General features: G+C 39.4%; 151 protein-coding genes, 4 pseudogenes and 7 riboswitches. Of the genes and pseudogenes, 46 read left to right on the plus strand and 109 right to left on the minus strand.

From position 1 onward, the window contains the following. The 12 genes from CZ487_RS26995 to CZ487_RS26235 all read right to left on the minus strand — a co-directional run. Positions 1 to 2662 (minus strand): S-layer homology domain-containing protein (locus CZ487_RS26995; protein WP_077214855.1); only part of this gene is annotated, 2662 nt, incomplete at its 3' end. A gap of 865 nt (positions 2663 to 3527) precedes the next feature. Then, positions 3528 to 6335, minus strand: a complete 2808-nt coding sequence (locus tag CZ487_RS23825) for an S-layer homology domain-containing protein (RefSeq protein WP_077214856.1) — start codon at positions 6333 to 6335, stop codon at positions 3528 to 3530. 865 nt (positions 6336 to 7200) lie between these two features. Continuing rightward, the gene (locus CZ487_RS23830; protein WP_077214857.1) at positions 7201 to 10008 is read right to left on the minus strand and encodes an S-layer homology domain-containing protein; all 2808 of its coding nucleotides are present in this window, start codon (positions 10006 to 10008) and stop codon (positions 7201 to 7203) included. 388 nt (positions 10009 to 10396) lie between these two features. Beyond that, positions 10397 to 11119 carry an EAL domain-containing protein gene (locus CZ487_RS23835; protein WP_077214858.1) on the minus strand — a complete coding sequence of 241 codons (723 nt, stop codon included), beginning with the start codon at positions 11117 to 11119 and terminating at the stop codon, positions 10397 to 10399. Positions 11120 to 11288: 169 nt separating this feature from the next. After that, a complete protein-coding gene (locus tag CZ487_RS23840; RefSeq protein ID WP_077214859.1) occupies positions 11289 to 12152 on the minus strand; it encodes a LysM peptidoglycan-binding domain-containing protein in 864 nt (287 codons plus the stop codon). A gap of 130 nt (positions 12153 to 12282) precedes the next feature. Next, positions 12283 to 12420, minus strand: coding sequence for a YwzD family small protein (locus CZ487_RS26815; protein WP_154676060.1), 138 nt, complete (start codon positions 12418 to 12420; stop codon positions 12283 to 12285). 67 nt (positions 12421 to 12487) lie between these two features. Beyond that, complete coding sequence (locus CZ487_RS23845; RefSeq protein WP_237562936.1) at positions 12488 to 12979, minus strand: VanZ family protein; 492 nt, start codon at positions 12977 to 12979, stop codon at positions 12488 to 12490. A 369-nt stretch (positions 12980 to 13348) separates the two neighbouring features. Further along, the gene (locus CZ487_RS23850) at positions 13349 to 13792 is read right to left on the minus strand and encodes a PaaI family thioesterase (RefSeq protein ID WP_077214861.1); all 444 of its coding nucleotides are present in this window, start codon (positions 13790 to 13792) and stop codon (positions 13349 to 13351) included. Positions 13793 to 13907: 115 nt separating this feature from the next. Then, on the minus strand, positions 13908 to 14465 hold the full coding sequence (locus tag CZ487_RS23855) for a YdcF family protein (protein ID WP_077214862.1): 558 nt from the start codon (positions 14463 to 14465) through the stop codon (positions 13908 to 13910). 147 nt (positions 14466 to 14612) lie between these two features. Further along, positions 14613 to 15485 (minus strand): ADP-ribosylglycohydrolase family protein, encoded by an 873-nt coding sequence (locus CZ487_RS23860; protein ID WP_084783364.1) that lies wholly within the window; start codon positions 15483 to 15485, stop codon positions 14613 to 14615. Positions 15486 to 15660: 175 nt separating this feature from the next. After that, positions 15661 to 20709, minus strand: coding sequence for a choice-of-anchor I family protein (locus CZ487_RS23865; RefSeq protein WP_077214864.1), 5049 nt, complete (start codon positions 20707 to 20709; stop codon positions 15661 to 15663). Between the two features lie 36 nt (positions 20710 to 20745). Next, positions 20746 to 24981 (minus strand): bifunctional metallophosphatase/5'-nucleotidase, encoded by a 4236-nt coding sequence (locus CZ487_RS26235; RefSeq protein WP_084783365.1) that lies wholly within the window; start codon positions 24979 to 24981, stop codon positions 20746 to 20748. 323 nt (positions 24982 to 25304) lie between these two features. On the opposite strand from CZ487_RS26235, the gene CZ487_RS23880 reads away from it, so the two are divergent. Then, positions 25305 to 26042: a metallophosphoesterase family protein gene (locus CZ487_RS23880; protein ID WP_077214865.1), complete on the plus strand. Its 738-nt coding sequence runs from the start codon at positions 25305 to 25307 to the stop codon at positions 26040 to 26042. Between the two features lie 34 nt (positions 26043 to 26076). On the opposite strand, the gene CZ487_RS23885 is transcribed toward CZ487_RS23880, so the two are convergent. From CZ487_RS23885 to CZ487_RS23915, 7 genes are all read right to left on the minus strand, one after another. After that, complete coding sequence (locus CZ487_RS23885) at positions 26077 to 26688, minus strand: transposase (RefSeq protein WP_077214866.1); 612 nt, start codon at positions 26686 to 26688, stop codon at positions 26077 to 26079. A 357-nt stretch (positions 26689 to 27045) separates the two neighbouring features. Next, positions 27046 to 27888 carry a DUF368 domain-containing protein gene (locus CZ487_RS23890; RefSeq protein ID WP_077214867.1) on the minus strand — a complete coding sequence of 281 codons (843 nt, stop codon included), beginning with the start codon at positions 27886 to 27888 and terminating at the stop codon, positions 27046 to 27048. 337 nt (positions 27889 to 28225) lie between these two features. Further along, positions 28226 to 28582: a response regulator gene (locus CZ487_RS23895; protein ID WP_077214868.1), complete on the minus strand. Its 357-nt coding sequence runs from the start codon at positions 28580 to 28582 to the stop codon at positions 28226 to 28228. A gap of 15 nt (positions 28583 to 28597) precedes the next feature. Further along, complete coding sequence (locus CZ487_RS23900; RefSeq protein ID WP_237562937.1) at positions 28598 to 29077, minus strand: chemotaxis protein CheX; 480 nt, start codon at positions 29075 to 29077, stop codon at positions 28598 to 28600. Continuing rightward, on the minus strand, positions 29074 to 30042 hold the full coding sequence (locus CZ487_RS27805) for a methyl-accepting chemotaxis protein (protein ID WP_077214869.1): 969 nt from the start codon (positions 30040 to 30042) through the stop codon (positions 29074 to 29076). The genes CZ487_RS23900 and CZ487_RS27805 overlap by 4 nt, the downstream gene beginning before the upstream one ends. A gap of 36 nt (positions 30043 to 30078) precedes the next feature. After that, entirely contained in the window at positions 30079 to 32049 is a 1971-nt protein-coding gene (locus CZ487_RS28220) for a methyl-accepting chemotaxis protein (protein ID WP_077214870.1), read from the minus strand. Between the two features lie 15 nt (positions 32050 to 32064). After that, positions 32065 to 32805, minus strand: coding sequence for an EAL domain-containing protein (locus tag CZ487_RS23915; protein WP_139339609.1), 741 nt, complete (start codon positions 32803 to 32805; stop codon positions 32065 to 32067). A 232-nt stretch (positions 32806 to 33037) separates the two neighbouring features. Beyond that, positions 33038 to 33143: riboswitch (cyclic di-GMP riboswitch) on the minus strand. Positions 33144 to 33548: 405 nt separating this feature from the next. Here CZ487_RS23915 and CZ487_RS23920 point away from each other — a divergent pair. Further along, positions 33549 to 35372 carry a CocE/NonD family hydrolase gene (locus tag CZ487_RS23920; protein WP_077214872.1) on the plus strand — a complete coding sequence of 608 codons (1824 nt, stop codon included), beginning with the start codon at positions 33549 to 33551 and terminating at the stop codon, positions 35370 to 35372. Positions 35373 to 35539: 167 nt separating this feature from the next. Beyond that, positions 35540 to 35926, plus strand: coding sequence for a DoxX family membrane protein (locus tag CZ487_RS23925; protein ID WP_077214873.1), 387 nt, complete (start codon positions 35540 to 35542; stop codon positions 35924 to 35926). A 119-nt stretch (positions 35927 to 36045) separates the two neighbouring features. Here CZ487_RS23925 and CZ487_RS23930 read toward each other — a convergent pair whose 3' ends face one another. The 3 genes from CZ487_RS23930 to CZ487_RS23940 form a co-directional block, all read right to left on the minus strand. Further along, positions 36046 to 37959 carry an S-layer homology domain-containing protein gene (locus CZ487_RS23930; protein ID WP_077214874.1) on the minus strand — a complete coding sequence of 638 codons (1914 nt, stop codon included), beginning with the start codon at positions 37957 to 37959 and terminating at the stop codon, positions 36046 to 36048. Positions 37960 to 38116: 157 nt separating this feature from the next. Beyond that, a complete protein-coding gene (locus CZ487_RS23935) occupies positions 38117 to 38224 on the minus strand; it encodes a methionine/alanine import family NSS transporter small subunit (RefSeq protein WP_077214875.1) in 108 nt (35 codons plus the stop codon). Then, positions 38224 to 39738, minus strand: a complete 1515-nt coding sequence (locus CZ487_RS23940; protein WP_077214876.1) for a sodium-dependent transporter — start codon at positions 39736 to 39738, stop codon at positions 38224 to 38226. The genes CZ487_RS23935 and CZ487_RS23940 overlap by 1 nt, the downstream gene beginning before the upstream one ends. 379 nt (positions 39739 to 40117) lie before the next feature. On the opposite strand from CZ487_RS23940, the gene CZ487_RS28225 reads away from it, so the two are divergent. The 3 genes from CZ487_RS28225 to CZ487_RS23960 all read left to right on the plus strand — a co-directional run bounded on the left by CZ487_RS28225 (position 40118) and on the right by CZ487_RS23960 (position 42444). Next, complete coding sequence (locus tag CZ487_RS28225) at positions 40118 to 40939, plus strand: methyl-accepting chemotaxis protein (RefSeq protein ID WP_077214877.1); 822 nt, start codon at positions 40118 to 40120, stop codon at positions 40937 to 40939. A 269-nt stretch (positions 40940 to 41208) separates the two neighbouring features. Beyond that, positions 41209 to 41703 (plus strand): sigma-70 family RNA polymerase sigma factor, encoded by a 495-nt coding sequence (locus CZ487_RS23955; RefSeq protein WP_077214879.1) that lies wholly within the window; start codon positions 41209 to 41211, stop codon positions 41701 to 41703. A gap of 426 nt (positions 41704 to 42129) precedes the next feature. Next, a complete protein-coding gene (locus tag CZ487_RS23960; protein WP_077214880.1) occupies positions 42130 to 42444 on the plus strand; it encodes a hypothetical protein in 315 nt (104 codons plus the stop codon). A 173-nt stretch (positions 42445 to 42617) separates the two neighbouring features. Here CZ487_RS23960 and ahpF read toward each other — a convergent pair whose 3' ends face one another. The 5 genes from ahpF to CZ487_RS23985 form a co-directional block, all read right to left on the minus strand. Continuing rightward, complete coding sequence (gene ahpF, locus CZ487_RS23965) at positions 42618 to 44147, minus strand: alkyl hydroperoxide reductase subunit F (protein ID WP_077214881.1); 1530 nt, start codon at positions 44145 to 44147, stop codon at positions 42618 to 42620. Between the two features lie 14 nt (positions 44148 to 44161). Further along, entirely contained in the window at positions 44162 to 44725 is a 564-nt protein-coding gene (gene ahpC / locus CZ487_RS23970) for an alkyl hydroperoxide reductase subunit C (protein ID WP_077214882.1), read from the minus strand. 463 nt (positions 44726 to 45188) lie between these two features. After that, entirely contained in the window at positions 45189 to 46325 is a 1137-nt protein-coding gene (locus CZ487_RS23975) for an alpha-hydroxy-acid oxidizing protein (protein ID WP_077214883.1), read from the minus strand. 181 nt (positions 46326 to 46506) lie between these two features. Next, on the minus strand, positions 46507 to 47886 hold the full coding sequence (locus CZ487_RS23980) for a YjiH family protein (protein ID WP_077214884.1): 1380 nt from the start codon (positions 47884 to 47886) through the stop codon (positions 46507 to 46509). A gap of 28 nt (positions 47887 to 47914) precedes the next feature. Then, positions 47915 to 49228 (minus strand): aspartate aminotransferase family protein, encoded by a 1314-nt coding sequence (locus CZ487_RS23985; RefSeq protein ID WP_077214885.1) that lies wholly within the window; start codon positions 49226 to 49228, stop codon positions 47915 to 47917. 370 nt (positions 49229 to 49598) lie between these two features. Between CZ487_RS23985 and CZ487_RS23990 the strand changes: the two genes are divergently transcribed. After that, positions 49599 to 50498 (plus strand): LysR family transcriptional regulator, encoded by a 900-nt coding sequence (locus CZ487_RS23990; protein ID WP_077214886.1) that lies wholly within the window; start codon positions 49599 to 49601, stop codon positions 50496 to 50498. Between the two features lie 219 nt (positions 50499 to 50717). Here the strand turns inward: CZ487_RS23990 and CZ487_RS23995 are convergent, their stop codons facing one another. Continuing rightward, positions 50718 to 51122 (minus strand): hypothetical protein, encoded by a 405-nt coding sequence (locus CZ487_RS23995; protein WP_077214887.1) that lies wholly within the window; start codon positions 51120 to 51122, stop codon positions 50718 to 50720. A 193-nt stretch (positions 51123 to 51315) separates the two neighbouring features. After that, positions 51316 to 52071 (minus strand): EAL domain-containing protein, encoded by a 756-nt coding sequence (locus CZ487_RS24000; RefSeq protein ID WP_077214888.1) that lies wholly within the window; start codon positions 52069 to 52071, stop codon positions 51316 to 51318. 661 nt (positions 52072 to 52732) lie between these two features. Here CZ487_RS24000 and CZ487_RS24010 point away from each other — a divergent pair. The 3 genes from CZ487_RS24010 to CZ487_RS24020 all read left to right on the plus strand — a co-directional run bounded on the left by CZ487_RS24010 (position 52733) and on the right by CZ487_RS24020 (position 55979). After that, complete coding sequence (locus tag CZ487_RS24010) at positions 52733 to 54079, plus strand: MFS transporter (protein ID WP_077214890.1); 1347 nt, start codon at positions 52733 to 52735, stop codon at positions 54077 to 54079. Between the two features lie 211 nt (positions 54080 to 54290). Next, positions 54291 to 54884, plus strand: coding sequence for a copper resistance CopC family protein (locus tag CZ487_RS24015; protein ID WP_084783367.1), 594 nt, complete (start codon positions 54291 to 54293; stop codon positions 54882 to 54884). Between the two features lie 3 nt (positions 54885 to 54887). Then, positions 54888 to 55979, plus strand: a complete 1092-nt coding sequence (locus CZ487_RS24020; RefSeq protein WP_077214892.1) for a copper resistance D family protein — start codon at positions 54888 to 54890, stop codon at positions 55977 to 55979. 248 nt (positions 55980 to 56227) lie between these two features. Here CZ487_RS24020 and CZ487_RS24025 read toward each other — a convergent pair whose 3' ends face one another. Together CZ487_RS24025 and CZ487_RS24030 are read right to left on the minus strand one after the other, a co-directional pair. Then, a complete protein-coding gene (locus CZ487_RS24025; RefSeq protein WP_237562938.1) occupies positions 56228 to 56971 on the minus strand; it encodes an SGNH/GDSL hydrolase family protein in 744 nt (247 codons plus the stop codon). Positions 56972 to 57251: 280 nt separating this feature from the next. After that, positions 57252 to 58706, minus strand: a complete 1455-nt coding sequence (locus CZ487_RS24030; protein ID WP_077214894.1) for an N-acetylmuramoyl-L-alanine amidase — start codon at positions 58704 to 58706, stop codon at positions 57252 to 57254. Between the two features lie 293 nt (positions 58707 to 58999). On the opposite strand from CZ487_RS24030, the gene CZ487_RS24035 reads away from it, so the two are divergent. Together CZ487_RS24035 and CZ487_RS24040 are read left to right on the plus strand one after the other, a co-directional pair. Beyond that, positions 59000 to 60148, plus strand: coding sequence for a DUF5667 domain-containing protein (locus tag CZ487_RS24035; protein WP_077214895.1), 1149 nt, complete (start codon positions 59000 to 59002; stop codon positions 60146 to 60148). 425 nt (positions 60149 to 60573) lie between these two features. Beyond that, positions 60574 to 62067 (plus strand): annotated as a pseudogene (locus CZ487_RS24040) (IS1182 family transposase). A gap of 124 nt (positions 62068 to 62191) precedes the next feature. On the opposite strand, the gene CZ487_RS24045 reads toward CZ487_RS24040, so the two are convergent. The 4 genes from CZ487_RS24045 to CZ487_RS24060 form a co-directional block, all read right to left on the minus strand. After that, positions 62192 to 62872: an RraA family protein gene (locus tag CZ487_RS24045; RefSeq protein WP_077214896.1), complete on the minus strand. Its 681-nt coding sequence runs from the start codon at positions 62870 to 62872 to the stop codon at positions 62192 to 62194. A 23-nt stretch (positions 62873 to 62895) separates the two neighbouring features. Beyond that, positions 62896 to 64404 carry a tripartite tricarboxylate transporter permease gene (locus CZ487_RS24050; RefSeq protein WP_077214897.1) on the minus strand — a complete coding sequence of 503 codons (1509 nt, stop codon included), beginning with the start codon at positions 64402 to 64404 and terminating at the stop codon, positions 62896 to 62898. A 41-nt stretch (positions 64405 to 64445) separates the two neighbouring features. Further along, the gene (locus CZ487_RS24055) at positions 64446 to 64868 is read right to left on the minus strand and encodes a tripartite tricarboxylate transporter TctB family protein (protein WP_077214898.1); all 423 of its coding nucleotides are present in this window, start codon (positions 64866 to 64868) and stop codon (positions 64446 to 64448) included. A 72-nt stretch (positions 64869 to 64940) separates the two neighbouring features. Then, positions 64941 to 65945 carry a tripartite tricarboxylate transporter substrate binding protein gene (locus CZ487_RS24060; RefSeq protein WP_077214899.1) on the minus strand — a complete coding sequence of 335 codons (1005 nt, stop codon included), beginning with the start codon at positions 65943 to 65945 and terminating at the stop codon, positions 64941 to 64943. Positions 65946 to 66178: 233 nt separating this feature from the next. Here CZ487_RS24060 and CZ487_RS24065 point away from each other — a divergent pair, with 233 nt between their 5' ends. From CZ487_RS24065 to CZ487_RS24080, 4 genes are all read left to right on the plus strand, one after another. Continuing rightward, complete coding sequence (locus tag CZ487_RS24065) at positions 66179 to 67855, plus strand: LytS/YhcK type 5TM receptor domain-containing protein (RefSeq protein WP_077214900.1); 1677 nt, start codon at positions 66179 to 66181, stop codon at positions 67853 to 67855. After that, entirely contained in the window at positions 67830 to 68570 is a 741-nt protein-coding gene (locus CZ487_RS24070; RefSeq protein WP_077214901.1) for a LytR/AlgR family response regulator transcription factor, read from the plus strand. The genes CZ487_RS24065 and CZ487_RS24070 overlap by 26 nt, the downstream gene beginning before the upstream one ends. Before the next feature lie 286 nt (positions 68571 to 68856). Continuing rightward, a complete protein-coding gene (locus CZ487_RS24075) occupies positions 68857 to 69321 on the plus strand; it encodes a hypothetical protein (RefSeq protein WP_077214902.1) in 465 nt (154 codons plus the stop codon). Positions 69322 to 69524: 203 nt separating this feature from the next. Then, positions 69525 to 70262, plus strand: a complete 738-nt coding sequence (locus CZ487_RS24080; protein ID WP_077214903.1) for a LysM peptidoglycan-binding and 3D domain-containing protein — start codon at positions 69525 to 69527, stop codon at positions 70260 to 70262. Between the two features lie 254 nt (positions 70263 to 70516). On the opposite strand, the gene CZ487_RS24085 is transcribed toward CZ487_RS24080, so the two are convergent. The 3 genes from CZ487_RS24085 to CZ487_RS24095 all read right to left on the minus strand — a co-directional run bounded on the left by CZ487_RS24085 (position 70517) and on the right by CZ487_RS24095 (position 72431). Next, positions 70517 to 70927: a PIN domain-containing protein gene (locus tag CZ487_RS24085; protein ID WP_077214904.1), complete on the minus strand. Its 411-nt coding sequence runs from the start codon at positions 70925 to 70927 to the stop codon at positions 70517 to 70519. Then, a complete protein-coding gene (locus CZ487_RS24090; RefSeq protein ID WP_084783371.1) occupies positions 70924 to 71190 on the minus strand; it encodes an AbrB/MazE/SpoVT family DNA-binding domain-containing protein in 267 nt (88 codons plus the stop codon). Before CZ487_RS24090 ends, CZ487_RS24085 begins: the two co-directional genes overlap by 4 nt. A 350-nt stretch (positions 71191 to 71540) precedes the next feature. Beyond that, complete coding sequence (locus CZ487_RS24095) at positions 71541 to 72431, minus strand: SMP-30/gluconolactonase/LRE family protein (RefSeq protein ID WP_077214905.1); 891 nt, start codon at positions 72429 to 72431, stop codon at positions 71541 to 71543. 940 nt (positions 72432 to 73371) lie between these two features. On the opposite strand from CZ487_RS24095, the gene CZ487_RS24100 reads away from it, so the two are divergent. Then, on the plus strand, positions 73372 to 74943 hold the full coding sequence (locus CZ487_RS24100; RefSeq protein WP_139339610.1) for an ATP-binding protein: 1572 nt from the start codon (positions 73372 to 73374) through the stop codon (positions 74941 to 74943). A gap of 206 nt (positions 74944 to 75149) precedes the next feature. Here the strand turns inward: CZ487_RS24100 and CZ487_RS24105 are convergent, their stop codons facing one another. The 5 genes from CZ487_RS24105 to CZ487_RS24120 all read right to left on the minus strand — a co-directional run bounded on the left by CZ487_RS24105 (position 75150) and on the right by CZ487_RS24120 (position 79409). Next, positions 75150 to 76268: an NAD(P)-dependent alcohol dehydrogenase gene (locus tag CZ487_RS24105; protein ID WP_077214907.1), complete on the minus strand. Its 1119-nt coding sequence runs from the start codon at positions 76266 to 76268 to the stop codon at positions 75150 to 75152. A gap of 216 nt (positions 76269 to 76484) precedes the next feature. Beyond that, positions 76485 to 77261: an enoyl-CoA hydratase-related protein gene (locus CZ487_RS26240; protein WP_084783372.1), complete on the minus strand. Its 777-nt coding sequence runs from the start codon at positions 77259 to 77261 to the stop codon at positions 76485 to 76487. A 24-nt stretch (positions 77262 to 77285) separates the two neighbouring features. Further along, complete coding sequence (locus CZ487_RS26245) at positions 77286 to 78443, minus strand: 3-hydroxyacyl-CoA dehydrogenase (RefSeq protein WP_084783373.1); 1158 nt, start codon at positions 78441 to 78443, stop codon at positions 77286 to 77288. 426 nt (positions 78444 to 78869) lie between these two features. After that, the gene (locus tag CZ487_RS24115) at positions 78870 to 79055 is read right to left on the minus strand and encodes a DUF2187 family protein (protein WP_077214908.1); all 186 of its coding nucleotides are present in this window, start codon (positions 79053 to 79055) and stop codon (positions 78870 to 78872) included. Positions 79056 to 79103: 48 nt separating this feature from the next. Further along, positions 79104 to 79409, minus strand: coding sequence for a hypothetical protein (locus tag CZ487_RS24120; protein ID WP_077214909.1), 306 nt, complete (start codon positions 79407 to 79409; stop codon positions 79104 to 79106). A gap of 344 nt (positions 79410 to 79753) precedes the next feature. Between CZ487_RS24120 and CZ487_RS24125 the strand changes: the two genes are divergently transcribed. Beyond that, positions 79754 to 80179, plus strand: a complete 426-nt coding sequence (locus tag CZ487_RS24125; protein WP_077214910.1) for a hypothetical protein — start codon at positions 79754 to 79756, stop codon at positions 80177 to 80179. A 122-nt stretch (positions 80180 to 80301) separates the two neighbouring features. After that, positions 80302 to 81009, plus strand: a complete 708-nt coding sequence (locus CZ487_RS24130) for a hypothetical protein (protein WP_077214911.1) — start codon at positions 80302 to 80304, stop codon at positions 81007 to 81009. Positions 81010 to 81809: 800 nt separating this feature from the next. Here CZ487_RS24130 and CZ487_RS24135 read toward each other — a convergent pair. Continuing rightward, positions 81810 to 82646 carry a class II fructose-bisphosphate aldolase gene (locus CZ487_RS24135; protein WP_077214912.1) on the minus strand — a complete coding sequence of 279 codons (837 nt, stop codon included), beginning with the start codon at positions 82644 to 82646 and terminating at the stop codon, positions 81810 to 81812. Positions 82647 to 82830: 184 nt separating this feature from the next. Here CZ487_RS24135 and CZ487_RS24140 point away from each other — a divergent pair, with 184 nt between their 5' ends. The 9 genes from CZ487_RS24140 to CZ487_RS24180 all read left to right on the plus strand — a co-directional run bounded on the left by CZ487_RS24140 (position 82831) and on the right by CZ487_RS24180 (position 90845). After that, on the plus strand, positions 82831 to 83679 hold the full coding sequence (locus tag CZ487_RS24140; RefSeq protein ID WP_077214913.1) for a MurR/RpiR family transcriptional regulator: 849 nt from the start codon (positions 82831 to 82833) through the stop codon (positions 83677 to 83679). Between the two features lie 40 nt (positions 83680 to 83719). Next, positions 83720 to 85084, plus strand: a complete 1365-nt coding sequence (locus tag CZ487_RS24145; RefSeq protein WP_077214914.1) for a GntP family permease — start codon at positions 83720 to 83722, stop codon at positions 85082 to 85084. A 45-nt stretch (positions 85085 to 85129) separates the two neighbouring features. After that, the gene (garR, locus tag CZ487_RS24150; RefSeq protein WP_077214915.1) at positions 85130 to 86029 is read left to right on the plus strand and encodes a 2-hydroxy-3-oxopropionate reductase; all 900 of its coding nucleotides are present in this window, start codon (positions 85130 to 85132) and stop codon (positions 86027 to 86029) included. Beyond that, entirely contained in the window at positions 86029 to 87453 is a 1425-nt protein-coding gene (locus CZ487_RS24155) for a four-carbon acid sugar kinase family protein (RefSeq protein ID WP_139339611.1), read from the plus strand. Before garR ends, CZ487_RS24155 begins: the two co-directional genes overlap by 1 nt. A gap of 428 nt (positions 87454 to 87881) precedes the next feature. Continuing rightward, the gene (locus CZ487_RS24160; protein WP_237562939.1) at positions 87882 to 88652 is read left to right on the plus strand and encodes a hypothetical protein; all 771 of its coding nucleotides are present in this window, start codon (positions 87882 to 87884) and stop codon (positions 88650 to 88652) included. A gap of 68 nt (positions 88653 to 88720) precedes the next feature. After that, complete coding sequence (locus CZ487_RS24165) at positions 88721 to 88939, plus strand: DUF1659 domain-containing protein (protein WP_077214918.1); 219 nt, start codon at positions 88721 to 88723, stop codon at positions 88937 to 88939. 25 nt (positions 88940 to 88964) lie between these two features. Beyond that, positions 88965 to 89183, plus strand: coding sequence for a DUF2922 domain-containing protein (locus tag CZ487_RS24170; protein WP_077214919.1), 219 nt, complete (start codon positions 88965 to 88967; stop codon positions 89181 to 89183). 322 nt (positions 89184 to 89505) lie between these two features. Next, entirely contained in the window at positions 89506 to 90189 is a 684-nt protein-coding gene (locus CZ487_RS24175) for a DUF421 domain-containing protein (RefSeq protein WP_077214920.1), read from the plus strand. A gap of 278 nt (positions 90190 to 90467) precedes the next feature. Next, positions 90468 to 90845: a YmaF family protein gene (locus tag CZ487_RS24180; RefSeq protein WP_077214921.1), complete on the plus strand. Its 378-nt coding sequence runs from the start codon at positions 90468 to 90470 to the stop codon at positions 90843 to 90845. A gap of 103 nt (positions 90846 to 90948) precedes the next feature. Here CZ487_RS24180 and CZ487_RS24185 read toward each other — a convergent pair whose 3' ends face one another. After that, positions 90949 to 92097 (minus strand): ArgE/DapE family deacylase, encoded by a 1149-nt coding sequence (locus tag CZ487_RS24185; protein ID WP_077214922.1) that lies wholly within the window; start codon positions 92095 to 92097, stop codon positions 90949 to 90951. A gap of 376 nt (positions 92098 to 92473) precedes the next feature. Between CZ487_RS24185 and CZ487_RS24190 the strand changes: the two genes are divergently transcribed. Then, positions 92474 to 93640 carry an IS256 family transposase gene (locus CZ487_RS24190; RefSeq protein WP_077214923.1) on the plus strand — a complete coding sequence of 389 codons (1167 nt, stop codon included), beginning with the start codon at positions 92474 to 92476 and terminating at the stop codon, positions 93638 to 93640. 372 nt (positions 93641 to 94012) lie between these two features. On the opposite strand, the gene CZ487_RS24195 is transcribed toward CZ487_RS24190, so the two are convergent. After that, a complete protein-coding gene (locus tag CZ487_RS24195) occupies positions 94013 to 94972 on the minus strand; it encodes a TIGR00366 family protein (RefSeq protein ID WP_084783375.1) in 960 nt (319 codons plus the stop codon). Between the two features lie 494 nt (positions 94973 to 95466). On the opposite strand from CZ487_RS24195, the gene CZ487_RS28110 reads away from it, so the two are divergent. Next, positions 95467 to 95688 (plus strand): competence protein ComK, encoded by a 222-nt coding sequence (locus CZ487_RS28110; protein ID WP_077214925.1) that lies wholly within the window; start codon positions 95467 to 95469, stop codon positions 95686 to 95688. A gap of 307 nt (positions 95689 to 95995) precedes the next feature. Here the strand turns inward: CZ487_RS28110 and CZ487_RS28115 are convergent. From CZ487_RS28115 to CZ487_RS24220, 6 genes and pseudogenes are all read right to left on the minus strand, one after another. Further along, positions 95996 to 96235, minus strand: a pseudogene (locus CZ487_RS28115) (type II toxin-antitoxin system RelE family toxin); the annotation flags it as partial. Between the two features lie 23 nt (positions 96236 to 96258). Further along, on the minus strand, positions 96259 to 96480 hold the full coding sequence (locus CZ487_RS24210; RefSeq protein ID WP_077214926.1) for a hypothetical protein: 222 nt from the start codon (positions 96478 to 96480) through the stop codon (positions 96259 to 96261). Positions 96481 to 96597: 117 nt separating this feature from the next. After that, positions 96598 to 96801 (minus strand): magnesium chelatase subunit ChlI family protein, encoded by a 204-nt coding sequence (locus tag CZ487_RS28230; protein WP_474091374.1) that lies wholly within the window; start codon positions 96799 to 96801, stop codon positions 96598 to 96600. Between the two features lie 141 nt (positions 96802 to 96942). After that, a pseudogene (locus CZ487_RS24215) lies at positions 96943 to 98013 on the minus strand (YifB family Mg chelatase-like AAA ATPase). Beyond that, positions 98010 to 98132 (minus strand): hypothetical protein, encoded by a 123-nt coding sequence (locus CZ487_RS28235; protein ID WP_474091368.1) that lies wholly within the window; start codon positions 98130 to 98132, stop codon positions 98010 to 98012. Before CZ487_RS28235 ends, CZ487_RS24215 begins: the two are co-directional and overlap by 4 nt. Before the next feature lie 45 nt (positions 98133 to 98177). Then, the gene (locus CZ487_RS24220) at positions 98178 to 98960 is read right to left on the minus strand and encodes a transposase (protein ID WP_237562941.1); all 783 of its coding nucleotides are present in this window, start codon (positions 98958 to 98960) and stop codon (positions 98178 to 98180) included. Positions 98961 to 99346: 386 nt separating this feature from the next. Here CZ487_RS24220 and CZ487_RS26820 point away from each other — a divergent pair, with 386 nt between their 5' ends. Next, positions 99347 to 99499, plus strand: coding sequence for a hypothetical protein (locus tag CZ487_RS26820; protein ID WP_154676061.1), 153 nt, complete (start codon positions 99347 to 99349; stop codon positions 99497 to 99499). A gap of 54 nt (positions 99500 to 99553) precedes the next feature. On the opposite strand, the gene CZ487_RS26825 is transcribed toward CZ487_RS26820, so the two are convergent. Next, positions 99554 to 99709 (minus strand): DUF7686 domain-containing protein, encoded by a 156-nt coding sequence (locus tag CZ487_RS26825; protein ID WP_419865740.1) that lies wholly within the window; start codon positions 99707 to 99709, stop codon positions 99554 to 99556. Further along, positions 99706 to 99858 (minus strand): DUF7685 domain-containing protein, encoded by a 153-nt coding sequence (locus tag CZ487_RS28120; RefSeq protein WP_419865741.1) that lies wholly within the window; start codon positions 99856 to 99858, stop codon positions 99706 to 99708. The genes CZ487_RS26825 and CZ487_RS28120 overlap by 4 nt, the downstream gene beginning before the upstream one ends. Positions 99859 to 100424: 566 nt before the next feature. Between CZ487_RS28120 and CZ487_RS24225 the strand changes: the two genes are divergently transcribed. The 3 genes from CZ487_RS24225 to CZ487_RS24235 are packed head-to-tail and all read left to right on the plus strand — an operon-like array spanning position 100425 to position 105839. Next, complete coding sequence (locus tag CZ487_RS24225; protein WP_077214928.1) at positions 100425 to 101294, plus strand: TetR/AcrR family transcriptional regulator; 870 nt, start codon at positions 100425 to 100427, stop codon at positions 101292 to 101294. A gap of 33 nt (positions 101295 to 101327) precedes the next feature. Beyond that, positions 101328 to 102731, plus strand: a complete 1404-nt coding sequence (locus tag CZ487_RS24230) for an efflux RND transporter periplasmic adaptor subunit (protein WP_077214929.1) — start codon at positions 101328 to 101330, stop codon at positions 102729 to 102731. Then, positions 102732 to 105839 (plus strand): efflux RND transporter permease subunit, encoded by a 3108-nt coding sequence (locus CZ487_RS24235; RefSeq protein ID WP_077214930.1) that lies wholly within the window; start codon positions 102732 to 102734, stop codon positions 105837 to 105839. Between the two features lie 337 nt (positions 105840 to 106176). Here the strand turns inward: CZ487_RS24235 and CZ487_RS24240 are convergent, their stop codons facing one another. The 6 genes from CZ487_RS24240 to CZ487_RS24270 all read right to left on the minus strand — a co-directional run bounded on the left by CZ487_RS24240 (position 106177) and on the right by CZ487_RS24270 (position 113354). After that, a complete protein-coding gene (locus CZ487_RS24240; protein ID WP_077214931.1) occupies positions 106177 to 107778 on the minus strand; it encodes an S-layer homology domain-containing protein in 1602 nt (533 codons plus the stop codon). Positions 107779 to 108063: 285 nt separating this feature from the next. Then, positions 108064 to 109398 (minus strand): TolC family protein, encoded by a 1335-nt coding sequence (locus CZ487_RS24245; RefSeq protein ID WP_077214932.1) that lies wholly within the window; start codon positions 109396 to 109398, stop codon positions 108064 to 108066. 285 nt (positions 109399 to 109683) lie between these two features. After that, positions 109684 to 110109, minus strand: a complete 426-nt coding sequence (locus CZ487_RS24255) for a hypothetical protein (protein ID WP_077214934.1) — start codon at positions 110107 to 110109, stop codon at positions 109684 to 109686. Between the two features lie 290 nt (positions 110110 to 110399). Then, a complete protein-coding gene (locus CZ487_RS24260; protein ID WP_077214935.1) occupies positions 110400 to 110624 on the minus strand; it encodes a hypothetical protein in 225 nt (74 codons plus the stop codon). A gap of 485 nt (positions 110625 to 111109) precedes the next feature. After that, the gene (locus tag CZ487_RS24265; protein ID WP_077214936.1) at positions 111110 to 112069 is read right to left on the minus strand and encodes a nuclease-related domain-containing protein; all 960 of its coding nucleotides are present in this window, start codon (positions 112067 to 112069) and stop codon (positions 111110 to 111112) included. Between the two features lie 217 nt (positions 112070 to 112286). Continuing rightward, the gene (locus CZ487_RS24270; protein ID WP_077214937.1) at positions 112287 to 113354 is read right to left on the minus strand and encodes a plasmid pRiA4b ORF-3 family protein; all 1068 of its coding nucleotides are present in this window, start codon (positions 113352 to 113354) and stop codon (positions 112287 to 112289) included. A gap of 170 nt (positions 113355 to 113524) precedes the next feature. Here CZ487_RS24270 and CZ487_RS24275 point away from each other — a divergent pair, with 170 nt between their 5' ends. Then, positions 113525 to 114088, plus strand: coding sequence for a DUF7010 family protein (locus tag CZ487_RS24275; RefSeq protein WP_077214938.1), 564 nt, complete (start codon positions 113525 to 113527; stop codon positions 114086 to 114088). Between the two features lie 117 nt (positions 114089 to 114205). Here CZ487_RS24275 and CZ487_RS24280 read toward each other — a convergent pair whose 3' ends face one another. The 4 genes from CZ487_RS24280 to CZ487_RS24295 all read right to left on the minus strand — a co-directional run bounded on the left by CZ487_RS24280 (position 114206) and on the right by CZ487_RS24295 (position 118851). After that, the gene (locus CZ487_RS24280) at positions 114206 to 114589 is read right to left on the minus strand and encodes a VOC family protein (protein ID WP_077214939.1); all 384 of its coding nucleotides are present in this window, start codon (positions 114587 to 114589) and stop codon (positions 114206 to 114208) included. After that, a complete protein-coding gene (locus CZ487_RS24285) occupies positions 114590 to 115126 on the minus strand; it encodes a 1,2-dihydroxy-3-keto-5-methylthiopentene dioxygenase (RefSeq protein ID WP_077214940.1) in 537 nt (178 codons plus the stop codon). A gap of 305 nt (positions 115127 to 115431) precedes the next feature. After that, positions 115432 to 115534, minus strand: a riboswitch (SAM riboswitch). A gap of 762 nt (positions 115535 to 116296) precedes the next feature. Continuing rightward, a complete protein-coding gene (locus tag CZ487_RS24290; protein ID WP_077214941.1) occupies positions 116297 to 117580 on the minus strand; it encodes a Zn-dependent hydrolase in 1284 nt (427 codons plus the stop codon). 89 nt (positions 117581 to 117669) lie between these two features. After that, positions 117670 to 118851 (minus strand): YeeE/YedE family protein, encoded by a 1182-nt coding sequence (locus CZ487_RS24295; protein WP_084783459.1) that lies wholly within the window; start codon positions 118849 to 118851, stop codon positions 117670 to 117672. 340 nt (positions 118852 to 119191) lie between these two features. Here CZ487_RS24295 and CZ487_RS27350 point away from each other — a divergent pair, with 340 nt between their 5' ends. Beyond that, positions 119192 to 119935, plus strand: a complete 744-nt coding sequence (locus CZ487_RS27350; RefSeq protein WP_202617871.1) for a hypothetical protein — start codon at positions 119192 to 119194, stop codon at positions 119933 to 119935. Between the two features lie 68 nt (positions 119936 to 120003). Here the strand turns inward: CZ487_RS27350 and CZ487_RS24305 are convergent, their stop codons facing one another. Further along, on the minus strand, positions 120004 to 120903 hold the full coding sequence (locus CZ487_RS24305; RefSeq protein ID WP_077214943.1) for an AEC family transporter: 900 nt from the start codon (positions 120901 to 120903) through the stop codon (positions 120004 to 120006). Positions 120904 to 121217: 314 nt separating this feature from the next. Between CZ487_RS24305 and CZ487_RS24315 the strand changes: the two genes are divergently transcribed. Beyond that, on the plus strand, positions 121218 to 121670 hold the full coding sequence (locus tag CZ487_RS24315; protein WP_077214945.1) for a DUF1664 domain-containing protein: 453 nt from the start codon (positions 121218 to 121220) through the stop codon (positions 121668 to 121670). A gap of 341 nt (positions 121671 to 122011) precedes the next feature. Here CZ487_RS24315 and CZ487_RS24320 read toward each other — a convergent pair whose 3' ends face one another. The 7 genes from CZ487_RS24320 to CZ487_RS24350 all read right to left on the minus strand — a co-directional run bounded on the left by CZ487_RS24320 (position 122012) and on the right by CZ487_RS24350 (position 132272). Beyond that, positions 122012 to 122974 (minus strand): M20/M25/M40 family metallo-hydrolase, encoded by a 963-nt coding sequence (locus tag CZ487_RS24320; protein WP_077214946.1) that lies wholly within the window; start codon positions 122972 to 122974, stop codon positions 122012 to 122014. A gap of 177 nt (positions 122975 to 123151) precedes the next feature. After that, entirely contained in the window at positions 123152 to 123688 is a 537-nt protein-coding gene (locus CZ487_RS24325) for a glutathione peroxidase (protein ID WP_077214947.1), read from the minus strand. A gap of 188 nt (positions 123689 to 123876) precedes the next feature. Then, positions 123877 to 125634: an allophanate hydrolase gene (gene atzF, locus CZ487_RS24330; RefSeq protein WP_077215453.1), complete on the minus strand. Its 1758-nt coding sequence runs from the start codon at positions 125632 to 125634 to the stop codon at positions 123877 to 123879. Then, positions 125594 to 129250: an urea carboxylase gene (uca, locus tag CZ487_RS24335; RefSeq protein WP_077214948.1), complete on the minus strand. Its 3657-nt coding sequence runs from the start codon at positions 129248 to 129250 to the stop codon at positions 125594 to 125596. The genes atzF and uca overlap by 41 nt, the downstream gene beginning before the upstream one ends. Before the next feature lie 11 nt (positions 129251 to 129261). After that, complete coding sequence (locus tag CZ487_RS24340) at positions 129262 to 129912, minus strand: urea amidolyase associated protein UAAP2 (protein WP_077214949.1); 651 nt, start codon at positions 129910 to 129912, stop codon at positions 129262 to 129264. Further along, on the minus strand, positions 129912 to 130649 hold the full coding sequence (locus tag CZ487_RS24345) for an urea amidolyase associated protein UAAP1 (protein WP_077214950.1): 738 nt from the start codon (positions 130647 to 130649) through the stop codon (positions 129912 to 129914). Before CZ487_RS24345 ends, CZ487_RS24340 begins: the two co-directional genes overlap by 1 nt. 54 nt (positions 130650 to 130703) lie before the next feature. Next, positions 130704 to 130815, minus strand: a riboswitch (guanidine-I (ykkC/yxkD leader). Between the two features lie 98 nt (positions 130816 to 130913). After that, entirely contained in the window at positions 130914 to 132272 is a 1359-nt protein-coding gene (locus tag CZ487_RS24350) for an APC family permease (protein ID WP_077214951.1), read from the minus strand. A gap of 66 nt (positions 132273 to 132338) precedes the next feature. Further along, a riboswitch (guanidine-I (ykkC/yxkD leader) is annotated at positions 132339 to 132449 on the minus strand. 308 nt (positions 132450 to 132757) lie between these two features. Between CZ487_RS24350 and CZ487_RS24355 the strand changes: the two genes are divergently transcribed. Then, entirely contained in the window at positions 132758 to 133528 is a 771-nt protein-coding gene (locus CZ487_RS24355; RefSeq protein ID WP_077214952.1) for an alpha/beta fold hydrolase, read from the plus strand. Between the two features lie 96 nt (positions 133529 to 133624). Here the strand turns inward: CZ487_RS24355 and CZ487_RS24360 are convergent, their stop codons facing one another. Then, positions 133625 to 134260: an S-layer homology domain-containing protein gene (locus CZ487_RS24360; protein ID WP_077214953.1), complete on the minus strand. Its 636-nt coding sequence runs from the start codon at positions 134258 to 134260 to the stop codon at positions 133625 to 133627. Between the two features lie 305 nt (positions 134261 to 134565). Here CZ487_RS24360 and CZ487_RS24365 point away from each other — a divergent pair, with 305 nt between their 5' ends. After that, entirely contained in the window at positions 134566 to 135603 is a 1038-nt protein-coding gene (locus CZ487_RS24365; RefSeq protein ID WP_077214954.1) for an acyltransferase family protein, read from the plus strand. A 105-nt stretch (positions 135604 to 135708) separates the two neighbouring features. Here CZ487_RS24365 and CZ487_RS24370 read toward each other — a convergent pair whose 3' ends face one another. The 15 genes and pseudogenes from CZ487_RS24370 to CZ487_RS24440 all read right to left on the minus strand — a co-directional run bounded on the left by CZ487_RS24370 (position 135709) and on the right by CZ487_RS24440 (position 154458). Then, the gene (locus CZ487_RS24370; RefSeq protein ID WP_077214955.1) at positions 135709 to 136350 is read right to left on the minus strand and encodes a bifunctional 4-hydroxy-2-oxoglutarate aldolase/2-dehydro-3-deoxy-phosphogluconate aldolase; all 642 of its coding nucleotides are present in this window, start codon (positions 136348 to 136350) and stop codon (positions 135709 to 135711) included. Between the two features lie 55 nt (positions 136351 to 136405). Beyond that, positions 136406 to 137416 carry a zinc-binding alcohol dehydrogenase family protein gene (locus tag CZ487_RS24375; RefSeq protein WP_077214956.1) on the minus strand — a complete coding sequence of 337 codons (1011 nt, stop codon included), beginning with the start codon at positions 137414 to 137416 and terminating at the stop codon, positions 136406 to 136408. A gap of 25 nt (positions 137417 to 137441) precedes the next feature. Then, complete coding sequence (locus tag CZ487_RS24380) at positions 137442 to 138941, minus strand: tagaturonate reductase (RefSeq protein WP_077214957.1); 1500 nt, start codon at positions 138939 to 138941, stop codon at positions 137442 to 137444. Between the two features lie 10 nt (positions 138942 to 138951). Then, positions 138952 to 140457 (minus strand): UxaA family hydrolase, encoded by a 1506-nt coding sequence (locus CZ487_RS24385; RefSeq protein WP_077214958.1) that lies wholly within the window; start codon positions 140455 to 140457, stop codon positions 138952 to 138954. A gap of 143 nt (positions 140458 to 140600) precedes the next feature. Beyond that, complete coding sequence (locus tag CZ487_RS24390; protein ID WP_077214959.1) at positions 140601 to 141884, minus strand: TRAP transporter large permease; 1284 nt, start codon at positions 141882 to 141884, stop codon at positions 140601 to 140603. 1 nt (position 141885) lies between these two features. Continuing rightward, positions 141886 to 142368, minus strand: coding sequence for a TRAP transporter small permease (locus CZ487_RS24395; RefSeq protein ID WP_077214960.1), 483 nt, complete (start codon positions 142366 to 142368; stop codon positions 141886 to 141888). A 44-nt stretch (positions 142369 to 142412) separates the two neighbouring features. After that, positions 142413 to 143447 carry a C4-dicarboxylate TRAP transporter substrate-binding protein gene (locus tag CZ487_RS24400; RefSeq protein ID WP_077214961.1) on the minus strand — a complete coding sequence of 345 codons (1035 nt, stop codon included), beginning with the start codon at positions 143445 to 143447 and terminating at the stop codon, positions 142413 to 142415. A 59-nt stretch (positions 143448 to 143506) separates the two neighbouring features. Continuing rightward, positions 143507 to 144454: a sugar kinase gene (locus CZ487_RS24405; protein ID WP_077214962.1), complete on the minus strand. Its 948-nt coding sequence runs from the start codon at positions 144452 to 144454 to the stop codon at positions 143507 to 143509. A 27-nt stretch (positions 144455 to 144481) separates the two neighbouring features. Further along, complete coding sequence (locus CZ487_RS24410; RefSeq protein WP_077214963.1) at positions 144482 to 145483, minus strand: LacI family DNA-binding transcriptional regulator; 1002 nt, start codon at positions 145481 to 145483, stop codon at positions 144482 to 144484. Positions 145484 to 145817: 334 nt separating this feature from the next. Next, the gene (locus CZ487_RS24415) at positions 145818 to 147443 is read right to left on the minus strand and encodes an alkaline phosphatase D family protein (protein ID WP_077214964.1); all 1626 of its coding nucleotides are present in this window, start codon (positions 147441 to 147443) and stop codon (positions 145818 to 145820) included. A 523-nt stretch (positions 147444 to 147966) separates the two neighbouring features. After that, positions 147967 to 148053, minus strand: a riboswitch (cyclic di-GMP riboswitch). Positions 148054 to 148299: 246 nt separating this feature from the next. Beyond that, positions 148300 to 148434 (minus strand): sporulation histidine kinase inhibitor Sda, encoded by a 135-nt coding sequence (locus CZ487_RS24420; RefSeq protein WP_084783380.1) that lies wholly within the window; start codon positions 148432 to 148434, stop codon positions 148300 to 148302. A 247-nt stretch (positions 148435 to 148681) separates the two neighbouring features. Then, a complete protein-coding gene (locus CZ487_RS24425; RefSeq protein ID WP_077214965.1) occupies positions 148682 to 149989 on the minus strand; it encodes an LLM class flavin-dependent oxidoreductase in 1308 nt (435 codons plus the stop codon). Between the two features lie 139 nt (positions 149990 to 150128). After that, positions 150129 to 150243: riboswitch (TPP riboswitch) on the minus strand. A 185-nt stretch (positions 150244 to 150428) separates the two neighbouring features. Continuing rightward, a complete protein-coding gene (locus CZ487_RS24430) occupies positions 150429 to 150608 on the minus strand; it encodes a small acid-soluble spore protein H (RefSeq protein ID WP_077214966.1) in 180 nt (59 codons plus the stop codon). A 235-nt stretch (positions 150609 to 150843) separates the two neighbouring features. Then, positions 150844 to 151346: pseudogene (locus CZ487_RS24435) on the minus strand (DoxX family protein). 250 nt (positions 151347 to 151596) lie between these two features. Next, a complete protein-coding gene (locus CZ487_RS24440) occupies positions 151597 to 154458 on the minus strand; it encodes a VWA domain-containing protein (RefSeq protein WP_077214967.1) in 2862 nt (953 codons plus the stop codon). Positions 154459 to 154610: 152 nt separating this feature from the next. Here CZ487_RS24440 and CZ487_RS24445 point away from each other — a divergent pair, with 152 nt between their 5' ends. Together CZ487_RS24445 and CZ487_RS24450 are read left to right on the plus strand one after the other, a co-directional pair. Further along, positions 154611 to 155213 (plus strand): Ig-like domain-containing protein, encoded by a 603-nt coding sequence (locus CZ487_RS24445; RefSeq protein ID WP_077214968.1) that lies wholly within the window; start codon positions 154611 to 154613, stop codon positions 155211 to 155213. Positions 155214 to 155229: 16 nt separating this feature from the next. Beyond that, a complete protein-coding gene (locus tag CZ487_RS24450) occupies positions 155230 to 159048 on the plus strand; it encodes an immunoglobulin-like domain-containing protein (protein ID WP_077214969.1) in 3819 nt (1272 codons plus the stop codon). 163 nt (positions 159049 to 159211) lie between these two features. On the opposite strand, the gene CZ487_RS24455 is transcribed toward CZ487_RS24450, so the two are convergent. The 5 genes from CZ487_RS24455 to CZ487_RS24475 all read right to left on the minus strand — a co-directional run bounded on the left by CZ487_RS24455 (position 159212) and on the right by CZ487_RS24475 (position 167450). Then, entirely contained in the window at positions 159212 to 161593 is a 2382-nt protein-coding gene (locus CZ487_RS24455) for an RCC1 domain-containing protein (protein WP_077214970.1), read from the minus strand. Between the two features lie 43 nt (positions 161594 to 161636). After that, a complete protein-coding gene (locus CZ487_RS24460; protein ID WP_077214971.1) occupies positions 161637 to 163721 on the minus strand; it encodes a hypothetical protein in 2085 nt (694 codons plus the stop codon). A gap of 17 nt (positions 163722 to 163738) precedes the next feature. Continuing rightward, positions 163739 to 165178, minus strand: a complete 1440-nt coding sequence (locus CZ487_RS24465; protein WP_077214972.1) for a putative Ig domain-containing protein — start codon at positions 165176 to 165178, stop codon at positions 163739 to 163741. Between the two features lie 13 nt (positions 165179 to 165191). After that, the gene (locus CZ487_RS24470) at positions 165192 to 165959 is read right to left on the minus strand and encodes an Ig-like domain-containing protein (protein WP_077214973.1); all 768 of its coding nucleotides are present in this window, start codon (positions 165957 to 165959) and stop codon (positions 165192 to 165194) included. 249 nt (positions 165960 to 166208) lie between these two features. Beyond that, complete coding sequence (locus tag CZ487_RS24475; RefSeq protein WP_077214974.1) at positions 166209 to 167450, minus strand: transglycosylase SLT domain-containing protein; 1242 nt, start codon at positions 167448 to 167450, stop codon at positions 166209 to 166211. Between the two features lie 169 nt (positions 167451 to 167619). Here CZ487_RS24475 and CZ487_RS24480 point away from each other — a divergent pair, with 169 nt between their 5' ends. Continuing rightward, on the plus strand, positions 167620 to 168912 hold the full coding sequence (locus CZ487_RS24480) for an Ig-like domain-containing protein (RefSeq protein WP_077214975.1): 1293 nt from the start codon (positions 167620 to 167622) through the stop codon (positions 168910 to 168912). A 144-nt stretch (positions 168913 to 169056) separates the two neighbouring features. On the opposite strand, the gene CZ487_RS24485 is transcribed toward CZ487_RS24480, so the two are convergent. Further along, complete coding sequence (locus CZ487_RS24485) at positions 169057 to 170952, minus strand: O-antigen ligase family protein (protein WP_077214976.1); 1896 nt, start codon at positions 170950 to 170952, stop codon at positions 169057 to 169059. A 221-nt stretch (positions 170953 to 171173) separates the two neighbouring features. Here CZ487_RS24485 and CZ487_RS24490 point away from each other — a divergent pair, with 221 nt between their 5' ends. Further along, entirely contained in the window at positions 171174 to 172757 is a 1584-nt protein-coding gene (locus CZ487_RS24490) for an Ig-like domain-containing domain (RefSeq protein WP_077214977.1), read from the plus strand. Between the two features lie 62 nt (positions 172758 to 172819). On the opposite strand, the gene CZ487_RS24495 is transcribed toward CZ487_RS24490, so the two are convergent. From CZ487_RS24495 to CZ487_RS24520, 6 genes are all read right to left on the minus strand, one after another. After that, entirely contained in the window at positions 172820 to 173875 is a 1056-nt protein-coding gene (locus CZ487_RS24495) for a GDSL-type esterase/lipase family protein (protein WP_077214978.1), read from the minus strand. 128 nt (positions 173876 to 174003) lie between these two features. Next, positions 174004 to 175836 (minus strand): hypothetical protein, encoded by a 1833-nt coding sequence (locus CZ487_RS24500; protein ID WP_077214979.1) that lies wholly within the window; start codon positions 175834 to 175836, stop codon positions 174004 to 174006. A 109-nt stretch (positions 175837 to 175945) separates the two neighbouring features. After that, on the minus strand, positions 175946 to 177367 hold the full coding sequence (locus tag CZ487_RS24505) for a S8 family peptidase (RefSeq protein ID WP_077214980.1): 1422 nt from the start codon (positions 177365 to 177367) through the stop codon (positions 175946 to 175948). 51 nt (positions 177368 to 177418) lie between these two features. Further along, entirely contained in the window at positions 177419 to 178288 is an 870-nt protein-coding gene (locus CZ487_RS24510) for an Ig-like domain-containing protein (RefSeq protein WP_077214981.1), read from the minus strand. Between the two features lie 105 nt (positions 178289 to 178393). After that, positions 178394 to 179731 carry an Ig-like domain-containing domain gene (locus tag CZ487_RS24515; RefSeq protein WP_077214982.1) on the minus strand — a complete coding sequence of 446 codons (1338 nt, stop codon included), beginning with the start codon at positions 179729 to 179731 and terminating at the stop codon, positions 178394 to 178396. 18 nt (positions 179732 to 179749) lie between these two features. After that, a riboswitch (cyclic di-GMP riboswitch) is annotated at positions 179750 to 179832 on the minus strand. A 128-nt stretch (positions 179833 to 179960) separates the two neighbouring features. Next, on the minus strand, positions 179961 to 181748 hold the full coding sequence (locus CZ487_RS24520; protein WP_084783384.1) for a transglutaminase domain-containing protein: 1788 nt from the start codon (positions 181746 to 181748) through the stop codon (positions 179961 to 179963). Between the two features lie 217 nt (positions 181749 to 181965). Here CZ487_RS24520 and CZ487_RS24525 point away from each other — a divergent pair, with 217 nt between their 5' ends. Further along, positions 181966 to 184956, plus strand: coding sequence for a thermonuclease family protein (locus CZ487_RS24525; protein ID WP_077214984.1), 2991 nt, complete (start codon positions 181966 to 181968; stop codon positions 184954 to 184956). Positions 184957 to 185548: 592 nt separating this feature from the next. On the opposite strand, the gene CZ487_RS24530 is transcribed toward CZ487_RS24525, so the two are convergent. After that, a complete protein-coding gene (locus tag CZ487_RS24530; RefSeq protein WP_077214985.1) occupies positions 185549 to 186856 on the minus strand; it encodes a S8 family serine peptidase in 1308 nt (435 codons plus the stop codon). Positions 186857 to 186972: 116 nt separating this feature from the next. Here CZ487_RS24530 and CZ487_RS24535 point away from each other — a divergent pair, with 116 nt between their 5' ends. Beyond that, the gene (locus CZ487_RS24535; RefSeq protein WP_077214986.1) at positions 186973 to 190506 is read left to right on the plus strand and encodes an Ig-like domain-containing domain; all 3534 of its coding nucleotides are present in this window, start codon (positions 186973 to 186975) and stop codon (positions 190504 to 190506) included. Positions 190507 to 190677: 171 nt separating this feature from the next. On the opposite strand, the gene CZ487_RS24540 is transcribed toward CZ487_RS24535, so the two are convergent. From CZ487_RS24540 to CZ487_RS24570, 7 genes are all read right to left on the minus strand, one after another. Next, positions 190678 to 192243, minus strand: a complete 1566-nt coding sequence (locus CZ487_RS24540; RefSeq protein WP_077214987.1) for a WG repeat-containing protein — start codon at positions 192241 to 192243, stop codon at positions 190678 to 190680. Between the two features lie 691 nt (positions 192244 to 192934). Continuing rightward, positions 192935 to 193600, minus strand: coding sequence for a hypothetical protein (locus CZ487_RS27355; protein WP_077214988.1), 666 nt, complete (start codon positions 193598 to 193600; stop codon positions 192935 to 192937). Between the two features lie 671 nt (positions 193601 to 194271). Next, positions 194272 to 194832, minus strand: coding sequence for an Ig-like domain-containing domain (locus CZ487_RS24550; protein WP_077214989.1), 561 nt, complete (start codon positions 194830 to 194832; stop codon positions 194272 to 194274). Positions 194833 to 195238: 406 nt separating this feature from the next. Then, on the minus strand, positions 195239 to 195544 hold the full coding sequence (locus CZ487_RS24555) for a hypothetical protein (RefSeq protein ID WP_077214990.1): 306 nt from the start codon (positions 195542 to 195544) through the stop codon (positions 195239 to 195241). A 16-nt stretch (positions 195545 to 195560) separates the two neighbouring features. Continuing rightward, positions 195561 to 195779 carry a hypothetical protein gene (locus CZ487_RS24560; RefSeq protein WP_077214991.1) on the minus strand — a complete coding sequence of 73 codons (219 nt, stop codon included), beginning with the start codon at positions 195777 to 195779 and terminating at the stop codon, positions 195561 to 195563. Positions 195780 to 195830: 51 nt separating this feature from the next. Further along, a complete protein-coding gene (locus CZ487_RS24565; protein WP_077214992.1) occupies positions 195831 to 197855 on the minus strand; it encodes an outer membrane protein assembly factor BamB family protein in 2025 nt (674 codons plus the stop codon). Between the two features lie 462 nt (positions 197856 to 198317). Continuing rightward, on the minus strand, positions 198318 to 198839 hold the full coding sequence (locus tag CZ487_RS24570; protein WP_077214993.1) for an Ig-like domain-containing domain: 522 nt from the start codon (positions 198837 to 198839) through the stop codon (positions 198318 to 198320). A 650-nt stretch (positions 198840 to 199489) separates the two neighbouring features. Between CZ487_RS24570 and CZ487_RS24575 the strand changes: the two genes are divergently transcribed. Then, entirely contained in the window at positions 199490 to 202450 is a 2961-nt protein-coding gene (locus CZ487_RS24575) for an L-type lectin-domain containing protein (protein WP_077214994.1), read from the plus strand. 142 nt (positions 202451 to 202592) lie between these two features. Here CZ487_RS24575 and CZ487_RS24580 read toward each other — a convergent pair. Next, the coding region (locus CZ487_RS24580; RefSeq protein ID WP_139339666.1) for a transposase at positions 202593 to 203342 on the minus strand (750 nt) is incomplete at its 5' end.

Raw genomic sequence — 203342 nt, forward strand, 5'->3', positions numbered from 1 at the left:
AAGTCTTGTTATCTTCAGTTACTGCAATAGCACCTTCACCGAATTTCTCCATTCCTTCTAGTGCTGCTTTAACAGCTGCCACTGATTCACCTGACAATGCTTCAGTAAATGTGATAGTTACAGTCTCTCCAGCATCTAAAGTAGAATTACTGTTTTGGTCAGCGATAACCATAGATTGAGCTGCAGGAGCAAATACATCTTCAACAGTTACATCAAATTGATAGTCAACCTCAACAGTTTTTCCATTGATCACAACTTCTTCAACATATAAAGTTGCGTTACCTTCAGAAAGAACGACTTCATCAGCGTTATCAGCATTTAAAGTAAATGATGCATCAACGCTGTCTGCGATAACAGCCTTCTTATCAGATACAACTGAGAAAGAAGTAATGTTTGAAGAATCTACAGTATCCCCATCTTGAGTAATTTCTAGAGCAGCTTGGATTTCTGCAAATAAGTTAGTTGTGTTGTCTACAACAATTTCATCTTCAGTTTGAGTTAATTCGTAAGCAGGCGTTGAGTCAACAACTTCGAATTCAGTGTTGATTACCTCTAACTCACCTACAGTTACTTTTAATGTGTAAGTCCCAGCTTCTGTTACCTCTAAGTCACTTTCATAACCAAGAGTAACAGTACGTCCATTAGCCGTATCAACTACTTCTCCATCTTCATCTTCAACGACATATTCTGCATTAACTGCATCAGATACTTTTACACCATCTTCATCAACAGGGAAAACTTGAAGTGTAGTAGAACCGTCAGTTTCGTCGTCTCCATCATTAGCATGATATAAATCAATATCTTCTAAACCTTCTAATTTGTAGTCTGCAATCTCTCCAGCTTCTACAATAGATACTTCTAGAGTTTCAACAATTTTACCATCTTCATTTTTCACAGTAATTGTAGTCTTGCCAGTTTCACCATCTACTGCAGTTAAGTTTAATACAAGTGCACCAGATGTAGTTGTAAGGCCTTCACCCTCTTGATCCACCTCTACTGAATCACCTTTAACTTCAACAGTTAAGTCTTCTTCAGATGCTGTGAAATCTTCACCATATTGGTCTAATAGTTGAACTGTTACTGTTTCATTATTAATAACACTTGGATTAATTGCTAATTCAGAAATAGCGTCGCCTTCATCGTTACGGATTTCAATTTCATCAAATTCTGCTTCAGCAACAACTTGAATTGTTATTACCTTAGTAATGTCTCCTAAAGTTACCTTAACATCTGCAGTACCAACTTTACGTGCTGTTAATGCACCAGTTTCTTCGTCAATAACAAGGATGCTTGGAGAAAGTGATTCAAATTTAACTGCATCGTCGTTAGCTTCTTCACCATATTGATCTAAAAATCTAACATCCAAGTTCATATCTTCTTGACCTATTGCGATATCATGGTCTGCTTCAAAATCCTCAGCTTCCCAATCATTTACAGCATTTGCTTCTACTGAATACGCATCAAATTCTACTGCTTCGCTAGCATTTGCAGAAATTTTAATTCTTTCACTCTTAACATCATCAGCTTTAATTTCAATAAATACTGAGTTCCCGTCTGCTAAATCACCAGATGCAATAACACCTTCTGCACTTACGATACCTGTTTTATCGGCATTAAAAATCACTTCAGTTTCTTCCGTTACATCTACACCAGTATCTGTTAAAACTGTGTATTCAATTTCATAGTCTTTTGAAGGGTCAATTGTCTTGCTTGAAGCTAGGATTTCAGAAACTTCACCTAGTACAAAGTCAAGAGTGTAAGATAATTCTTCTTCACCAGCATTGATTGTGAAATCGTATGAAGTTTCATCTTTAAGTGCATCATATAACTCAAGTGAAGCAGATTTTCCATCTTCAGCTAGTTCTACTGATTTAACGAAAATACGATCTTCATCTTCATCCTCAATCACAACATCATTACGGTCAAATGCTTCTACAGCTTGGTTAAACTGAACTTCAACTGTTGTTGTTGTATCAACATCAATGTTTGTAATTTCTGATTCAACAATTTCAGGAACTTCCGGTGTATTAACAGCCTCCATTGCACGAGTCATGAATAATGTGAATGCATAGCGGCTAACTGGAGCTTGTGGGTTGAACTCAGTTTGAGTTGTAATACCGTGTGAAGCTAAAATCTTAATGTACTCAGCCATTTCAGTTGTTGCTTCATCAAGGTCAGTTATGTTTACTTCAACATCTTCGTTTAATTTCAAATCAAAAGCTTTAACGATAAGCTTTGCCATATGTTGACGTGAAATTTGTGCGTAAGGCTTGAACGTTCCATCTGTGTAACCAGAAGCAATTTCTTCATTTACTAGAGCTTCAACTGCACCGATCAATTCGATATCACCAGTTACGTCAGTGAAGTTAGTATCTGTATCTGCTTTAGAATCTAAACCAAGTTCTGCTACACGTGAAAGCATTAGGGCTACTTGACCACGTTTCACATTTTGCCAAGGATCAAATTTAGTTCCGTTATCGTAACCTTTAACAACACCCGCATCAGCTAAAGCATTGATCGCCGCTTGTGCTTCAGCGTCAAGTGCTACGATATCTTGGAAGTTATTTTCAGCTGCGCTTACTGCTGGTGCTACCGCAGATGCTACTAATGCTGCTGTTACTGATCCGGCCATGAACTTGTTTAGTTTCGTATTTTTTTTCATATTTTAAATTGCCCCCTGTAATGTATGTTTTAGTATTTTAAAATCTAGTAAAATCGACTTATATAATTTCAAGTAAATGTAAGCTCTCTCGCTCACAAATAGAATAGTAACATACAAATCTCATACATTTATAGAGGTGAAACATGGAAGAACTGAGAAGATTCTCTTGTAAACGCTCACTTTGAATGTTTTTTACCTATATTGTTCATCTCATTCCAAAAGTTTACATTATAAACACAATGAAAATCAAAAAAATAAAAACCACCCATTAAAAAGGTAGCATAGTAAGCTATCGCACAACTGTCCACCAACGGTGCCTAGTACCGAACTTTCAAAAATGGAAGCACTTCGACGTAAGAAAGATCAGAATTGTGCTCTTTCTAGTGAACACTATTGTCCTTGGACTAAGGTTTCGATATAAGCTTCAAACCACCCGCCTTTACCACATCACTGAATTTATGACTCCACTTAGTTAATAGCATTAACGAAAATTTTAGATATTTGCTAGCATTTATGCGGAGTATTCGGATAAACTCTCTATTTGCCCTTTAGAATTTTGTCTTGCACAACTTCGGCAATGATCTCTTTTAATAATTCCTTTTCGGGTAAGTTCCGACCCGCACGAAAGGCGTAGGTTTACATCTACCATCTAATTTGGACAGTTTTTGCACATAAAGGACAGCCTATTAACTATTGCTGTATTTAAACGTTGGTGCATTCAGCATAAAGTTTCTTCTAATTTCCATAAAAAAGAGAGCCCCCAATACCCTCCAACGGATATTGAATGACTCTCTGACTGGTTATAATATATAGGCTGTCTGTCTTACGTGGACAGTGTCCACGGGTAGTACCTGGTACCTTTTTATTACTTCGCTACAGTGAAGAAAACTTCTTCTTTTGCAGCATTTCCATTTCCATCTTTAATAATATTAACGATGTCAGTAGTAAATCTAACTCCGCCTTCTGTAGTGCTGATAGAAGCACTTTCACCAGCAGTTATTACGAAAGTCTTGTTATCTTCAGTTACTGCAATAGCACCTTCACCGAATTTCTCCATTCCTTCTAGTGCTGCTTTAACAGCTGCCACTGATTCACCTGACAATGCTTCAGTAAATGTGATAGTTACAGTCTCTCCAGCATCTAAAGTAGAATTACTGTTTTGGTCAGCGATAACCATAGATTGAGCTGCAGGAGCAAATACATCTTCAACAGTTACATCAAATTGGTAATCTACTTCAACAGTTTTTCCATTGATTACAACTTCATCAACAAATAATGTTGCAGTTCCTTCAGAAAGAACAACTTCAGCAGCATTTTCATCATCTAGAGTAAATGATGCATCAGCGCTATCTGCGATAACAGCCTTCTTATCAGATACAACTGAGAAAGAAGTAATGTTTGAAGAATCTACAGTATCTCCATCTTGAGTAATTTCTAGAGCAGCTTGGATTTCTGCAAATAAGTTAGTTGTGTTATCAACTACAATTTCATCTTCAGTTTGAGTTAATTCATAAGCGGCTTCAGTATCAACTACCTCAAATTCAGTGTTGATGACTTCAAGGGCACCTACAGTTACTTTTAATGTGTACGTTCCAGTTTCTGTTACAGCAAGTTCGCTTCCAAAACCAAGTGAAACTGAAGTTCCAGTTGCACTATCGATCTCAGTACCATCTTCATCAACAACTACGTACTCAGCCTCAACAGCACCCGCAGTTTTCACATCATCTTCATCAACTGGGAATACTTGAAGTGTAGTTTCGCTTACAGTATCTTCGTCATCATCAGAAGAACCATAAAGATCAATTTCCTTTAAGCCTTCTAATTTATAGTCAGCAATCTCTCCAGCTTCTTCAATAGAAACTTCTAGAGTTTCAACAATTTTACCATCTTCATTTTTCACAGTGATAGTAGTCTTGCCAGTTTCACCATCTACTGCAGTTAAGTTTAATACAAGTGCACCAGATGTAGTTGTACGGCCTTCACCCTCTTGGTCCACCTCTACTGAATCACCTTTAACTTCAACAGTTAAGTCTTCTTCAGATGCCGAGAAATCCTCACCATATTGGTCTACTAGTTGAACTGTTACAGTTTCATTTTCATCAACATCAGGGTTAATTGCTAGGTTAGTAATAGCATCTCCCTCATCGTTTCGAATTTCTAAAGCATCAAACTTCGCTTCAGCCACAACATCAATTTTAACTACTTTTGTAACATCTCCCATAGTTACTTTAACATCTGCAGTACCGACTTTACGTGCTGTTAATTCACCAGTCGCTTCATCAACTACAAGGATGCTTGGAGAAAGTGATTCAAATTTAATTGTTTCGGCTGCTTCTTCACCATATTGGTCTAAGAATAATACATCTAGAGATAATCCGTTTTGGCCGATTGCGATATCATGGTCAGCTTCAAAATCATCAGCATTCCAAGCATCTAAGTCGCCAACAGGTTCAGACACTACTGAATAAGCTGAGAATTCTGTTGCTTCTCCATCATTAGCAGTAATTTTAATTCTTTTGCTCTTAACGTCACCAGCAACGATTTCGACAAAAACAGATTGTCCATCTTCTAAATCATTAGCAACAATTACACCAGTTGAAGTATCAACATCAGATCTGTCATCATTGAAAGTTACGTCAGTTTCTTCAGTAACATCTACTCCAGTATCTGTTAATACAGTGTATTCAATTTCGTAGTCTTTTGAAGGGTCAATTGTCTTGCTTGAAGCTAGGATTTCAGAAACTTCACCTAGTACAAAGTCAAGAGTGTAAGATAATTCTTCTTCACCAGCATTGATTGTGAAATCGTATGAAGTTTCATCTTTAAGTGCATCATATAACTCAAGTGAAGCAGATTTTCCATCTTCAGCTAGTTCTACTGATTTAACGAAAATACGATCTTCATCTTCATCCTCAATCACAACATCATTACGGTCAAATGCTTCTACAGCTTGGTTAAACTGAACTTCAACTGTTGTTGTTGTATCAACATCAATGTTTGTAATTTCTGATTCAACAATTTCAGGAACTTCCGGTGTATTAACAGCCTCCATTGCACGAGTCATGAATAATGTGAATGCATAGCGGCTAACTGGAGCTTGTGGGTTGAACTCAGTTTGAGTTGTAATACCGTGTGAAGCTAAAATCTTAATGTACTCAGCCATTTCAGTTGTTGCTTCATCAAGGTCAGTTATGTTTACTTCAACATCTTCGTTTAATTTCAAATCAAAAGCTTTAACGATAAGCTTTGCCATATGTTGACGTGAAATTTGTGCGTAAGGCTTGAACGTTCCATCTGTGTAACCAGAAGCAATTTCTTCATTTACTAGAGCTTCAACTGCACCGATCAATTCGATATCACCAGTTACGTCAGTGAAGTTAGTATCTGTATCTGCTTTAGAATCTAAACCAAGTTCTGCTACACGTGAAAGCATTAGGGCTACTTGACCACGTTTCACATTTTGCCAAGGATCAAATTTAGTTCCGTTATCGTAACCTTTAACAACACCCGCATCAGCTAAAGCATTGATCGCCGCTTGTGCTTCAGCGTCAAGTGCTACGATATCTTGGAAGTTATTTTCAGCTGCGCTTACTGCTGGTGCTACCGCAGATGCTACTAATGCTGCTGTTACTGATCCGGCCATGAACTTGTTTAGTTTCGTATTTTTTTTCATATTTTAAATTGCCCCCTGTAATGTATGTTTTAGTATTTTAAAATCTAGTAAAATCGACTTATATAATTTCAAGTAAATGTAAGCTCTCTCGCTCACAAATAGAATAGTAACATACAAATCTCATACATTTATAGAGGTGAAACATGGAAGAACTGAGAAGATTCTCTTGTAAACGCTCACTTTGAATGTTTTTTACCTATATTGTTCATCTCATTCCAAAAGTTTACATTATAAACACAATGAAAATCAAAAAAATAAAAACCACCCATTAAAAAGGTAGCATAGTAAGCTATCGCACAACTGTCCACCAACGGTGCCTAGTACCGAACTTTCAAAAATGGAAGCACTTCGACGTAAGAAAGATCAGAATTGTGCTCTTTCTAGTGAACACTATTGTCCTTGGACTAAGGTTTCGATATAAGCTTCAAACCACCCGCCTTTACCACATCACTGAATTTATGACTCCACTTAGTTAATAGCATTAACGAAAATTTTAGATATTTGCTAGCATTTATGCGGAGTATTCGGATAAACTCTCTATTTGCCCTTTAGAATTTTGTCTTGCACAACTTCGGCAATGATCTCTTTTAATAATTCCTTTTCGGGTAAGTTCCGACCCGCACGAAAGGCGTAGGTTTACATCTACCATCTAATTTGGACAGTTTTTGCACATAAAGGACAGCCTATTAACTATTGCTGTATTTAAACGTTGGTGCATTCAGCATAAAGTTTCTTCTAATTTCCATAAAAAAGAGAGCCCCCAATACCCTCCAACGGATATTGAATGACTCTCTGACTGGTTATAATATATAGGCTGTCTGTCTTACGTGGACAGTGTCCACGGGTAGTACCTGGTACCTTTTTATTACTTCGCTACAGTGAAGAAAACTTCTTCTTTTGCAGCATTTCCATTTCCATCTTTAATAATATTAACGATGTCAGTAGTAAATCTAACTCCGCCTTCTGTAGTGCTGATAGAAGCACTTTCACCAGCAGTTATTACGAAAGTCTTGTTATCTTCAGTTACTGCAATAGCACCTTCACCGAATTTCTCCATTCCTTCTAGTGCTGCTTTAACAGCTGCCACTGATTCACCTGACAATGCTTCAGTAAATGTGATAGTTACAGTCTCTCCAGCATCTAAAGTAGAATTACTGTTTTGGTCAGCGATAACCATAGATTGAGCTGCAGGAGCAAATACATCTTCAACAGTTACATCAAATTGATAGTCAACCTCAACAGTTTTTCCATTGATCACAACTTCTTCAACATATAAAGTTGCGTTACCTTCAGAAAGAACGACTTCATCAGCGTTATCAGCATTTAAAGTAAATGATGCATCAACGCTGTCTGCGATAACAGCCTTCTTATCAGATACAACTGAGAAAGAAGTAATGTTTGAAGAATCTACAGTATCCCCATCTTGAGTAATTTCTAGAGCAGCTTGGATTTCTGCAAATAAGTTAGTTGTGTTGTCTACAACAATTTCATCTTCAGTTTGAGTTAATTCGTAAGCAGGCGTTGAGTCAACAACTTCGAATTCAGTGTTGATTACCTCTAACTCACCTACAGTTACTTTTAATGTGTAAGTCCCAGCTTCTGTTACCTCTAAGTCACTTTCATAACCAAGAGTAACAGTACGTCCATTAGCCGTATCAACTACTTCTCCATCTTCATCTTCAACGACATATTCTGCATTAACTGCATCAGATACTTTTACACCATCTTCATCAACAGGGAAAACTTGAAGTGTAGTAGAACCGTCAGTTTCGTCGTCTCCATCATTAGCATGATATAAATCAATATCTTCTAAACCTTCTAATTTGTAGTCTGCAATCTCTCCAGCTTCTACAATAGATACTTCTAGAGTTTCAACAATTTTACCATCTTCATTTTTCACAGTAATTGTAGTCTTGCCAGTTTCACCATCTACTGCAGTTAAGTTTAATACAAGTGCACCAGATGTAGTTGTACGGCCTTCACCCTCTTGGTCCACCTCTACTGAATCACCTTTAACTTCAACAGTTAAGTCTTCTTCAGATGCCGAGAAATCCTCACCATATTGGTCTACTAGTTGAACTGTTACAGTTTCATTTTCATCAACATCAGGGTTAATTGCTAGGTTAGTAATAGCATCTCCCTCATCGTTTCGAATTTCTAAAGCATCAAACTTCGCTTCAGCCACAACATCAATTTTAACTACTTTTGTAACATCTCCCATAGTTACTTTAACATCTGCAGTACCGACTTTACGTGCTGTTAATTCACCAGTCGCTTCATCAACTACAAGGATGCTTGGAGAAAGTGATTCAAATTTAATTGTTTCGGCTGCTTCTTCACCATATTGGTCTAAGAATAATACATCTAGAGATAATCCGTTTTGGCCGATTGCGATATCATGGTCAGCTTCAAAATCATCAGCATTCCAAGCATCTAAGTCGCCAACAGGTTCAGACACTACTGAATAAGCTGAGAATTCTGTTGCTTCTCCATCATTAGCAGTAATTTTAATTCTTTTGCTCTTAACGTCACCAGCAACGATTTCGACAAAAACAGATTGTCCATCTTCTAAATCATTAGCAACAATTACACCAGTTGAAGTATCAACATCAGATCTGTCATCATTGAAAGTTACGTCAGTTTCTTCAGTAACATCTACTCCAGTATCTGTTAATACAGTGTATTCAATTTCGTAGTCTTCTGAAGGATCAATTGTCTTGCTTGAAGCTAGGATTTCAGAAACTTCACCTAGTACAAAGTCAAGAGTGTAAGATAATTCTTCTTCACCAGCATTGATTGTGAAATCGTATGAAGTTTCATCTTTAAGTGCATCATATAACTCAAGTGAAGCAGATTTTCCATCTTCAGCTAGTTCTACTGATTTAACGAAAATACGATCTTCATCTTCATCCTCAATCACAACATCATTACGGTCAAATGCTTCTACAGCTTGGTTAAACTGAACTTCAACTGTTGTTGTTGTATCAACATCAATGTTTATAATTTCTGATTCAACAATTTCAGGAACTTCCGGTGTATTAACAGCATCCATTGCACGAGTCATGAACAATGTGAATGCATAACGGCTAACTGGAGCTTGTGGATTGAACTCAGTTTGAGTTGTAATGCCGTGTGAAGCTAAAATCTTAATGTATTCTGCCATTTCAGTTGTTGCTTCGTTAAGATCAGTGATGTTAACTTCTACGCCTTCTTTTAATTCTAAGTCAAAAGCTTTAACGATAAGCTTTGCCATATGTTGACGAGAAATTTGAGCGTAAGGCTTGAAAGTTCCATCTGTGTAACCAGATGCGATTTCTTCATTTACTAGAGCTTCAACTGCACCGATCAATTCGATATCACCAGTTACATCAGTGAAGTTAGTATCTGTATCTGCTTTAGAATCTAAACCAAGTTCTGCTACACGTGAAAGCATTAGAGCTACTTGACCACGTTTCACATTTTGCCAAGGATCAAATTTAGTTCCATTATCGTAACCTTTAACAACACCTGCATCAGCTAAAGCGTTAATTGCTGCTTGTGCTTCAGCATCAAGAGCTACGATATCTTGGAAGTTATTTTCAGCTGCACTAATTGCTGGTGCTACTGCAGATGCTACTAATGCTGCTGTTACTGATCCTGCCATGAACTTGTTTAGTTTCGTATTTTTTTTCATATTTTAAATTGCCCCCTGTAATGTATGTTTTAGTTATCTAAATGAGTTATTTTAATCTAGTAAAATCGACTTATATAATTTCAAGTAAATGTAAGCTCTCTCGCTCACAAATAGAATAGTAACATATAAATCTCATACATTTATAGAGGTGAAACATGGAAGAACTGAGAAGATTCTCTTATAAGTACTCATTTTAAGTGCTTTTTACCTATATTGTTCATCTCATTCCAAAAGTTTACATCATGAACACCATGAAAAACCGCAAAATATAAAAAATCTACCTCATAAAAGAGGCAGATTAGCTATTTTCACTATAAGTGTCCACGTAGAAAACACAAAACTAACAAAACTGTCCACGAGCGGTACCAGGTACCATTAGATTGTACCATTAGATTAGTCGTTTTGGTTTGGAGATGTGGTAGCCCTGCAGGAGGGGCACCCCTATGTTTTTGGCTGTGTGTAGGTCATCTTCTGTTTCGATGCCTTCTAGGACCAACTTCATGTCGTTGTTGGTGTATTGCAATAAATATGAGACTAGTTGTTGTTTTTCTTGTGACTGGGATAAGCCTTTTGATCTTGTATGATCGAGTTTGACGAAATCAGGTGATATAGTGTCCATCTTTTTTATGGAAGCACGGGTGATCGATAAATCGTCGAAAGCAATGCGCAATCCAAGAGATCGCAAAAACTCGATACGCCGGAGAAAAATTTCCTGGCTCCAAATGAATTCCTCATTCCAATCTTCATTCAACTCAAAAACAATGCGATTTTTCACATGAGGATAACATTCAAATAAGCGATTTATAAATTTCTCAAAATCAGCATGAACTAAAGTAGACGGCAGCACATTAATGAATAAGTAGTGTTGCCTAAGATAGGAATTGGGATATTCTCGAATCGCATTCTTCATAGAGGCTGTATCTAATTCATACAGTACCCCGCTTTTACGAGCATGCCGAAGGATAGTAAGAGGACTTATTCTAGGCGTGGACCGCATCAAAGCTTCATAACCATAAATACAATCATTGCTTGAGTTTAGGAGAGGCTGATATTCACTGTACAATTTATTTTCTCTAATGAGTTCTGTCACATGATAGGAGTTTATCTTCATCACATCCCTTCTCAAGGAGCTAACTACATTCTTTAGAGTACGAAATTCTTTTCATAAAATAAATGAGAAAGATCACTGAAATGTTCATATTTACGAAATTTCCATGAACTTTCCCGTGATCTATTTAATTAATGGTCACATTAATATCCCCAGCACTCTTTTTATTATGCTAAAGCTTTCTTAATTCCAAAAACTGAACCGTTTTCCCATCACGGTCCACCCGCACTGTAAGCTCCTGGCCGTTCAGGGAATACTTAAGCTCTTCACATTTGGCCGACTCATAGCAAGAAACTTCCTTTTCCACAGTTGGATCCCCAAAAACCTTTAACACACTTTTCTTTGTAAAAGGAATCCCTGGATAATGACTTTTATTGAGAAAATCCGGGTAAATCGTGAAAATCTCAATCTTTCCATCATCACGATTAAAGGTTGCTGTTATACCTGCACCATCACCTTTATAATAGAGAGAGTTTGTAAGGTCCTGATTCGTGACCTTTTTCGCCACACCAAAATGCGCTTCAATATCATTAAAAGTATCACCAGTCTTAACTCCCAGGATATTCAACGGGATAACCTTAAGAATATATGCGTCACCAAACCCCAGCTTTTTCACCGCTTTTAACTGTTGCTCTGCATTTTTTCGATCCTTAAAGGCACCTGCTTGAACACGATAATGAACGCTGCCATTAATAACTGCCTCACTCACAGCTGCGGACAGGCCAGCTTCCTTAAGAAGATCAACTTGATTTAACGCATGTTTCTTAACCGTAAACGATCCGGTCATCACCTTAAACAATTCCCCCTGCTCTAAAAGCAAGCGCTGCCCCGGATAAATCGTCAAATTCTCCAGCAGATTCAGCCTCTTGATCTCCTTGACACTGACATGATGTTTTTTCGAAAGCCCGTAAAGCGTATCCCCCTTTTTCACCGTAATCACTTCATCAGACGGGACATGGTTTGCTTGAACTCCACTCCCAAAAACGAACACGACCATCAAAATCATGATGGAGAAAAAATATTTAATCCTTTTCATTGTTGTCACCTCAACCATTTAGACGAAGAGGTAGCAGTGAAGTTGCAGAAGTCTAAGCCCATTTTTCGATGAGGGAGTCCAAATTTTTTTTATAAAAAAATAGCAAAGGGGTGATCTCCCCTCTGCAAATTTATTTATATTCAGGAATGCAAATCCTTAGCCTTTCTGTCATATCCTCTATTATTTCTTTGACCGTTAGATCGTCCTGTTGTTCACCTTTTTCATAGGACTCTTTTAAAATATCAATAAAAATTGTTGTTTTGTCCAATCCACACACCTCAAACTATAAATTATTATTGATAACACATACATCATGCACCTACTAATAATTCAAGTTACTCTCTCTTCCTCCAAATAAACAAAGGAACATAGATCATCAATGCCATAACTGCCCCAGTTAAATCCAGCATAACATCATTTAAGAGCGGAGTCCTTCCACCTGTTAAATATTGGTGATACTCATCTATTGCAGCATAAACACCTGTAAAGATAAGAACCCAAGTGACTACCGGCCATATTCTTTTCGGACGAAAAAACATAAACACCCTAAAAGTAGCCACAGCAAGACAACCAAATAAGAACAAATGAGCAAACTTACGGATCAAAAACTCTATAAAATGATAATATCCCCTCGTCTCAATTGATATGACTGTATCCCAATATGATATCTGTAAATTAGAAAGCATTTCCTCGCCAGGTTTGCCTGGCAATAATTCTCTCAGAAGTGGGACGACAGACTGTTCCTGGTACGTTTGTGAAGAAAAATAGAAAATGAGTGCTGCTACAAATATTAAAAATCCTAAGACAAAGCCTCTCGACCTCACCACATCACCTCAACAAAACGAATATCCTCTCAATATGAACGATTGTATAATTTTATCATATCACGTTCATATTGCTATGATAGAAATGTAGCATCTTAGCTAGAAGCTTATCCGTCTGTCGCAGGCATACTATGGGCATAGGTCATTTACACTTATGTTATGGTAAAATTTTTCAAATGATACAAATGAACGGGGGCTATTTTTTGTTTTATCTTTTTTCTCAGTTATCACAGGTTTAGAGTTGTTTCACATAAAGATAAAAAAAACGACTGAAATGGAGGCTTACAACATTCTTCCTCCCTTTCAGTCAATTTTTATAATCCGAGAATATGCTTTTTTACTACTTATAAGTAAAAATCCCTATACCCTTGGTTAACTCTTTTTATTCTTCTCGTATCGATAGAATGTGCCTGATGTTCTGCAGAGCAATTCACCATTTTCATTCTTCACTTCCGCTTCCATAAAGGAAACTTTGTAGCCCTCTTTTACATAACGAGAGGTCGCAATCAATTTCCCTGTTGCTGCCGCTTTATAAAAAGATGTTTTTAATTCCAGGGATACATACGGTGCATCCTTGTGGCGAAAATTCAAATGCCCCATGGCCGTGTCCGTAATGAAGGTGAAAATCCCGCCATGCACAATGCCGCTTGGGTTATGCATAATATCCGTAACCGGGCATGTGATTGTACATGTTTTCGCTTCATCATCATAATCAAACTGAAATTGCAGCAGCTTAAACATAAAGATCTGTTCCGGTTTCTGCTGGTATGTATCGTATACATTTTCCACATGAGCCATAAATTCTTGCTTGTCCACTTCTCATCACCCTTTTATTAAAAAATAGATTCTCCTCTATCATAACACAATAGTTAGAATTTTAAGATAAGTGTTAATACAGAAAAACTCACTACAAAGGCAGTGAGTCTCGAGTCTACTCTAAATCAATATATTCATACAATTCTAGTTTGTACGCTGCGAGTTTAATACATTCAGAGATCGTGCTAAAAAACGGACCCTTTGTACTATACCAAGGACTCTGATTCTCAGCCGCTACGTAAATCAAGTCAAAATCACTATCTTTAAAAACCTTATCAAACGTAAATTTTGTTCGTCTCATATGATAATCAGAGGAAATCACAATAGCAGATGTTAACTGGTGCTGTTCCATTTCGGACTTTGCAAATGCAGCATTTGTGTATGTGCTAGTGGCATTCTCCTCAAGAATCAGTGCATCTTCTGGAATCCCAATTTCAACCGCATCCTTCACGGTTAAATGAGGATCGTGCGCTCTCGTCAGCATGACATAGTCTGCATAATCTTCTTTATAAAGCTGCGCCGCTTTTTCTAAACGACCTATATTGCCACTAAGCACAATAATAACATCGGATTTCTCCGGCTTTTCATTGACCACTAGAAAATCCTTTCCCACGATCATAACTAAGGTGGACAATATAACCAATATTACCAGGCTAAATATAACCGCTTTCATCTTCCTCATGCAATTCAATACCGTTCCTTTATAATCTAGAAAACCACACACTACCATGAGACAGAATTAATACTATTAAACCTATTTAAATATACCATAAATTCCATCCACTTGGCAGAACCACAACATTCGACAAATTCCGGGTCGTCACAGGGACGCAAATTGCAACTGATTCGAGATCTCCACCAAAGTGTCCTTTTCTAGTAAAGCTTCACGGTATTCTTTTGGGATTCCTTCATATCCAAAGGCTAATCCCGCTAACCCTCCTGCAATCGCTCCTACGGTATCGCTGTCTTCTCCTTCATTTGCTGCCCCAACGACTACATCTAAGAAGGTTTCACTGCTCATCAGCCAATACAGCACCCATTGCATCGTATGAACGACGTAACCATCAGGGAGGCAGGTTGGTTTCTTCCCCTCAAGAACCGTTTCATAAATGGTCCCTTTCACTTCTTGAGCAATCGCTTCACTTAAATCTCCGCCATTTAAGACTTTATAAGCAATTCGGTTATAAATTAGACAGGCTTCAGCTGCTTTGTTATCATAATGAGTCATTTCGGATTGCCGTTCTGTGATTTCTTCAACTTTTGTGAGACTTTTGTACGAAAGTGCCACCGGCAAACACCTCATCAAAGTCCCATTTCCAGCAGAAAGACCGCCTAAATACTTCTCATGCGCCAGCTTAGCCGCCGCAAACCAGTCACCATCATACAGTTCAAAAACGGTTCTAATAATATTTCCAATATCCTTAGGATTTGATTGATACCACTCCAGAAAATACTCGCCAATCGCAGAAATCGGGTCATCGGGATTCTTTATAATCCCCTTCGCAACAGCCAACGTCATTGCAGTATCATCCGTTGTCTCCCCTTTTTCCAGCTTCCACACCCCGCCGCCAACGATCTCAGTCAGCCTGCCATACTTCTCCTTAACTTCTTCCTTCGACAAAAATTCAGTCGTCCCACCCAACGCATCACCAATCGCCAAACCAAACAACGCACCTTTTATCCGATCCAACATCAAAACACTCCCTTCCTCACTAATATCCCCAACACAAAACATAATTTTCATTCGACATAATTCGAGCTATCTCGGGTCGTCACAGTGACAAATAATAAAACAACCACTTGCAGCATTGGGCAAGCGGTTGTTTTTGTGATAGTTCAGGTCAGGTATCATTCTATTGATTAGTTTATCATTGGTTGTTCATTTTTTGCAGATCTTGAATATTCTCTGCGCCTCTAATTTCTGCGACATTTTCCATATCAATGATAACCTCTTTTATGTTCGTCCCTTTAAAGTCAATAATCGCACCAGTTTTCTCTGGTTTGATCGTAACCGTTAGGTCTGCGAAGCCTTCTCCGCTAAGTTCCACATATTCTCTGCTCGTAATCGTAACACCTTCTGTAATCTCAACGGTATCGTCAAGATGAACAGAAATGCTTGGCGAAGAAAGGGTTAATTGTTTCGTTTTAAAATCCTTAAGAGTATACGACTTTTCCGCAACCTCATCCTCTTCCTCTACGTCATCAGCAACTGAACTAAACTCATACACGGCAACTGTCCCTGAAACTTCATGTGTAGCGGCAAGCAGACTTTTGCCTGTTGGGCTCACAGCAGCCGGAATGAATTGCAAGCCTTCAGGAGACACATCCCCTTTGACATCAGCCGAGAAATCGCGGCTTGAAAGCAGCGTGACAAATTCAGGTTTTGCCGGATTTGTCAGGTCATAGACCATAATCGCACTCGTCCGTTCTAATGCGATAAACGCATAAGTTTTTCCATCAATCATACCTGTTACAACTGTTTCCGGTTCGGGTCCTTTTGAAGAACTTCGTTTGTCATATGCTAATTCATCATTATTTGTATTAAAATGTTCTGGCAAAGCCTCCGCAACAACTCTCTCAAACTCACTGCCGCTGTCATAGACAAGTTCCATCGTCTCAGCATCAAAAATGGAGAAACTGCGTCCGCCGTATGAGTAAAGAGCCTCGTATTTTCCTGTAGCTTCGTTAAATCCATTTTCCTTCGTGATGTTTGTCTTTGCCATCTCCTCCAAAAGACCATCTGCCACAAGCTGATCTAGCTCTTCCTGTGTATAGCCTTCATAAAAATCAGCATTTAACTGGATTTGATCCGCAATGTCCCCTATGCTAGCTTCTTCGGAGTAAGCGTCATAATCACGGGCGTCCCCTTCATTCGGTGTGACAATATAAGTTTTTCCGCCAACGGTAAAAGTATCAATCGCATCAGGCATATAAAAACCAAGAAGCGGAAGCTTTTCAATTTTCGTCTGACCATCTCTCTTACCATCCAATTCATTTCCGGCAGCAGAATGATCCTTCACGCCAAGGCCTTTCACATCAACAATAGAGTCATTTTCAAGATTGATCGTCGCGATTGCATTGTTCTCTTGCATAGACACATAAGCACGTTTACTATCTTCGGAAACTGTGATAAATTCCGGCTCTAGCTGTGCCAGGGTATCACCTTTTGAGCTGACTCTCACTTTTTCATCAAGAGAAACCCCTTCAAACGATAAAGTTTTAACAGCCTTCGTTTCGACATCAATAATGGAAACCGACCCACTCGGATCAACACTATAATCATCACTTGGTTCGCCTTCATTCGCCACAAGTATTTTCTTTCCATCATGGGTGAAGGTTACCATATCGGGCAGAGAGCCAACCTGAATACTATCCACCAACTCTCCCTCTTTTGTTAAAAGAACAATATAGCCCGGGTCCGTTTTTGGATTGCTGACAACCGAGAGTGCTACGAGATCTTTCGTTGGGCTTACTGCAACACTAGTAATATCATCCACATTCTCAATCTCTAAATCTTGTAACGATACATGTTTCTTCGATTTAATAGCTTTAAATTCTCCCGATTTCAGCGCATCAAACGAAAGAATATCCATCCCTGATTTCGCACCATTTGTAACAAAAGCTAAATTAGAGTCTGCATCATAAGCTAGAATTTCCGTTCCGCCTTCTCCTGCACCACTATCATATTGGGCAATTTGCGTAACTTTTAGCTTATCCTCTTTATATTGAAAAAATGGCGGCTGCTGAGCTGCTGCATTGGCTAGGTCCACTTGGACTAAAACCGGATCATGATCACTCGCACGACCGGCCATATCGGTAAAATCTGCATTAATATGAAGAATATCCACTTCAGTCGACTGTGCTAGATTATTAGATATCAAAATATGATCCAATACTTGCGAGTTTCCTTGATATAAATACGTATAACGATCAGACTTCTCAACCTCGTTAATCATGTTGGTCATATGCTCCCCTTCATGAATTTTTAATGACTCGGAGAATTGGAAATCATTAAAATCACCAAGAGAAACGATGTTAGCATCCGGATCTTTTGTTTTAATATCATCGATAAAACCAGCAACAATTTCAGCTATCTTATGACGCTGTTCTTCACTACCATAAACAGGAGGCTGCGTGGATCCAAACAATGGCGTGTCACCTGACTTCGAATTCCAATGATTCGCAATCACGACAACACTTTCACCTTGGAAATCAAACTGTGCAGCTAACGGCTTCCGGCTGTTATCAAACGCTTCATTCGTTGGATCGATTCGGCCAGGATTCAATGTTAATTTTCCATCTTCATAACCAACAGCTGTCGTTGCGTCACCAGCCGGGATATCCTCTGTTAAAGAAACCCGCTCAGGATTATATAAAAATCCAACGCGAATATTGGCATTTGGCGCACCGCCATCCTCGTTATTGACAGGGTCGATATTCACGTATTCATATTTCACACCGCCAGCCTTTTCAATTTCAGATATTAACCTTTCGTAACTTTCATTCGCTGCCGAATCGCCTTGATCTTGCCCATTATTATCCTGAACCTCGGTCACCCCGATAATATCTGGACTCTGCATATCTTTAACGAAGGCTCTTGCTAACTTTTGCGCTTTATCATCTGAAGTTTCTGATGTATTATTTGAAAAATTCTCCAGGTTATATGAAGCGATCGTTAATTTCCCATCCTCTTTTACAATCGTGGTCGTCTCAGGTACTGCTTCACCAACGGTATGAGCCTTCTCCATCGTCTCTAATGGAACGTTGATTTTATAATTCTGGAAAGAGTAGCCGACAACCCCTGTGATTGGACCAGAAAAAGAATCACCCGTCGCCACTTCGAAGTCACGCGCAGGTCCATTCGGTTCCATGCGGAATTGAATGCGGTCTGGGTTCGCATTATCCTCTTCTAGTAAAACTCCGCCATTCACCGTATCCGTTTCTCTATTTTCCAGCACGGTAATCAAATCCCCATGCTCCTGAGGCGCAACAGCCTTCACATTGCCAACTTCAACACGCATGCCCTCTAAGCTTTCCCAAAAATCAACCGCATCTTCTTCTGGATCAAACTCAGTCAAGGCATCATTATCAATCACACTTGCTGTTAGACTGTTCTCGTCAATTAAAATTGGCTTAGGCAGTTCAACATCTTCTTCAACTACCTCTACCTTTCCACCTTGATCATCTCGCACATTAATTTGCGTAAGCTTTAGATCTGTTTGCTGACGATCACTAAATCCATCGATCGCGTATTCGTCCACTTCACCCGTAACAGCCACTAAATCACCTACATTAACCGGCCAAGCATTTCTCCCGCTGTACAAAATGATCCCTTCCGATGTATTCGGGTTATCATCCGCCCACTCGTCAGGTGTCTGAATATGATAATAAGTGGAGCCGTTTAGCTCAAAGGTATAAGTCACAACTCCTTGCAGGTCCTCGACAAATTGACCATCAAATGGAGAATGATGCCCGTCTCCTTGAATATCGTGGATATGCAGTTCATCAATAATCTCATATTGGAAGGTTTCTACCTCACCTTCACGACCATCATCTGTGATCACCTTGGCTTTTACCGTTGTGTCTTCTGTAATCGTAAACGGTTCATTATAAATCAAACTTGAATCACTAGTAGGCTCACTTCCATCAAGTGTATAATAAATGACCGCGTTCGCAGTACTAGTGCTCAGCTTAACGGTTGTACTTCCAACAAACGTGCCGCTTCCTGGGCTGGCCAGAACAGGCTGAATAACTGAGCTGTCGACCACAATGTCTTCTCGAGAACGAGGAATGATTTGATAATCATCATCGAACTGCTGCACAATTCCAGTAATAGATTCATAGCTATTGCCAACACTTAAGCCCAAATCATTATTTTCATCACGAACGATAAACTCATTCTCACCATCACTTGCGGTAAAATTGGCCCAAGAACCGCCGTCCTGCACATCGATCAATTCAATATTTTTTACAGTAACCAGCTTTGACTCATTATCCTCGGCAACTTCTGCACCTGTTACATCCAATGGACTTGGTGCGCCAACATTCTCCGTTTTTTCCACCACTGTGGCACCATCTAACTGCAGCAACCCACGGTAGTCCGCCAGCGTACCTGTTAGGACGACTTCATCTCCAACAGAGATATTCAAACTAGTTGGACGAACGGCAATTCCACCAGTCTCATCCTGAACGGAAAACGTGTTTTTCAGATCAGCCGCGACAACACCTTTAATGGTGACGGTTTCTCCTGGTGCTTTCGTTCGTGCATCAGCGATAGTAATGACTTCGGCTGGTGCTTCCTCTTCATCCGGCGGAGATACCGGACCTGCCTCACCAAGAGAATGAGTTCCTAAATTGGAAGAGTCATCCTTAGGGAGTGCCGTCCATCCCACAGCAGGATCAAATTGATCATCAATAACGGTATCACCGGTGAGAACATCACTGTTTCGAACGTATGTAACATCCTTTAAATTTTCAACTCTTGATCCCACTTGCCCAATTGAATCAATGACTTCACCTGACTTTTTTAAAACAATCGGGTCATCCCCGTTAAAATTAATAACAGATGAGTTCTCTAGGTCTCCTTTGCTTTTAATATCATCATTGGCATCACTATGATACAATACATACGTCTCGCCATTTTTCAAAGTTCCTGTTAACTCAACGGTTTGAGAAGCTGTTGAAGCCCCGTTGGAATAAAGTTCAAGTGTGTACACACTTAAATCAATATCAGAACCTGTCCCATTATAAAGCTCAATTGCTTTGTTAAAGCTTGAACCTTCAATATACTCAGAAATAATTAAGTCCGTCGCAGTACCTGCTGCCGCTGCCGGCGATGCTGCTGGCACAACAATGCTTGACACTAAACTAGCCGCAAGAAATGCATTTAGTGGTTTATTTAACTTCCCTTTGCTCATATCGTTAAAGTCTCCTTTTTTTATAGGATTGGTTACTTAAAGAATCGTTTCCCCGTCCACTTCAATTCCTTCAAAGTTAATGGTGCTTCCTTCAAGCTCGGAAACATTTAAACTGCCTTCTACTTTAATATTGGTAAAAGTAAAGCTTTCAGATGGCGTCCCTTTCAGAATTAAGTTCCCTTTAATAACGGCATGACTCAGTTGTGTTACTCCGGTGATATCTACCACAGCGTTTCCTTCTATCGTTTTCGGTTCTTCAGCAGTGCCCCCGAAATCATCTGGATTTACTGCAATATCAACAATACGCCCCTCAACTACTGGATTAACAGTCTTTAAGTTTTTAAGATGCTCCGCAAAGTTGCCCCAATCAGAAAGACCCAAATCTGTTACACGGCCTTCTTCATATGCTTTTTTAAAAACGGTATAACCATCTCCACCTTTTGCGGTAAAAGCATTTGTGGCAATCGTGTAGACTACATCCTCTTGGATTGGAGAGTAGCTGCCATCTTCATTTTTATAAGAAATAGATAGTACTCGATCACCGGCAGCATTCGAAGAATTGTATTCTACTTTTGCACCTGAGACATGTAAAAAGCCGCCGTTTTCAGCCGGATATTTACTTAAGCTAATTTCAAATGCTTCTTTGATTTCTGCTCCTGTCAATTCCATGGTGGCCAGCGTATTTCCGAACGGCAGGACTGTAATGACTTCCCCTGTCGTAATTTCTCCTTGGTCTATCGCTGCACGAATACCGCCGCCATTTTGAAGGGCCATGATGACATCAGCGTTGTACTCCTTCGCCTTTGCGAGCATTCCATCTGTAATCACGTTCCCTAATGGTGTTTCATTTTTCCGAACGCTAGGCTTTGAATTATCGCCACCTGTGCGGGGATTTTCTAACGCTTGTAAAGCTGTTGCACCAATAGGTTGACTCTTCAATTCTTCTATTTTTGAAGAATACTTTTCTAGTACTTTTGCCGCTTTGCGATCATCTGCTTGCTCCCCAATAGAAATCAGTTGACCAGCTTGTCCAATCACCTTTCCGTTCTTGTCGAACTGTACATCAATCGTCCCTAGATACTCATGGTATTGGTAAGCTTGCACGATCACAGTTGGGTCCTTCGCCACACCGGTTTCATCTTCTTTTATCACGACTGGTTCTTCCAATTTTGTATGACTGTGCCCGCCAACAATCACATCAATTCCGTCAACATGCTTAGCAAGCTCCTGATCATTGTCGATGACAGGATTGTCGTCATAGCCAATATGGGTAACAGCCACAATTTTATTAACACCCATGCCTTCAAATGCTTGAACAGCTTTTTCCGCTTCCGCAAGATAATCTTCGAAAGTTACTTCCCCAGGACTTGAAATAGCTTGAGTTTCAGCCGTCGTTAATCCGAAGAATCCTACCTTTTCACCGTCAATTTCTTTCACCATTCCACTGTAAATCTTGCCTTTTTTCGGTTTGCTTGATATGAGGTCATTAAATAATCCTTTTAGGTTCTCATCTTTTGAAAAATCAACATTTGCGCTGACAAATGGGAATTTTGCACCTCTTATAAAATCCGCTAATGCTTTATGGCCTTCCACACTCGAACCTAAATCAAATTCATGATTTCCAAAAGTCATCACGTCATAACCCATCAGGTTCATAAACTCAAGATCTGCCTGTCCTTGAAATTCATTAAAATAGAGAGTTCCAGAAAACACATCCCCCGCACTGATAAGCTGTGCATTTGGTCTCTCTGCACGAACCTCTTTCACAGCAGTCACCACTTTTGCGATGTTATCTAAATTGGCATGCGTGTCGTTCGTGTGCATTAATGACAAAGTATATTGCGTATCATCACCAGGGTCCTGCCCGCAGCTGTTGCCGTTATTTCCGTTGTTGCCATTGTTCCCGTTGTTCCCGTTGTTGCCATTGTTGCCATTGTTACCGTTGTTGCCATTGTTGCCATTGTTGCCGTTGTTGCCATTGTTGCCGTTGTTGCCGTTGTTGCCGTTGTTGCCGTTGTTGCCGTTGTTGCCGTTGTTGCCGTTGTTGCCGTTGTTGCCGTTGTTGCCGTTGTTGCCGTTGTTGCCGTTGTTGCCGTTGTTGCCGTTGTTGCCGTTGTTGCCGTTGTTGCCGTTGTTGCCGTTGTTGCCGTTGTTGCCGTTGTTGCCGTTGTTGCCGTTGTTGCCGTTGTTGCCGTTGTTGCCGTTGTTGCCGTTGTTGCCGTTGTTGCCGTTGTTGCCGTTGTTGCCGTTGTTGCCGTTGTTGCCGTTGTTGCCGTTGTTGCCGTTGTTGCCGTTGTTGCCGTTGTTGCCGTTGTTGCCGTTGTTGCCGTTGTTGCCGTTGTTGCCGTTGTTGCCGTTGTTGCCGTTGTTGCCGTTGTTGCCGTTGTTGCCGTTGTTGCCGTTGTTGCCGTTGTTGCCGTTGTTGCCGTTGTTGCCGTTGTTGCCGTTGTTGCCGTTGTTGCCGTTGTTGCCGTTGTTGCCGTTGTTGCCGTTGTTGCCGTTGTTGCCGTTGTTGCCGTTGTTGCCGTTGTTGCCGTTGTTGCCGTTGTTGCCGTTGTTGCCGTTGTTGCCGTTGTTGCCGTTGTTGCCGTTGTTGCCGTTGTTGCCGTTGTTGCCGTTGTTGCCGTTGTTGCCGTTGTTGCCGTTGTTGCCGTTGTTGCCGTTGTTGCCGTTGTTGCCGTTGTTGCCGTTGTTGCCGTTGTTGCCGTTGTTGCCGTTGTTGCCGTTGTTGCCGTTGTTGCCGTTGTTGCCGTTGTTGCCGTTGTTGCCGTTGTTGCCGTTGTTGCCGTTGTTGCCGTTGTTGCCGTTGTTGCCGTTGTTGCCGTTGTTGCCGTTGTTGCCGTTGTTGCCGTTGTTGCCGTTGTTGCCGTTGTTGCCGTTGTTGCCGTTGTTGCCGTTGTTGCCGTTGTTGCCGTTGTTGCCGTTGTTGCCGTTGTTGCCGTTGTTGCCGTTGTTGCCGTTGTTGCCGTTGTTGCCGTTGTTGCCGTTGTTGCCGTTGTTGCCGTTGTTGCCGTTGTTGCCGTTGTTGCCGTTGTTGCCGTTGTTGCCGTTGTTGCCGTTGTTGCCGTTGTTGCCGTTGTTGCCGTTGTTGCCGTTGTTGCCGTTGTTGCCGTTGTTGCCGTTGTTGCCGTTGTTGCCGTTGTTGCCGTTGTTGCCGTTGTTGCCGTTGTTGCCGTTGTTGCCGTTGTTGCCGTTGTTGCCGTTGTTGCCGTTGTTGCCGTTGTTGCCGTTGTTGCCGTTGTTGCCGTTGTTGCCGTTGTTGCCGTTGTTGCCGTTGTTGCCGTTGTTGCCGTTGTTGCCGTTGTTGCCGTTGTTGCCGTTGTTGCCGTTGTTGCCGTTGTTGCCGTTGTTGCCGTTGTTGCCGTTGTTGCCGTTGTTGCCGTTGTTGCCGTTGTTGCCGTTGTTGCCGTTGTTGCCGTTGTTGCCGTTGTTGCCGTTGTTGCCGTTGTTGCCGTTGTTGCCGTTGTTGCCGTTGTTGCCGTTGTTGCCGTTGTTGCCGTTGTTGCCGTTGTTGCCGTTGTTGCCGTTGTTGCCGTTGTTGCCGTTGTTGCCGTTGTTGCCGTTGTTGCCGTTGTTGCCGTTGTTGCCGTTGTTGCCGTTGTTGCCGTTGTTGCCGTTGTTGCCGTTGTTGCCGTTGTTGCCGTTGTTGCCGTTGTTGCCGTTGTTGCCGTTGTTGCCGTTGTTGCCGTTGTTGCCGTTGTTGCCGTTGTTGCCGTTGTTGCCGTTGTTGCCGTTGTTGCCGTTGTTGCCGTTGTTGCCGTTGTTGCCGTTGTTGCCGTTGTTGCCGTTGTTGCCGTTGTTGCCGTTGTTGCCGTTGTTGCCGTTGTTGCCGTTGTTGCCGTTGTTGCCGTTGTTGCCGTTGTTGCCGTTGTTGCCGTTGTTGCCGTTGTTGCCGTTGTTGCCGTTGTTGCCGTTGTTGCCGTTGTTGCCGTTGTTGCCGTTGTTGCCGTTGTTGCCGTTGTTGCCGTTGTTGCCGTTGTTGCCGTTGTTGCCGTTGTTGCCGTTGTTGCCGTTGTTGCCGTTGTTGCCGTTGTTGCCGTTGTTGCCATTATTCCCATTGTTGCCGTTGTTGCCGTTGTTGTTCCCGTTATTTCCGTTTTTCCCGTTGTCACAATTGCTTCCATTATTTCCATTGTCACCGTTGTTGGCATTGGATGAAATTTTCTCAGCATCTATAGAAGCTGGAGTTACCCCAGCTACTGCCCCTGCTGCAATGCTTGCAGATAGAACAGTACGAAATAGCTTTTGATTAGATTTATGATAGAGTCCCACGTTAATTCCTCCTCATCTTTCTTCATATAAAATTCAACATGTCGAATCATCTCACCCTAACAATTTATCACCGTTTTTTGAATTTTTTGGTTGTTTAATAAACTCTTAACAAAAGCTTTACGATCACTTTTCAATTAAAAAAGACCCACCACCAAATAGTGATGAGCCAAGAATTCCAACAAAAACCTTGAGTTTCGACAAAATCGGTCAAAACCCAACAAAACCCGGGGCGTCCCTGTGACTACATTAAAGAGGAAATTCTCAATAAACTATTGAATACCCTATAGTAAGGATTTTTTTATATAAAGAAAGGAGTGAAGTTTGTGAGATTTGCAGTGATTACAGATGTGCATGGAAATGCGGCCGCTTTAAAGGCGGTACTTGCTGAGATTGATAGAAGGAAAGATGTTGATCATATTTTTTCACTAGGAGATATGGTTGGGATAGGGCCGGATACGAATGAGGTATTAGAAACTTTGTTTTCGAAGGATAATCTCTCGATGATCACGGGTAACCATGATGAAGCGGTCCTTGCTTTGCATCAGGGACAGGAATACCCTCAACGATATAAATTTATACGTGAGCATCATAGCTGGATTGCTGATCGTATTGATCCTGCATTTGTTTCGCATATCGAAAAAATGCCGCGTACCATCCAAAAGAAAATAAATGGCCATTCTTTGTTTTTTATACATTATCATATTGATCCCCACAAACTAAACAAGCACATCAGCAATGATCCATTCAGCGATATCGTTGATCCTAGTCTTGAGAACATGCAGCAAATTTTTAAGGATCATCAAGATGATCTCATCTGCTTCGGCCATCATCACCCGATCCATTTCTTTCAAGACAGCCGCTCCATTTATTTAAATGCCGGCGCATTAGGCTGCAGCCATGACCCCATTGCAACATACGCCATCGTAACAGTTCACGATAACAAAATTGAGGTTAGCCTTGAAAAAACAACCTATGACAAAGCCGCCTTCCTAGAATCTTTTCACAAATTAAAAGTCCCGGGCAGAGAATTTCTACTAAAAGCCTTTCATGGACATTCCTAACTCAATTAAGCCAACAATATGCTGTTGGCTTAATTCATGAACTCCCATCGTGGAACAATCCTGTGGAACAAGGTTTTCCGACATATTTCGGGTCGTCCCTGCGTCTATCAAGTTCAGCACAATACTCCCCCCTCTTCTCTTCTGCTGTTCCTTGATAAAAGTCGAGAATATAATCAGTATTCATAAAGTCAGGCTGTTCAAAACCGCTGTCTTTAAACAAATAATAGCTGCTCCATGAATACCCAGATGGATGGTTAACCATTCTAGCTTCAACCGGATTTAAGTGGATATACCAGCTAACCGCAAGGATTCCCCTTCTATCATCAACCCGATCACCACGGAAACGTTTCTCAAACACATGACCGGTTAATCCATACCGATTATTATAATAATTCGCATATCGCTTGTTTATCAGGGACATTACTTTTGAAAGAGGAACTTCGGGAGAACGCATGAGTAGATGGAAGTGATTGGTCATCAGACAATACGCGGCAATTTCAAATGGATATTTCTCATAAACTTGCTTAAGGATATGAAAAAATGCTAGAAAATCAGCATCCTCCCAAAAAAGCGGATCACGCCGATTCCCCCGGCTAACAACATGATAAAACCGGTCCGGAATCCATAGTCTTCTCTTATACGGCATAAATTTCCCTACCTTTATATGAATATATTTTCATAACAACATTTCAACATTTCTTGCATATATACTACAGGGAATCACCTCCTTAATAAGGCAGATGGGTACGGAAGAAAGGAAAGGTTAGCAGGCGGCAAAACGAATAGGAAATAAAGTGGCGTGGCAAGATGGAAAGTGAGAGATTGAAGCCATATCACACATTGAAAATTCGACAAATTCTTCATAAATCCTTCTAAATCCACACAAAAAAAAAGAGTCAGTGAATACACACTGAACTCCTCTATCCTTAACTTCCCTTAAACCCCAAATCCCGCACGCACCCACTCCGTGAAACATCCTTGTGAAACAAGATTTTTCGGGTCGTCACAGTGACGTTTGCGGTTCGAGTTTTTTATTTTCGATTATGCTGAGCAGGTAGGAAGCTAGCAGACCGAATAAGAAGGCTATGATGCTTGCGATTGTAATTGCCAGGTTCGAGCTGAATCCTGGATAGATGACGACAATGGACCCCGCTACGAAACCAATCATGACTGCATAGGTAGCAATGCGGTATTTTACAAACAGGAAAGCAATGAGTTTACTCGTTAATAACAGGCCAATCACAACTCCGAAACCAACTGTCATAATCACAGAAATATTCAAAGTAGAAACAGCGTTGATCACGGTAGGATATAGCCCTAATAGTAAAAGAACAAAAGACCCGCTGATCCCCGGCAAAATCATGGCAGAGCTAGCTAACCAGCCGCCAATAAACAAAAATAAATAATCGCTCCAAACAAGTTCACTCATGACGGCAGCCATTTCATTCTCCTTAATCAAAACGGTTATCGCCACTAATACCGCAGCGATTGCAAAAAGGATATAATGATTCGTTTTAAACGTTTTTTTATAATTAACCTCTTTTAAAAGCATAGGGATAATACCAATGATCAACCCAAGGAAAAAGAAAAAAGTTGGTTCCGGATACTCAGCTAGCAGCCATTCCATGATATGACTAAAAGTAAGTACAGCTATGCCAATCCCAATTCCAATAGGAATAAGAAAAGCGATGTGCTTTTTCCAATCCTTGCTTAAGATACCATTTATCGCAGCAACTAATCTTTGATAGATTCCCAATACAAGAGCAATCGTCCCGCCACTCACACCTGGAATGACATCACTAATGCCCATCAACATTCCTTTAAAAACATTTTGCCATTGAAACAATGTATTTGTCTCCTTTACATTCGATTATCAAAAAAATCAACACACAACACGTAACAATACATTAGTATAACATTCTTTCCACTTGCCAAATATAACTTACCATAAATTTTTTACATCTTATAAATAGAAGGTATTATTAGTAGGAAATATTTTAGAGACCGTTCTAGTTCACCGCATGTCCAATAATAAATGAATAAAAACCCCTACTACATAAAAAGGCTCTACAGAGAAACCCCTGCAGAACCTTATTCCAAAGCCTATCTAAAACACATCTATTGAACCCTCGTGAAACATTCCCCGTGAAACAAGATTTTTCGAGTCGTCACAGTGACGGCTTTTAAAGCACCTTTTCGATGGATTCCTGAATTCTTTCTGGTGAGAATGGCTTCACAACGAAGTCTTTGGCTCCTTCTTTGATGGCTTCGAGGACGAGTGCTTGTTGTCCCATGGCGGAGCACATGATGACTTTGGCACTGCTGTTGATTTTTTTGATTTCTTTTAGTGCTTCAATGCCGTTCATTTCTGGCATGGTGATATCCATGGTGACGAGGTCCGGGCGCAATTCCTGGTACTTGCTTACGGAAACATGCCCGTTCTCCGCTTCCCCCACCACTTCATGTCCTAACTTAGTCAAAATATCTTTCAATTGCATCCTCATAAATGCCGCATCATCTGTTATTAAAATTCTTGCCATACATCAGACCTCCATTTACCTCATTCCTTTAAAAGCATCCAACAATAAGTAAATCCCCATTTCTCCAGCTCTTTCGAAGGTAGCTGGAATATGTAATGCCCGCTGAAATCCGGATAACGTGGTATTCCCGCTTAACACCGTGGGTGAAGTAATATCCGTTTTTAATCCATTTTCATAGATTTGCGAAGATAGTCCTCCCGCAATCATATTTCCCAGCTCCCCGCTAAAAGAGGACAGCATCTCATCACCAATTTTCATACCAAACATCACTTCGCCAATGTTCCCAAACACATCCGAATCCCCAGACAGGACAAGCTTCCCTTTCATATCACCCGTCATCCCAATCAGCACGCCATATTGAATATCCAGCGATTGCCCCAAAATGCGGGGGTTATCAATCGCCAGATTCAATGGAACAACATTCTGAATGGCATTCTTTGTTGCAGATACAAGAAGCATTTGCGCACTTTTTTCCATATTAATAGCCAGTTTCACTCACCCCTTTGATCATCTAACGCAGCCACCTGCTTGCTCGTTTCCTCCAGCTTCTCATCCACCTTGCTCGCTTCTTCAATATGCTCAAGGATTAACTCCTTCACTTCCTCAAATAATGTACTCGTATTGCTGATTTCCCTCATAACTTCTTTCGAATAACCTGTTTGCTCCTCAATACTATTAATTACGCCCTTTACCTCAGCTTCAACCTGCCCAATCACCGAAGAAATAAAATCAATTTTACTGGAAGTATTTTTACTTAAATCAATTCCTTCCCGGATTATACTTGTACTAGCCGTCGTTGATTGCATCGTATCTTTAATATCATTTTGGATATTTTGCGTGAGAGTGCTAATCGAGTTCGTGCTGTCGGAAGTGCTTTCCGCGAGCTTGCGGACTTCTTCTGCTACAACCGCAAAGCCCTTGCCGTGCTCCCCGGCCCGCGCCGCTTCAATCGAAGCATTCAGCGCAAGAAGATTCGTCTGATCCGCAATATCCTTAATTACTTTTACAATCATTTCGATTTCCTTCGAACGTTCATTCAAGTTGTTCATCTTATGATAGGTTTCCTCAAGCTTTTTACCAAGACCGGAGATCAGCCCCTCCACTTGATTAACTAAGCTCTTCCCTTCTTCAGATCGGACGACCATATCCTGAGAAGACTGAATTAATGCTTCGCCTTTTTGTAAAAGATCAACAGAATTATCAAACGATTTTTGGCTGATGGTATTCACCTGATCAAAATGATTTTTAATCTGCGCGACCATATCTGCCATCACATGGTGCTGACCATTCACGATTTCATGCTGTTCAATCGTTTTAGCCAAATCTTCACTGAACTTTTCCATAAAAATTTCAAAAAAGGCTTCCTTTTCTTTGCACTCGGAGTAGATTTCATCAAACTTGGCTTGCAAAGCCATTTTTTCCTCTTGTATGGCTGTTAGGCGTTTTTTCGTAGTAAACATCGTTTACCTCCATCTACTTTCTTTATAGAAAGCAGCTTAATATTTAAACTTCGCAATTAAATCTTTCAACTCTTCCGCCATCTTCGACAAGGAGCTGGCTGATGCTGAAATTTCCTCCATTGACGCAAGCTGTTCTTGTGTTGATGCCGCTACTTCCTCCGACGTCGCTGCGTTCCCTCTAGCAATGTCCGCTAATTCATTGGCTGTCGCTGTCACCTCTTGAACAGCCGAAGCAATCTGCTGCGCAGTTGAAGAGACATCCTCCATCTGCGGAGTTATTTCCTTCGTACTTTGTAAAATTTGATCAAACTTCTCTATCGCTTCATTCGAAACTTGAACTCCAACCTGTACATCATCTGCCACGCGCGCCATAATCTGAACGGAGCTCTCTGTATCTTTTTGAATCCGCTTAATGATCTCGTCAATTTCCTTGGCAGACTGCTGAGATTGTTCCGCCAGCTTTCTTACCTCATCTGCTACGACAGCAAAGCCTTTCCCGTGCTCACCAGCTCTTGCCGCTTCAATCGCTGCGTTCAATGAAAGCAGATTCGTTTGATCAGCAATTCCTGTAATCACATCTAAAATCGAACTTACTTCCTTAGAACGGTCATATAACGATTTAATCATCGAATTTGACTCTGACACCGATTCATGAATAGAGTTCATTTGGTTGACCGTTTTTGTAACAGCCTCTCCCCCAACTTCTGCTTGAGCAGTCGTGTGCTGTGAAAGCTCCGCCACTCTCATCGAATTCTCAGCAATCAGCCCGATCCCCTTCGAAATTTCATCTAGTGACTGCGCATTATGGTCAACTCCAGCAGTTTGTTTTTCTGCACTGCCTGCAACTTCTTGAATGGAAACGGATACCTGTTCCGTAGCACTTGCCGTCATTTCTGCACTTGCTGTAAGTTCCTCCGCAGATGCTGCCACTTGATCCGCATTGAAATCCACTTGTTTTACGACTGCCTTCAGACTTTCCTGCATTTCATTAAAAGCGGCCCCAAGCTGTCCAATCACGTCATTAGATTTAACGATAACTCCCTCAGTCAAATTCCCCTGACTGATCGTCAACGCCTTTTCTCGTAGTTCTCGCATTGGCTTGAAGACCGAAATCATAATGATCGTAACAATTCCAGAACCCGCCACTAAAGAAATGATAATAACAAGCAATGTGTTGTTAAAAATAGGCGAAGCCGATTGGTCAATTTCAGAAGTATACATATTTCCGGCTATTTTCCATCCTGTTAATTCATTGGTCACAAAGCTCATCACTTTTTCTTCGCCTTCAAATAGATAATCAAATTCCCCTTTTTCTTGCTGGTACATTTGATCGTAAAACTCTTCAGCAGCTTCACTGCCAGGTTCTTGTGTAGGATGGGCGATGTAATTTTTATTTTTATCTAAAAGAAGGGCGTAACCATTCTCGCCAACTTTCACTTCACTTGTTAGCTCTTGAATATGACTTAAGTAGATATCAACCGCAATAACCCCAGAACCGTCACTGGTTGTTTTAGAAACCGTCACAACCATCCCAGTGGTTCCTGCCGAGGAGTAAGGGTTTGAAATAACCGCTTCACCCTTTTGTTCCATTGCATCTAGATACCAATCTCTCTTTCTAGGATCATAGTTCTCTGGCATTTCAATGTCCGAGGGCTCTTGAATAAACTGCCCTGTTTCTGTACCCACATAGATAGCGTCAACTTCCGGATGCAATTGGATATACTGATCTAACTGACTTTTTAACTCTTGGCTGCCCTCTCCTTGATAAGCTTCCGAGGTCACAGACTCAGCAAGATAGTCAATATCATGGATCTTCGGTTGAATTGTACTATCGATCGTCGAATTTAATAGATTTATATTTTCCCCAATACCCGCGAGTATCTCTTTTTCAACCGCACTTTTTGCCGTTATGTATGCGCCCGTTCCAATCGTAATGGATGGGATAAAAAGGATAATAGCAAACGCTAAGATTAATTTTGTTTTGATGCTTCTAAAGAAGTATTTCATGTTGTCAGTCCCCTTTTAAATAATTTCTGCTTTTCTTAACATCTCCAACGGCATGGGCTTTGAAATATAGTAACCTTGCAGCAAAGGCACCCCCAATTCCTTAGCGGTTATTAAATCTTTTTCTGTTTCGATGCCCTCAAGCACTAGTTGCATTTTTTCATTCGTATACTCTAGAAAAAGAGAAACCAATTGCTGCTTATCCTTCGAATGCGAAAGTCCATTTGATTTTGTATGATCCAGCTTCACAAAGTCTGGGGAGATGGATTCCATTTTTTCAAAAGAAGCCCTTGCCACAGGCAAGTCATCAAATGCAATGTGAAACCCCTGTGACTTTAAAAAGTTGAGCCTTTCATAGAAAAGGATGCTAGACCAAATCTCTTCTTCCGCCACATCCTCGTTTATCTCGAAAACAACACGTCCTCTAATATGTGGAAAGCAGGTCATTAAATTATTGATAAAGTTTTCAAAATGATGATGAACGAGAGTTGACGGCAATAAGTTGATGAAAAGGAAATGATGTCGATAAAGGGTGAAGGGAAATTCCTTTACTGCATTCTTGATACAATTTGTATCCAAGTCATATAAAACCCCATGGCTTCGAGCAAATCGAATTAACGTTAAGGGATTAATTCTCGGTGTCGTACGCATCAAGGCTTCATAAGCAAAGATTTGATCATTGCTAGAATTCATGAGAGGTTGAAATTCACTGTACAGCACTTCCTCTTTCATTAAGTTCAGTAAATCGATTGTAACCACCTAACTTTCCAGTACCTTCCTTTTGGGATAAATATAAGTACTCTTACCTAATTACACCATATAGAATGTACTATAACGAAATAAGCAAAGCCTAAATATGACTTTTATCACACTTTCAAACTTGAAACATGTTTGTCTTAAAAAGCCCAGCACGCACAGCTAAATCTATGGACAAAAAAAGACCATTCTAAAAAACAAGAATAGCCAGATTTTAATAAACATAAATTTAAAATTTGGTAACCAGGCGATCATAGCAATAAGGAAGGCATATAACCCCCTATAACCTTAGACCCTAAGCTTTGCGTCCTGCCCTTTCAGACAGTTTGCCTTTTCGTTTAAAATATAGTCCTAAAGATTCATATGTCATACAGCTATCATAAGGGAAAATATGACCGAATTCAACAAAATTCTACAAAAAATTTCCTATTCTTAATATAAAAATGTTGTTTTCTAGTAATTAATGACTACCCCCTGCAATGATCAATCATTCCCCTCAAAAAATTCCTTCCCGTGGAACATTCCAACCTGTGAAACAAGATTTTCCGGGTCGTCACAGGGACGACGGTATAAAAGGTCTATTGGTAAAAATAGTAAGAAAGGGATTAGTGATGATGGTGTTTGAGTTGTATAATTGGAAATTATATATCTGAATATTCAGTATATGTAATTTTTACATACTTGATTTCAGTTACTCCGCAGGTTGCTGCGTGGTAGTATATTAAAAATTTTTAGGGGGCTGATGTATGGTTTTAAACAAGAAGAAATTAGGTGTACTAATTCTAGCGCTCATCATGATGTTGTCATTGATTCCAAATTTATCTTTTGCTTCAAATCCTGATACAAAAGACATCATTATTGAAGATGTTATGGTGACCATGAGGGATGGTAAACAGCTGGCAACAAAAGTTTATCGTCCGAAGAAAGATGGAAAGTATCCCGTTTTATTAACAAGAACACCCTACAATAGCGGTGCTTTTCAAGAAAACGAAGACGGCAGTCAGAAACTAGGAGACTACTCAGATGTTGGAAAAAAGTTCGCCAAAGATGGTTACGTCGTGGCAGTCCAAGACCTGCGTGGAGTCTTTAAATCAGAAGGCCGATATACGCTCAGTCTCGATGATGCCAAGGATGGCCATGACACAGTTGAATGGTTAGCAGAGCAGCCTTGGAGTAATGGAAAAGTTGGCACATTTGGTTCTTCTGCTAGAGGAATCACCCAGACGTTACTAGCTCCTGAACAACCTGAAGGCTTAGAAGCGATGTTTATCATTGTCGCGCCTTCACAAATATTTGAGGGATCCCTTTTCCAAGGCGGAGCCTATCGACTTGAATTTATTCAGAACTGGCTTGCAGGTATGAATGTTACCAATGCTCAAAAGTTACTAGAAGAGGAGGAAATTACCCAAGAGAACTTTGAAGATGTAGTGAAATATGCAGGAGAATTCCCCGAAAATTATTGGAAGATGCCATTAAAGGATCTTTACCCTATGAATCTATTAGGGGCATATAATGATTTATTTGAGCATTATGTGAAAGATGGTTATTACGATTATCGGGACGTTCAATTAAACTATTCAAACATTAATGTTCCAGCTTATCATGTCGGCGGATGGTATGATGTGTTTGCTGAAGGTCCAATAAATAACTTTGTTGGTCTGCAAACGAAAGGTGGTAAAGGCGCGAGAGGAAATCAAAAGCTTCTGATGGGACCTTGGAGTCACCGTGATGTTGGAGATAGTAAGAACTTTACAGGCGATGAAGTTGATATCAATGCTGAAATGAAAAAATGGTTCGATTATTGGCTGAAGGGCATCGATAACGGAATCATGAAGGAGGCTCCAATCCGCTATTATACAATGGGGGATAACGAATGGAAAACAGCAAATAAGTGGCCTGTTCAAACTTCCAAAAGTGAAAAGTGGTATTTGAATGACGGGGAAAGCGGAAGTGCAGATTCGCTAAATGATGCTGTTTTATCCAAAAAGGTTCCACGCGCTAAGACTGCACATACATTTGAATATGACCCTGCTGATCCAAACATCACCATCGGCGGTCCGAATTTATATGGATTCTACGGCGTTGGCCCAATGGATCAGAGAACTAGTGAGAAAAACTCTTTAACATACACTTCTGAAGTTTTAAAAGAGGATGTTGAGATTACAGGAAACATCACCGCCACCCTCTATGTGTCTTCTGATGCAAAAGACACTGACTTTACTGTGAAATTAACAGATGTCTCACCAGACGGAACCTCTACCTTATTAAATGATGGAATCCAAAGAATGCGATTCCGTGAAGGGTTAGACAAAGAAGTCTTCATGGAAGATGGGGAGGTCTATAAAATTGAGGTTATTCTAAATGATACAAGTCACGTATTCAAGGAAGGTCATAGAATAAGAGTTGCAATTTCAAGCAGCAACTTCCCAAGATTCGATCGAAACCCTAACACCGGAAACCCATTTGGTGTAGACACCGAGAAAGATTTCATCATCGCCAACAACACCGTGCACCTAAGTTCGAAATACTCTTCACATATAAGCTTGCCAGTAGTGAAAAACAGAAAATAAGAAGCACCCCCATTAGAATAGGTATTATACCTATTTCAATGGGGGTTTCCTATTTAAGCACGTGAAACAAACTCACCCTGTGAAACAAGATTTTTCGGGTCGTCACAGTGACGGTTGGAAACCGGCCACTTCATTCTGAATACACTATAAGAGGAGGTGAAAGTTAAATGAACATCATCGTCCCTATTACCCGAGTGTTTTTAGGGCTCATCTTCCTATTCGGAGGGGTAAATGGATTTTTTGTTTGGTTTTCTGGTCTAGAGCCCTTTATTTTCGTTAGCCGGGAAGCCATGGCCATCCTGCAATACGATTATTTATTAGTAGTGGAAAAGTCATTGGAAGTCATATGCGGCCTACTCCTTTTACTGGATCGCTACGTCCCACTCGCGCTTGCGATATTAACCCCCATCATCGCAAACATCTTATTACTGCACTTATTCATAGATCCTTCGTTCCTAGCTTTGGCCATCTTGCTTTCCACCGCTCAAACCACTCTCTTAATTCATTACCGCAGCAATTTCAAAGGCTTATTCGAAAAATCCCCTTCCCACTAACACCACCAACAGGACCAAACAAGCAAAGGCCGGTTTCCACAAAAAGTGGACCGGCCTTTCCCTAGAATTCCAAATAGTTAAGCTTCATACCGCTCGTGAAACACACCCGTGAAACAAGATTATTCGGGGCGTCCCTGTGACCTAAGATCCGCAACAACTACTAGTTTCACTGCTTCACTGTCATTATTGGATGGCCATACACTGTATGACATTCCTCCTGATTGAAAGTAAACTGTCTCTGTCGCGTTCAGTGAATCTTTCAGCGAGTTAGTGACCTCCTCATCACCAATGCTTGTTTCATAGCTTTTCATAATGTCAGTAACCACTTCCAGCGTTTCATTAGAAGTATCATAGATATTAATCCAAAGCTCCTGCTCAAAGACCGAAACGTTCATAAGTGGCTGATCCTCTTTCACTACCTTTGCATCCCGATCAGGGTGATCACTTCCAAGAATCACTTCATACGGCTCGCCAACAACCTGTCTCAGCCTTTCAACAAGCGAGTTGGTTGTAATTTCCGGTTCTATATATTGATGCAAGGAAATCGGTGTACTTTCTAATGTTGCTAAGTTCAGCATGAACGTATCATTACTTCTAAAATTATAGAATACATGATTATTGAAAACCGCTTCTATATTTAGGTCGCCAGATAACGGAATAACACCTTGCTCATTTTTTCCGTTCAGGCTATTTTTATAAAGAAAATAACCGCTGGATGAATTTTTCACATAATAAATCCCTTTGTTATATATAGCAAAATCTGAGTTTGGACTCACATTAGCAGCTAGCAGCTCCTTTTGTGAACCGTCCAGTTTCATTCGATAAAGTGAAAAATCGCCATTTTTCTCTTCTAAATAATAAATCCAGTCCTCTTCAATTTTAAAATCCACACCATGGATATCATAAGATGTTTTCTTCCCGTTAAAATCGATATGTGTGAGCCAAGCATTGTAATATTCCTCTAAAAACCAAAGTCCATTTGAAGAAACCGATAAAGACATCGTTGGTTTATTATGTACTTGTGTCAACGAGCTTCCATCATGTTTGACTTTAAAAATATACCCCTCGTATTGCTTGTTGGAACTAACAGAAAAGTAGATCCACTCATCTGTAATATTCATATCGCCAAGCCAAACTTTTTCCATGTTGACTGGGATATCAGCAGCCGTAACAATCGTTTTCTCATCTGTTTCATCTGGTTTAATCGAAACAATTTTCTGATCATCCGTAAAAGAATTCACGTAAAACCTATCGCCCCATACTGCCAGCTCCCCTTCAGGAAGGTTAGCAATCTCAGGACTATTCCCATCTAAATCCATGGAGCACATCGCTCCAACCTCATTTTCATCGAAACACCATGTAAAGATACGATTCTTATATTCAATGGTTGAAGCAGCTTTCACACTATTTCCAAAGAATGCCGCTTTTTCTTCCCTAAACTCCGGATTTAACGCGCGGCTGATAAACAAGGAGAATTGCATACGTGTTGTCTCATTTTCCGGTTTAAACGTTCCATTAGGGTAACCGGTTGTGATGTTCGAAAATCCCAGCCTAGCAATATATTCATTTGCCCAATGATCTTCCTTTACATCTGAAAAGCTCTTAGCCGGACCTGTAGGAAGGTTAAAAGCATTTGCTAGGATTTTTGCCATTTGCGCACGAGTTAATGTACCATAAGGATTAAAAGTGGAACCCTTTTGAATAATCTCTTTTTCAACCGCAACCGCTAGATAACGATAACCCTCAGTTCCTTTCTCCACATCAGAAAAACCAGGATCCGCTAGATTAGTTGTTTCCCAATTCAAAGCACGCCCCAGCATGGTAATAGCTTGAATCCGTTTCACCGTTGTATTCGGTCTAAATGTTCCATCCTGATAGCCAGTAATGACACCTCGTTCAATCAAGTACTCAATCTCTTCCCATGAAGCATGATTGGAGTCGATATCTTTAAATGACTCCGCTGCAGACACTGTATGATTCAATCCCAAAAGGAAAAGAACAGTACTCATCAAACTTATAATCGCTTTTTTCATACCCATCCTCCTAAAAATTAGTTCAATAGGTATTATAACCCAACTACTATTATAGGAAAATAGTAGTCAGTATTTCAGACCAGTAGGAGACATATTGGTAAGATACTGTTCTCCACAAAAAAAACCGCCAGGACCCGAAATCCTGACGATTTTTTCTTTAATTATTCTGTTTCGCTTTCCTTACCGCATGCCCGATACTCGCTGCAAGGCCGCCCCAAATAATTACCATTCCAATGATCATCATTGTAATTGCGCTTCCGTCCATTATTTAGAATCCCCCTTGCTATCTTTTACTTCAAAATCGGTTGATTTGCCCCATTTTACTTTCGAGAAAAGAACTCCCAGGATAATTACTAAGGCTGCGATGACCCAGCCGTAAGCCGACACAAACCATGTTTCGTAACCGCCATAGTTCTCAGCGATGTTCGTTCTAATATTATCGAACATCATGTAGCCAAGAACGATCGGGGTAATAAAGCTTAAACAAATTCTCCACCAAACGCCTAGCTTGATATCAGAAACTGAGTCTGCATGATTCTGAAGGTTTCTAAGCTCCTTCGCAAACCAAGCGATCGCTACAACTTCTACTAATCCTGCTAACGCGACTCCAAAGTTATTAATGAAATAATCGACAACATCCAGGAAGTATAGTCCGCCTTGTGTAGCAAACGCAATCGAAATGATGGCTGCAAGTCCGCCTCCGTACATAACCGATTTCGTACGTGACACATTGAATTTATCCTGAACCCCTGCAACGAACGTTTCCACAATGGAAATAAGCGATGATAACCCAGCTAACACTAACGATGCGAAGAACAGGAATCCGAAGAATCCATTGAAGGCAGGAAGTTCATTGATAATCGCAGGAAATACTACGAAAGCTAATCCCACACCGCCTTTAACAACCTCATCTACTCCAACACCTTGCTGCATAGCCATAAATCCTAAAATACTGAATACCCCAATACCCGCTAATAATTCAAATCCAGAGTTTGCAAATCCGGTGATAAACGCATTGTTGGTGATATCAGACTTCTTTGGCAGATAACTAGAGTACGTGACCATAATCGCAAAAGCGATGGATAAACTAAAGAAGATTTGTCCGTAGGCTGCTACCCAAACCTTCCCGTCCATAATGACTTCCCAATTTGGCTTGAAAAAGGCATTTAGACCATCTACTGCTCCATCTAATGTTACGGCGCGAATAACGATAATTAAAAATAATACGAAAAGTGCTGGTAAAAAGATTTTATTCGCTACCTCAATTCCTTTTTTAATTCCTTTAAATAAAATCCCTAATGTAACCACCCAAACAATAACAAGCGGAATGAAAACTCCTGGTACTAAACTTCCGAATTGTCCCGGTGTTTCTGCTAGATGCAAGTAGCTTCCATACAAGAATCCCTCGGTGTCACTTCCCCAGCTTTGGTTGAATGCAAAAATGGAATAGGACATGGCCCATGCTATGATCGCTGCATAATATACCGAGATGAAGAACGAAATTCCTACTTGCCACCATCCGATCCATTCCATTTTTCTGTTTATTCTGGAAAATGATAACGGAGAAGATCCTCTATACTTGTGACCAATCGTAAATTCCATGATTAAAAGCGGAATCCCTGCGGTCAAAAGAGCGAATAAATAAGGTAAGAAGAACGCCCCGCCTCCATTTTCATAAGCGGTTGCCGGGAATCGCCAGATGTTCCCTAATCCAATTGCTGACCCGGCTGCTGCTAAAATAAAACCAGCGCGCGTTCCCCATTGTGGACGATTATCCATAGTGTATAATACCCCCTGCTTTAGTTCCTTACAGAGTTAAAAGAAGAATAGGAACTTTTTTTATTTTCAGATTATTTAATAACTTAAGGATAGTATAGCTAGTTTTCATTCATCTGTCAAAACATTATTTTAGAAAAATGACACTTTTTTTTCAGCCCATAATACCAACGAATGTAAACGCTAACAAAACAATATAATCCTTATTACAATATAATCTGACTGTGTTTTCACCTCCTTTTTTTGAATATATTCCTAGATTCCTAAAACTTTACTCTTTTTACAAAGTCAAAAGAACTAGGACAACCAAATTTTTGAAGTAAGCACTATAAATAGTGTGTTAAAATTTAATACATAATGTAGAAATGGAGAGCTATCAACCATGATAAACAAAATTCAATCTTTAGATTACATCGTTACGATGATCCCACTTATAAAAGCAGCGATTCCTGCGGATCTTTCTATTGCTGTATGCGATTTAGAAAAATTTATTGCTTATTCTCCCGGCAAGAACATAAATCTAGGCATTAAAGTAGGACAGCCCTTGAACCCTGAAGAGCCTCTCTCTATTGCATTGACTCAAAATAAACGACTGCAGGCAAATGTTCCGGCAGAATTCTATGGCTTTGAATTTACCGGAACAGCCCTGCCGCTGCATGATGAACATAACAGAGTCATAGGTGGAATGGCGGTTCAAATCCGGAGGCAAAGTGAACTGCGCGCAATTGCTCAACAAATTTCGGAATCATTATCATTGGCAAACGAACAAATCAGCCAGGTGGCCAACGGGTCTAGTTCTTTAGCTGATTTTTCTAAAAACCTGCTGCAACAATCGCAGCAAGCGGGAGAAGATGTCAAAAATACAGATGAAGTACTCACGATGATCAAGAGGGTCTCCGACCAAACAAACTTACTGGGATTAAATGCAGCGATAGAAGCGGCTCGTGCTGGGGAAAAAGGCAGAGGATTTGAAGTGGTCGCAAACGAAATCAGAAGGTTTTCAAAAGAAACCGCGACATCCACTCAAAAAATCCGTGAAACGATGTCGCAAATCCAATCCATTACAAAAGAAATGGGAGCATCCATTGAGCAAATCGCCACCGTCGGCCAAGCACAGGCCGAATCCATACAGAAAACATTAACATTCATCACAGAAATCGAAGAATTCTCAAAAAAACTCAACGAATTCGCCCATAAACTATAACCAAAGGAGAGTCCCCGCCGGACTCTCCTTTCCTCGTGAAACAATCCAATCCTGTGAAACAAGATTTTCCGGGCCGTCACTGTGACCAAATTTATTCGAAAACGCCAAAAACGCCTTCATTTTTCAATTTTAAGGGCGTTTTTGGCGTTTTCGTTCTGTTTTTGCCTTCAAAAGTGATTTTTGCTCGTTCGATTAAAACTGCACATCCCGCTATTGTAAAGGTACCCGGGAATACAAGAACAAAGCGCGCTTTCTAAGGGGAAACACTAATGGAAAGCTTTGAACAGATTGCCGAACAATATACGCCGATGATTTACAGCATTATGCGCAGGTTGACAATTTATAAAAACAAAGAGGAGTTCTTTCAGATGGGGCTGATTGCCCTTTGGGAAGCGCAGCAGCAATTCAATCCTAGAAAAGGAAGTTTTACAAACTATGCCTATAACCATATTCTCGGAAGGTACCTGGACGAATTTCGCAGGTTAAATAAGGAGGCGGAACACACCACCATCCCGACTGAGGAATTTTGGCAATACCTTATTGATGAATCAGTCTCTTCCCTTCTAGATGAAGAGACTCTCCTTGCCTATTGTCAAAACGGCCAGCTCTCTGAGAACCAGACCAAATGGGTATTGTACACCTTTTTAAAAGGATTCGATACCAATCAAATCGCGGAAATCGAATGTGTCAGCCCGTCAGCAGTAAAACATTGGAAAACCAAGGCCACAGAGAGATTACGTAAAACGGCTAGTTTATTTAGCTAAACAAGAGATCTTGTTGCTACCAAAATGGCTATGAATTAGTTATCACCTCTAGGAGCCAGCGTTAGTCGGCATAGCAATCGTGAGAACAAATAGACGTAGCATTAACTGTAAGGAAATTATTTAGATAGGACGGTTTCCCATTGAGACCGTCTTTATATTAGAAAGTATTAGAAATTATAATATTTAATAATCTTTTCTCTTTTATTAATTCTTCTCCCTAATTTCCTGCATATTTTCACAGCAATCCTGTTCATTTGATAATGTAATTTCTCAGTTTTTCTCAAGATTCCTAGAGATTAAGAGGTTTAGATAGGAATTTGACGATGGAAAGTGGGTATAAATGAAGAGGAAATTGGGGGTTTTTTCTGGAATTATTGAGGCATAGGGAAAAAACCCCTGAGATCATTTCGGAAAGGTAGTGATACTATGATGCTAGTTTTACGTCGAGTTCCAGCACAATCCCACACTTCCAAAGGAAATGAAATTCTAGAGCCTATCCAGCAGGTTCGCCGTCAGAAAGTGATGACGATGTTCAAAACACTTGAAAAAGTGCAGCGCGTTTCCCGACAGCTGGCACAAACAGGTGAGGTCCATTCCAAGCATGGAAGCAGAGTTTCCAGCTTGATCCGAATACAAATTGAGGACGCGAAAGCGAAAGTAAGAGCCCTTTCTCCTTCGGCATTACAATTTATCGGTCCAGGTGATAGATTCGAAAATCCAACCACGAAAGGAGGGCAATGACAAACGTTTTCTTTTAAAAAACTAAATACCCTCAATACAGGCCGGCCGCCTAAAAAAATAGCGTTCCTTAGTTGGGGATACGCTATTTTTTTGTTTTCATAGATTCTATTTTTTTGCACAAAAAATCACTATTCCATCAAGTAGAATAGTGATTTTCTATGAAAGTCTTAAATTTAATTTCGAATCAAGTAATCAAATGCACCTAATGCTGCTGTTGCACCTGATCCCATTGAAATGATGATTTGGTTATAGGCGCTGTCAGTACAATCCCCAGCAGCAAATACGCCAGGAATGGTTGTTGCACCGTTCTTTTCGACGATGATTTCACCGATACGGTTGCGCTCAAGCTGGCCTTCTAACCAATCTGTATTTGGTACAAGACCGATTTGGACGAACACACCTGCTAATTCCACATGTGTTTCTTCGCCTGTGTCGCGATCAACATACGTAATTCCGTCTACTTTGTCAGTACCGGTAATTTCTTTTGTTGCTGCATTTTTCACGACTGTTACGTTTGGAAGGCTGTAAAGACGCTTTTGCAGTACTTCGTCTGCTTTTAATTCTGGCATGAATTCAATAACTGTTACATGCTTCACAATACCAGCAAGGTCAATCGCTGCTTCAATACCAGAGTTACCTCCGCCGATTACCGCTACATCTTTACCTTCAAATAATGGACCATCACAGTGAGGGCAATAAGCTACCCCTTTGTTTTTGAACTCTTGCTCACCAGGAACGTTCACATTACGCCAACGAGCACCTGTTGAAATGATTACTGTCTTACTCTTAAGAACAGCGCCATTTTCAAGTTCAATTTCAATTAGGTCTTTCTTTTCTAGGCCTTTTGCACGCTGAAGATTCATGACATCGATGTCATACTCTTTCACATGCTCTTCAAGAGCCGCAGCAAGCTTAGGACCTTCTGTATTTTTCACAGAAATGAAGTTCTCAATGCTTAGTGTATCAAGGATTTGACCGCCGAAACGTTCTGCGACAATTCCTGTGCGGATTCCTTTACGCGCTGCATAGATCGCCGCACTCGCACCAGCAGGACCTCCGCCGACAACAAGAACATCATATGGATCTTTTTCAGAAAGGGTATCTGCACTTGGGCCTTCCCCTAACTTCGCAAGAATTTCTTCAATCGACATACGTCCATTTCCGAATGGCTCTGCATTTAAGTATATAGCCGGAACAGCTAATACATCTTTACGTTCTACTTCTTCTTTAAAAGCTGCACCATCGATCATCGTATGCGTAACATTAGGGTTCAACACACTCATAATATTTAAGGCTTGTACCACATCTGGGCAATTATGACAGCTTAAGCTGACATATGTTTCAAAGTGGTGTTCACCTTTAATATTTTTAATCTGATCGATCACGCTTTGGTCTACCTTTGGAGCTCTTCCGCTCACTTGTAAAAGAGCTAGAACCAATGAAGTGAACTCATGCCCTAGCGGTACACCTGCAAAAGTAACGCCCGTCTCTTCACCGACACGGTTGACACTAAAGCTTGGGGTTCTTGCTAGTTCTACTTTTTCCACTGAAATTCGAGGAGACATGGAGGCCAGCTCTTCAACTAGAGCCAGCATCTCCTCTGAAACTTTGTCAGAACCTGCACTAACTTTAAGGACAAGATCGCCTTCAAGCATTTGCAAGTACTGACTTAATTGAGCTTTAATATCTGCATCAAGTGCCATTTTTATCGCTCTCCTTAGATTTTACCTACAAGATCAAGGCTTGGCTTAAGAGTTTCTCCGCCTTCTTGCCATTTAGCTGGGCAAACTTCACCTGGATTGTTGCGTACGTATTGAGCTGCTTTGATTTTGTTTACAAGAATGCTTGCGTCACGGCCGATTCCGCCAGCGTTGATTTCAAGAGCTTGTACAACTCCGTCTGGATCGATGATGAAAGTTCCACGGTCAGCAACACCATCTTCTTCGATTAGAACGTCGAAGTTACGAGAAATCACGTGAGAAGGATCCCCGATCATTGTATAAGTGATTTTGCCGATTGCTTCTGAAGAATCATGCCATGCTTTATGAACGAAATGAGTATCAGTTGAAACTGAGTATACTTCACAGCCAAGGCTCTTTAATTCTTCATATTGGTTTTGAAGATCTTCAAGTTCAGTTGGGCAAACGAAAGTAAAGTCTGCAGGGTAGAAACAAACAACACTCCATTGACCTTTAAAATTTTGTTCTGAAACTTCTACAAATTCACCGTTTTTGTAAGCTTGTGCTTTAAATGGTTGTACTTCTTTACCGATTAATGACATAATAAAATTCCTCCAATATGTAATATTTAAATATTATAGAAAGTGAAACATTTGGTCGGTTCTTTTGTTTCTTTTAAGGAAAACAATTATAGGCAGCCGGCCATATAACCCGCTCACTTAACTATAATAATTATTAATTTATAATTATTATCATATAACCTAAACTATTTGTCAACTAATTATACAATTATCACTTTCGTAAAAAATTATCAAATAGTTTGACCTATTGTAACAAAATATACTTATTTAAGTGTAGAATGCGTTTCAAGAAGTTCAGTTCAGCAGGCAGACATCATTCTCAATACCCTTCCCTCCTTCTCAAAAAAACTTCCTATTATCACCCTCTATCAGTATTGCGCACGGTCATGAATTTAATACCAATCCCAAAAAAAGAAAGCACGGTATCCCCCATGCCTTCCTACTATCATACCTCCGTGAAACAATTTCCATTGTGAAACAAGATTTATCGGGTCGTCACAGTGACCCTCTGCGATAAGTCCGCTATACCCGATAGAGCAAGTGATACTTCGGTTTCCTGCACAAATCGTTCGAGCACTTTCTCTACGCCTTGTTGTCCGTGGACTGCTAATCCATACAGAAATGGGCGGCCAATTAGCACAGCATCTGCGCCCAATGCCAAGGCTTTAACTGCATCAATCCCACGGCGTACTCCACTATCTAATAGAACAGGAATTTTCCCATCGACCGCCTCCACAATCCCTGGCAGCGCATCAATCGAAGCAATCACCCCATCAAGCTGCCGGCCGCCATGATTGGAGACAATAATCCCATCCACTCCATAAGATAAAGCCGTTTTTGCATCATCCTGATGTAATATCCCTTTAATCAACACAGGCAGTTTTGTCCGTTTCTTCACCTCAGCGACATCCTTCCATGTTAAAGAAGGGTGCTGAATATTTTCCAGGATCCCCGCAACAATACTTTCCAGATCATGATTCTCCAACGACTTCATGAATACTGGATCGCTCACATAGTTCCCTTTTCCATACCCCAATGACAACGGCGAAAACTGATTACGCATATCCGTCTCTCTCCACCCTGCCATCGTCGTATCAACCGTAATCACAATCGCTTCATAGCCCGCTTTTTCTGCTCGTTCTACCATGCTGTAAGAAAGCTCAGGATTCACAGTGGAAAAATAAAGCTGAAACCAATTACAGCCATTTGGCGCGGCTTCCGCAATTTCTTCTAATGAATACGCAGATACCGTACTAACAATAAACGGAACGCCCATAGCCTCTGCCGCTTTAGCCGTGGCCAGTTCCCCTTCCTCATGGGCAAGAGTCTGCATGCCGATCGGCGATAAAAGAAATGGCGTTTTGTATCGGCGACCAAAAAGATTAACACTCATATCTACATTAGATACATCATTAAGCATTCTCGGAACAATCGCCCATTTCGAAAAAGCCTCTTCGTTTCTTTTCGCCGTTTCATTTCTCCCCGCTCCCGTACTTGCATATCCATAACCGCCCGCATGCATTACCTCGGAAGCCTTTTGTTCCCATTCTTCAAATGAAAGTGGAAAATCCGTTTCCTTACTTATGTCCTTCATTAGTATATCTCGATTCGCAACAGTCATCTCAAATGCCTTCTTTCCTTTAAAATAGTGGGAGGACCTATATATGGAAAAAAGAGCACCTCAAAAGGGCACTCTCTTCCAATTAAAAAAAGAAACACGAGAACCGCCCCCACGTTTCTTCCGTGAAACAATTCTCATCGTGAAACAAGATTATTCGGGTCGTCACAGTGACAAGAAAACTTTAAAAAACAAACAAATGTGCAATCAATACAATGATTGGCAATGTAATAATTGTTCTTTCGATAAATATAATGAATAGCTCACCGAAGCTTAACGGAATGTTTGAACGCAGAATCAAGATCCCGATTTCTGACATGTAGATTAATTGTGTTAAAGAAAGTCCTGCGACAATGAAACGTGTTAATTCACTTTCAATCCCGCTCCCGATCACTGGCGGCAAGAACATGTCCGCAAATCCAACCAGCATCGTCTTCGCAGCCGCACCCGCTTCAGGCACCTGCATCCATTCTAAAATCGGAACAAATGGATAAGAAATGATATCAAAAACAGGTGTATATTCAGCAACAATTAACGCAAGGGCTCCCAAACTCATAACAAGCGGGATCAACCCTAACCAAATATCTAAAATCGTCTCAACCCCATCTGAGAGCAGCTTCTTCGCACTTGGCGCAGTTCTCGCCTTGTTCAGTGCTTGCTCCCAACCCCACTTCACTTTCGATACGCCTTCTGGAATCGTTTCATCAATTTTCTGACCAACAGGTTCATAATAAGTATCCGGTTTTCTTGATAGCGGCGGAATTCTCGGCATAATAACCGCTGCCACCACACACGCTACGGAAACGGTTAAGTAAAATGGAATGAACATATGTCCCAGTCCAACGACATTCGCCACAATTAAACTAAAGGCAATCGAGGCGATTGAAAAAGTGGTCGCAATAACCGCAGCTTCCCTTTTTGTATAATAACCTTCATCGTATTGTTTCGTTGTCACCAACACCCCAACAGTTCCTGCCCCCATCCAGGAAGCCAGTGTGTCAATGGAAGAACGCCCTGGCAGCGTAAATAACGGCCGCATGATCTTCTGGAAAAGGGCTCCAATAAATTCCATCAATCCAAACTCTACTAATAAAGGCAGTAGAATTCCCGCAAATAAGAACCATGTCATTAACACTGGAGCCAAATCATAAAGCACGACTCCGCCTGTATTACGGCTCCAAATAAACTCTGGTCCCACTTCAAAAATCGTCAGGATCCCCACCAAGAACCCGAATAATCTGGCTGCTAAACCGAACATCCCAATATCAAATAACCCTTTAAAAAACTTACTCTCCATAATAAAGCTCGGCTTAAAAATCTTTGTCACGATTGTTCCAGCGGTTGATAAACCCAAAATAAAGATAATAAATGCCGGAATATAAGCACTAAAATAACCGTTCAAAAGTGATGCCAAAATGCCGACACCAATAGTAATTTCCCCGTTGAATTTGATTGGAACGAGAAATAACAATACCCCAATCAACGAAGGAATCAAAAACTTTAACTGGCCGCCACTCGACGCGGCCGTTTCACTCTCCTGTTTGACCCTTGCTTGTGCCTCCACACCATTTCCCCCTTTTTAAAAAACCCCTCTATCCTCTAATCCCCAATTCTGCTTCATACTCAGTTAGCGCCTCATCCAGCAATGCAATTCCTCTATCTAAGTTCTCTTTGTCAACATTTAACGGCGGCATCATCCGGATAACCTCGCCTTTATTTCCACTTAGGTAAAAAATCACGCCTTTATGCAGGCATTTTTCAAGAATATTCATAAGTCCTTCGCCATTTGGTGCACCAGTTACAGGTTGAACAATCTCAATCCCCAGCATCATGCCAATGCCTCGCACCGTCCCCATCACGGGGTGCTTTTCTTTTAGGTCAATAAGCTTTCTAAGCGCGTATTCACCTAGATTTCTAGCATTTTCAACCATGCCCTCTTCTTTTAGAACATCAATCGTTGCACAAGCTGCTGCACAGGCAATTGGATTTCCTCCAAAAGTGGTACTATGACTGCCAATCGACCATTGCTCCATCAGTTCTTTAGAAGCAACCGTTGCACTTAACGGCAAGCCGCTTGCAATTCCCTTCGCAATCGCCATGATATCTGGCGTCACTCCAAAGCGACTCGCTGCAAACCAATCACCCGTACGTCCAAACCCCGTTTGCACTTCATCAAAAATTAATAGAATGCCGTGCATATCGCAGATTTCACGTATTTTTTGCAGCCAAGCTCTCGGCGGGATGACATAGCCGCCTTCCCCAAGCACTGGTTCTAAAATAACCGCTGCCACTTCGTCCGGAGCCACTTGATGATTAAATAGTTTTTCAAAGTCTTTTTCTACGTGCTCTGACCAATACACATCATGGTCTAATCCGTCGGGGGTTTCCGTAATTTGTGCGTATGGCAGCTGGTACGTCATCCCCGCTCCGACAGGCAAGCTTCTTCTGTACTTGCTTTTCGAAGTTGTCAGGCTGAGCGCTCCCATTGTTCTTCCATGAAATCCGCCAAGGAAAGATACAACATAAGGTCTTCCTGTCACATGTCTAGCGAGCTTCACTGCCCCTTCAATCGCCTCAGCGCCGCTATTTCCAAAGAAAAAGCAGTCTAAGGATTCTGGTAAAATTGTCTGCAGTTTCTTTGCTAAATTAATAATAGATTCATAGTTGATAATCCCGATCGGTCCATGAACCAAAGAATCCACTTGATCCTTGATCGCAGCAACTACCTTCGGATGGCGATGCCCAGTATTTTCAGTCGCAATCCCTGAAGTAAAATCCAAGTACTTCTTCCCATCAACCCCGATGTAAAATAACCCTTCTGCTTTAGCTACTGGCAGGTTCGGAAAATCCTTCGCCATTGTGGGTGCCAATAAGCCTTCTTCATTAATGGTGTTCCAATCTATCATAATGCCATCTCCTAATATCCAATGAATGTTTAATGAATTTTCTCTCAATATGCATGATTAGTCAATTTCAATCCATAAGAAATATTAATAGTAAATATCGGTAATTAGGGAGGTGATCCGTTGTGATGACTGCTTTTTTTTAAAAAAACAGGCTAAACACATGCTCGATACTAGAAAAGTCAGGCAAAAACCATTAAGAAAAATTATGAATCATTATGGATAAAGTTGTATATTTATGAATCTCATGCAGTCACTCTTCCAAATCCTTCTATATGAAAAGGCCCGCCAATTGCTATGCTATAATATTAAGAGATTATCTAATTTGTACGTATTTTAAATTCAGAATTGTTTTTCAAAAAGAGGTGATGACATGGAATTACGTAATTTAAAAACCTTTCAAGTCGTGGCAGAGGAATTGAATCTCACGAAGGCGGCAAAAAGATTAGGCTATACTCAGCCTACTCTCACATTACAACTACAAGCACTTGAAAAAGAGCTTAATCACACCCTGCTCACTAGAATTGGAAAGAAGACGCTGCTAACCGCTGCCGGGCAAAAACTGAAAGGGCATGTCGACCAATTATTTGACCTCATCGATGAGATGGAAAAAGATATGGAAGAATTGCATGGACCTGCCGGGGTGCTGAACGTGGCGGCATCTGAGTATTACTGCAGGCATCATCTATCACCGATAATTAGCAAATATATGGAAATGTACAGTAACGTGCGGGTCAACCTTTTGCCACTTAATAGCGTTCACGGCATCCAAAGCGTGAAGGACCGTGTCGCCGACATTGCGATTATTGCCAGCGATTGCAATGAAATGGATATTAAACAAACCTTTTTAGAAGAAGAAAAGACGTTTTTAGTTGTGTCATCAGGGATAAGCAAGATCAAAAGCCTGGAAGAGATTTATAGTCAGTATCCCTTTATCTCCTACGATAAAGATTGCAGTTTCAGCAGTATCATTGACCGCTATTTTAAGAGCAATGAACTTCAGCCACAGTCCATGATTGTAGTGGGCGGCAGCGACGAGACGATCAAAAGAGCGGTCTTAAACGGTACCGGCTATGCTATTTTAGGGGAAAATATCATGAAGAATGAATTGGAAGATGGATCGATCACCATCCTGCAACAGGTGGATGAACCGATTATTACTTCTATGATCAATCTAAAGGTGCGTGCGGAAGAACCTAATATACAGACTTTTAATGAGTTTATTCGCGGGGCTTGGAAACATGGAGAAAGTTCCCTTGTTTCCTTGCTTTAACCTTAGTATTAAAAAGTTACCTAGGAACTACCAGTCATGAGATGGGCAGGTAGTTCCTATTTTATTAAAATCTTATCTATTAAATGGGTTGTAATTTACAGATACCGGAGCGAGAGGCAGCCCCTGAAATATTGATTGGTAGAAGAATATATAAATAGAAGGGGTTACGAAGTACAGGAGATGAATTTTTCACAATTAATGGCGTACGTTAAACTGCGCTTAGCTTAATTGTCTTTTGATATTGCCAATCTCCCTTTCATTTCTTGCTGTTTTCTCCCAAATAAAATCCTGGTCATTTTCAATAGCCTTAAAGCGATCTACTATTTCTTTATGGCGTTCCTCCCCTTTGGTTTCTATCTCTGGGAGTTTTATTTGCATCTCTTGTTGGATTTGCTTCATTTCTTGCTGGTCTCGTTTCATTTCTTGTAGATCCTGCTTCATTTCTTGTTGGTCTCGTTTCATTTCTTGTAGATCCTGCTTCATTTCTTGTTGGTCTCGCTTCATTTCTCGTAGACTTGTCCTCAGATCTTGTTGATCTTTCTTCATGCTATGCTGCTCAGCTTGAATTCCCCCTACCATCCCTATTAATTGTGCCAGCATATCCTCAATTTTTTCACCATTCATTTTCCCTCACCTCCTTTTCACATATTATATATCGAATAACTCATTTTGGATATCTAGTTTTTTCTCAGCGAAAGGCAGGGACAGTTCCATTACCAACCCCGTAATCTCACTTCCCTCCCCTCGTCAGAAAGCATGGTTCCCACCCAAACTTCCTTCTGTGGAACATTCTTGTGAAACAAGATTATTCGGGTCGTCACAGTGACCGAAGTTCGCTAAATAGGTTTCCGTCTTTGATTTTCTCTGGTTTTCCTAATAGATACCCCTGTGCAACAGGAACTTGTAAAGTCTTAGCGATTGCTAAATCCATCTCTTGTTCTAAGCCTTCTAAAATCAAGATCATCCGTTGCTTGGAATATTGCACTAAAAGCGAAAGCAATTGTTGTTTATCTTTTGACGTAAATAATTCTCTAGAAAAATACTGATCTACTTTAATAATATCCGGGGAAAACTCAACGATTTTCTGTAGTCCAGCAGCTCCCTTACCAATATCATCTAATGCAATGATGAAATTTTTTTCTTTTAAAAACTTGATCTTCTCTTTTAATTCTTGAATTCTCCAAATATGTTCCTCATTTTTAGTCTCGTTTAATTCAAATACGATTCTTCCTATTGCTTGTGGATATTGAATAAGCAGCTGTTCAATAAACGATTCGAACTGATCATTCAACAACGTAGATGGGAATATATTGATAAACAATAATTCTGAAAGCGATTGTTCAAAAGGAAAACTGCTTATTGCCTTTGAAATAGACAATGTATCTAGTTCATATAAACTTCCTTCTCGCCTAGCTTCATCAAATATGGCTTCAATATTTTGATTCTGAGCCCCCTCAGTAAATCTTAATAGAGCTTCATACCCGTATACTTTCCAGTTATGCAACTGCCATAATGGTTGATAAGCATGCTCTACTCGTTCATAACGTACTTGATTTATGAAATTGATATTCATGTGCCCGCCACTCCCTTCCTTATTTACGAAAACTTTTTAATACCCAATGCTTTACATCTAGGACAAGTAATTGTATTTGCAGGTTTAAATTTAATCTTCTTAAAATCACTCCGCACAAAAGTAGGAAAAACATTATATTTGAAACCACAATTACAAGTGTTACGGTCTTTTACAACATGTGTTAAATTGTCTCCTTTATCAAATACTGTTGGATAAAACATACCTTTCCCCTTCTTTCATATTTGGATAATTTACTAGTTTCTCTGAGCTGTTCTAAATCTTCTAAATTTATACTATTATTATGTTGGAAACCAGATGGAAAAGAAATCAGCTAGTACTCTTATTCTCACCATTTAAGAGGATTAGGAACCTGTTCCTATTTCATTCTGAGCTAATTTATTTTTGGCTCTTTAGCTCCCCATACATCCGCATTCTAAATTTGTAAGGTATACATATATTTTGATAAGGGTTGTTTCAAAAGGATTCTCTTTATTAAACAGGAGAATCCTTTCTTTAACTTTATTGTTTTCTGAATATTCAAATAACTATAGAAAGGATGTGTTACCGACATTTCCTAACTAGTCAGCCGCTAACAAAGTCACTTAAGCAACAAGAGCAATCCGCGTGAACTATTTTTCAAAAAATAAAGGAGTGATGACGTTTGACTGTTAAAAATGAATCCCCGCCAAGAAAAGGATTTTGGACTTATCTTTCCTATAAGGAATTAGATCAGTATCCTACGCCAGGCTTGCGTTTGTGGCTGATGTTGATCCTTGTTTTTGCATGGACGGTGGAGCAGTTTGAAAAAGCAAAGATGGCTCCCGTGTTGTCGTATATCATGGAGGATTTTGATGTTAGTCTGACCACATGGGGAGTTGTTGCCACCATTGCGACCATTCTTTCTGCCCTTTCTGTCTATATCTTTGGGTATTTTTCAGATCTTTATGGTAGAAAAAAGTTAATGATCTGGCCCATGTTTATCTATGTGTTCCTGGCAATTTTGACCGTGATGGCACAAAACTTTATGACGGTTGCGGTATTTTATGTCCTGGGACTTGTCATCATATCAGGACTCTACCCCGTTGTCGCAGCCGCTTTCCGGGATGTGTCTCCTAGGAGCGGAAGAGCCATTTCCTACTCTTGGCTATCATTAGCATTTGTGCTTGGTTCTCTGACATCCAACGGTGCCGCGTCCATGACAATCCCCATCTGGCCGGGATGGAGGCCGCAATACTGGATCGCTGCTGGAGTAGCATTAATTATGGTTATCATCGTTGGGTTCTTGTATAAAGACTTATCAGAAAAAGTACGCGGTAAGGTCTACAAGGATCAAACAGAAGGCTTAAAAAGCGAAACAGTCAAACAAGAAGTTAGTGTCGAGGAAGCGAAGAAAAGCGGGAATTTGATTTACAAGGATTGGAGAATTTGGTTCCTCAACATGGCGCTATTATTCTGGGGATGCGTCTATGCGTCCATTATGGCCTACGTTCCACTCTACTTCACACAATTTTTTGGAATTGAACCTGCAAGAGCCGCCTCTTTAACAAACGTATTTTGGTTTGTCGCTATTTTCTCTATCTTTTTCGGTGGTTGGCTTTCAGATAAACTGCAATTGAGAAAAATCGTTTCCGCCTTAGGAGCAATCGGGACAGGGGCCATGCTCATTATTTTGTCAGTATTGCCAGCAAATACTTCGGAAACCATCCTTATTCTGATCTGGGGATTGTCTGGTATTACGATGGGCTTCATCTACCCCGCATGGTGTGCCTTGCTTTCAGAAAACGCCGAATCAATCAGTTCATTTGGAGTAGGAAGAGCCTTTGCCATTTCTGGAATATTCAGCGCCGTTGGGGGCGTATTCCTAAACCTGGGACTTCCAGTAATCGTAGAAAACTGGGGCTGGTCCGCATGGATGTTAACATCCGGTTTCTGCTGTTTCGCCGTTGCTTTATTTGTTTCGTTTGGGAGAGGACCTTGGTTCATCCCAAAGCAAAATAAATCGAGTTGAGTGCAGATACTTAGGCCTGGTGTCCTTGAAAAAGGTCATCAGGCTTCATTTTTGCTGCATTAAAAAGCAAAAACATCCCCCTGTGAAACATTACTATTCATGAAACAAGATTATTCGGGTCGTCCCTGTGACATTTCATACATATTTCACATCTATTTTATAAGATAACCAATATGTTAATACTAACTTAAGCAATGTTTAGGAGGAATACATGATGAAACGTATATTTACCGCCACTGCAGCAGCTTTATTGGCCATGTCGATTTCGAACAGCGCATTTGCTCATTCGCATGTTACAGGAACCATTCCAGCAGATGGTGAGGTTGTAACAGAAGAAGTAAATGAGATTGTTCTGAATTTTGACGGTCAAATTGAACAAGGCAGCTTTATCGATGTTACGACGTCAGAAGGACAAGAAGTTGAAATACAAGAAATAATCATTGGTGAGGGCACTTTAACAGGCACAGTAGCTGAGCCCCTGCCAAACGATGAATATGAAGTTAACTGGAATATTATTAGTGCGGATGGCCACCCATTAGAAGGAGGATTCTCCTTTACAGTCAACGCGCCAGTACCTGAAAATGTTGAAGAGGAAACCGTGGAGCCTACAGAAGCAGCCGAGCCAGCGACAGAAGATCAAGAAGAAGCTCCAACCGAAAAGGCGAATGAAGTTGAAGAATCGAATGAAGTCGAAGAAGCAAATAATGCTGAAGAAGCTTCCTCTTCGACGACAGTCTTACTCATCGTTGTTTTAGTTGTCATTGCAGCCGGCAGTTTCTTCTTCGTTCGTAAAAGAAAGAAGTAATCTATGGAAGCAATCGTTATGATAAGTCAGGCACTTTTGTATGTATGCTTTTCGGTCTTAGCAGGAAGTTTTATACTCATGCTGGTCCCGAACAACGTTCGTCCTGAGGTCAAGATTCCAAAGCGCTTATTGTTAATTAGCGCTGGTACCCTGCCCATCTTCGCATTTTTTCCAGTGCTTGATATTACCCTATTTATCGCTCCACGGTTAGGACTTGTGGAATCATTTAAACTTGTGTTGACCACCTATACCGTTGGAACGGCTTGGAACTTTACACTCCTTGGTTCGGTTGTGTTGATACTATTAATCTCCATAGTGAAAGAAACGGAAAAAAGCCGTTTCGCCTATCTAGGGACATTGCTGACACTGGGGTTAATGTTGACCGTTGCTTGGTCGAGCCATGCCGGCAGCATCGATCCAACCATGGGCTTAATCAGCCACTTTCTTCATTTAACAGCGGTAAGTGTTTGGGTGGGAATTTTATTGATGATTGGTTGGTGTGCTGTTAATCATCAACATTGGCTTACATTCTTAAGCTGGTTCTCAGCCGTTGCCATTGGCTGTCTAGCTGCCGCTGTTCTTAGCGGTGTGCTGCTGATGGATGTAATGGTGGATGGGTATATTAGTTCTTGGGTGGGATCATATGGTCAAGGCTTATTAATCAAACATTTATTCCTGGTGCCGCTTCTTTTCTATGCATTAGTGAATGGCGTGATTGTTAAATATAAACTTTCAAAAGATGCGGCATTCAATCCGATCCCTTGGATTCGTGTAGAAGGTTTTATCTTGCTGACTATCTTTATGATTACCGCTGCATTCACGCAACAATCACCACCACATGGAAATAATTTAACGACTGAAGCCATCTCACCTTTGTTCAATCTATTTCACGGCAGCACGATTGAACCCGGCCAATCCATTGGCTTTGTTGTGAACATGTACACCGTAGGATTCTTTTTCCTTTCCATCTTACTGTTTGGCGTACTAATACTATCGTTTTTAAAAAAAGCATCGATACTTCTATCTTTTCTAATAAGCTGCTTCCTAGTATCGAGTATCTACATCATGTTAATGGTCACCATGGTGATTCGCTAACCCAGAATCCATATCCCAATTCGACATTATTCGGGTCGTCCCTGTGACCATTTCACTCATACAGGGAGACGATGTTGAGAAAATTTCACGCTGAACTTCATGGCTTATCTACAGGAGATAACTATAATGCATTATACTTGGTTTGGAGATTTTGAGAGTTGAAGCCACGTTCAAAAATAAAAAGACAACAGCTGTACCATGCGAGCTGTTGTCTATTATTACTCCTGTTGCGAGGAGTAACTTATAAATTAATTCGATTTGCTTTTATCAATCTTTTTCCAAAACTCTTTGGCTATTTGTTGGTATCCTTCTTCGCTTAGATGGATGTCTTCAGGATTTGGCAGATAGGTGTCAGGATCTTTTGCAATAACTTTAGCCGTTGGGACGAAAGTATCTCCATTAATGTCCGTGACTTGTTCAATTGCACCATTCAACGTTTCTAACAGTTGTTCTATCAACGGCTGGTGTCCTGGAAGGATATGAGGCATCGGATTGTAATAACCCATGACATAAACCTTTGCATTTGGATTGATACCCTCGATTTCATTCAAAATTTCTCCTATATTGGCGGTTGTGTTCTCAATAGCTCTATCAATATCTTCAGGAGTTGCTCTTTGAACAAGAAATGCATTAAGGACTGGCAGCACATCGTTTGCACCAATATCGATCGTAATCAACTCAGCTTCCTTTATAGCATCCCTTAAACTCTCATTTTCCATATCTTTCATTAAATCGATTGTTGTGTACCCACCTTTTGCAGAGTCATTATTAAAGTTAATAGTATATTGAGATTGCTCAAAGCGTTGTTTTATATAGTCAGGATAACCCAACCCATCATCTCCATCAGGCGTGATTCCCGCTGCCAATGAATCCCCCATGGCCACATAGTCAATTACCTTTTTTTCCGGCACGTTGGCCAAAGCGGAAAGTGGCAATGTTAATAAAGCCCCCACCATTATTAAACTCTTAAACTGTTTACCTATTTTCATCATATCCCCTCCATAACTAATCATTCCAATTTAATAATAACATTTTTTTCAAAAAGCGTTCTTAATAATGAACAAATTTTAAAAATTAATTTTCCTATTAAATATCGGGACGGTTCTTCTATTTCTATAGTCTCTATTAATAACGGTTATTACTGATAACCATATCAAATTAATGTTTCTAGAGTTCAGAAAAAAGCCCTGCAAAGATTTCTCTCCGCAAGGCTACTAATACTTTATTTGTAAGGAATTAGGAAAACGAAAGAACCGTCCCCTAGTATCCCCATCACCGCTTTTCATAATAAGCAAGTATTCCATTATAAATGGCGTCTGCAAATAAACTGCGTTGTTCTGCGAGCTTTTTGGCATCATCAGAATTACTAATGAACCCTAATTCAACGAGTACGCTTGGCATTTTCGTTTGAGTTATCACTAGAAATTCTGCATCTTTCACTCCACGATCCCTTGTTCCTAAAAGAGAGACAATTTGCTGTTGGATTTCAGCTGCTAACTTTTTACCTTCTGCACTTTGTGGGTTCTTGGAGGAATCGTAATAGGTTTCGGTTCCATGTGCGGTTGATGGGCCGGCATTAGCATGAACACTTACAAAAATATCTGCACCATTTTGGTTTGCAATTTTTACCCGATCATTAAGAGATGGATAGACATCAGAACTTCGAGTCAAAATTACCTTAGCGCCTGTGTCCTTCATTTTTTGCTCAAGCAGATTGACAACTTCAAACACAATGTCCTTCTCGTACATACCATGTCCAATTGCCCCTGGATCTTTCCCTCCATGTCCTGCATCAAGAACAATAACCTGGTTCTCAAGATTAATAGCTTCAGATGTAGTACTGCCGATATTAAGATAACTAGCACTTACATACCCTACTTGATCGTTATATAGAATTCTTGCCCAGCCCCCATCGACAAAGGTTATATTTACGATATTTCCAAAAGATAATTGGCCAATTACACGGGAATTGGTTGAAGATCCTGAACGAACATTTAAGATATCTGCCGTTACGGTCGCTGTTTTAGCTGATTGAGTGGGCTTTGTTTCTAGATTTGGCTGTTTATCCGTTGAAGGAATTTTACGGTAACTCGTATTTAGTGTTCGAGTTAGAAATGTTGCAAATTCTGAACGTTTAATATGCTTTCCGGGGTTAAATTGGTTACCCGATCCTGTGGTGATGCCAAGTTGATACAGAGTGCTGACATATGGTCTAAATTCATGATTAATATAAACATCTGTAAAAGGTTCTACTTCATTGTTTTCAACGGTCAATCCAAATGCTTTTACAATAATTTTCGCCATTTGACTGCGTTTTAATGGTTCATCCGGCGCAAAGGTACCATCTTTTTTTCCATCAAAAATGTTTAATTGAACAGCCTTTTGAATCCAGCCCGCTGCCCAATGTCCTTTTGATACATCTGAAAATACCCTTTCAGAAACACGTGCTTCGTTTGCACCTTTGGCCAATACAATCATTTTCGCTGCCTGCGCTCTCGTTACCGTCCGTTCTGGAGCAAAATAAGAGCCTTTTGAATTTTGATATCCGTTTATGATTGAACGGCTGCTTAAATAACGAATTTCCTGGCTTGCCCAATAAGAAGAAGGGATATCATAAAAATTTGCAGATGCAGCATTTACCTTTGATTCTTTATAAGGTACAGCAATAATTAATGTACATAGTATAAAAAACAATCCGACTTTATAAAATTTAGATCTATTTTTCATATTCCCCCATACTTCCTTCTAGGTATTTTTTCATTACTAGACTATCAAAATTATATCATTATAACTAGTTTCTTTTAGAAAAATAAACTAGGTATAATTGACTGTTTATCTAGTTTTAACAGTATTAACTACTGTCAGTCCTAAAAAACCCCTAATTAACTTCCTACTAACGCATTTTCTATGTAAATTATCTTACTCTAAGAACAATTAACCATTTTCCAGATTCACAGACATATAGTGATCGTTATTGTCGAATGCTCTACTGAAAATAAATTTCAGGAGGAATACAACGAATGAAGAACGGAAAACTCAAGAAGTCTATTATTAGCGGCACAGTAGCGACATCACTTATTTTATCTTTAGCAGTACCAGGCGCATTTGCAGATGAGGTGCCAACAGAACAACCTGCTACAGAAGAGACAGCAGCCGAAGCAGCTGTTAAAAATGATAATAATCTTGAAGATGTATCTAAAAATGATACTACGACCGAAGAAGAATCTAACGAAGATACGCAAGAAGATGAGCCATCTTTAGTACCTGGAGATTTCTTCTATTTTGTAAAAATTATGATGGAAAAAATAAGACTTGCTGTCACAATGGATGATTATAAAGAAGCTCGTCTTTTAGCAGATTTTGCAGAACAACGTATAGCTGAAGCAAATGCTTTATTTGCTGAAGGTAAATCTGAGGAAGCAGAAGAGCTGCTTAAGGAAGCCATTGATACTCAGGTAGAAGCTGCTGAAAATCTAGCTCAATCACTAGAGACATCTGAGGAGAAAGAAGCTGCCGATGCGGAAGCAGATGAAGGAACAGAACAAACAGAGGAAAAATCTGATGAATTAGCTTCAGAAGATGATGCTGCAGCGGAAGATACTGATGAATTAGCTTCAAAAGAAGAGGCGGCAACAGAAGATACTGAAGCAGATGTTGTAGAAGTTAAGCTTGCGAATAACATCGACGCATTAACGGCTGCATTATCGCATGTGAAAAATCCTACAGCACAAAAAGCATTAATGAAGAATATTCAAAAGTCTTTTGCTAAATTAGATAAAAAACTTGCAAAGTTGGAGAGAAAAGCTGAGAAATTTGCTGCCGAAGAGAATGAAGATGCTGAGGAAATTGGATTAGAACCAATTAATGAAACAGCAGTAGATCAAGAGACTGAAGAAACAACTGTATCTGATTCTATTGAAGATGAATCTACTGAAGACGTTCAAAAAGCAGCTGTAGCTCCGATTGTTGTTGAAAAGAAACAAAATGCTGCAGAAAATAAGCTAGCAGCTCAAGTGAAAAAAGAAGAAAAGCAGCAAAAAGCTAAAGAAAACAAGCAAAACGCACAAAACAAGAACAATGAAAAGAAGAATAATAATGCAAACAAAGGCAACGGACAAAAGAATAGTAATGAAAATAAAGGAAACGGCAACGGAAACGGTAAAAACTAAGTAAATACTGTGACAGACTATAGTAAGGGTGAAGCCATGAGGAAACATGGGGACGGTTCGAGGCTACTGAAAATGTCTATCTATTTCCACCATGGCACTTGATTTTTTCCCAGTTTTAACCACAATAGCCTAAGAATTGTTATTTCCGTTTAATTTATCGGGCGATTTATGCGGAGCGAGGGTCACAGACACTCTTTTTTGACTGGGCACTTTTATTTGAAGGAGCTATTTGTTCCAAGGAGAACCGAGGACACAGTATAAAAAAAAATGAGGCTGGGACAAAACCCTCCTCTGAGATGAAAAAGCCGGTGAAATTTTACGACGCGTAAAATTTCACCGGCTTTAATTATTTTTTAAATAAAAATAAGGACCACTTCTGATAAAATAAAGTTACCACACAAAATCTTACCGAAAGAAGGGTCCTTCTGTTTAAGAATTATATCATGAATCAATTATTTTGCCTTTAGATTTAAAAGTGAAATTACAAAAAAATGAATTGCCTTCCATGTCCATCATTTAGTTGGAGTATTCCTCAAGAAGCATTTGAACCATTTCTGCGAAATGAGGGCTGTCCTGCCTATCATCCACGCATGATGCTTAAAATTATCTTATGTGACTACTCGCAATCTATTTTCTCAGGACGCAAAATTGAAGCACTATTAAAAGACAGTATCCGTATGATGTGGCTCGCTCAAGGGTATGAACCCAACTACCGCACAATTAACCGATTTCGTGTTCAACCAGAAGTGAAAGATTTAATTCGCCAATGTTTCGTCCAATTCCGTTGCCAGTTGATCGAAGAAAAACTTATCGATTAAGAAGCGATTTTTATCGATGGTACTAAGATTGATGCGAATGCGAATAAATTTACGTTCGTATGAAAGAAATCGATTGAGAAATATCATCAAAGTTTAATTGAAAAGTCGAACCAGCTATACAACGAGCTGCTTGAGAATCAAATCATACCTGAAATGGAACGAGAATGCGATGAACAGTTATCATTGGAAGAGCTGACTCAATTAGTTCAAAAAGTGGACGATGTCGTAACCAACTATGATAAACAAATTGAAGCATCATTAGATGTTCTAGAACGAAAAGCATTAAGAAGTGAACGCAAATACCCGAAACAAGTGCGGAAGCAGTTGTTGGATTTTGTCGGGATGCGACATTTATGCGAATGAAAGATGATTATATGAAAAATGGGCAATTGAAAGCGGGTTACAATGTGCAAATCGCAACGGAAGGTCAATATGCCCTTGCCTATAGCTTATTCTCAAACCCAACAGATACAAAAACGTTAATTCCATTTCTAGATGAAATCGAACAGCATTATTTTGAGATATCGAAACATATTGTCGCAGATGCAGGTTATGGTAGTGAACAAAACTATAATGATGTCCTTTCGAACAGAAAACGAGAAGCACTTATACGTATAACATGTATTTCAAGGAACAGAAAAAAAAGTACAAACAAAATACCTTCAATCCCGACAACTGGCAGTATGATGAAGCAAACGATACATATATATGCCCTAATCAGAAACTTCTTAAATTTCAATACCGTTCTGTACGCACTGATCGTACAGGATTCCATCGGGAGTTCAAAATTTATGAGTGTGAAGACTGTTCGGGATGCCCATTCCGTTCATCATGTACAAAAGCAAAAGAAGGCAACAATCGAAAATTAATGGTGAATGAAAACTGGGAAAGCAAAAAGAATATGTAAGAGCGAAGCTTTCAGAAGAGAAAACAAGTGCCATTTATCGAAAACGTAAAATCGGTGTGGAACCAGTTTTTGGATTCTTGAAGGCTAATTTGCGTTTCACTCGATTTTCAATACGAGGAAAATCGAAGGTAGAAAACGAAATGGGCCTAGCGTTAATGGCAGTGAATTTAAGAAAATTAACTGCCATTAACTAAAGTAATAGAAGAATTTACACGTAAAAATAGAAAAAGGTGAATTTGAGTGTGCTCAAATTCACCTTTTTTACTATTTGAAGCTAGTTATGTCCCAGCCTCGTTTTAATACCTTTCACCTAAAATCCTATTTGGATGGCACCTGACATCCTATGCTTCGAAGCGTTTCATCGATCCAGGATCGATCTAGGCATTCCTTTTCGATGTCTTCGAAGATTTTCACTTCCTTATTGACGGTTTCAATGGACTTTTGGAACAGTTCCTCTGCCAGCTCTTTTGGGACCACCGCAATCCCGTCCTGATCACCGACAATAATATCGCCAGGATTCACAATCACACCCCCGCACGATATTGGAACATTAATCTCTCCTGGTCCAGTTTTATGAGGTCCCCTCGGACTAACCCCCTTTGCAAAAACACTAAAGTCTAACTCGCGAATGCTATCAACATCTCGAATCGCCCCATCCACAACGAACCCAGCAATTTTCTTTTTCATCGCATACCTAACCATAACTTCCCCACAAACCGCATTCGTACAATCTCCCTGTACATCAACCACAATCACATCTCCCGGTTTTGCCAAATCCAACGCCTTATGAAAAAATAAATTATCGGCTGTATTCGACTTCACTGTTACAGCTGTTCCTACTAAATTAAATTGATTATAGGGGGTCAATTCACTATCCATTGCATAAAATCTTCCCATATTATCAGCAATAATTGATGTTGGCATACCTCTAAACTTGTTTACAAGTTCCAGATCGGCTCGCTCTATCTCTTCAATGATTCGATATCCTACCTTTGGCATCTCCTTACCTCCTGCTTCAGTTATTATAGTGCCACTTCTTCCTCTTTTTTCTTCTTTCTATAATTTAAGATAATCGGTGATAAGATAGATAATAAAATCATGATGATCAACACAACACTTATTGGTCTTTGAAATAAATATAATAGAAAATCACCCTTTGCCATGACCATCGCTCTTCTCAATCCACCCTCAGCAAGCGGTCCAAGTATAATGGCAAGGACAACTGGAGCAGGATGAAACCCTGTTTTCTTCATTAAATAACCCACAACCCCAAAGAACACCATGACATAAACGTCAAACATACTATTATTAATCGCATACGATCCTACTAATGAAAAAACAATAATCACAGGAATTAATATCGAAAATGATATATTTGTTACTTTTACAATATGCTTCGCTGCCAGCAATCCAATAATCCCCATAAGCAGATTTGCAAAAATAAGCCCTACAATAACGGAATATGTAGTTGTCGCATGTACGGTAAAAAGGTCACGCCCTGGAACCAATCCCTGAATCATAAGTCCCCCTAATAAGACCGCTGTCACCGCACTACCAGGAATACCCAAAACCAACAACGGAATTAGAGCTCCACCCGTTACCGCATTATTAGCCGCTTCCGGTGCTGCGACCCCTTCGATGCATCCCTTTCCAAACTTTTCTGGATTTTTAGATAGTTTTTTTGCTTCATTATATCCTACCCACGAACCGATATCTCCGCCGGCTCCCGGTAGCATTCCCACGAATAGCCCAATCACAGATGACAATGTGATAGTGGGACCAATTTTCTTTAGGCTTGTCCAAGACGGCAACACTTTTCCATCTACTTTATTAATCTGGTTCCGCTTAGCGTCCCTTATTGCTTCCATTTGCGAAAGCACTTGAGAAATGGAGAATAATCCTATCATGGCAGGTACGAGAGAGATACCCGATTCAAGCTCTGATATACCAAAGGTGAACCTTGGAAATCCTGTTAAAATATCCGTACCAATTAAACCAATTAATAATCCAAACACACCTGATAGTAGTCCTTTTACCACTGAATCAGACGCTAAGCTTGAAATAATCGTCAATCCAAAAATAGCAATTAAAAAATATTCCGGTTCACTAAACTTCAAAGACACTAATGATAGTGGAGGTGCTAAAAATAATAATACAAGGGCACTGAATACTCCACCAATCATCGATGAAATCGTTGAAATTCCAATGGCTTCAAGGCCCCGTCCCTGCTTTGTCATTTCATACCCATCCAAAGCAGTTGCTGCGGATGATGGTGTTCCGGGCGTATGTAGCAAAATAGCAGAAATCGACCCCCCGTACATCGCAGAAGTATAGAGTCCAGTTAGCATCACAAGCCCTGCAATCGTTCCCATACTAAAAGTTAACGGGAGCAATAAGGCAACAGCCATCGTAGCACTTAACCCAGGCAAAGCTCCTACAACCATTCCGCCCACCACCCCTATCAATAAGGCGACAATGACCTCTAGAGTGAACAACTGTGCAAAAACACTTGAGAGAATCTCTATGTTCATGAAATAACCTCCAATCCTAAAAAACTATAAATCTAAAAAAATTAAGGTAATGGGACATTCAACTGATAAACAAACAAGACATATAAAAAGGCATCCAATAAAACTGCAGTTAAGACTACTTTCTTGAATGATTTTTCTTTAAACACCACCATGAAAACAACGACAAACATAGTAGTGGCGATAAAGAATCCAATCAAATTGATGAGTATGACGTAAACAATTAGTAATCCCAATGCCTTTGATGGGTCTTTTAAGTTTTTCATACTAAAGCTAGATTCTTTAGATTGTTCCCTTTTATTCTTAAAACTTTGGAAAAACAAGATGACTCCTAACACTCCAAACAAAATAATCAAATATTTTGGAAAGAACGCACTCTGTTCCGGCAGATCATTCGTTAAGAAATACAGGAATGCAGACAATATAATTACGATAATGCCTATAAAATCATCCAATTTCAAACTCATGTCATCCCTCCTTTAAAAAGAAGGTGAAATAACAACTTACGTCCTATTCCACCCATGATTACAAAGCTATCATTACCAGCCTAGAACATCTTTAATTCCAATAATGGATGCTTCATCTTCTTCTAAGAAGGTTCTATATTCTTCTCCATTGACTGGATACACCTTATATCCTAAATCTTCAATCTTCTTCACTTGTTCTTCGTTTTCAAGTGCTTTGACAAACGCTTCTTTAACAATCGAAACTTTCTCGGCATCTACACCCGCAGGGAAGGCAATCCCTCTCGCGGAGAATGAATAAATATCTGGATATCCGCTTTCTTCTAATGTCGGAACATCTGGGATGAACTCACTTCTTTCAGGTGCCAATACAGCAAGAATTTTGATTTCACCATTCTCATAAGCTGTTTTCGCCCCACCTACATTATCAAACAATACATCAACATGACCACCTAATACCGATGCTAACATTTCATTACTTCCAGCCTGGTGGACAGCAACGAAATTCGTTCCAGCAGTTTGATTAATGCGAAGTTGAGAAATATGGTCATCCCCAGCGTATCCTGTTGTTGTTGCCGTCACTTCATTTTCTTTCGCATACTCAATTAATTCATCAATATTATTAAACCTTTCGTCATCCGCTTTCACAGCGATAATGCCATAGTCCATAACATGGTTTGCGATAGGCTCAAAGTCATTTAAGCTGTTATCTCTATTAAACTCTGGATTCAAATACCCAGTCATCAAGTTAGGTGTATTTATGTAACCGATGGTATACCCGTCCTTTTCTGCATTTAACAATTCAGTCCAGCCAGTCCAGCCGCCACCGCCTGGTTTGTTAATGACGTTAATTGGAACACCTAATTCCTCCTCCACATAAGGGACAAGGATCCTTGCAGCAATATCTGTATTTCCACCTGCAGAATATGCTATTATTAAATTAATGGGTTTATTGGGATAGGTCTCTGATTTAGCTGCACTATCTGTGCTCTCATTACTTGTTTCCTCTGAACCACATCCAACTGCAAGAACAAGTATAAGCGCTAACATGATAAATCCCGAAAGCATTTTCTTAAACATATTCACCACTCCTATTATCGTAATATTCTTTCTAGTTATCATTATAAGTATAACTATTTTCACAGGACATATTTACTTTACCAATAGCATTATTTACGCACCAATAACCTTATAGCCTGACGAGTCGCACTATTTGCAAACGCATTCAATATTTTTAAAATTTGACATATTCATTATATCCGGTAGTTTTTACTCAAGTTGTCAAAATACAACTTAAGAAAGGGATGGGCATTTTGAATGGATTAATTGAAAACTCAAAAATTGTTGCCTTAATTATCTTAATGACCTATCCATTAATAAAGCACCCCAGCCTACAGAGGGCTATTCTAAGAGTAGCCTCAACAGAAGAAAAAATATTTCTTGGTATATATTTTGGTGCACTATCGATCATTGGTGCTTTAACCGGTGTTACGGTCTTTAATGGAATCGGTATTCAAAGTCACTTAATCGGACCGATTGTGGGTGGCATGATTGGTGGACCGGTTGTTGGAATGGTTGCTGGGGCGATTGGTGGTCTTTATAGGCTGTGGATGAATAATCCAACGAGCCTGGCAGACTTCATATCATTGATTGCTACTGGTCTTGCAGGTTCACTCTTTTATCTGACTAATCGTCGAAAAGGTTTTAATTTACTTAAAATCTATTTATATACTCTTGCGTGTGAAGCCTTCTCTATTTTAATGATCTACATATTAATCGAGCCACATATTATTGCAGAGGTCTATTATTCTATGATTGGGATAAATATGTTAATCATTAACCCAGTTGGTGTGATGCTTCTAGTGTCACTGATTAAGGATATTCAATATAATCAAAACCTTGTTGGGGCGAATTATGCGGAGAAATCATTAGAAATTGCCAAGCACACACTAGACATTTTGAAGGACGGCTTCCATGAAGACTCTGCTACCAAGGTAGCAAAATTTATTAATCACTATATTGATGGAGTAATAGGTGTAGAAATAGAAAACAAATACACCTTCCATGTTTTTGAAGGTGACGTAAGCTGCAGCAATCTCTTTGATCAACCTTTTTCCTATAAAAGCTTGAATCGCCAAACATATGAGATGATAAGCGAAAATGATCTTTCTGTCATTCGTTCACCATTGATAATTAATAAGACTTTTATCGGGTATATCGGATTTTACAAATGGACAAGCCATATTGTTCCAACCGATATTAAGATGATAGAAGGGATTACGGGACTCTTAAGCTTGCAAATCCAAAATACATACTTGGTTGAACAAGAAAAACTATTAATTGAGACTGAATATAAAGCGCTCAAAGCACAAGTTAATCCACATTTTCTATATAACACGCTAAACGCTATCAAAACAATGATTCGAATTGATACCACGAAAGCTCAAGGTTTGATTATTAAACTCGGAGATTTTTATCGAAGAAGTTTAAGTGAACATGGAGATATTATTCCATTCATTGAGGAATTGAAGGCGATCAAAGTCTATTGGGACATTCAGCAAGCACGGTTTGGCAATCGAATCGAACTTGACATTCATATTGATGAAGAATTATATAATCTTCCTATTCCAACGTTTATCGTTCAACCATTAGTAGAAAATGCTATCATTCATGGCTTCACGAATACAGATGAATATCATCATTTAAGGATTAAGATTTATGGAAAAGTAATTGATGAACAGATCCATATTGATGTAATGGATAATGGAAAAGGCTTTCATGAGGAGATTATTGATTGCACGAACAATCTAAAGAAGGCAAAAAATGTCGGTATCGGTCTAAACAATATCAATCGCCGATTAAAAAGCATTTATAAAAATCAACACACCTTTAGGATCTCAAATACAAAGGATGGAGCAAAAGTTTCCATTGTCATTCCAGTAGCTAAAGGAGGATTAGAGGAAAATGAGCATCAAAGTATTGCTCGCTGACGATGAAGAACATGTTAGACAAGAACTTGAGCATATCATTAATCAAAATGAACATTTTCAAATAGAAGGATTAGCTGCTACAGGAACAGAGGCTTTACAATTGTTAACCACGTTAAAACCAGATGCCGTGTTCCTGGATATTGAAATGCCTGGGTTAACTGGCATTGAAATTGGAAACATTATTAACCAAATGAAGGAACCGCCCATTATTGTGTATGTGACAGCCTATGAAAATTATGCCTTAGAGGCTTTTAAAGTCAATGCACTAGGCTATATTTTGAAACCCATTTCTTCAGAGGATGTCTTATCTAAAATCGGTCTTATTCAACAATTATTAATTAAATCACCTCCTGAAAATCAAATACACGAGCAGAAATCCCAAAGCGAGATTATCACATACAAGGATCAAAACAAGTTTCATATATTTGAACAAAGGGATATTATTCTTGCTTATGCCAAAGACCGTTCTGTCTATCTGAGAGTAAAGGGGAAGGATTATCTTTACAATCAGACCTTAACAACACTGGAGAGCAAATTAAATGCAGCTGATTTTTTCCGATGTCATCGAAACTATCTCATTAACATTCGTGAAATTAATGAAATCACCTCCTGGTTCAACGGAACCTACCTGGTGACCATGAAAAACGCAGAAGACCTAAATATTATTGTTAGTCGAACCCGAATGAAGGAATTCAAGCAAAAGATTAACTTGTGAACATGGGCGATTCCTTGATTCTGTTTTTTTTACTGGCTTATAAACATCGGGACGGTTCTCCTGTTTCTATACTTTTCAAACCTCGGGTAAACATCTGTTTCTATAACCTTTTCTAATAATGGGGAATACTTGAAATTAAGTTTATCAGATTGATGTTTCCATGGTTCATAAAAAAGCCTTGCAAAGATTTCTCTCTGGCTACTAAATCCTATTTAATTAATCGGTCGGACTTTAGGCCGCAAGAACCGACATATTTCGGGTCGTCACAGTGACTGCGGTTTAGCATGTGAAAAATCCTACAGCTCAAAAAGCATTAATGAAGAACATTCAAAAGTCTTTTGCTAAATTAGATAAAAAACTTGCAAAGTTGGAGAGAAAAGCTGAGAAATTTGCTGCTAAAGAAAACGAAGAAACTGAGGAAATTGGATTAGAACCAATTAAAGAAACAACAGTAGAGCAAGAGACTGAAGAAACAACTGTATATGATTCTATTGAAGATGAATCTACTGAAGACGTTCAACAAGAAGCTGTAGCTCCAATTTTTGTTGAAAAGAAACAAAATGCTGCAGAAAATAAGCTAGCAGCTCAAGTGAAAAAAGAAGAAAAGCAGCAAAAAGCTAAAGAAAACAAGCAAAACGCACAAAACAAGAACAATGAAAAGAAGAATCATAATGAAAACAAAGGCAACGGACAAAAGAATAATAATGAAAATAAAGGCAATGGAAACGGTAACGGAAACGGTAAAAACTAAGTAAATAGTTTAACAGACATAGTAAGGGTGAAGCCATAATGGTTTCATCCTTTTTCTATTTGGTTTTCCCTAGCTTAGAAATATTATTGCAATATAAATGCCATGAATGTAACCCATTTAATACCTCCCTGTTCTTTTTCTCAGAAAAATCTATGATACGATTTATTTAATATTATCGGACAAAGAACATGGAGGATTTAAGAATGATTAAAAAAATGATATCGATTATAGCAGTTGGTTTACTCTCAGTCTCAGTTAGTGCTAATGTACAAGCTGCAACCATTACCGTACAAAAAGGAGATACCCTTTGGGGGCTGGCACAAGCAAATAATACATCTGTAGGGAATATCCAAAAGTTGAATAAACTTACTACAGACCTCATTCACCCCGGTGATGAGCTGGCACTTGCACCGAAAAAGCAATATACCGTTAAGCAAGGTGACACATTATGGGGCGTAGCTAGGGATTATCAGGTAACCGTCTCACAAATTAAAAGTTGGAACGGACTAGAAACTGATATCATCCACCCAGGAACAACTCTAGTAATCTTTGAAGGTACAAAAACTACTGTAACCGTAAATTCAAAGCAGTCAGCAGCACCGGCTCCAAAGGAAAGTGCACCAACTGCCCCAACAACAAGTAATGCAACTGCAAAGGAAATTACAGTAGAAGCGACAGCCTATACGGCTACTTGTGAAGGATGTTCTGGTATCACTTCTACCGGAATTAACCTAAAAGAAAATCCGGATCAAAAGGTCATCTCAGTTGACCCGTCCGTTATACCGCTAGGCAGTAAAGTTTATGTAGAAGGCTATGGCGAAGCAATCGCCGGAGATACTGGTGGAGCCATTAAAGGGAATAAAATTGATGTGTTTATCCCATCTAAGCAAGAAGCTATTAATTTTGGTGTAAAAAAGTTAAAAGTAACGATATTAGACTAAGATGTAAGATAACCTATTTGGGCTTTCTAAGGCATGATTCAATCGAATTTTGAATCATGCCTTTTCTCATATCCTTATACAGATATACAACCTGGTATGAAAAATTAGGAAGGTTTTTTATTTTAAATTTGGAAGGAATCAGGTAACGCGAGTACCGCCCCTCTGTCCCTCATGCTTTCTGGTACTTTTGGAAGTAATCAGGGGAACCTGCGAACCGTCACTATGTTTCAATTTCCTTTCCCGTTGGTTGTTTATTACCTTAGATCATCGGGACTATAAAACTCGCAATTAAGCTTTTTAAAATCCTTTTTGTCCCAGGTCAATACAGGGATCCGATTACTGGACTTAACACTTAGCAAAGAATCAGCAAAATCTACATTCTTTTCTCCATAAATCTTTAATATTTCGACCGAATCTTTATCCTCCGCTTCCACATTTTCAGATTCAAGAATATCAATTAAATATTTAGCGATAATAGACTTGTCCAATTTGTAAAATGATTCAAACAACCAGCAGCATTCAGCAATGGTAATCGTCGGAATTATTAGGGTCATCTCACCCTTATCAACCCTTTCAACAAGCTGCAGCACCGATTGAAATTTCTTTTTATCATCTTTAGCTATCAATCGCACAAGGACATTGGTATCTACTAAAAACTTGTTCATTGTTCACTTATTTCCTTGTTGTATTTTTTGGCCATTTCTTCTTTTGCGACTTGTCTCATTTTCGTAATATTAATCGGTTCATCCACCTGAAATCTTCCAACCACATCACTCAATTTCTTCTTCTTTACAGGTTCTACTTTTATCAGGTTATCTTCAATAAAAAATCTAAGTTGGTCCCCTTCTCCAACTTCAAGTTTTTCTCTAAGCTCTTTAGGAATGGTAATTTGCCCTTTGCTTGTCATTTTGCCGCTTAATAATTCCACCACATTCACCTCTTACCTTTTCCTTAGTATTACCTTTATTTTAAGTAATACACTTTATATAGTCAACTTGCAATCACTAAGCAAACATCGAGCAATCCTCGGGACGGTTCTCTTATTTTATAATTTCTTTTGATATGGGAGAATATTTGAAATTAGATTTATCAAATTAATGTTTTCGTGGATCAAAAAAGCCCTGCAAAGGTTTCTCTTTACAAGGCTACAAGAAGTCTGCTAATCATTGAGTTTTGAGGTAATTAGGGAAACGAGCAAACCGTCACCATGTTTTTTATCATTGGATTAGTATGAATCAGGGAAACACGAGACTCCCCAGCGTTCCCCAAGCCCTTGAATCAACTCCTTACCGCCGGCCTTACAAAGCCAGGCACCGACACCCGGACCGTTTCAATTCTTGCTGACGAATCCCAATTATTTCCCAACCGTTCGACATTTGTGTCTGCGATCAGCATGAAAAGAGTTTGCATATCTTCCCCCCCTAGAGCACAGTCAACACAATAGTTTCCTCCTTCTGGCGGTATTGAAATGACGTCCGTCACCTCTCCTCCTTCTAGTACCCGCCAGAATTCCCCACGACGGCAGATACCTACCCAAACCGCTCCCTCAGAATCAATACAAATCCCATCAGGAACAACTTTTTCAGCTGTATCAAATTCAGCGAAAACCCGCTGGTTACATAGAGAACCATCTGTTCGGATATCGAATGCGGTTAATTTCGTACACGGTACCCCGAAAGATTCAGCCACGATGAGTGTACGGCCGTCCGGAGTAATTCCAATTCCATTCGGAAATGTAAGTCCTTCTCCGCTTTGTTCCACTCTACCATCAGGGTGTCTAATAAGCAGCCGGGTTTGTTTCGGAGACTCGCCTCCGAATAAATCATAGCCAAATTGACTAATATACGCTCTCCCACTTGAATCTACCACCATATCATTGATGAACAGAGAATCGCCGCCGAAATCTACAAGCATCTCCTGCCTTCCGTCTTTCAAACGCAGCAGTCTTGAATCTTCCATAGAGACAATCTGAGGCGTTCCATCTTGTTCAAAGCCTAGGCCGGATGGCCGTGCCTCAACTGTTGTCACGATGGTATGTTCTCCAGTAGGAGATACACGATTTACCGTTTTATTTTTGATGTCAGAAAACCACAGGGCACCGTCATACCAGCGGGCTGCTTCTAGATAACCCAATCCAGTCAAAAGTATATTTCGTTTAGATGATTCCATGTTACCTCTCTCCTTTTCTACTAAACTTAATGGTAAGGCCGAATATTTTATGCAGAACTATTGTTGTTTTTGATCTATATATAGAAAAAACAGAAGATGGTCAGTTTATGAATGCTTATTGTAGAAAACATGTTGATATATACTTATCTATACTTTGATAGGAGAATTAATATTACCAAAATCATGAAAATATTAGGGCAGTTCTCCTACTTCTATAGTTTCAAAAACAAAGTGACAGTTCCACTGTCTTCAATATTGGATGTCATTCTAGCCTAACGGAAAAATTTGGGCACGGTACTCAACTACTTCGTATCGCCTTACCCGAGTTATTCCACCCGCTTTCGTATAGGTCTCTAAGAGAAATTTCTCATGGTTTTGGTTGAAGTTCCGCCTTTAATAATGGAAATGGATGATGAGGCATGCTGAGGGTTTCGATAAGGTGCTATTTGAGGGAAACTTGTTTTTCTTTTGCTAGATGCTACATACTCATTAAGACATTATGTTCGGCCGCATCGGCAATTTCAACGCTAGCTCGGCATGTTTATGCCAAATTATGTCACAGAAATCCATAGAGTTCATATGTACTAGTAGGAATTACGATAGAACCCGTGAACCTTCAAGTGAGAAAAATCTTTGTTATTGTAGGAAAAAGGAGAAACAGCGAGAGAAATAATAATTGATGAGGGATTAAGTAGTTTTTGTGAGTCTATATTTATATATTCCATGCTTAGGTCTAAAATCCTGTAAGCATCCGTGGCAAAAATAAAAATAATTCCCCAGTAATTATTGGGTTTGGAAGGAATTAGGGAAACATGAGAAACGTCCCCATGTTATATTAGTATGGTACCCTTTTAAGAGAAGAAGTCAAAAAAAGGGAAAATTGTTGCAGAGATAATATGATTTTATAGAACAGCTTCTGCATTTCTAGAGGTGAAATCAAGTGAATATCCAAAAAATACATAGTAAGAATATTTTGTTAATCCGTATTTTATGGGGATGTTTTATCCTATGTATGGTAGTCCAAATATTAAAACATAAAGACCCTGTTTTTATCAGCATCCTCTTTGGCAGTGGAATTTTAGTATGTGGAACTATAACCATTTTCGTTTATAGGAAACTGTTTATTAAGCAAACTATGTATTTATGTGTTCTGGGGATGTCATTTGTAACTTTTGTACTTATTGACAACGAACCTGTAATATCTAATTTCTACCTCATTTTTTTAGTCATTTTTATTTTATCTTTATATCATGATTACCGTCCCATAATTTTAATGGGCATAATTAGTATTTTTATAGGCGCCCATTTTTATAAATACGGAGAACGTCTTAATTATTTCTATCAAAAAGGTGACTTTTTCTACTTTTTATTTACTCTATCTGTCACCTTTATAGTAGCCTTCCTGCAAATTCGTTATAGCAGAGCAGTACAAAGATATGATGATGCTAAAAAAGAGGAAGTAAAAAAGGACAATGAACAACAAATTTTAGCCCTTATAAATTCAATGCCCGATTTAATTTATATTCAGGATGGAGCAGGAAGATTTATTGAAATGAATCAGTATGCTAAATCTTTATTTAAATTGGAAGATATTGATTATAGGAATAAACATCTTGATGACCTTTTTTCTCAAAATGAATGGTTTAGAAACTTTCAAGATTGTTTTTCTAATGATGAAATTTCATGGGAGAAGGGCATACCTTATAGATTTGAATTAGATATTTCTATAGAAGATCAATACTCTGCTACCTTTGATATGATGAAGGTTCCAACTTTTTTTGCAGACGGCCGCAAAAAAAATTTATTGGTTATCGGACGTGATATTACAGAACAAAAGAAGGCGTTTGACCTATTTTTAAAATCAGAAAAACTTTCTGTCGTTAGTGAGCTGGCTGCTGGGGTTGCACATGAAATCCGAAACCCTCTAACTTCCATAAAAGGATTTATGCAGCTAGCTAAACAAAATGGAGATTTTAATAGTCAGCACGTAGAAATAATGCTAAGTGAAATTGTGAGAATGGAGTCTATTGTTTCCGAATATTTAACTTTAGCAAAACCACATCATAACACACCAAAGTCACGGCAAAATATTGATACTCTTGTTAGAAATGTCATTACTCTTTTTGAGAGTCAAGCAAACCTGAAGAATATTACTATTCGTTCGGAATTAAATCGTACTAACCAAATAATGTGTAATCCGGGTGAAATTAAACAAGTATTTATCAATATATTTCAAAATGCAATTGAGGCAATTGAAAGTAATGGGGAAATTTTTATAAATTTGAAGAATTCTAAAGACGGGGTAGAAATTATCTTTATTGACAATGGATGTGGTATTGAAAAAGATCGATTAATGAAGATAGGCGAGCCATTTTTTTCAACAAAGGAAAAGGGAACTGGACTGGGATTACTAACGTCCAACCGGATCATCGAAAATCATAATGGAACCATAAAAATTGAAAGTGTAGTAAATAAAGGGACCAAAGTGACAGTATTTATACCCACTAGCTAACCACTGAGCCGGCAGCTGCCACATAAGTTATGAGGTCTGTCCCCCCACACAATTGCAAATTCTTTAGAGAACCACCCTTTTGCACGCGACGGCGTAGGGTGGTTTTCTTGTTATCTTATACGTTTTTTCGAAAGACATGTACAACAGAAACGAAAGAACCGTCCCCATGTTTTAGGAGCCCGCAAGAATCGACATATTCCGGGTCGTCACAGTGACTGCGGTTTATAATCCTTATCCATGATAACGACCGGTTTGACTACATTTCCTGAAATGGAGGCTTTTTCGGCTTCATTGATATCTTCAAAATCAAAGAACTTTATTAATTTATCAAAAGGGAATTGTCCATTTTTATAGAATTGGATTAATTTTGGAATATAGTACTGAGGGATATCGTCTCCCATAATAGAACCATAGATTCTTTTATTTTTTGCATTTAGATCAGAGGGGTTAAATTCTATATTATTATTTGTAACTGCTAATGCAGCTAATCCACCATATGCACTTAAAGAATCTAACGCATCTTTCATAACCTTAGTAATCCCAGTTGTATCTACTACATTATCTATCCCATCGCCATCTGTTAATTGTAATAAAAATTCTTTTGGATCACCTTCGGAATTATTAAATGTGTGTGTCGCGCCTAGTTCTCTCGCTTGTTCTAATCTTTTATCATTAATGTCAATCGCCACAATTGGATAACATCCAGCTATTTTTGCAGCCATAATAGCCGCAAAACCTACAGCCCCTGTACCATATACTGCAAAACTTTCTCCTACTTTTGCTTTTAATGAACTTAAGACAGCTCCTGAACCTGTTGTGAAACCACAACTTAACGGCCCAAGCAAGCGTAAATCGAGATCTTTATCAACTTTAATAATGTTTGTTTTATCAGTCAAACTATAAGTAGCAAAGGAAGATTGATTATAAAAGCCACTTATACCTTCGTTATTTTCATCTTTAAATATATACTCTCCCTCTTTATTTCTACCGCCAAAATTATATGGTCCCCAGTGTTTACAAGCAGAAGGATGTCCATGATTACATTGTTTACATTCATCACAATATGCGTAGGATAATAGAACATGATCTCCCGGCTGAACTTCATTTACATTTTCTCCAACTTTCACTACGATTCCAGAACCTTCATGTCCAAGAATAACCGGATAGCTTGGCAAACCACTATGTCTAAGCGAATAATCAGAACGGCATAAACCTGAAGCTACTAATTTAACCAAGACATCATTGGGCTTAACTTCGTCAACTAATTCAACATCTCGAACGACATATTCTGTTCCTTGCTCAGCTACTGCTGCTTTAATTCTCATTTAAGACACCCCTTTAATTATTAAAATTTTCACAATTATACAAATATTATTTTACGAGGTTATGAAAGCGTTGTCAAAGAAAACATCGGGACGGTTCTTCTATTTCTATGTTTTTTGTTGATAATGGATAGCACTTAAAACAAGCCCTGCAAAGATTTCTCTCCACAAGGCTGCTATCATTCTCCTACTCACTTCTCAGAAACCATCCCCGCGTAATCACTTCCCTTTAAAATTCGCAGACCGTTTTTCTAAAAACGCAGATGTTCCTTCTATCTTGTCTTCTGTTGTATACAGAATACTCTGAGCCAGCTTTTCGATTAGAAGACCGGTGTTAATATCTGTTTCAGATGAAGCGTTGATGGCGATTTTCGAAAGTTTTAAAGCCAATGGCCCTTTTTTAATCATTTTACTCGCCATAAACACCGCTTCCTCTATTAATCTATCAGCGGCAACCACTTTATTAGCCAATCCAATCTTTTCAGCTTCTTCCGCATCAATAATATCTCCAGTAAAAACGAGCTCCTTTGTTTTCCCTTTCCCAATTAACCGCGTCATTCTTTGAGTTCCACCCGCCCCTGGGAGGACGCCTAAATTGAGCTCAGGCAAACCAAATTTAGCTTTTTCAGAGGCAATGCGGATATCACAAGCCATCGCGAGCTCGCAGCCGCCACCTAAAGCATACCCATTCACCGCTGCGATCGTTGGCTTATCATAGTTTTCCACTTCCGTATAAAGGACTTGCATTTCTGCAGCCAGTCCATCCAGAAATGTTTTTTGCCTCACTCCGTTAATATCAGCTCCTGCCGCAAAGGCTTTTTCCCCTGCCCCTGTAAAAATAACGGCCAAGACATCCTCGTTTGTTCGAAGGCTGGTAAGACATTCTCTTATCTCTTTCACCGTTTCGGCATTCAGGGCATTTCTAAGTTCAGGCCTATTAATGGTAATGATTGCGATTTTATCTTCTAGTGACAATTTAAGATTTTGATATTCCACGTTTCTCTCTCCTTCATTGAAAAATTAATAAAATATTGATTCAGGCTTTTCTTTTAGCAGTGCTGTCGGTTTCAATACGGCTTTGTTTAGCTGTTCTGCGATTGACTCCAACCGCGCAATGGCATTATTGATATTTATTCCCTTGCTGCCCTCAATCGGACCAATCTTATCGCCCGTCCCGAGTACCATGGCGAGATCAATGTCCTTAGGGGATGCAACTCCCTCTTCTATCAGCTTAGCTGCTTCATTTAATTTGATTAGCTCTAAATCACTTATGTTGATTTTATCTGTTCTTCTATCAAGATCGATCGCCGGCCGCCCGTTAGACCAATCATAAAAGCCTTTCCCTGTTTTCTTTCCTAATTCCCCTGCTTTCACCTTTTGCGTTAGCAATTGAAAAGAAGCATAATCAGGGTGCAGCACCCTCTCGCGATACTGACAAGAATCATAAAGCACATCTAGTCCTACATAATCTGATAGTTCAAAATGCCCCATTGGATGGCCATGGAACCTCATCAAAGCGTCAATCTCTTCTGGTTCGGCGATTTTTTGATCAACAACCCCACCCAAAAAGACCCGGATTGGTGCATTTACGCGGTTAACGATAAAGCAAGGGCTGTCCTTTTCAACCCGAACCGGGACCTTATTCATTTTCAAACATAAGTCATAAGCGATCCTCATTGTTTCCTCACTGGTGTCTTGACTTCTTATTACCTCAGCCAGCTTCATCATGACAACAGGATTAAAGAAGTGTACACCGACCACTCTTTCCTTATGTTGTACGTGTTCAGCTATCTCTGAAATACTCATATTTGATGTGTTTGAGGCTAAAATGGTGTCGCTGGAGGTCAGTGCTTCCATATCTTTAAATAAGGTTTGCTTGATCTCTAAAATCTCTGGCGCAGCTTCAAATACAAACTGTGAATTTGAAACAGCATCTGAAAAATTCAAGGTTGGATGGAGATTGCTCCTGTATTCGTTCCATTCTTCTAAACTAATTTTGTTCTTTGAATAGAGCTTTTCAAAACTTTCATTCATCTTTTTGACTCCGCGCTGCAGCGATTCCTCGTTCACATCGTACAAATAAACGATCAGTCCGCCTAAAAGAGCAGCCTGCGCAATACCATGTCCCATATCACCCGCGCCAATCACCGAAACAACTGAAATCTCTTCTTTTCTCATAAAATAACCCTCTTTATTAGTTTATTAATCTATTATTATTTATTATTTCTAATAATTAATAATATTCTAAATATTTTTGTTAACTATGTCAAAGGATGGTAAGGAAAACATTAAAACATCGGGAAGGTTGAAGGTCACTGGAAACGCAAGAATCTTTTCCGTATCCCCATATGAGTAAAGCCCTGCAAAGATTTCTCTCCGCAAGGCTGCTATAATTCTCCTAATCATTGTATTTGGAAGTAATTAGGACGACACGGGAACCGTACCTAGTTTTCTTTTACCTACCATCTATTATAGTACCCGCGTTCCTACACGCGCCTTGACCATCAATGTACAAAACAACTGCAATTGCACATTGTCTTTGTACCCAACTCCATTATTACCGTAAGAAAATAGATTTAGCTTTTACTCCTCCCACCTATTTCCCTATCTCACAATACTATAATTCCCGTGCCTAACAACTGTATTTGGTTGTTCGTAACCTAAATTTTTAGCATCTGTATTCGAAATCTCAACCAATACACTACTAGTTCGCACATGGTATACTTTTCCTTCATATAGGTTGTTATTTCTCTCAAAAAGAATACGACCCCCTGTATTTGCTTTTTGCATTTCTGTTAACCATCCTATCTTTTTTATCAATCTCAAGTACTGATTATTTCATTCAAAGACAAAATCGTATGATTTAATTCTTGGTCTGCATTTAAAAAACCCTATAACAATCTGATTATCTTCAGTTAAAGTGATGTATCTAAAACAGATACTGTTTAATATTAACCAATTCGTTTCTGTTGAAATTTCCATTTTCGCAAAAACTTCTTCTGTGTATTCCAGTAAATGGGGATCATATTCATTCATAGGTTTGCTGGGTATGATCCATTTAAAAAGTAAATTTTTTAGGGTAACCTGTTCAATAATTGATAAACTTCTTCTAAACTTTAACTTATCTACTGTTACAGTTTTCAACGAAATCACTCCTTGATATTACGTAAGTTTATCTATTGAACCTGCCAACATCAAGGACAGAAAGATAACATAGTGTTACATTTTTATTACTTACTGTGTAATAGATACGCGTCCATGATAAATGACTCTTGTCACGTTATGCAGCATATAATAAGGTTAAAATGACTTCATTCGACAATTTTATATTTGCATTGGAAAAGTGCAGCGGCTTACGAAAAGATTAGTTTAAGAGATTATTAAAAAGACAATATGCTTCAATTTGAATAAAACAACTTTTTGGTAGAAGCAAGATAAGGTTTTCTTGCAATGCTTGAAAATGTTTTTTAAGGAATGGGGAAGGAAGAATGCTATATATTTGGCATATCGAGAAGATAATTAAAGATACGTTAGAAGAACTCAAACTAAATATAAATGTAGAATCCAGCGATAAACTCACAGCACCGATGAGTTATAACGTATCTACAAATACGATAAAGTTTAACTACTTACAAATTAACGGATATAGCGCTAAAATTAATTTGAAAATTAAAGAAACAGAAAATAACTTTGTGAAGCTTATTCTTTATCGTGAGCTTGGTTATTATTTAGAATTCAGGAAAAATTCACGAGTTTTAAAGACTCTTATTTATGGTGAAGAACAGGAAAAGGAACAGCTCTTAGCAGAAATCGAAGAGAATGCTTGGGAATATGGAAGAACATTGGTACCTGAAAATCTATTAACAGCATATGATCAAGTACGTGAATTGGATAAGTTTCTGTTAAAAGACTGAAAGAATCAAAAGGACCGGTATTAACGCTCCTATTCCAATATTTTATATCGTATCGTCGGGCGATATAACACTTGCAAATAACTCTAAAAGCCTTCATATTAAATAGAAAAAGGAGAAACGATATGCGACGTGATATACAACCTAATGAACGAGCTTTCTCTTCTAAGGAAGTGGCAGAAGAAGTGGGGATAGCAACACCCACTGTCCGAAAATATGGCCAAATCTTAGAGCGGAACGGATATGAGTTTTTAAAAGATGGCGATCGGCGTATTTTTGTTCAATCTGACATCGAAGTGCTTATAGCGTTACGCGATACGGACAAGCCTCTAGACGATACAGCTAAAGACCTTGTGAATCAACAAAAAGAAAGATTAGAAGAGTCCAACGAAATAGAGATTGCGCTAACCAATACATATGAAAACTTACCTAATGACCCTAATCAATTAAAAGAGGTCTTAATGTTTTTAGTCAAGGAACTCGCAGCCACACGTGAAATGAATGTCCAACTGACAAACGATATGTTAGAGCTTAAAACAAAGGTTTCTCGACTTCAGCAAGATCATCATATTATAAGTTCTACGATTGGAAATTCAGCGCAAAAAACGAATGCTAAAATTGAAAAATTAACTGAACAGCAAAAGAACCATTACGAAACATTGCTACAACAAGAAAAACATAAGAGTGAACTCTTACAAAAAGAAATACAGAGTATGCGGGAAGAACAGAAAAAAGAGTGGAATTCACAAAATGAATTCAATAAACGTTTAGAAGAAGCGATACAAAAACCTAAAGAAAAATGGGGAGGGCTCTTCTCTATTTTTCGAAAATAAGGTGCCTGTTTAGTGGATAATTCAAGTGATATATATCTAAACGATATACACAACTTGAAGCAAGTAAAAAAGAATGATTGATATAATGGGAGTTACGGCGACTAAGAATCTTAATAAAAAACATAAATCGGCCTTAATAGAGTTCCCTAGAGAAGGTTGAAGGCCCTTTTTTGTTTTATATCGCCGGGCGATATACCGTGCGCTTAAATCTCCAGAACCTTTATCTTTAAGAAAAGTATGGCTGATATGCGACATGATACACATTCGATATATGACCCATTTTCTTCCAACCAAATAAAAATGCATTCCCCTCCGTTTCAAAAGTATGGCTGCATTTCAAAGTGAAAAGTATGATTTCTTAAAAGAAGCCAATCCACTTTGTTAAATCCGACATCGGAGCCTTATAGCGTTACGCGATACGGTCAAGTCCCTGGATGATACAGCTTAAGACCTTGTTTATCAATAAAAAGAAAGATTAGAAAGAATTGATGACACAGAAATTTCTATAGCTGATACATTTGAAATTCCACCCTGCCCCCCCAATGAATATCACTATTTTTCAAACTCCAACAAATTCCCCGGGAAATTTCTACAAATTATGAGTAGATATTGACAAAAAGTTTAGGACGGTTCTCCTCTTTTGACGGGTTTCACCAATAATTGTTATTACTAAAAATTTTATCTTTTAGAAAAATCCCCTTGATTCTTCAAAAAAAGCCCTGAAAAGATTTCTCTCCCAAGGCAAATTTATTTCTATTATTCACTAATTAGGAAAACACGAGAACGGTCCCCTTTTTTCCTTAATTGTTCTTATACACTTCAATAATCCTAACCATTTGCTCTGTCATGTGGTCTTGTGCTGCTGTCATGAGGTTGCTTAGGTGAATAGTTGGGTTTTCGTTTAGTTGTTCCCTGATTGTTTTGACTGCGGCTAACGAAATTTCGGTGTTGACATTGATTTTGCGAATCCCTCGGTCAATGGCCTTTAGGATTTGGTCTTCGGGCGTGCCGGAACCACCATGAAGGACTAGAGGGATTTCAATGCTGTTTGCAATGTCATGTAAGAGATCGAGTTGTAAATTCGGTTCACCTTTATACATTCCGTGCACAGTTCCAATCGATGCAGCTAGAAAGTCAACGTTTGTTTCTTTCACAAACCAAGCAGCTTCGGCTGGATCCGTAAGTTTCCCGTCCCCCTCTTCTTCGTCAGAGAACTCACCTTTTTGCATCGATCCAATTTCTGCTTCTACAAAAACTCCTTCTGCATGTGCTAGTTCTACTACATGCTTTGTCGTTTTCACATTTTCCTCCATCGGCAGTGCAGAACCATCATACATAACAGAAGAAAACCCGGCAGAAATCGCTTTCTTGATCGTTTCAAGTTGATAACTATGATCAAGGTGAAGGGCAACAGGAATAGAAGCCTGTGCTGCTAGGGCTTTTGTAAAAGCGGCAAACGCTTCGATATTCATATAATCTTGATAGCGTTCACCGTAGGCAATAATCACTCCTTTATTGGCTTTTTCACCTGCAGCAATCGCAGCTTGGATGGTCTCAGCGTTATAACAATTGAAAGCAGCAATGGCGCTGTTAGTCTTTTCAGCTTGGGCAAGCAGTTCTTTTGTTGTAGTAATCATACAATCGTCTCCTCTAGTAATGTAGTATTCTTACATTTTATTCATATATTAAGGGCAAAGATAGAGAATAACAACCACTTTTTGTCGAATTCGTGTCGAAATTATGTAGTTTTTTTGAAAAAATCATTGTGTAAGCGTTATTATTGTAGTAAACTTACTACACAAGCAGGAGGTGGTCACACTTTTGACAAGTTTTCAAGAACGTTTAATTTTAAAAAAGGAAGCACTCACAGCTTCTGAACTAAAAATAGTAGAGCAATTAGAAAAGAATGAAAAGCCTTTTCTATTATCGATGAACGAACTTTCATCATTAAGTAATGTTAGTGAACCAAGTGTTGTTCGTTTGTATAGAAAGCTTGGATATACCAGCTACCAAGAATTAAAAGTTGCGCTTGCTCAAGAGCTTGCGGGCACCAATTCCTCGCAGCCGTCGAATTCGATAGAGATTCATAAAGATGACCTGGCAGATGTTGTATTTGAAAAGATTGCCGATCAGCTCTCGACCGCCATGTCCATGACGAAAGAACAACTCAATGTCGAGCAGATTGAAGAAGCTGTTCATAAAATTTCAAAAGCAGACAGGCTTTTCTTTTTCGGTCAAGGACTTTCAGGGACCATCGCTGAAGACGGGGCTCATAAATTTATGAGGATCGGCGGGACGACGTTAGCGGTTAAAGATCCTCATTATCAAGCAATCTATGCAAATCATATGAACAAAGAGGATGTCGTGATCGCCATCTCGCATTCTGGGGAAACCGTCAATATTATCGAAGTAGTAGACATGTGCCAAAAAAGCGGAGCAACCGTGATCATCATTACTTCTAATCCTAAGTCAACACTGGCGGAGATGGCTGATATCCTGCTGCTCACGCAGGCACAGGAGACGGAAAAGCGTTCAGATGCAATGGTTAGCCGTATCGTTCAACTAGCTCTAATTGACATGTTATATACAAGAGTTTTTTCCGTTGGGGGAAAAGATGTCGAGGAAGCAGTAAATATATCAAGGTTAGCAGTTACAAAAATGAAAAGGTAATAGATTTTTTGAAAACGGATACTTCTAGGGGGAAGAGATTATGTTAACAGGTAATGCACTCATCATTGGATTTGTTGTTGCCTTAATTTTACTGTTTGTATTTATTATCAAATTTAAATGGGATGCTTTTATCTCGCTTTTGGTTGTGGCTCTTGGACTGGGATTAGTTTCAAGTATTCCCGCTAAAGATGTACCCGGCATTATTGCAGGAGGCTTCGGGAGCACATTAACCGGTGTCGGGATTCTAATCGGACTCGGAATTATTTTTGGTCAATTTTTAGCAGAATCAGGTGCGATTAGTAAGATCGCTTCAGGAATGCTTCGCGCTTTCGGTGTAAAAAAATCACCGTATGCAATGGGTGCGACGGCGGTCACAGTTTCGATTCCAGTATTCTTTGACGCCGCTTTTATCATTTTACACAAATTAATTCAAAACTTATCGATTAAAACAAAGATTTCACTTTCAACGTTCGTTGCGATCTTAGCCATCGGGTTAATCACAGCGCATAGCTTAATCATCCCAACTCCAGGACCTCTCGTTGTCGCTGACCAAACAGGTTCAGACCTTGGAATTTTCTTCATCTATGGTTTGCTGGTTGCCATACCGGGTGTACTTGTAGGTGGGATTATTTACGGAAAGTTTATTGGAAAACGTATTACGAATGAAGGACGTCTTGATCCGTCGGAAGTAACGGACTTCGAAAACGATTCAAAAACAGGCGGTAAGGAAATTTCTACAGCCCTTTCTTTCGGGATGCTGATTCTTCCGATTGCCTTAATTTTATCAAACACAGTTGTGAATTTAATTTTCAAAGATAATCCAGAACACTTTATTGCGACTTTCTTCTCAGTCATTGGGGACAAAAACGTCGCGCTTCTAATCAGTGTCATTGTCGCTATGTTTGCGTTGAAGCCTTACATCAAACACGATAGCAGCAAGATCTTTGCAGATGCTTTTGATCAGAGTGGAATGGTAATTTTAATTACTGGTGCAGGTGGAGCATTTGGTAAAGTCGTTCAGGAAACAGGAATTGGTGATTTGATCATTGATTTGATGCAAGGAGTTAGCATGCCTGCTTTACTGCTAGCGTTCTTATTCTCACAAATCTTGCGTGCATCACTTGGTTCAGCAACGGTGGCACTAGTTACCACTTCGGCGATCATGGGGCCAATGGCGATGGAACTTGGCGTATCCCCTGTCCTATTAGGTCTTGCGATTTGTGCCGGTGGTGTTGGTCTATCTTTACCGAACGACTCAGGTTTCTGGGTAGTGAGCAAATTTGGCCGCTTATCGATGACAGAGACATTAAAAGTTTGGTCAATTGGTGGTTTCTTATCAGGAGTAACGGCGTTAGTATTCGTCTACATCCTTAGCATGTTCCAAGGATTTTTACCAGGATTATAATACTTGATTACTAAACATATAGACAGAAATGGAGATGCAGCTAGAATGAAAAAACGTATTGGATTTATTGGACTCGGAATTATGGGAGCACCGATGGTACGCAACCTTTTGAAAAATGGAAAAGAAGTGACTGTTTTTGATCTTAATCAAGCATCCGTGGACGCTTTGGCAAAAGATGGAGCAAACCCTGCAGCATCTGGTAAAGAAGTAGCAGCGGCAAGTGAAGTTGTAATTACAATGCTTCCAAAAGGCGTACATGTTCGCTCAGCGGTTTTTGGAGAAAATGGAATCATGGAGGGAGCTCGTGAAGGATTAGTGATCATCGACATGAGTTCCGTTACTCCTGTTGAGTCAAAGGAATTCGCAGAGCTTGCGGCTAAAAAAGGCGTCTACTTCCTTGATGCACCAGTTAGCGGCGGAGAACCGAAAGCGATTGACGGTACCCTCTCTATCATGGTCGGCGGAAATAAAGATGTCTTTGAAAGTGTGAAAGACGTTCTAAGTGATATGGGACAAGACATTGTTCTTGTTGGGGAGTCTGGCTGCGGAGCAACAGCAAAGCTAGCTAATCAGATTATCGTGAACTTAAATATTGCTGCTGTTTCAGAAGCTCTTGTACTTGCTTCTAAAGCTGGAATCGATGTCGAAAAAATGTACCAGGCCATCCGCGGCGGACTTGCAGGCAGCACGGTAATGGATGCAAAAATCCCGATGATTCTGGACCGTAACTTCAAAGCGGGCGGACGCATCGATATTAACATGAAAGACATTACAAATGTGATGAATACTGCTCATGACCTTGCTGTTCCACTTCCATTATCAGCGCAGCTGCTTGAAATTTTCCATTCATTAAAAGCGGACGGAAAAGAAGCGCTTGATCATGCAAGTATTGTTCAACATTATGAGAAACTAGCAAATGTGGAAGTATCCCGAAAGGAGCAGTAATCATGAATAGTAAAGAATTATTAGCGAATCTGAAAGAGCCTAATACAGCAGGAATTAAGGCAATGCTAAAAGATGAGCTTGCTGATTTTAATCATAAAATTGTTGTTTTAGATGATGACCCAACAGGTGTTCAAACGGTTCATGGCGTGTCTGTTTATACGGATTGGACAAGAGAAAGCATTGAGCAAGGTTTCCGTGAAGATAATCGAATTTTCTTCTTGTTAACCAACTCTCGCAGTTTCACAGCACAGGAAACAGCTGTGGTTCATCAAGATATCGCGAAGCGTGTGCAAGAGGTTTCTGAACAAACGGGAATCCCATACGTATTAATTAGCCGCGGCGATTCTACGTTAAGAGGACACTACCCACTAGAAACAGAAACAATGAAAAATACAATCGAAGAGTTGTCCACTAGCAAGATAGATGGCGAGATCATCATGCCATTTTTTAAAGAAGGCGGCCGTTTAACGATCGATAACATTCATTATGTTCAGTATGGTGAGGAGCTTGTACCTGCTGGCGAGACGGAGTTTGCGAAAGACCGTACCTTTGGCTATGCCTCCTCTCATTTAGGGGAATGGATTCAAGAAAAAACAAATGGTGATTTTACCAAAGAAGAGTCAGTATACATTAGCCTTGAAGATCTGCGTTCTGAAAATATCGCGGGCATTAAGCAGCAATTAATGAACGTTTCTGATTTTAACAAGGTCGTTGTGAACGCTGTAGATTATGTGGATGTAGAAGTGTTTGTCGCAGCATTTCTTCAGGCTTTAAAGGAAGGGAAAACGTTCATCTGCCGCAGTGCAGCAGCTTTAACAAAAGTGATGGGCGGTATTTCGGACAAGCCGCTTTTATCAAGAGAAGAGCTTGTTACCGAAGAGACATCCCACGGCGGAATTGTTGCTGTTGGTTCACATGTACAAAAAACGACAGAGCAGCTTTCTATATTGCTAGAGAGCGGTTTGGTTACAGGCGTTGAGTTTAATGTACATCTTGTGCTTGATGAGGCGAAGTTCCAGCAGGAAATCGACCGTGTCCGCACTACTTGTGAAGAATTAATCAGCGAAGGAAAATCTGTTGTTTACTATACTCGAAGAGAAAGACTTGATCTCGGTGAGAACCGTGCAGAAGAAGAATTAAAGCTTTCTGTCAAAATTTCTGATGCTGTAACAAGCATTGTCAAAGACTTAAAGGTTCGTCCGAAATATATCGTTGCAAAAGGAGGAATTACTTCCTCAAGCATCGGAACAGAAGGATTATCCGTTAAGCGTGCCGACGTAGCCGGTCAGATTAAACCAGGCATACCAGTTTGGAAAACGGGAGAAGAAAGCAAATTCCCAGGTTCCGCCTACGTGATCTTCCCAGGTAATGTAGGAACAAGCACCACTCTTAAAGAAGTTGTTGAAGTATTAGAAGGAAAATAAAGCAAAGCACGGGGACGGTTCTCATGCTTCCTAAATTGAACGAGGAAGCGTAAGAACCGTTTCCGTGTTTTCTTGTTTTAATCACGAAATTGGATAAAAGCGGAAAAAGGGTGTTTATATCTATAAATTTTAATTGCCATTTTTCCATTTTCAGGAACTTAGCGACCCATATTTGGATTTATCCTTAACAAAATTACATTTACCGGTAAATACTGCATCATATCGAGACCGAGAGTTCTTTGAGGTCCCCTCATCAAGATGGTTTATAACATTTTTCAAAAAAAATTTTCCTCCCCCCTATCCTTTCCCGCTCATTCTCCCTATATAGAGAATGAAGGGAGTGCAGAACTATGAATATTAAATCGGGCACTATGGAGCAGTTTCAATCTTTTTCCCAGTTTCATTCTCTAAAGGAGTTCAACACCCATATGGAAATGTGGTTAGCGTTACATAAATTTGAATTTACGAAGGGAGAGCTAGTTGGCTTAAAGCGACTGGTTCGTTTTGCTGCGAAGATTCCTGGGGTTGCGAATGCCAAGATTGGCACTTTCTTAAAAGCCATTCATGAGGAGTATGAGGGCAACGGGATCTCTCGTTCTACTTTTAAAAGAATGGTCCAAAAGGCCATTTCGCTCGGCATCCTGACTGTTTACGAAACAGAAAGAAAAAATGGTTCGCAATCCAGCAATCTTTATGTGTTCAATCGCTTTCCTAAAAATGAACCACCTAACGAGGAAATTTCGAACCACCATAATAAAACTATTAATCTTTCTAAAACTATTAAAGATAATAAAAAACGTACAGAAACGATTCCTGCAGAACAAAAGGATTCTCAATCTTCTGTTCTAGACCATACATTTACAAGCGATCGTGTGCCATCTCCTTTTACCAATCTAGTAAAATGCTTCTTTTCTGATGCGAAAATGATCGAGGATTACTGGAGAATGGCGAGCATTGCTGCGTTCCTTCACAACTGCGAACAGGATGCTGAAAAAGTTCTAGCCATCTCCATTCATGCATTTAAACAATTTGTACGAAAGCTGAAATCAAATGCAATCCATAATCCTATTGCCTATTTCTATGGAATTGTGAACAAGAAGTTTGAAGAGCTCTACTTTGAAGAGTTATTTGACATGGGCTTCTCTGCAGATGAGATGGCCGATCTTCAAGCAAATCCTCTTCAACTCCCATTATTTTAAAAAATTTTCTCTCCCCCCTGTCCATTTCGCCCCTTTTTCCCTATATAGAGAGTGAAGGGGGTGAGGAAATGGCAGAAGCGATCTTAACGAAGTCGAGTCTCGTATTATCGTATGAAACTGGCTTTAATGAAAAAGGTGAACCGATTTATAAAGGAAAATCGTACAGCAACATCAAGCTGGAAGCTACAGCTGACCAGCTATTCCAAGCAGCCAATGCTCTTGGAGGATTGTCTTTGAACACACTTGTCGGCGTGGACCGAAACGACAGCTTTGAAATCATCGCCTAACTAAAATAGAAAGGAGAGAAAACAAATGGCGAAAGTATTAGAACTTAATTTTACAACGGCTCTTGGAAAAACTGCGAAGCTAACCGTCGATCAACCTGTTGAGCCAATTGATCCAGCCGCTATCAAGACAGCGATGGAGGCCATCATTGCATCCAATGCCTTCAATTCAACAAGCGGTGATTTAGTCGCAGTTGAAGGTGCACGTGTCGTCGAACGAAATGTAACAGATTATGAGATTATCTAAGTAGGAAAAGGCCGGTTTCCCGAGGGAACCGGCTTTCTCCATAATAATAGAATAGTAGGAAGTGAGTATGCAGGAGCTCATTCCACTCATCAGTGCATAGGGTATTGCACAAAAGTACCCTTACGTCGAACAAGCACCTTCTCTTCTACGTATATAATCTCCGAACTGTTACAAAACAAAGTGTAATAATAAATATTAGTTCGGTTGGAACAATAATACATACAAAGAACATCATCAACATAAGGGGTTCTATACATGCATTTGCAAAGTTAATGCTTAGGCTTGCTATCGCCTTCATAACATTGGATAGGAGTATTCTATAATGAATATATCGTCTTTAACAATTGAACTCATTACAGGTTTTTTATTCCTGTTTGTCATTATTATGTTTATTGGCAGAAAGGTCATTAATCAAATAACCCCCTTTACATTTATTGGATCCATTGTGTTAAGCGAGTTATTAGGAAATGCCTTATACGATGATAAAGTTGGAACTTTCTACATTATTTACTCTATGAGTTTGTGGGCAATATTACTTTTTACAGTTGAATATCTCGGAAGAAAGTCTTTATTTTTTCGTGGCATTTTTCAGGGGAAACCGTCAGCTCTTATTAAAAACGGATTGGTTGATCGGGAGATATTACTGAAAAATCGAATGAATCTAAATCAATTACAAAGCTTGCTTCGACAAAGCGAAACCTTTTCGATTCGGGAAGTTGCTTTTTGCTATTTAGAGCCAAATGGTTCGATCAGTATTTTAAAGAAGCCACAATACCAAAAAACAACGTTAGAAGATTTTAATATTCAAGGAAAGCATGCCTACGTCCCTGTCACACTCATCAGAGATGGCAAAGTATTAAAGGACGAATTAAAAGATCTAGGGTATGATGAATCTTGGTTAAAAGAGCAGCTATTATCACAGAATGTAACTAATTATAAAGAGGTTTTTTTAGCCGAATGGTTAGAAGGTGACGGTATTTTTGTACAAACCTATTTAAACAAGTAAATAACTTGTATTTAAATAAAGAGTTTATATTAATTTTGCCCTGATTGAAAGCAGAGTGGTAGAAACTACAAATTTGAAAAACTAATTTTCTCAAGACATTCCTGCGAAGTGAGTATACAAGTCATTTTTTTGATTACTCATTTTCTTCCGATATCAACTAATAATACTGCTTTCAGCCATCGATAAATCCCATTCCAACTCCACTCCACCCAAAAATTAAAGAACTATTCATATTTTGATTACATATCCTATAGGAAAATATGGGGAGGAGAAGAGGAATGTTTGTACCTATAAGTGGTTATTTGTATGATTCGGGTGATATAGGGGAATCAGTACATTCTCACAACTTACGTATTACTTCATGGGACGGTAATCCAGTCCATATTCACCAATTCTCTGGGGAAACTTCATATGATATAGGACATAGTCATATGTTTGCTGGGACAACGGAACCTGCCCCTGGAAGAAGACAACACACTCACAGATATTTTGTATATACATCTATTTCAGATGGACACATCCATCAAATCAGAGGTGTTACAGGTCCAGCCATTTATCTTCCAAATGGTAGACATTATCACGAATTTCAAGGTGTTACAACAGTTGATGGATTAACTCAACATTCACATGTATACAGAGGACGGACAAGTGGGTAAATAAACAAAGGCCATCGGGGTACATTCATACATCTTGTAGACTTGTTTAACAATGCTTGTCTACAAGATGAAGAGAATGAACCATCCCCATGCTTCCCGCTCTTTACTTCAATAACCCTAAAATTAACTCTTTATAAATATCGAAGAATGCAAAGTAGTAATCTTTATAGACATATTCATCTGTCTTGTGTGCCATTTTTGTTTCGCCTGGACCAAACATCATGAATGGGAAATGGTCATCCTTACCTCGTAATAAGTTTGATGCATCTGTCACCCCTGGAGAGCCTTTCACGGAAATTTCCAAACCTAAATGTTTTTTACCGAGTTCTTTAGTAAGATCAACCATTTCAGACTGTCCTGAAGTGAAGACACTTGGTAATGACATGGTCACTTCAACATTAATATTAGAGCCTTCTTTATTGTATTGGTTAGCTGTTTTGTTGAATAAGTCAATCACTTCATCGTTATCAAACTCCGGAATCGTACGCACGTTTATTTCAGCTGTTGCTTTTTCTGGAACGGAGTTTACTTGGTTCCCTGCATTAAAAATAGTTGTACTCATAGCCAATTTATCTAGAACCTCATTTTTACGATCATCACCATTCAGTTTTTCGTCTACTTCTAATAGATATTTCATTAATGGATTAATTGCGTTATAACCTTGGTCAGGCATAGAACTGTGTGCTGCTTCACCAACAGACGTAACACGCAAGTTAAGTGATCCTTTGTGAGAGTAAATAATCGTGTCATGAGAAGGTTCAGCTACCCATAGATACTCTACATCATCCATATAGCCTTCTTCGTATAATTTTTTCGAACCTGCGCCGCCGACTTCTTCACCAGTCGTTGCCATAAAACGGACAGTACCATTTTTTAGTTCATTATTTTCTTTGAGTTCAATCATGACTAAAGCAAGGTTTACTAAACCTGCTTTCATGTCATTTGTTCCACGTCCGTATAATTTTCCGTCTCTTTCTGTCAATGTGAACGGATCTGAAGTCCACTCGCTTTCATCACCAGGAGAAACAACATCCATATGACCAGAAACGCCAATGACTGGACTCCCGCTTCCAATTTCAGCCACTAAGTTAACACGAGTGTCTGTAACCGGAACAATTTTAGATTCAATACCGTATTGGGCAAATAAATCTTTTAAGTAGTTGGCCACATCGATTTCGTTATCATTAATGGATTTAATCGCTATAATGTCAGATAAAATCTTTATCTTTTCTTCTTCTGTAAAATGTTTCATACTTAAGTCCTCCAAAAATTTCATCTGTCTATCCTCAATGAATGAGCATACAACTGTATTTTACCCAAAACATCGGGAGTGTTCTCCCAGAAACATCGGGACGGTTCTCCTGTTTCTATACTTTTCCCTACTAATTGGTATTACTTGATATCAGGTTACCCTTGTTTCAGAAAAAAGCCCTGCAAAGATTTCTCTCCGCAAGGCTACATTAATTCTACTAATCATTGGGTTTTGGAAGTATTTAGGGAAACGCAAGTACCGCCCCCATGTTTCACGATTAAGTCCGTATAATTGTGTAAAAAGAAAATGAGTCATTTTATTCCTTCTTGTCTACAATGTTTAACAACCACGAAAAACAAGGAAGAGAGGAATAAAAATGACTCAATTACAGTTTAACCTAGATATGGAAGTTTTAAAAGATTCTGTGATAAATTCAAATATTGATACTGTCATGAAATCCGCGATTATTTTGGTCTTAAATGAATTCATGGAAAAAGAAAGAGATGACTATTTACAAGCTTATCCTTATGAGCGCACTGATGATCGTCGTGATTACCGCAATGGATATTATGAACGTGAATTAACAATGAGTATAGGGAAAATCAAACTCAAGGTGCCTAGAACTCGAAATGGGGAGTTTTCTCCGTCTATTTTTGAAAAATATGCTCGCTGTGATCAAGCTTTAGTTCTATCTATGTTAGAGATGGTAATTAATGGTGTCTCTACAAGAAAAGTAACACATATTGTTGAGCAGCTCTGTGGTGAAAACATATCCAAATCATTCGTATCTTCACTTACACAAAAACTAGACCCAATTGTAAATGATTGGGCAAAACGACCTTTAAATACTATCTATTATCCTTATGTCTTTGTAGACGCCATGTATATAAAAGTACGTGAACATCATCGTGTCGTCTCTAAAGCCGTTTATATTGCCACTGCCCTTACTGAAAAGAACCAACGTGAAATACTGGGATTGAGTGTAGATCATACTGAAAGCTACGAGAGTTGGAGTCAATTTTTAAAGCACCTCAAATCCCGTGGTTTACAATCCCCTAAACTGGTTATTTCTGATGCACATCAAGGTCTACAAAAAGCTATACAACGTGAGTTTATTGGTACTAGCTGGCAGAGATGTAACGTCCATTTTAAGCGTAATATTACTGAGAAATTACCTAAAAAGGATTCTACTGAAATCCGAACGATGATAAAACGTGTGTTTGAAGCCGTTACCATTGAAGATATTAGAACATTTAAAGATGAACTAATGAGTCGATTTGGAGATAACTCTAAATACGAAAAGGCATTAGAAATATTAGATGAAGGTTTCGAAGATACCATCCAATACATGACTCATCCAGAGTCTCTTCGTCCTCATATTCGAAGTACTAACTCACTAGAACGCTTAAACCAAGAAGTAAGGCGAAGAGAAAAAGTGATAAGGATCTTTCCTAATACACAATCTGCTTTCCGCCTGGTAGGAGCTGTCTTAATGCATTATCAAGAGACTGTCTACGCAAAGAAAAAATCTCTAACAAAATAGGCTATTTTTCAAACTTCCATCATGGATTATCCCATAATCAGTAAAGGCTATCAAAGGGAAAAGCGTCTTTGACAGCCTTTACTGATTATGGAGCTGTAGGGCCATGGAAGTTTCGCCAAAAAAAACATAGGGGGCAACACCCCCTTGCCACTTAACGGGTTGGTAAACATTGTATAGGAATTTTACACAATATTATGGACTTGACTCAAATAAGAGGAATTTTTCCCTTTATTTAAGATGATTTCAATGCTACTTTCCAAATAGGGGTAATTTTTCCCGCTATTTATCAACCTGACACTTAAGGATAGGCATTGGTCTAAATCTCATTTTACTTATGGTACGGTTCATCTTGATTAAGATAAACATATCCTCCTATAAATACGCCCAAAGAAGAAACACAGCAATCAGAACTAAGCCTACCCAGAACATCATGATGACAGTATAGCTCATGACATCTTTTAATTTTAACTTTGAGAGAGCTAAGATCGGTAGAATCCAGAATGGCTGCACAAGATTGTTCCACGTATCACCCATCATTACCGACATCGCTGTGATATTAATGGATGTTCCGATTTGATTGGCCGCTTCAATCATGATAGGACCTTGAATCGCCCATTGTCCGCCTGCAGAAGGTGCTAGAATATTAATAAAATAAGCACTGATTAATCCCCACAAAGGGAGTGTTTTGTCTGTTGAAAAATCAACAAATACCTGTGCAAACGATGATGCCAGACCTGTACCAGCTAAAATTCCCATGATCCCTGCATATAAAGGATATTGCAGCACAATGCCAGTAACACTTTTAATCCCCTCACCCAATGTTTCTACATAACGTGAAGGCGAACCCATCAATAATACCCCTAGGAATAAAATGATCGTATTAACGATAAATAAATTGAATGAACCTCCATCCATAAAATAAGCCATGACATAGATTACCCCAATTATCCCTAAGGCCCTGCCAATAAACGAATTATTATTCAACTTTGAAGCAATGTTAGAATCAGTTGCCTCTATTGATGTTGCTATTTCTTCCCTTGCCTCACTTAAGAGGGACGCATCAAATTCAATAATTTCATCTTTTGCCTTTGGATGTAATAGTGAGTTAGTAATTGGCAAAATGATTAATAAAAGTACTGTCGCTAATAACATAGGGAAAGAAAAAATGGTTTCACTTAGTGGGACAATCCCCATCAATTCCTCAAGGAAATGTCCTGGAGTTGCGATAACTAATGGAACACTACTTGATAATCCCAAACCGTATAAAGTGAATCCACTATACGCTGCAGCAATAATTAAAGGATAGTGAAGAAGCGCGGGGACGGTTCTAATGCTTCCTTAAATATAATGGAAGCACAAGAACCGTCCCCATGCTTCCTTGTGTGAGTTTATATTATATAGCTTGCAGCTTGCTCAAAGGTGTCTTTGTACTGGTAAACAGTTCACCCACTTATACAAATTCCTTTGATCAGTTTTTATTAACCCTTTGTAGGGATTCTTCTTTTTCTTAATTTTGTAACTAGAGTGATTGTCTTATATCTGATTGGTAATATCCGACATATATCTTAGAAAGTCATCTAAATTGTTAATAGAGAACAATACAAATAAAGAACAAGGAGTTTGGTATACATGGTACCAGTTAAGAAAAAAATAAATTGGAATACAGAAATAAAAGATTCATTAAAATATTTGGCTATAGTAATAGCCGTAATTGGAAGTTTTGCAATAATAGCAAATATTGCAGCTGAAGGAAATGAGAAAGTTAAAGCAGACGTAAAAGCACAAGAAGAGGTATCAGTAGAAGAAGAAGCGCGGGGACGGTTCCAATGCTTCCGTGTACCCCATTATGGTCAATCCGATCAACCAAGCATGAAGAAAATATTTGGTTTAACCCACAACATATCAAAAGAACCGCCAGCAGTAATCGAAACACAATCATTCAGTTCAGCAACGGCTCCACCCTTTTCATTCCAACAAGATTAACTTCCTTCAACCATAAAACTACAAACAGCAGAGCAGCTAGAAAAAATGACGATCGGAGAGAATGACAAATCTTTAACCTTTATCCTGAATCCTGAAAAGAAAAGAGGGGTATGGGTGAAGGTTGTAAAGAGGAAAATGCATAAAGAGCAAGACAAGTAAAATAGTCAATGCATGTTCGGAAAATCCCCGCAATTAAACCTTGTTGCAGAGGATTTTCTGGATATTTAATTTACTGCACAATAGTATTAGACGATTTTATATTCCTAATTTCATAGAGGATTAAAATAAAGGTTCTATTATAACTGGTTGTGTTTGTTTTGGATCATCGTGAGGAGTAAATTTATTGTATATTATTGTGATTTTAGAGAGGGATTAGAGGTGTTTGTAGACGTCACCACGACTATCAATATCTTGAATGAAGATAATTAATTTTTCATTTAATACTTGATATAATATCCGGTATTTTCCGACTCTTATACGATAGACATCTTCAAATCCAGATAACTTTATACTTCCGTTATACGAGTATGGATTTTCAGTTAATGAATGTATAACATTGATCATACGAGCTTTTGTTACCCTATCACATTTATCAAGAAACTTTTTGGATGATTTGGATAGTTCAAATCTTGTATTTAATCATTTTCCAAAAATTCCTTACGTAATTCATCGATGGTGTACGAGTAGGTTTCTCCATTCTCATACTCCTTACGAGCAGTTTCGATTGCCTTCATTTCATCCTTAGTCGGTTCATCTTCAGGTATTGACAGTATCTCAATTAATTTTATAAGATCAGGCAGTTTTTCATCTGGTATTTTTTCAATTAATTTATGAACATCTTCTCTACTGATTGCCAACTTTATCAACCCCTTTGTTTTTAGTATACCCTATTTCTTATAGGTGCAGAAGGCTGTTACGCTACCGTAAACTCAATTTTACCACTGTTTTTTAACCATCCCTACTACATAAATCTTTTATTCCCTCACTCCCTTCCTCTCCTTTTCCTTTCGATAATTTACATTCGACCTGCACAATGACATCGCTTCCCACACCTCTTCTTCTGTTATTAGTTCTTCACCGCACAGGTCGGAAATCGTTCGTGCAAAGCGGATGATTTTGATTTGGACACGATTGCTCCATTCTCTTTTCATCGCCATCTGCTGCAGCAACTGTCTAATTTTCTCTTGCGGAGGACTCGTCTTTGTTAATAATTCATACGGAACCCGGCCATTGCATACTTCATCCCGTAGCGCTCATATTGGCGATTTCTAGCCTCCATCACACGGTCTCTTATAACATCGAATTTTTCCCGTTTCGTCTCACTTTCCCTTTCCAGATTCACAGATTGCAAGGAAAGCGTGATGTCGAAGATCACGAATTGGTCCTGAGATTCGATTTTGGTAGGACTGAATTTGTTTTGGGGTGCAGGTGCAGTAATAGTTGTTGGATCCCAAATAGCCACATGGACATGGGTTCATCGCACCGATTAACAGGAAGGAAGCTGGATACGTAACAATCGACTGAACACGGCTGATCGTCACTTTCCCTGTCTCAATCGGCCGCCTAAGCATATCCAATGTTTTCTTAGAAAACTTGGCCATTTCGTCTAAAAATAGTACCCCGCGATGAACTAATGAAATTTCACCTGGTTTGGGATTTTGTCCGCCGCCAATAACCGAGACACTTGAGGCTGAATGATGCGGGCTTCTGAATGGAGGGATATTGGTTACGCCCGCTTCACTGCCAGCTAATTGATAAAGGCTTATTTTTTCTAACTGTGCCTCGTTTGATAGTGGCGGTTAAATAGAGGGAAAGGTTTCAGCTAGCAAGCTTTTTCCGCATCCTTCCTGGTGGACCTGTCTAAAAACATGATGCTCACCCGCTGCTGCAATTTCCAAGGCACGCTTAGCCAGATCATGGCCAATAATATCGCTGCAGTCTTTACTGAATTGATAAATGGAGTGATCTGACTCAGGAAGGATATGAAACGGGAGAAGCATTTGTCCTGATAAATGCTGGATGACATCGTGCAAAGAAGAAACATAGACAATCTCTAATCCTTCCATACTGATTTTAGGAAGACTCGCATCAAAGGGCATATATACACGTTTAAATCCAAGCTTGTTGGCTGTCAATACTGCTGCCAGCAAGCCATCAAAGGGAAGAATCGATCCGTCTAATGATAAGGCGCCAATAAAACAAGACGAAGCTGGTATGTTTGAAGTGATCACCCCGATACTCTTCAGGATGCCGATCGCCATGGGCAGGTCAAAAATCGGTCCATTCTTTTTCTGTTCGGACGGTGTAAGATTAACAATCGTTCTTACATCGTTAATTTGGTGACCTAACGAATGCAATGCAACGGTTACGCGCTCCTTCGATTCGTTCACAGACGCATCGGGCAGCCCACAATGAGAAATGCATCAATTCCTTCCACCGTCTGAACTTCTACTTGAACTCGGTAGCCTTCTACCCCCTTTAAACCAATACTCATTATTTTTGAAACCATTTTTTGCTCCTTTCAAAGGAAGTACTAGACAAATGTGCGTGTTTGTTATGCTTTAAAAATGAGATTTGGTGATACACCAAAAATTCTTGCCATTTGGCGTTGAGTGAGCCCATTAACGCCTTTTAATTGTCTAAGGAGTTGGTCTCTCTCAATTTTAGGTAGAGTTTTCACTTGGGGGATTTTGATAGATCCAAGAACTCTTTTTATTTCTTCTCTTGCCTCGTCATCGCTTAATTTTCGACGATTCTCTTCCCATGCTTCAAGACATTGATCATGATTGTTCTTTTCATTAAACTCTCTGAACCTTTCCTTTGCTGACAACATGTCCGAGGCAAACATTCTTAAGATAAACTCCTTATCTAGTAACTGAGGTGGGTACAGAGTCTTGTCATAGTAACCTAAGCAACTGCTCCACTTCCAGTCCTCCATGCAGCTGACCATTCTAGCCTTCAATGGATTTTGATGGATGTATCTGATAACGGTTAATAAGTAGGAAACATCTTCGACATTTTCACTTTTAAACCGGTCTTCATATAGATGGCCTGTTGTTCGGTATTTCCAGTTATAGTAAGATGCATAACTAACAGAGATCCGTTGCATCGTAACGGAAATCGATTCGTCGCCTTCTTTCAATAGGAGATGGACATGATTATTCATCAAACACCAGCCAAAGACTGTTAGTTCTACTTTCCATTTATATTTCCTAAGGGTATTAAGAAAGGTCTGAAAGTCTTCCACATCGTGAAATATTTCTTGTCTGTTTGCTCCTCTATAAATAATATGATAGATTCCCGTGCTGCTTTTCAATCGGGGGCCACGAGGCATCATAATCACCTCTTTTTCTAAAAAGATTTGGAGTGGTTAAGGAAATATGGTTATTCGTATCGATGGAATGAAAAATGAAATGTTAGATAGTAATTGTGAGGATTTTTTTAATATTACAAGAGATTAACAGTAAAAGACAGAAGTTAGCAGATCAATTAAAGATAAGAACGGTAAGAGTACCAAGTGGTTTGTAGGATTGAGAGGTAGTTTGCCATTTGAAGTCATTATTGTGGGTCGAAGGATTGGGATTAAGACCATCATATACCTATCTGCTACATTTTTCACTACTTTTATTTTAAAAATGGTAAGGATGCTTGCTCATCATAACATCAGAAGTGACCTTTATACAGTAACCCTAAACAGGACTGTTTAATTCTGTTGAAGGAAGCATGAGTACCGTCCCCATGCTTCCCATTGTAATCCGCTCCGCTTCCGATGATGCAAGTGAAGGAGCTGTCATGAAATGGGAAGATTTCAAACAACTGGCCGTAACGAACTCTTCTTCCATCATTGAAAATATGCTTGAAAACATGGATAAATAATTTTTGAAGTCGCTCACTTCCTGGGAGCGGCTTCTTTTCATATGCGCTAAATTTTCACCTTTCTGTTCCACGTTGGTTACAATTTAGCTCGCCATGTACAGCAAACTTATAGCCAAACTCAATGTTTTCAGCAGCCTCCAAAAAAATCCCTTCTGTATCCAACGGTCTTTCTACATAAAAGGTACGACTCACTCCTTGAACATCCTTCAATAAAAAGATTCTATGATGGGCTCTAATTCAACCCCGAGCACGCCGGACATGTATTGGTTGTAGCAATCCATACATAAATGCTTGCTCTCCACTTCCCCATTAAAATGAACCTTCACCTCATGACTTCCACAGTGATCACATTTAATCATAACTTCACCTACATTTTTTCTTCTATTTTAACATTCCTGTACCAGTCTCTTTCACAAATTGGCCCCATCGACTTCTTACTACCTTGAATATGTTTCAATATGAGATACGCCATCGTTTTCATCTACTGAGTAAAGATAGGGACGGTACTATGAATATATAATAGAAGAAACACAGTACGAGTACAGCGTCTAACCACGCCGAAAATCTATATCTCTTAACCTAGAAAATTTACATTTTATTTTCAACCTATTTACTTGGCAAATGCCATATATCATAGTATGATTTACATGGTGACCGACTGGTCGTTTTTTTATACTTTAAGAAAGTTTAACTTCTCTAAAGGATTAAAGTATAAGAAAAGACATAGATTTCCACCATTATTGGTGACAAATCGTGTTTTTCTAATGAGAAAAATGAATTGTCAGTTGGTATGCTTGAGCAAGCCTTTATTCCTGTTCTTTGGAATAACAGCGAAGGGAAAGTGTACCAACTGCTATTCTGCATTATTTTAATAGGTTTGACACGCATGATTAGATACAACATTCATCATAAGGAGGGTTGATTCTTGACTGATAAGAGACTCATGATTTTAGAGCAAGCGATGATCCTGTTTGCAACGAAAGGCTATCATTCTACTTCGATGCAGGAAGTGGCTGAGCAGGCTGGTGTCTCGAAAGGCGGTCTTTATTCCTATTTTTCTTCTAAAAATGAATTATTAATTGAAATCTACCGCTATTATTATCAAAGCATCAGAGAGCAAATGAATCATTACGAAAATATGAAACTTTCTGACCCGAGAGAACGTCTGCAATTACAGCTAAAGGTTTATATCGAAGGACTATTGAGCAGGAAAGAGTTCATTCTCATGCATTTGCGTGAAAATGTGAATCATAGTGCCGAATTAGGAGACTTTCTTACTGCAATTTATATCGAGACGTTCGAATGGTATGAGAGAACATTTAAAGATATCTATGGAGAAAGAATTGCTCCATATACGACAAACCTCGTCATCATCTTTAGTGGAATGATCGAATCCTATTTAAAGACATTGTTTGTCAGCACGGCTGATCATGATATCGGTGATCTGACGACATTTCTTATTTCACGATTGGACGACCTTGCAGAAGGGATGATTGCGAAAAAAGAAAGTTTGCCTATTCCCCCTCTTCAGTTCGTAACAGATCCGATGCATTGCAGAGATTCTTCTTTAAAGGACCAGCTTCAAGGTTTATTAGATAAGATTGAAAAGCTCGTCGGACATGCCAAGCTTGATAAAGATACGAAGAAAGACTGCATGGATTCGGTTGAATTTTTAAAAGAAGAAGCGAAGCAAGAACGCCCAAAGAGAGTCGTCTTTCAAGGATTATTGAACTTTCTTGAGGTAATTCCTGAAACAAAGCCTGTTTCAGATAAAATAATGAAACTATTAGACTAAGAAACCATTCCTATAAGGAGGAAAGACATATTAATGAAGAAGCGAAATCGTAATTTGGTGATTACTGCCGCCTTATCATTTGCTATTGCGTTGAGTGGCTGCTCATCCAAGGATGCTGCAGGTGATGCGAAGGTTGAGAAAGAAACCCCTGTGCAGGTGGAGAACATCACCAAAGGAAACTTAACGGTTAAAAATGAAATCATTGCAAAAGCGATGTCTGACTCATCTGTAGATGTGATGCCAAAGATGATCGGCGAGATTACAGAAATCAATGTTAAAAAAGGCGACAAGGTGAAAAAAGGCCAAGTGTTAGCCGTGCTGGACAACACCGACCAACAGCTCGCTGTACAGATGCAGCAAACAGCTGGAAGAAACGCGCAAAGTCAATATGAGCAAGCATTAGTTTCGAAAAAGCAAGCCGAAACAGCGATCAGCAATGCGAAGTTGGCGCTGAAGAACGCTGAATTGAATTTGCAAAAAGCGAAGGATGGCCAGGCAACTGGAATCGATAATTCTGATTTCGGGTTAGAGCAAGCGCAAATCAGCTTACAAGATGCGCAAGTGAACTATGACCGCATGAAAGCCTTGTTTGATTCTGGTGCTGCTTCGAAACAGCAGGTTGAGCAGGCGAAAACAGCTTTAGATCAAGCAAAAATTGGACTTGAGCAAGCGAAATTGCAAAAAAGCAATGCTGAAAAGCAGACAGATATCGAACTTGCCGAGCAAGGTGTCAAGCAAGCAAAAGTGGGCTTAACGAACGCACAGCAGCAATTAGAGCTTGCCAATGTCAGCGTCAAGCAGGCACAAGTTGGTATTGACTCTAACAAATTGCAGGTTCAGCAAGCACAGCTTCAATTAGATGATTCGAAAATTGTCGCCACTGCTGCCGGAGAAATCACTGATATTAATCATGTCGTTGGTGATGTTGTTTCAAACAGCGCACCATTCACAACGATTGTAGACTTAAACAAAATGGTCGTAGAAGCAAAGATCAGTGCAAATCAGCTTCCTGCTTTTAAAAATGGCCAAAAGATTCAAGTGGAAATCCCCTCTTTAAATGAAACGTTAACAGCGACTGTTTCTTATATCTCTAATATGGCAGATGAAGGCGGATTCTATTTAATGGAAGCAACTCTTCCTAACAAGGATGGGAAAATCAAGCACGGGATGATTGCGAAAGTGATTAATGAGTCTACCGTTGTTCAAGATTCATTGATTGTGCCTACGAATGCTGTGATTGAAAAAGGTGATGAAACGTATATTTATGTCGTGAAGGACGGAGTTGCCGTTCAGACAGACGTCACGATTATCCGCGCGCAGACTGATTTTACCGCGATTGAAGGAGAAGGCTTGTCTGAAAGTACGGTAATTGTTTCGAAAGGACAAAATACATTAAGCGATGGCAACAAAGTTAAGATCATTGAGGAGGAAGAATAGGTGAAAATTATTGAAACAGCCGTCAAACGCCCCGTAGGCCTAATCATGATCTTCCTCGGGATCTTGGCGCTAGGCTTTGTTTCACTTCGAAGTCTTGCTATCGACCTTTATCCTGAAATTGATCTTCCGATTGCGGTTGTCGCTACGACCTATCAAGGGGCAGCTCCCGAGGAAGTTGAAAAACTGGTCAATGAACCGTTAGAAGGTGCGTTGTCGTCGATTCAAGGGATTGATAGTATTCAATCACAGGCGATGGCCAACTCTTCTATGGTTATTATGATGTTCCAATCTGGAACCAATTTAGATAACGCGCTTTTAGAGGTACGGGAAAAAGTCGATGGCGTAAAGAGCATGCTGCCTGAGAGCGCCAACGACCCTTCCGTCCTCCGCTTCGATCCACAGCAAATGCCCGTGATGTGGATCAGTTTAACGGGTGATGATCCCGAGCGTTTAATGAATATTGCGGAAGATACAGTTTCCCCTTTGTTTGAACGTTCTGAAGGTGTTGCCTCTGTAACGATTGAAGGCGGAAAAACGCGTGAAATTCAAGTCGAGCTGAACCAAGCGCTCATGGCCCAGTACGGCGTTTCGACTTCACAGGTCATCCAAGCCTTGAATTCAGAAAATAGTTCTGGTTCTGCCGGATCGATTACAAAAGGATCACAGGATTTACAGATCCGTATTGATGGAGAATTTGAATCGGTTGAAGACATTGCCAATATGGCGATCAAATTGCCTTCCGGTTCTGAAATTACACTGAACGACATCGGCGTGATTAACGATACGTTCAAGGATGAAACGACAAATGCTTATGTAAACCAGCAGCAAGCACTTGTGCTTTCGATCATGAAGCAATCTGACAGCAATACGATTGCCGTTGCAGATGGCATGTACAAAGCGATGGAAGATGCGCAAGAAGTTCTTCCTGAAGATGTTCATCTTGAGATGGTTATGGATACGTCCACGTTTATCCGCACATCGATCAGCTCGGTTACACAAAGTATGGTTCTGGCTGCATTGATTTCGATTGTCGTTGTGTTTGTGTTTTTACGAAGCATTCGTTCTTCGATTATTATTGGTGTGGCGATTCCGATTTCACTTATTTCCACGTTTGTGATGATGTATTTCTCAGGACAAACGTTAAACATCCTCTCCATGGGTGGACTTGCACTCGGAGTTGGGATGATGGTGGATAACTCGATCGTTATTTTGGAAAACATCGTAAAGTATCGAAAAGAAGGTCATTCGATCCTCGATTCAGCGATCAAGGGTGCGAAGGAACTGTCAGGAGCGATATTGGCTTCGACGTTAACAACTGTTGTTGTATTTTTACCGATTGTCTTCTTAGAAGGTATGGCGTCGGATTTATTTAGACCGTTGGCATTATCAGTATCGTTCTCGCTGCTTGCTTCCTTAATTGTGGCGATTACCCTCGTACCGATGATGACTTCAAAGCTTTTAAACAAGGAAAAAGAATTCCAAGAGAAAAAGCAGACTGCGTTTGATCGACTATTTGCTGGCTTTGAGAATTTTTATAAAAAGATGTTGAATTTCTCGTTAAAGCATCGTAAGTCTACGGTTGGGATTGTATTTTTATCAATGGTAGCAGCGGTGTTAATGGCAACACAAATTGGGGCAACATTCGTTCCTGATTCAGACCAAGGTCAGTTGAATATCAATGTCGAGACACCAAGTGGTTCATCGATTGAGGAAACGGAAGCAACGGTTGCTGCGATTGAAAAGAAAATGGAACCTTTTAAAGACAGCATTCAGATGAACTTTGTCTCTGTCGGATCAAGCGGCATGGGAATGAGCTCTGGTTCTAATACAGCGAGCTTCATGATTCAGATGGTACCGAAAGCAGAACGTGAAATTACTACAGCTGAATTAGCGAAGGAACTAGCTACAGCTGTTGAGGATATTCCTGGTGCTGAGATTACTGTTTCTGAAGCATCAGCAGGCTTGGGAACAGGTTCCCCTATCCAGGTCAGCATTAATGGACAGGATCAAAAAGTGTTAGAAGAGCTTTCACAGCAAGTCGTTTGGCTGCTTGAAGATGTGGATGGACTGCAAAATATTGAAACAAGTGCATCTGATACACAGCCGGAGATTCATGTCGAGGTCAACCGTCAAGTGGCTTCACAGTACGGCTTAACGTATCAGCAAATCATGTCTGAAGTACAGCTTGCTTTCAATGGACAAACGGCGACACGATTCCGTGAAGCTGGAGATGAAATTGATATTAAGGTAATTTTACCTGAAGAACAGCGTACTTCCATTAGCGACCTTGAAACGATGTTATTGACTACTCCATCTGGAGCTACGGTGCCATTGTCATCAGTGGCCGATCTTGTTCAAGTTCAAGGACCGTCTGTGATTTCACGTGACAATCAGCAGCGTCAAGTGAACGTAACAAGTGATATTGAAGGTTCTGATATTCGCGGTGCAAGTCTCGCTGTATCAGAAGCGTTAAGCACGATGAACTTCCCTGATGGGTATACGTACAGCTTTGGCGGACAATCTGAGGATATGATGGAGGCCTTCGCAGATTTAGCGATCGCGTTAGTCTTCTCGATTTTCTTAGTCTACACGGTCATGGCGGTACAGTTTGAGTCATTCTTGTATCCGTTTGTTATCATGTTCTCGCTGCCAACAGCGATGGTTGGGATTTCGTTTGGATTATTCGTTACGGGAGTTCCATTGAGTGTGCCCGCCTTCATTGGGATTATCATGCTCGCCGGTATTGTTGTAAACAACGCGATTGTGTTAGTTGACTATATCAACATTCTGCGAGCACGCGGTATGGAACGGACTGAAGCAATCTTGAAGGCCGGGCCTTCTCGTTTGCAGCCGATCTTAATGACGACATTAACAACCGTGCTTGGGATGGTTCCGCTGGGCTTAGCGCTTGGTGAAGGTGCCGAGGCACAGCAGCCGCTCGCGGTTGTGATTATCTTTGGTTTATCGATTTCGATGTTCTTTACCCTTCTCTTCGTACCAGTGATGTATACGTATTTGGATGGGCTGTCCAACCGTATGAAGAACTTTAAATGGTTTAAGCGTAAGAAGAAGAAGGTTGACGTGATTGAAGAAGATGTAACGATGTAAGGATTTATGGCTATTACAACCGAGATTAGATAGAGAGAGATTTTTATAGAGAAAAGGAAGATCCTGTGGAGGTTGACTCTGCGGGGTCTTTTTTGTGTTTGGAGAGGGTGAGGACACACTTTAAGCCCACCAAAAGTAGGTTTATAATGTTGTTTTTTCCATAAAATCACATATTAATGTCTAATACTTTCGTTATAGTTATGGTTTTTCCAATTATTATAATAAATTAAACTAAAAGTAGTTTTTTAGAGCTATAATAACCATTTATTGTAACTCCCGCCCTTAAAAACCTGCGATCAATATAAAAAGCCCCGTTCCTCAGAACAGGGCTCCTCTCTTATTGAACTTCAGCCGCTTCGATCTCGGCTTGCATTTCTGCTTCCATTAATTCCATGAATTCTGCATAAGTGATAACATCGGCCTTATTTGGCTCAGACACCTCTACATCTCCGTTGATATTTGATTTTTTCAAATCATATAGTAAAGATAAGCCTAACTTTTCTTCTTCCATTTTAAAATCAACGTTTAAATCCATAACATCATAAACAATGTAATCATCTTCATTGATGAACACATACTCGTCAAATGCGTTAATGCTGAATGTACTGTTAAGTCCTACAAGTACTTCATCGATGTTAATTAAAGCTAGCTGCTCTTTGAATAGCGCAACATCTTCAGCTGTTAAGCCTAATGCTTCAGCGTACTCTGGGTCTTCAAGCAATTCAACCAATTGCGGTAATGTGCTTGCGAAAAGAGTTTTTACAAATGGCTCTAAGCTTTCATTTGTTAATTCGAATTTCACAACTGTTTCTGCATCCACATCAGATGGGACTTCAACTTCACTTGGGTCAACCACTTTATAGTATTGGTTTGCAAAATCATCTAAGAATAGGTTGTTGATTGCTAGACCTAGTTCGTTTTGAAGGTTCATGTTCATGGTTGGAACCACTGGCTGTCCTTCAAGCTCAGCTAACTCTTCAAAATCAAACTCGATGAACTTCCCGTTGATATCTTCTGGTAATGGGAAAAGAGGACTTTGCGGTAGCTTAATCCACATTTTTTCTTCTGTCATTACCATTGGCATGTTGAATGTTGCGCCAACCTCACCTTTTAATGTCAAACCAAGGTCTGCTTCCATCACCATTGGGTCTTTCTGATATGTACCAGAAATATCAATTTGAATGTCTTCTAAAAGTGACACAAGTCCAGTTGCTTCTGGATCATTTTTCAAAGAAGCTGGTAAGTTAATACCTAGGTTCATGTTGCCTTCGTACTCATATGTTTCGATTGCTACTTCGTTCGCATATACTTCTTTTAAGAAGTCAGCCAACGGACCGTCTTCAACATTGTCTAGTGCTCTTGCAAGGAATGTTACAAATTGTGCTCTCGTTGTTGGCTTAAACGGTTGGAACGTATGGTCTTCGTAACCTGTTGTGATTTGATAAGCTAAAATCGCATCAATTTCCTTGTATGCATAGAAGCTCTTTTTTACATCTTTAAATGATGCTGAACCATTTCCTTCAAGTTCAAATGCGTTGGCAATGATGATCGCCATTTGCGCACGAGTTAACGGCTTGTTCGGCTGGAACTTCCCTTTGTTACCTTGCATGATTCCCGCTTCTGTAATCGCGGCAATTTCATTGTAAGCATGGAAGTTCTTATTAATATCTTTGTAGTCTACTGGCTTTGGATTTTCCGTGTCCAGGTCAAGGCCTCTAGCTAAAATAATCGCAGCTTGTGCTCTTGTAACGGGTTTGTTCGGACGGAATGTTCCATCGTCATACCCATTAATGACACCTTCATCGGTAAAACGGTAAATTTCTTCAGCAGCCCAGAAGTCCTTCGACACATCGGTAAATGACTGAGCAGCGCTTGCTGTTGGAATCATTAATGCAAAAATAACTGCAAAAACGATTGCCATCAATCCTGATTTCTTCATGGTTCTCCTCCTCTTTACTAAGTAATCCTCAATAACCCTATTCATTTAATATTAGGAAAATGCTAGAAAAATAGAATTCTAGTTATTATTTTCCATTTATGGGATATTCCATAGAAAATTATAGCATTCTCTAGGCTATTTTGAATGTGAAAAGCAGTCTTTTTTTGGAAAATAGTATTTAACTCCTATATTTTTCCCCTAATATGGCTTTTTAATTACTATTTTTGTAGGGGAAACTGTAAAAGGTGAGCAGGATTTTCATGTACCTGCCCACCTCTCTAGTTATTATGCACCTGTCTGAATGACCCCTGCTTCAAGCATTTCAACTTGCTTTGTTAGCAAGAAGTAAGATTGCTTCGCACCTTCATAAGCGATTCTTGCCTGGTCTACCGATGTTGATGCCAATTCGTAATTAATACGTGAAATCAGCCCTAGTTCATACTGCTTTCGTAAAATCTCGTAATCTTCTTTTGCATATTGATAATCAAGCTCAGCATCTTCTAAAGCCTGGTACCCGACTGCTACGTCATGGTATAGGGTGCGGATGGCTTCTTCGAGATCAAGTTTGAGTTGTACTAATTTTTCCTTTTCTAGTTCAACATTAAGGTCTTGCTCTGTTTTTTGAAATGAAGTAGAATCGTCATCCTCGTATACTTGGTCGCGCGTATACTCAGCCAGTGAGATCGTTTCTAATTGCTTTTTGTAGACAAATGAATTTTCTACAAGTTCACTAGTTTCTGTTTCTTGTTCTAGTAATTCAAGGTTATCTAGTTCCATGGGTTCAAGCTCGAAGGCAGCATGGTAGCCAATTCCAAGGTCTAATGTGTACTCCACCATATCCTTTGTATATTGCTCTTCGGCTTTTTTAAGATCTGTTTTCTGTCTTAATAGATCGCGTCTATTCTTATTGTAATCGTCAAGAGAGACCATCCCTAAGTCATATTGCAGCTTCAGTACAGCCATTTCTTTTTCTTTAGACTGATATGCTTGTCTTTGCAGGCCAAGCTGGTCTTTCGTCATGAGTAATTGACTGAAGTTGGCTGTTGCAGTCATTTTTACGGATTCTTCAAATTCAGCTTCGTTATAAGCGAGTGTTGCTTTACCGGATTTTAAGTTTTCAAGAGCGTCTTCTAACCCTTTGATTTTATCATCAATTAGTTCCAGCTGATTTTGAATGGCTAAACGTTCTTGAAACGTTCTGCCTCCTCCACTACTTTGCATATCCCTAAGATCTTCTCTAGTATCCTCTAAATCTTTAATATCTCTTTCCAGGTCACGGAAGTTATGATTAGCGTCCCCATACTGACTTTCTAATATCTCAGTTTGATATTTCATTTCGATCAACATTGGACTATTGTTTAATGCACGTTCAACCGCTTCTTCCAGTGAAAGACTGTCGAGTTCCTCTAATTCCAAACCTGTGCCTTCTTCAGTGGTTTCCTCTGTAGTATCTTCTGTGGTCTCCTCATTCTCAACGTTCTCATTTTCGTTCTCGTTTTCGTTCTCAACCACTTCTTCGATTTCAGTTTCTTCCGGTTCCGTCCCATCTGCCAAAGCAGCAGTAGACATAGCCGGCATCGCTAACATAAATGCTAGCCCTAACGCAGTATATTTTTTCATATTATCTTCTCCTATGTAACTACCAATTGGAAAACAATATCTATCTCCAAAGGTAAATATTAGATTCATAGCATTATTTTATCATATTTACCTATCCAATAAGAAGCAATAAGGATGACCAGTCAGTCATTTTTTTGTGGTAAATTAAACCAAAAGGTACCAGGTACCGCAAAAGCGGTACCTGGTACCATCCGTGGACAGTGTCCTTTTGGAACGGACAAATGCCCCGCTTTCAGCGGGGCATTTGTTCGTAAGTATGTGTGGAGAATTTATATAATTTATAATTTAATCTAATGTTGCTTGCTGTTGGATTTTTCCGTCTTTGACGACGATGATGTCGATGGTGTGGTCTGTGTATTCTTCTTTAATCACTGCACCGTACTTTTCGATGACTTCTTTAGCAGATAATTCCTGTTCTTCGTTTATTTCGATGTCGACGTTAACTGCTTGCTGATCTCCTCCTACAACTTGAACCATCACGCTCTCAATCCCTTTTTCTGCTTCAAGTTTCTGAGTTAAATCTTGGTCGCTTTCTAAAGTTGTATCAGACTTTTGATCATTTTCCTCTTGTTCTTTACCTTCCTCTGCCGGCGTTTCTTGTGCTGGATCTTCTTCCGCAGCGTCCTCGGCGCCGTCGTTCCCACAGCCTGAAATCATAATTAATGCCAGCAAAGCCACCAACATCATCATCCATTTATTCTTATGTAACATCTCATATCCTCTTTTCTTCCAATTTTTGTGCAACTCTAGATTGGATTTTAGCAAAGGAGCTGGTTGAAGTAAAGAGACTACTTGCCTCTTAAAGAGGACCTATGAAGAAGGTTGGGGGGCTTTTGGCCAGCCTAAAATACGAACATAGCCCTTGATCAAACGATTGATCAAACTAAAAATACTTCGGAATATACCCTTTTCTTTACCCAATGGTCATACCATTCAAACCTCGATCTAACAATAAAAAAGAGCTATCCACGTTTTATGGTCAGCCCTCTTTTGCATGTTATTTAGTTTTGCGCCGATTCTTGCTCTGGTACGTAATTGTCTTGGATCAGAATCATTTTTTCATCGATGTACTCTTTGACAAGTAAATCTAACTTAATGGAAAGTGATATATAGTCTGAGCTGTTAGGCCCATGTTCTTGATAGAGTTTTTTCAAATTTTCTTTGAGATTAAAGATCTCGACTAAGAGCTTCATGTTCTCCCTTTGAATCTGTTCGTACTCTTCCATTCCTTCTTACACCTCGTATAATGAATTTTTTGCCGATCATTTTGGAACGTATGATCACTGAACCTTTTATCATTGGTGTAAATATTAATTACTTCCAAAACCATTACGATATTATCACAACCATACGGGCAAAGAAACTATAAAGGAATAAATAGAAAGATTCTAAAAAGTCACGCAAACTACTGGTATAATAGTTTTCTTAGTGCATACCTATTTGCACAAGAGGTCGAACGTCTGATAACTAGGCAGAATGCGTAGTTTAACCGATTTTAGTTTTGCTGTGAATACTTTTTTATCATAATAGTGAGGGAAGAAGAAGTAATTTTCAGAAAAGTACCTGTGATTAGCTGTTTCGCGAATAAATGGTGTTGAACGAGAATATATCCGTGGTTTTCGCGAATAAAACTCATTTATCGCGATTATCTTTTGCGGAACGAGAATATCCATCGCCTAAAGAGATTAACCCCGTTTCCACTACTTTCATTCTACTTCTGAAAGTAGATTCTTCCCTTTTTTGTACCAGAGTAGGAGAGATTCATAGAGTTTAGTATCCGAGTCGCGGTATGTATAGAGGATAATTGAAGAAATTCTCGGCATTGCTGGTTGGTCATCGTGGGACCTAGCAGGGAAAAGTAATCTTCAAGTGCTTCTTGATGTGCATTCTTATCAAAGCAGCCGCAAGTGGGGCAAAACCATTTCCTTTTTTCACGAACCATCTTGAAGCTTTTGCATTCCGGACAGCGCACTCCTGTTATAAGATCAGATTTTGATATTCCATACTTTTTTAATACATCCCTATCTTCCGGAACATGACTCTTCATTAAAGTCTTCGAGAGCCTCCGCAGCATCTTATCATCAAGATGATATTGTTGATACCTTTCGGCTAGATGTGTATACCTTTCTATAAAAATTTGACTATGAATAATATGTTCTCGAGCTTCTTTATTATTTGCGTCCGTTCTTAAGATGGTAGAGGGGTTGCTAAAAACAACTAAATAGTCTATTGGATGGGAAGGAAAGTGGTGTTTTTTTAACCAGGCCGTCAATTGAATACGATGCCATTTAGCTTGAGAGATTGGATCCGGGAAGCATTCTTCAAGATTGTTAGCATTTCGGATTAATTGTTTGAAGGCGTCGTCAAAAAACAGAGTTCCATAGAAATTTTTACATTCAATGATTAGTGTAAATGTAGTGGTTAGAATTAAAAAATCAATTTGAAAATGGTAATTTCCATTAGGAAGGCGGAGATTATGGAAGATGAGGCAATTCTTTTGCGGGAGAAAGTTTAAATAATAGGCAAGGGCTCGTTCCCCTTTATAGCCGGCAAGACCTTTAACTAATTCTTGTTCAATTTCTGGTCTAGCAGGATCTCTAATTGGCAAACGCCGCAGCAGAGCTTCTGTTTTCAGTAAGGTTACTGGCTTTTCAATCTGTTTTACTATCAAGTTTGATCACTCCTTTTGCTTATTTAGTTCTGTATATATAGGGAAAGTCCTGCCTAATTTGTTAATAAAAATTTTGGTGGCAGGACACTGAATTGGGTCGTTTCGCGAATATATTTGTTCGAACGAGAATAAACCTGTAGTTTTCGCGAATATAAACAATTTATCGCGAATATCTCGGTAATGAACGAGAATATCTACCTCATAAACGCGAATAATTCTATAAACTAAGTCTTCTATTCACCCAATCTACATTAAACTCTGCATACCCATTAGACTTACCCCAGTTTTTCACCTCTTTGTGATCCGGATGGAGCTCATCCGCTAGAATACGGAGGAATTCTTCGTACCCCGCAGTGCCGCCGACATCTTCAGGAGGAGTATTTCCTTCCCCATCCAAGCAAACAGGGTGATTTTTATCAAAATCGTCGATTATTCTTTCCACTTCGATGTCATGTTCCCAGCTATCCCCGAAATCGTAGATGTATTTGATTTTTGCAGGAAGGATTTCGCTTATTTTAAAATCATTCTCATGCATCCTCGGTACTTTTTGCGGGAATTGAAATATAGTCGGGTCCTCCACTAAGGAAAGTTTATGGCCCGTTTCGTCATAGATATAGAACTCATGGAGATGACTATCACTCCAGCCGAAAACTACTTGTAATGCTTCATGGAGATCAGAAAAATTCATATTCAATGGAACAATCAGTTTCCGCCAACTTTGAGTTTCCCCGAGGAGGAGATTTACCTTGAGCACGGCCGCTTGACTTTCAAAAATAGCCCCGCCATAAAAAGTCTCTAAATTTTTATACAGTTCTTCGTTCGGTGTTATGTAGTTATTCTTTCCTTGACCGGCCAGCATCTTGCTAATCTTAAGGCTCATTCCACTATTAATAAGAGAATCTGCAGACAGATATTCCTCAAAGTACTCCACATTTTCACATTGTTTATTCATCCTAGCCACAGTGGTCCGGTCCTTTGTTTTTGTATAAGTGATGCTCTCTGCATGTGCAATATACTGCTGAATGACCTCATCCTTAATGCCCTCACGCTGAAAGGTTTCGCGGATGGCTTCGATAATCAATTCATCCAGCTTTTTAAAATCCTTGGCTTTCAAGCCATGAAGTACGATTGGGTAGAGGCTTTGATCATTCACAATCACGACCGTCTTTTTCCGGTTTACCGTAATCAAATTCGCATGCCAGGAAAATAGCGGATCCTCGCTTGGCTCGGTTTCCGGTTTGATTTTCAATTCATCTAGTAATTTCTTTGTACATTGCAGCAGCATCGTTAACACCTCTTTTTCTTTTATTTTACTAAAAAAGAGTGCGGGATGATATTCATATCGACTAATGTTTAAAGTCAGTTCAATAATACTTGTTAAATGGAAAATGTTGTATAATTAGAGCTAAGATACTTAATTAGCGTAGTTGTTGAAATAGAAAAGGGGGTAATTTATTGGAATTAAATGAGGTTAGAAATGAACTGTCAGTTAGAGGGAAAAACGGGATCGGATTTTTATTATCAGCTGTTGTCATTTGGTCAATCATTACATTCATATTTTTACAGTCATTTGACGTTTATCAGAAAAACATCTATATGTTGTTTTCAACAGGTTTAATGTTCCCATTATCCGTCGGAATTTCTACTTTAATAAGAGCTGATTGGAAACTTAAAAACAATCCATTAGGTAATCTAGGTTTATATTTAAATCTCGCTCAGCTTATCTATTTCCCTATCCTTTTTTGGGGAATTATAAAAAGTCCGAATGATGCTATCGTATTTTTTGCCATTATAACAGGAGCTCACTTTTTTCCTTATGGCTGGTTTTATAATGCTGCAGCATTTTATGTAATGGCACCCGTGATTTCGGTCTCCATTATGTTTTTGGGCTTGCATCTCAAAGGAAATCATCTATGGTTGATACCCATTTCTATTATCATTGGTTTGTTCGTTTTAATTTTTTGGCTTTACTTAGACTATAAGAAGAAAAGTAAAGTAAACGTCGAGGAAGACCATTGAAATGATGGTCTGTTTTTAAGCAAAAGAGCAGGAATTCCTGCCCTTTTACTTAAGTATTATTTTGCAAGTCTTAAAAGTTATGAAGGCTCCCTCTAAAAAGAGCACCCCTTCTCCCTACTAAGATTGAAAAAGCTCGATCCACTCGCCGTCCGGGCCGTTAAAGAAAATGTACTTCGCACCGCTTGGCAGTGTCGTTACGGCTTCGTCGATGAATGTTACATTGAGTTCTTTCAGTCTAGCGATCTCTTCATCAATGTTATCAACGGTGAAGGCGATGTGGTGTACCTTCCCTTCCGTTGGCAAATTGGGATTGTACCCTGAGATTAACTCAATGATCGGTTCCTTCGTGTCCTTTAACCCTAGGAATGCTAGTTTTAGGCTTGGATCGACATGGTCTTGCTTTTCGATAAACTCTAAGCCTAGCACCTCTGTATAAAATTGAATTGATGCTTCTAAATCCTTTACCTGCAGGCCGACATGTTCGAATTTTTTAAGAGCCATTTACTTCGCTGCCGCTTGTTCGTCAGAGTAGATTGGCACCCAGCCTTCAGTTGTAATGAAGATACGAACTGCAACTGTTTTGCGGTCTTCAGCAAGTGTGAAGTAGTGCTCGATATTTTCAGGAACAGAGATAAGGTCACCTGGGTTTAGATGCACTTCAAAGAAGTTGCCGTCCTTGCCTTTGATGATGAAAACACCATGGCCGCTAACGATAAAGCGAACTTCATCATCTGTATGGATATGCTTTCTTTCGAAGTTCTTTAATAGTTCGTCCAAGTTTGGAGTAGCATCTGACAACGAGATAACATCATAAGCCTTGTAGCCGCGGCGTGCAGAGATATCTTCAATTTCAGCCTTGAATGTATCTAAGATTTCAGCTTTTTCGTCTTCGTCTAGTAAGTATTTCTCTTGAAGATGTTCTGGAAGCTTCGCAATATCCCACTGTTCGTAAATAACGCCTTGCTCTTCTAAGAAAGAAATCACTTTCTCTTGGTTATCGATGATTTCGTTTGTTCCTTGAATTTTAATAGTAGTCATGGTAATTCCTCCTTGAGTTGAATAAATAGCGTGTCTGTATCAGCCCTTACCTTTGCACGTAAAAATTGAAATCACCACAATGCAGCAGATTTATTCCCGTATAGTGAAACTTCCATCAGTGGGGGTTTCCCTTCACCCCCCACTGATGGTTAGTTGAACCAATCGGATCTTTACAGACAGTTGATCTCCCACTTATCCATCCTGGATTCTCCCAAGTCTTGAAGTGGGAGTCTTACTGTCTGTTAAGATGGGAAAAATAAATAAAACCTCTTCAAGTAAGAAGAGGTTAATAGATTACTAACAACTTCTTATCTCTCAGCTCACGCGCTGTAAGAATTAGCACCGTACCCACTTGGGCCGGTTGCCGGGTATCATAGGGCTAGTCCCTCCACCTGCTCTTGATAAGAAAAATTTCAAATTTTTAAAATGCAATAAACGGTTGACCTAATCATATCGCACTCATTTTTACTATGTCAATAGTATTTTTACTGTCCACGAGCGGTACCAGGTACCACTCGTGGACAGTGTCTTTCTGAGACGTACATTTTTTTCTGCTTACCCTTAAAATCAGATAGGTTTTTTGTAAGATAAGAAAGCCCTCTACGCTTTTACTACACAAAAATGCCACATACCAATCATAGAGACAAAAGCAAAGGCTGATGATCAAGTTGATCATCCGCCTTTGCCCATAGTGAAATATATTAGGGCGAAAAAAATATTGTGGTATTTGAGTTGTCTTGGTGGGGAATTCTTTCTGCGGGTAGTATGATAGACTTTTTTATCGGAAGCTTTTATTTCATAAAAGTTGGATCCCAGTACTCTTCAATTCCTGTAAACGATTCCGCAATGTTACATGCAAACTCTGCACCATTATGTGTGAATAGTTCTTTTAAATATGTAAAAAGGTTCATGGTCAACTCTCCTTATTTGATGTTAGCTTAGTTAACATGATAATGGGTATTTTTTAGAATGTCAATAATTTTCTGTCAATTATTCATTTCAATGTTATATAAAGTAACACAGATAAACGAAACATAAGCTGTTGAAAAATTTTTTCATGATCGTTACAAACAGAAATCTCACTCGTTTTTATCATCGGAAAACATTTCAACAACATTGACTCCATGATAAAAAAAGCTCGGGACATGTGCACCCCATGTCCCGAGCTCATTAACCTGCAACCAGCTGCTTTAAAGTTTCACTAAGCACCTTGCATCCAGCCATAATATCATCCAATGTTGTCCACTCTTTTGGGTTATGACTGATGCCGTCTTGGCTTCTGACAAAGATCATGGCCGTTGGGACATGTCTTCCCATGATCATCGCGTCATGCGCTGCCCCGCTTGGTAGCAACACCGGCTGAAATCCGGAGCTTTCAACCGCATCCTTAACAATCTCTTTCATCCCATCCTGGATTAACACCGGATCGACCCTTAATTTTCTATCCAACACTACTTGCAGACCGCGGCGTTCAGCAATTTTCAACGCAAGCTCCTCAATCGTCGCTAGCAAGCTATCTCTGCTTTCTAAGTAAATATCGCGAACATCCACAATTAACTCTACACGCCCTGGAATAACGTTGCTCCCGCCAGGATAGACATCTATTTTACCGACTGTAGCTACCGCTGTTTCACTGAACCTGCCCGGCATTTTTTCTAGCTCCGTCATGAACTCACTAGATGCAGCCAAAGCGTCTAATCTTTGCCCCATCGGCGTGTTCCCGGCATGCCCCGCTTCGCCGTTGAACTGAACCCACAAGTTAACAGGACCTGCAATTCCAGTGACAATTCCAACCGGACAATCTTGCCTTTCCAGCACTTTTCCTTGTTCAATATGCAGCTCCACAAAGGCATGAATTTCTTTTGGGTTTCGAACAGCCTTGTCAAGGAGATCAATATCCAATCCGTCGGCTCTTAAGGCCTCAGCAAAGGTCACCCCATCTTCATCTTTATCCTCACGCAGTGACCCAGCATCGGCCTCCCCCATCATCACCCGGCTGCCCGTTAAACCACCGTCAAAACGAACCCCTTCTTCATCTGAAAAAATAACAATTTCCAAATTTCTATCAGGGATAAAGGCTTCTTCGGTCCAAGTCTGCACAACCTCGAGGGCAGTTAAAACGCCTAAAGTCCCATCAAAATGTCCGCCATTCGGGACTGTATCGACATGCGATCCAACTAAAACAGCCGGTAGTGTTGTGTCCTTACCATTTAATCGTCCGAACACATTTCCAGCTTCGTCTTCATAGACCTCTAACAGAATTTCCTTTATCCATTTTTTAACCATTTCTTTTGCTGCTCGTTCTTCTTTTGTATAGGCGATACGGTTTGAACCGCCCTCTTCGGTCAGTCCAATACTAGCTAATTGCGAAAGCCGTTCCGCAATCCTTTCTTCATTAAAACCAACCTCATACTTATTTTGAAACCCATTCAATAATTTTGCTTTAAGATTCATGGTGTCCCCCTCTGTTTTTACCTCTTATTATACCTCCAACCATACTAAAAAGAGCCAGCCACTTAACTGGCTGACTTCCATTTCTTTTTTTAACAGAACGAATCCTTCGATTTAGGATTACTCAATCCAAACAGCGGGCGAATAAGCAAGGCCGCACCTGTTCCGATCATTGCCATCAACATCCATACCCAACCGTGCAGGCTGAATGATGAAATCCCACCGAAGTATGCGCCAATGTTACAGCCGAATGCAAGGCGTGCGCCGTAACCCATTAAAAGTCCGCCAAGAATGGATGCCCACGCAACTCCTGGCTTAATTTTCTTAGGCTTAAACGTACCTTGGAAAGCAGCTGCCGTAAAGGCACCGATTAAAATCCCAAAGTTCATGACACTCGTAGAATCAGCAAGAACCGTAGTGGTTAAAGCCTCTCCCTTTGATCCTGCAAAATATCCCCAAGATGCAACATCAACACCGAAGAACTGAATGACTTTCGCTCCCCAAAGTGCGAAAGCAGAGGTGATTCCCCAAGGTGATCCTTTAACCGTTAACGTTATTGCATTTAGGACAGCCAAAATTACTGCCGCTGCAAACAATGGCCAAGAACCGCGGATTACCTTTTTCCAACCAGTCGTTGTTGGAAGTGGCTTCATCATTGGCGGACGTTTCTTTTTCGCAATCATAATCGTAATTCCGTAAATCGCTGCAAAAATTAATAATTGAACAACCCATGCCCCAAAGTAGCCAAGGCCCGTTGATTCAGCCAATGAAAATGATCCAAAGCTAGGCATGTCTTCCATCCAGAACGGCGCATGATAAGCACCAAGTACTGAACCGACAATGAAGAACGTCAGCGTCAACACCATCGATGAAGAACCGCCGCCTAAATTATAAAGTGTTCCAGATGCACATCCGTTTCCGAGCTGCATCCCGATCCCGAATAGAAAAGCACCGACGATGATACTAACGCCAACAGGATTAACAGAAGCTGATGGTGCTCCCCCGGTAAAAGTGAACCCAGTACCAAGGATAAGTGCGAATAAAGTCGTGGAGACGACAAACATCAGCAGATGCGCTTGAATTCCCTGAACATTTCCGACAGAAACAAAACGGCGGAATGCAGAGGTAAAACCAAAACGCGCATAAAGCAAAGTAGCGCCAAGCAGCAGACCTAAAATAAATAGAGTCCCTTGTTTCCAGCTGGCTACATTCACAATGGCAATTAAAAGAATAATCGCAGCAATAATACCAGCCCCAACAAAGTTCTTTTGCATTGGGCTTAAATTTGTAATAAAAGTAGTTGATTTATTGTTCCACTGTGGTGTGGTAGTTTCTAAAACTGGTTGTGGTTTTGCCAAATTTTTTCACCTCAAAACAGATAGTTTTAGTCTGATTTACAACTTGTATTATGATATTACAAGAATGCTAGAAAGTAAAGAGTCCATCTATTTCCATAGTGTAAAAGGAAGTAATCTTGATTAATTAATTCTTTTAAAATACCATATCTCTTTGGTCGTAGTTCTAAGCGCACATTATGACAAATTTGGGCTATTGTACAGTGAGTACAGCGGTTGTATAATTAGTTTGAATTTTCAGATAAAAGGAGTTGGGATAATGAAAGTTTTTAAGAAAAAGCTGTACACCGTACTAACCATTCTGTTAGCCTTCTGCTTCATCGTACCAGCGTTTGGGGCGGCCGAAACGGTCAGCAAGGAGGTAACGGTGCAAATTAATGGAGTGGACATTAAAGGAAGCGCTACTCACTGGACCCCAGGGAAGGTTTGGGTTGATGCAGTTGCTTATGCTGAGACTTTAGGGGTAGAGTACGAAGTGGTTGATCAAACTTTTGTTATTAACGGACAGCAATTAGAAATGAAAATGTACGATGGGAAGCCTGCGGTACATATTCGTGCAATTGCTGATGCTACTGGTGCCGAAAATGTGGATTGGAACTTCCAGGCAGGTCTAGCTTATGTACTGGACCTTCCAGATGGATCGATTTCTCTTGAAGGAACTACAGACGTATATGCACCAGGTGTGCCGGGCATGGGTCAGCATTGGGGACTTCCAGATGAACTTCCATTGGGGCCAATTTATGGGGTTGAGCAAGGTAAGCTTGTCTTTATCGAGCAAATGGTATCACAGGAAGATTTTATCAATGGGGTAAATCATGTTGACATTCCGGGCATGAAAGGACTTCCTTCTCCGCCAATCGTGCACACTGACATCGAATATTTGGACGCCGGACACCCTGGATTTGAAGTAGCTCATTTTGATATCCATCATTATTTTGTCACACACGAGGAACACTTGACATTCAGCCCTGTTGAAAGCGGAGAAGTTGGCCACGGCCACTAATAAAATAAAATGAACGCGGAGGCATTTTTTTGTGACCTCCTCGTTCTTTATTAGAAACATATTTTATTTTATAAAAGAAACAATGTAAATGGTATCGTCCCCAAACTAAGCAGTGTCGTCACCAATGTTGTAAACGAAATTAAATCCGGCTCGACATCGAATTGCACCGCAAGCATCGTCGTGTTCGCTGCCACTGGCATTGCTGCTAGTAAAATGAATACCGCTTTTATTAAATCATCGACTGGCATAAAACTGACCAGCCCCGCGGCAATTAACGGCGACACCGCCATCCTCACTAAAATCACCGTGTTCACATATCTCCATTGAAATTTTTGCGCCTTGATTTCAGCCAGCTGCATCCCAAGAATCAACATTACCGTTGGAATCGATGCCGATCCAACTAAATGGATGCCATCAATGATCGTCGATGGCAATTCTATCCTCATTAGCTGCAGCGCCACCCCAAGGATAACTCCATAAAGGACTGGAACTTTTAAAACACTTATCAGTGCATCTTTTGCGGTTGAAGACTTTGCACTGCCCTTTGAAGCAATAAAGATACCGATGGAGTTGATCAGGAAAGCGTGGATGACCATAATGATGACTGCATAATTAAAGGCCACCTCGCCAAAGGCAAACAGTACGACGGGTGCTCCGTAATTTCCGCTGTTTGGAAAAATTGTCCCTAATAACATGGCGGACGTATGGGTTCGGTCAGACTTGATGATTTTTCCGATGATAAGTGTTGTTCCGATTAGAATCACAACAAGTAAAGCTGAAAAGATAAACATGTAAAAATAATTCATGTCCAGTCTATTATTGTAGAAAGTATCAAATGTTAAAAATGGCATCATCAAATAAAGTGCCATCGTCGAAATCGATTTGATCTGGAATTTAAAAACCTTTTGTCCAATAAACCCAGTAGCGAAAATAAGAAATGCAGGCAGAACAATTAAAAATAAGTCCAATTTCAAGGCATCCCTTCAAAACAGAATATGATAGTTTAATATTCTGAAAAAATAACTCTATGGAAAAAGGATACAATAGTTGGAAAGAAAAAGGAATTGATATTTTTTAAAATATTAAGATTACTTTTTGTGATTTTGGGTATATATACTGGTAAAAGTCCGCTTCCTTCACTAGTAAATCCCCTTTGATCAAACGATTGATCAAATTTTTTCATCAAATCTCCTCTATTATGTCTCTACTTCATCGTGATTTTTCAGTTGAATTAAAGTATAATTTCTATGTAAGAATAAGCATATTAGGAGGTGAACGAAAAATGGAAGAAATTACATTAAAAACCATTTTGCAAGCTTTGAATGAACACTCCGAGCGTATTGAAAGTAGAATCGATAAGCTAGACGGTAGAATGGATAACATTGAATCCAGGATGGACAACCTTGAATCTAGAATGGGTAATATCGAATCTAGGATGGACAACCTTGAATCCAAAGTGAGTAATATCGAATCTAAGATGGACAACCTTGAATCTAAAGTGGGTAATATCGAATCTAAGATGGACAACCTTGAATCTAAAGTAGGTACCATTGAATCCAGAATGGACCGCATGGATAACAAAATAGAAACACTTGAACACAATATGAATTACCGCTTTGACCGTATTGAAACTAAATTGGATGGGCTGCGTCAAGAGTTGTCAGATACTCAGGAAACCCTTGATTTTGTATCGAGCAAGACCTTAAAACACGAGAAAAAACTTCGACAGCTCTAAAGAGCTTTTCCTTCATTTTTATATCATCAAAATTTTTTCCCACATATTAAGAATATACAGACATAAAAACTAATCATCCGCCGTATAGTATGAGCATAAGACTTTGGTTGACAAGTCATGATATGGGCTACCTTCCGTTTCCATAAGACTTGTACAATAGATTTACCAGCATGACATCCTTATTCTTTCTTACCCCCTATCTATTTGAGGTAGGGTCTTTTTTTGCTTTTCTTTCTTTTCTTTTTTGGCCCTTTTTTTGCCTGACAATCAAATTAGCTCTGTGGAAATCACCACAGAGCATCATCATTTCCCTTCGACAAAATCCGAGCAAATACGGGTCGTCACAGTGACCGCGATTTTAGTAGGTCGGTGAGCAATGTACTAAAAGTAGATAGATGTTCTTCTATTCTACCTGGGTACTCCTCTTCAATAAACTCGATGGTGTCATTTTCTGTATGCCATACTCCCCCGTGCTTTTCTGTTTGGGTATATCCATCTTGATCACCGATTTCCCAGTTTGTTGCTTCAAGGTATCCGTATGGAATCCCTATCCCCTTAAACGGTGCATGGTCACTCCATTCTCCTGTTGTCCCTTCTGGGTATTCAGGGTTGAGACCTGGGTTCGTTCCGACATCAAGTTTCTTCTTCTCAGCGATTTCCAGTGCTTGGTCACGAATAAATCCATCTTCACCTTCGCCACCATAAACATACATCTTGTCTCCAACTGCTAAACTGTCTAAATTGATCATGCCAACTGTGCTTTCAATATCCTCTTCAGACATATTTTCCGCATAATACTCCGACCCTGTTAACCCAACCTCTTCCGCCCCAAAGGCGATATAGACAATAGAGTATGGTGTTTTAATTTTCTTCAAGACTTCTGCTACCTCAAGCATTACACCGACCCCTGATGCATTATCATCAATGCCCTTGCCGACAGATACGGAGTCATAATGTGCCCCAACAATAATCTGTTTACTTGATTTTCCCGGCTTGTATGCAATGATGTTAGAAGAATCATAGGTTGAACCTCTTCTCGTATAAGAAAACTCTTGTACCTCCGTTTCCAAGCCCATTTGTTCAAATTGATCTTTAATATATTGAGCTGCCTTTTCCTCATTCTCGGAACCCGCTACTCTCGATCCAATTTCATTAGCAAGATATTTCATATGCTCATACGCCAAAGCACCATTTTTATGCGCCAGAGAAGGATGGTATGTAACGGTTTGAGCTAAAGCACCCCCTACTAGTGAAAGAAAACCAAAAACCACTGCGACAATAAGCAAAGAGAATTTCTTTTTCATTGTATTGCCCCTTCCAATTTTGATTATTAGCCACGAATACTTTATTCAAAGCAAATTCAAAATAGAATACTCTAAATTGGAAGATTTTGTGGGGGTTCTAACAGCTAACTTTAAAATAAAACAGAAAATTAAAAAGCCTCACAGAACACATTCTGTAAGGCTTGTTTTAACTTTTCCTTATATTAGTTTTTCAATATCCGCAGAAATTTCCTCTGGTGCAGTGCTAGGTGGATATCGCTTAACAATGTTCCCATCTTGGTCGATTAAAAACTTCGTAAAGTTCCATTTAATATTCGATCCTTCAAGATTTTCCGGGAAGTTCTTTTGTAGAATTTGATATAGTCTTCCGTTTGGATCCATTGCTTCTTCTTCCGGTCCTTGCTCCTTTAAATATTGGTATAGAGGATGGGTATTTTCTCCGTTCACCTCAATCTTTTGAAAAAGCGGAAATGTTACATTGTAATTTAATGAACAGAATTCGCTGATTTCCTCATCTGTTCCAGGCTCTTGACCTGCAAATTGATTACAAGGAAAGGCCAATACGGTGAAGCCCTTATCCTTGTAACTTTCATATAGCTTTTCCAATCCTTCGTATTGTGGAGTCAACCCGCATTTACTGGCAGTGTTCACAACCAATGCTACTTTACCTTTGTAATCTTCTAAACTAATCTCATTTCCATTTGATAGATTTGCTGAGAATGTATGTACAGACATAGCGCAACTCCCTCTTCATTGAATTTTAAGAATATTATAACATCTTGTTTCAATATTCAAAACAAAAGCGACTCCGCTTTCCCTATTCAAAGAGAAAAAGTAACACCAAAACAGAAAGGAAAAGCCCCATAGAGACCACACTCTCCATAGGGCTTTACATTCGACAAATTCCGAGCTTTTCCGGGTCGTCACAGTGACGACCCGACGTTTGAAGCACCAACGTGACGCCAGCTACCAATGTGCGAAATATCTTCTCCTTCTGCATTTCCTTCACAAATGAACCCCGAAACTTCAGAACCATCCTCCAGCAATACTTTTCCGATTCCCAACGGAGATGGAATCAGCGTCGCAAAGGATCCTAACTTAGCTAACGGCATTTCCCAGATTTCCAGTTGAATAGAAGCACCGCGCTCCTGCCGGATTAACCCTGGCTTAGGCGGGTCGGATGGCAGTTTAATCATTTTATACACAGGAGCTGTTTTTGCTTCCCGGACAAACACCGCTCCGTGTTCAAGCATCTGCTTTTCTAATGGAAACCCGCGCATATGAAGCCCGCATACCGCTATCAAGGTCGTTTCCGCTTCCCCCTTCGGACGGCGTCCATTCAAAAACAAATCAGCCAAGCCGGTAATATAATGCTCATTATCACTGCTTGAGAACAGCGTTATCCCAAATGGCAAGTCCTCACCAGCATCCTCTCCCGGCACCGCTAAAGCACAAAGATCAAGCAAATTACAGTGATTCGTATAAAGCCCCATATCACTATTGGTTTTTATCGGATTCTCCCTTACTTCATCGCGCGTCCATGTCCCGCCGGAAGTCGGCATAATCAGTACGGCATTTTTCAACTGCCCATGAGCTTTTTGCTTAAAAGCCTGCAGCTGATGCATCGCTTTAAAAACAGATGCAGCATCATATTCCGAATTAGCACCAGAACGCAGCACCTTTTCGGTTACAGGAAATGCCACGTTTTCATTCGCTGTAATAAACTCTCCCAAACTAGCCCATCGTTCAGCAACCCATGGTCCATCATAAAGAGTAGCTGCCGCCTCAGATAAATAGCTTCCCTTTATATACTCAATCGGAATTCCGAGTTTTTCCACGCGTTCAACAGCCGCTTCCCATGCCCTCTTATACTGTTCAGCAAAGGGACCAAAGAAAGTAAGAGGTTCTTTTACTAAAAGAATCTTCTCCGGCAATGCATCGCCCCTACGCTTCACTTTTTTCGACCAAGGATCTTTAGCATCAAATCCCCGTACCACTTCATCAACCAGCATGGCATCACCCAAACCATTAACGAAAACCGTCACACAGTCCAAGCTCGCACATGCCGGCACAACCCCTTTCACCGGCCATGCTCCTAAACTTGGTTTGTAACCAACAAGGCGATTTAGTGCAGCAGGCACACGTCCGGACCCGGCGGTATCTGTACCAAGCGCAAAAGCCACTAATCCGCGGGCGACGGAGACCGCTGAGCCGGAGCTCGACCCGCCGCTTATTAATTCAGGATTCAAAGCATTTCTCGCCTCACCATAAGGACTACGCGTTCCAACCAAGCCTGTAGCAAATTGATCTAAATTTGCTTTGCCTACCGGAATCGCTCCAGCATCGATCAAACGCTTAACGACCGTCGCATGTTCATCCGGAGTATAAGCGTATTCAGCACAGCCTGCCGTTGTCGGGACTCCTGCAAGATCAATATTGTCTTTAATCGCGAACGGAATGCCCCATAGCGGCTTCTGCCCTGGATCCATCTCCCGCAAATCCTCTAAATAAGGCTGAATCAACTCCATCGTCGGCGGCGTAATCCATATATTGAAATCCTTATCCTCTTCAGCACGCTTCACAATCTCCTCAACCACATCTACCGGGGTCCATTCACCAGATTCATATTTTTCCTTCAGCTCAGCTATGGACAACGTTTGTGGCAGATTCAACACCTTCATCATAAACACCTCTCTTTTCCTTCGTCATCGAAACAATCAATTGCCCTGCATGCACTTCCTCCCCTGGTGCTACATGAACGGAGTGAACATATCCATCGAACGGCGCAACCTGCGGGAATTCCATCTTCATACTTTCTTCTATTATAAGTGTATCGCCTTTCTTCACTTCATCACCCTGTGCCACCAGGACCTTCCAGACACTTCCAGGCAGTGTACAGCGGACCGCTTCAGCACCTTCTGAAAGTTCTTCCTCCACCGGTTCTGCCGCTTCATGCTCAGAAATATATTCATCAAGCCCCAACTCACGCCATCTTTCCCTCTCAGCATCAAAGGCTGTTTGCTGTGTCTTTTTAAAAGCATCCGCACTATCTTTAATAGAATCTAAGAAAGCAAGATAGTTTTTCAGTTTAAACGTTGTTTCCTCAATCTCAATGTCAAATTCTCCTCGTAAAAATTGCTCACGCATCTCAAGAAGTTCATCTGCTTCTACCGGATAAAATTGAATTTGGTCAAAGAAACGAAGGAGCCATGGTTTACCATCTTTAAAACTCCTTGTTTCACGCAGTTTGTTCCACATTTGCACCGTCCGGCCGACAAATTGGTACCCTCCAGGTCCTTCCATCCCATACACACACATATAAGCTCCGCCAATCCCAACGGCATTTTCAGGGGTCCATGTTCGAGCCGGATTGTATTTCGTCGTGACGAGGCGGTGGCGCGGATCAACCGGCGTTGCGACTGGTGCACCAAGATAGACATCTCCGAGACCAAGAACCAAGTAATTCGCATCAAAAACGACCTTTTTTACCTCTTCAATTTCCTTCAACCCATTCACACGGCGAATAAATTCTAAATTACTCGGGCACCATGGCGCATCCGGGCGGACATTTTTTTGATAGCGATCAATCGCCAGCTGTGTTGCCGGGTCATCCCAGGAAAGCGGCAGACGCACAATCCTCGAAGCTACTTCCATTTCTTCAAGCGGCGGCAAGCTCCGATCAAGCTCCTCAATAATTTCACAAAGCGTCACCACCGACATTTTTCCAGCATCAATATGAACCTGCAAGGAACGAATTCCTGGCGTCATATCGATGACCGGAATTCCTCCATGCGCTTCGATCGCTTCCATCAGCGCATGCACTTGGAAACGAAGCAATAAGTTCAGCTCCATTTCACCGTATTCGATCAAAATATTCTCATCCCCATCCGCCCGAATCGTCATTGGGAAACGGCTGTCCGTACGCTGAACGAGGATCGGATAATCAGGCGAGAACGGTTTTGTTTCTGCCGGTAAACTAGGTAGTTCTTTTTCAAAATACCCCTCACCAATTCCCTCTAAAAATTCTTCCTGTGCTTGACGCAGCTCATTCGCCTCTTCCAGCGTTAACAGCTGAAAACGAATTTTATCTCCAGCATGAAGCTGGCCTATTTTCCAAAATTCCGCTGAAGCCGTCGTGACTGGGCAGACAAAGCCGCCAAGACTTGGACCATCCGGGCCGAGCAAAATGGGCATATCTCCCGTTAAATCCAGCGTTCCAACCGCATAAGCATTATCATGAATATTAGAAGGATGCAGACCAGCTTCTCCTCCATCTTCACGCGCCCAATGAGGGGCCGGACCAATCAAGCGGACCCCCGTTCTCGAGGAGTTAAAATGAACTTCCCAACTATTCTCTGTTAGACTATCAAGATAATCGGGCAGTAAATACTCCTCTGTGCAGTGCGGACCAGGAATCACTCCTATCGTCCATTCTCTCGCGTGTTTAGGTTGCTGGATCTCCGGAAGCTCTACTTCAACAGCCTCACTTCCCTTGTTAACTCGGAGTACATCTCCCGTCCGAAGCGCACGGCCGCCATGTCCGCCAAAGCCGCCAAGCGTAAAGGTCGACGCACTTCCTAGATATTGCGGCATATCCAGTCCGCCAGCCACCAGTAAATAAGTGCGCATTCCCTTCGCAGCTTCGCCAAAGGATAAAACTTGCCCAGTTTTCACACGGACCACTTTATACATCGGTACTTCGATATCATCCAATTTCGCTTCCATGTCAGCGCCGGTTAAACAAATGGACATCTCCCCACGGAATTTATAAGATCCGCCGCGAAGTGTTAATTCCAGACCTGCAGCGCTGTTCTCATTTCCTAACAACTTGTTTCCAATGCGGAACGCGAACGGATCCATCGGCCCACAAGGCGGCACCCCAACATCCCAATGACCAACACGGCCCGGATAATCCTGAACAGTCGTTTGTATACCGCCATCAAGCACTTCAATCGCATTTTCAGCTGGCGCGAAGTCCTTCAGCATTTGCGTATGCACATGGCCTGACTGGAAACTTTCTTCTTTTAAAAGAGATTCCAAATATTGCAGATTGGTCGTTACGCCATAAACCCTAGTCTCTTCAAGCGCCTCACGTAATTTCGCGATCGCCTCTTCCCTTGTCTCAGCGTGAACAATGATTTTTGCCAGCATCGGATCATAGAAAGATGTCACATTGATTTTATCTCGCACCCATGTTTCCACCCGTGCTTTTTTCGAAAAATGAACTTGGTCAAGCTGCCCGCCGCTTGGCTGAAAGTTGTTTAAGCAGTCCTCCGCATAAATTCGCGTTTGGATGCTATGGCCTTTCGGAGCAGAATACAAGGAATCAAGCCCACGCAATTCTCCCGCCGCTTCCTTTACCATCCATTCCACTAAATCGATGCCAAGCACTTCCTCCGTCACCCCATGCTCTACCTGCAGGCGCGTGTTCACTTCAAGGAAATAAAATTTTTCAGCTTCAGGATCATATAAATACTCAACGGTCCCCGCGCTTCGATAACCGACTTCCTGCGCTAAACGTTTTGCCGCATTGAGCATATCCTCTCTAACAGAAGCCGAAAGGAGCGGAGCCGGACTTTCTTCGACTACTTTCTGATTACGGCGCTGTGCCGAACAGTCGCGTTCTCCAAGGGCAGCAACTTCACCAAATTCATTCCCAAAGATTTGAACCTCTACATGGCGTGCTTTTTCGATGTATTTTTCTAAAAAAACACCGCCATTGTTAAAATTCGTCGCAGCCAGTCGGCAAACCGAATCATAGGCTTCACGTAATGCCTCTTCATCTTGACAAATCCGCATTCCGATTCCGCCGCCTCCAGCTGTACTTTTTAACATAATCGGATAACCAATGTTATCTGCTTCTTTTACAGCCTTTTCCAAATCATGAATAAGCGGAGTCCCCGGCAAAAGCGGCACATTCGCTTTGACCGCCATTTCACGCGCTGAATGCTTTAACCCAAATAATTCAATTTGCTCCGGAGCCGGACCGATAAACGCGATGCCGTTTTCCCGGCAGGCACGGGCAAAGCCCGCATTTTCACTTAGAAACCCATAACCAGGATGAATCGCTTCCGCCCCTGTTTCCAAGGCCGTTTTTAAAATAAGCTCAGCATTTAAATAACTATCCTTCGCTGCCCCTTCACCAATCAGGATTGCTTCATCCGCTAACTCAACATGAACGCTATCTTGATCAGCTTTCGTATAAACCGCAACAGATTGGATCTCCATTTTTCGCAATGTTCTTATTATTCTACTGGCAATGGCACCGCGATTTGCAATCAGTACTTTTTTAAACATAGTCTCACTCCTTATTTATCCCAGATTAATAGCTGAATCGGTGTTGGATTATAGGCATTGCACGGGTTGTTAAGCTGCGGGCAGTTGCTGATTAATACGGTTGTTCTGCTAATCGCCTGCATTTCTACATATTTTCCTGGCGCAGAAACGCCATCATCAAATTTCAGTCCGCCATCTGGGGTCACAGGGACATTCATGAAAAAGTTCACATTTGGTGCGAGGTCTCTTTTCGTAAAACCTACTCCATGCTTGGCGAGCTGCAGCATATAAGTGTCGCGGCAATTATGCATCGGCAGCGTATCGTGTGAATACCGGACCGTGTTACTTTGTGCAGAGCAGGAACCTCCAATCGTATCATGCCGTCCGCATGTATCAGCAATAATTTTCACTAATTCTTTGCCAGATTCTGAGACAAGGACCGATCCTGTTGATAGATAAATATTTTGCTGGCGGCCGATGGTGTTCACTGCACTGTAGTGGTCAGCTGGATCATCACCGCTGTAAAAGAGTGTGTCTGCCGCTTGATTTCCTGCCAAATCAACGATTCGAAACACTTGGCCCGGTTCCAAAGTATGCAGCCAGCCATCCCCAGCCAGTAAGGTTTTATTATAGATTGCATCTTCTACTGTACGTTCACTTTCAACATAATTTAAAACCGCCATTATTGATTTCCTCCTTTAGTAAGGTTTACGTATTCCCATGTATTTTCAAAAGCACGGCGGTTTTCGCCGCGATGATTCAGGCAAGCGTCATCTTCTTTCACAGGTTCTGCATCTTTTACTTCAATTTCAATGGGTACCGATGAGTAAACTCTGCTTGTGTCAAGCGGGTTGGGTGTGTTGGATACTACGAGGAGAACATCCATTTCTGTTCGGAGTGTGACGGTATCTCCCTTTTTTGAGTGTCCTTGGACAAAATGCATGTTTCCATCTTCATCGCAATACACCTTGGAAAACAAATTGACTACTGGTGACAAGTCACTTGATGTTAAGTTATTTCGAAAAAGCTCAACAAGAAGATTTTCTTCTCCGCTTCGATACCATTCATTTCGCTGTTCTTGGTACGTGGTTTTTCCATATTTCTGATCGATCTGCTTTCGAGTGCTGTAGCCAGTGATCGTATCATGCCAACCAAGCGAGTCCGCTGTGATACTCGCCAGCACACGGCCGTTGTCACTCATCAGCACATTTCCTTTTGTTAAAAATGCTGTATATTGAGCCTTTAATGTATCCGGCATATTATATCGCTCAGCTGTATCATCTGCGTTATAAAGAAGGATCGACACATTCGCACCCTCTTCTAGTGCAGTAAATTTAATTTCCTTCCCTCTGCTAATGCGGGTTGACCATTTGCCGCCTGCCGGAATTGTTTTCTTTACCATTGTAGAAACAGTTTGCATATTGTTTTGCCTCCTTTTTTTGATAAAAAAAGATAAAAGCCCGAGAGATGGTTAGTCTCCCAGGCTTTTATCCTTCCGTGTATACAGCTTTGATGCTGTACGCTCTCTCTCGGACCAGACTTTAAAGGCGGGGGAGCCTTTAAACGGAACCCTAGAGAGCTTTTTTGTTTTCACACTTTGAGAAAACCTTTATTAAATTCTAAATATTAGGTGTATTTTTATTATAATTCACTTATGTTATAAAATCAACCATTAAATGTTACTTTATCTAACATAACTTTTTTCATTCGAATCCGACTGTGCAGCAAACCTCTCTTTCACTTGTTCCCACTTCGTCTTTATAAAAAGATATACAAAGCCTAAGAGAATCCATCCGATGCCCAGTTTGAGTGTAGTTGGATCAAGTAAAGTTAACAACCATCCAATAAAACCGGCTCCAATTAGCGGAAAGATCAGATATAAGAACGTTTCTTTAGGAGACCTCTTTTTCTCCTTGATATAAAAATGCGCGATCACAGACAAGTTAACGAATACAAACGCGGTTAATGCCCCGAAGCTTACGAATAAAACTGCAGTATCGAGATTGATCACAACTGCCGAAAGCGAAATAACAGCAACAAAGATAATATTCGCGGCAGGTGTATTGAATTTTGGATGCAGCGATGTAAATAATTTTTTTGGTAAAATTGACTCACGCCCTAATGCGTAAAGGAATCGGCTCACACTTGTCATCGAGGATAACCCTTGAGTAAAGGTTGCTACTATTAATACCATGATAAACAAGGAACTCAGCAGGTTACCTCCAACAAGCTGCACTAGGCTATACGCGGCATTATCCGAGTTAGCAAAAGTAAAATTAGGATAGGCTATTTGCGTCAAATACGAAATCGAAATATACATCGTTGCCGCAATAAAGATAATATAGAAAATCGCCTTCGGAATGGTTTTTTGAGCATCAACCGTCTCCTCTGCCATGGTTGTCACCGCATCAAACCCAAGGAAGCAAAAGCAAATCAGTGCAGCACCTGAAAAAATAACTCCCATTGATGCATTGTCACCAAAGAATGGAGCTAGCGAAAACATGGAGCTCACCCCGGTATCGCCGGTTATGATATCTTTCGCAACGAGGATACAGAAAAGAATGATAAACCCAATCTGAAAAAGAACCGAAACGCCGCTGATACGAGCAGCTGACTTTATTCCAAGGATGTTAACGACAGCGAGGATGACATTCATGATGATGATCCAAACATAGATCGGAATTGCAGGAAACTCAGTGTGCATGAAAATACCAAAGGTGAGAATCGCGATGATCGGAGAGAAGATATAATCGATCAGAAGTGCCCAACCAACGAGAAATCCCACTTTAGGATTGATGGAATTCTTCGTGTATGTGTATGCAGAACCCGCGATGGGATAAGCTTTTACCATCCGACTGTAACTATAGGCTGTAAAGAAGATAGCTAGAAACGCCGCTATATAGGCGGCTGCCATTTTTCCATTCGCCGCATCAAACGCAACACCGTATACGGTAAAATAAATCATCGGCGTCATCCAGGCGAGTCCCATAAATACAACTTGAGGCGTTTTAAGTGTTTTAACTAGACCTGTTTTTTCTTTCATCTTCATTCATCCTTTTCAAATAAATTCAAAAAGGAAAAAAGCCCGAGAAATTTTTTGTGTAAAAAATTCTCCCGGGCTTTTTTCCCTCCGTGTATACAGCTATCGCTGTACGCTCTCTCTCGGACCAGACCTTAAAGGAGGGGGAAACCTTCAAACGGAACCCTAGAGAGCAATTTTTATTAAACTACCAAAACTATTTATTGAATTGATTACTTGAAGTATAAAACAGGAAAAATAGGGTTTCTAGTTTATTGTTAGATTTTCTTACATAAAAGGTTAATATTAGTAACATATTCCTATAAATGACTTATTTATCAAGAAATGCAAAACAAAATATCTCAAGTAGTAATAACCCGTAAATATAGGAGGGGAATCCTTCAGCCCGTAGACTTGTCCTGAATATTTATAGGTATTTATTTGAACAATAATAAAGTATCAATTTAGCTCCCGCTAAAAATTTCGTTTGGAAATAAGGTGTTTAATAGATGGCAATTCTCAACATCGACGGAATCAGTCTTTATCATAATGTTAAAGGGCAGGGAACTCCTCTTGTTCTAATTCATCCAATCGTACTCACCTCTTTTAATTTCAAATACCAAGTAGAGGAATTATCCTCCTTTTTTCAAGTGATTACGTTTGATATAAGAGGACATGGAAAGAGTTCAGTTTCAAACGAACTGATCACCTTCCCATTGATCGTCGAAGATATCAAAAAGCTATTGAACCATCTTGGACTCGAAAAAGCATTTATAGGCGGCTATTCGACCGGAGGCTCAATTGTACTAGAATTATTGCGAACCTCTCCTGAGAAAGCTTTAGGAGGTATCATCATCGGCGGTTATTCAGAGGTAAACGATCTTTACTTAAAGCAAAAAATTTCCCTCGGGATCAAACTTGCAGGGGTCGGTGCAATTCCGGTACTCGCTTGGTCTATGTCAAAAACCAATTCAGATACGAAAGAGATGTTTAAGGAATCAGTCAAAGAAGCACGTAAAGGCAATGCCAAAAACATCGAACAATACTTCCGTTATAGTCTGAATTATAATTGCACAAATCAATTAAGCCAGGTCCATCATCCGGTCCTGCTAGTCTATGGAGAGAAAGATAAGCCTTTTCATCATTACGCCAAAATGTTAAATGAAAAATTACCGCAAAACGAACTACTATTTATCGAAACCGTAAACCACCGGATTCCTACAAAAGCCGCTGGTAAGCTGAATAGAGTTATTAGAGATTTCATTGAACAACATACATAAGTTTCAGGTTACGAGCTGAAGCCCCCACAAACAGAAAAACCTGCAGAGCCTTAAGCTCTACAGGTCCTTCGACAATTTTCGAGTTTTACCGGGTGGTCACTGTGACAATCGCGAAAGGAACAGCACAAAATGTTCTCGAGTGATTTGGTCTTCAGGCATAAACGTCCCGTCAGCGTAACCTGACGTGATTCCATTGGATGCAAGGATCTTTACGTAATCGTAAGCCCAATGTGTTTTCGGTACGTCAATAAATCGCCTGTCATATCCCTCTTTTAATGTTAAACCATAAGTTTTAACCATGATTTTTGCAAACTGGGCTCTTGTTAGCGTTCCATTTGGATCTACGTATCCTTTATTTCCGCTAATCATTCCCTCATCAAATGCAGTTGCTATTTCTTCGTATCCATACTCGCCAGGGCTGATATCAATAAAAAACGGATCCGGACGGTTGGATGTATCCAGATTCATCTCACGGATCAGAATGGTGATTGCCTGCAGCCTTGTAATGGGTTCTTTCGGTCTGAATGTACCGTCTGGGTATCCATTAATAATCCCCAATTCTACTAACTGATAAATTTCATCCTCATACAGGATAATATCAGTGAATTTTGGGGGATCCTCAATTTCTGTCTCGTTTTCCTTCGCAAATGTTTGTGATGAAAAAGGGACAAGTAATGAAATAGTTAACAGGATCAGAAAGCATTTCATCATTACCTTTCTTTTACAGCACACCTGCATTCCCCCCGAAATACATAATTGGTAATTTGAGCGCCCATACAACTGCCTAGGACTGCCATCTAAACACCCTAATATCCATTTAACAGCTTTCATAAATTCCTTGTCTTAGTGGTTTCTAACCTTCATTCCATATATACTGTATAACTTTTAATATATGTACCTATCCTCACCTATTGAAACTAATGACTCAAAATATACCTAACAACTTTATCCATCGACAAAATCCGACCTCCTTCGGGTGGTCCCTGTGACCAAAATGAGGTAGTATTGAAGATATACTACTCTTTAAGGAGAATATAATGATTAAGGAATGGAACCTTTTACGTGTGGTTGCTTGCTTGAGTATTGTGTTGCTTCATAGTACGACGCAGACAGCCGCTGTTGTAGGACTACCCGAAATTGAAAATTATGATTTATATCGTATTCTATTAGTTTATGCCACTCCTACGTTCATCGTACTGTCGATGGTTATTTTATCTAATCGTTACCCTGATCGATTACCAGATAACTTCTGGATGAGCCGCTTCCAGTTTATCCTTTTCCCTTACCTAGCTTTCGGAATCATCGATGGTTTGGTAGGTAAGTATTTTAATCCTAATTTAAGTCTTTCTCATAGAATTATAGACAATATCTTTACCGGTTCGTTTGTAGGCTGGTTTATAATCGTGATTTTTCAATTTTACGCGCTGCACTATCTGGTCACGCGTTTTAAGCTATCAATGACTTGGATGTTTCCGGTAAGTCTCGCCGTGATGATTTGGTACCTAACCCTAATAAACGGGGAGTATACCCTTCACCCTGATTATGATCATGTGCTTAAATTACCGTTTCTCGCCTGGTTTGGTTACTTTACCGCTGCCTTCATCATTGGGAAACATTATAAAGTGATTGCAGAAAAATTATATAAACATAGGTGGGTAACCCTGCTATATGTGGGACTTTCCGTATATATTCTTTACTTGAGCTATATGCAAGGAAACACAGCGATCCATTCACGGAGAATCGATATTATTCCATTAGTGCTTTCGATTTCCACCGCTGTTCTGGCATGGGGACAAGCGATTCCAAAATTTAAGATTATTACTCTTTTAAACAATTATGCCTTTGGCATATACCTGGTGCACTGGCCCGTTCAGCGATTTCTAGCTCCATATACCGCTGCGTACTTCCAGCAAACCAGCACAAGAGTTCTTGCTCTGTTTTTCGTAACTTTAATCATCACCGTTATGATCATTAAACTCATCTCCATGCTGCCGCTGGGTCAGTTTATTGTAGGGAAAGTTAAGAAAAACAGCGCTGTGGACAGAAGAATGCGCAGCATAGAACAAAGCGCATAGGAAATCAATCCGAAATAAACCCACTCTATTAAAGAGTGGGTTTTCTATTCGACAGATTTCGAGCAGTTTCGAGTGGTCACAGTGACCAATTCAACCGATTCAAGTTCACTTTTCCGCTTTTGCTTGAGCCACCGCTGTTGTGTATTGTTTCGCTAGTTGTGTTAGTTTATCCCATTGCTGGTTTTGGATATAGTCTTTATTGAGCAGTGAGCCGCCTACTCCTACGGCTGCTACGCCGGCTTGGATGAAGTCGCCGATGTTATGGAGATCAATTCCCCCAGTAGTCATCATTTGGATGTGGCCGAGTGGTCCTCTTACATCTTTAATAAATTTTGGGCCTAGAACGGAGGAGGGAAAGACCTTCACGGCATCCGCACCCCATTCATGTGCCTGCAAGATTTCGGTTGGAGTGAACGCACCTGGAATGACAATCTTCCCATGGCGTTTTGCAGCTCTAATCGTTTCTTCCTTTAAGGTAGGAGCTACGATAAATTCTGCTCCGGCACTAATCGCTGCTACAGTAGATTCTGCATCCAGTACAGTCCCTGCGCCAATGATTGCCTCAGAGCCAAACTTCTTTTTCGCTTCAGTTATCGTCTGAAAAGGGTTCGGAGAATCCAATGTTAATTCAATTCCGATGACTCCCCCTTCGATAAGGGCTTCAATGACATTCAGTACCTTGTCCTCATCGACCCGGCGGACAACAGCAACTACTCCTGTATCAAAAAGTCTATTTAATATACTCATAACAATCTCCTTATGAAGGGTCCTTGAACATAAAGGACCCTTTTATCTTTTCAACCTACTCTAGTACAATAATCGCCTTGTTTGTATTGAAATTCTTAGATTCGAAGTATTCTGGCGTCTTGTCAAACTCAATTTCTCGTGTAATATAGGCAGCCGTGTTAACCTGTCCAGCCTTGATAGCCTGAATGACATTCTCAAAATCCTCTAATGTCGCATTTCGGCTTCCCATTAGCGTTAATTCCTTTGAATGGAAATCTGGGTCATTGAACGTGATGGTATCTTTAACAAGGCCAACATAGACAAGCTTCCCGCCATGGCTCACATAATCAAAAGCACTCGTCATGGAAGCCTTATTCCCAGTGGCATCAAGGACAACGGATGGCAGACGGCCATTGTTCAATTTCTTAAGCTCCTCTAATGCTCCTTCGCCAGCTTTCACCGTAGCATCCGCTTCCACCCAATCCTTGCTAAAAGCTAGTCTCTCATCGCTAATATCCATCATAATCGTTTTCGCACCCTGAAGCTTAGCAAAGCGTGCCGCACCAAGACCAATTGGACCTGCCCCAATAACAAGAACAGTCTCGCCTTCTTTTACGTCCGCTCTTCTCACCCCATGGGCTCCGATGCTTAAAGGCTCGATCATCGCTGCATCATTCAGAGATAACTGATTTACCTTTAACACATGGCTTTCCGGCATGATCAAGTACTCTCTCATTCCGCCATCAATATGTACTCCCGTTACCTTCATATTGGTACAGCAATTCGTCTTCCCATTTTCACAAGCAATACACTCACCACAATGCATATAAGGAATCATCGCAACAAGGTCACCTGCTGCTACCTTTTGAACATTCCCGCCAACCTGCTCGACCACGCCGGACAATTCATGCCCAAGTACCCGTGGATATTCGAAAAATGGCTGATTTCCTCCATACGCATGAATATCCGTACCGCAAATCCCAATTCTTTTAATCGCAATCAATACTTCATGGTCCTGTATGGAGGTTGGTTTTTCCTGATCTATGATTTCCATTCTGCCTGGTTCTTGACAAATGATTGTTCGCAATGTCTACATCCCCTTCTTATTTGCCCTAAATTTGTTCTAAAGCTGTTCTCATCCCTTTTTCCCTAATCAACATCACATCATCAGCAATCTCTTCTGCTAAACTAGTAAGATTGTAAAGCTGCTTGTCTTCCACGATATCCTCAAGGATCATTTCGCTTATTAGCTTCACAGTTTGTTCTCTTTGGCCATTGTACTCGCCCCAGAATGCCCTAAACTTTTCAATGACCTCTTTGCCATCACGAATTTCATAACTTCCGCCAAGTCCCTGTCCAAAAGACTTCTCTCCATCTTCTTCTTCCATTCGATAGAAGTTCAACAGAGCAGCAAGGCTGAACACTAGTCTCTTTGGATAAACTCCGTGAGTTTGATAAAACTTGAGCAAACTTGGAAGTACCCTTGTTTGGAACTTCGCATAGCTGTTTAAGCTGATATCCAGCAGCTTGTGATGCAAATAAGGATTGAGGAAGCGATCATAGACATCCTTGATATACTGAGCAGACTTCGCTTTTTCCTTTTCTCCCAGCACTTCAGCGATTTCCACCGTTAATGCCTCATTGATAAAGGAATAGATAAGAGAATCCTCAATTCCTTCCCTTACCGTCTCAATGCCGCTTAATACTCCAACCGCAGCCAGCATCGTATGTGGAGCATTCAGGAACTTCACCTTCAGCTCACGATAAGAATCAATATGGTCAAAATGGACGTTTAATCCTGCCTTTTTAAAAGGAAGCTTTTCCTCAATAAACTCCGGTCCTTCAATGACAAACAAATGATAAGGCTCAGCTACTGTAAGCAGCACATCCTGATAGCCAAGACGTTCCTCAAATTGCGCAGCCTCTTCATGCGGAAAACCTGTTACAATTCGGTCGACGAGAGTGTTGCAGAAAACGCATGACTCTTCCACCCAATTCCAAAAGCTTTCTGGCAGTTCCCAGTACTCTGCTAATCTCTTACAAATCCCTTTTAAGACTTCCCCATTTTTTTCAACAAGTTCGCATGGAAGAATGATCCAACCTTTCGTCACATCGCCCTTATAAAACTCAAAACGATGGTAAAGGAGAGAGACTAATTTACCCGGAAAAGACAATGGAGATGAATCTTCAGCAAAATCCTCCTCCAGATATTGCAGTCCCGCTTCCGTTGTATTGGAAAAGACAAACTCGATTTCGGCCGACTCTGAAACTTTTAATGCGTCAGCCCAGTCTGAATAAGGGTTTATTCCACGACGGATAGAATCAATCACTTCAATCGTTTCAACAGGTTCTCCATTTTCAATGCCTCTTAATACCGTTGTATAGAGACCATCCTGACGATTCAGCTTGGGAACGACCTTCCCTCTAGGGGTAGGCTGGATCGCTACGACACTCCCTTGAAAATGACCAGCTTTATTCATTTCAAAAATCATCCAGTCAATAAAGCCTCTTAGGAAATTCCCTTCCCCAATCTGAAGCACTCGTTCTGGGTATTGTGAGGAAGGAAGTGGTTTTTCTAAACCTTTCAGCACCTCATGATTAAGTGTTAACATAAAGCTCCTCCTACATCGTTACTCCGTCTTTGAATATAGCAATCTCTTTAAATCCGAAAATTTCATTATTCGTTTCCTTATTACCTGAAGCAACATCCACTAAATAAGAGAAAAACTCTTCAACTAATTCGCCCATCGGTACATTTTCCACGAGCTTGCCCGCATTAAAATCAATCCAGTTCTTTTTTCTCTCTGCCAAAGCCGTATTGGTTGAAATCTTCACCGTTGGAGTCGGCCCCCCGAATGGAGTTCCTCTCCCCGTTGTAAAGAGGACGATTTGACAACCTGAAGCTGCTAAAGCCGTTACAGATACAAGATCATTCCCAGGACCCTGCAGCAGACTTAATCCTTTTTTCTCAACCCGTCCTCCGTATGGAAGAATGTCGTTCACTGGAGCAAATCCGCCTTTTTGCACACATCCCAGCGATTTCTCCTCCAAAGTCGTGATACCGCCTTTTTTGTTGCCTGGAGAAGGATTTTCATAAACAGGCTGTTCGTATTTGATAAAATAGTGCTTAAAGTCATTAATTAAATGAACAATCTCGTTAAAAGTCTTTTCATCCTTGGCGCGGTTCATCAAAATCGTTTCAGCACCGAACATCTCAGGAACCTCTGTTAATACGGTCGATCCGCCATAACCAATTAATTTATCGGAAAAAGCCCCAACTAGCGGGTTAGCAGTTATACCAGATAAACCATCTGATCCGCCGCATTTTAACCCAATCTTCAGTTCAGAAACCGGCACATCCTCTCTTGTAAAACCGTTCGCATATTGTACCAGCTCGTCAATCAGTTCAAGGCCCTCTTCCATTTCATCGTCCACCATCTGAACACTCAAAAACTTCACGCGGTCAGGGTTGTAATCTCCAATCGCTTCTTTAAATAAATCAATATAGTTATTTTCACAGCCAAGCCCAAGTACAAGAACTCCACCTGCATTTGGATGATGCACTAAGTTTCCAAGAATTTTTTGCGTGTAAGTTAAATCATCCCCGAGTTGTGAGCAGCCATATGGATGGGCAAAATGCTGAACACCATCAACATTCTCTGCCTGCAGTGTTTTATTTGCCATTTTCACGAGATTCTCTGCTGTTTTATTAATACAGCCAACGGTGTTAATGATCCATATTTCATTGCGGACCCCAACACTGCCATTTTCACGACGGTAACCCTTAAAGGTTGGTAATGAGTCTCCCTCCTGGATAGCAAATTCTGCATCATTTGGAGTGAAGGTATAATCTAATTCCCCTTTTAAATTGGTCTTCACATTATGGCTATGAACAAATGCGCCCACTTCTATATTTTCTGTCGCATGACCGATCGGGAAGCCGTACTTAATAATATCTGTTCCTTCTTTAATTGGCTGGATGGCCACTTTATGTCCGCTTGAAATATCCTCTAGAAGAGTGATACTGTTTCCGTCCACATGAAGTTGATCGCCTTTCTTCATGTCCTGCAGGCAAACCATTACGTTATCCTCAGGATGAATTTTAATTACTTGACTTTGTTCAGTCATTGGAGATGGAACCTCCCTCTATTTATTTTTGCACTGCCTAATCCATATAAAAAGCCTGCAAGGTACTTTCTGCACCCATTAAGGCTGCAGGTCCTGCACCTCACAGGCTGTCAAATCTTAATTCATATTGCACCGGGTTCCTTTTAATAAAGCGACGTTGGCAGCCACATTGAAATTGCAGGGATAAATGCAATTAATAATGCCGCCACAATAAGAAGCAATAGGAATGGCCAGCTTTCCTTGACAAATTCTTCTACCTTTGTGCCTGTAATCGCACAGGTTGTAAACATTAACGTTCCTAAAGGAGGCGTTAATGTACCAATACTTAAGCAGATGATGAAAAAGATACCAAAATGAACAGGATCAATTCCATATGCCCCAAGCATTGGGATGAATAGCGGAGTCAGAATGATAATCAAAACATTTCCTTCCACAAACATACCTGATACTAAAAGGAAGATCATGACAATCAGGAAGAACATGATGCTGGATTCCACATTTCCAACCATAAGCTCTGTCGCCTTTTGCGGAACCTGTTCAAGGGTTAATACCCACCCAAATGCAGATCCTGCTGCAATAATGATGAGAACAGAAGCCGACGTATGAGCCGTTTCTAATAAAGCATTTATTAACTGCTTGAATGTCATCTCTCTGTAAACAACTAAACCTAAAATTAATGCATATAATACGGCAATGGCACCCGCTTCTGTTGCACTAAAGATACCAAAGCGAATTCCTCCGATTATGATAAGCGGCAGGAGAAGTGCTAGTAGAGCATCCTTCAGGCTTGAGAAAAATTCCTTTGCCGTTACCTTCTTTTTCTTTTCCGTTTCCAGATTGTGTTTTTTCGCATAGAAATGCACGTAAATCATAAAAATCACACAGAGGGCAGCCCCCGGTAAAATTCCTGCCATAAACAGCTGACCAATGGAGATATTCCCTACATACCCGTACATAATTAAAGCAATGCCCGGTGGAATAATTGGTGTGATCAAAGCAGTTGCTGCTGTTAATACAGTTGAGAAAGATTTCGTATATCCTGCCTTCACCATTTCTGGAACTAGGATTTTGGATTGCATAGCTGCATCCGCGATATTAGACCCGCTGAGTCCACCCATTAATGTACTAAGAACCACATTGATTTGCGCCAATGCCCCTGGAAGCGGGCGGGTAATTACCTCAGCAAAACGAAGCATTCTTGTGGTAATCCCCGTATAGTTCATTAGAATTCCAGCTGTCATAAAGAATACAATGGCCAGAAGCGGAACCGATTCAACCCCACCAATTAATCTTTGAACGAGAATCTCCATAGAGAAGCTGTCTGTAAAAAAGAAATATACAGCCGTACTGGCGATTAACCCGAAGCCAATCGGAACATTGATTAAAAATAACACTAGAAGGACGATTAACATGAGAGTTAAGGCCATATTATGCTCTCTCCTTTTTATCTGAGTCTTTTTGGAAAGAACGAATCAAATTAATAGTAAAGTGAATGGCTGTTAACAGTCCCCCTAATGGCACAGCGAAATCAATATACTGATAGCTAATTCCTAGTACAGGGGTAATCTTACTTCCAGCCTGTGCAGTAAACTGCCAGCCCAAGTAAATAAATACGTAGATTAGTACAAAATACATGGCTGCCGCACCAATTAGTGTTAGGACCAATTGCAATGGTCTTGGCATCTTTTGGATGAAATAATCGACACCAATGTGACCGCCCCGCTTCATTGCCGAGCTGATCCCGATAAAGACCAGCCAGACAAAAAGCCCAAGTGAAACTTCCTCTGCCCATCCAATTGGGCTGTTTAAAACAAATCGACATATTACATTAACAATCGTTAACCCTGAAATTGCCGCCAGGGCAACAACTGAAAGTGCATCATCTATTGGATCTAGCCATTTTTTTAGCATTATTCGTTCCTCCTGATATAACCAAACTTCGGTCCAGGTCTATATTAGCGGTTTGCTAACAACTCTTGTACAGTTTCATATAAGTTTGGAGACCAGTTAGGGAATCCTGTATACACTTCTTTTGCTGCCTCTTTAAATGGCGCAAGGTCTACTTCGTGAACTTCAATGCCTTCTTCTTTAAATTGTGCTAATACTTCTTCTGCTTCTTTCTCTGTTACTTCGCGTCCGAACTCACCAGCTTCAATTCCTGTTTCTACTAAAATTTCATACAAATCAGCTGGAATGGTTTCTACGAAACTAGTTCCTGCAATCCACGGGCTGATGATTTTTGTATGTTCAGTTAAAGTTAAATGCTTAGCAACTTCCTGTGTCTTTGTACCATTTAATACTGGAAGTGGATTTTCAGCTCCATCCACTAGTCCTTGCTGTAATGAAGTGTATAGATCTGCCAATGGCATTGGAGTTGGTGTTGCACCTAGTGATTCAAACGTTTTAATGTACATTTGGTTATTAGGAACACGAATTTTCATGCCTTTAAGATCATCAATTGAAGTTACTGGTTCAGTCGTCATTAGGTGACGTGCACCATAAACCGTATTTGTGTTAACGATTTCAATTCCTTCAGCCTTTAATTTTTCAACAAGTTCTTTTTGCCAATCCGTTGTTGTTAAGTAAAGTAAGTCATCAAAGCTTTCTGTTAAATAAGGTGCTGTGTAAATTCCTGCATCTGGAACATAATCCATTAAGAAATCATAACCCGTAAAGATAATCACGTTATTACCCATGATCGCTTGTTCTACTACGTCTTTTTCCGATCCAAGCTGTGAACTTGGGTATAGCTTTAATTCTAGCTTTCCACCACTTTTTTCTTCCGCTAGCTCTTTCCATTTTTTCGCTTGCTGGTCAAGTGGTTCTCCCGGCTGATTACCATATGCTACGTTAATTGAAATCTTCTTATCTGAATCTTTGCTCTCCGTTGAATCGCTTGAAGCTTCCTCGCCTGATCCGCATGCTGTTAAAGCAACAAGAAATAGAGCAGCTACAAGAAACATCATTGGTTTTTTGAAAAATTTCTTCATTTCATTTACCCCTTTTCATTTGATAAATTTTTTATTAGGAACCCTTTTAGAAAAACTTTCTATCGCGTAACCGCTTTCTTTTTACCTAAAAAAATGTCCATATCCTCTTTATATGGGAGCCCTTCATTATCGCCTGCAACTCCAATGACATGGGCAGCAACTCCATTCGCAAAACTCAAGGACTCTTCCAGCGGCCAATTTTGTATCAAGCTGTAGAGATAACCTGAAGCAAATGCATCTCCTGCTCCTACAACATCGACTACCTGTATCCCATCCATAACCGGAGCATACACAGATTCTTCCTTTCGAAAGCCCATTGCTCCTCTTTCTCCCTGTTTTAAGACAAAGTGGTCAATCCCTAATTGCTGAAGAGCCAGCTTCACTTCATCAGGGTCAGAGGTACCAAAGAGAATTTCAGCTTCTTCCTCACCTGTGATAAGCACATCTACATAAGGCAGGAAGGAATGTAAAGTTTCCCTTGCCTTTTCGGCACTCCATAACTTTAACCGGATATTCGGATCAAGTGTCACCAGTACCTGATGTTTCTTGGCTAACTTAACCAACTGAAGAATAATAGAAGCATTCGATTCAGCAATAGCAGGAAAAACACCTGTAATATGTAATATTTTTGCCTGCCTTATATACTCTTCGTTCATTTCATCATTCTTGAAGGTAATGGTCGGTGACGAATGACGGTAATAATATGAATTAATAGAATCACCGTTCAGTTTTTCTTTAAAATAGATTGAAGTGGGATGACCCTCGACTAACTGAACCTCACTCACATCAATTCCTTCGCCTCTTGCAAAATTGTAAATATAGCGCCCGAATTCATCTTTTCCTAATCGGCTGATCCACCCGGACTGAAGGCCTAACCGCGAGCATCCAATCGCAACGTTAAGTTCGGCTCCTCCAACCTTTCGATCGAAGCTATTCACAAATCTTAGCGGGCCGTTTTGTGCTGGTTCAAAAGCTACTAATGCATCACCAATCGTAATAATATCCACTTTTACACCTCTATTCGCGCTGAAACGTTATGTTGATTCCCTAATAATTAGACTTGCTGGGTAACGAATTAAGTCAGAGTTGACTTCTTTCCCTGTTTTAATTTGTTTTAAAAGTATCTCTGTGGCGTGCTTACCCATTTGATATGCAGGCTGTGAGATGGTGGTAAGTCTGGGCTGATAGATTTCTGAAAAGGAAACTTCATCCATACTTATAACCGCGAGATCATCTGGAATCTGCATGCCCTTTCTTTTAACAAAATGCAGCACCTCAAGAAAGGCTAAATCACTTCCTGCTAGTAATGCCTGCGGCGGCTCAGGCTGGCTGAACATATTTGTAAGTGCATCTTGCATATCGCTTATATCCACACTTGCAATATAGTCATCCCTTAATGGCAAACCTCTTTTTACTAACGCCTTTTTGTACCCTTCAATTCTCTCCACCCTGGGAGTAATTTTCTCAGCAATGGAAGTAGTCAGTATTCCAATCCTTGTATACCCTCTTTTAAAAAAGTGGTCTACGGCAATCTCTGAAGCGTTTTCATTTTCTAGTAAAATAGAAGCCGTTTCAATTCCTTCTACTCGCCGGTCAACAAATACGAGAGGGACGTTCTCCTCTTTCAATTGTTGATAGAGTTCGAAATTAGAGCCAATCGGAAATAGAATTAACCCATCAACCTGCTTTGCCCGAAGCATTTCAATATACTTCTGTTCCTTTTCTGGGTTATCGTCTGCATTGCAAATGATAACGCTGACATTTGAATCATTACTAACATCCTCTACAGCACGAATCACCTGTGTTGAAAATGCGTGCAAAATATTAGCAACAATGACTCCAATTGTTGAGGTTTTCTTCTGTTTCAGACTTCTTGCAATAACGTTAGGGTGGTAACCAAGCTCCTCAATAGCTTCTTCAATCCGAGTCTTTGTTTCGGCACTCATATATTCATAGCGATTATTGATATACTGAGATACCGTACTCTTCGAAACCTTTGCCTTCTTGGCCACATCAGCCATCGTAACAGTCTTCAATTCCTATTCGCCCCAAACTTTTCCTTCTTCTAAACCGGTTTAGTAAATCGGTTTAGTAAACCGGTTTAGTTAGATTATATTAAATTCGTAAAATTTAGGCAAGCATAATTTTTAAAAATTTAAGAATAATAGAATGTTTTGTTAAACAAAACACAGCTATTCATTTAATAAGACTTGATATCTTTCCATTATTGCGTTCAATTTCAACCGCCCTGATTGCCCGAAGACAAAGCATGCCCTGCAGAGGTTTTATTCTCCGCAGGGCTTATTTTTCTTCATTTAATTTCCGACATATTTCGAGGAACTTCGGGCCGTCACTGTGACTTAACCTTCATTAGCTTAAAACTGCTTGTCCCGCTGTTTGCTGCAAGCTTGAATTTCCATCTTTCACTACGAAAGAAGCACGTGTGCTGATTGGTGCACCCGGTCTTGATACATATAGAACCACTCGATAATCTGTTTGCCATGTTTGTTGTGTCAGTTTACAACGAACGTAGCCTCGGTGGTTATTAAAGAATTTAATATGCGGATTTTCTTTCAAGTATTTCGCTGTGTTGCTATTCACATCAGAACCGTCTCCATTAGAAGTAATCGATGTTCCCACAAACTCTACTGCTACATTTTCAGAGTTAGAGTCATGGAAGTCGACTTTGATTTCATTAGCCCAGTTGGTATGAACATCTCCCGTAAGGACAACGGTATTCTTAATATCCTTTGCAGCTAAAAAGTCCACAATTCGCTGGCGAGCGCCAGGATATCCATCCCAAGCATCCATGCTTACATATTCTTCGTCTGGATCAAAATCACCATCACGGTGAGCAAAAAAGACCTGTTGGGCTAGAACCTTCCATTTTGATTGTGATGCAGCTAGACCGTCTAATAACCAACGTTCCTGTTCTTCCCCTAGCAGTGTACGGCTTGGATCCTCCGACTCTGGAGTTGGGACTTTCCAGCCGTCTCCATTTGCCTGATCGTCTCTATATTGACGTGTGTCCAGCACATTAAAATCTACTAAATTACCAAAAGATAGCCGGCGATAAAGCTGAATATCACTGCCATTTGCAGTAGATGTACGACGAAGAGGCATATGCTCATAATAGGCTTGGTACGCCACAGCTCTTCGTTGTAAGAAATCCTCTTTCGATTGCTTGTGAGGATCCTGAGGGATATCAGCAGCATAGTTATTATCCACTTCATGGTCATCAAATGTCACAATCCATGGAAAATTCGCATGGGCCGCCTGCAAATCACTATCCAATTTATATAAGGCATAGCGATTACGATAGTCCTCTAGTGTATAAATCTCTGGATACACCTGATCCATTGGGCGAATATTGGAGTCATGTTTCCCTTCGTATATGTAATCACCTAAGTGAACGACCAAATCCAGATCCTCCTTGGCCATATGCTGATAGGCTGTGTAAAATCCTACAGGCCAGTTTTGGCAGGAAGCAAATGCAAATTTTAGCTCATCCACATGACTATTATAGGCAGGTGCTGTTTTCGTTCTGCCCACTGGACTGAAATTCGATTGCGACTTAAATCGGTAATAATACCATGTCGCAGGGTCTAAGCCATCTACTTCAACATGGACGGAATGGCCCAGCTGAGGCTTTGATAGTTCCGTTCCTCTTTTCACCACATTGGTAAAAGAGGAATCAAGAGCAACCTCCCATTGTACCGGGAATGGATGATTTGGCATGCCTCCCCCATTTAATGGGTCCGGAGCAAGCCTTGTCCATAAAACAACACCATCCGGCAGTGGGTCACCTGAAGCAATTCCTAATGTAAATGGATAATCAAGATTGCTAGATTGATTGGATGACGACTCGGCAGCTGCCACATTTACTGGAAGTGATTGAATAAGAGCAGCACCAAGTGCAAGCCCTACCCCTTTACCAGTCCTTTTTAAAAATTTTCGACGATCCAGCGATTCTAATTGAAGTTCATCTTTTTTCATACTATTCCCTCCTTCGTTTCGTTTTTAATAGTAGGAAATAGTTATGTTGCACATGTTAGAATGTCGTAAAAAAATGGTAAATCACTTAAAATAGCAAATTATTCCTGTATTTCTCTCGATCCTGGTTCAATAGAACTGACATATTCTGCGATTAACACTCTTAATCTAGTAAAAATGAAAACACCCTTACCCTCTCAAAAGTCCCGGGGTATATGAAGAAAGCCGTTTTAATCACACTTTTTCCTATAGGTGAAAAAACTTAATATTAATGGGGATAATGACTCATCCAATGCCTTTTTTATTTAGTAGATTTTAAAAGTGTTCATTTTTTGTGATGTGACAGTAAATTATTTTACTTTTTTGTAAAATTTAGGTTTCTAAAAGCGACGTGGTTAAATAGAAGTCCTAAGGAAGTACAGGTAGCAATTCGAGGATGTGTGTAAATTTAGCCAATTAGCAGAGATCATTCGAAGGAATATAAGGGTGTAAGAAAGAAGTGAGGAGTATAAGGGACAGACAATAGTCTGGCAACCCGGCTGCCATGGCAAGAATTGCTTTAGGCCCGTGGCTTTGCGTATTTTTACTTTCGTAAAATTTGCCCTTTATTTTTTAAGATGGGGGAAATTTTAAAAAATCATGAATGAATGACTTGACCCAATAATAGTATTTCCTCGTAGATTATTAGTTTTATATCCATATCATTGCACCTAGTATATTGATCGTACAAAAAGTAGAAGTCCCTTATAAATAGAAACATTTCTTCCGCAGAAATATCATTCATCCCTTTCTAGGAAGTGAATTCCCACATTTAGTGCTTGATTTAAATAAATTAGACTACTAGAGGGAAGAAATTTTATTATTCTTCTAGAAAATGTTGAATGTTTCTGGAGTTAATTTCGTTAAATAATAACTCTATAAACGCCTTGTCCAATTTCAACTCCACTGCTTTCAGATAGCAAGCAATCAATATTTCATCAGGTAAATCCTTCATTCTCAATCAATCACCTTATTTTTTAAAAATGATTAAAACACACAAAGAATATTATCTTAAATTCGAAATGAAAATGGAATAGATTCGACAAAAACTTAACAAAAAAGGGTTAAGCCAAAAAACACAAAAAGCCCTGCAAAGATTTCTCTCCACAAGGCTGCATTAATTCTGCTAATCATTTAATTTGGAAGGAATTAGGAAGGCGTGAGAACCGTCCCCTTGTTTCTTTCCCCATGTATCATGTACCTTATGTTAATCCTAAATGTTCACGGAAGGTATGGCCTTCATATTTCTTTCTGAAGATACCTCTTTTTTGCATTTCAGGAACAATTAGTTCAACAAAGTCTTCTAAACTGCCGGGTAATGTAGGAGGCATAAGATTAAATCCGTCAGCTACACCAGCTTCAAACCAGATTTCCATCTGATCCACAATTTCGTCGGGTGTACCTATCAGTGTGTGATGTCCACCGCCTGCACTAAGATATCCTAATAATTCTCTTACTGTCGGTTGTGTATCATTAATAATTTCTAGTATCGTTTCGTAACGTCCAACTGGACCAGTAAATTCTTCTACTGGGGGTAATGGAGGTACTTCTTTATCAATTTCCCAATTAGTACAGTCTTGTTGAATAAAGAAACTCAACTGTTTTAAAGCCGTTTCAATAGGTAATAGCTCATCTAATGCTGCTTTTTTGGCCAAAGCTTCTTCACGAGTATGACCTACATAGGTTACTAAGCCTGGAAATACTTTAATATGTCTATTGCTGTCTTTGCTTTGTTTCACTTGTTCATCTAACTTTTCACGAAATCTTCTTGCTTGCTTTAAGTTCCACGACACCGAATAGACGGCATCGGCATATTTTGCGGCTAATGCAACGCCTTGTTTAGATGCCCCTGCTTGCATTGATACTGGTTTACCTTGCGGACTTTTTGGCGTAGTGGATGGGCCATACACTTTAAAATAGGTGCCAGCGTGATTAAAAGGCTCAATGTTTGAAGGATTTATCAATTTTCTTTCTTCACGGTCATGTAGAAAATCATTACTGTCCCATGAAAGAAATAACTTATTCATTAAAGCAGCGAATTCGTCTGCCTTCTCATAGCGTTTGTCATGAGAAGGCAGTTCTTCCATACCATGATTTAACGCCTCTAAATCAGTCATTGACGTAACGAGATTCCAACCCACACGTCCTTTTGTGATATGGTCTAAACTTAATAGTTGTCGTGAAGCTGTAAAAGGATTAGAAAAAGTACTTGAAATGGTTGAAACTAATCCCACATGATTTGTCACTTGAGAAATAGCAGTTAAATTGACTACCGGATCAAACCAAAATGCAGGCATATCACTAGAATGTTTACCTGGAAATGATTGATTATCAGCAAAGAATACTGCGTCAAAGTAACCTTTTTCCGCTAGCTGCGCTAAGGATTGGTAATAAGTAATATCTCCAATACGTTCAACGCTTGAGTCAGGCATTAACCAAGCAGCTTGATGATGTCCACAACCATAGAGCAAAACACCTAAGTGCAGTTGTTTTTCTTTCGTTTTTGTCATTTGAAATAAATCTCTCCTTTTTTGATATAAGGACAAGATATAGAACACAACAAGCGGAGAGCTTATGAAGTACATAAAAAAGCCGGTGTCCAATAAATGGCTGGACCCGGCTAATATGTATAAAGAAGTAGTATAACTATAATGACGCTTCTAACTTCCCCACGCTGGTATGAACCAGATCAGGTCCCAAGAGTCAAGAAACTTCAACGTGTTTCTTTCTCAGCCCAACTTATTGGACTCCCCTAGTTAATTACTATTCAATTTGATTTTAGTATACAAGAGACTTCATTAAAATAAAAGGAAAATTTGGAAAATGAGGCTAAGGAATGAGGATGGAAGAAGAGAGAATAAATAGTTGAAGGAGAATTCAACTGAATTTAATCAAACGTAAAACCACCACCCGAAAGTGGAGGTCTATTATTAGGAAAGACTTGATAAATTATTGTTCATTTAAGCTTGTTACAGAAACACTTTGTTTATTATTTGGTTCATTAAGGGAATGGATTGTAGCTATTCCATTTGTTTCATCCACGTGCTCAATATAAATGCCTTCTCCATTATAGGTTACATTAGCCATATTTGGCGAAGAAGCAATTTCTTGTGCTCGTTGTGCATTCATTGCAGCCACCTCCTTTTGACTTTAATAGTTATAATATTTGTTTCAAATAACTTAGATATACTAATAGCATACTGAGAGTAGAGAAAGAGGTGCTTTCGGAGCTGAACCATTTTCTTCATCATCATTCTTTGAATAAAGAAAATTGTGATAACCCTGAAACGGCCAATGTTTCTAAATAGAAAAGCTCTACAGAGATCTTTTCTCCATAGAGCTTTCTACAAATAGTCATATACTTTTATACAGTAACTTTATTATCTTCTGCTTTTTTGTTGATTTTTTTATGAATGAAAGGTAAAATATATCGATCTAAACCATATTTACCAGCATTTGCACCAGCTACTATGATGAATACAGTTAATAACACCATTTGTGCGTTTGTGCTTACTGTTCCAGAGAATAAGAATGCAAAGTTCATGGTTGCTCCCATTAAAGCCGCGAATGTTGTAAACGTTCCAAGAATAAGTGCGATTCCTACTAGTAATTCACCCCATGGTACAAGAATATTGAACAACCCTACATTTGGAAGTGCAAATCCTTTTAGGAAACCAGCCCACCATGCTTGAACGGCTGGATGATCGCAAGATGCTTTGCCAATGGCACCTTGCAAGAAACCAGATGCATCAAACCACCTGTTACTTTTCCCCATCCCCCATGAATCCATTGATAACCTAAATATAATCTAAATAATACCAGTATTCCGGCTGCTATATTATTTTCTCTTAACCATTTGACTACCACCACACTCACTCCTCTTAGATTAAGATTTCACTTAGTAGTAGTTTTTTAGAAGCACTTCTTATGCTTTTATTATATATACGATTAGATCTCTTGAAATAGAAATGTTCAATAGTTCACAAACCGGAAAAAATCTCTTTACAAATCAGTGAAAAGTAGAATTGTTACCCTGCGGAGTTCTTCCCGCAGGGTTTCTGCTTTGCTAAGTTTCAAACAACTCAACCGTCCCCGTTTACAATGGTCTCGCTGACTGCTATTTTAAAATAAACCTTAATTCATCAAGCGAATATTGTTCAAGGATTTTTTCGAATAGGATTGGGTTACTAAGTAAATCTTTAATAGAATGAAAACCATAGGGAATGAATGTGTTTTTGCTATAATCAACGGGATATTCAGTCATGATACGTTCTAATTCGTCTCCAGCACTATTAAAAGCAATGACTTCAATCTTATCTCCGTATTGCAAGCCTGCACGATTAAAAAGGAATTCTTTTTCCGTTCCCGTGTCATTCAATTCCTGTGCTGAAAGCGGTAAGTCGTTCACACTTACTTCAATCCTACTGACTGCAGGATTCGTAGTAATCGTTCCATTTACAAGATAACTAAAAGCGATAAACTCTATAGAATCTATATATTCTCCAGGAACAACAATTCCTAATTTACTAGGATCATATAAAGCCATAATGTTATTGTAACGATCCGTGTCTTCCACAAAATCAGCCAAAGTCTTTATTCCTTCTAATAAGTCGAACGGAAGCATTACTTTTACATTGACAGAATCAAAAAAGCTTCCATCCTCTGTTTCGGCCATTATTGTCGTTTCACCGACTCCAACCGGGGTGACTATTCCGTTCGGGCCAACCGTTGCAACTGCGGGATTTGTGCTTGTCCAAATTACTTTTTGATTCTCTGCATTTGTAGGAAACACAGTATAACCAAGTGTGACCCTCTCCGGACTAAACGATGGACCGTTCATAATAAACGTTTGTTCACTACGATCTAGTTCAATTGATGTCACTTTACCAGGAACCTCGTCCCCTTTCATCACGTTGACAGTATATACCTTGTAGCTTTCACCATCCTGTGCAGTTACTAAAATTTTGACCACTGCTTTATCACCTATCATTGTGTTGCCAGTAATCTCAACAGTTGCGTTTCCATGATCTTCTGCACGAGCATCAACTTTTAAGGAAGCAAGTGGTCCCGTTATAGTACTTGCAGGTACCGCGTGGTCATAATTTAAAATTTCCGGATTAAATCCCTTCACAGGGATATCATTAATAGAAAGATAATGTAAATTCGTATTAGCCGATTTACTTGATTCTATAAGTTGGTCCCATCTAACTGGACCAATACGTGGATAATCAACCAAACGTCCCTCTAATTCCAAAATATTAAAATGGAAGCCATAACCTTCTACCTCAATGTTTCCATTGCCGGTTAATAATACTTTATGTCTGCCTGTTGCCACAAAGTTAAATCGACTATAGTCCTTTTCATAGTTTTGAGAACGGTCACTATAGACAGCATGAGCTTGTTTATCTCCTACCTGTTTGAAGTTCCCTTCAATTTGTAAAACACCATCGGTTAAATGAGCTTGGTCATTCATCGGCTTTCCTAAAAAGGGATATAACCTTTCAGCATGATTACGCGAGCTTTCCACTGTAAAATCACCGTGGACATGAACATAATCACCATCTTTCTCCGTATAGAAATCAGAGGTTGTATCCATAGAACCATGAATCATTGTCAACCAGCCATCATGAATCGTATAATTACCAAATATATTGACAGTACCATTATTAACATATAGTTGACCACTATTTTGAATCACATCCCCCTTGGTACTGTCAACATTTCTCGAATCAGCTGTACCTACTTGAATATAGCCACCATTTACATTTAATGACTTATTTTCTTTAAACTGATCATCAATTAAATTACTACCGCTTATATCAAGGTTCCCATCAATCAATAGCTCACCATGATTAAGATCAAACCAGCCCTTTTGTGTCATATTCTTTTTAATATGAACAAATCCGCCACCGGTATTAAAATTTCCCTCTTGAACTAAATCACCTACCACTGTTAGAGCAAAGCCATTAAGATCCAGACCACCTCGCACCAACTGATTATAATTACCTTGAATTAAAACCTCATCATCTTCATTAGTGCCATATTCTCCATTTACCCGCAAAAATCCATCCTGAGTATAACTATTTGCCTCTAATTGGCTATTATTAAGATTAATCGTAGAACCGGCTTCTTGCTCGAGATTCCCCGCCTGTATTGTTCCGCTTACTGCACGCATTTCAGAACACGAAAGAAGCACAAGGTCACCTTCAACTTCCACATCATACCCATTTAAATCCATTTTCATATTTTCATACAGTACTAAATCTCCATCCATATATAAATCATCTGTCAGAGTCCAATCACTATAAACTTTTGGTCCCCGTAGATCTTCAACTGATTCTCTTATGTTATCAAACACGTTAATTAAATTGGCTGAATAGATAGCTTGAAAATACTGACCTCCTGTCTTTTCAGCCACTTCTGTTAGAGTTGAAACATCAATAGCAGATTCATGGCCAAGACCAATTGTGTAGATCGTTATATTCTCTTCATAAGCTTGTTGAGCTAACTCCAATGATTTGGAGTTATTAATTGAATGTCCATCGGTTAACACGATCATAATTTTATGATTATTTCCGCTATTTTTTGAAAACTCTGCTAGAGCCTCGCTAATCCCAGTACTCATATCCGTTCCACCATACGGAATGGGCTTATATAACGCCTCTTGTACGAAATAACGATTGTTTGTTAATGATTGCAGATTAACGGCTTCATCATCAAATTTAATAACCGATGCCCGGTCATACTCATGCAAAGAATTTACTAAGTTCATCGACCCTGTAAATCGAATTTCATCCGGGTCATTAACCAATATTGTTCCTGAATTATCCAAGACAAAGACGATATCAAGCCCTCTATTAGGGTTATTGCAGCCGTTATTGCCCTCTACAGCACCAGCTGAATAGGCTGAAGGAATCAGAATGCCGACAAATAATGACAAAACCACTGCAATCAATAACCACTTTTTGTTCATTACCATGAAAGTTCTCCTTTATTCGTAAAATGTAAAGTAACTAAACTAGTAAAAAGCGACTTTTTTTAGGTTAATTTGTTAAATTTTATGATAATATGTAGAAAAGTATACTACATTTTTCGCACAAAAGTAACAGGAACTTACCGAGGAGGATTTAAGTGAAAAGACCTATATATTTCCCGCTCGTTTTTCTAAGCAGTTTACTAATTTTCATCGCACCTGCTTCAGCAAAAAACTTTGAAAAAGAAGTCACCCATGACCCGCAAAAAGTATGGGAGATAGAATTTAATTCAGTAGTCGAATTCAATGAAGATATAAAAAAATCAATCTATATTGAAACAGAATCTGGCCAGCACCACCCAGTAAATCTACAACTTTCAGCTGATGGAAAGACAATTAAGGTTCATCCGGACAAACCATTTTTCATAGAAGAATCTTATTCTTTAATAATTACGGAAGATGTTTACTCTGTAGCGGGAACTAAACTAAATGAAGAAACAATTATGCCTTTTGAAGTTCAGGGTGAATACATACAATCAGTTCAAGTAACTTTAAATCCTCTAGTGACAAATGTACAGGCAAAGGCTGCAAACGGGGTCGCAAGGATTACAATTTCAATCAACGGAGGCAGTGAAATCGCACTCCATGAAGACCGTACTCGTGGTATACGGGGCTTAATGGCTGGTGATGAAATACAAATATTTGCTTATGATCAACATGAACAATTGCTTGAAAAACAAAGCTATCAAGTTCTGAACTAAGGAGGCCCCCGCTCAAATGAAGAAAACAACGATTATTCTATCTTTTTTTATACTATGTTTATTGACAGCCTTCGAGTTCGCATCGGCCGGATCCTTTCCAGGCAGCGTATCCGGAAGCACAGCGGAGTCTCCTCTTAGCGGGAGCGGAAAAGGTATAGTAACAGTAACAAATGCACCAACTAATGCAGTTCTTAAACTTTATAAAGCAGATAATTTGCAAGCGGTTGTACAAAAAATTGAAGCCGCACAATCTTCAGTTGAATTTACTGAGGTTGACCCCGGAGAGTATGTTGTGACATCAACTACACTAGTCGATGGAAATGAGGTTGTTTCCGATTACTCTACAAATGTATCGGTAAAGCCAGCTCCTGTAATAATATCATCTGTAGATGGCAGCGATGAGATCTCGGTATCAGGTGGTTATCCCGGAGCTAAATTCACACTCAAGAATTCAACTATAGCTGGCTACATACCAAAAACTATTGATGCAGACGCTGACGGAAAGGGAATATTCAAAAATATTGATCCAGGGGAAGGTTATCAAGTAACACAAACCTTCAACGAATTAGAGAGTGCTTTATCTACATCTAAACCGATTACAATCCGTCCAAATCAAGTAACCGTTCTTGTCCAAAAAGAACCTGGTCCTACTAACAATGAAGGAGAAATTACAGTAACCGATATAAAAGTAGGCAGTACATTATCCCTATACCACAGTAGTGGAAAGCTAGCCAAAACACCTGTAATTGTCAACAGCCCAAGTGGATATACTTTTGGCGGTTTAAGTGCAGGTACATATTATGTAGTCCAAACCATCAATGACATACCTAGTGTAGATTCTGAGTTGGTCACACTAGTCGATCAGGAAATCCCTGTTATAAAGTTAAAAGGTGATAATCCAATAACTATTATCTATGATCGAAATCAATTAAATTACAACGAACCTGGTGCGGATGTGATAGATAATATTGATTCTGCTCGAACAATTGATAATGGGGTCAATCCTATCCCAGCAGATGCAAAACCCGGGATTTATACCCTAAAATACAATGCCGAGGACAGCAATGGTAATAAAGCAGCTGAAGTAACGAGAACGGTCATAATTCAACCGAATAAATTGACATTGGGAGCAACAGATACCGAACTAACTATTCCAACAGATTCGACTGGAGAAATTAAAATAAATGGAGTTATCCCAGCTACAGGCGTCCTCCTTTATTTATATCAAGATATCGGAAATGACAATGACAATTCAAATGATATTCTTGTTAGAGGACCCATCCAAAATGCAACAGACGGAATGACCATTAATGATATCCCTGTCGGAAAAAACTATTATGTAATCCAGGAGTATGGCACAGTTAAAAGCCTTCCATCGGACAGAGTACATATCTTAGATAAAACGCCACCCCAAATAAAAAAAATCGGTTCAGATATAAAGCTAATCGTCGGTGCAAGGTATGTTGAACAGGGAGCGTTAGCTACAGATAATATCGATACGGAGCTGGATGTGGTAACGACTGGATTTGTCGATACAAGTATACCTGGAATTTATACCATTACTTACAGTGTAAATGATCAAGGAAATAACGGTCCTGTCACTGCAACAAGAACTGTCACTGTTTTACCACCTGCAGTAATTGCGATCGGAAGCACCGCTGACATGGGCGAAGTAGGCGTAAAAAATGCTTTAGTTGGATCTGTTCTGATGCTATATAAAAGTGATGATACTTTTGTAAAACAGTCACCTAAACTGACTGATGGTGAAACCACCTATATTTTTAAAAATATAGAGCCAGGCAGCTACTATATCATTCAATCATTCGAATCAGTTGATGGAACAGGATTAGTCAGTGCAAAATCAAATATCGTAGAGGTTGTTGACATCGACCGTCCTCAAATTTCCTTAAATGGCCCTGAAAAAATCACAGTTATTTGGAATGAGGATAAGGAAGAATTTTATAGAGGCTCAACAAATACATTTATTGACCCAGGGGCAACATCTGAGGATTATATAGATGGTGATTTAACAAGAGCATTAACAAAAGTTATGATACCACCTTTCAATTCTCAGACTTGCAGTGATCCAAACAAACCGGTCAATTGTGAAGTTCAAATTCCAGAGCCAGGGAAATACACCATCACATATAGTGTTACAGCTCAACGCGGGACCGAAGCCATTAATAAATTACGCAAACTAACTGTTGCACCTCCAAAGGTTGATAAAACAATAGCACTCAAGAGCACATCTGGTACGAGCTCAATAGAGATTATCTCTGGTTTGTATCATCATTCAACAACTGTCGTTAATCTATATAACACTTTTAATCAACTCATTGAATCCAAACCTGTTCCGAATAATACAAAAGCAGTTTTTTCAGAAGTACCAGCTGGGATTGGCTACTATGTAACACAAACGGTAAATGGAGTGGAAAGTATACCTTCAGATCCAGTAAATATTAGTCAGTATTCTGATGCTGAGTTGGATAAATTTATAGGTTTTGCATCATTTAGTTTTAATGGACTTAACTCTGAAGGAATAATTGACCAAACTAACGGGGAAATTTTAATCACAGTACCGAAGGGAACCGATGTTACAAATCTAAAAGCTGTATTTACACTATTTCAAGGGAACGAAAGAGTTCAAGTAAATGGGGTTACGCAAACTTCTGGATCATCTTCACAAAATTACAAGAATCCTGTTTCATTTACCGTTATTGCCGCAGCGGATATGACAGTGAAAAAAGTGTATACAGTTACTGTAAAAGAAGCAAACAGCGCAATCACAACTTGGGCAGATGCGGTCAAAAAGAATATGGTCTTAAATAGCTATCAGCCAAGCGCTATTACCCTAACAGCACCTGAAAAGGCTTTAGCTTCAGAAAAAGGGATCAGCTTTATTGCAGACCACTTTGCCATTCATGTTTCTCCAGCAAATTTGTTAGAAAGCATGAATCCGACATTGACAGTAAACGAGGTAAGCCGAAGGTCAATTATTACAGCGAATGACCCCAGTTGGAGAAATGAATTATCAAATATTATTGAATTGGATTGGGACAATCAATCAGGTCCTTTCATCCAACCAATTGAAGTGGAGATTCCCAATGAGGAGAACAAAGTATTTGTAAGATTAAAACGGCAAACGAACGGACAATTATTTGCAATTGTTCAGCCAAGCAAACAGTCGGGAAATACCATAATTGGAATGGCAACTGAGCCTGGCCAATATGCCCTCCTGACAAAAACCTATGGTCCAATTTTATTAAGACCTAAGGAAGACACTTATAGACTCTTTTCAATCTATCCAGGAGCAAAAATCTATTATGCGTTGAATGATAAGAAGATTGCTTTTGAACGAAGCGGCGATGATCAGACTTTTGCTGACTTCTTATTTTCCGGAAGACCATCAGACTTAGCAACATGGATTCCTTATAAGGAAGAAATAACGGGGATTAAAAATAAACAAGTGTACGCACTCTTGGAGGTTGACCAAATCATCAGCCCGATTACGGTAGTCAGCACTCCTGCCGTTGCTCAATGGACAGAGGAAATTCCAACTGTATCTCCCCATAAAGTTTGGGAAATCAAATTCAACTCAAAAGTGGACAGAAAAGCTTTATATGCTGATGTGATTTATGTGACCGATGATACAACAGGTAAGAGAATTGACATTTCGTTAGAGCTCAGCGGAGACGGAACAAGCTTGTCAGTTGCACCCAATAGATCCTATGAGGCAAACAAGCAATATACGTTATGGATTGACCAAGAAATAAAAAGCGAAGCCTCTGACAGATTCTTAAACGAGCCCATTAAGTTGACATTCGTTGCGAAATAATCAAAATGATGAAAACCGGCGCAATTGGCCGGTTTCTTTTTTTAAAAATAGAAGAGCTGTCCCAAGAATAAGATCCATGAACCTCCGTCTTTTAGCAGAATATATTAAAACAACTACTATTCACTAACGGAAGAGCCGCAAACTTATAGGACAGCCTCTTCGTTTATAATTCAATTGTAAACTTCATTTGAACCGGATCACTTAATTGTTCCCCAGTCTTCGTTCTTACTATATCCTCAATAAAAAGGTAATATGTGGAGCCTGATTCATAGCTTAATCCGTTTATTAAATGGATTTCCAGCGTTTTATCATTTTTTTGCAGAAGACGAGCAATCGGCATTTTACCACCTGTCTCATTTAATATATAGACACTATCATCTGTTAATGAGTTTCGGTCCAATTCCTTACTAAACGTTATGCTCCAGGCTTTCTTTGGACTAACACCAGTATTAGTTCCAAAGTCTTTATAACCAACTCTCGGATAAGATATAGCATCATCCTTCTCTGATACTGTGACAGTTAAAGTTGCGGTCTTTCCACCATCTACTGTAGTAGCAACAATAACCGCTGTACCTTTAGATATAGCCGTTAACTTCCCATTCGCATCTACATCTACAATCAACCTATTACTAGAAGTCCAGTTTACATTTTTATTGCTAGCATTAGTCGGACTTACCGTTGCATATAATGATTCCCGCTCGCCAACAACTAAATCAAGAACAGACCCTTTGTTTAATGTAACGCCTGTAACAGGTACCGTAATGGGTAATGATTCATACACGCGAAACTTGTTACGGGTCACACCGGTGACCGAATGCAACTCAAGGTTTGGATTTAAAGGGTCATCGTGCTTCACGGTGTAAGGACTTGAGCTTAAATCACGGACAACAAATGAATAGTAGTAGTCACCTGGCTCCAACGTTTGCGTGACAGCCCAAACATTGTTCGACTGTTTTACGAGCGGGACTTCCCGCCAGTTACTGAAACTGCCGACTACAGCCACATAATCGGTCTGCACATCAAGCTCAAGCAGGCCACTGTCATCAAAACTGCTATAAGTAAACGTCACGTTGCGGCCATTTATAATTGGACCTGACTCTGGATATGGCAATACATTTAATATACTAAGCGAATTTCCAAAGTCATCAAGCACTTTATTACGGTTTAGTGGATCTGTCATCCAATGGCCATTGACAAGAAAGCCATACGTATATTCACCCGGCTCTAATTCCACCTGCAACTCCCATACATTGTTTCCAACTTCCCTAAGCGGGAGATCTACCCAATCATTAAAGCTTCCGTTCACCTTAACACTCACCGTATTTTCATCGCCAAAGTAGCGTAACAGCACCTGCCCTCCTTGAACAAATGGAAATTCATTAATTTGCATAACATTATCAATACCATGAACTTGTGTAAATACAGGTTCCTTCGTGGTTGGATCTGAAGACATCGACTTCCATAACCAAACGGTTCCATCCTGTCTAACCGCAAGAACAAAGCTGTCGAAACCACCTCCGCCGCCAATTGTACTCACATTACCTAATCCTTTTATTTGAATAGGGGTCGGACGGCTCGTACCAACACCTGAGGTATTCCGCCCCCATGCCCAAACAGTTCCGTCATCCTTTAAAGCAATCGTATGGTTATCACCAGCTGCGATCATCGTCACATCCGTGATTCCTTCCACTTGGATCGGAGTCAATTTATTATCACGGCCTCCGTCGCCTAATTGTCCTAATGAATTCAAGCCCCACGCATATACCGTCGTTCGGTCCTGATTCAAAGCAATGGTGTGATTGTCTCCTGCAGCAATCTCCATGATACTGCTTACCCCAGGGACTATCCTAGGAGTGTCATTGACATCAGTAGTTTCGCCGTTGCCCAGCTGGCCATATGAATTCCGGCCCCACGTCCAGACAGTGCCATCTCTTTTTAAAGCAAGAGAATGATCAGCACCCGCTGTTACAGCGACTATCTCAGACAAGACAGGAACTTTATTACTCGATGACGACACAACCGTACCACTTTCGCCAGTCTGTCCGTAAATATTCCGGCCCCATGCCCATACTTGTCCATTTTCATCGACAGCAAGAGTGTGGTGATCACCAGCCGCAATCGCGACAATCTTTCTAGGCAGTTCCACCACCTTGGGTGCTTCCACTTTACTAACACCAGATGAATGGCCAAGCTGTTCCATATCATTGCGTCCCCATGTCCATACTTTTCCACTCTCATCGAGGGCAACTGTATGATAGCCACCGGCAGCAATCTCTTTGATATTTGATAAGCGATTGCCATCAGCTTTCTTTATAGGATTGGGATCAGCGGCATCCGCTCCAGTATTGGCTAACTGGTAATAGGAATTATCCCCCCAACCCCACACACTTCCATCATCTTTTAAGACAACTAGATGATCTTTCCCGGCATCCACAACCTTTTCATGATTAAGGACGCCATATGCGCCAGCTGATGATGCAAACGTTATTAAGGACAGTAGGATAATACCTATCATTAATAGTATCGGATTTCTATGTCTAAACAAGTCTCTTTCACCTCCATATCATACTTGTTTTCTGCCAAGCTATTTATTTCGAAATGCTAACAGGAATTGTTACCGTATAAACGGTTTTATGCTTTACTTCACCGTCAAGCTGATAATGAACTCCTTGTAAAATAATTTCATTTAAATCTGTAACTGTATTATCAATAACAAGTTTATAAACATTTCTTATATCTTTGGTTATGGAGATATGATCTTCAGAGCCATTTATAACCTGCCAATTGATATCGCTTGGAATACTGTCAACACAGGTTTCTTCTGTACAATCCTGCTCAACAAAATTCTCAAGATCAAGAGTTATCTGTACTTCATTCGTTATAAATTCTAATGTTTTCCCTTCGTCGTCATAGGTAAATTCTCTTTCCACACTTGTTCCTTCACCGTCTGGGAAAACTACATCACCTTCACCGACAATTGATGTGCTGATGCTGCCTGTCCCCATTATCCTCAAAGTTTGCCCTGTTGCAATATCAATTGTTGATATATCTGTATCCTCTGTCATATTTAACGTGATCGAAGACTGAACATTTACTTTCTGATACTTTCCTTCTAACGTAACAGGGGCCACCCCTTTAATGATTACATCTGTATTAAATGTTTCATCTGATGCCTTCTTCAACTCACCATTCACAACCACTCTAAGCTCAGAACTATTGTTAATTACTAGTTTATCTGTCTTAAATTTATAGAGATGAATAGAGTTTTTTCCACCGCTAATGATTTCCGTGCTAACAGCATTGCCTTTAACAGCCACATTATCCAGGATCGCTGTTCCATTAGCACCGACATCTACGAGTAAGTCATTATCGATTGAAAGATTGTTTAAGCGTACAGTAATATCAGGACCACTAAGCCTAACATCATAACCTTTTAAATCAGTCGGGGTTACTGCTGAATAGCCTTCAATTGTCACATTACGGTCAATAACTAAATCCTTTTGTAATGTCAAAGTTTTAGGCAATTTAATAGTCTTCACTTTCGGATTATTCAACGCAATTAACAGCTGTTCTTCATCTGCAACCGTTACACTGGTGTTACCGACAGTATAAGTCACTCCCAATGAATCCAACTGACTGACTGGAATACGGCTAACGATGTTCTCCAACATTTCAGGGTCAGCCATTAAGTCATATAAGCTATAGGATTCTCCAAATTCATCTGTCGGTTCCGGAAGATAATCACTAATGATAAAATCATCATCCGGATCCTTAACCCTTAACTTAAATCTTCTTTCCTCCAAAAATCTACCATCATCATTAAAGGCTCTCAGCGAGAATTCTGTTTCACTTTCGGATTGTCTGTTCGTAATGTCATCAATCCCTGCCTGCCCCATCGAAAAGCCATCCATATCCGCACGACGCAGTAAATCACGGCTGTGCAAATTAGGAGAATCTCCAAACGCAACCTTTAAGCGCGTTGCTTCTTCATCTGCATAGACATCAATATTCGTCAATGCAGGATTCTCTACATCTGTTTCACTAATCGGATCCTTTGAAATGTCATCATCTTCATTAGAATCTTCAGGTAGAATTCCTTCATAATGATGAATCGTTTCAATAGAAGATATAAAGATTTTTGGCACATGTACGAAGATATCTCTATTTGCATTATTCATATATACATGTTCATTGAGTATATCAGCATCTGTATCGATGAAAGTTGATTTAAACCCTGGAAGAATATCATAAATCTGAAATGGAATAACATAATCCTCCAACTGATCAAACCTTAGTGTTTCTTTATTAATGACGAGCTGATAATCTAAAATCCCTGCATAATCAATTAACTCTAAATTCTTGAATGTGATCGTCAGCTGGTCCGTTCCCACTTTACCGATACTTTTAATAATATTGACGGGGGCAGCGCTTCTCTGATCAGCTTGAACTACATAAATATTGTCATCCCAGTCTTTAAGTTCTGAAATCTGTTCATCCATTGAAACTATTAATTTGTTAATATAGCCAATTTTATTAAATTTAGCAGTATCTTTCTCAAACGTGTACTCATAAGGCTTTGCCGCAGCAGCCGTACTGAGGGAACCAACCAGGATTCCCGCAATAGACAGTATGGTAATAAAAGCGACTTTCCATCCGGTACGATACTTCGCCATTTGTCACACCTCCTGAACTATTCATTGATAGTTAATGTCTGAACCTTTGTTTCCAGTACGTTTCCATATTTATCGAACAGCTTGATTGTGACAGCTGTACCTTCTTCAAACGTGGAACTGGCCAAACTATACTGATTGTTTCCTTCGTAGTGGGCTTGAATATCATTTACCGTCATCGCATATACATCTGAAGTTGTTTCAACAACAATCGTATGAACGTTCAGCATTTCAAAATAGCCAACGTTAATATTGTGAATATAATTTTTTGTCACGACCTGTACTGTGGCATTGACAGTAAAGCCTGAATCGCCAACCTTTCCTCTCGCTGTGACTGTCCCCAATGTTGATGTATCCACTGGTTCCCAGGTTACCTTTTCCATTCCCGTCGTTTTATCGCTGTAAGTAACTCTAACTTTGGAAGGCAGGACAGGCGTTTCACCTAGTTTCACATTAATTGGCGCAATTTTTTCAACAGAAATGATGTTAGAGTCAATAATGTTGAGCGTATATGTGCGTTCTGCCTCATTTCCTACAGCATCAATGACTTCAATGGTAAAGGTATATTCTCCCGCTTTTCGTGGAACACCTGTAATTTCACCAGTTTCTTCGTTTAATTCTAAGCCAGACGGTAGTCTTCCTGATTTATCAAACTCATATGGTGCTCTTCCATGACGAGCTTCAATCTTGGCAGAATATTCACTTTGCAGTACTCCATTTGTTAATTCCTGAGCAGCTATGGCAAGAAATGTATTAATTTTTCCTGTAGCATAGTCTAAGATTTTCTGAGCGTCATCTTGTGTTAACAATCCATCCGCATCAACATCTGCCGCAAGCCATTGTTCCCGATCTGAAATATCATTTTTCCCAATATGCTGCAGCACCCACATCGCATCCGTTGTTGTGACACCGTCATTTCCAATAACGTCGCCGACAGTCATGCGGTGTTCAATTACTCCATTTAATATTTTAATAGTTAAATCTTCATCATCTTTCTCTTTTGCAACTACATTTTTGACCTCTAAAGGAACGGATTGACCTGGTGTAAACTCTTCAGTCAAATCATATGTAATATAGCCAATTTCGACCATTTCATTTGCATTGTAATCTCTTAATCGCTCCGCTGCGCCCGATTGTGAAATAAAGTCCAGGGTTAACTTGTTTCCATTTATTTGAACTTTTGGGCGAAAAATCTCACCATCAAATAGATCTCCAGTTTCAAAAGATTTTAAAGAGACTCCTTTGCTGTCAGATGGTAATGTAATGGTAAATTGAAAATGTCTTAAGTAACTTGTATGACGCAATATTACTGGTACTGTTACAGTATCTCCCAACGATCTAACTGAACTAACCTCAAGCAGAGGGTCAGCCGCAGCACTTGTTTCTGAGAATTTGCTTGAAAAGACTAACACGAACAGCATGGAAAGAACCGTTACAATTTTAATCCCTTTTTTCACCACATTATTCCCCTCCTTACTCTACCGAAAATTCAAATTTAACTGGCTCTTTTAACTGTTTTCCATTTAAATCTCTAACCTGTTCTGTAATCTCTAACGTATATGTCCCATACTCGTAAACACCTTTTGGTTTTACGACAATGATATTCTTGCCGCTTAAATTGATGGCTACATCAATGACGTTTCCTCTGCTATCCCTAACGAATACAGTGTGCTTGTTAACCGTAGATTTGTTAAACTCTTTATTAAAACGCACGTTCCATTCTTTAGAGCCCTTAACTTTTGTACCGTATTTTCTCATATCACCTTTAAAAGGCTTCACTTGGCCATCAAACACATCGACAGAAATTGGTTCGAAATCTTCATTGAATAATTTTACTTCTTGCAAATCCAGATTGATCGTCTCACTCGACTTTTCCAGTTCAAGCGTAACAGTTAGAAGTGTTCCATCAAGTATCTGCTCGGTTGCTTTTGCCCATTCAAACATGACTTTTCCGGGCTTTTCTGTATTAACAGATGTTAAATAATCAGAAAGTTCCTCCCCGATGATGGGTTCATCTTCAACGGTCAAAGCTGTTTTATCATAAAAAAGTGTCAAAGATCCACCTGCAACTTCTTCACTCCCATTGATATACACACTAATATTAACCTCTTTTCCTCTCTTCTCCTCATAAACTGTTGATACGCCTACAACCGATTTTGTTTCTGCTTTAGCAATCGTAGTTGGTAACACAAGCGAAAATGCCATTAATAGAAAAAAAGGAACAAATTTCGAATAATTCATGATGCCGCAGACACAGTCTAATGTGCCCTTCCTCCCTTCAAAAAGTAGTCATCAAATAATTTATCGACAAAAGTAAGGAAAAATGAAGGGATCTACTAGATAATTTTCGGGAAAATTGTTGAAAAATAGCAAAAAAAAACGCCCTTTAAAGGACGTGGTGACAGGCTTTTGAAATGCACCATCATTGTTTGGCACAACGAACAATCGGGGGGCACTCACCTCGTCCTATAAAGAGCCTTTCGTAGAGGATCATGGTGTAATTGAAAAAGGCAAGCGAATACTTTCTCTTAATAATTCATGACTTGCTGATACCAGATCTTTTATAAATAAAGAGTAATCCTTTCCAGGTTCAAACGGAGTTTCAGGTTCTATGAAAATAGTCTTTCCATCTTCGCTGAAATTTATGTTTGTAAAAACCCCCACTCCCGCTTCATCAACTATATAAATATTTCTCGCATGTACGGTCTCAGGATTGACAGGCTGGCTTAAGTTTATGGTCCATTTCTTTTTAACATCAGAAGATCCTTTATCATCAGCCCACACCTCAAATTCTACATTTGTAGATTTTTTTCTAATATTAGAAGAGGCAATAAAACCTGAAAAATCTACACCCTTTACCTCATACATCACAAATTGATTATAACGATTTGAAGACGCGATATAAGGACCTCCTACTATTTCAAGCTCAGTATAGTAGGCAATTTCTTCAGTAACTGGTGCGGACTGGTCAGGCACCGCTCTGAGATTCCCATAATCATATTTGTAAGGATCAAGAGAATTCATCACATATACAGAATTACCTGGGAGAAACATTTGCGTGGATTCAGTCACAGCACTTTCCCATTCTAGATGCTTATTAGGAAAAAACATCGTTCCATTTGAATGATAATCAATGTCTATATTAGGAAATTCAGCCACATCTATTTGACTATAATTCTCAACTGTTTGATAGATTCTTTCTTGATAGGTATTTTCATATTTATTTGGATCATTCCTAGCAGATAATCCATTGTAAGCCATAATCGCAAAATACCAATTTTCTATTATTGTAGGATTGGCATCATTAATAGATGGAATTCTCCCCTCAAATTGTAAACCCCACTTATTTTTTAAAATTTTGGCACCTATTTCAATATTATATGCCGTATCAATGGCTAATTTTTCTTGATCGACATCAAGTGTCGTATTTGTCACCTGCATGATTCCAATCCCGTTATCATCAGAAATCAGCGGTTTCCCATCTTTAAACTGCATCATATCGCTTTCCTTTAAAGCAATCGCCTTTAAAATTTCTGGTGGGATTTCATACTTTAAAGCGGTTTCTGTAAGAAGTCTAAGCTTTTCCTTCATATCGAGCTCCTCGTACAGAATTTTCTCTTCACTAGCAACAACTTCACTTTCCCCTTGTACATGTTCGATTGAATCAGCGTATACAGATAGATTGAATGTAAACACAATCAGTCCGATCAGCAAAATTATAAATTTCTTCAATTGTTCCTCTCCTTTACCTGCTCAATCTATTAATCCATACTTTAACATAATAATAGAATTATATGGTTTGTATATTTCTGTATAGACTACTAGTATCCTTGCCCTAGGTACTTTCTTGCTTTAAAATAGTAAAATAGTAATATTTATACAACAGGAGGTTAAAGTAATTATGAGGAAAATACCATTATTTATTTTCACCGCTCTATTGACGTTAATAGTCTCCTTCCCCAGCCTCAGAGCAGAAGCAGCTATTACATATGAGGAATTGGAAAGGCCACAAGCTCTTGATATGGAGGAACATGAGGAATTGCCGGAAAGTAATGCACTCTCAAAGAACGGTCTACCGATGATCGGGACAACCTTCGGGCCAGGTTTTAGAATACAACCAATTGGAGTAGATCGGACAGACCTCGGCGTCTCAGCTACTTTTGAATTTGGAAACGTTAGCGATCAACCAATTACATTGACAAATGAAAGTGTTCAATGGATTTATTGGGATGATAACATCCAGAATATGGCCTATTCCTATATTGGGGATCCAAAGGTAGTACAACCTAATGAAGTCATCACCTTTCATGTAACAACATCTTCAGTAGAGGCACAAAGTGTGATGATTGATATTAATGGATTCGATGGATTCTATGATTTTTCTTTATATAAAGAAGAGGATGCCTTAAAATCATTAAAGCCCGTTGACTATTTTGAGCAAATTTTCGATGAACAGTTTTTTCGCGTACCGTCAAACTTTTATCAATATGGCACAGAGGAGCTGACCGTGCTGGCGAAGGACGTCAAAATGACAGATTTGAAATCCTTTGGTCCTCTTTCTATAAATGATCACGGTATGATCGGTTTTGTGAAGGTTCGAGTAGCTAATTTAACGAACGAGGATGTCAACATCGATCAAATAACTGTTGGTTCATGGCATACGAACAAAGATGATTTAGAAAAATTTGTCCTTAGTCAAGATGATATAGATTTATTTGGCGACGAGGTTTTCCCTGAATCTATTCCGTCCCGTTCTATTGTCGAAGGGTACTTACCTTTCTTTGTTAGGGACATGAACGAAATAAGCTTAGTATATGTTGAAACGGACAGCATTGATTTTCAACTGGATTCAATCGAATCTTTCTCACCTTACACAAAAGACGAATTATGGAGAGAATGGGACAGAAAGGAAAGTACAGATGTAAAAAAACCATGGACGATACAATTCTCTGCACCCGTTGATCACAGCACAGTAAGTGATGAAACGATTTATGTTCAAGATTTATTTGGACACCCCGTTGACGTTAATTTAGAAATCAGTGAAGATAGCAAAAGTATCATCGTCACACCTGTAGGAGACTACACCTGGATGGATGGCTATAATCTCTTTATCAACGAAAAGGTTAAATCAATGAATGGAGAAAACATGGAAACAGGTATCAAAATGCGTTTCGACATTGGCGAGTTTGCTTAAACAACTTAATTTAACATTATGAAAACAGCAGAAAGTGCTACCACCATGGACACTTTCTGCTGTCTTTTCTTATTCAGGTACCTGGTACCGGCCGTGGACATTTTATGCTATTTGTCCTTTTGTGGTACCTGGTACCTGTTTGGTTTACATTGGGGGTACGAGTCCGAAGTTTCGTTGGTTTTGGAGCGGATGTTGTTCAATTTCTTTCTTTAATTGAGTCCACTTATTGTGTATGGCTTTCCCTTCATACTTTAATAAATTTGCCATCTCTTCATTCCCACTTTTCAATAGCTCATCTGACCTTTCCTGACTATATTTCAATATGGCCTCATATTTCTTTTGGTCAAAACGATCATATTGAAGCGACAGCTTAAATGCTTTAATGGCCTCAAGGTCATTGCCACGATCAGCTTCAATGACCCCCAATTGGTAATAAAGCAACGCATGATGCGGCTCAAATTTTAGTGCATTTAGAATAACATCTCTTTTTTCAGCATAGTCTATACCTGGGATTTCGCTATACTGCAATGAGTAATCCGTCTTATACTGATTCAACTGAATCGCGTCCTGAATAAGAAGAAGAGGATCTCTGCTGTGTCCTTTCAGTGCGGATAGATACGCCTTTTCCCCCTGCTGGAATCTTACGCTAAAGAATACCGTGATCAAAATGGACAAAACCAGCACCCCCTTAAACACTACACTCATAGAACCAGGGTTATGCCGGATAAACACTTTATCTCCCATTCCTTCTATAATAAATAGAGAAAGCAGCATAATCATCGTTCCATAGGATAGAGTAAAATCAAAAAGACTATGCACTAGAATAACGATAAGAACCGGCAATACCAATAAATTATGTTTGCTGACAAAAAATAGCGCTAAGCCCAATGCTGCAATGAGCAATAGAAACCCAATAACACCTGTCTCTAACCACTGCTGCAAATAAAAGTTGTGCATATCATGAACCAAATAAGGAGCAGATTGAACCTGATACATTTTATACTTCCAAGCCTCTCCGCCTGCCCCAAGCCAAAAATCATCTTGAATCGCCGTCCACCCATCCTTCATATAATATAAACGGTCTGTGAAAGAGGATGTATTTTGAGAAATCCGGTCTTTCAACGGCTGTGGGAATAGAAAAAAGAGATAGTCTTTTTTGACTACACTAATAAATAAAGCAATAAAACCAGATGAAAATAGAATCGGAAATGTCCATCTAGTATTAATACCAAACTGCTTCGGGAGCTTACTACATACAAACCCTACAGCAGAAGCGGATAAAACCACGAAAGGGACGAACCATTGCCCCCTGCTAAACCCTGCTTCTGTAAAAACTAAATACATCGTCAAGCTATAAAAAACCATTATGCTTGAATCAACGATGAACTGTAATTGCTTTTCCCCGTTCAAAAGCCACATCGTTACAAGCCAGCCAATTATAAATGCCAGCCATGCTCCTCTTGATTCGGTCATGATCAATAGGAATCCAAGCAGCTGCACACAACTATATATACTTACTTTTAGCCACCTCGTTAAAGAAGGATCCACGATCAGCTGAATGATATGATAAAGCAGCAACGCCCCTACTAGTGCTCCTAATGCGTTAGGATACTGAAAAAAGCCACCTAACCGCACGCCACTGCCGGTTAACCCTTCGCCAAGTATTAAAACACCATCTTGAATGTGAACGATTCGACCTAAAACCAAGAGACTCATAAAAGCAAAAATAGAGGTAAAAAAAAGCATAGTATGAATCTTGTTAGGTATGAAATAGTTCGATACCAGATAGACGAAAGAGGCATACATGGTCCATTCAGTTATTTTTAATAGAGTGTGTTCGACGGACTCAACACCATTTATGAATGTTAAAGCATAAGAACAAGCTACCAAGAGCAGCGCCAAAAACACCAAATTGGTCTGGGGTTCTCTCCTCTTCGTCAATCCTCTATATACAATCACTAACATTGTAGTCATTGATAAAATAATGGAAAAACCTAACCAATGACTGCTCTCATAAAAACCATAAAATAAATAAGACATGACTAACATTCCACTTATAAAAAGGCTCCATATATAAGAACTTTGAGATTTCGACATATGCATCCCTACTTACCTTTCAATTATTCTATTATTATATATGTTTTATCAAATAAATAGGCAAATATTCTCAAACCCAGCTCAATTCCGACAAAATTAGACATAAACTGACATTACCAATATGGTATATTATGCTAGACTACTACATTTTAAGGAGGGACTTTATGTCTAAAACGCGTGCACCATTTAGTTTCATTGTCACGGTCTTATTATTATTTTCAAGTTTTTTATCCGTTTCTGCATCAGCCCAGACATCACCAACAAACCTTTGGAAAGTTGAATATGAGGGTGAACCTTTGTTCGATCCATTATTGGACAAGGATCAGAATTTAATTGTTGGAAAGTACTCCATAATCGATGGTGTATATCATAATGATTTTATGACGATTGACAATACCAATGGAGAGGTTTTAGATCAATGGAAATTAACTGGACGCAGCAATTCATTTTCTGATGAAGATGGAGATGTATACATACATATCTTGGATACCGAAACGTCGAAATTTTCCTTGTATACCAACTCTGGTGAAAAACTGTGGGAAAAAACTCTTAATATGGAAGAACACTACTATTATGTTGTGCCAGGCGGTAACCAACTAACGATTATTGACCATGTAAATAGGGAGGCCATTACCTATTCCATTAACGGGGAAGAACTAAGCAGAGAAACACTCAACGATCAATGGGCCACGGATATATATTACATCTGGGATAACTATAGTGGCAGCCTTTCTTTTATTCAAGAGTCCCCTAATGGAGAAACTCTTCTTAACAAGGAATTAGATATTAGAATACCAGAGGGGCAAATATACGGTGGCGGGGACGTACAGGTTTCCGAGAATAACAGATTATTTGTCATCCTTTCACTGTATGACGATGTCACATTTGAGACTACTTATAAGCTGTTAGTGCTTGATAAGCAAGGAAACCAAATCGCTATGAAGGATTTACCTTATAGTGGAGGATATGACCTAATCCATGTTAATGAAAATATACATCTTATGTTTGAAGGGACTTACTTGGTCTTTGACGGAAATGGTTCCCTCTTAAATGAATATCAGTTATTTAACGATGACAATCATTATGTAACCTCCGTTAGACAAATCGATGATGAGCATCTATATCTTTTTTATTCAGATTTTGCTGTACTAGTTACTTTAGATGGTGAAGTTATTTGGAAAAAGGAAATCTCAAGTAATGATGATGGGTACTGGAATGTATATGATATTTTAGAAGATATTTATCTATATTCTGGCTCTGATATTACGTCCTATGATAAAGATACCGGTAATCAGAACTGGCAGTACACGTTAAATGATGAAGGATATTTAGCTGCGCTCCTTGTTGATGAACCGAACGGAAAAGTCTACTACCAAACAAGACAGTTTGAGAGAATCCCAAATGGCGAGGAATATGATTTTAAATATTCAACCACAATCAGCGCCTTCAGTTTTTCTGATTCTCAACCATCGAATGCCGTATCAAAAGATAAGCCTTGGACGATTGAGTTTAATTCAAACATTGACAGAGAGTCAGTGAATGCCGAAACCATTTATATCGTTGACTCGAACGGTGAGAAAGTCAGCGGTCTTGAATACAAGGTAAACGAGAATAAAGTCGTCGTTCTTGCTCCTAAAGAAGGTTATACATCAAAGGAATCCTACAAACTTGTTATTACACAAGAAGTAAAATCTGTTTCTCAGAAAGAATTAAAAGAAATAGTAAAAAAAGAATTCACCATTAAATAAAAGCATCGCAAAAACTGACAAAAATCCCTTGTTCGTCTGGACAAGGGATTTTTCATTTTCTCTTATTGTACAGTAAATTCCATTAGTACGGTCGTTTTGATAGGGTTGTCTGCAGTATCCTTCAAATGGCCGGTAATCATTAATTGATAAGTACCCGCTTCGTACCCTTGTTGTGGTGCTTTCACGAAGATATGCTTCTTGTCCTCTGATACCTCTGTTTCTACCTCTATTAATTCTGTACGGTCTTTGACCACATAGATTGCTACAGATACAGAGTCACTATTGACTTCTTTGTTCAGTTCCACAGTCCACATTTTATCAGAAACGGAAGGTTCTAATTTGTGAATAACTTTCCCCCACTCCCCATCAGGATTTGGAAAGTCTATAATACTTGGAATCTCGTAATTCAAGAAAAATTGATCAGCAAGTACTTGATATCCTTCCTCATTTGGATGAATATCCTGAGGATTTGGCAAACAGGCAAGACTATTTGGATTAAAGGCAGATGAAACTTCAACAAAATGAATTCCTTCTAATTCTGCTACAGTTTTTATACTATAATTAAAATACTCTAAAGCTTGGATCAATTGAGCTCTTGTTAGTCCTTCTTCCATATATGGGAATGGGAAGTAATAGCCATACAAATAAATTTCAGCATCAGGGTTTATTGCTTTGACACCTTTGACAGCGACTGTTAGATTCACGGAAATGGAATGTAATAGTGCCATAATGGCTTCTTGATCAATATCAGAGGTAAAATCAACTGCTTGAAGAATATCGTTAGCCCCACTAATAATGGTTACTAGTTCCGCTTCCTGGATGGATTTCTGAACACCTTCCCGCTTTAATTTTTCCAATAACCCTACACTTGTTTCACCAGAAGCAGCGTGTTCTTTCGTAAATGAAGAAAGTACACCCGCTTCAGCCAGCTCTTCGCTAATCATATCCGTAAAGCCTTTGCCGATTGTTTTATACGGGGTCTGGCCAGTTGCCAACGAATCGCCTAGCGCTACGTAATCAATCTTACCTACCGCTGATGCCTGCGCATAAGGGGCGGGGGCAATCGTAAAAAAGAATGCAATGATAGCAGCCATTATAATGGAGTAAGCTTTTCTCATATTTCTCATCTCCTATCTCTTCTTGAAACATATAGAATTTTCAATCTATTAAACCTTTAAAACACCCCCTTGCGAAACTGCACCACTAATTGTAGCAAGATGCAATTTACAAACAAGGGGGCTAATTCTTAATTAGTAATATCGAATCCCATTTTAATTCCCTTAGTCAAGCCCTTTCCGCTTTCTGACTGAACATCATCACGAATGTAAAGAGTATACCTTTGTCCAGCTTCATAGCCTGAATCTGGAGCTGACACCAGCACTTTAGTTGGGTCACCTTCTAATAATGCTACACTAACCCCTTCTACCAAATAGCCGTCAGCATCGACAACAAAAAAATTATTATTATTAACATCTGAAGACGCTAAAGAATCGTTAAATTCTACTGTCCATTGATAGTGGGCATTAACAACTCGGCTGTTTTCCCAATCCGCCCATTCCCCAGAAAGGTCAGGCAAGGTTCCTTCACCTGGGTCAGGCACCGTAGACTGACCTCCTAAAGTAAAGGTTACTTCGAATGTTCCTTCTGCGTTTGGTAGAGTAATTGAAGGATGTGTTAAATCTAATACTTGTACCTTATATTCTTGGGTACCATTTTTAAATGTTAGAACACCTGGGACCTTTTCATTGTTATAACGGAGTGATTGAAGCTTATTTCCATAGCTGTCTGTCACTTCTAAGACTCCGTCGCGGCCACCGCCTAGACGAACTCTTTCCCCACCTATATAGGAGGACAGATTAAATTTCAAATCTGTTTTTAACTTATCGTCAATTGTCACTATTTGGTTACCAGACACAGAATAGACATCCGTTTCAAATTCATATGCCCACTCATTATCAACCACAACTTCGTACATAAAGAAATCATAATCGCCTATAGTGGTATAGAGATTATCGATATCTGTATCTCCCTGTACATGATAGCATGTATTTACATATTCAAAGTTACAAAGCGCAACCTCATTAACCACTACATTGCCAGAGATTTCATTATTGAATGTGATATTGGCTACATCATTCTCTGCAAACATGACCACATCATTAGCACTTGTAAAATTCAGTTCTTCGGTAAATAAATTGTAAGCATCATTGCCTTCCTCAACAGTTACCTGCATTCCATAAATTCCTTTAGGGACATGTACACTATCTCCTGCCGAAATATCATCAAAAGTCCCCGTTGCCATAGGTTCGTTATTCCCGTCTAGAGCAGTCAATACAATAGTTTCATATTGAGAAATAGATGTCTGTGCAGGAATATCAAAATTCACTTCCGTATAATCGTCTTCATTAATTGTAATAGGGACGATGTTTCCTCTATCACTCTGATCGATTTCGACTTTATACATCCAATTTCCTTGTTGGATATAGCCGATAAAAGGACCTTGTGCAGTCCAATCAATTCCATAAATTAATAGTGTATTTGTATCTTCATCATAGTCTGTGTCGACATCCATAAATTCATAGTAGTCTTCATCAAGGTATTGAAGCTCGTCCAATTCAGGATATTCACCTTGATTTATTTCCGGTAAGTCAATCGTAACATCGGCATTTGGTTCAACAACCCTAATCGTCGCCGTTGTTGTATACCCTTGGTATTCAGCAATTAATGTTGCAGAACCAAGAGATTCACCAAAAATTTCAGAATCATCTACAGTAAAGATAGATTCATTGGACGAATTAAAGTTTACATCATCAGGATCCAGAGAATCCGAGGAACCATCACTGTAGTAAACCTCCATATCTATTTCCCAAAATCCTAAGTCGCGCCCTTTTAAAACGGTATACTCTTCATTCTCGAAATCTATACGCTCGATTTCTAGATTCGTACTATTTTTTTGAAGAGTGATCGTGGTCTTGGCTCCTTCAACAGGAATAGGAAAACTAGGTGTTGCTGCCAAACTTGGTGCTGCTAATGTTAGCATTAACACTAAAGCAAAGAATAATGATAAAAACTTCCGCAAATCTAAACCCCTCCTATGTAAAAAATTCCATTTTCATCATAACATGGGGAGGAGATTTCTACTAGTAAATATTGATTCTAATTACCTATTAGATGGAATAATCTATTAACTATTGGATCACAAAACCCATCCTCACTTCTGATTTGCTGATCTCCCCATTTTTCGCTTTAAGCCCTTTTTCAATTTGCAGATAGTATACTTCTCCACTTTCATAACCCTCTTGGGGCGGTAGTACTTGTATAATCCGGTTGTCCTGCTCGTTTAAGAGAACTTTATTTTCTAGTTGTTTTCCATTAGAGTCTATTATTTTAAACCCGCTATGATTAAAGGCAGCCGAACCGAGGGGTTGCGACATTTTAATATTCCATATTTTTTTCGGAGATACATTCGTTCTTTCTGGAAAATAAGTTATCTCAGGATTCATTTCCTTAGCGTGATGGAGGGCTTTTTCCACATTCACTTTTCCATGACCTATTTCAGACTTCCCTGCACTGCCAGGCAATGCTTCTGAAGATCTAATCAGAATTTCTTCTACCTCCTGTACAGATAGGTGAGGATTTGTTGAAACCAGCAATGCAATCGCCTTTGAAATGAACGGGGCAGCCATACTGGTTCCAGACTTATAGGTGTAACCACCATCATTCCAAGAACTCCATATCTCTTTTCCCGGGGCAATAAAATCTAAGTTTTCACTGTACTGAGAGAACTCTGCAACCTCCTCTTCTGCGGTGTATGCTCCAACGGCATAAACTTCAGGGTAGTTTGCCGGATATTGAAGATTAGCGACTCCATTATTACCAGAAGCGGCAACCATGATAATTCCTTTTCTATAAGCCTGTTGAACCACATCTCTAACGAGGTGAATATCTGTTTCCATACCCAAGCTCATGTTAATAATATCCACCTCTTGTTCTATTGCATAATACATCCCCTTAAGGAAGGAATATACATCGCCTGTTCCACTTTTATCTAACATCTTTATCGGGATAATTTTGATATTCGGGTTATGATTTGCAATAATTCCAGCCACATGTGTACCATGGCCGTGTTCATCTTCAATGTCCCCATCACCTGTTGCGTCATACCCGCCTTGTATAGAATCCTTCAATAAAGGATGATCAACATCAATTCCTGTGTCGACAACTGCAACCTCAACTTTTTCTAGCATGGGGTCACGATGGGAAGGAAAGCTCATGGACTCATATCCCCAATACCTATTCGCTGTAGTTTGAGTAAGGAACAAAGTGGGATATCTTATAATGGGCGCAGGGACAACACGATTCTCTATTAGAGAAGAAACTCTTGAATCATCCTCAAGTTCATTCATTACATCTGTATCGACTTTGATTTTGTATAAGTTTTCATTGGGGATGCTATCCCTTACATGAAGCTGATATTCCTCTTTTAACTGTGAAAAATAAGAAGTTTTAAGGATATACTCTTTTTCTTCTGCAAAAGTGACAGACCCTTGAATGAAAAAAACAGTTATCATAAATAATAGTGCAATAAAATAATAATATTTCAGTCTCATAGATATCCCCCCTTTCTTTCAAAATGAATTTTGAAATTATCTTCAATAAGGTCATTGACTTTTTAAGTCTCGTACTTCAATTCGGACTATAACTTCACCACGCTCAAATAGTGGTTCAGATACATTCAACTCGAATATCTCGGTTCCTTCGTACCATACGGCACTATCATTCGGGATGATATCCTCTATATCTTCCGGTGTCAGACTTTCATGATCTGGTGAACGGCCAAATCTTTCGGTTAACAAGTTTTTTAACACCTGATACGTTTCTTTAACCGTCTTATTTGCAATTAAAGGGTCCTTTTCATCCCAATATTTTTCAAAATAGGTCAATGCATAAGCGTTATGACTAAAAGTGGCAAATATCATATTATAAACTTTCCCATTTTTATTGAAGTCGTAAGTTAAGGTTGTTTCATCTTCATTTACATAAATCTCGTCTGGTCTCCCTATTACGGCCTCAAACTCCTCAACTGTCATTCCCAAATATAGACAATCGGTGATTTTAGGTAATAGACCATTTTTCACACTAACTGTAGTAAATGGCATTTTCACTTCTTCTTTTAAGGACGCCCCACCTTTTGCCTTGATTCCGCTAGTCACATACAGAGTGAAGGTTTGATCAGACTGGTATCCATGTTGGGGTGCATGTACGGTGATTGTGGTATTGTCATCTGCAACCTCAACATCATTCGTTAGTTTTTGACCACTTGAATCTTCAATAAAGACATGAGCATTGCTGACAGTTTTAGCATCTAGTATCCTATTAAACTTAATCGTCCAATCATGATGAAGTGGAACATGATTTACCATCTCAAAATTCTTGTAATTCTCTGCTGCTGCATGGCTCCCCACTGAAGTTAAGAGAACAGCAAGACAAGCTAATACAAAACTAGACAGAATCATTCTTGTTTTCTTCATTGTGTACCTCCTAGAAGATATCATAGATGATGTATACTACTTAACCTATAGAACGAAAAAGGAAAGCTCATAAGAACTCTCCCTTTTATCAGGCTAAACATGGATTTAATTAACAGTAAACTCCATTTTTACCGAATTCTTTAAGTCTAGGCCTGTTTTCCCTGAAATCTCTTTTCCAATATATAGCATGTAAGTTTCTCCTGCTTTATATGGCTGAAGAGGGGTAATAACAACCGTCTTTGTAGCTGCTGAATAGCTAATGGCTGTTTCAACTAAGCCTTGTTCCCCGTTTATGACGACAATATCTAATTCAGATAGCGTCGTTTCATCAAGTTCACCACTGAATTTGATATTCCACTCTTTTGTTAAAGGTACATCATCCGCAGGTGCTTCTTCTATGACCTTATCATCATTCTCAATGGTCTCTTTTACCTTATCCTCAATTTGCATAATCGTTGCTGCTGCTTCTGCTACTGCATTATGCAATTCCATAACACGGTTGTAGCGTTCTGTTAACACAGCACTGTCTACGCCTTTTGCTGAAAGCTCATCTAACCTTTTGGCAACTGCATTTAATCGGTTTTGCAGAGCTTTGAATTTACCAGCATAACCTTGATTATTTTGCAGTTCTTTCTCAACATTTTCTACTTCTTCTTCGATTTCTTCATCTGTCAGCTCATCATCGTCGTCTGCTTCTTCTGATTCAGTTTCGTTTTCCTCTTCGAGAACTTCTTCTGTCTGTTCCCCGCTCTGATCATCATTTTGCTCGACGCCTTCTCCCTCTTCATTTGCTGCTTGTTCTGTGCTTTCCTCTTCCGTTTGGTCAGCTGATTCTCCTGGATCTTCTTCTACTGTTTCAGGATTTTCTTCTGTCAATTCTTCACTTAGATCTTCTTCAACGGTTTCTGTGGATTCCGCAAGGCTTTCTATTACGCCTTCCTCAGCTTTTTCGTCAACGGATTCTTCCACAGCTTCACTAGGAATTTGTCCTTCTACTGTTGTATCATCAGAAGCAGCTGGCTCGTCATTGAGCTCTTCAGTTGCTTCTTCCTCTATACCCTCATCGTTTTCTTCTTTTGACTCTTCCTGTTCTTCTAAACCTTCTTCCAGTGCATCTTCTGTTTCTTCCTCAATCTCTTCTACTGCATCTTCTTCAGCTTCTTCTGTATCATTTGACTCCGTGATCGAAGAAAGCTTGTCCGTATAGTGACTAATTTTGTCTTCAATCTTATCGAGCTGCTTATCAATAGACTTTAATTCCTGGGTCTGACCTTTGTTTTCTTTCTGTCCTTTTTCCTCAGCTTGGTTTTGTTTCTGGTTTTGGTTACCTTTTTCGTTCGCCGGCGGCTTATGCTCCTCTTTTGGAGCAGCCGAAACAGGACCGGATAAAATCATTCCCGTAGCAAGTACAGCAGCAACAACTGGTGTAATCTTTTTGTACATTCCCTTTTCCTCCTTGGTAGGGGCAGCTGGCTGGCATAGGTTTCCCCTTAGCCCCTTTAGCTTTGTGACATCAAATTTCTTTGATTGTACCCTATTTAATTTATCGGCTTTTGGGGTCATATTTTGATAGAAAAATAGTGACTTTTTATCAGTATTTTTTGAGCATCAAAGGATAATAGGAGAGCGGATGCTGTACCTCATCCACTCTCCTATTAATTGTCTACTGTATTTATTTTTCTATCGTAAATTTAAAAGTTACAGCTTCCTTTAAATAATCGCCTTTTGCAGACTGTAAATTTTTCTCTATTACCAGATAGTAAGTCTCACCTGCTATATATCCCCCTAGTGGAGGGTGTACTTTTATCGTTTGACTATCCCCGTGCTCGATGAACTGAATTCCTTTTTCACCAAAACGATTTAACACATATACATCCGCATCACCAAGATAACTGCTTAGATCTGTATTAAACTTTACATTCCAGACTTTATCAGAATCTACATTAGTCTGTTCACCAAAATGTTTATACCCTTCCATTGGGTAAGGTATTTCTTCAGGTCCTTTTTCTACCTCAATGGAAAAAGAGGTTGTTTTCCCTCTATAGCTTGCTACTATTGTTGTTGTTCCAGGATTTTTTGCCGTTATGATACCTTTACGAATCTCGGCAACTTCAGGATGATCTATGCTATACTCAGCTTCCATTGTTACATCCAGACGCATTCCATTACTTAGCTCGGCATAGAGAAGGAACGGAGATTCCTCTCCTGATTTTAATGGGCTTTTAGGAAGCATAGCCATCCCAATCCCGCTTATTTCTCGTAAGTACTCAATATCAGAAACCGTTACGATATAATCCTTTTCCTCTGAACGAGGGTAATCAACTACTGAATAACTCCAGCTTTTTGTGTACGTTTGGCCTGCAGCTTCTCGGATTAAATTTCCCAATTTTTCCTTATAATTGACATCATTTGTTACGTAACGGAATGAAAATTCATAATCCATTTTATCAAGATAGGCTGAAACGAGTTTGATCACTTCTTCGTCTGTTGAAGTTGTATACTCATCGTCTAGGAAATGCAAATCCAAACTCTTTGCTAACTCTTCATATCCTAAGGCAGATAGAACCTGTGCATAATCAGTTTGAGCTGTCGGATATAGCAGATCATGGCCATTTAATCCGCCTTCCTGCCAATGATGGTCATTAGCAATCATCTTATCCGGTACTAGATAGTAATTATAGACTGTACGTCCTTTTTCATCAGGAACAGGATCATCCCAAGTTGCGTCTAGATGGTACCACTTCCCGTCTAATTGCACTAGATTCCAAGCATGTCCGATGTCTCCAGCTGTTCCGCTAATAAGACGGACAGGTATATTTAACTCTTGCAGCATTTGATACACCAGCATCGCATACCCATTACACAACGTCGTTCCTTCCGTCAATGCAAAATACGGTGCATTCACACCCTGATTATATGACTCATCATATTCAACGTTTAATACGATATAATCATGAACCGCTTTTACCTTCTCATGCGTATTCATATCCTCTTTAATAATTTCATTTAAGATCTGCGGTATTCTCTTATCCACATAGGCCTTTTGTTCGGCTGTTTGATAGTAGCGTGCCGAAAAAGTAAGGGTCGCCCACTGACTTGACACATCCCCATAATAACTGAGTCCTCTATAGTCATAACTCAAATATTCATTTCTTAATAGCACCGTCTCCAGTGCTTCGTTAATTTTCCCTTTGAGATCAGTGGTATCACCTTCGTATGTAATCGTAAAAACTGTTTCCCTTTTTAGCAGGGCCTTTTCAATTTCCGCTGCTAACCCGTCAAGACTCTGACTCTGAAAACTAGGTGCAGCCTTAATACTTGAAGCCTGTATGGACGAGCTGCCGTCTGCCATATGATTTGTCCATTCAGCATGAATTTGATAGCTTTCTTCCGCATAGCCATGAATAGGCAAGACACAAAAGAACATAACCGCCCAAAGCCAAATATACCTTTTCATCATTAGGTCCTCGTTTCTAAATCTATTTTCCTATATTCTATCAAAACGTAAGAATGTTCATCTATGATAATATGATAAATTGATGTGAAAAACTGGTAGAAGATCCCCCCTAGTTGCCTCTCCCTCTACTAGTAGGAAAATAATCCCAAAACAACCAATACAAATTGAGTCAGTTATAGTAAAATATAGTAGTATTTATAAATTAATAGGAGGAAGGTCAGTGATTAGTAGAAAGTTTATAAACATTTTTTCATTGCTTTTCATCATATCATTAGCATGGTTTCTTTCCCCTCAAGAGGCTTTAGCGGAAACACGCAATAGTAAAGTTTGGCCCGCAAAAGAGATGAGCGTTGCTCCAAATAAAATTTGGACGATACGTTTTAATAGTGATCTCACTTCTGAAAAAGCATCGGATAGCATCATCGTAACGGATTCAGAGGGAAATGAAGTGAATGTAAAAATAACACAAGTGGATAGGAAGGCCATTAGCATAGAGCCGCCTATTGGAGGTTATTTTCCAGGGGAATTATATGATTTATCTATAAGCGACTCTTTGAAATCGAATAGCAACCAACCTCTTAGACAGCCTATTTCCATGAAATTTAAAATTGACCGCAATGAAACATTGGAAATGGAATTTAACAAACAAGTAATCGAAGTAGAAAATGAAAATGTCACGATGGAAGGTCCAGACACACTTACGATTAACAATACAGCGCTAGACGAGCCTTTAGTTAACGGTGATATTATTAAGCTGCCACCATCGGAAGAAAACCCCCTCGGGCTCGTAAAAAAGGTTATTTCCAAAAATGAAAATGAGAATACAACAACGATTGAAACGGTAACACCTGAAGTGAATGAAATCTTTAGTGATCTAGAAGTTTATCAAAAAGTACCTATTACCGCTGAACACATTTCGGATGTTCCTGAACAAATTTCAATAAGGAATGTGAAAATCCTACAATCCTCTTCAAAGGACTCCGTCAGAACGGACGCAACATTCGAACCTATTCCAAACATTAAGGCAAAGTGGGACAGCGGGATAGAGGTGGAATTTAATCACTTTCTTGTAAAAACCAAAAGTGGACTCCCCATTTATTTAGATGGGAAACTAATTTACAAAGCTCCAGTAGCTGAATTTGATCATAAATTAAAAAAAGGAAAATTAGAGCGCTTTAATGTTGAATTAATGACTGTAACGGAAGAACAATTAACTGTATCACTGGGAGTGCGCGGTGACTTCAGCTTGGAGGATATACATAAGCAGCTTAAAAGAGAAGATTTTGAAAGCACTGTTAAAGTCGGAAATGTGACAGTTCCGATTGGTTCAACTGGACTAGGCGCCGTTGTGGAGCTTGGATTCTTTCTCCAGGGTGATTTCAAGGGCGATGTGTTTGCTACTGTCAGCAGAAATACAGAGCTCACACTTGGAGCCATTGCAGAGAATGGAAATGTCACCCCTATTTTCAACTACGAACCCGACTTAGGATTTAAACTTGGCGGCAGAGGGGAAGCCAAAGTTGAAACTGGAGGGTACTTAAATGTATACCTGGTATTTGCTAATATCCTTCAAGGAGGCTTAAATAATCGAATTGGGTTGTACTCAGACCTGAAGTCACAGGCAGCTATTGGTACCCATGTAGAATATGATTTAGATGAAGGATTTGATCTTGACCCTTCGCTTGCATGTTACAAGTACGAACCAGGGAGTTTTATTGATAGCACCATCTTTGCAGAGATAGAGCTCGGCTGGTTTAATTATGAAGAGACGCTGCTTCAAGTAACCTTCTTTGAGGATAAAAATCCTTTTGATTCATATGTTCAAAATAACTGTAAAGAGCTAGAAAGCTTGTTTGTCTTAGAAGAAATGATCGTTGAACCGGGTGAGTTGAAGGAAGTATTTGTTGTAGGCCAATATTATGATCATTATGATTTACTTCAGAACTATGAGGATCTAAAGCAAAACGGCAAGTGGAAATATATTAAGTTAGAATCTAGTAACCCAGCTATTGTAAAAGTAGTAAATGGACGATACATTCAGGTTGACCCGAGAGCCGTTGATGGCGACCGTGCATCGATTAAGGTTACTTATCAAGAAGAAGATATTGTAAAAACAGAGGAAATCTCAATTGTCATTCATTCTGATATTCCAACGATCGAACAAATGAAAAAGATGGCAGAATCGATAGGGTATGATATTAGTCGGATTTTAATTAGTGGCTGGGAAGATAATGATGATTACTCTCAGGACGATTTCTCTACCCTTGAGGACGACTTAAAAGAAGTCGTAACAGAGGATTATATGTTCGGAACCTTAAAACCTTATTATGAACATGATATGTGTTACGCTTGTGATTCCGGGATGTTCCCTTTCTCTGTTGCAACAGACCTTCTGTTTGAAGTGTTAGAATCAAGCTCTGAGAAATTGGTGATTAAAACAGCAGAGCTAGGTAATGAGCTGAACTCAGGGGGACTTATAACATATACATTTAAGAAACAAAATGATAAATGGCTGCTAGATGACTACCGCTTTCAAGTATTTAGTGCAGTAAATAAACTGGGAGTCACTGCAGAACAAGCGGAACAATACTTAGAAAGCTACTACACCAATACTCGTTATTATAACTACAATGAAGTAAGTGCGGCCTTTGCTTATAGCGGTACCGAGACTTCTTATGATTGGTATACGGATAGCTACTATTTAAGAACCTACTATGTGTTAGAAGTGGATACAGACAAAGACCAATTTAAAGTGAAGTTCTACTCAGATGATGGCTTTTTCTATACAAATGAATTCTGGGAATTCAGTTCCTTAAGTACTGACCAAATAGAAAAAGAACAAGTCAACATTATAGAGTTATTACCAAACGGACAGCTTCTAGTTGAAAAAGATGGCCAGCAAATGAACGTTCATATAAATAATATCAAATTAGCTTCACAGGATGAACTGCGCGAGCTATTAACAAATGCAGAAAAAATAGAATTAGAGTTTGATATCATTCAACGCGATTCAAAAGGAAATCTGTTAGCCTATGTATACGCAGATGGAACGTTGGTCAATGAATGGCTCATTCAAAATGGATATGCACATCTTCATCATATCCATGCTAATACCCGCTATATGGAGCAGCTTGTTGAATCACAGAAAGAAGCCAAAGCATCAAAACTAGGATTATGGGAGAATAGTGAATATTCTTTTGATAGGTACTAATAGGAACCCCCCTTTAGAGAATCCAATGGGGATTCCTTATGAGGTGCAAAACGGTAAATCACATAAACACCACAACACAATTCAAAGAATATTGCACAATCAAATGGCTCAGAGATGCAAATATCTCTAAGCCTTTTTTATATTTTATTTTATTCAATAAAGCATCCACTACAAAGAGTTTGAAAAATAAGCGGAGAAAATTTCTCTTAAATAGGAAATAGTACTGAAAATAGTTTAAATAGCCGGAAATTTCGTCTATTGGCTCAAAAACCGTGAAAATGGGTAGTTTTGCTTTGCTTAACCGGAAAACCCTCCGCTTATTTTAAATATTATTGGTTGGTTACGTAATTAAGGATAAGACTTCTTATGTTACAAAAAAACAATAAACCAAGTGAACCTCATTATAATTAAACCGAACAATCTTTCATAATCCACGTACTGTACCACAAAAAGTCCACACACTTCCTGTGATTTACTTTGTGAAAGAGGAAATGATAAGTAATTATAATTATAAATCAATAGAGTATGAACAGTGAATTCAAGTGTGTTTTACACTGTTTGCATCTCATCTCTATAGTAAACTCCTATGTTTTCAGGATAAATCCGCACTGGCCTCCACCTCAAACCTAATCGAATGCAAACTATTTAATACCTGACCTGTTTCATCTTCTATAGTCGGATAAATGTAGAGCCAGTTGGTACTCCCGGGATCGTAAGGAATAGTTGGTGAAACCGTTACTTTGTGTTGATCAAATGATCGTTTAATAGAAGTAGGATGTGCTCTACCTGTTTCATCAAAAACCATGATACTATCTTTTGGAATTGAACTAACGGCTTTATTAAAAGAGATCGTCCATTCTTTATTTTTCGAAACAATCTTTTCTGTTGACATTTCGACACCACGTTGACGATTCAAAAATGGATCAATTTGAAAGACTCCTAACCCATAGTAAGGGTCCTTTCCTTTTATCCCTAAATCCAAGGTAGCTGCACTTACCTCATTCTCTTCCAAATACTTTGAAAAAGGCTGATGTGTTTTTGCGATAGCAAAGGCTGCAGAGGCATAGGCCGCCGCAAAGGATGTCCCATTGACTTCCATGAATTCCCCCTTCTCGTTCATAACTGAAATACGTTCTCCTGGCGCAGTAAAATCAACAAAATCATTATAATTCGAAAATGAGGAATGCTTGTATTGCTCATTAATGGAGCCAACAGAAACTACCTGTTCATATGAAGCTGGATAGTTGTAAAAACTTTTTCCGTCATTACCCGCAGCAGCAATAACCGTAATCCCCGCATCTGCAGCCTTTTGGATCGCTAATTGTTCCGCGGTATTAGGCGTGGGGCCAGAAAAGCTTAAGTTTATAATATCAACATCTACTTTTATACAATAATCGATGGCTCGGATAATATTACTTACCTCAAGACTTCCACTTTTATCACCAGCTTTTAGTGGAAGTACATAGATAGGTAATTGGTTTCGAACCTGTGTAATGACGCTTGTTACAATTGTCCCGTGTCCGTGATCGTCAATTGGAGCAATCTCCTCATCAAGAAAGTTTTTACCTTCTAGAATATACGGATCTTCTAACACTGGGGAAATACCGCTATCAATCACGGCGACTACAACGGGACGAGCAGGACGATATTGCCAACTCATCGATACATTCGTTTTTTCAATAAACCAGTTTTGGTGTATGGGATCGATGGACGCAATGGTTCGGGTGTCGTTTGCTATACCCTTCATGCTACCACTGGAAATAATTGTCATACCCAAAGATGATAAGTATTCTGCATTCGGATCAACTTCTACTCTATTACCTATTAAAATCGTTTCCTCAGCCAAAGCATATGTCGGCATACATAATAGTAAAAAAATCATAAAGCAGTAACGATACATGAGAGACTCCTTCGCATTATAAATACAAGTTATTGGATAAAAAATAGTATAATAGTAATAGTACCTCTACACTCAAAATGATAGAATAGTAGGGATAAATAAATAGGAGGGCAAAAATGAAATACTTACAGCTACACAAAATTATATTCTTCTTTGTCTTATTTGTATTAATATTTATTCCAAATGTTAATGCTGAAACGACAACAGAAACTTGGGATGCTGCAATTGATGTTCCATCTTATAAAGAATGGACCATCGTATTAAACTCTTATGTGAATCCCGATACCGTAAACAGCGACACAGTTTACATATTAGATTCTTCCAATACTAAAGTCAACACAGCCGTAACGCTGGGAGAAGCAGATAATATCATCGTTGTGGAGCCGCCTGCAGAAGGGTTTACCCCTGGTGCCATATATACCTTACATGTGACAGACGGTGTTCAAGATGATGAGGGTAACCCACTGAAAAATGCCGTGTCGAAATCATTTCTAATCGAAAGTGATTCCATTGCTGAAGTGACACTACAAGAAGAGGTTGTATCATTAGACCCTGAAGCCATTGTTGAAAATCTCGAGCCAGAAGTACTAGAGAGCGGTACAGCCAGTGAACCTATAACACTGACCCAAGAGAATGGGATGTCACTAAAAATAGGCGATATTATCATGATAGAGCCAAACGATGAATTTCCTGAAGGGTATGCACGTAAGATTGAATCGATTCAGGAAACAGACGGTGTCTATACAGCCGAAACATCTGTCCCTTATTTAGGGGATTTGATTTCTTCCATTAGCTTAAATGAATCGGTTGAAGTCACGGCAGAAGATATCGATCCCGCCTCATTAGGTCAAGGGGTAACGGTTAGTGATTTCCGTGAATATGACCGCAATGTTGCAGGCTTTGTAGAAGGATTGCAATATGTATTTGATAATTATCCTTTAGAATATAATCAACAAATTTTATTCCTAACAGGGAAAATTCAATTACGCAACCCGCGTATCGAGCCGAAGATGGAATGGAACGGAATTGTTCCTGAACTAGACGATGTTAAATTTGTTTTTAAAGCAACGATCGTAACACAACTATCTTTTTCAATTGAAGCATCAAAAAGTATAAAAACAATACCTTTTAAAGAAGTCGAAATTGATTTAGGTAAATTTTCAACACCTATTCCACAGCTGCCTGGTTTAACAGTAGGCGGACATGTAGGCGGAGTGGTGAAAGTTTCAGCCATTGGAGGATTTAATGCATCTATCACCAATTCAACCTACGCGGAAGTAGGATTTATTAAGAATAATAAAAACGTTCGAGCAGTTAGGGAATTTACGAATACGAATGATATTTCACACACCGGATCCGGTGGTGTCGAAGTAAAAGTTGGATTAAGAACAGGTTTGCATGCTGCCTATTTAACAGTAAGGGCCGTTGAATTAAATAACGACGTTGGACCATTTGGTAATTTTAAGTTCATTTGGGGAGAACTTGTAACGAGCAATGAAAAATTGAGCTGTCAAGCTGGTGAAATTGGTGTATTTAATGACTTATCCGTATATTTTCCACCATTAAAAGGCACATGGTTAAAATCAACATATACACTAAAAAGTTATAAATTACCATTATTATTTATCAATAATTGCAAAAGCGTACAATCAATTGAATTCAATGATCCCTCTATTGAGATTGTTAGCGGGGAAACAAGAAGTGTTAAGGTATTTAGTAAGGTGTTTGATTATAGTACAGGTTTTAATTCACCTATTTATGAAACGGTTACTAAGAATGTCAAGTATTCCGTTAGTGACCCGAGCGTATCCATTACATCAACAGGCAGGGTACGAGTAAACTCTTTACAAAGGGACAAAGAAGTCATCATTACAGCGACTTACACAAAGGATAATAAAACGTTTACAGATGACTTAATTGTTAAAGTGAAGAAGGACCCAGATTTGCCGAACTTCCCTTCAGGCAGTAATGTTATGCAAGATAAGTATGTAAATAGCTATATCATTACCAACAGTTTAACCAGAGGCAAATCAATCCGATTACCGATCCCGGGTGACTATGTTCGTTATGATGAAGATGGAAATGTCGATCATTTCATTCGAAATACGACAAATGTTTATCTTTCTAAGGGAGAAAAAGCGATTGTTTCCTTTAAAGAATCCGTTCCTTCCCTAACACATGATGAATTAACCATTGAACCATCTAACACCACTGCTCTTTTAAATGTGTATCAAGTGGATGAGGCCACAACCAAATTTACCAACACCCTGTCTCATACTTCAAAGTTAAAAGTCACAAGCGGTGAGTATGGTTATGTATTATATAATTCAGACGGATCTGTTGAACGATTTGACTATGTTGACAACAACCAAAATACCATTTATGTGCCAGCGAATGGCTATATCATCATTACCAGTGAAAAAAATAAACTTTTAAATATTTATGCGGCTGCGAGCAGCTTTACATTTGAGGAATACGGTGAAAAGGCTTTAGAAATGTATGAACTGCCCCTTAATCAAACGGTCGTGATTACCAGTGAAAAGCCAAACAATGAAAGATTTAAAGTTAGCGGAACAGGAACATTTGACTTTGTAGAATATGAGGATAAATCAATTGAAAAAGTTGATGTGTTTGACAAAGATCTATCTAATTATTCTTGGGATCGTACTTATACAATATCACCAAATGGTTCTTTCATTATGACGAATCGTACTGGAAAAGTGAAACGAATCTACAGCCCCTATAAAACGTTTCACTTTGAGGCCAGCAGCCAAGAGGCTTTAGAAGAATTTTCCATCGAAAAGGGCGAATCCTTTAAAGCGGATAACCTTACTCAGCGTACACAATACGTAAAGGTAACTGGCAACACGCGGGGTTACTATGATTATGTAGATTATAATAGTTTTACTAACCATCATATCGATAGTTTTGAAAAGGATTCTGTGATTTACTCATGGGACAAATCACATAGTATTGGAAACGGAGGCTCCCTCATTTTAACAAATGCGAATAGTGATAGTGTAATAGCCTATGCACCTTCAAGTTTATTTAAGTTTAGTTCTCATGATGAAAAGGCCTTAGATGAGCACACCATTGCACCTAAGGAAACCTTATCAACAGCTAACATAACAAGCAGAACACAGTATTTAAAAATAGTAGGCGGTCAAGACCTTATGTATGACTATGTAAGATACTCAGATAAAGAGGCTGGGAATATTAGAAGTTTTGAATATAATAGAACAGCTTATTCATGGGATCAGTCCTACTCAGTTTCTTCAGGCGGTACTTTTGATTTAACAAACTCTGGCGCTAAAAATATAACTGTATATTCACCTGCGAATGAGTTTGCCTATACAGAATCGTCATCACCAATTTTACAAGTCAGAAAGCTTACTAGTGGACAAAGCATCACCATTCATAACTTGACGGAACGTTCGCAATCGATAAAGCTAACAGGAGACGGAATGTACGACTATATTAGGTATAGTAACTACGAAGAGGGTACGGTATCTGGAGAGGAACAGAATAAAACTCTTTCCTCATGGGACCAAACCGTTTCAGTCTCTAAACCAGGAGCGTTAACCATAACAAATTCCGGGGACGGGGAAATTATTGTGTATACACCCGTGGGAGTTACGGTCATCCGGTAGCCACGATTACGATTTCAAAAGTTGAACATATCAGATACTTTAACAGAGGAGCAATTTAAACCCAACGGAAAAAGCGGAGGACATATGTCTACCGCTTTTTCCAATATCTAACCTATTCAAAATAACAAAATCGTTGTCTTGTTGAAACAAATCATGCAAGGATTAATCTTCTTACCTACTGACGCTAGAAAAAGCATAAACGTTATCATATTGAGGATCTATGATCATCCTGCCATTCTTATCAATAAATCCCCACTTATATTCATCATTTTCATCTTTTACCGCAACAGCAGCAAGGCCCTCTCTAAAAATGGTTACTCCGTAATACTCTTGATCTATGACCATTTTTCCAGTTTGATCAATAAAACCCCATTTATAATCGGAATTATGATCGATTACCGCAACCGGTGCTAAGCCCTCATTAAAGTCTCCCACTCCATAAAACTGAAGATCAATCACCATGTCACCAGCTCGGTTAACAAAACCCCAACCATCCTTATTCGCAACACGTGCTAACCCTTCACTAAATCCACCAACTCCAGTATATTGAAGCTCCCCTACAATTTCACCGCTCTGGTCTATGAAACCACAATACCACTCTTGACCATCATAAACACCTACAGCGGCTAGACCTTCACTAAAGTCCCCTACTTCGTTATACTTAATCTCTCTCACGATTTTGCCTGATTTGTCAATAAATCCCCATAACCGTGTCTCATCATACTGATCCATTGCAACCGCTGCTAATCCTTCTTTAAACTCCCTGACATAATTAAACTGATGCTCAATCATTAACTTACCGGTTCGATCAATGAATCCGAACTTCCGATTCCAGTTGTTCTTATCATATATAGCAACCGCTGCGAGACCTTCACTAAACGTACTCGTTTCATAGAACGTACGTTCAATTACAACATTTCCCGTTTTATCAATAAATCCTGCATGCCATCCATCCTTATCGTATGTAGCAACAGGCGCTAGACCATCCTTAAATTCCCCACCAATACCATATGGTGAATTGAATGCAGGATCGATCACCATTTTACCAGACTGATCAATGAACCCCCACTTCCTATGAACACTATAGTCATTTGTTTCATTTATAGCAACTGCTGCGAGACCTTCACTAAAATCACCGACATCATAGAATAGAGGTGCACTAACAATTCCGTCTTTGTCAATGAATCCCCACTTACGTGTCCAATCATCTTCATCTACAGCAACAGCCGCAAACCCCTCACTAAATTCCTTCACTTCATCAAATTGAGGTTCAATGATCATCTCACCCGTTCTATCAATAAGTCCCCATTTTCCATCTATCTGGACTAATGCTCGACTTTCATCATTGGTAGGACTGGTCGTAAACTTCATTTTTATAGGCTGTTTCAGTTCAATACCTGTGATGGATTTAACACCCGACTCTATGTATAAAACATATTGTTCATCTGCTTTATACCCATCTTCTGGAGCCTTCACCATAATGGTTTTTTTATCAGTTCCTAAGGATACTGTATTTCCTGCAACTTTTTCCCCATTATGATGAACATAGAGATTTTCGTTGTTAATGGTATCCCTGTCTAGTTCTTTGTTGAATTTAATCGTCCAATTGTGCTTTATACTAACATTTGTTTTATCCGGCCAGATCTGATATTCCGCAGCTTGGGCTGAGCCCATGCTAGCGCTGATAAGGAACAATAAAGCTACTAGTACTGAAATGAAAATTTTTCCTCTTTGCATAATACAACTCCTCTTTTCATAGTTTCATAGACTATTTTACCATAATAATAGGTATATTTTACCTTTTAATAAGATAATAATCACCACCACACAAACTACGCTTTTTGAAAAAGTTTAACATTTGTGCTCATACACCAAAAAAAAGAGACATGCTTCATTCATGTCCCAAAAAAGGTCAATAAAGTTAATTATTGGGCAGCCTTGTTCCATCCCAATACCCCCAATTGATTCCACTACTAATTTTAAATTTCCCATCAAAGCTCGATCTATCATCTGACATCGTGAAGACGATATCACGTACGACCATTCATTTTCATAATATGTCCCCGTTAAGGTACCCTTTTTTGAATATTCATTACATTATACCTAATCAATAGTATGATAATGGGGGGATGTCAATGTATAGAGTTTGAACAATTATTGCAACTCTACCAAAATTTAAATCTTAAAAGTGATATCCATACTAAAAAAACTGGTAGTTGAGTGGTTCATTGATAGCATTCGAGGAGGAAATTATAGAAGAACTAGCTTTATCAGGATCGTATAAAAAAATAGAATATCGTGGTAACTGTAATACTCTAATTTAAGAAAGACTTAGTGAAAATATGCCTGGACTTTTTTCTATATAGAATAAAAAGATGCATGAACCAAGTAAATTCATGCATCTTCCACATTTTGTATTGGAAATGAATTATTTAGCTGACACAACGGCATTTAATAATTCTTCTTTAGTATAACTTTTATCAGGGATATTCACATTAAGAAATAATTTATACTCTTCATAATAGGTTAAAGCTATTGCTTCCTTTCCTTCAACCTGCAAGTTTAGTGTTGATGTTTCTGTTGCGCCTACCTCGTTTGCTTTTTCTAAAGGAATTTTAACGCTAAATACCCCGGGCAGCACATCTAAAACTTTAGCATTAAGGTCATTAGCTGTTTTTTTACTTTCATTTGAAGCTTCTTTTTTTTCATTAACAGAACTATTAATCGTCATTTCCTCAACAACCTTTCCATCTTTTGTAGCCTGTACACTTACTACTTTATCCTTATATTCTTTTTTTAGTTCCTTTGAAAACTTCTCTACTAGATTCTTTGCATCTTCATTACTAACTTTTTTGTCTAAGACAATCTTTCCAATGGCCTTGTCCTCTTCCTCATAAACTTGACCATCAATAACACCATCTTCTTCTTTTATCTTCTTCTCTAATTGGATACTTTTCTCATTTACGTTTAATTCTTTTTCTGATTGTTGATTTTCTTCTACTGTTTTATTGGCCTTTTCTGTTTCCTTATCATTAGAGCAGCCAGAGACCAATAGCAAAACAGAAAAAATACATACTAACATCTTTTTATCCATTTGCTTTCCCCCAAAACGTTCTCGTCTTTCGTATTATACCATGCGCACTAATTTATATAAATGGTAAAAGGGACGTCCTGACAAAAACTATCCTATCCAAATTATGTAAGCATTTGTATTCTTCGCGATTGTAGTTCCCTTTGCATTGTGAGCTTTCTACATCATACCCTCTGAGGTTTATAAAAACTATAACGTTTATTCTCTTAGTTGATGCTAATTCCACATCCGGAAATAGTCCGGTAATCTCTTGAGCGGAAGAGAGGTACCCACCACTATTTTCTCTTAGTCAAGTATAAATGCATCAGTACCAAGCAATGACTTTATAGCTGTTTTGCTGAATCGAAGACAAAATAAAAGCGCCCGCCTAACATTTTTACTTCAGTATTCTGCAGGGCAATCTTTTCACTCCATTATTTTTGCATTGGTTGCTCAGTTCGATGCTTAAAAGAAGATTCGCGTAACAATTGTACCCGCCTCCACTAATAAAAGAAACAGCCGTTAGAAGGGCCCCCAGCCAAGCTCTTATATTATCGCATTGGTAGATCTCTTAAATTCCTTTGTCAAATAATTTTAAAAAAATTTAGTTAACCCTAAATCTAATAAAATAAAAAGAAACGAAGAAGCTCAACTCTCGAGCCACTCCGCCTATTTTTTTTCGATTCCTTTTTTTACTAATTTTCAATACTAAATTCCATTTTGACGTTTTCCTTCAAAACTTCTCCACTTTTTGATTTGATATCTTTTATCCAAAGTGTATAATTTTCACCTTTTATATAAGGTTTTACTGGATTTAAAGCTATAAAGCTATCATCCACGCTCGGATCGACTATATATAGCAAAGGAACAACATCCCCATATTTATACGTCACATAAATATTTTGTTCTTTGATGGTGCTCAAATCTAAAGATAAATTAAACGTTACCGTCCATTCCTTCGTAAGGGACACATCCACTTGTTTTTCCCACTCTGTAAAATGATTTGGGGAAGAAGGTGAAAACACATAGAATTGATATGCCGTATCCTCTGAATCCCCGTAGCTCGGGCGCTGTATTTGAATATAGTACTTTCCTGCTGTGAGACCTATTTCTAGAGTGGAGTAACCCGTAACGTATTCCGACTTATCTGTATAGAATCTTTCCAGTTCTTTGTCTGTTGAATCCCTTAAAATCACAGTCCATTGTTTTTCGGGGATATTCGGCATACTAAAAGTAATATTTTCGCTTTTATTCAATTCAAAGGTATAATAATCATTGTCACCAGTACTATTCAGGACACCTTGATAGGCTTGATTTAAAGCGATTGATGTTGCTGATAATGCTGTGTTATTTAATTCTTTTTCAAAAAAGTCACTCTCTTCATACTCTAAAGAAAACGTATAAGCAGTATCTTCTGAATCTCCATAACTAGGACGCTGTATTTGAATATAGTACTTCCCTTTGGCAAACCCGTCTCCATCTTTGATTGCCCTGTAGTGTATTCAGACTTTTCCGTGTAATGATAATCTATTTCTTCCCCTTTAGAATTTCTTAATAAGATAAGTCATACCATTGTTTATTTGGTATATTCGGGAGAGTAAATGTTACACTTACCTGGTTTTTCTAAGTTAAAGGTATAGTAATCATGATCACTAGTTGAGTTCAGAACACCATGGTAGTCATTATTACATAAATCTCTGTAGCCGATTGAGCAGTATCATTCGGCTCTTGTTCATAGTAGTTACTTTGTTCATAATTTAACGAAAATGAATAAGGTTTTTCTTCAGAATTTCCATAACTAGGTCGATAGATTTGTATATAATATTTTCCTGCTTGCAAACCTGTCTCCATCTCTGAAACACCTGTTGTGTACTCGGACTTATCTGTATAAAGAATATCTAATTCCTTCCCAGATGAACTTATCATTTGTTCGGCCCATTGCTTATTCGGCACGTTTGGAATACTCACTTTAATATTCCCGGGTTTAGTGAGAGTGATAATCCTTATCGGAAGTTGCACTCAAAATTCCACCGTATTCATTATTAACATTAACGGATATTTCCGTAGCCTGATCAATCTGGTCATTTGACTCCATTTCGCTAGACATAGCGTAAATGCTTTCTAATTGAATACATAATCCAAATAGAAAGCCAGCAAAAACAAAAACCTTTTCATATTTACCCTCATTGTTTACTCCTATCAATCTGAATTCGTTTCTCCCTATTACTTAGCCAAACATCCTTATTACTTTTCATCAAGGAAGCAGATATAAAGCTGCACTGGTAATCACATCATCATTTTCTATATTAAGCCGCAATTTTCCTGAATATTTATTAGCTTCCCAGTTACTATAGTAGCCTAATTGATCATGACCAGATTCTATTGGCTCTTCATCTAGAAACAGGCTAATTTTACTCTGTAGATCCTGATGTAAGGCATCTAATTGATCATCAGGATAACGCATATGGTGATCAAACATATAATATACATCTGTTAAATTCCCTGCATCATCGTAATGAACCCATAAATCTGTCTCATAGCCAAACAAGCCATCTACATCAATGCTCATATAACCCCATTCAGGATAATCTTCTACTTCTTTACCTAATAACGAAATTAATTCAGCCTTCTTTAAGGACCAACTAAATTCAGGAATAAAGATTTCCCCTACTGACTTATTTTCAGTTGATGGTTGTTCTAAAATATTAAACTTCATTTTAACATGTTGACTAAGTTTCTTTTGATCTGTTGACATTACGTTTCCAATGTATAAAGTGTATGTGCCGCCAACCTCATACCCGTTCTCGGGTGCACTAACGATAATGGATTTGAGGCTTTCATCTAAAGTAACAGTGGTTTTAATTAGTCCGTTCTCACCCATTACATATATATTGTCGCTATTTACCGTAGCCTCATCTATTTCTCTATTAAATTCAATCGTCCACTGTTTATTAACATCGCTCGTAGACTTCTCTTCCCAGATTTTCATAACTTCAGAATCTGGTTCACCTAAATGCTCAGCATCTAGCATATATAAGCCATTGTCAGATCCAAAATAAAGATTCTGATCTCCATCCAATGTAAAGCTTCGAGGGCTGTTGGCAAGATCATATATACTAAGTTTTGCACCACTACTTAAATCATAAGTATGAATAGCAAACTCATTATTCAAATAATCACTAAGCGCCATATATCCTATTTGATTAGAAGGAATAAAATCACTAATGTATTCTTCTACGTCAATCGTATATTCCGTTTCTCCGTTGCTATTGATTTTTATAAGCTCATTATCGGTTCCTACATACAGATATTGTTCTGCTGGATAAATATCAATATAATAATAGCTATATTCCTTATCTGGAACATCTACGTGATAATCCCATGCTTGTTCACCATTTAAAGTCACTGCGTGGAGAGTTGGCTTTCCCTCTTCATTTGATGACTGGTATATGAGGTAATCTGCATTTCCACCATTTAAATGGTATAAATAATAACCAGAAGCGTCCTTCGTCCAAACCTCTTCCCCATACAAATCTAGAGAAAATAGGGCTCTGCTGCTTTTTGCATAAATTTTGTCTTCCAACACGATTGTATTAATATAAGGCTCATACTCCTCAGCTTCACCTGGAGCAGCGTATTTCCAATTTAACTCACCATTAGTTGAGTAGTTTAGTAGATCCGGACCTGCACTGACTAAGAGAGTAGAGTTGTTTAAAAGCTCTAATTTTGCTTGTCCCGAAACACGATGTTCCCACTCGAGTTCCCCATTTTCGTTTACAGCATAGACATTGGTTTCACCGTATGGTCCAATATAGTCGGTCCAGTTAAACTCACTAAAGTATATTGTTCCGTCAGCCCCTTCTACTGGAGTGGTTGCAGCTCCCTTTTCCACAGGATATCTCCACTTCTCATCCCCATTTCTATCTAGGGCGACGGCATACCCCACAGCACCTAAATAAATCGTACCATCGACACTAAACGCCGGTTTCACCCATGGTACATAAAAGTCGTATTTCTTACTCCACTTAATAGACCTGTCTTTGTTGAAAGCTACAATTTCCGTTTCCTCAAAGTTCCGTCCACCTATTATCACTAGTCTTAATTCACCATTGTCAGTAACAATATCAGCAATAGAGCAATTTTCACACGCCTCATAAATAGGAGTTTCTAGAACCCCCTCCTTGCTATTAGCAAAAGATTGTTGGGAAGAAAATAGCATAAATAGAGCCATAATAATCCCCGTTAACACAAAATGATGTTTCTTTCTCCGTATTTCCATGTTATGCCCCTTTCTATATAAAATTGTCCCCCAGATTTTGACGTGATTAGGCTTATCCTCCTAGGAACATATGGAAATTATAATATATTTTGTATTGTCGGACAATTCATGGTTCTTCGTGCTTATGATCTGCGGCTTATTCCACTTCACTCTATAGATAAATGTTTCCGTCTATGACCCTATTAGGAAAGGAATCCTTCTTTTGAGGTGATAAATGCTTTATAAGAAGGGAGAAATCAGGGGAGCGGGGAGATATAAGAGGTTTCAAACCAGAAGAATAATATTAATCAATCGTTTGAACAAATGGAGAACATCCAACAAAGCCGACTGACTTTACTTTCCGTTTACATCCTGGAGTTAGTAATGTTAACATAAGCTGAAATGTTGCTGTTTTCGGAGCACCCAAAAATTTCTTTTTGAGCACTCCTTCTCTATAAGTCTAGCTTTTTTAAACTAAGAATCCTACTGAATAGTAAATTTAATGGAGACAGCTTCTTTTAATTCTTTTCCTTCTTCTGAGCGGATAGAATTCCCTACAAGAAGATAATACGTCTTTCCTGTCTCATAGAGCGTGTCAGACGGAGATACCAACACAGATTTACCGTCATCTGTTATATCAAATTCGACCTTGACGACCTCTCCGTTTTGATCCAAAACACGAATAGCTTGACTATTTACTGTTTCATCTAGTAATTGGTCATTAAACTCTATTTTCCATGTTTTATCGGCAGCGATATTTGTTCGCGTTCCTTTATCTTTATATCCTTCTAGAGGGTATTTGATTTCATCGCTAACATTGAGAGGATTGGCAATAAAGCCCCATTTTCCGTGAACATAAACAAATGCTAGACCTTCATTGTAATCCACTGAAACAGCATCAAATTTTGGTTGGATCGCAAATTGCTGATTCTCTTCAGCGTGAACAGCAGAAGGCGTTCCAAACATCAGAAAAAACACGAAAAACAAGCTAACTATCTTTTTCATACAATACCTCCCTTTCTTAGATTTAAACGGCACACCCTACAGAAGACCTATTTCAAAATGAACAAAAAATTGGTTTTAATTTCCTAGGATAATATTCCCGTTAAATCTATCATAATTTTATTATTTTGTCTTTATTTAATGGACAGAACACTGATAGGCACCATTAACAAGTGCCCTCATACATCCAATTTTCTATTTCTCTATCATGCACAAATTTTGTAGTTACAAAATAAGCTTGAACAATCACTAATTTGACTATTCTCACTCTAGTCTTAACAGCTATTAATGGTTTGCTGGGAATAATTAAAAGCTCCTTAACTTCCTGTCTGCCACGAGACTAACGGATTAATTTATACATTGACTTAAAAATGGAAGGGAGTGATTAGAGGCGTTATCATTGGGATTGTGAGTAGTTAGTGGAAAAAGTTTCCATTGAACCTTTTGAACCTATTTTCTACGTTTTTCATAAAAAAATAGAGCCTAAACTGTGAAAACGAAGACTCCAATTTAATAGAATTCTGTAAATGCTATCCCCTCTATTATCCTGCCCTAATAGTGCACCTTTATAGGCCTATTCTTCTAGTATAACATCTACTATAATGGTATAATTTTCATATTAATCTATAAACTGACACAGGAAGGAAGGAAATATGAAGGTGAAGAAACTACTAGCATTGTTATTGCTTATTCTATGTATCTATTCTTTTCCGACTGAAGGACAAGCAAATGGGGAGGAATTCAAATGGTCTGCTAAGGTTGGGGTAGATTCTTTCAAAACGTGGAATATTAAATTTAATACCACCGTTGATGAAGATTCCATTAATGCTGGAGCCATTTATGTTGAAGATGAAAATGGAAATAAGGTTTCAACACAATTGGTCTATTCAGGAAATGAGGTAAAGGTGTTACCTCCACAAAAGGGATACGAAAAAGGGCAATCCTATCTTTTACATATTGATCAATCAATAGAATCATTATCTTCCAACCAACTAAAGCAAGGCGTGAACATGCCTTTTATTGTTGAAAGAGACCCTATTGAAATATACGAATTTGAAGATGAGGTTAAAGAGATAGCCAGCCAGGAACTGAATATGACTGAAAATGGATCAGTTGAATTTCAAGGGAACCAGGACGTCCAAGTAGGGGATATCGTTGTTAGTCCCACAGATGAGAACAATCCTTTTGGTGTAGCAAAAAAAATTACCACTCTATCTCAGGATGGTAAAACGGCTTCTACAACTGACGTTGAATTCACCGAGGTTTTTAAAGAGTTAAATATCTACAAATCTATTAATCTCAAGGAGGAAAATCTAGAGGCTGCCTCTTTGCCAGAAAACATTAGTGTGAGAAAAGTGAATATGAAAGAACTTGCACCCAATAGTGATTTCTTAGATACGTTTACCATCGCAAATTATCGCGACTATACGATTGGAGATGTATTAGAGTTTAAGTTAGATGCCCTTAAGCTTGAAGTAGACGGTCTGTATGTAAAAGTAGATGGTGTTGTAAGAATGTTTTATCCCAATGCCATCGTTGATATTGATTATGGTCTAATGAAAGGCTTAAAACGATTTAACATAAAAGCAGAATACCAGACATCATCCAAGGTAACTGTAACCATTATTGGAGGTGACCTAAAAAAAGACGTCACTCCAGAACAATTGAAAAAACTTGCGATGAGGACGTTAGATTTTGACTTACCTCTTGGAAAATTTATTATTCCAATCAACCCAGCCCTGTTTTTAGAATTAAATGTACAGCTTAATGCTGAAGCAAAAGTGAATGCAGAAATAGGGACAACTTTTGAATTGGAAACAGAAGGAGAGCTTGGAGTTGCCATTATAGACGGGGACTTAGACGTAATTCATGATCCTAAAAAATTCACTCCCTCATCCGCTCTTCATGGAAGTGGAACCATTCGAGCAGAACTTGGTCCTGAGGCATCCTTTATGCTTAAAGCCTTAGGCGGAGCAATAGGTGGTGGATTTGGCGGTGAAGGCGGAGTCTATGCTGATGGTACGCTGTTTGTAGCTGCGGCTAGAGTAATAGAGGACGGAGAAACAGCTGCAACCGATGGGTGTATAAGAATGGAGCTTGGTGCCTATTTAGAAGCAAATGCCCAAATCCATATCGCCCTTCAGGATCCTATCAAAATAACATTGGCTAAGAAGGTTTTCCCTTATAAGCCAGGATCCTATAACAATTGTGATGTATTAAAAGCCATTACTATTTCGACAGATTCACAAGGTACCTCTCCTATACTCGAACCAGGGGACAGTGAACAATTACTCGTAATTGCTGAAATTAATGACATGTTTGAATCGACTTCCATGTTTAAAGATGTGACAGATCCACATTCTTTATCAGATAAGGAAGTGATCACTTATCTTTCTAGCCACCCCGAAATCGTTACGATATCTAAGGATGGGAAAATTTCTGTTCCACGTGATCTACCAAGAGGTGGTGACTCTCTAGAAGTTACGATTGAAGCCAACTATTCAAGACAAGACGAAAGAGAAGATGCAGAAAATAAAACTGAAAAATTAACAATAGAAGTCAAAAATTTAAACCTTGCTGCTCTAGGCTATGAATCGAATCCTGGTCAGGATCACAAATCCATTATTGTTGATGCATCGATTGATCCAACTACTAGCGGATGGATACCAACTAATCTGCATGTAACAAAAGACGCAGTCATTCAAATTAAAGCCACTGGAGCTGGAAATTATGCATCATTTACAAACCCTAGAAATCCCGACGGGTTTGAATTAATTAATAATGAGATTAGTGAACAATTTAAGATGGATGATGGCGCAGTCCTTCCAACTGCTCGAATTGGTACACTGATTGGTATCATCGAAACAGATGATGGACAAATTTCTGAGCCATTCGCTCTAGGGAGTGACGTTTCCATTCTTGCTCCTATCAGTGGAGAATTAAAATTAGCGTACAACGATACGCCCAATGGGTATTACGATAACAGTGGTGAATATGAAGTTCGTGTAGCTCTGAACGAACAAGGACCAACCGCAGATCTACCAATTCCAATAGAGGACTTTGAAGTGACTGGGGACGCCACTTTTTATCAAGATACAAATGAATTTGTGTTAACAGAAGCTAATAATTGGAAATTAGGAACGGTTTGGTATGAAAAGCCTTTGACCCTGCCATTTACAGCTTCATTCTCTTATTTATCTGGAGGAGGCAGCGGAGCAGATGGGCTCGTCTTTATGTTCTTAAAGGAACGAAGCGCAGGTTCATCAGGAGGCTACCTTGGATTTAATGGTGGAAAAGGATACGGTATCGAATTTGATAGCTATTCAAACTTCGCAGACCCAAGTGCAAATCATATTGCACTAATTAAGGACCATACCGAAAATCATCTGGAATTTGCAAACACACCAATAACCGAAGATAATGCTTGGCATGATGTAAAGGTTGAAGCAACTAAATCAGGAATTACTGTATATGTTGATGGAGAAGTTGTTTTAACACACGAAGTTGAAGTTGAATTTGACGAAACATTTACAAATGCAGGATTTTCGGCTTCTACTGGAACGTATAATAATAGACATGTAATTAAGAATATTAGTTTTACAACTGGAGAATAACTAGCGAAGGGGCTGTCTGATAAGTCCCTAAAATAAAGCAATTGGAGAAAAACAGCACGTTTTTCTCCAATTGCTTTTGTATTATATGGATCATTCCCTGAAAGTAGCTGGCGGATGCCGGCTACTTTCAGTATATTGTGGGCTAATGCCACAATTCCAAACTCCACATGGACCTTATCAAGCCCCGTAGGGAAAACCTACGGAACGACCGATTGCCCTTGATGTGACCGAACACACTTTCTACCTCAATTTTACGTTGAGCGTAGATAGCTGCCTTTTCCTCACATTTAAGGGCTGTTTTTGCCTTCGCTTTCATTTCTTCAAAGATCGTATTCCAGTGAACCTGACGGTTCCCCTTCGCCTTTGTACATTTTGCTTTTAGTGGACAATCCGTACAGTCTTCGCATTCATAGATTTTAAAGCTTTGTTCATAACCAGATCGATTCTTCTTGTTTTGATATTTTCTAAAAGTTACTTTCCTTCCATTCGGGCAAATAAAATAATCGTCTTGTTCACGGTATGTCCAGTTTTTTGCATTTTTGATATCGTTTTTATATTTACGTGTCTTTTCTTGTATGTATGATCCATAAGGGATTAGAAAGTCAAACTTTGGCTCTTTCTCATCGCCAACCGCATAAACATAATTTTCTTCGCTTCCATATCCAGCATCGGCAATAACAGTTTTAGGCATTGGTAAAGAAGTAGACGACAGTTTCTCCGAATGTGGGATAAAACAACGAGTGTCAGTTGGACGTTGATGAATCGTGTAAAACAGAATAAACTGGTTTTCCGTTCCCATCTGTACGTTATATCCTGCTTTTAGTTGACCATTTTTCATATGATCCTCCTTCATGCGCATGAAGGTGGCGTCTTTGTCCGTTTTAGAATAGCT

The sequence above is a fragment of the Robertmurraya dakarensis genome (assembly GCF_900156875.1).
Lineage (GTDB): Bacteria > Bacillota > Bacilli > Bacillales > Cytobacillaceae > Robertmurraya > Robertmurraya dakarensis.

Bases quoted from the DNA above. Each gene is read 5' to 3' on its own strand.
- CZ487_RS24245 (WP_077214932.1), bottom strand. From the start codon at position 109,398: ATGAAAAAATATACTGCGTTAGGGCTAGCATTTATGTTAGCGATGCCG.
- CZ487_RS23990 (WP_077214886.1), top strand. From the start codon at position 49,599: ATGGAATTACGTAATTTAAAAACCTTTCAAGTCGTGGCAGAGGAATTG.
- CZ487_RS23995 (WP_077214887.1), bottom strand. From the start codon at position 51,122: ATGAATGGTGAAAAAATTGAGGATATGCTGGCACAATTAATAGGGATG.
- CZ487_RS24105 (WP_077214907.1), bottom strand. From the start codon at position 76,268: ATGAGAATTAAAGCAGCAGTAGCTGAGCAAGGAACAGAATATGTCGTT.
- CZ487_RS23985 (WP_077214885.1), bottom strand. From the start codon at position 49,228: ATGATAGATTGGAACACCATTAATGAAGAAGGCTTATTGGCACCCACA.
- CZ487_RS24295 (WP_084783459.1), bottom strand. From the start codon at position 118,851: ATGCAAAAGAACTTTGTTGGGGCTGGTATTATTGCTGCGATTATTCTT.
- CZ487_RS27355 (WP_077214988.1), bottom strand. From the start codon at position 193,600: ATGGATAAAAAGATGTTAGTATGTATTTTTTCTGTTTTGCTATTGGTC.
- CZ487_RS28235 (WP_474091368.1), bottom strand. From the start codon at position 98,132: ATGGTTTCAAAAATAATGAGTATTGGTTTAAAGGGGGTAGAAGGCTAC.
- CZ487_RS24180 (WP_077214921.1), top strand. From the start codon at position 90,468: ATGTTTGTACCTATAAGTGGTTATTTGTATGATTCGGGTGATATAGGG.
- CZ487_RS24345 (WP_077214950.1), bottom strand. From the start codon at position 130,649: ATGCAAACTGTTTCTACAATGGTAAAGAAAACAATTCCGGCAGGCGGC.
- CZ487_RS24145 (WP_077214914.1), top strand. From the start codon at position 83,720: ATGTTAACAGGTAATGCACTCATCATTGGATTTGTTGTTGCCTTAATT.
- CZ487_RS24490 (WP_077214977.1), top strand. From the start codon at position 171,174: ATGTCTAAAACGCGTGCACCATTTAGTTTCATTGTCACGGTCTTATTA.
- CZ487_RS24095 (WP_077214905.1), bottom strand. From the start codon at position 72,431: ATGGAATCATCTAAACGAAATATACTTTTGACTGGATTGGGTTATCTA.
- CZ487_RS24185 (WP_077214922.1), bottom strand. From the start codon at position 92,097: ATGAAACATTTTACAGAAGAAGAAAAGATAAAGATTTTATCTGACATT.
- CZ487_RS24340 (WP_077214949.1), bottom strand. From the start codon at position 129,912: ATGGCGGTTTTAAATTATGTTGAAAGTGAACGTACAGTAGAAGATGCA.
- CZ487_RS24135 (WP_077214912.1), bottom strand. From the start codon at position 82,646: ATGATTACTACAACAAAAGAACTGCTTGCCCAAGCTGAAAAGACTAAC.
- CZ487_RS24515 (WP_077214982.1), bottom strand. From the start codon at position 179,731: ATGTACAAAAAGATTACACCAGTTGTTGCTGCTGTACTTGCTACGGGA.
- CZ487_RS24355 (WP_077214952.1), top strand. From the start codon at position 132,758: ATGGCAATTCTCAACATCGACGGAATCAGTCTTTATCATAATGTTAAA.
- CZ487_RS24505 (WP_077214980.1), bottom strand. From the start codon at position 177,367: ATGAGACTGAAATATTATTATTTTATTGCACTATTATTTATGATAACT.
- CZ487_RS24380 (WP_077214957.1), bottom strand. From the start codon at position 138,941: ATGTTAACACTTAATCATGAGGTGCTGAAAGGTTTAGAAAAACCACTT.
- CZ487_RS23935 (WP_077214875.1), bottom strand. From the start codon at position 38,224: ATGGACGGAAGCGCAATTACAATGATGATCATTGGAATGGTAATTATT.
- CZ487_RS27350 (WP_202617871.1), top strand. From the start codon at position 119,192: ATGAAAGTTTTTAAGAAAAAGCTGTACACCGTACTAACCATTCTGTTA.
- CZ487_RS23840 (WP_077214859.1), bottom strand. From the start codon at position 12,152: ATGAAAAGGATTAAATATTTTTTCTCCATCATGATTTTGATGGTCGTG.
- CZ487_RS24480 (WP_077214975.1), top strand. From the start codon at position 167,620: ATGAGGAAAATACCATTATTTATTTTCACCGCTCTATTGACGTTAATA.
- CZ487_RS26820 (WP_154676061.1), top strand. From the start codon at position 99,347: ATGAGTACCGTCCCCATGCTTCCCATTGTAATCCGCTCCGCTTCCGAT.
- CZ487_RS24440 (WP_077214967.1), bottom strand. From the start codon at position 154,458: ATGGTAATGAACAAAAAGTGGTTATTGATTGCAGTGGTTTTGTCATTA.
- CZ487_RS24175 (WP_077214920.1), top strand. From the start codon at position 89,506: ATGAATATATCGTCTTTAACAATTGAACTCATTACAGGTTTTTTATTC.
- CZ487_RS24325 (WP_077214947.1), bottom strand. From the start codon at position 123,688: ATGTCTGTACATACATTCTCAGCAAATCTATCAAATGGAAATGAGATT.
- CZ487_RS24460 (WP_077214971.1), bottom strand. From the start codon at position 163,721: ATGGCGAAGTATCGTACCGGATGGAAAGTCGCTTTTATTACCATACTG.
- atzF (WP_077215453.1), bottom strand. From the start codon at position 125,634: ATGAAGGTGTTGAATCTGCCACAAACGTTGTCCATAGCTGAGCTGAAG.
- ahpF (WP_077214881.1), bottom strand. From the start codon at position 44,147: ATGGCACTTGATGCAGATATTAAAGCTCAATTAAGTCAGTACTTGCAA.
- CZ487_RS24390 (WP_077214959.1), bottom strand. From the start codon at position 141,884: ATGGCCTTAACTCTCATGTTAATCGTCCTTCTAGTGTTATTTTTAATC.
- CZ487_RS23960 (WP_077214880.1), top strand. From the start codon at position 42,130: ATGATGCTAGTTTTACGTCGAGTTCCAGCACAATCCCACACTTCCAAA.
- CZ487_RS24055 (WP_077214898.1), bottom strand. From the start codon at position 64,868: ATGAGTTTGAAATTGGATGATTTTATAGGCATTATCGTAATTATATTG.
- CZ487_RS24565 (WP_077214992.1), bottom strand. From the start codon at position 197,855: ATGGAAATACGGAGAAAGAAACATCATTTTGTGTTAACGGGGATTATT.
- CZ487_RS24385 (WP_077214958.1), bottom strand. From the start codon at position 140,457: ATGACTGAACAAAGTCAAGTAATTAAAATTCATCCTGAGGATAACGTA.
- CZ487_RS23930 (WP_077214874.1), bottom strand. From the start codon at position 37,959: ATGAAAAAAGCGATTATAAGTTTGATGAGTACTGTTCTTTTCCTTTTG.
- CZ487_RS24570 (WP_077214993.1), bottom strand. From the start codon at position 198,839: ATGAAAAAGATAGTTAGCTTGTTTTTCGTGTTTTTTCTGATGTTTGGA.
- CZ487_RS23865 (WP_077214864.1), bottom strand. From the start codon at position 20,709: ATGAGCAAAGGGAAGTTAAATAAACCACTAAATGCATTTCTTGCGGCT.
- CZ487_RS24130 (WP_077214911.1), top strand. From the start codon at position 80,302: ATGCGACGTGATATACAACCTAATGAACGAGCTTTCTCTTCTAAGGAA.
- CZ487_RS24070 (WP_077214901.1), top strand. From the start codon at position 67,830: ATGAGCATCAAAGTATTGCTCGCTGACGATGAAGAACATGTTAGACAA.
- CZ487_RS24255 (WP_077214934.1), bottom strand. From the start codon at position 110,109: ATGTTACATAAGAATAAATGGATGATGATGTTGGTGGCTTTGCTGGCA.
- ahpC (WP_077214882.1), bottom strand. From the start codon at position 44,725: ATGTCATTAATCGGTAAAGAAGTACAACCATTTAAAGCACAAGCTTAC.
- CZ487_RS24425 (WP_077214965.1), bottom strand. From the start codon at position 149,989: ATGACAAAAACGAAAGAAAAACAACTGCACTTAGGTGTTTTGCTCTAT.
- CZ487_RS24495 (WP_077214978.1), bottom strand. From the start codon at position 173,875: ATGAGAAAAGCTTACTCCATTATAATGGCTGCTATCATTGCATTCTTT.
- CZ487_RS24415 (WP_077214964.1), bottom strand. From the start codon at position 147,443: ATGAAAAAAGATGAACTTCAATTAGAATCGCTGGATCGTCGAAAATTT.
- CZ487_RS23940 (WP_077214876.1), bottom strand. From the start codon at position 39,738: ATGGATAATCGTCCACAATGGGGAACGCGCGCTGGTTTTATTTTAGCA.
- CZ487_RS24190 (WP_077214923.1), top strand. From the start codon at position 92,474: ATGACTCAATTACAGTTTAACCTAGATATGGAAGTTTTAAAAGATTCT.
- CZ487_RS23955 (WP_077214879.1), top strand. From the start codon at position 41,209: ATGGAAAGCTTTGAACAGATTGCCGAACAATATACGCCGATGATTTAC.
- CZ487_RS24165 (WP_077214918.1), top strand. From the start codon at position 88,721: ATGGCAGAAGCGATCTTAACGAAGTCGAGTCTCGTATTATCGTATGAA.
- CZ487_RS23925 (WP_077214873.1), top strand. From the start codon at position 35,540: ATGAACATCATCGTCCCTATTACCCGAGTGTTTTTAGGGCTCATCTTC.
- CZ487_RS24290 (WP_077214941.1), bottom strand. From the start codon at position 117,580: ATGAATCTTAAAGCAAAATTATTGAATGGGTTTCAAAATAAGTATGAG.
- CZ487_RS24320 (WP_077214946.1), bottom strand. From the start codon at position 122,974: ATGAAAAAGAAATTCTCTTTGCTTATTGTCGCAGTGGTTTTTGGTTTT.
- CZ487_RS24520 (WP_084783384.1), bottom strand. From the start codon at position 181,748: ATGATGAAAAGGTATATTTGGCTTTGGGCGGTTATGTTCTTTTGTGTC.
- CZ487_RS24530 (WP_077214985.1), bottom strand. From the start codon at position 186,856: ATGTATCGTTACTGCTTTATGATTTTTTTACTATTATGTATGCCGACA.
- CZ487_RS24285 (WP_077214940.1), bottom strand. From the start codon at position 115,126: ATGACTACTATTAAAATTCAAGGAACAAACGAAATCATCGATAACCAA.
- CZ487_RS24050 (WP_077214897.1), bottom strand. From the start codon at position 64,404: ATGAACATAGAGATTCTCTCAAGTGTTTTTGCACAGTTGTTCACTCTA.
- CZ487_RS28120 (WP_419865741.1), bottom strand. From the start codon at position 99,858: ATGATTAAATGTGATCACTGTGGAAGTCATGAGGTGAAGGTTCATTTT.
- CZ487_RS24160 (WP_237562939.1), top strand. From the start codon at position 87,882: ATGGAAATGTGGTTAGCGTTACATAAATTTGAATTTACGAAGGGAGAG.
- CZ487_RS24395 (WP_077214960.1), bottom strand. From the start codon at position 142,368: ATGCTAAAAAAATGGCTAGATCCAATAGATGATGCACTTTCAGTTGTT.
- CZ487_RS23825 (WP_077214856.1), bottom strand. From the start codon at position 6,335: ATGAAAAAAAATACGAAACTAAACAAGTTCATGGCCGGATCAGTAACA.
- CZ487_RS23855 (WP_077214862.1), bottom strand. From the start codon at position 14,465: ATGAAAGCGGTTATATTTAGCCTGGTAATATTGGTTATATTGTCCACC.
- CZ487_RS24350 (WP_077214951.1), bottom strand. From the start codon at position 132,272: ATGAAAGAAAAAACAGGTCTAGTTAAAACACTTAAAACGCCTCAAGTT.
- CZ487_RS24080 (WP_077214903.1), top strand. From the start codon at position 69,525: ATGATTAAAAAAATGATATCGATTATAGCAGTTGGTTTACTCTCAGTC.
- CZ487_RS28110 (WP_077214925.1), top strand. From the start codon at position 95,467: ATGCTTCCGTGTACCCCATTATGGTCAATCCGATCAACCAAGCATGAA.
- CZ487_RS24045 (WP_077214896.1), bottom strand. From the start codon at position 62,872: ATGCCAAAGGTAGGATATCGAATCATTGAAGAGATAGAGCGAGCCGAT.
- CZ487_RS24085 (WP_077214904.1), bottom strand. From the start codon at position 70,927: ATGAACAAGTTTTTAGTAGATACCAATGTCCTTGTGCGATTGATAGCT.
- CZ487_RS23835 (WP_077214858.1), bottom strand. From the start codon at position 11,119: ATGAAGATAAACTCCTATCATGTGACAGAACTCATTAGAGAAAATAAA.
- CZ487_RS24535 (WP_077214986.1), top strand. From the start codon at position 186,973: ATGAAATACTTACAGCTACACAAAATTATATTCTTCTTTGTCTTATTT.
- CZ487_RS26245 (WP_084783373.1), bottom strand. From the start codon at position 78,443: ATGAGAAAAGAAGAGATTTCAGTTGTTTCGGTGATTGGCGCGGGTGAT.
- CZ487_RS24470 (WP_077214973.1), bottom strand. From the start codon at position 165,959: ATGAATTATTCGAAATTTGTTCCTTTTTTTCTATTAATGGCATTTTCG.
- CZ487_RS24115 (WP_077214908.1), bottom strand. From the start codon at position 79,055: ATGCAAAAAGCAAATACAGGGGGTCGTATTCTTTTTGAGAGAAATAAC.
- CZ487_RS24020 (WP_077214892.1), top strand. From the start codon at position 54,888: ATGGAAGCAATCGTTATGATAAGTCAGGCACTTTTGTATGTATGCTTT.
- CZ487_RS24125 (WP_077214910.1), top strand. From the start codon at position 79,754: ATGCTATATATTTGGCATATCGAGAAGATAATTAAAGATACGTTAGAA.
- CZ487_RS24000 (WP_077214888.1), bottom strand. From the start codon at position 52,071: ATGAATATCAATTTCATAAATCAAGTACGTTATGAACGAGTAGAGCAT.
- CZ487_RS24510 (WP_077214981.1), bottom strand. From the start codon at position 178,288: ATGAAGAAAACAAGAATGATTCTGTCTAGTTTTGTATTAGCTTGTCTT.
- CZ487_RS24485 (WP_077214976.1), bottom strand. From the start codon at position 170,952: ATGTCTTATTTATTTTATGGTTTTTATGAGAGCAGTCATTGGTTAGGT.
- CZ487_RS24420 (WP_084783380.1), bottom strand. From the start codon at position 148,434: ATGAAGGATTTACCTGATGAAATATTGATTGCTTGCTATCTGAAAGCA.
- CZ487_RS24280 (WP_077214939.1), bottom strand. From the start codon at position 114,589: ATGGCTCTTAAAAAATTCGAACATGTCGGCCTGCAGGTAAAGGATTTA.
- CZ487_RS24220 (WP_237562941.1), bottom strand. From the start codon at position 98,960: ATGATGCCTCGTGGCCCCCGATTGAAAAGCAGCACGGGAATCTATCAT.
- CZ487_RS24025 (WP_237562938.1), bottom strand. From the start codon at position 56,971: ATGATGAAAATAGGTAAACAGTTTAAGAGTTTAATAATGGTGGGGGCT.
- CZ487_RS23920 (WP_077214872.1), top strand. From the start codon at position 33,549: ATGGTTTTAAACAAGAAGAAATTAGGTGTACTAATTCTAGCGCTCATC.
- CZ487_RS24035 (WP_077214895.1), top strand. From the start codon at position 59,000: ATGAAGAACGGAAAACTCAAGAAGTCTATTATTAGCGGCACAGTAGCG.
- CZ487_RS23885 (WP_077214866.1), bottom strand. From the start codon at position 26,688: ATGCCGTATAAGAGAAGACTATGGATTCCGGACCGGTTTTATCATGTT.
- CZ487_RS27805 (WP_077214869.1), bottom strand. From the start codon at position 30,042: ATGTTTACTACGAAAAAACGCCTAACAGCCATACAAGAGGAAAAAATG.
- garR (WP_077214915.1), top strand. From the start codon at position 85,130: ATGAAAAAACGTATTGGATTTATTGGACTCGGAATTATGGGAGCACCG.
- CZ487_RS24400 (WP_077214961.1), bottom strand. From the start codon at position 143,447: ATGAAGAAATTTTTCAAAAAACCAATGATGTTTCTTGTAGCTGCTCTA.
- CZ487_RS24170 (WP_077214919.1), top strand. From the start codon at position 88,965: ATGGCGAAAGTATTAGAACTTAATTTTACAACGGCTCTTGGAAAAACT.
- uca (WP_077214948.1), bottom strand. From the start codon at position 129,250: ATGTTTAAAAAAGTACTGATTGCAAATCGCGGTGCCATTGCCAGTAGA.
- CZ487_RS24230 (WP_077214929.1), top strand. From the start codon at position 101,328: ATGAAGAAGCGAAATCGTAATTTGGTGATTACTGCCGCCTTATCATTT.
- CZ487_RS28220 (WP_077214870.1), bottom strand. From the start codon at position 32,049: ATGAAATACTTCTTTAGAAGCATCAAAACAAAATTAATCTTAGCGTTT.
- CZ487_RS24370 (WP_077214955.1), bottom strand. From the start codon at position 136,350: ATGAGTATATTAAATAGACTTTTTGATACAGGAGTAGTTGCTGTTGTC.
- CZ487_RS24430 (WP_077214966.1), bottom strand. From the start codon at position 150,608: ATGAATGCACAACGAGCACAAGAAATTGCTTCTTCGCCAAATATGGCT.
- CZ487_RS23895 (WP_077214868.1), bottom strand. From the start codon at position 28,582: ATGGCAAGAATTTTAATAACAGATGATGCGGCATTTATGAGGATGCAA.
- CZ487_RS24240 (WP_077214931.1), bottom strand. From the start codon at position 107,778: ATGAAGAAATCAGGATTGATGGCAATCGTTTTTGCAGTTATTTTTGCA.
- CZ487_RS24260 (WP_077214935.1), bottom strand. From the start codon at position 110,624: ATGGAAGAGTACGAACAGATTCAAAGGGAGAACATGAAGCTCTTAGTC.
- CZ487_RS24060 (WP_077214899.1), bottom strand. From the start codon at position 65,945: ATGTTTAAGAAAATGCTTTCGGGATTTATCATGTTAGCGCTTATACTT.
- CZ487_RS24575 (WP_077214994.1), top strand. From the start codon at position 199,490: ATGAAGGTGAAGAAACTACTAGCATTGTTATTGCTTATTCTATGTATC.
- CZ487_RS24030 (WP_077214894.1), bottom strand. From the start codon at position 58,706: ATGAAAAATAGATCTAAATTTTATAAAGTCGGATTGTTTTTTATACTA.
- CZ487_RS23975 (WP_077214883.1), bottom strand. From the start codon at position 46,325: ATGACTGTTGCGAATCGAGATATACTAATGAAGGACATAAGTAAGGAA.
- CZ487_RS28225 (WP_077214877.1), top strand. From the start codon at position 40,118: ATGATAAACAAAATTCAATCTTTAGATTACATCGTTACGATGATCCCA.
- CZ487_RS24365 (WP_077214954.1), top strand. From the start codon at position 134,566: ATGATTAAGGAATGGAACCTTTTACGTGTGGTTGCTTGCTTGAGTATT.
- CZ487_RS23860 (WP_084783364.1), bottom strand. From the start codon at position 15,485: ATGTTGGATCGGATAAAAGGTGCGTTGTTTGGTTTGGCGATTGGTGAT.
- CZ487_RS24270 (WP_077214937.1), bottom strand. From the start codon at position 113,354: ATGCTGCTGCAATGTACAAAGAAATTACTAGATGAATTGAAAATCAAA.
- CZ487_RS24450 (WP_077214969.1), top strand. From the start codon at position 155,230: ATGAAGAAAACAACGATTATTCTATCTTTTTTTATACTATGTTTATTG.
- CZ487_RS24015 (WP_084783367.1), top strand. From the start codon at position 54,291: ATGATGAAACGTATATTTACCGCCACTGCAGCAGCTTTATTGGCCATG.
- CZ487_RS23830 (WP_077214857.1), bottom strand. From the start codon at position 10,008: ATGAAAAAAAATACGAAACTAAACAAGTTCATGGCAGGATCAGTAACA.
- CZ487_RS24315 (WP_077214945.1), top strand. From the start codon at position 121,218: ATGGAAGAAATTACATTAAAAACCATTTTGCAAGCTTTGAATGAACAC.
- CZ487_RS24540 (WP_077214987.1), bottom strand. From the start codon at position 192,243: ATGCAAAGAGGAAAAATTTTCATTTCAGTACTAGTAGCTTTATTGTTC.